The sequence below is a fragment of the Jiangella sp. DSM 45060 genome, from assembly GCF_900105175.1.
Lineage (GTDB): Bacteria > Actinomycetota > Actinomycetes > Jiangellales > Jiangellaceae > Jiangella.
The window spans coordinates 6,236,476-6,465,433 of sequence record NZ_LT629771.1; the positions used below are offsets into that span (position 1 = coordinate 6,236,476).

Annotated in this window: 206 protein-coding genes, 2 pseudogenes and 2 riboswitches (2 of these 210 running past the window's edge); of the genes and pseudogenes, 96 read left to right on the top strand and 112 right to left on the bottom strand. The window is 73.2% G+C overall.

Annotation, left to right across the window (positions count from 1 at the left end):
- The 5 genes from BLU82_RS28070 to BLU82_RS28090 form a co-directional block, all read left to right on the top strand.
- Nucleotides 1-533, top strand: partial view of a glycoside hydrolase domain-containing protein gene (locus tag BLU82_RS28070; RefSeq protein WP_197682526.1) — the 3' portion only. The gene continues 292 nt to the left of window position 1, outside the view; 533 of the gene's 825 nt are visible here — the last part of the coding sequence; its start codon lies beyond the left edge, outside the window; its stop codon occupies nt 531-533.
- A gap of 72 nt (nt 534-605) precedes the next feature.
- On the top strand, nt 606-1,931 hold the full coding sequence (locus BLU82_RS28075) for a glycoside hydrolase domain-containing protein (protein ID WP_092624204.1): 1,326 nt from the start codon (nt 606-608) through the stop codon (nt 1,929-1,931).
- An 88-nt stretch (nt 1,932-2,019) separates the two neighbouring features.
- Nucleotides 2,020-2,202: a YegP family protein gene (locus tag BLU82_RS28080; RefSeq protein WP_092624205.1), complete on the top strand. Its 183-nt coding sequence runs from the start codon at nt 2,020-2,022 to the stop codon at nt 2,200-2,202.
- 69 nt (nt 2,203-2,271) lie between these two features.
- Nucleotides 2,272-2,649, top strand: a complete 378-nt coding sequence (locus tag BLU82_RS28085; protein ID WP_092624206.1) for a VOC family protein — start codon at nt 2,272-2,274, stop codon at nt 2,647-2,649.
- The gene (locus BLU82_RS28090) at nt 2,646-3,878 is read left to right on the top strand and encodes an MFS transporter (RefSeq protein ID WP_092624207.1); all 1,233 of its coding nucleotides are present in this window, start codon (nt 2,646-2,648) and stop codon (nt 3,876-3,878) included. The genes BLU82_RS28085 and BLU82_RS28090 overlap by 4 nt, the downstream gene beginning before the upstream one ends.
- Nucleotides 3,879-3,884: 6 nt before the next feature.
- Here the strand turns inward: BLU82_RS28090 and BLU82_RS28095 are convergent, their stop codons facing one another.
- The 5 genes from BLU82_RS28095 to BLU82_RS28115 form a co-directional block, all read right to left on the bottom strand.
- A complete protein-coding gene (locus BLU82_RS28095) occupies nt 3,885-6,131 on the bottom strand; it encodes an FtsX-like permease family protein (protein ID WP_092624208.1) in 2,247 nt (748 codons plus the stop codon).
- A gap of 117 nt (nt 6,132-6,248) precedes the next feature.
- On the bottom strand, nt 6,249-6,815 hold the full coding sequence (locus BLU82_RS28100) for a GNAT family N-acetyltransferase (RefSeq protein WP_092624209.1): 567 nt from the start codon (nt 6,813-6,815) through the stop codon (nt 6,249-6,251).
- 515 nt (nt 6,816-7,330) lie between these two features.
- Nucleotides 7,331-10,849: a hypothetical protein gene (locus BLU82_RS28105; RefSeq protein WP_092624210.1), complete on the bottom strand. Its 3,519-nt coding sequence runs from the start codon at nt 10,847-10,849 to the stop codon at nt 7,331-7,333.
- Between the two features lie 301 nt (nt 10,850-11,150).
- Nucleotides 11,151-11,936 carry an META domain-containing protein gene (locus BLU82_RS28110; RefSeq protein WP_092624211.1) on the bottom strand — a complete coding sequence of 262 codons (786 nt, stop codon included), beginning with the start codon at nt 11,934-11,936 and terminating at the stop codon, nt 11,151-11,153.
- 1 nt (nt 11,937) lies between these two features.
- Entirely contained in the window at nt 11,938-12,405 is a 468-nt protein-coding gene (locus tag BLU82_RS28115) for an META domain-containing protein (protein WP_157741303.1), read from the bottom strand.
- A 135-nt stretch (nt 12,406-12,540) separates the two neighbouring features.
- Here BLU82_RS28115 and BLU82_RS28120 point away from each other — a divergent pair, with 135 nt between their 5' ends.
- From BLU82_RS28120 to BLU82_RS28135, 3 genes are all read left to right on the top strand, one after another.
- Complete coding sequence (locus BLU82_RS28120) at nt 12,541-14,400, top strand: acyl-CoA dehydrogenase (protein WP_092624213.1); 1,860 nt, start codon at nt 12,541-12,543, stop codon at nt 14,398-14,400.
- 783 nt (nt 14,401-15,183) lie between these two features.
- A complete protein-coding gene (gene aceB / locus BLU82_RS28130; RefSeq protein ID WP_092624215.1) occupies nt 15,184-16,764 on the top strand; it encodes a malate synthase A in 1,581 nt (526 codons plus the stop codon).
- A gap of 31 nt (nt 16,765-16,795) precedes the next feature.
- Entirely contained in the window at nt 16,796-17,395 is a 600-nt protein-coding gene (locus BLU82_RS28135; protein ID WP_092624216.1) for a hypothetical protein, read from the top strand.
- Here BLU82_RS28135 and BLU82_RS28140 read toward each other — a convergent pair.
- Complete coding sequence (locus BLU82_RS28140; protein WP_092624217.1) at nt 17,370-18,758, bottom strand: NAD-dependent malic enzyme; 1,389 nt, start codon at nt 18,756-18,758, stop codon at nt 17,370-17,372. The genes BLU82_RS28135 and BLU82_RS28140 overlap by 26 nt on opposite strands.
- Nucleotides 18,759-18,805: 47 nt before the next feature.
- Between BLU82_RS28140 and BLU82_RS28145 the strand changes: the two genes are divergently transcribed.
- On the top strand, nt 18,806-19,582 hold the full coding sequence (locus BLU82_RS28145; protein WP_231947600.1) for an IclR family transcriptional regulator: 777 nt from the start codon (nt 18,806-18,808) through the stop codon (nt 19,580-19,582).
- A gap of 5 nt (nt 19,583-19,587) precedes the next feature.
- Here BLU82_RS28145 and BLU82_RS28150 read toward each other — a convergent pair whose 3' ends face one another.
- From BLU82_RS28150 to BLU82_RS28160, 3 genes are read right to left on the bottom strand one after another with little or no spacing between them, the layout of a single operon-like run.
- Nucleotides 19,588-20,904: a (Fe-S)-binding protein gene (locus BLU82_RS28150; protein ID WP_092624218.1), complete on the bottom strand. Its 1,317-nt coding sequence runs from the start codon at nt 20,902-20,904 to the stop codon at nt 19,588-19,590.
- The gene (locus BLU82_RS28155; protein ID WP_092624219.1) at nt 20,895-22,022 is read right to left on the bottom strand and encodes an FAD-binding oxidoreductase; all 1,128 of its coding nucleotides are present in this window, start codon (nt 22,020-22,022) and stop codon (nt 20,895-20,897) included. Before BLU82_RS28155 ends, BLU82_RS28150 begins: the two co-directional genes overlap by 10 nt.
- On the bottom strand, nt 22,019-23,461 hold the full coding sequence (locus BLU82_RS28160) for an FAD-linked oxidase C-terminal domain-containing protein (protein WP_092624220.1): 1,443 nt from the start codon (nt 23,459-23,461) through the stop codon (nt 22,019-22,021). Before BLU82_RS28160 ends, BLU82_RS28155 begins: the two co-directional genes overlap by 4 nt.
- A gap of 232 nt (nt 23,462-23,693) precedes the next feature.
- Between BLU82_RS28160 and BLU82_RS28165 the strand changes: the two genes are divergently transcribed.
- The gene (locus BLU82_RS28165; RefSeq protein ID WP_092624221.1) at nt 23,694-24,353 is read left to right on the top strand and encodes a GntR family transcriptional regulator; all 660 of its coding nucleotides are present in this window, start codon (nt 23,694-23,696) and stop codon (nt 24,351-24,353) included.
- A 72-nt stretch (nt 24,354-24,425) separates the two neighbouring features.
- On the opposite strand, the gene BLU82_RS28170 is transcribed toward BLU82_RS28165, so the two are convergent.
- Nucleotides 24,426-25,976 (bottom strand): DEAD/DEAH box helicase, encoded by a 1,551-nt coding sequence (locus tag BLU82_RS28170; RefSeq protein ID WP_092624222.1) that lies wholly within the window; start codon nt 25,974-25,976, stop codon nt 24,426-24,428.
- Between the two features lie 272 nt (nt 25,977-26,248).
- Between BLU82_RS28170 and BLU82_RS28175 the strand changes: the two genes are divergently transcribed.
- Nucleotides 26,249-26,668, top strand: coding sequence for a PPOX class F420-dependent oxidoreductase (locus BLU82_RS28175; protein WP_092624223.1), 420 nt, complete (start codon nt 26,249-26,251; stop codon nt 26,666-26,668).
- On the opposite strand, the gene BLU82_RS28180 is transcribed toward BLU82_RS28175, so the two are convergent.
- The 10 genes from BLU82_RS28180 to paaN all read right to left on the bottom strand — a co-directional run bounded on the left by BLU82_RS28180 (nt 26,653) and on the right by paaN (nt 39,648).
- Nucleotides 26,653-28,281, bottom strand: coding sequence for a PH domain-containing protein (locus tag BLU82_RS28180; protein WP_092624224.1), 1,629 nt, complete (start codon nt 28,279-28,281; stop codon nt 26,653-26,655). The two genes, BLU82_RS28175 and BLU82_RS28180, sit on opposite strands and share 16 nt — an antisense overlap.
- Nucleotides 28,278-28,775, bottom strand: a complete 498-nt coding sequence (locus tag BLU82_RS28185; RefSeq protein ID WP_092624225.1) for a PH domain-containing protein — start codon at nt 28,773-28,775, stop codon at nt 28,278-28,280. The genes BLU82_RS28180 and BLU82_RS28185 overlap by 4 nt, the downstream gene beginning before the upstream one ends.
- Nucleotides 28,768-29,412 (bottom strand): TetR/AcrR family transcriptional regulator, encoded by a 645-nt coding sequence (locus BLU82_RS28190; RefSeq protein WP_092624226.1) that lies wholly within the window; start codon nt 29,410-29,412, stop codon nt 28,768-28,770. The genes BLU82_RS28185 and BLU82_RS28190 overlap by 8 nt, the downstream gene beginning before the upstream one ends.
- A gap of 56 nt (nt 29,413-29,468) precedes the next feature.
- Nucleotides 29,469-31,298 carry an NHL domain-containing thioredoxin family protein gene (locus BLU82_RS28195; protein ID WP_092624227.1) on the bottom strand — a complete coding sequence of 610 codons (1,830 nt, stop codon included), beginning with the start codon at nt 31,296-31,298 and terminating at the stop codon, nt 29,469-29,471.
- Nucleotides 31,299-31,315: 17 nt separating this feature from the next.
- On the bottom strand, nt 31,316-33,379 hold the full coding sequence (locus BLU82_RS28200; protein WP_092624228.1) for an alpha/beta fold hydrolase: 2,064 nt from the start codon (nt 33,377-33,379) through the stop codon (nt 31,316-31,318).
- Between the two features lie 40 nt (nt 33,380-33,419).
- Complete coding sequence (locus tag BLU82_RS28205) at nt 33,420-34,433, bottom strand: LacI family DNA-binding transcriptional regulator (protein WP_092624229.1); 1,014 nt, start codon at nt 34,431-34,433, stop codon at nt 33,420-33,422.
- Between the two features lie 34 nt (nt 34,434-34,467).
- On the bottom strand, nt 34,468-35,388 hold the full coding sequence (locus BLU82_RS28210) for a carbohydrate ABC transporter permease (protein ID WP_092624230.1): 921 nt from the start codon (nt 35,386-35,388) through the stop codon (nt 34,468-34,470).
- Nucleotides 35,385-36,323: a carbohydrate ABC transporter permease gene (locus BLU82_RS28215; protein WP_092626400.1), complete on the bottom strand. Its 939-nt coding sequence runs from the start codon at nt 36,321-36,323 to the stop codon at nt 35,385-35,387. Before BLU82_RS28215 ends, BLU82_RS28210 begins: the two co-directional genes overlap by 4 nt.
- A gap of 103 nt (nt 36,324-36,426) precedes the next feature.
- The gene (locus tag BLU82_RS28220) at nt 36,427-37,791 is read right to left on the bottom strand and encodes an ABC transporter substrate-binding protein (RefSeq protein ID WP_092624231.1); all 1,365 of its coding nucleotides are present in this window, start codon (nt 37,789-37,791) and stop codon (nt 36,427-36,429) included.
- 177 nt (nt 37,792-37,968) lie between these two features.
- Entirely contained in the window at nt 37,969-39,648 is a 1,680-nt protein-coding gene (gene paaN, locus BLU82_RS28225) for a phenylacetic acid degradation protein PaaN (protein ID WP_092624232.1), read from the bottom strand.
- Nucleotides 39,649-39,744: 96 nt separating this feature from the next.
- Here paaN and paaI point away from each other — a divergent pair, with 96 nt between their 5' ends.
- Nucleotides 39,745-41,625, top strand: coding sequence for a hydroxyphenylacetyl-CoA thioesterase PaaI (gene paaI, locus BLU82_RS28230; protein WP_092624233.1), 1,881 nt, complete (start codon nt 39,745-39,747; stop codon nt 41,623-41,625).
- Nucleotides 41,622-42,827, top strand: a complete 1,206-nt coding sequence (gene pcaF / locus BLU82_RS28235) for a 3-oxoadipyl-CoA thiolase (RefSeq protein WP_092624234.1) — start codon at nt 41,622-41,624, stop codon at nt 42,825-42,827. Before paaI ends, pcaF begins: the two co-directional genes overlap by 4 nt.
- A gap of 72 nt (nt 42,828-42,899) precedes the next feature.
- On the opposite strand, the gene BLU82_RS36195 is transcribed toward pcaF, so the two are convergent.
- The 4 genes from BLU82_RS36195 to BLU82_RS28255 form a co-directional block, all read right to left on the bottom strand.
- Nucleotides 42,900-44,306, bottom strand: coding sequence for a dihydrolipoamide acetyltransferase family protein (locus BLU82_RS36195; RefSeq protein WP_092624235.1), 1,407 nt, complete (start codon nt 44,304-44,306; stop codon nt 42,900-42,902).
- A gap of 11 nt (nt 44,307-44,317) precedes the next feature.
- Nucleotides 44,318-45,295, bottom strand: a complete 978-nt coding sequence (locus BLU82_RS28245) for an alpha-ketoacid dehydrogenase subunit beta (protein WP_092624236.1) — start codon at nt 45,293-45,295, stop codon at nt 44,318-44,320.
- The gene (gene pdhA, locus BLU82_RS28250) at nt 45,292-46,431 is read right to left on the bottom strand and encodes a pyruvate dehydrogenase (acetyl-transferring) E1 component subunit alpha (RefSeq protein WP_092624237.1); all 1,140 of its coding nucleotides are present in this window, start codon (nt 46,429-46,431) and stop codon (nt 45,292-45,294) included. Before pdhA ends, BLU82_RS28245 begins: the two co-directional genes overlap by 4 nt.
- Before the next feature lie 399 nt (nt 46,432-46,830).
- Entirely contained in the window at nt 46,831-48,090 is a 1,260-nt protein-coding gene (locus BLU82_RS28255; RefSeq protein ID WP_172885716.1) for a thioester domain-containing protein, read from the bottom strand.
- 156 nt (nt 48,091-48,246) lie between these two features.
- Here BLU82_RS28255 and BLU82_RS28260 point away from each other — a divergent pair, with 156 nt between their 5' ends.
- The 3 genes from BLU82_RS28260 to BLU82_RS28270 are packed head-to-tail and all read left to right on the top strand — an operon-like array spanning nt 48,247 to nt 50,788.
- The gene (locus BLU82_RS28260) at nt 48,247-49,044 is read left to right on the top strand and encodes a thioesterase family protein (protein ID WP_092624239.1); all 798 of its coding nucleotides are present in this window, start codon (nt 48,247-48,249) and stop codon (nt 49,042-49,044) included.
- A gap of 8 nt (nt 49,045-49,052) precedes the next feature.
- Nucleotides 49,053-50,186, top strand: coding sequence for a sensor histidine kinase (locus tag BLU82_RS28265; protein ID WP_092624240.1), 1,134 nt, complete (start codon nt 49,053-49,055; stop codon nt 50,184-50,186).
- Nucleotides 50,183-50,788, top strand: a complete 606-nt coding sequence (locus BLU82_RS28270; protein WP_092624241.1) for a DNA-binding response regulator — start codon at nt 50,183-50,185, stop codon at nt 50,786-50,788. The genes BLU82_RS28265 and BLU82_RS28270 overlap by 4 nt, the downstream gene beginning before the upstream one ends.
- 5 nt (nt 50,789-50,793) lie before the next feature.
- On the opposite strand, the gene BLU82_RS28275 is transcribed toward BLU82_RS28270, so the two are convergent.
- From BLU82_RS28275 to BLU82_RS28295, 5 genes are all read right to left on the bottom strand, one after another.
- Nucleotides 50,794-51,204: an RNHCP domain-containing protein gene (locus BLU82_RS28275; protein WP_092624242.1), complete on the bottom strand. Its 411-nt coding sequence runs from the start codon at nt 51,202-51,204 to the stop codon at nt 50,794-50,796.
- A gap of 1 nt (nt 51,205) precedes the next feature.
- On the bottom strand, nt 51,206-51,553 hold the full coding sequence (locus tag BLU82_RS28280; protein WP_092624243.1) for an RNHCP domain-containing protein: 348 nt from the start codon (nt 51,551-51,553) through the stop codon (nt 51,206-51,208).
- Between the two features lie 156 nt (nt 51,554-51,709).
- Nucleotides 51,710-52,972: an Nramp family divalent metal transporter gene (locus BLU82_RS28285; protein ID WP_092624244.1), complete on the bottom strand. Its 1,263-nt coding sequence runs from the start codon at nt 52,970-52,972 to the stop codon at nt 51,710-51,712.
- A gap of 6 nt (nt 52,973-52,978) precedes the next feature.
- Nucleotides 52,979-53,965 carry a ribonucleotide-diphosphate reductase subunit beta gene (locus BLU82_RS28290; RefSeq protein WP_092624245.1) on the bottom strand — a complete coding sequence of 329 codons (987 nt, stop codon included), beginning with the start codon at nt 53,963-53,965 and terminating at the stop codon, nt 52,979-52,981.
- 13 nt (nt 53,966-53,978) lie between these two features.
- Nucleotides 53,979-56,480 carry a ribonucleoside-diphosphate reductase subunit alpha gene (locus tag BLU82_RS28295; RefSeq protein ID WP_092624246.1) on the bottom strand — a complete coding sequence of 834 codons (2,502 nt, stop codon included), beginning with the start codon at nt 56,478-56,480 and terminating at the stop codon, nt 53,979-53,981.
- A 171-nt stretch (nt 56,481-56,651) separates the two neighbouring features.
- Nucleotides 56,652-56,884, bottom strand: a riboswitch (cobalamin riboswitch).
- Nucleotides 56,885-57,068: 184 nt separating this feature from the next.
- Here BLU82_RS28295 and BLU82_RS28300 point away from each other — a divergent pair.
- Entirely contained in the window at nt 57,069-58,034 is a 966-nt protein-coding gene (locus BLU82_RS28300) for an EamA family transporter (RefSeq protein WP_197682529.1), read from the top strand.
- Nucleotides 58,035-58,143: 109 nt separating this feature from the next.
- Here the strand turns inward: BLU82_RS28300 and BLU82_RS28305 are convergent, their stop codons facing one another.
- Both BLU82_RS28305 and BLU82_RS28310 read right to left on the bottom strand, forming a co-directional pair.
- Nucleotides 58,144-59,538 (bottom strand): tetratricopeptide repeat protein, encoded by a 1,395-nt coding sequence (locus tag BLU82_RS28305; protein WP_092624247.1) that lies wholly within the window; start codon nt 59,536-59,538, stop codon nt 58,144-58,146.
- A gap of 301 nt (nt 59,539-59,839) precedes the next feature.
- Nucleotides 59,840-60,910 (bottom strand): pyridoxal phosphate-dependent aminotransferase, encoded by a 1,071-nt coding sequence (locus tag BLU82_RS28310; RefSeq protein ID WP_092624248.1) that lies wholly within the window; start codon nt 60,908-60,910, stop codon nt 59,840-59,842.
- 54 nt (nt 60,911-60,964) lie between these two features.
- Between BLU82_RS28310 and BLU82_RS28315 the strand changes: the two genes are divergently transcribed.
- The 6 genes from BLU82_RS28315 (at nt 60,965) to BLU82_RS28340 (ending at nt 65,354) form a co-directional block, all read left to right on the top strand.
- The gene (locus BLU82_RS28315; RefSeq protein WP_092624249.1) at nt 60,965-61,339 is read left to right on the top strand and encodes a phage holin family protein; all 375 of its coding nucleotides are present in this window, start codon (nt 60,965-60,967) and stop codon (nt 61,337-61,339) included.
- A 373-nt stretch (nt 61,340-61,712) separates the two neighbouring features.
- The gene (locus BLU82_RS34465) at nt 61,713-61,973 is read left to right on the top strand and encodes a hypothetical protein (RefSeq protein ID WP_157741305.1); all 261 of its coding nucleotides are present in this window, start codon (nt 61,713-61,715) and stop codon (nt 61,971-61,973) included.
- Nucleotides 61,974-61,980: 7 nt separating this feature from the next.
- The gene (locus BLU82_RS28325) at nt 61,981-62,523 is read left to right on the top strand and encodes a low molecular weight protein-tyrosine-phosphatase (protein WP_370246232.1); all 543 of its coding nucleotides are present in this window, start codon (nt 61,981-61,983) and stop codon (nt 62,521-62,523) included.
- On the top strand, nt 62,504-63,370 hold the full coding sequence (locus tag BLU82_RS28330) for a fructosamine kinase family protein (protein WP_197682530.1): 867 nt from the start codon (nt 62,504-62,506) through the stop codon (nt 63,368-63,370). Before BLU82_RS28325 ends, BLU82_RS28330 begins: the two co-directional genes overlap by 20 nt.
- Nucleotides 63,371-63,492: 122 nt before the next feature.
- Nucleotides 63,493-64,581, top strand: a complete 1,089-nt coding sequence (locus BLU82_RS28335; protein ID WP_092624251.1) for an ATP-binding cassette domain-containing protein — start codon at nt 63,493-63,495, stop codon at nt 64,579-64,581.
- On the top strand, nt 64,578-65,354 hold the full coding sequence (locus tag BLU82_RS28340) for an ABC transporter permease (RefSeq protein WP_092624252.1): 777 nt from the start codon (nt 64,578-64,580) through the stop codon (nt 65,352-65,354). Before BLU82_RS28335 ends, BLU82_RS28340 begins: the two co-directional genes overlap by 4 nt.
- An 18-nt stretch (nt 65,355-65,372) precedes the next feature.
- Here the strand turns inward: BLU82_RS28340 and BLU82_RS28345 are convergent, their stop codons facing one another.
- Both BLU82_RS28345 and BLU82_RS28350 read right to left on the bottom strand, forming a co-directional pair.
- The gene (locus tag BLU82_RS28345) at nt 65,373-66,032 is read right to left on the bottom strand and encodes an SIMPL domain-containing protein (RefSeq protein ID WP_092624253.1); all 660 of its coding nucleotides are present in this window, start codon (nt 66,030-66,032) and stop codon (nt 65,373-65,375) included.
- Nucleotide 66,033: 1 nt separating this feature from the next.
- A complete protein-coding gene (locus tag BLU82_RS28350; protein WP_092624254.1) occupies nt 66,034-66,669 on the bottom strand; it encodes a VOC family protein in 636 nt (211 codons plus the stop codon).
- A gap of 192 nt (nt 66,670-66,861) precedes the next feature.
- Here BLU82_RS28350 and BLU82_RS28355 point away from each other — a divergent pair, with 192 nt between their 5' ends.
- Nucleotides 66,862-67,137: a GNAT family N-acetyltransferase gene (locus BLU82_RS28355; RefSeq protein WP_172885718.1), complete on the top strand. Its 276-nt coding sequence runs from the start codon at nt 66,862-66,864 to the stop codon at nt 67,135-67,137.
- Here the strand turns inward: BLU82_RS28355 and thiE are convergent.
- Nucleotides 67,134-67,775, bottom strand: coding sequence for a thiamine phosphate synthase (gene thiE, locus BLU82_RS28360; RefSeq protein ID WP_197682531.1), 642 nt, complete (start codon nt 67,773-67,775; stop codon nt 67,134-67,136). The two genes, BLU82_RS28355 and thiE, sit on opposite strands and share 4 nt — an antisense overlap.
- 28 nt (nt 67,776-67,803) lie before the next feature.
- Nucleotides 67,804-67,908: riboswitch (TPP riboswitch) on the top strand.
- Between thiE and thiO the strand changes: the two genes are divergently transcribed.
- The 4 genes from thiO to BLU82_RS28380 all read left to right on the top strand — a co-directional run bounded on the left by thiO (nt 67,897) and on the right by BLU82_RS28380 (nt 70,714).
- Nucleotides 67,897-69,054, top strand: a complete 1,158-nt coding sequence (gene thiO, locus BLU82_RS28365; RefSeq protein ID WP_092626415.1) for a glycine oxidase ThiO — start codon at nt 67,897-67,899, stop codon at nt 69,052-69,054. Its footprint overlaps the riboswitch before it by 12 nt.
- The gene (thiS, locus tag BLU82_RS28370; RefSeq protein WP_053206484.1) at nt 69,051-69,275 is read left to right on the top strand and encodes a sulfur carrier protein ThiS; all 225 of its coding nucleotides are present in this window, start codon (nt 69,051-69,053) and stop codon (nt 69,273-69,275) included. The genes thiO and thiS overlap by 4 nt, the downstream gene beginning before the upstream one ends.
- 1 nt (nt 69,276) lies before the next feature.
- Nucleotides 69,277-70,062 (top strand): thiazole synthase, encoded by a 786-nt coding sequence (locus BLU82_RS28375; RefSeq protein WP_092624255.1) that lies wholly within the window; start codon nt 69,277-69,279, stop codon nt 70,060-70,062.
- Nucleotides 70,063-70,123: 61 nt separating this feature from the next.
- Nucleotides 70,124-70,714: an HAD-IA family hydrolase gene (locus BLU82_RS28380; RefSeq protein WP_092624256.1), complete on the top strand. Its 591-nt coding sequence runs from the start codon at nt 70,124-70,126 to the stop codon at nt 70,712-70,714.
- Here the strand turns inward: BLU82_RS28380 and BLU82_RS28385 are convergent.
- Both BLU82_RS28385 and BLU82_RS28390 read right to left on the bottom strand, forming a co-directional pair.
- Nucleotides 70,699-72,369, bottom strand: coding sequence for a SulP family inorganic anion transporter (locus BLU82_RS28385; RefSeq protein WP_092624257.1), 1,671 nt, complete (start codon nt 72,367-72,369; stop codon nt 70,699-70,701). The genes BLU82_RS28380 and BLU82_RS28385 overlap by 16 nt on opposite strands.
- Complete coding sequence (locus BLU82_RS28390) at nt 72,366-72,707, bottom strand: helix-turn-helix transcriptional regulator (RefSeq protein ID WP_069109597.1); 342 nt, start codon at nt 72,705-72,707, stop codon at nt 72,366-72,368. Before BLU82_RS28390 ends, BLU82_RS28385 begins: the two co-directional genes overlap by 4 nt.
- Before the next feature lie 115 nt (nt 72,708-72,822).
- On the opposite strand from BLU82_RS28390, the gene BLU82_RS28395 reads away from it, so the two are divergent.
- Nucleotides 72,823-73,338, top strand: a complete 516-nt coding sequence (locus BLU82_RS28395) for a DinB family protein (protein ID WP_092624258.1) — start codon at nt 72,823-72,825, stop codon at nt 73,336-73,338.
- 7 nt (nt 73,339-73,345) lie between these two features.
- Here BLU82_RS28395 and BLU82_RS28400 read toward each other — a convergent pair whose 3' ends face one another.
- The 5 genes from BLU82_RS28400 to BLU82_RS28420 all read right to left on the bottom strand — a co-directional run bounded on the left by BLU82_RS28400 (nt 73,346) and on the right by BLU82_RS28420 (nt 86,996).
- Nucleotides 73,346-74,050, bottom strand: coding sequence for a hypothetical protein (locus BLU82_RS28400; RefSeq protein WP_157741306.1), 705 nt, complete (start codon nt 74,048-74,050; stop codon nt 73,346-73,348).
- A 69-nt stretch (nt 74,051-74,119) separates the two neighbouring features.
- On the bottom strand, nt 74,120-74,857 hold the full coding sequence (locus BLU82_RS28405) for an alanyl-tRNA editing protein (RefSeq protein WP_092624260.1): 738 nt from the start codon (nt 74,855-74,857) through the stop codon (nt 74,120-74,122).
- A gap of 28 nt (nt 74,858-74,885) precedes the next feature.
- A complete protein-coding gene (locus BLU82_RS28410) occupies nt 74,886-76,352 on the bottom strand; it encodes an NAD-dependent succinate-semialdehyde dehydrogenase (RefSeq protein ID WP_092624261.1) in 1,467 nt (488 codons plus the stop codon).
- Nucleotides 76,353-76,461: 109 nt separating this feature from the next.
- A complete protein-coding gene (locus BLU82_RS28415) occupies nt 76,462-85,884 on the bottom strand; it encodes a carboxypeptidase regulatory-like domain-containing protein (RefSeq protein WP_157741307.1) in 9,423 nt (3,140 codons plus the stop codon).
- A 149-nt stretch (nt 85,885-86,033) separates the two neighbouring features.
- Nucleotides 86,034-86,996, bottom strand: coding sequence for a helix-turn-helix domain-containing protein (locus BLU82_RS28420; protein ID WP_092624263.1), 963 nt, complete (start codon nt 86,994-86,996; stop codon nt 86,034-86,036).
- A 51-nt stretch (nt 86,997-87,047) separates the two neighbouring features.
- Here BLU82_RS28420 and BLU82_RS28425 point away from each other — a divergent pair, with 51 nt between their 5' ends.
- The gene (locus tag BLU82_RS28425) at nt 87,048-87,455 is read left to right on the top strand and encodes a cupin domain-containing protein (RefSeq protein WP_092624264.1); all 408 of its coding nucleotides are present in this window, start codon (nt 87,048-87,050) and stop codon (nt 87,453-87,455) included.
- Here BLU82_RS28425 and BLU82_RS28430 read toward each other — a convergent pair.
- The 5 genes from BLU82_RS28430 to BLU82_RS28450 form a co-directional block, all read right to left on the bottom strand.
- Nucleotides 87,452-88,099 (bottom strand): nitroreductase family protein, encoded by a 648-nt coding sequence (locus tag BLU82_RS28430; protein WP_092624265.1) that lies wholly within the window; start codon nt 88,097-88,099, stop codon nt 87,452-87,454. The genes BLU82_RS28425 and BLU82_RS28430 overlap by 4 nt on opposite strands.
- 26 nt (nt 88,100-88,125) lie before the next feature.
- On the bottom strand, nt 88,126-89,019 hold the full coding sequence (locus BLU82_RS28435) for a nucleotidyl transferase AbiEii/AbiGii toxin family protein (protein WP_092624266.1): 894 nt from the start codon (nt 89,017-89,019) through the stop codon (nt 88,126-88,128).
- On the bottom strand, nt 89,012-89,971 hold the full coding sequence (locus BLU82_RS28440; RefSeq protein ID WP_157741308.1) for a hypothetical protein: 960 nt from the start codon (nt 89,969-89,971) through the stop codon (nt 89,012-89,014). The genes BLU82_RS28435 and BLU82_RS28440 overlap by 8 nt, the downstream gene beginning before the upstream one ends.
- Before the next feature lie 214 nt (nt 89,972-90,185).
- Complete coding sequence (locus tag BLU82_RS28445) at nt 90,186-93,590, bottom strand: TM0106 family RecB-like putative nuclease (RefSeq protein ID WP_092624268.1); 3,405 nt, start codon at nt 93,588-93,590, stop codon at nt 90,186-90,188.
- 64 nt (nt 93,591-93,654) lie between these two features.
- Nucleotides 93,655-94,359: a sulfite exporter TauE/SafE family protein gene (locus BLU82_RS28450; protein ID WP_197682533.1), complete on the bottom strand. Its 705-nt coding sequence runs from the start codon at nt 94,357-94,359 to the stop codon at nt 93,655-93,657.
- Between the two features lie 19 nt (nt 94,360-94,378).
- On the opposite strand from BLU82_RS28450, the gene BLU82_RS28455 reads away from it, so the two are divergent.
- The gene (locus tag BLU82_RS28455) at nt 94,379-94,720 is read left to right on the top strand and encodes a nucleotide pyrophosphohydrolase (RefSeq protein ID WP_092624270.1); all 342 of its coding nucleotides are present in this window, start codon (nt 94,379-94,381) and stop codon (nt 94,718-94,720) included.
- Nucleotides 94,721-94,780: 60 nt separating this feature from the next.
- Complete coding sequence (locus BLU82_RS28460; RefSeq protein ID WP_092624271.1) at nt 94,781-95,287, top strand: DUF6578 domain-containing protein; 507 nt, start codon at nt 94,781-94,783, stop codon at nt 95,285-95,287.
- A gap of 2 nt (nt 95,288-95,289) precedes the next feature.
- On the opposite strand, the gene BLU82_RS28465 is transcribed toward BLU82_RS28460, so the two are convergent.
- The 4 genes from BLU82_RS28465 to BLU82_RS28480 form a co-directional block, all read right to left on the bottom strand.
- The gene (locus BLU82_RS28465; RefSeq protein ID WP_092624272.1) at nt 95,290-96,240 is read right to left on the bottom strand and encodes a DUF4862 family protein; all 951 of its coding nucleotides are present in this window, start codon (nt 96,238-96,240) and stop codon (nt 95,290-95,292) included.
- An 89-nt stretch (nt 96,241-96,329) separates the two neighbouring features.
- Nucleotides 96,330-97,379, bottom strand: a complete 1,050-nt coding sequence (locus BLU82_RS28470; protein WP_092624273.1) for a zinc-binding dehydrogenase — start codon at nt 97,377-97,379, stop codon at nt 96,330-96,332.
- 6 nt (nt 97,380-97,385) lie between these two features.
- Nucleotides 97,386-98,615, bottom strand: a complete 1,230-nt coding sequence (locus BLU82_RS28475; RefSeq protein ID WP_092624274.1) for a dipeptidase — start codon at nt 98,613-98,615, stop codon at nt 97,386-97,388.
- Between the two features lie 42 nt (nt 98,616-98,657).
- The gene (locus tag BLU82_RS28480; protein WP_172885720.1) at nt 98,658-99,704 is read right to left on the bottom strand and encodes an Lrp/AsnC family transcriptional regulator; all 1,047 of its coding nucleotides are present in this window, start codon (nt 99,702-99,704) and stop codon (nt 98,658-98,660) included.
- A gap of 157 nt (nt 99,705-99,861) precedes the next feature.
- Between BLU82_RS28480 and BLU82_RS28485 the strand changes: the two genes are divergently transcribed.
- From BLU82_RS28485 to BLU82_RS28510, 7 genes are read left to right on the top strand one after another with little or no spacing between them, the layout of a single operon-like run.
- Nucleotides 99,862-100,983 (top strand): CapA family protein, encoded by a 1,122-nt coding sequence (locus BLU82_RS28485; protein ID WP_157741309.1) that lies wholly within the window; start codon nt 99,862-99,864, stop codon nt 100,981-100,983.
- Nucleotides 100,980-102,182, top strand: a complete 1,203-nt coding sequence (locus tag BLU82_RS28490; protein WP_092624276.1) for an amidohydrolase family protein — start codon at nt 100,980-100,982, stop codon at nt 102,180-102,182. Before BLU82_RS28485 ends, BLU82_RS28490 begins: the two co-directional genes overlap by 4 nt.
- Before the next feature lie 28 nt (nt 102,183-102,210).
- Complete coding sequence (locus BLU82_RS28495) at nt 102,211-103,026, top strand: aspartate/glutamate racemase family protein (RefSeq protein ID WP_157741310.1); 816 nt, start codon at nt 102,211-102,213, stop codon at nt 103,024-103,026.
- A complete protein-coding gene (locus BLU82_RS28500) occupies nt 103,023-103,826 on the top strand; it encodes a hypothetical protein (protein WP_092624278.1) in 804 nt (267 codons plus the stop codon). Before BLU82_RS28495 ends, BLU82_RS28500 begins: the two co-directional genes overlap by 4 nt.
- Nucleotides 103,826-103,966, top strand: coding sequence for a hypothetical protein (locus tag BLU82_RS34470; protein WP_157741311.1), 141 nt, complete (start codon nt 103,826-103,828; stop codon nt 103,964-103,966). Before BLU82_RS28500 ends, BLU82_RS34470 begins: the two co-directional genes overlap by 1 nt.
- Before the next feature lie 4 nt (nt 103,967-103,970).
- Nucleotides 103,971-105,425 (top strand): sodium/solute symporter, encoded by a 1,455-nt coding sequence (locus BLU82_RS28505; protein WP_092624279.1) that lies wholly within the window; start codon nt 103,971-103,973, stop codon nt 105,423-105,425.
- Nucleotides 105,422-106,669 carry a Zn-dependent hydrolase gene (locus BLU82_RS28510; RefSeq protein WP_157741312.1) on the top strand — a complete coding sequence of 416 codons (1,248 nt, stop codon included), beginning with the start codon at nt 105,422-105,424 and terminating at the stop codon, nt 106,667-106,669. Before BLU82_RS28505 ends, BLU82_RS28510 begins: the two co-directional genes overlap by 4 nt.
- A 6-nt stretch (nt 106,670-106,675) precedes the next feature.
- On the opposite strand, the gene BLU82_RS28515 is transcribed toward BLU82_RS28510, so the two are convergent.
- The 5 genes and pseudogenes from BLU82_RS28515 to BLU82_RS36475 all read right to left on the bottom strand — a co-directional run.
- Nucleotides 106,676-108,034: an MFS transporter gene (locus tag BLU82_RS28515; protein ID WP_092624281.1), complete on the bottom strand. Its 1,359-nt coding sequence runs from the start codon at nt 108,032-108,034 to the stop codon at nt 106,676-106,678.
- Nucleotides 108,031-109,221, bottom strand: a complete 1,191-nt coding sequence (locus BLU82_RS28520; protein WP_092624282.1) for an MFS transporter — start codon at nt 109,219-109,221, stop codon at nt 108,031-108,033. The genes BLU82_RS28515 and BLU82_RS28520 overlap by 4 nt, the downstream gene beginning before the upstream one ends.
- A gap of 428 nt (nt 109,222-109,649) precedes the next feature.
- Nucleotides 109,650-110,960 (bottom strand): ATP-binding protein, encoded by a 1,311-nt coding sequence (locus tag BLU82_RS28525; protein ID WP_092624283.1) that lies wholly within the window; start codon nt 110,958-110,960, stop codon nt 109,650-109,652.
- A gap of 133 nt (nt 110,961-111,093) precedes the next feature.
- Nucleotides 111,094-112,284 (bottom strand): S1C family serine protease, encoded by a 1,191-nt coding sequence (locus tag BLU82_RS28530; protein WP_197683156.1) that lies wholly within the window; start codon nt 112,282-112,284, stop codon nt 111,094-111,096.
- Nucleotides 112,285-112,341: 57 nt separating this feature from the next.
- Nucleotides 112,342-112,404, bottom strand: a pseudogene (locus BLU82_RS36475) (zinc-ribbon domain-containing protein); the annotation flags it as partial.
- A 145-nt stretch (nt 112,405-112,549) separates the two neighbouring features.
- Between BLU82_RS36475 and BLU82_RS34475 the strand changes: the two are divergent.
- Entirely contained in the window at nt 112,550-113,473 is a 924-nt protein-coding gene (locus BLU82_RS34475; protein ID WP_157741313.1) for a YafY family protein, read from the top strand.
- A 7-nt stretch (nt 113,474-113,480) separates the two neighbouring features.
- A complete protein-coding gene (locus BLU82_RS28540) occupies nt 113,481-114,467 on the top strand; it encodes a YafY family protein (RefSeq protein WP_092624285.1) in 987 nt (328 codons plus the stop codon).
- On the opposite strand, the gene BLU82_RS28545 is transcribed toward BLU82_RS28540, so the two are convergent.
- Nucleotides 114,455-114,697, bottom strand: a complete 243-nt coding sequence (locus BLU82_RS28545) for a hypothetical protein (protein ID WP_092624286.1) — start codon at nt 114,695-114,697, stop codon at nt 114,455-114,457. The two genes, BLU82_RS28540 and BLU82_RS28545, sit on opposite strands and share 13 nt — an antisense overlap.
- 28 nt (nt 114,698-114,725) lie before the next feature.
- Between BLU82_RS28545 and BLU82_RS28550 the strand changes: the two genes are divergently transcribed.
- The 6 genes from BLU82_RS28550 to BLU82_RS28575 all read left to right on the top strand — a co-directional run bounded on the left by BLU82_RS28550 (nt 114,726) and on the right by BLU82_RS28575 (nt 120,853).
- Nucleotides 114,726-115,478, top strand: a complete 753-nt coding sequence (locus tag BLU82_RS28550; protein ID WP_092624287.1) for a hypothetical protein — start codon at nt 114,726-114,728, stop codon at nt 115,476-115,478.
- A 74-nt stretch (nt 115,479-115,552) separates the two neighbouring features.
- Entirely contained in the window at nt 115,553-116,320 is a 768-nt protein-coding gene (locus BLU82_RS28555) for a hypothetical protein (RefSeq protein ID WP_172885721.1), read from the top strand.
- Between the two features lie 155 nt (nt 116,321-116,475).
- A complete protein-coding gene (locus BLU82_RS28560; RefSeq protein ID WP_092624289.1) occupies nt 116,476-118,290 on the top strand; it encodes an AAA family ATPase in 1,815 nt (604 codons plus the stop codon).
- A 346-nt stretch (nt 118,291-118,636) separates the two neighbouring features.
- Nucleotides 118,637-119,401: a WYL domain-containing protein gene (locus tag BLU82_RS28565; RefSeq protein WP_157741315.1), complete on the top strand. Its 765-nt coding sequence runs from the start codon at nt 118,637-118,639 to the stop codon at nt 119,399-119,401.
- Between the two features lie 3 nt (nt 119,402-119,404).
- Complete coding sequence (locus BLU82_RS28570) at nt 119,405-120,400, top strand: YafY family protein (protein WP_157741316.1); 996 nt, start codon at nt 119,405-119,407, stop codon at nt 120,398-120,400.
- Between the two features lie 30 nt (nt 120,401-120,430).
- Nucleotides 120,431-120,853 carry an OsmC family protein gene (locus BLU82_RS28575; RefSeq protein WP_092624292.1) on the top strand — a complete coding sequence of 141 codons (423 nt, stop codon included), beginning with the start codon at nt 120,431-120,433 and terminating at the stop codon, nt 120,851-120,853.
- On the opposite strand, the gene BLU82_RS28580 is transcribed toward BLU82_RS28575, so the two are convergent.
- The 3 genes from BLU82_RS28580 to BLU82_RS28590 all read right to left on the bottom strand — a co-directional run bounded on the left by BLU82_RS28580 (nt 120,850) and on the right by BLU82_RS28590 (nt 123,559).
- Entirely contained in the window at nt 120,850-121,131 is a 282-nt protein-coding gene (locus BLU82_RS28580; RefSeq protein WP_092624293.1) for a DUF2277 domain-containing protein, read from the bottom strand. The two genes, BLU82_RS28575 and BLU82_RS28580, sit on opposite strands and share 4 nt — an antisense overlap.
- 10 nt (nt 121,132-121,141) lie before the next feature.
- On the bottom strand, nt 121,142-122,266 hold the full coding sequence (locus BLU82_RS28585) for an erythromycin esterase family protein (RefSeq protein WP_157741317.1): 1,125 nt from the start codon (nt 122,264-122,266) through the stop codon (nt 121,142-121,144).
- Nucleotides 122,267-122,371: 105 nt separating this feature from the next.
- Entirely contained in the window at nt 122,372-123,559 is a 1,188-nt protein-coding gene (locus BLU82_RS28590; RefSeq protein WP_197682535.1) for a winged helix DNA-binding domain-containing protein, read from the bottom strand.
- 152 nt (nt 123,560-123,711) lie between these two features.
- Here BLU82_RS28590 and BLU82_RS34480 point away from each other — a divergent pair, with 152 nt between their 5' ends.
- Nucleotides 123,712-123,879, top strand: coding sequence for a hypothetical protein (locus BLU82_RS34480; RefSeq protein ID WP_157741318.1), 168 nt, complete (start codon nt 123,712-123,714; stop codon nt 123,877-123,879).
- Between the two features lie 3 nt (nt 123,880-123,882).
- Here BLU82_RS34480 and BLU82_RS28595 read toward each other — a convergent pair whose 3' ends face one another.
- The 5 genes from BLU82_RS28595 to BLU82_RS28615 form a co-directional block, all read right to left on the bottom strand.
- On the bottom strand, nt 123,883-124,659 hold the full coding sequence (locus BLU82_RS28595; RefSeq protein WP_092624295.1) for a maleylpyruvate isomerase N-terminal domain-containing protein: 777 nt from the start codon (nt 124,657-124,659) through the stop codon (nt 123,883-123,885).
- 25 nt (nt 124,660-124,684) lie between these two features.
- On the bottom strand, nt 124,685-125,830 hold the full coding sequence (gene dgoD, locus BLU82_RS28600; protein WP_092624296.1) for a galactonate dehydratase: 1,146 nt from the start codon (nt 125,828-125,830) through the stop codon (nt 124,685-124,687).
- The gene (locus BLU82_RS28605; RefSeq protein ID WP_092624297.1) at nt 125,827-126,519 is read right to left on the bottom strand and encodes a FadR/GntR family transcriptional regulator; all 693 of its coding nucleotides are present in this window, start codon (nt 126,517-126,519) and stop codon (nt 125,827-125,829) included. The genes dgoD and BLU82_RS28605 overlap by 4 nt, the downstream gene beginning before the upstream one ends.
- A gap of 190 nt (nt 126,520-126,709) precedes the next feature.
- Complete coding sequence (locus tag BLU82_RS28610) at nt 126,710-127,495, bottom strand: SDR family NAD(P)-dependent oxidoreductase (RefSeq protein ID WP_092624298.1); 786 nt, start codon at nt 127,493-127,495, stop codon at nt 126,710-126,712.
- Nucleotides 127,496-127,598: 103 nt separating this feature from the next.
- The gene (locus BLU82_RS28615; protein ID WP_157741319.1) at nt 127,599-128,729 is read right to left on the bottom strand and encodes a YafY family protein; all 1,131 of its coding nucleotides are present in this window, start codon (nt 128,727-128,729) and stop codon (nt 127,599-127,601) included.
- Nucleotides 128,730-128,792: 63 nt separating this feature from the next.
- Between BLU82_RS28615 and BLU82_RS28620 the strand changes: the two genes are divergently transcribed.
- The 3 genes from BLU82_RS28620 (at nt 128,793) to BLU82_RS28630 (ending at nt 131,227) form a co-directional block, all read left to right on the top strand.
- On the top strand, nt 128,793-129,920 hold the full coding sequence (locus BLU82_RS28620) for an epoxide hydrolase family protein (protein WP_092624300.1): 1,128 nt from the start codon (nt 128,793-128,795) through the stop codon (nt 129,918-129,920).
- A gap of 13 nt (nt 129,921-129,933) precedes the next feature.
- Complete coding sequence (locus BLU82_RS28625; protein ID WP_092624301.1) at nt 129,934-130,863, top strand: phosphatase PAP2 family protein; 930 nt, start codon at nt 129,934-129,936, stop codon at nt 130,861-130,863.
- Nucleotides 130,864-131,002: 139 nt separating this feature from the next.
- On the top strand, nt 131,003-131,227 hold the full coding sequence (locus tag BLU82_RS28630; RefSeq protein WP_092624302.1) for a hypothetical protein: 225 nt from the start codon (nt 131,003-131,005) through the stop codon (nt 131,225-131,227).
- Between the two features lie 228 nt (nt 131,228-131,455).
- On the opposite strand, the gene BLU82_RS28635 is transcribed toward BLU82_RS28630, so the two are convergent.
- Together BLU82_RS28635 and BLU82_RS28640 are read right to left on the bottom strand one after the other, a co-directional pair.
- Nucleotides 131,456-132,316 (bottom strand): RNA polymerase sigma-70 factor, encoded by an 861-nt coding sequence (locus BLU82_RS28635; protein WP_092624303.1) that lies wholly within the window; start codon nt 132,314-132,316, stop codon nt 131,456-131,458.
- On the bottom strand, nt 132,313-132,864 hold the full coding sequence (locus BLU82_RS28640) for a carboxymuconolactone decarboxylase family protein (RefSeq protein WP_092626426.1): 552 nt from the start codon (nt 132,862-132,864) through the stop codon (nt 132,313-132,315). Before BLU82_RS28640 ends, BLU82_RS28635 begins: the two co-directional genes overlap by 4 nt.
- Nucleotides 132,865-132,923: 59 nt before the next feature.
- Between BLU82_RS28640 and BLU82_RS28645 the strand changes: the two genes are divergently transcribed.
- The 6 genes from BLU82_RS28645 to BLU82_RS28670 all read left to right on the top strand — a co-directional run bounded on the left by BLU82_RS28645 (nt 132,924) and on the right by BLU82_RS28670 (nt 137,599).
- Nucleotides 132,924-133,433 carry a DUF1990 family protein gene (locus BLU82_RS28645; RefSeq protein ID WP_092624304.1) on the top strand — a complete coding sequence of 170 codons (510 nt, stop codon included), beginning with the start codon at nt 132,924-132,926 and terminating at the stop codon, nt 133,431-133,433.
- Nucleotides 133,434-133,480: 47 nt separating this feature from the next.
- The gene (locus tag BLU82_RS28650; RefSeq protein ID WP_092624305.1) at nt 133,481-134,038 is read left to right on the top strand and encodes a Uma2 family endonuclease; all 558 of its coding nucleotides are present in this window, start codon (nt 133,481-133,483) and stop codon (nt 134,036-134,038) included.
- Between the two features lie 367 nt (nt 134,039-134,405).
- Nucleotides 134,406-135,062, top strand: coding sequence for an acVLRF1 family peptidyl-tRNA hydrolase (locus tag BLU82_RS28655; protein ID WP_092626428.1), 657 nt, complete (start codon nt 134,406-134,408; stop codon nt 135,060-135,062).
- Between the two features lie 114 nt (nt 135,063-135,176).
- A complete protein-coding gene (locus tag BLU82_RS28660) occupies nt 135,177-135,800 on the top strand; it encodes a superoxide dismutase (protein ID WP_092624306.1) in 624 nt (207 codons plus the stop codon).
- A gap of 273 nt (nt 135,801-136,073) precedes the next feature.
- On the top strand, nt 136,074-136,517 hold the full coding sequence (locus tag BLU82_RS28665) for a carboxymuconolactone decarboxylase family protein (protein WP_092624307.1): 444 nt from the start codon (nt 136,074-136,076) through the stop codon (nt 136,515-136,517).
- A 203-nt stretch (nt 136,518-136,720) separates the two neighbouring features.
- Nucleotides 136,721-137,599 carry a proline dehydrogenase family protein gene (locus BLU82_RS28670; RefSeq protein ID WP_092624308.1) on the top strand — a complete coding sequence of 293 codons (879 nt, stop codon included), beginning with the start codon at nt 136,721-136,723 and terminating at the stop codon, nt 137,597-137,599.
- Nucleotide 137,600: 1 nt separating this feature from the next.
- Here the strand turns inward: BLU82_RS28670 and BLU82_RS28675 are convergent, their stop codons facing one another.
- Complete coding sequence (locus tag BLU82_RS28675; RefSeq protein ID WP_157741320.1) at nt 137,601-137,909, bottom strand: hypothetical protein; 309 nt, start codon at nt 137,907-137,909, stop codon at nt 137,601-137,603.
- Nucleotides 137,910-138,068: 159 nt separating this feature from the next.
- On the opposite strand from BLU82_RS28675, the gene BLU82_RS28680 reads away from it, so the two are divergent.
- The 3 genes from BLU82_RS28680 to BLU82_RS28690 all read left to right on the top strand — a co-directional run bounded on the left by BLU82_RS28680 (nt 138,069) and on the right by BLU82_RS28690 (nt 142,497).
- Nucleotides 138,069-140,546 carry a phosphoketolase gene (locus BLU82_RS28680; RefSeq protein WP_092624310.1) on the top strand — a complete coding sequence of 826 codons (2,478 nt, stop codon included), beginning with the start codon at nt 138,069-138,071 and terminating at the stop codon, nt 140,544-140,546.
- Nucleotides 140,547-140,593: 47 nt separating this feature from the next.
- The gene (locus BLU82_RS28685; protein ID WP_092624311.1) at nt 140,594-141,733 is read left to right on the top strand and encodes a winged helix DNA-binding domain-containing protein; all 1,140 of its coding nucleotides are present in this window, start codon (nt 140,594-140,596) and stop codon (nt 141,731-141,733) included.
- A 77-nt stretch (nt 141,734-141,810) separates the two neighbouring features.
- Nucleotides 141,811-142,497, top strand: a complete 687-nt coding sequence (locus BLU82_RS28690) for a YceI family protein (RefSeq protein ID WP_157741321.1) — start codon at nt 141,811-141,813, stop codon at nt 142,495-142,497.
- A 10-nt stretch (nt 142,498-142,507) separates the two neighbouring features.
- Here the strand turns inward: BLU82_RS28690 and BLU82_RS28695 are convergent, their stop codons facing one another.
- Nucleotides 142,508-143,374 (bottom strand): hypothetical protein, encoded by an 867-nt coding sequence (locus BLU82_RS28695; RefSeq protein ID WP_157741322.1) that lies wholly within the window; start codon nt 143,372-143,374, stop codon nt 142,508-142,510.
- Nucleotides 143,375-143,414: 40 nt separating this feature from the next.
- Here BLU82_RS28695 and BLU82_RS28700 point away from each other — a divergent pair, with 40 nt between their 5' ends.
- Complete coding sequence (locus BLU82_RS28700) at nt 143,415-144,302, top strand: ABC transporter substrate-binding protein (protein WP_092624314.1); 888 nt, start codon at nt 143,415-143,417, stop codon at nt 144,300-144,302.
- A 7-nt stretch (nt 144,303-144,309) separates the two neighbouring features.
- On the opposite strand, the gene BLU82_RS28705 is transcribed toward BLU82_RS28700, so the two are convergent.
- On the bottom strand, nt 144,310-144,762 hold the full coding sequence (locus BLU82_RS28705) for a peroxiredoxin (protein WP_092624315.1): 453 nt from the start codon (nt 144,760-144,762) through the stop codon (nt 144,310-144,312).
- Nucleotides 144,763-144,788: 26 nt separating this feature from the next.
- Entirely contained in the window at nt 144,789-145,340 is a 552-nt protein-coding gene (locus BLU82_RS28710; protein WP_157741323.1) for a PH domain-containing protein, read from the bottom strand.
- A gap of 92 nt (nt 145,341-145,432) precedes the next feature.
- Between BLU82_RS28710 and BLU82_RS28715 the strand changes: the two genes are divergently transcribed.
- The gene (locus BLU82_RS28715) at nt 145,433-146,383 is read left to right on the top strand and encodes a hypothetical protein (RefSeq protein WP_157741324.1); all 951 of its coding nucleotides are present in this window, start codon (nt 145,433-145,435) and stop codon (nt 146,381-146,383) included.
- A 6-nt stretch (nt 146,384-146,389) separates the two neighbouring features.
- Here the strand turns inward: BLU82_RS28715 and BLU82_RS28720 are convergent, their stop codons facing one another.
- Entirely contained in the window at nt 146,390-146,881 is a 492-nt protein-coding gene (locus BLU82_RS28720) for a glutathione peroxidase (RefSeq protein ID WP_092624318.1), read from the bottom strand.
- 59 nt (nt 146,882-146,940) lie between these two features.
- On the opposite strand from BLU82_RS28720, the gene BLU82_RS28725 reads away from it, so the two are divergent.
- Nucleotides 146,941-147,429 carry a GNAT family N-acetyltransferase gene (locus BLU82_RS28725; RefSeq protein WP_092624319.1) on the top strand — a complete coding sequence of 163 codons (489 nt, stop codon included), beginning with the start codon at nt 146,941-146,943 and terminating at the stop codon, nt 147,427-147,429.
- 1 nt (nt 147,430) lies between these two features.
- Here BLU82_RS28725 and BLU82_RS34860 read toward each other — a convergent pair whose 3' ends face one another.
- Together BLU82_RS34860 and BLU82_RS28735 are read right to left on the bottom strand one after the other, a co-directional pair.
- On the bottom strand, nt 147,431-147,586 hold the full coding sequence (locus BLU82_RS34860) for a DUF6131 family protein (RefSeq protein WP_092624320.1): 156 nt from the start codon (nt 147,584-147,586) through the stop codon (nt 147,431-147,433).
- Between the two features lie 80 nt (nt 147,587-147,666).
- Nucleotides 147,667-148,581, bottom strand: a complete 915-nt coding sequence (locus tag BLU82_RS28735) for a DNA polymerase beta superfamily protein (protein WP_157741325.1) — start codon at nt 148,579-148,581, stop codon at nt 147,667-147,669.
- Between the two features lie 115 nt (nt 148,582-148,696).
- Between BLU82_RS28735 and BLU82_RS28740 the strand changes: the two genes are divergently transcribed.
- The gene (locus BLU82_RS28740) at nt 148,697-149,359 is read left to right on the top strand and encodes an O-methyltransferase (protein ID WP_092624322.1); all 663 of its coding nucleotides are present in this window, start codon (nt 148,697-148,699) and stop codon (nt 149,357-149,359) included.
- A 3-nt stretch (nt 149,360-149,362) separates the two neighbouring features.
- Here the strand turns inward: BLU82_RS28740 and BLU82_RS28745 are convergent, their stop codons facing one another.
- A complete protein-coding gene (locus tag BLU82_RS28745) occupies nt 149,363-150,313 on the bottom strand; it encodes a YafY family protein (RefSeq protein WP_172885723.1) in 951 nt (316 codons plus the stop codon).
- A 74-nt stretch (nt 150,314-150,387) separates the two neighbouring features.
- Between BLU82_RS28745 and BLU82_RS28750 the strand changes: the two genes are divergently transcribed.
- Nucleotides 150,388-151,368, top strand: coding sequence for an ATP-binding cassette domain-containing protein (locus tag BLU82_RS28750; protein ID WP_092626431.1), 981 nt, complete (start codon nt 150,388-150,390; stop codon nt 151,366-151,368).
- Nucleotides 151,365-152,117, top strand: a complete 753-nt coding sequence (locus BLU82_RS28755) for an ABC transporter permease (protein WP_092624324.1) — start codon at nt 151,365-151,367, stop codon at nt 152,115-152,117. Before BLU82_RS28750 ends, BLU82_RS28755 begins: the two co-directional genes overlap by 4 nt.
- Before the next feature lie 13 nt (nt 152,118-152,130).
- On the opposite strand, the gene BLU82_RS28760 is transcribed toward BLU82_RS28755, so the two are convergent.
- Nucleotides 152,131-153,486 carry an FAD-binding oxidoreductase gene (locus tag BLU82_RS28760; RefSeq protein ID WP_092624325.1) on the bottom strand — a complete coding sequence of 452 codons (1,356 nt, stop codon included), beginning with the start codon at nt 153,484-153,486 and terminating at the stop codon, nt 152,131-152,133.
- Between the two features lie 88 nt (nt 153,487-153,574).
- Here BLU82_RS28760 and BLU82_RS28765 point away from each other — a divergent pair, with 88 nt between their 5' ends.
- Both BLU82_RS28765 and BLU82_RS28770 read left to right on the top strand, forming a co-directional pair.
- Nucleotides 153,575-154,477, top strand: a complete 903-nt coding sequence (locus BLU82_RS28765; RefSeq protein ID WP_092624326.1) for a LysR substrate-binding domain-containing protein — start codon at nt 153,575-153,577, stop codon at nt 154,475-154,477.
- A complete protein-coding gene (locus BLU82_RS28770) occupies nt 154,465-155,001 on the top strand; it encodes a GNAT family N-acetyltransferase (RefSeq protein WP_172885724.1) in 537 nt (178 codons plus the stop codon). Before BLU82_RS28765 ends, BLU82_RS28770 begins: the two co-directional genes overlap by 13 nt.
- Here BLU82_RS28770 and BLU82_RS28775 read toward each other — a convergent pair.
- A complete protein-coding gene (locus BLU82_RS28775) occupies nt 154,998-155,648 on the bottom strand; it encodes a DNA methyltransferase (protein ID WP_092624327.1) in 651 nt (216 codons plus the stop codon). The genes BLU82_RS28770 and BLU82_RS28775 overlap by 4 nt on opposite strands.
- 63 nt (nt 155,649-155,711) lie before the next feature.
- Between BLU82_RS28775 and BLU82_RS28780 the strand changes: the two genes are divergently transcribed.
- A complete protein-coding gene (locus BLU82_RS28780) occupies nt 155,712-156,959 on the top strand; it encodes a D-arabinono-1,4-lactone oxidase (RefSeq protein ID WP_092624328.1) in 1,248 nt (415 codons plus the stop codon).
- A gap of 138 nt (nt 156,960-157,097) precedes the next feature.
- The gene (locus BLU82_RS28785; RefSeq protein WP_157741326.1) at nt 157,098-158,975 is read left to right on the top strand and encodes a beta-propeller domain-containing protein; all 1,878 of its coding nucleotides are present in this window, start codon (nt 157,098-157,100) and stop codon (nt 158,973-158,975) included.
- Here BLU82_RS28785 and BLU82_RS28790 read toward each other — a convergent pair.
- The 3 genes from BLU82_RS28790 to BLU82_RS28800 all read right to left on the bottom strand — a co-directional run bounded on the left by BLU82_RS28790 (nt 158,966) and on the right by BLU82_RS28800 (nt 161,307).
- Nucleotides 158,966-159,580, bottom strand: coding sequence for a DUF6624 domain-containing protein (locus BLU82_RS28790; RefSeq protein WP_092624330.1), 615 nt, complete (start codon nt 159,578-159,580; stop codon nt 158,966-158,968). The two genes, BLU82_RS28785 and BLU82_RS28790, sit on opposite strands and share 10 nt — an antisense overlap.
- A 100-nt stretch (nt 159,581-159,680) precedes the next feature.
- Nucleotides 159,681-160,586 carry a serine/threonine dehydratase gene (locus BLU82_RS28795; RefSeq protein WP_197682537.1) on the bottom strand — a complete coding sequence of 302 codons (906 nt, stop codon included), beginning with the start codon at nt 160,584-160,586 and terminating at the stop codon, nt 159,681-159,683.
- A 52-nt stretch (nt 160,587-160,638) separates the two neighbouring features.
- Complete coding sequence (locus tag BLU82_RS28800; RefSeq protein WP_092624331.1) at nt 160,639-161,307, bottom strand: FadR/GntR family transcriptional regulator; 669 nt, start codon at nt 161,305-161,307, stop codon at nt 160,639-160,641.
- Between the two features lie 170 nt (nt 161,308-161,477).
- On the opposite strand from BLU82_RS28800, the gene BLU82_RS28805 reads away from it, so the two are divergent.
- Nucleotides 161,478-163,265, top strand: coding sequence for a 2-isopropylmalate synthase (locus BLU82_RS28805; protein ID WP_092624332.1), 1,788 nt, complete (start codon nt 161,478-161,480; stop codon nt 163,263-163,265).
- Here the strand turns inward: BLU82_RS28805 and BLU82_RS28810 are convergent.
- The 9 genes from BLU82_RS28810 to BLU82_RS28850 all read right to left on the bottom strand — a co-directional run bounded on the left by BLU82_RS28810 (nt 163,262) and on the right by BLU82_RS28850 (nt 174,309).
- Nucleotides 163,262-163,951 carry an HAD family hydrolase gene (locus tag BLU82_RS28810; protein ID WP_197682538.1) on the bottom strand — a complete coding sequence of 230 codons (690 nt, stop codon included), beginning with the start codon at nt 163,949-163,951 and terminating at the stop codon, nt 163,262-163,264. The two genes, BLU82_RS28805 and BLU82_RS28810, sit on opposite strands and share 4 nt — an antisense overlap.
- Before the next feature lie 9 nt (nt 163,952-163,960).
- Nucleotides 163,961-164,455, bottom strand: a complete 495-nt coding sequence (locus BLU82_RS28815; RefSeq protein WP_197682539.1) for a GNAT family N-acetyltransferase — start codon at nt 164,453-164,455, stop codon at nt 163,961-163,963.
- The gene (locus BLU82_RS28820; protein WP_092624333.1) at nt 164,452-165,552 is read right to left on the bottom strand and encodes a winged helix DNA-binding domain-containing protein; all 1,101 of its coding nucleotides are present in this window, start codon (nt 165,550-165,552) and stop codon (nt 164,452-164,454) included. Before BLU82_RS28820 ends, BLU82_RS28815 begins: the two co-directional genes overlap by 4 nt.
- Before the next feature lie 3 nt (nt 165,553-165,555).
- A complete protein-coding gene (locus tag BLU82_RS28825; protein ID WP_092624334.1) occupies nt 165,556-167,229 on the bottom strand; it encodes a DUF885 family protein in 1,674 nt (557 codons plus the stop codon).
- A complete protein-coding gene (locus BLU82_RS28830; RefSeq protein ID WP_197682540.1) occupies nt 167,226-168,707 on the bottom strand; it encodes an MFS transporter in 1,482 nt (493 codons plus the stop codon). The genes BLU82_RS28825 and BLU82_RS28830 overlap by 4 nt, the downstream gene beginning before the upstream one ends.
- Nucleotides 168,708-169,412: 705 nt before the next feature.
- Nucleotides 169,413-169,847: a MarR family winged helix-turn-helix transcriptional regulator gene (locus BLU82_RS28835; protein ID WP_092624336.1), complete on the bottom strand. Its 435-nt coding sequence runs from the start codon at nt 169,845-169,847 to the stop codon at nt 169,413-169,415.
- Nucleotides 169,844-170,305, bottom strand: coding sequence for a MarR family winged helix-turn-helix transcriptional regulator (locus BLU82_RS28840; protein ID WP_092624337.1), 462 nt, complete (start codon nt 170,303-170,305; stop codon nt 169,844-169,846). Before BLU82_RS28840 ends, BLU82_RS28835 begins: the two co-directional genes overlap by 4 nt.
- Before the next feature lie 57 nt (nt 170,306-170,362).
- Entirely contained in the window at nt 170,363-172,906 is a 2,544-nt protein-coding gene (locus BLU82_RS28845) for a polynucleotide kinase-phosphatase (protein ID WP_092624338.1), read from the bottom strand.
- On the bottom strand, nt 172,903-174,309 hold the full coding sequence (locus BLU82_RS28850; protein WP_197682542.1) for a 3' terminal RNA ribose 2'-O-methyltransferase Hen1: 1,407 nt from the start codon (nt 174,307-174,309) through the stop codon (nt 172,903-172,905). The genes BLU82_RS28845 and BLU82_RS28850 overlap by 4 nt, the downstream gene beginning before the upstream one ends.
- Nucleotides 174,310-174,496: 187 nt before the next feature.
- Here BLU82_RS28850 and BLU82_RS28855 point away from each other — a divergent pair, with 187 nt between their 5' ends.
- The 4 genes from BLU82_RS28855 to BLU82_RS28870 all read left to right on the top strand — a co-directional run bounded on the left by BLU82_RS28855 (nt 174,497) and on the right by BLU82_RS28870 (nt 179,065).
- Nucleotides 174,497-175,654, top strand: coding sequence for a sensor histidine kinase (locus BLU82_RS28855; protein ID WP_092624340.1), 1,158 nt, complete (start codon nt 174,497-174,499; stop codon nt 175,652-175,654).
- A 3-nt stretch (nt 175,655-175,657) separates the two neighbouring features.
- Nucleotides 175,658-176,347, top strand: a complete 690-nt coding sequence (locus BLU82_RS28860) for a response regulator transcription factor (protein WP_197682543.1) — start codon at nt 175,658-175,660, stop codon at nt 176,345-176,347.
- Between the two features lie 115 nt (nt 176,348-176,462).
- On the top strand, nt 176,463-178,559 hold the full coding sequence (locus BLU82_RS28865) for an MMPL family transporter (RefSeq protein ID WP_092624341.1): 2,097 nt from the start codon (nt 176,463-176,465) through the stop codon (nt 178,557-178,559).
- A 41-nt stretch (nt 178,560-178,600) separates the two neighbouring features.
- Complete coding sequence (locus tag BLU82_RS28870) at nt 178,601-179,065, top strand: hypothetical protein (RefSeq protein WP_092624342.1); 465 nt, start codon at nt 178,601-178,603, stop codon at nt 179,063-179,065.
- Here the strand turns inward: BLU82_RS28870 and BLU82_RS28875 are convergent.
- From BLU82_RS28875 to BLU82_RS28890, 4 genes are all read right to left on the bottom strand, one after another.
- Nucleotides 179,040-180,263 carry an RNA polymerase sigma factor gene (locus BLU82_RS28875; RefSeq protein WP_092624343.1) on the bottom strand — a complete coding sequence of 408 codons (1,224 nt, stop codon included), beginning with the start codon at nt 180,261-180,263 and terminating at the stop codon, nt 179,040-179,042. The genes BLU82_RS28870 and BLU82_RS28875 overlap by 26 nt on opposite strands.
- A complete protein-coding gene (locus BLU82_RS28880; protein WP_092624344.1) occupies nt 180,260-180,598 on the bottom strand; it encodes a YciI family protein in 339 nt (112 codons plus the stop codon). Before BLU82_RS28880 ends, BLU82_RS28875 begins: the two co-directional genes overlap by 4 nt.
- A 79-nt stretch (nt 180,599-180,677) precedes the next feature.
- Complete coding sequence (locus BLU82_RS28885; protein ID WP_197682544.1) at nt 180,678-181,304, bottom strand: GNAT family N-acetyltransferase; 627 nt, start codon at nt 181,302-181,304, stop codon at nt 180,678-180,680.
- Complete coding sequence (locus BLU82_RS28890; RefSeq protein WP_092624345.1) at nt 181,301-181,864, bottom strand: DUF664 domain-containing protein; 564 nt, start codon at nt 181,862-181,864, stop codon at nt 181,301-181,303. The genes BLU82_RS28885 and BLU82_RS28890 overlap by 4 nt, the downstream gene beginning before the upstream one ends.
- 58 nt (nt 181,865-181,922) lie before the next feature.
- On the opposite strand from BLU82_RS28890, the gene BLU82_RS28895 reads away from it, so the two are divergent.
- Both BLU82_RS28895 and BLU82_RS28900 read left to right on the top strand, forming a co-directional pair.
- Nucleotides 181,923-182,879: a YafY family protein gene (locus BLU82_RS28895; RefSeq protein ID WP_092624346.1), complete on the top strand. Its 957-nt coding sequence runs from the start codon at nt 181,923-181,925 to the stop codon at nt 182,877-182,879.
- Nucleotides 182,880-183,012: 133 nt separating this feature from the next.
- Complete coding sequence (locus BLU82_RS28900) at nt 183,013-184,188, top strand: MFS transporter (protein WP_197682545.1); 1,176 nt, start codon at nt 183,013-183,015, stop codon at nt 184,186-184,188.
- A 12-nt stretch (nt 184,189-184,200) separates the two neighbouring features.
- Here BLU82_RS28900 and BLU82_RS35855 read toward each other — a convergent pair.
- Nucleotides 184,201-184,923: pseudogene (locus tag BLU82_RS35855) on the bottom strand (helix-turn-helix transcriptional regulator); the annotation flags it as partial.
- Between the two features lie 646 nt (nt 184,924-185,569).
- Nucleotides 185,570-188,494, bottom strand: coding sequence for a replicative DNA helicase (dnaB, locus tag BLU82_RS28910; RefSeq protein WP_092624348.1), 2,925 nt, complete (start codon nt 188,492-188,494; stop codon nt 185,570-185,572).
- Between the two features lie 274 nt (nt 188,495-188,768).
- Here dnaB and BLU82_RS28915 point away from each other — a divergent pair, with 274 nt between their 5' ends.
- Nucleotides 188,769-190,106: an MATE family efflux transporter gene (locus BLU82_RS28915; RefSeq protein WP_092624349.1), complete on the top strand. Its 1,338-nt coding sequence runs from the start codon at nt 188,769-188,771 to the stop codon at nt 190,104-190,106.
- Here the strand turns inward: BLU82_RS28915 and BLU82_RS28920 are convergent.
- Complete coding sequence (locus BLU82_RS28920; RefSeq protein WP_092624350.1) at nt 190,103-191,080, bottom strand: helix-turn-helix domain-containing protein; 978 nt, start codon at nt 191,078-191,080, stop codon at nt 190,103-190,105. The two genes, BLU82_RS28915 and BLU82_RS28920, sit on opposite strands and share 4 nt — an antisense overlap.
- Before the next feature lie 129 nt (nt 191,081-191,209).
- On the opposite strand from BLU82_RS28920, the gene BLU82_RS34865 reads away from it, so the two are divergent.
- The 3 genes from BLU82_RS34865 (at nt 191,210) to BLU82_RS28935 (ending at nt 198,064) form a co-directional block, all read left to right on the top strand.
- Nucleotides 191,210-194,551, top strand: a complete 3,342-nt coding sequence (locus BLU82_RS34865; RefSeq protein ID WP_172885726.1) for a S8 family serine peptidase — start codon at nt 191,210-191,212, stop codon at nt 194,549-194,551.
- Between the two features lie 83 nt (nt 194,552-194,634).
- A complete protein-coding gene (locus BLU82_RS28930) occupies nt 194,635-196,617 on the top strand; it encodes an AarF/ABC1/UbiB kinase family protein (protein ID WP_092624352.1) in 1,983 nt (660 codons plus the stop codon).
- Between the two features lie 73 nt (nt 196,618-196,690).
- Entirely contained in the window at nt 196,691-198,064 is a 1,374-nt protein-coding gene (locus BLU82_RS28935; RefSeq protein ID WP_092624353.1) for a glutamate decarboxylase, read from the top strand.
- On the opposite strand, the gene BLU82_RS28940 is transcribed toward BLU82_RS28935, so the two are convergent.
- The 10 genes from BLU82_RS28940 to BLU82_RS28985 all read right to left on the bottom strand — a co-directional run bounded on the left by BLU82_RS28940 (nt 198,058) and on the right by BLU82_RS28985 (nt 204,439).
- Nucleotides 198,058-198,363, bottom strand: a complete 306-nt coding sequence (locus BLU82_RS28940; RefSeq protein ID WP_069109311.1) for a thiamine-binding protein — start codon at nt 198,361-198,363, stop codon at nt 198,058-198,060. The genes BLU82_RS28935 and BLU82_RS28940 overlap by 7 nt on opposite strands.
- Before the next feature lie 4 nt (nt 198,364-198,367).
- Nucleotides 198,368-199,465, bottom strand: a complete 1,098-nt coding sequence (locus BLU82_RS28945; RefSeq protein ID WP_092624354.1) for a hypothetical protein — start codon at nt 199,463-199,465, stop codon at nt 198,368-198,370.
- Between the two features lie 81 nt (nt 199,466-199,546).
- Nucleotides 199,547-200,197 (bottom strand): response regulator transcription factor, encoded by a 651-nt coding sequence (locus tag BLU82_RS28950; protein ID WP_197682547.1) that lies wholly within the window; start codon nt 200,195-200,197, stop codon nt 199,547-199,549.
- Complete coding sequence (locus BLU82_RS28955; protein ID WP_197682548.1) at nt 200,194-201,441, bottom strand: sensor histidine kinase; 1,248 nt, start codon at nt 201,439-201,441, stop codon at nt 200,194-200,196. Before BLU82_RS28955 ends, BLU82_RS28950 begins: the two co-directional genes overlap by 4 nt.
- A gap of 23 nt (nt 201,442-201,464) precedes the next feature.
- Nucleotides 201,465-202,043 carry a TetR/AcrR family transcriptional regulator gene (locus tag BLU82_RS28960; protein ID WP_092624355.1) on the bottom strand — a complete coding sequence of 193 codons (579 nt, stop codon included), beginning with the start codon at nt 202,041-202,043 and terminating at the stop codon, nt 201,465-201,467.
- A gap of 139 nt (nt 202,044-202,182) precedes the next feature.
- Complete coding sequence (rplI, locus tag BLU82_RS28965) at nt 202,183-202,629, bottom strand: 50S ribosomal protein L9 (protein ID WP_069109313.1); 447 nt, start codon at nt 202,627-202,629, stop codon at nt 202,183-202,185.
- Nucleotides 202,630-202,643: 14 nt separating this feature from the next.
- Nucleotides 202,644-202,880 (bottom strand): 30S ribosomal protein S18, encoded by a 237-nt coding sequence (gene rpsR / locus BLU82_RS28970; protein ID WP_026877935.1) that lies wholly within the window; start codon nt 202,878-202,880, stop codon nt 202,644-202,646.
- A gap of 125 nt (nt 202,881-203,005) precedes the next feature.
- Nucleotides 203,006-203,530: a single-stranded DNA-binding protein gene (locus BLU82_RS28975; protein WP_092624356.1), complete on the bottom strand. Its 525-nt coding sequence runs from the start codon at nt 203,528-203,530 to the stop codon at nt 203,006-203,008.
- Between the two features lie 12 nt (nt 203,531-203,542).
- Entirely contained in the window at nt 203,543-203,833 is a 291-nt protein-coding gene (rpsF, locus tag BLU82_RS28980) for a 30S ribosomal protein S6 (protein WP_092624357.1), read from the bottom strand.
- 180 nt (nt 203,834-204,013) lie between these two features.
- Nucleotides 204,014-204,439 (bottom strand): hypothetical protein, encoded by a 426-nt coding sequence (locus tag BLU82_RS28985; protein WP_092624358.1) that lies wholly within the window; start codon nt 204,437-204,439, stop codon nt 204,014-204,016.
- 247 nt (nt 204,440-204,686) lie between these two features.
- Between BLU82_RS28985 and BLU82_RS28990 the strand changes: the two genes are divergently transcribed.
- Nucleotides 204,687-205,475 carry a deoxyribonuclease IV gene (locus BLU82_RS28990; protein ID WP_092624359.1) on the top strand — a complete coding sequence of 263 codons (789 nt, stop codon included), beginning with the start codon at nt 204,687-204,689 and terminating at the stop codon, nt 205,473-205,475.
- Nucleotides 205,476-205,702: 227 nt separating this feature from the next.
- On the opposite strand, the gene BLU82_RS28995 is transcribed toward BLU82_RS28990, so the two are convergent.
- Complete coding sequence (locus BLU82_RS28995; RefSeq protein WP_092624360.1) at nt 205,703-206,209, bottom strand: MarR family winged helix-turn-helix transcriptional regulator; 507 nt, start codon at nt 206,207-206,209, stop codon at nt 205,703-205,705.
- Nucleotides 206,210-206,285: 76 nt separating this feature from the next.
- On the opposite strand from BLU82_RS28995, the gene BLU82_RS29000 reads away from it, so the two are divergent.
- From BLU82_RS29000 to BLU82_RS29010, 3 genes are read left to right on the top strand one after another with little or no spacing between them, the layout of a single operon-like run.
- Nucleotides 206,286-206,894 carry a YceI family protein gene (locus tag BLU82_RS29000; protein WP_092624361.1) on the top strand — a complete coding sequence of 203 codons (609 nt, stop codon included), beginning with the start codon at nt 206,286-206,288 and terminating at the stop codon, nt 206,892-206,894.
- A gap of 40 nt (nt 206,895-206,934) precedes the next feature.
- Nucleotides 206,935-208,074, top strand: a complete 1,140-nt coding sequence (locus BLU82_RS29005; protein WP_092624362.1) for a peptidoglycan bridge formation glycyltransferase FemA/FemB family protein — start codon at nt 206,935-206,937, stop codon at nt 208,072-208,074.
- A 4-nt stretch (nt 208,075-208,078) separates the two neighbouring features.
- Complete coding sequence (locus BLU82_RS29010) at nt 208,079-209,122, top strand: alanine racemase (protein WP_092624363.1); 1,044 nt, start codon at nt 208,079-208,081, stop codon at nt 209,120-209,122.
- A gap of 144 nt (nt 209,123-209,266) precedes the next feature.
- Here BLU82_RS29010 and BLU82_RS35340 read toward each other — a convergent pair whose 3' ends face one another.
- The 4 genes from BLU82_RS35340 to BLU82_RS29030 form a co-directional block, all read right to left on the bottom strand.
- Entirely contained in the window at nt 209,267-209,704 is a 438-nt protein-coding gene (locus BLU82_RS35340; RefSeq protein WP_370246241.1) for a phosphotransferase, read from the bottom strand.
- Between the two features lie 346 nt (nt 209,705-210,050).
- Entirely contained in the window at nt 210,051-211,193 is a 1,143-nt protein-coding gene (locus BLU82_RS29020; protein WP_157741327.1) for a mannosyltransferase family protein, read from the bottom strand.
- Nucleotides 211,190-212,593, bottom strand: a complete 1,404-nt coding sequence (locus BLU82_RS29025) for a glycosyltransferase family 87 protein (RefSeq protein WP_157741328.1) — start codon at nt 212,591-212,593, stop codon at nt 211,190-211,192. The genes BLU82_RS29020 and BLU82_RS29025 overlap by 4 nt, the downstream gene beginning before the upstream one ends.
- Nucleotides 212,594-212,626: 33 nt before the next feature.
- Nucleotides 212,627-215,053, bottom strand: coding sequence for a transglycosylase domain-containing protein (locus BLU82_RS29030; RefSeq protein ID WP_092624365.1), 2,427 nt, complete (start codon nt 215,051-215,053; stop codon nt 212,627-212,629).
- Nucleotides 215,054-215,320: 267 nt separating this feature from the next.
- Between BLU82_RS29030 and BLU82_RS29035 the strand changes: the two genes are divergently transcribed.
- The 9 genes from BLU82_RS29035 (at nt 215,321) to BLU82_RS29075 (ending at nt 225,679) form a co-directional block, all read left to right on the top strand.
- Nucleotides 215,321-215,968: a PadR family transcriptional regulator gene (locus tag BLU82_RS29035; RefSeq protein ID WP_092624366.1), complete on the top strand. Its 648-nt coding sequence runs from the start codon at nt 215,321-215,323 to the stop codon at nt 215,966-215,968.
- The gene (locus BLU82_RS29040) at nt 215,965-217,044 is read left to right on the top strand and encodes an inositol-3-phosphate synthase (RefSeq protein WP_092624367.1); all 1,080 of its coding nucleotides are present in this window, start codon (nt 215,965-215,967) and stop codon (nt 217,042-217,044) included. Before BLU82_RS29035 ends, BLU82_RS29040 begins: the two co-directional genes overlap by 4 nt.
- Nucleotides 217,045-217,509: 465 nt before the next feature.
- Nucleotides 217,510-220,629: a sensor histidine kinase gene (locus BLU82_RS29045; protein ID WP_172885727.1), complete on the top strand. Its 3,120-nt coding sequence runs from the start codon at nt 217,510-217,512 to the stop codon at nt 220,627-220,629.
- A complete protein-coding gene (locus BLU82_RS29050) occupies nt 220,626-221,021 on the top strand; it encodes a roadblock/LC7 domain-containing protein (RefSeq protein ID WP_053203669.1) in 396 nt (131 codons plus the stop codon). The genes BLU82_RS29045 and BLU82_RS29050 overlap by 4 nt, the downstream gene beginning before the upstream one ends.
- A gap of 149 nt (nt 221,022-221,170) precedes the next feature.
- On the top strand, nt 221,171-221,470 hold the full coding sequence (locus BLU82_RS29055; protein WP_231947604.1) for a DUF742 domain-containing protein: 300 nt from the start codon (nt 221,171-221,173) through the stop codon (nt 221,468-221,470).
- Nucleotides 221,451-222,047 (top strand): ATP/GTP-binding protein, encoded by a 597-nt coding sequence (locus BLU82_RS29060; RefSeq protein WP_092624370.1) that lies wholly within the window; start codon nt 221,451-221,453, stop codon nt 222,045-222,047. The genes BLU82_RS29055 and BLU82_RS29060 overlap by 20 nt, the downstream gene beginning before the upstream one ends.
- Before the next feature lie 45 nt (nt 222,048-222,092).
- On the top strand, nt 222,093-223,697 hold the full coding sequence (locus tag BLU82_RS29065) for a hypothetical protein (RefSeq protein ID WP_092624371.1): 1,605 nt from the start codon (nt 222,093-222,095) through the stop codon (nt 223,695-223,697).
- A 45-nt stretch (nt 223,698-223,742) separates the two neighbouring features.
- Nucleotides 223,743-224,582 (top strand): hypothetical protein, encoded by an 840-nt coding sequence (locus tag BLU82_RS29070; RefSeq protein ID WP_092624372.1) that lies wholly within the window; start codon nt 223,743-223,745, stop codon nt 224,580-224,582.
- Between the two features lie 59 nt (nt 224,583-224,641).
- Nucleotides 224,642-225,679, top strand: a complete 1,038-nt coding sequence (locus BLU82_RS29075; RefSeq protein ID WP_092624373.1) for an NAD(P)-dependent oxidoreductase — start codon at nt 224,642-224,644, stop codon at nt 225,677-225,679.
- Here BLU82_RS29075 and BLU82_RS29080 read toward each other — a convergent pair.
- Nucleotides 225,637-226,110, bottom strand: a complete 474-nt coding sequence (locus BLU82_RS29080; protein WP_092626454.1) for a DUF3054 domain-containing protein — start codon at nt 226,108-226,110, stop codon at nt 225,637-225,639. The two genes, BLU82_RS29075 and BLU82_RS29080, sit on opposite strands and share 43 nt — an antisense overlap.
- Nucleotides 226,107-227,573 (bottom strand): CCA tRNA nucleotidyltransferase, encoded by a 1,467-nt coding sequence (locus tag BLU82_RS29085; protein WP_231947605.1) that lies wholly within the window; start codon nt 227,571-227,573, stop codon nt 226,107-226,109. The genes BLU82_RS29080 and BLU82_RS29085 overlap by 4 nt, the downstream gene beginning before the upstream one ends.
- Nucleotides 227,574-227,789: 216 nt before the next feature.
- Here BLU82_RS29085 and BLU82_RS29090 point away from each other — a divergent pair, with 216 nt between their 5' ends.
- Together BLU82_RS29090 and BLU82_RS29095 are read left to right on the top strand one after the other, a co-directional pair.
- A complete protein-coding gene (locus tag BLU82_RS29090) occupies nt 227,790-228,245 on the top strand; it encodes an NUDIX hydrolase (RefSeq protein ID WP_231947606.1) in 456 nt (151 codons plus the stop codon).
- Nucleotides 228,242-228,958 carry the beginning of a DUF6049 family protein gene (locus tag BLU82_RS29095; protein ID WP_092624375.1) on the top strand. Its footprint extends 1,470 nt past the window's final position, so the window shows 717 of its 2,187 coding nt (coding positions 1-717); its start codon is at nt 228,242-228,244; its stop codon lies beyond the right edge, outside the window. Before BLU82_RS29090 ends, BLU82_RS29095 begins: the two co-directional genes overlap by 4 nt.

A 228,958-nucleotide genomic window follows, 5' to 3' on the forward strand; every position in this document is an offset into this window, starting at 1 on the left:
TGCTGCCCACCTACATGGGCCACCAGCCGATCTGCATGCTGGGCTCCAAGGAGCACCGGTTCACCGAGGGCGACGCCACCGCCATCGGCACCGCGAACGCGCAGGACGCCATCGCGCAGGCCCAGCACCTCGGGCTGTTGCCGGGCAGCGCGCTGTACGCCGACGTCGAGCACTACGACCGCCGCGACACCTCGTGCGTCACCGCGGTCCGCCTCTACGTCTCGGCGTGGACCACGACGCTGCACGACGCCGGCTACCTGGCCGGGGTGTACGTGCACCAGGACTCCGGCCTGCGCGACCTCTCCGCCGTCTACGACTCCCCCGACCACGCCCGCCCGGACGCCGTCTGGATGGCCCGCTGGGATGGCAGCCCCGCCCTCACCGGCTGGCCCACCGCGCCGGACAGCCAGTGGGCCGACCACCAGCGGGCCAAGCAGTACCTCGGCGACCACAACGAGACCCACGGCGGCGTCACGCTCAACATCGACAGCGACTCCCTCGACGCGCCCATCGCCACGGTCGCAGGTCGGTAACACCGCCCGAAACCCCTGTTCAACGGCGGTTTTCGAGAGCACACTCGGAACCGGAGGACAGGGGGGTCCACCATGAGCCGCTGGTCGGGCACCGTCAGCAGGGCGGCCGCTGCCGCCGTCGGCGCGGCGCTGGTCGTCGCCACACTCACCACGCCGGCGGGCGGCTATCCGGCCACGCCGGGGAACTACCCGAGCGGGTCGTCGGCCACCGTCGCCACCGGGCGCGGCTTCGACACCTGCACCGCACCGTCGCTGGCCGCGCTGCAGGCCTGGCGCGTGTCGCCGTTCCGGACGGTCAACATCTACTTCGGCGGCGTGAACCGCGGCTGCACCCAGCCCAACCTCACCGCCGCGTGGGTCCGCGGCGCGACGGCGGCCGGCTGGCGGCTGCTGCCCACGTACTTCGGGCGGCAGCCGTCCTGCATGCTCGGCACGAAGCCGTACCGGTACACGTCCGGGACCGCGGGCTCGTACGGGATCTCGGACGCGCAGGACGCCGTCACGCAGGCGCGTGCGCTCGGTCTGCTGCCGGGCAGCGCGCTCTACGCCGACGTCGAGCACTTCGACCGCACGAACGCCGACTGCGTCCTCGCGGTCCGCCGCTACGTCTCGGCCTGGACGGTCACCGTCCACCAGGCCGGCTACCTGGCCGGCGTGTACGTGCACCAGGACTCCGGCCTGCCCACGCTGTCCGGCTCGTACGGCTCGGCCAGCTGGGCCCGGCCGGACGCCGTCTGGATGGCCCGCTGGGACGGCAACTCCGCGCTCACCGGCTGGCCCACGGCGCCCAACACCCAGTGGTCGAACCACCAGCGGGCCAAGCAGTACCGCGGCGACCACACCGAGACGCACGGCGGCGTCACGCTGAACATCGACAGCGACTCACTCGACGCGCCCGTGGCGACGGTCGCGCAGACGTTCCGGGTCACCAGTGCGACGGCGCTCAACGCCCGCACCGGGCCGTCGACGGCCTACCCCGTCACCCGCAGCATCGCGCCCGGGGCGTCCGTCGCGGTGATCTGCCAGGGGCACGGTCAGCGGGTCGGCACCAGCGCCGTGTGGGACCGGCTCACCGACGGCTCCTGGGTGGCCGACTACTACGTGTCGACGCCGTCGAGCACCACGTTCTCCAGCGCCCTGCCCAAGTGCACCTACCCGGGCCAGGTGACGAGCACGACGCCGCTGACCGCGCGGGGCGGACCGGGCACGAACTACGCCGCCGTCGGCGCGGCGCTGCAGCCCGGCGCGCTCGCGTACGTCATGTGCCAGTCGGTCGGCTCGCTGGTCGGGACGAGCCGGGTCTGGAACCGGATGGACGACGGACGCTGGGTCAGCGACTACTTCGTCGGCAACCAGTCCTCCCACACGTGGAGCGCGCCCGCGCCGCGCTGCCCGTGAGTCGACACGTACCGGTTCGGGCGGCGGACGTCCGGCCCTGCCTCTACGCTGCTGCTGCCAGGTTGTCGTCACAGGAAGGTCGCTTTCGATGGCAGGGAAGTTCGAGCTCTACAAGGACAAGTCCGACCAGTACCGCTTCCGCCTGAAGGCCGGCAACGGCGAGGTCATCGCCGTCGGCGAGGCGTACGCCAGCAAGAGCGGCGCGCTCAACGGCATCGACTCCATCCGGCGCAACGCCGTCGACGCGGAGATCGACGACCAGACCGACTGACGCCGGACCGTCCGGGAGCCCCGGTTCCGCCGCGCGGGCCGGGGCTCCGCTCGTCTAGGGTGTGGGCGCATGGCCGTTCTGCGCGAGATCGTCGTCGACTGTGAGCACGCGCCGAGCCTGGCCCGGTTCTGGGCGGCGGTGCTCGACGGCTACGACGTCCTGCCCTACGACGACGCCGAGGTGGCCCGGCTGGCCGCGCTCGGCCTCACCCCCGAGACCGACCCGACGGTGGCCGTCGGCGGTCCCGGCCCGACGCTGTTCTTCCAGCAGGTGCCCGAGCGGAAGACCGTGAAGAACCGCGTGCACATGGAGGTCGAGGGGGCCGACCGGCAGGCCGAGGTCGACCGGCTGCTCGCCCTCGGCGCCACCGTGTTCGCCGTCCGCGAGCGGTGGACCACGATGCTCGATCCCGAGGGCAACGAGTTCTGCGTGGCCGACCCGGGGTGAGTACCGAGCCGCCGTTCCCGCCGCCGGGGTTCCGGCGGTTCTGGGCCGGTGAGGCCGTCTCGGGGCTCGGCAGCTACGTCACGCTGCTGGCGCTGCAGACGCTCGTGGTGCTCGACCTCGACGGCGGCGCCGCGCAGGTGGGGTGGGTGAGCTCGGCGCGCTGGCTGCCCTACCTCGTGGCCGGCCTGGCGGTGGGCGCGCTCGTGGACCGGGTGCGACGGCGGCCGGTCATGATCACCAGCGACCTGGTCCGGGCCGCGATGCTGCTGGTGATCCCGGGAGCGTGGGCCGCCGACCTGCTGACGTTCCCGCTGCTGGTGGTCGTGGTGGCGTGTTTCGGCGCCGCTTCGCTGGTGAACGACGCCGCCTCGATGGCGTTCGTGCCGCGGCTGGTGCCACGCGTGCACCTGCAACGGGCGCACGCCCGCATCGACGGCGCCGACGCGGTCGCGCAGACGGCCGGTCCCGCGCTCGGCGGGCTGCTGGTGCGGCTGGTCGGTGCGCCGCTGGCGGTTCTCGCCGACGCGCTCACCTACGTGTTCTCGGCGGTCATGGTCGCGACGACCCGGGTGGACGAGCCACGCGCGCGGGCCGGCGGCCCGGTGCCGAACCTGCGCCGCGAGATCGCCGAGGGAGTCCGCTGGGTGTACGGCCCGTCCGGACTGGCGAGGCTGGCCATCGCGACGCACGTGTGGTTCGCCGCGAACGCGGTGATGTCCGCGGTGCTCCCCGTCTGGGCGCTGCGCGAGCTCGGGCTGTCCCCGGCGGTCTTCGGCCTCACGACCGCCGCGGCCGGCGTGGGCGGCCTGCTCGGCGCCTCGGTGAGCACCGCCACCGGCCGCCGCCTCGGCACCGGCGGCGCGATCATCGCCGCTCACGCCGTCACCACGGTCGCCGTGGTGGCGACCGTGAGCGCCGGCGCGGGGACCGGGACCGTCCTCGCGCCGGTGCTCCTCGGGGTCGGACAGGGGTTGTACGGCTTCGCGATCGGCCTCAGCAACTCGCACGAGATGACCTACCGGCAGACGCTCACCCCGGACGCCCTGCAGGCGCGGACGAACACGACGATGCGGTCCTTCAACCGGGCCGTGATCGTGGTGGTCTCGCCGCTCGCCGGGCTACTCGCGGACCGGCTGGGGCTGCTGCCCGCGCTCGTCGCGGCCGCGGTGGTCTTCGCCGCCGTCGTGCTGATGCTGCTGGCCTCGCCGTTCCGCCACGCCCGGGTCTGAGCCACGCTAGTCCGCCGTCGCCGCGGCCTGGGCGGCCCGCTGCCGCAGTGCCTGCCAGGCCGGCAGCAGCGTCGCCGTCAGCGTCAGGCCCAGCGCGACCGCCACCACGCCCAGGTAGATCAGCGGCGACCCCGACGGCGTCAGCTGATCGGCCCGCGCGAGGCTGAACGGGACCAGCGTCGCGACCGAAGCGAGGGTGCCGAGCGTGATGCCGACCGCCGCCACCAGCACGCCCTCGATGCCGACCATCCGCAGCACCTGGGACCGGGTGGCGCCGGTGAGCCGCTGCAGCCCGAACTCACGCCGCCGTGCGCCCGTGCTGGCCGACAGCACGTTGATCACCGAGATGGCGGCGTACGCCACGATCATGAGGACGATGGTGTAGTTGGCGAAGGCGAGCGTGCGCTGCTGGTCGCCGTACTCGTCGAACAGCGCGTCGCGGTCGGCGACGGCCAGTCCGGGCGTCGCGGCGGCCAGCTCGCGCAGCTCGGCGACCACATCGGACGCGGCGCCGTCGTCCGCGGCGACGAGGATCTCGTGCGCCCCGCCGGCGGTCGTGTGCGCCGCCAGCAGGTCCGCCGGCAGCAGCAGCGTGTCGTAGTCGTCGGCGGCGTCGAACGTCGCGGCCACCTCGACCGTAGCGGCGGCCCCGTCGCCCAGACGCAGCGTCAGCTCGTCGCCGACGCCCACGCCGAGCGACCGCGCGTGGCCGGCGTCCAACGCGACGGTGTCGCCGGTGAGATCGGTGAGCGCGCCGTCCACCGTCGTGACCGGGGCGGTCGCCGCCGCGCCGCCGGCCGTGACGCCCTGCAGCGTCCAGCCCTCGTCGCTCTGCGAGCCGTCGTGCGGCGACTCGACGAAGCCGCTGCTGCGGACCAGCTGGGAGGCGCCGGCGACGCCGGGCAGCGCGGCGATGCGGTCGACCAGCGCGTCGTCGGCGGGCGCGGCCGACGTGACGACGGCGTCGGCGACCAGCCCGCCGGTGAACGCGTCGCGGTTGACCGCGTCCTCGGTGGACTGCAGGTAGAGCGTGCCGGTGGCGATGCCGGTGAGCATGATGATCGGGGTGACGACGGCGGCCGTGCGGCCGGTGCGGCCGCGGGCGTTGAGCACGGCCAGGTGCCCGGAGACGCCGGCGACGGCCCGGACCGGCCACTGCAGCAGCGCGGTCATGGCGCGGGTCAGCACCGGGCTGAGCAGCGCCAGGCCGATCGCCCACAGGATCACCGCCGGGCCGGCCGTGCTGGACGTCAGCGGCCCGCTCATCACCGTCATCGTGACGACGCCCAGCGCGATGCCGCCGCTCAGCGCCAGCAGGCCGAACACCCAGCGCCACGCGCCCATCGTCCGGCGCTCCAGCGCGGCCTCGGACAGCGCCTGGATGGGGCGGACGGCGGCCGCCCGGCGCCCGGCGACCAGCGCGCCGCCGATGGCGGCGATCAGCGCCGCGCCGACCGCGCTCACCACCGGGATCCAGCCCTGCCGGAACTCCACCCCCGCGGGCACGACACCGGCGTCGGTCATCCGCTCGAACAGGAACCGGCCCAGATAGTGGCCCGGGATCAGCGCCAGCCCGGTCGCGAGCACCGACAGCAGCAGCGTCTCGCCGAGCACCATGCGGCGCAGCTGGCCGGGCGTGCCGCCCACCGCGCGCAGCAGCGCCAGCTCGCGGCCGCGCTGCTGGATGGACAGCGCCAGCATCGACGCGACGCCGAACATCGAGACCATCGTCGCCCAGCCGCCGAACACCCCGGCCAGCGAGATGAGGTCCTCGCTGCTGGCCCGCGCCTCGGGCAGCTCGGCCAGGCCGCGGTCGTCACCGGTGAGCGTCGTCGTGGCGGTGCCGTCGAGCGCAGCGGCGATCCGCTGGCGCAGCTCACCGGCGCCGACGCCGGGCGCGGCCGTCACCGCGATCGCGTCGACCGTGCCGGACGGCGCCGGCTCGTCCAGCACCCGCCCCTCGGCCGTGGCCACGCCGTCGACGGCGGCGACCGTCGCCACCAGGTCGTCGTCGACGCGCACCCGCTCGGGCAGCACCGCGGACTCGTCGGTGCCGGGGATGTCGTAGCCCTGCTCCCCCGCGACGACGACGTCCGCGCCGGCCAGCTGCTGCGGGGGCACCGCTGTGCGGATGCCCGTCTCCATCAACCCGCCGCAGGCCATGACCATCGCGGCGCCGAGCACCATCGCCACGAACGCCGCCACGAACGCGCCCTTGCGATACCGCAGGGTCCGCACCGCCAGACCGAACATCGGTTGCTCCCGAGAACACGCCGCGCCTGGTGCGCGACCTCGGCATCGACGCTACGGAGCCGGCGCCGCCGGACCCATGGCGCTGACCGGCGGCTTCAGCGGGGGGACAACCCCACCTCAGGGTGTCTGGCGAGCCTTCCAGTCGTCGCGGAGCAACCCCATGACGATGGTGTCGACCCGCTCGCCGTCCCAGAGCAGCGCCCCGCGCACCCGCCCCTCGACGACGAACCCGACCTTCTCGTAGGCGCGCTGCGCCCGCGGGTTGAACGCGAACACCTCGAGATCGACGCGGTACACCCCAACCTGCTCGAACAGGTGGGCGAGCATCAACTCGATCGCCTCGGGGCCCAGCCCGCGGCCGCGGTGGCTCGCGACGAGGTCGATGCGGAAGCCGGCGGTCTCGTTGTCGGCGTCGACCTCGTTGACGGCGATGCCGCCGGCGTACTGGCCGGTGGCGACGTCCTCGATGGCCCAGTCGAGGCGGTCGTCCTGGTCGGCCCGGCTGGCGCAGAACGCGTCGATGGCCTCGCGGGTGAACGTCTGGTGGGTGCCGGTGAGCCGGTTCGACTCGGCGTCCTGCAGCGATGCGAACACCGCCTCGGCGTGCTGGGGGCCGAGCGGGACCAGCCGGATGCGCGGGCCGGTGAGCGTGGGCGTGGTCGCGACGGCGGCTGCGTTGATCACGCGCCTCTGTCTACCCGTCGCCGTGGGACGCGGCAACGCATTTACACTGGGAACAGGCGAAGGCCCCTCGGAGTAAGGGTCCGAGGGGCCTTCTCAGTCGACCAGAACCATCGCGTCCGGATGAACCGGCCGGATGCTCGCCACCTCCGATGACGGCGGCTCGAACGGTGGTCTCGCGGTCGCCCGCGGGTCCACTGCCCTTCCGGTCTGCCGTCCGGCTCCGTCAGCCGCCCCGCCCATCGGGGTGCGGTTCGCCGGGTTGCCCCGACGTGGCGAACTGCCGTTCTCCGTCCGGCCCGCCCTCGACTGCCTTCGGTGCCTTTGACCAGGTCACCCCGGCTTTCCGGCTCCGAACTCGTCGATGACGATGGAGCATTTCTAGTCCTGTCGCGAGGGTCGCACAAGGGGGTTCGGCGAACATTTCCGGGCCGGGCCGTCGCCCACAAGGCTGTCCACAAGTGGCTGAGCGTGCCCCGCCGGTTTCCCACACCCCTGTGCACAGAATCTGTGGATAACTACCGGCGATTCAGCACCCGGGTGACGGCGGCGACGACGGTCGTGGCGAGGACGGCGCCGCTGAAGACGAGCCCGTACGCCACGACGAGGTCCGGTCCGCGTGGGTCCCAGGCGGCGTCCTGGCCGAGGCTGAGGATCGGGATCAGCAGGTCGAGCGTGTACCCGAACGGGTTGAACGTCGGGTGGACGTTCACCTCGACCGGGTCGAGCGTCTTGTCCCAGAAGTACGCCGTGCCGAACACCAGCAGGCCGACGAACCAGATGGCGGCCAGGCCGGGCCGGTAGCCGAAGCCGACGGTGACGTCCTGCAGGTAGCCCCAGCCCTTCATCAGCGACTGGCCGAACGACGACGTGCGCAGCAGGTCGCGGCGGTGCCGCAGCCGGGACAGCAGGACGGCGCGCGCGGAGGCGTCGTCGCCGGAGCGGCGGTAGTGGCTGGCCAGCTGTTCGTACACCTGGTGCTGGTAGCCGGTGGGGTCGCGGCGCAGCCACGCCAGCGCGGTGTCGACGTCGGCGTCGCCGGGGTCGTCGAAGGTGAGGCCGGACAGCATGACCATCGAGGTGTCGGTGGGGTCCATGACCAGCGTGCGGACCTCGGACCCCCGCAGGTCGACGGCGATCTCGCCGGCCGGCAGCTCGACGGTGCCGGCCTGCAGTTCGGACAGGTCGATCAGCGCCCGCAGCCCGGTGGCCGTGGCCGCGACGCTGAGGTCGTTCATCAGGATGCGCCGGGCCACCTCGGCCTCGTGCAACGAGAGCAGCGGCCGCTCCTGCTCGGTCCCGGCCGCGCGGGAGTCGGCGGCGTGGTCCTGGCTGATCGTCACCTGCTCGCAGGACAGCTCGCCGATGTGCGCGCGGTCCAGGCGCACCTCGCCGACGATGGTCAGCGGGCCGTTGCCGGTGGAGCGGCGCGAGCCCAGCTCGACCGCGCCGGACACCCGCAGGTTGGGCGCGAACACCGCCGTGCGGCCCGGGTTCGTCAGCGTCGTGCGGCCGCGGACCAGCAGCCGGCCGGCCAGCACCGCCTCGGCCAGCGAGAACTGCCCGGTCAGCTCGACGTCGCGGAACTCGAGGTTGCCCTCGACCTTGAGCCCGGAGGCCGCGACGATCTCGCCGACGGCGACGCGGCCGTCGTCGCGCTCGCCGGTCTCGCCCTGGACCGCCGTGAGCACGACGCTGAAGCCCACCTCGGCCCGCCGCAGCGCGATGCCGCCGGTCAGCTCCGCGTCACGGACGAGGAACGAGCCGCCGACCTCGACCTGCGCGGCGTCGACGGCGAACCGGCCCGGGTGGTGGTAGCGGCCGCCGTCGAGGACGAGGTCGCCGCCGACCTTGGACCGCGCCACGATGACGGCGCCGTCGACGTCGAGGGCGGTCAGCCGGAACACCCCGCAGCTGACCTCGGGCAGCAGCAGCGCGGTCTGCCCGGGCGCGGTGAACCGCGCGTGCCGCAGGCTCATCCCGGCCGAGAACGTCGCGCCGGTGAGCCGCAGCGCGCCGTTGAACACGCCGCCGTCGACGAGGAAGTCGTCGGACGTCGCCTGGATGGCGCTGAACACGATGACGCCGTCGGCGGACCCGACGCCGCGCCCGGCCAGCGTCGAGTCGCTGAGCACGAACCGGCGGCGCACGTGCGACTGGTCGAACGCGACGGTGCCCTCGATCTCGGCCCGCTCGAACGAGACCTTGCCGCCCACCTGCACGCCGGTGCCGTCGACGGCCCGGTGGTCGGGACGGTGCAGCACGGCGCCGTCGAACACGAGGTCGCCGCCGACCTTGCCGTCGCGCAGCACCAGGCCGCCGTCGGCCCAGAAGCCGCCGAGGTCGGACGAGTACGGGTCGTCGCCGACGACGAGGTCGCCGCGCACCTCCATGCGCGGCGCGATCAGCGCGTTGCCGTCGGGGTTGTAGATCTGAGCGCCGGTCAGCACGACGCTGTCGGCGACCGCCGCGGTGAGCCGGACGGCGCCGTCGCAGACCATGCCGCGGGCCGTGAGCCGGCCGTCGACCCGCAGGCCGATGGCGTCGACGCCCATGCCGGACGCCTCGATGTAGGCGCCGCGCAGCAGCACGTCGCTGCGCACCCGGGCCTGGAACAGCCGCAGCTGGCCCTGCACCCGGACGCCGTCCATGGCCAGGCTCTTGCCGAGGTCGGCGTGGGCGAGGTCGAGGTCGCCGCGGCAGCGGAACCGCCGTCCGAGCACCATCCGCTCGCCGATGACGGCCCGCGACGCGGCCAGCGCGCGGTAGCCGCCGTCGAGGCTGGCGCCGGTGAGGAAGACCGCCGCGCCGACCCGGATGCCCTTGATGTTCAGCCCGCCCTTGGCGGACAGCCGCTCGAGGTTGAGGTCGCGCCGGACGGTCGCGGACTGCAGGCTCACGGCCCAGGAGTCGTCCGGGTTGGTGACCCGGGTGCCGACGAGGCGGACCGACGTCGCCTCCAGCTCGTCGAGCATGACCCGGCCGACCAGCCGGGCGCGGTCGGCCACCAGCGAGCCGACCGCGGCCCCGATGCCGACCATCGCGTACCCGCCGGGGTTGCTGATCTCGACACCGCGCAGCGCGAGTGTGTCGCGGACCACGCCGCGCGGGATCAGCATGCGCCCGAGGATGCGCGCGCCGTTCTCGGCCTCCAGCCGGTCGGCCTCGATGTCGCTGGCCACCAGCGCGTCGCCGCCCGGGTTGGCCAGCACCGCTCCATCGAACACGACGCTGCCGGCCACCGTCGCGTGGCCGAGGTCGACGGTGCCGCTGCAGCGCAGGCCGTGGGCCTGCACGCCGCCCGCGACCAGCCGGCGGGCGTCCAGCGCGACGCCGTGGCGGTTGCGCAGAACGGCGTCGGTGAGGTCGACCTTCCCGGCGACGGTCGCGCCGGACAGCACGATCGGCCCCCGGACCCGGGCGCCGACCAGGCCCAGCCCGCCGTCGACCCGCAGCCGCTCGGCGTCGACGGCCTCGCCGGACGCCGCGAACAGCCGTGCGCGGGTGAGCAGGAGGTCGCCGCCGACGCTGAGGTTGCGGGCGTGGAACAGCGTCGAGCGGCCCTGGAACCGGCTGTCCTCGAACGACACCGACCGGTGCACGCGGTTGTCGACCATGCTGACCGAGCCGACCAGGCACTCGCGCACGGCCAGCGCGTTCTGCACGTCGACGGACGCGGTGCGCAGGTCCGGCACCCGGCAGCGGACCAGCTCGACGCCGGCCGCCGTCAGCTCGGAGAGCGCGAGGATGTCGTCGATCCAGCACATGTCCAGCCGCAGCGGCCGCTCCAGCCGCCCGTCGCGCAGCTGCAGGCCGCCGGTGATGCGGGCGCCGGTCAGCCGGACGGCGGCGCCGGGAACGCCGCCGGCGTCGCGCAGCAGCTCGTCGACGATGCGGGCGCGGACGGTGCGCGCGTCGTCCCACGCGTCGGCGGACTCGACGGAGCGCGGATCGATGTCGCGGCCGAGGTCGGCCTCGCCGCCGCGCGCCACGGCGGAGCGCAGCACCGACTCGGCGCGGCTGAGCCTGTCGCGCACTCTGCCTCCCGGTCCGGCCACTCTCATCCCCGCCGTTCTCGGTGATCAATGTAACGGCAACGGCAAAGCGGTTGTATACGGACGGACCAACTCGAACCGATGGCGGCCTTACGCCGTGTCGTAACGCGGCGTTCATCCGCGGATGCGATAGAAATCGCAGAAGACCCCTCGGAGTAAGGGCCCGAGGGGTCTTCACCTGCGCCGACGTGGCCGCGTACGCGGCGATACCCGACGCGACCCACAGGTTGTGGATCAGTTGTGGAAAGCCGCGCCGAACCGTGACAAACGGCACCGCGGGCTGTCAACCCGCCGCCACCGCGTGCAGACCGAACCCGCTGGGCGCCTCGAGCGTCAGCCGGTCGCTGGTGATGGCGAACCGGACGGCGCCGTCGAGCGCGGCCAGCACCACGCCCTCGACGTACTGCGCCGCGCCCTCGCAGGCGGCCTCGGTGATCGCGAGATCGGTCACCGTGAGGGCGTCGCCGTCGATCATGACGGCGCCGCTGACGTCGTTGCAGCCGGTGCTGCCGCTCAGGACGTCGCCGTCGATGCGCAGGAACGCCGTGACGCCGACCGGCACGGACGACGCCGTCTGGCCGTCGGAGAGGCCTTCGACGTCCCACTGCCGGCCGGTCAGCTCCACCGGCGGGTCCAGCACGTCGCGGTCGGTAAGCGCCACACCACGGTCGTCGGCGGTGAGCACGAGAACGCCGTCGTCGCCCAGCTCCCAGGCGGGCTCGGCGGCCAGCAGCTCACTGACCCACGCGTCGGACGCCATGACATCGGGCTCGCAGCCCATCGCCGTCATGCCGAGGTCGGCGCCGGCGATGCGGCCGCCGGCCAGCTCGACCGGGCCGTTCGTGCTGTTGCAGCCGGCGGTGGCCAGCAGCCGGCCGTCGTCGGTGAAGGTGAGGGTCAGCGGCCCGCCGCCGGGGATGCCGATGTTCTCGGTGGAGACGAACGTGCGGCCGAACAGCGCGGCGCCCTCACCGGGGTCGCCCTCGGCCTCGCCCGCGGCGGTGTCGCCGCAGGCGGCCAGCGTCAGCAGGACGCCCAGCAGGCCGAGGCCAGCCGCTGGGCGTCGCATGTCACAGATCGGTCGACGGGGCGTCGGAGGCCTGCATGGTCAGCGTCTCGCCCTCGGCGTTGGTGATGGTCAGGACGTCGCCGGACATCTCGACGGTGACCTCGCCGCTGAGCACGCCCAGCATCGAGCCGTCGATCTGGCCGAGGTCGCCGGAGCAGCCGCGACGGGTGGAGATGAGCGGCTGGAAGGTGATGCTGGAGTCGCTCACCTCGGCCGACCCGCTGAAGCCGTTGCAGCCCGTGGAGCCGGTGACGTCGCCGTTCTCGTCGATCTCGAAGTAGGCCTGAGGGTCGGCCGGGCCCGCGATGGTCGCGCCGGCGGCCTGCAGTTCCTCGAGCACCCACCGGCTGCCGACGACCGGCACGGCCGGTTCGGTGGAGCCGTCGGCGCCGGAGTCGCCGGGGACGGCGGTGGTGTCGTCGCCGCTGTCGTTACCGCCACAGGCCGCCAGCAGGGCGATGCCGGCCACCGCAGCGAGGGTTCCTAGTCGTCGCATGTCAGTGAGACGGACGCGGGGGCGCGCCCGTTCCTGGGTTGCGCGAAGTTACCGACAAGTAGCACCATGGGGTTACCGGCTGGTAGCAACGGGCTGACGGAGGAAGCGATGAGCCACTACAGGTCCAACCTGCGCGACATCGAGTTCGCGCTGTTCGACGTGTTCGGCAGCGACGCGCAGTTGGGCAGCGGGCGCTACGAGGAGTTCGACGCCGACACGGTGCGCAGCATCCTGGCCGAGGTCGACCGCATGAGCCGCGAGGACCTCGCCGCGTCGTACACCGACTCCGACCGCACGCCGCCCGTCTTCGACCCCGCCGCACACACCGTCACCGTCCCCGAGGCGTTCCGGAAGAGCTTCGACACCCTGATGGACTCCGAGCTGTGGCGCTTCGCGCTGCCCGAGGGCCTGGGCGGCACGCCGCTGCCGCCGTCGGTGTTCTGGGGCGCCGCCGAGCTCATCCTCGGCTCCAACGCCGCCGCCTGGATGTACGCGTCGGGCCCGTCGTTCGCGAGCGTCATCTGGCGCAACGGCACCGAGGCGCAGCAGCGCATCGCCGAGCTCATGATCGACCGCCGCTGGGCTGCCACCATGGTGCTCACCGAGCCCGACGCCGGCTCCGACGTCGGCGCCGGCACCACCAAGGCGCTGCCGCAGCCCGACGGCAGCTGGCACATCGAGGGCGTGAAGCGGTTCATCACGTCCGGCGAGCACGACATGAGCGAGAACATCGTCCACCTCGTGCTGGCCCGTCCGGTCGGCGTCGAGGGCGCCGGCGGCCCCGGCACCAAGGGGCTGTCGCTGTTCATCGTGCCGAAGATCCGCTTCGACCCCGAGACCGGCGCGCTGGGCGAGCGCAACGGCGTCTACGCCACCAACGTCGAGAAGAAAATGGGCCTCAAGGTCTCGACGACCTGCGAGCTCACCTTCGGCGACGGCGAGCCGGCGACCGGCTGGCTGCTCGGCGACGTCCACGACGGCATCGCGCAGATGTTCCAGATCATCGAGTACGCCCGCATGATGGTCGGCACGAAGGCCATCGCCACCCTCTCGTCCGGCTACCTCAACGCGCTCGACTACGCCAAGGAGCGGGTCCAGGGCGCCGACCTCACCCGGGCCACCGACAAGTCGGCGCCGCGCGTCACCATCACCCACCACCCCGACGTCCGCCGCTCGCTGATGACGCAGAAGGCGCACGCCGAGGGCATGCGGGCGCTGGTGCTCTACACCGCCACCATGCAGGACGCCGTCGCCGCCGCGGCCGCACGCGGCGAGACCGACCCCGACGCCGAGCGGGTCAACGACCTGCTGCTGCCGATCGTCAAGGGGTACGGGTCGGAGCGGTCGTGGGTGCTGCTGGGCTCCGAGTCGCTGCAGACCTTCGGCGGCTCGGGCTTCCTGCAGGACTACCCGCTCGAGCAGTACGTCCGCGACGCCAAGATCGACACCTTGTACGAGGGCACCACGGCCATCCAGGGCCAGGACTTCTTCTTCCGCAAGATCGTCCGCGACAACGGGCAGGCCCTCGGCTGGCTCTCGCAGCAGATCCAGCAGACCATCGACGACGAGCTGGGCGGCGGGCGGCTCAAGGTCGAGCGGGAGCTGCTGGCCAAGGCGCTGGCCGACGTCCAGGGCATCCTCGGCACCATGGTCGGCTTCCTGATGTCGGCCGACGAGCGCACCGAGGGCGGCGACGTCCGCAACGTCTACAAGGTCGGGCAGAACACCACCCGGCTGCTGCTGGCCGCCGGCGACCTCGTGGTGGCGTGGCTGCTGCTGCGCCAGGCCGCCGTGGCGCTCACCAAGCTCGACGGCGAGGTGACGGCCAACGACCAGGCGTTCTACGACGGCAAGGTGGCGGCCGCGCAGTTCTTCGCCCGGCAGGTGCTGCCGCGGCTGGCGGCCGAGCGGGCCGTGGCCGAGGCCACCGACAACGCACTGATGGACCTCGACGAAGCCGCCTTCTGACCCGTCGTCCACGCGGCTGACCGCCGCCCCCGCACGTCGGCCCTCGGACCGTACCACCCACGGTCCGAGGGCCGTCGCCATGCCGGGCGCGGTTCTGGCAAGCAGATGGGCGTCCACCAGGCCACCGCCACGAAAGCTGGCCCAGAAGCTGGGCTACCCCGGCTACCCGGCGCTGCGCGAGGCGCTCCAGCACGACCTCCTGAACGGCGCCACCCCGGCCGAGCGGGTCCGCCGCCGCCTCGAGCACGCCGGCGCCGACGGGCCGCTGGAGTCGTTGATCGCCTGCGCTCGACCCCGCTGCCGACCTCCGGCCGGGACCTCGCCGAGCACCTGGTCGGCCTGCGCGAGGGCGACGTGGTCGTGGCCTTCGCCTTCCTGAATCCACCTCGCCACCTGTCCGCCGTGCTGGGTCGCGCGCGCTTGGCCGGATCACGATCGCTGCTGATCACCGACACCCTCACGACGCTCGATGAGCGACCCGACCACGTCCTCGCCGCGCCGCGCGGCTCCGGGCGCGAGTTCCAGTCGCTCACCGTGCCCATGGCGGTCACCAACTCCCTGATCCTCACCCTCGCCCGGCTGGAACCCGACCGCACGCTCCAACCGCCGGTCTCTGCTGGACCGCCTGGACGGGTGACCACCGGCACGTCGCGCCGGAGCCGGAGGAGGTGGGCGACAGCACCGACTGACGGCCCGAAGCCGGTTGACCGCGCCTTCGCGCTCCTCGTATTCTGTTATGCAGATAGCAGTTTCCGAATGGCGGAATTCTTGAGGAGCGCGACGATGGCGGGTATCGAGGTCACCGGTCCGATGCACGAGCGGTTCGACGAGGTGCTCACCCCGTCCGCGCTGGCGCTGATCGAGCGGCTGCACCGCGAGCTGAACCCGCGCCGGCTCGAGCTGCTGCGCCGTCGCGCCGAACGGACCGCCGCCATCGCCGCCGGCGCCGACCTCGACTTCCTCGCCGACACCAAGGACATCCGCCACGACGACAGCTGGCGGGTCGCGTCGCCGGCGCCGGGCCTGGAGGACCGCCGGGTCGAGATCACCGGGCCTACCGACCGCAAGATGACCATCAACGCGCTCAACTCCGGGGCCAAGGTGTGGCTGGCCGACCAGGAGGACGCCAACACGCCGCTGTGGGAGAACGTCGTCCAGGGGCAGCTGAACCTGAGCGACGCCATCGACGGCACCATCGAGTTCACCAACCCCGACGGCAAGCACTACGCGCTGCGCACCGACCAGCCGCTGGCCACCATCGTCGTCCGGCCCCGCGGCTGGCACCTGCCGGAGAAGCACATCACCGTCGACGGCGAGCCGACGTCGGGCGGACTGGTCGACTTCGCGCTGTACCTCGCCACCAGCGGGCAGAAGCAGCTCGACCGCGGTCAGGGGCCGTACTTCTACCTGCCGAAGATGGAGAGCCACCTCGAGGCGCGGCTGTGGAACGACGCGTTCGTCATCGGCCAGGACGCGCTGGGCATCCCGCGCGGCACCATCCGCGCGACCGTCCTCATCGAGACCTACCCGGCGGCGTTCGAGATGGAGGAGATCCTCTACGAGCTGCGCGAGCACTCGGCCGGCCTCAACGCCGGACGCTGGGACTACATGTTCAGCGTCATCAAGACCCACCGCACCCGCGGCACCGACTTCGTGCTGCCCGACCGCAACTCCGTCACCATGACGGTCCCGTTCATGCGCGCCTACACCGAGCTGCTGGTGCGCACCTGCCACAAGCGCGGGGCGCACGCCATCGGCGGCATGGCGGCGTTCATCCCGTCGAAGGATCCGCAGATCAACGAGGCCGCGTTCGCCAAGGTCCGCGCCGACAAGGAGCGCGAGGCCGGCGACGGCTTCGACGGCTCCTGGGTGGCGCACCCCGGCATGGTCGAGGTCTGCCGCGAGGCGTTCACCGCCGTCCTCGGCGACCGCCCGAACCAGATCTCCCGCACCCGCGACGACGTCCACGTCACCGCCGCCCACCTCCTCGACGTCGCGTCGACCCCGGGTGAGGTCACCGAGGCCGGCCTGCGCGGCAACATCTCCGTCGGCATCCAGTACCTCGCGGCCTGGCTGGGCGGACTCGGCGCCGTCGGCATCAACAACCTCATGGAGGACGCCGCGACCGCCGAGATCAGCCGCAGCCAGGTCTGGCAGTGGCTGCACAACGGCATCGTCCTCGCCGACGGCCAGCAGGTCACCCGCGAGCTGGTCGAGCGGCTGATCGACGAGGAGTGCACGGCCATCGGCGCCGATTTCACCAGCGGCCACTGGGCCGAGGCCAGGGCCACCTTCACCGCTCTCTCCCTGGCCGACGACTACACCGACTTCCTCACCCTGCCCGCCTACGAGCGGATGCCCTGAGCCATACATTGTGCCCGAGTATGCTGGCGGCATGAGCAACGGGCCAGGTCACGACGGGGCGGCTGAGCTCCTCGCTCTCAGCGACGAGGAGCTCGGCCGGACGATGCGTACGGCGCTGACCGATCCGCAACGGCTCGATCCGCCGCCCACCACCGACAAGGATGGCAACCCGCTGGCGCGGCTCGACCTGGAGCGTCCGCCACCGTCGACCGACGACCCCCTCGTACGGCTCTGCTACGCCCTGCTGGCCGAGCTCCCGGAGCACTGGCAGAAGGCGACGCTCGATGTGGGCGGCGCCGCCAACGACATCCGCATGTTCGTCGTCGTCAGGATGCCGGGCGAAGGCCATCACTTCCGCGCCTTGCACTACCTGCCTGCCGTCGCCGCGGCGGCCGGGACATTGCGCCGATCCATGTACGAGGCTGGCGGGCGCGGCACCTGGTACCGCGCCCTGATCCAGCTGTACCGCGACGGAACCGTTCTGCCCCACTACGACTTCGACGACGAACCGTTCCTGCACTGGGGGCCGGACGAGGTGGAGCTGCTCCGGCGCGACCACGAGCTCTACCCGCGCGACCCCGAGCAGCTGCCACCCTGGCACCCCGTCAGCTCGTCTGAGCCGCCTGCTTGACGGCCGCGGCGACGGCGGGGGCGACCTCGGGGTCGAAGACCGACGGCACGATGTAGCTGGCGTTCACCTGCTCCGGGCCGACGGCGTCGGCGATGGCGCGGGCGGCGGCCAGCATGACGGCGTCGGAGATGTGGTGGGCGCCGGCGTCGAGCATGCCGCGGAAGAAGCCGGGGAAGGCGAGCACGTTGTTGATCTGGTTGGGGAAGTCCGAACGGCCGGTCGCGACGACGGCGGCGTGCTCGCGCGCCGCGATGGGGTCGACCTCGGGGTCGGGGTTGGCCAGCGCGAACACGATCGCGTCGGGCGCCATGGTGGCGACGTCCTCGCCGGTGAGCAGGTTGGGGCCGGAGACGCCGATGAAGACGTCGGCGCCGGACAGCACCTCGCGCAGCGAGCCGGTGGCGGCGCGCGGGTTGGTGTTCTGCGCGATCCAGCGGCGGAACTCGTCGCGGCCCTCGCCGTTCTCGGCGTGGACGGCGCCGCGGCGGTCGCAGGCGACGATGTCGGTGACGCCCTGGGCGGCGAGCAGCCGGATGATCGCGTGGCCGGCCGCGCCGACACCGCTCACGACGACGCGGACGGAGTCGAGCGACTTCCCGACGACGCGCAGCGCGTTGTAGAGCGCGGCCAGCACGACGATGGCGGTGCCGTGCTGGTCGTCGTGGAAGACGGGGATGTCGAGCAGCTCGCGCAGCCGCGCCTCGATCTCGAAGCAGCGGGGTGCGGCGATGTCCTCGAGGTTGATGCCGCCGTACACCGGAGCCAGCGCGTGGACGATGGACACGATCTCGTCGGTGTCCTGGGTGTCGAGGCAGACCGGCCAGGCGTCGACTCCGGCGAACTGCTTGAACAGCGCCGCCTTGCCCTCCATGACGGGCAGCGCGGCGGCCGGGCCGATGTTGCCCAGGCCGAGCACGGCCGACCCGTCGGTGACGACGGCGACGGTGTTGCGCTTGATGGTCAGCCGGCGGGCGTCCTCGGGATTCTCGGCGATGGCCAGGCACACCCGGGCGACGCCCGGCGTGTAGGCGCGAGAGAGGTCGTCGCGGTGCTTGAGCGGGACCTTCGGGTTGACCTCGAGCTTGCCGCCGAGGTGGATGAGGAAGGTCCGGTCGCTCACCTTCCGGACGGTGACGCCGGCGACCTGCGTCAGCGCCTTGGTGATCGATTCGGCGTGGTCGGAGTCGACCGCGTCGCAGGTGACGTCGACGACCAGGCGGTCGGCGAACGACTCGACGACGTCGAGGGCGGTCAGCGCGCCCCCGGCCGCGCTGACGGCGGCGGCCAGGCCGCTGGTGGCCGTCGACGAGGACGGCGCCTCGACGCGGACTGTGATCGCGTATCCCGGACTGGGCGTTGCCATGCGGTATCTCCCAAGAGTTCTGTATCGCGGACGTTAGTATCTGCTGTGTGGAAACCGAGTCGTCGCGGGCTCGCTCGGGTGGCGTGCAGTCGGTCGAGCGGGCGTTCGGCCTGCTCGAGACCATGGCCGACCACGGCGGCAGCATGGGGTTGTCCCAGCTGGCCACGGCCTCTCAGCTGCCACTGCCGACCATCCACCGCATCGTCCGTACCCTCGTCGACCTCGGCTACCTGCGTCAGGAGCCGTCGCGACGATACGCCCTCGGGCCGCGCCTGATCAGGCTCGGCGAGAGCTCCTCGACCATGCTCAGCACGTGGGCACGGCCGCAGCTCACTCACCTGGTCGACGAGCTGGGCGAGTCGGCGAACCTCGCGATGCTCGACGGTGACCAGATCGTATACGTGGCGCAGGTGCCGTCGCGCCATTCCATGCGGATGTTCACCGAGGTCGGCCGCCGGGTCTGGCCCCACTGCACCGCTGTCGGCAAGGCCGTGCTGGCCACGCTGCCGGAGCGGACGGTGCGCGAGATGCTGCAACGCACCGGCCTGCCGCAGCAGACCGAGCACACCATCACCGACGCGGCGGCGTTCGGCCGCGAGCTCGCGCTGACGGCGGACCGCGGCTACGCCCTCGACGACGGCGAGCAGGAGCTCGGCGTGCGCTGCGTCGCCGTCGTGGTGCCCGACGCGCCGTCGAGGCTGGGGCTGTCCGTCTCCGGGCCGTCGTCGCGGGTCACCGACGACGTCGTCGCCCGCGCCGTCCCGCTGCTGACCCGCGCCGCCCGCGATCTCTCCGAGGAGCTGAACGGGCAGAGCCGGACCTGACGCGGTCATCGTCGCGCCCGCTCCAGCGCGACGCCGCGGATCGAGGCGTCCAGGATCTCGATCGGGTGCACCAGCGGGACGTCCGTGCCGAGGAAGCGCCGCACCTGCAGCAGGCAGCCCGCGTTCGCGGTGGCCACGACGTCCGGTTCGGCCGCCTCGATGTTCGCGGCCTTGCGCCGGCCCAGCTCCTCGGCCATGCGCGGCTGGACCAGGTTGTAGATGCCGGCCGACCCGCAGCAGATCTCCGCCTCCGCGATGTCGGTGAGCTCGACGCCGGGGACGGCGCGCAGTAGGTCGCGCGGCTGACGGCGGATCCGTTGCGCGTTCGCCAGGTGGCAGGCGTCGTGGTAGGCGACCTTGGCCCGGACGGGGTGCCGCGGCGCCCGCGGCTCCAGCTCGGCCAGCAGCTCGGTGACGTCGCGGACGGACGCGGCGAAGCGGGCGGCCCGCTCGGCGTAGGCGGGGTCGTCGGCCAGCAGGCGGTCGTACTCCTTCATCGACGAGCCGCAGCCGGCGACGTTGACCACGACGACGTCGGCCCGCGCCGTCTCGAACGTGTCGATCAGCCGCCGGGCCAGGGCCGCGGCGTCGTCCTCGAGGCCGGCGTGCAGGTTCAGCGCGCCGCAGCACTGCTGGCCCGGCGGCACCACGACCTCGCAGCCCTCGGCCGCCAGCACCCGCGCCGTCGCCGCGTTGACGTCGCCGAACAGCACCCGCTGCGCGCAGCCCTCCAGCAGCGCGACCCGCAGCCGCCGCTCCCCCGCAGCCGGGACGACCGGCGGCGGACGGCGGAACAGCGACCGGACCGGCACCGGCGGCAGCAGGTCCTCGGCGGCCCGCAGCTCGGCCGGCAGCCGGTCCACGAGACCGAGCCGGTGCGCCAGCGCCCGCAGCCCGAGCCGCCGGTACAGCACGCCGAGCAGCGCGGCGGCCCGCATCCGCGCGGGGTACGGGAACACCGCGAAGATCGCCCGGCGCACCAGCCGCTCTCGCCGTGTGCGCGGGACGTGCCGCTCCAGCTGCGGGCGGGTTGCCTCCAGCAGCAGGTCGTACTTGACGCCGGACGGGCAGGCCGGCACGCAGGCCAGGCAGCCCAGGCAGGAGTCGAGGTGCCCGGCGATGGTGCGGTCCAGCGGGATCTCGCCGCGCTGGGCGAGGTCGATCAGGTAGATCCGCCCGCGCGGTGAGTCCATCTCCTCGCCGTCGACCGCGTACGTCGGGCAGGTGGGCAGGCAGAACCCGCAGTGCACGCACTCGTCCAGCAGCTCGCGCCGCGGCGGGTGGTGTGCGTCGAACGAGCCGGATCCCGTGTTCAGAACCATGGCGCGAGCCTCCCTCGGCCGAGCCGGTCGTCGGGGTCGAAGGCGCGTTTGACGGCGCGCAGCATTGCGACGGCGGGCGGCGGCTCGCCCCAGGCGGGCAGCTCGGCGCGCAGGCCGTCGGTCCACCGGCAGACGGTGGCGGCCGGGTGCTCGGTGCGTAGGGCGGTGACGACGGCGGCGTGAGCGGCCGCGGTCCCACCGCGCAGCCGGACGGTGTGCGCGCCGGCGAACGGGCTGCTGGTCATCGCCGCGTCGACGGCGTGCTCGGCCGCCGCGCGGGCGACCAGGCCGGCCAGCGACGGCGTGCGGTCCGGTGCCGTGCCGAGGCGGACAACGGTGTCGCCGTCGACCCCGCGAACGAGCTCGGCGACGCTCACCCACACGCCGTCCCCCGCCTCGGTGGCGTCCGGGCCGGCGAGGACGCGGGCCCGTCGCAGCCGGTCCTCGACGCCGCCGGCGGTGCCGTCGAACCGGGCCAGCAGGGTGCCGTCGCACCACTCGACGGCCACGGGCTCCAGCGATCCGTGGATCAGCCGGCCGCCGAGGTCGAACGCCGTGGCCGCGTCGCACGGGACCGCCAGCGTCGCCGTCGCCGCGGCGCGCGGATGCACCCGCAGGATCACCTCGGCCAGCACACCGAGCGTGCCGAGCGAGCCGTGGAACAACTTCGCCAGGTCGTACCCGGCGACGTTCTTGATCACGTGGCCGCCGGAGCGCGCCACCGTGCCGTCCGCCAGCACCACCGTGACGCCGATCACCGAGTCGCGCAGCGCGCCGAACGTGTGCCGCACCGGCCCGGCGTCGGCCGTCGCGACCAGCCCGCCGACGGTGCCCGCGCGGGCCGGGTCGAGCGCCACCCACTGGCCGTGCTCGGCCAGCGTCTCCTGCAGCGTCGCGAACGGCATCCCGGCCTGCACGCCCACCGTCATGTCGGTCGGGTTGTAGCTGATCAGGCCGTTCATCGCGGTGGTGTCGAGGACGGCGTCGTACTCCGGCGCACCACCCCAGTCCGCCGCGGTCCCGGCGCCGGCGATGACCAGCCGCCCGCCGGCGCCGTCGGCCAAGGCGTCGCGCAGCGACCGCAGCGTCGTCGGCCGGTACGTCGTCACGGTGCTCATAGCCGCTCGATCACCCCGGCCTCCTCCAGCGGGTGCGGCCGGTACCGCCCGGGCCGCTCGCCGCACAGCCGCGGCGTCGGGAACACCTTGCCGGGGTTGCACAGGCCGTCGGGGTCGAACGCCGACCGCAGCCGCAGCATGGTCGCCAGGTCGTCCTCGCCGAACATCCGCGGCATCGAGCAGGCCTTGTCCGCGCCGATGCCGTGCTCGCCCGACAGCGACCCGCCCAGCTCGACGCAGAGCTCGGCGATCTCGGTGGACAGCCGCTCGGCGCGATCGTGCTCGCCGTCGGCCTCGCTGTAGAGGACCAGCGGGTGCAGGTTGCCGTCGCCGGCGTGGAACACGTTCGCGACCCGGATGCCGGCGTCGTCGGCCATCGCGGCGATGCGGCCGAGCACCTCGGCCAGCCGCCCGCGCGGCACGACGCCGTCCTGGACGAAGTAGTCGGGACTGATGCGCCCGACGGCGGCGAACGCGGCCTTGCGCCCGGTCCAGATCAGTGCCCGCTGCTCGGCGTCGGCGGCCACCATGAGCTTCGTGCAGCCGTGCTCGCGGCAGATCTCCTGGACCTCGTCGAACTGCTCGGCGACGTCGTCGGGCGGGCCGTCCAGTTCGACCACCAGCGCGGCGACGGTGTCGGGCGTGTAGACGCTCTCGGTGGACGCGGCGACGGCCTGGATGGCGAGGTTGTCGAGCATCTCGATCGCCGCCGGGACGATGCCCGCCGCGATGATGCCGGTGACGGCGTCGCCCGCGCCCGCCACCGTCGCGAAGTCGGCCACCATGGTGCGGACGGCGGCCGGCTTGGCCAGCAGCCGCACCGTCACTCGCGTGACGATGCCGAGCGTGCCCTCGGAGCCGATGAACGCGCCCAGCAGGTCGTAGCCGGGCAGCTGCGGCGAGTCGCCGCCGAGCGTGGTGACGCTGCCGTCGGCGAGCACGACCTCGGCGGCCAGCACGTGGTTGACGGTGAAGCCGTACTTCAGGCAGTGCGCGCCGCCGGAGTTCTCCGCGACGTTGCCGCCGATGGTGCAGACCTGCTGGCTGGACGGGTCCGGCGCGTAGTACAGCCCGTACGGCGCCGCGGCCCTGCTGATGTCGAGATTCGTGACGCCCGGCTCGACGACCGCGCGCAGGTTGACGGGGTCGACCTCCACGACGCGGCGCAGCTTCTGCAGTGAGATGACGACGCCGTCGGCCACCGGCAGCGCGCCGCCGGACAGCCCCGTCCCCGCGCCACGGGCGACGAACGGCACCCCGTGCCGGGCGCACACGCGGACGGCCGCGGCCACCTCTGCGGCCGACCGCGGCAGCACCACCATGGCCGGCTGGACGCGGTAGCCGGTGAGGCCGTCGCACTCGTAGGTGCGCAGCCGGGCCGGGTCGGTGATGACGTTCGCCCGGCCCAGCGCCTCGGTCAGCTCGGCGGACCAGCTCATATTCCGCGATCCGGAAGCCAATACCTCACCATACGGATACCCTAGAACCGGCCGCTCGCGGTGGTCAACCAGCTCCGACAGCCCTATAGGATCACGCCATCGTTTCTGCATCATTGCCGAGCGGTAAACCCGCTGGAGCCACCGCTGATCTGCGCAGTTCTCCACCCACGACACTCAGGATCCCCCGGCCGATCAGATAGGATCTGGCTGGTCGCGCGGAGGGAGTCGCATCGTGTCCACCGGCATCGCCGGCCTCGCACCGCTGAGTCGCACCCACCGCGCCGGACGCACCGCGCCGCACATCCGCGACCTGCTGGAAGAGGCCATCCTGCAGGGTGTGCTGCCGCCGGGCGCGCACCTCAACGCCGACGGCCTGGCCAAGCAACTCGGCATCAGCCACATCCCGGTCCGCGAGGCCCTGCGCGCCCTCGGCGTCGACGGCTGGATCGAGTTCCGGCCGCACCAGGGCGCGTTCGTCCGTGGCCGCAGCGAGCAGGAGCTGGCCGATCTCTTCGAGAGCCGCACGTTCCTCGAGGCGCAGGCCGCGACACTGGCGGCGGAGCGCCGCACCGGCGAGCAACTGGCCATCCTCGACGACATCCTCGCCCGGCAGCGGCGGTCCACCGACCCGGTCGAGCTGGCCCGCCTCAACGCCGAGTTCCACAGCGCGCTGGCCGACTGCTCGCAGAACACCCTCCTGGCCGGGTTCGTCCGCACGCTGAGCATGCGGGCCCGGTTCTACTTCTCCACCGTCCCGCCGCGCCGGCAGGACGGCTCGCGTCGCCAGCACGAGGCGCTGGTCGACGCGATCAGGCGCCGCGACAGCACGGCGGCCGGGCGGCTGGCCCGCGACCACGTGGCCGCCACCCGCCGCGATGTCGACGACGGCTGAGACGACGAACGCGCCGCCGCGAGCCCGTGATGGACTCGCGGCGGCGCGTCGTGTCGTCGTGCTCGGGTGCCGTCAGTCGCGGCGGCGGTAGCCCGACGGGCGGCCGCGGCCGGCGCCGCCGCCCTTGTACGGACGGCCGGAGCGGTTGGGCCGGCCGTTGCCGGACGACCGCGGCCGCTCGCGCTCCTGCACCATGGCGGGGGCGTCGGCCAGCGCCGTCGGCGTGATGGGGCCGTCGACGGAGCGGGCGTCGACGTTCTTGGCGGTGACGCCGGCGCGGCGGAACAGCTCGCCGAGGCCGCGCACCTGCCGCGGGGTGGCGACGGTGACGACGGCGCCCGTGGCGCCGGCGCGGGCCGTGCGGCCGGACCGGTGCAGGTACGACTTCGGCTCGCCGGCGGGGTCGAAGTGCACGACCATGCCGACGCCGTCGACGTGGATGCCGCGAGCCGCGACGTCGGTGGCGACGACCACCTTCGCCCGGCCGGAGCGGAAGCGGTCGAGGTTGCGCTCGCGGACCCGCTGCGACAGGTCGCCGTGCAGGTCGACAGCGGCGACGCCGGCGCCCTCGAGGTCCTCGGCCAGCCGGGTGGCGCCGTCCTTGGTGCGGGTGAAGACGATGCTGCGCGGGTTGGCCTTCATCAGCTCGGTCATGATCTCGAGCTTGTTGTACGGGCCGACCACGAGCACGTGGTGGTCCATGGTGGTGACGGAACCGGCGTCGGGGTCGATCTCGTGCTTGGCCGGGGCATTGAGGTGCCTGCGGACCAGCTTGTCGACGTCGCCGTCGAGCGTGGCCGACAGCAGCATGCGCTGCCCGCCCTCGGGGGTGGCCGCGAGCAGCTCGTCGACGACCGGGAAGAAGCCGAGGTCGCACAGGTGGTCGGCCTCGTCGAGCGCCACCACCTCGACGTCGTCGAGCTTGCAGATGCCCTTCTCGATGAGGTCGCTGAGCCGGCCCGGGGTGGCGACCACGATGTCGGCGCCGCGGTCGAGCCGGCGGATCTGGCGGTCGTACGGCGCGCCGCCGTAGACCGTGACCATGCGCAGCCGCAGCGGCTCGGCCAGCGGCTCGAGCGCGGCGGTGACCTGGCCGGCCAGCTCGCGGGTGGGGACGATGATCAGCGCGCGCGGGCGGTTCGGCTCGCTGCGCTTGCCCTCGAGGCGGGTGAGGATGGGCAGGCCGAACGCCAGCGTCTTGCCGGAGCCGGTCTTGGCGCGGCCGAGGACGTCGCGGCCGGCGAGGGCGTCGGGCATGACGGCCGCCTGGACCGGGGTCGGTTCGACGATGCCGTCGACGCCGAGGATCTTGACGACGCGCTCGGGCACGCCCATGGCGGAGAACGCCGAGGTGGCGGGGTCGAACGCGTCGATGGCGGCGCGGCGGGCGGGGTCGAAGGAGCGGCGGTCGTTGGGACGCCCGCCCTGGCGGCGGTCGCCACGGAACGGACGACGGCCGTAGGGACGGCCACCCTCGCGGCCGAAGCCGTCGCCGTCGCGGCGGAACCCGCCCTCACGCCGGTGGCCGCCGTCGTCGCGACGGGGGCCGCCACGGCGCTCGGGCCGCTGGCGGTAGGGACGGGAGTCGGTGCCGGACGTGCCGGCAGGGTCGTACGAAGTCACTGTGCTCCGAATCGGTAGAGCGCGGGCGCGCACCCCCAGCACGTCCGCAAGCGGGCGGACGCACGGTGAGCCTTCGAGGGTGCGGGGTACCCGACTTTCCCTCGACGTTCCACCGTCACAGAATTCGGGCACGAATCAGGCCTCGTCTGCGAACACGAGGCCTTGGCTTGCTTACAGTCTACCGGTTCGCGTCGCTCGGGACACCTCGGACGACGGAGACGCTCATCACCCCGGCCCGGAATGCCGCCGATGGCCGGTCGGTTGCTGCGCACATGAGCGATGATTCCTTCCGCAAGCTTCTCGCCGCGCAGCGCATGGGCGTCCTGGCGACGGTGAAGCGCGACGGCCGGCCGCAGGTGTCCGTGGTGACCTACATCTACGACCTCGGCTCCGACCTGATCCGCATCTCGACCCGCGACCCGCTGGCCAAGACCCGCAACCTGCGCCGCGACCCGCGAGCGACGCTGCAGGTGACCGGTCCGGACGGCGGTTCGTGGGCGGCCGCGGAGGGCATCGCGCAGCTCAGCGCCGTGGCCCGCGACCCGCACGACGACGTCGTCGAGGCGCTGGTCGAGCACTACCGCGACGCCCGCGGCGAGCACCCCGACTGGGGCGACTTCCGCGCCGCGATGGTCCGCGACGAGCGGCTGCTGCTGCAGCTGCCCGTCGAGCACGTCTATGGCTGGGCCTGAGCCCCCGCGCGCTCCGTGACGGCCTCGGCCTCGGCGGGAGCCGCGGCCGGCGCCGTCGCCCGGAACTCGGTGAGCAGGCCGGGCACCGCGCGGTCGGCGAGGTCGACCGCCTCGGCGGACTCGACGTCGACGGCCTGGTAGGCGCCGAATCCGGCCGCGGTCGACACCTCGACCGTGGCCAGCCGGAGCCGGCGCTGCAGCAGCGACTGACGGAACGTGACGCCGACGATGGCCCGGCTCTGCAACGCCGCAGTGCTGCGGCTCCAGGCGCCGGAGCGGGTGACGAGGTAGCCGTCGGCGACGGTGTGCCCGAGCGAGCGGTACGCCACCACCGCCAGTGCCAGCGTGACCGGCAGCAGCGCGAGCCCGGCCAGCCACACGCGGTCGTGCATGCCGTCGATCAGCGTCGTCAGCCAGGCCAGCAGGCCGGTGACTGTCGCCGTGGCGATGAGCGCCCAGCCGACCCGGCGACGCAGCGCGCGCAGCGGATGCGGCCGCAGCGGCCGGTCGAGCGGGCTGTGGCCGGTCTGCAGCACCTGCGCGGCCACCCGGCGGGCGACGCCGATGGGCCCGCGCGGCAGGATCTGCGCCGACGGCGTCATGCTCATCATCGTGAGGCCGGTGGCGATGACGGAGGTGTCGGCCATGCCCATCCACCGCCACAGCAGCGGCTCGTCGATGCAGACCCCGCGCAGGCGGTTGTCGTCGCGGTTGACCTCTCGCGTCTTGAACAGGCCCTGGCTGGTGCGCAGCACGGTGCCGCGGTCGCCGGGGACCCGGACCAGCACGAACCGCCAGTTCTCGGTGAAGAAGTTGATCGCCAGCCCGGCGACGCCGATGACGCCGACCGCCGCCACCGCGATGGCGATGGTCCAGCCGGTGCCGATGGCGTTCCAGTCGGCGAGGCCCTCGACGAACCCGCGCAGGTCGACGCCGAACATCCGCAGCGCCCAGTACGTGCCCCACAGCAGGCCGGCTGCCATGAGGAAGGCCCAGACGCTGAACACGTTGTAGAGCACCCACGACCGCTCCAGCCGGGCGTACACCTGCTCGTCGCGCGGCGCCGGCACGGGTTCGGCCGCGGGCTCGGACGCGTCGGCGCGCTCGACCGGCCCGCCGTAGAGCAGGTCCTGGCGCAGCCGTTCGGCGGTCGCTGCCCGGACGGCGTCGAGGGTCAGCGCCGACTCGCCGGTGGCGCTGTGCTGACCGGCCCCGACGGTGACGACGCGCAGGCCGGTCAGCCGGTGCCGGAACTTCGCCGACGTGTCGACGCTGCGGATGCGGTCGCGCCGGATGGAGCGGTGCTTGCGGACCAGCAGCCCGGTGCGCCGCTCGACGTGGTCGTCGGTGATGCGGTAGCGCGTCTTCACCCAGCGCAGCAGGTCGGCCAGCCCGCCGAGCACGCCGAGCGCGCTGGCGACCAGGATGGGGCCCATGGTGCCCCAGTTGATCTCGGCGCCGAAGAACGCCACGGCGACGCCGGCCGGCACCATGGAGAGCACCGTCTTCGCGGTGTCGACCCAGACGACGCGGGTGTCGAGGCGTTGCCAGGGCACTTCGTCGTCGGGCACCGGTGGCGCCGGCTCCGGCTCCGGCGGGGGCTCGGTGCTCATGTCGCGTCGCCGGGCGTGCGCTGGGTGATCTTCGCCAGTTTCGCGGCCACCTCGGCGGCGACGGTGGCGTCGATGCCGGGCACCTTGATCGGACCGCGCGATGACGCCGTCGTGACCTCCAGCGTCGCCAGCTTCAGCGCCTGCTCGAGCGGCCCGCGGGTGGTGTCGACGGTCTGGATGCGGGAGATCGGCGCGACGCGCCACTCGCGGACGATCCAGCCGGTGGCGGCGTAGACGGCGTCCTCGGTGACCTCCCAGCGGTGCACGGCGTAGCGCCAGAGCGGCATCACCAGCGTGACGACGGCGCCCCACACGGCGACGACCACGAGGATCGGGCCGAGCCAGGAGCGCGCGCCGTCGAAGATCAGGTAGGCCGCGAGCAGCAGGCCGGCCAGGACGGCGAAGCCGATGAGCGACTGCAGCGTCCACAGACCGATGGCGCGACGCTCGACCCGGTGCTCCGGCGGCCGCAGGCCGATCGGCTGGTCAGCCACGGGTGATCCGGCTCAGTCGCGACCGGCGGACGGCGAGGTCGTACGTCATGGACAGCTCCTTCGCGTAGGCGGCGACGTCGGTGCCGGGGCGGGAGAACAGCTCGCGCGGAATGGCCTCGAGGCTGCCGAGCAGCGTGGCCGCCATGAACCGGGGCGAGAAGTCGCGGAACTCGCCGTGCTCCTGGCCCTCGCGCAGCATCTGCTCCAGCTGGCCGACCGACTGCTCGCGCTGGGACCGGACCAGCTCGCTGTTCTCCTGCCCGCCGGCGCCGGCCAGCACCTGGCCGAGGGCGAGGACGTGCGAGCGATGCGTGTCGCAGAACAGCACGAACCCCTCGATGAGCCGCTGCAGCGCCTCGCGGTAGGTGGCGGCGTCGCCGATGTGCTCGGTGAGCCAGGCGTCCGTCAGCGCGTTGACGTCGGTGACCACCTGCTGGAACAGCTCGGCCTTGTGGTCGAAGTGGTACGAGATGAGGCCGGCGCTGATGCCGGCCTGCTCGGCGATGCGGGCGAACGACGTCTTGGCGTAGCCGACGTCGGCCAGCGTCTCGATGGTGGCCTGGACGATCTGCCCGCGGCGGGCGGCCTCGATGAAGGACCGGGACTTCTGGTCGGTCGCTCCATTTCTTGGTCGCATGACCAAAATTCTAGCGACACCTCCAGGGAAGCGGAAGGATGATGCGTCGCCGCAGGTCAGCCGGACAGCACGAGCTCGATGCGGCTGGTGCCGCCGTCGGCCACGCGGACCGGGATGCCCCAGTCCTGCTGGTGGATGTGGCAGGCGGCGTTCTCGCCGCCGTCGTCGCAGGACGCGGCCATGGCGGCGACGTGCAGGACGCCGTCGGCGCCGGGCGCGACCGTCAGCCGGCGGGTGAGCGCGGTGTCGCGGCCCTCGCCGCCGGTCAGCAGCGGCGCGGGCGTCGACGACACCGTCAGCCGGGTGGCCGGGCCGTAGCGCTCGTCCAGCTTCTGCCCCGGCGGCGGGTCGAACACGACGACTAGCTCGACCTCGCCCGGTGCGACATCGAGGGCCGGGCGCTGGGTGCGGTGCGCCGAGCCGGACGCCGTCGCCGCGGCTCCGAGCGGGATGCGGGTGAGGCGGTGCGCGGCGGACTCGACCACCACCAGGAACTCGCCGTCGACGACCGCGCCGCTCGGCTCGCGCAGGCCGGTGGCGAGCGTGCTCACCTCGCCCGACGCGGGGTCGTAGCGGCGGACGGCGTTGTTGTAGGTGTCGCTGACGGCCACCGAGCCGTCGGGCAGCGCCGTGACGCCGAGCGGGTGCTGCAGCAGCGCCTGGCCGGCCGGGCCGTCGCGGAAGCCGAAGTCGAACAGCCCGGTGCCGACGGCGGACTCGACCATGCCGTCGCGCACGGCGCGCAGCGCCGACGTCTCGGAGTCGGCCAGCCACAGCGTGCGGTCGGGCGTCACCGTCAGCCCCGACGTCTGCGCGAACCAGGCGTCGCGCAGCTTGCCGTCGACCAGCCCTTCGTTCGTGGTGCCGGCCAGCACCTGGATGGACGGCTCCTTCGGGTCGAACGCCCACAGCTGGTGGATGCCGGCCATCGCGACGACGACGGTGGTGTGTGCCGGCGACCAGATGATGTCCCACGGCGACGACATCGGGACGGCGCGAGGGTCGCCGCTGACGTCGTCGCCGTTGGGGTCGCCCTGCATCCACGGCGTGCCGGTGCCGGCGATGGTCGTGACCTGGCCGTCGGCCAGCCGGACGCCGCGCAGCACGTGGTTGACGGTGTCGGCGACGATGATGTCGTAGCCGGCGTGTGGGCGCAGCTCGGACGGCAGCAGCGTCATGCCCTGCGGCTCGCTGAACCGCGCGTCGCGCGGGCCGCCGTCGACGAGGCCGCGCTCACCGGTGCCGATGCGCCGGACCACCGTCTCGAGGTCGTCGGCCAGCTCGACCAGGCTGTGGTTGCCGGTGTCGCTGACCAGGAACGTGCCGCCCGGCAGCGCGACCACCTTCCCCGGGAACCGCAGCGTCGTGGGCACCGGCTCGGGCGGCACGTACGGGCCGTCGCCGCGGCGCAGCGTGCCCTTGGCCTCGTGCACCGGGATCAGCTCGTCGAGGATCGCCATGAGCGCGTGCGCGTGGCCCTCGCCGGAGAACTGCGCCGCGATGTACCCCTCGGGGTCGACCAGCGTCAGCGTCGGCCACGCCCGGACGGCGTAGTTCTGCCACGTCGTCAGCTCCGGGTCGTCGAGCACCGGGTGGTGCACCCCGTACCGCTCCACCGCCGCGACGACCGCCTCGTGCTCGGCCTCGTGGACGAACTTCGGCGAGTGCACCCCCACCACCGTCAGCACGTCGCCGTACCGCTCTTCCAGCGGCCGCAGCTCGTCGAGGACGTGCAGGCAGTTGATGCAGCAGAAGGTCCAGAAGTCGAGCAGCACGAAGCGGCCGCGCAGTTCCGCGAGGGTCGGCGTGTTGTCGCCGGTGTTCAGCCAACCCCCGCGGCCCACCAGTTCGGGAGCGCGGACCCGGGCCCGTCCAGTCGATGCCATGGGTCCATTGTGCGCGGTCAGGTGAGGATGGCCGGCGTCTCCCAGTCCTTGCCCAGCACGTTGTGGGCGAGGAACGCGAACACCGTCTCGTACCAGACCTTCGCGTGCTGCGGGGTGAGGATCCAGTGGTTCTCGTCGGGGAAGTAGAGGAACTTGTGCGGCATCTCGCCGTCGTCGCCCTGGGCGCGGGAGGCGATCTCGAACCAGAGCCGCAGCGCCTCGCCGATCGGCACCCGGTAGTCGCGGTCGCCGTGGATGACGAGCATGGGCGTGGTGATGGAGTCGACGTGGTTGTGCGGGGAGTTCGCCGCGGCCATCTCGGCCGACATCTCCTTGACCCAGTAGAAGGCGGCGTCGGTGGTGGGGCCGAACTGGTCGAGGGCCCAGAGGCTGGCGTGGGTGACGATGGCGTCGAAGCGGTCGGTGTTGCCCGCCACCCAGTTGGCCATGTAGCCGCCGAACGAGCCGCCCATGGCGGCGGTGCGGGTGTCGTCGACGTCGTCGCGGGCGACGGCGGCGTCGGTGATGGCCATGAGGTCGGTGAACGGGGCCTTGCCCCAGGAGCCCCAGCCGCGGCGGATGAAGTCGAGGCCGTAGCCGGTCGACAGCGCGGGGTCGGGCAGCAGGACGGCGTAGCCCTGGGCGACCGCGAGCCACGGGTTCCACCGCCACGACCACGCGTTCCACGACCCGAGGGGGCCGCCGTGGATCCACAGCAGCAGCGGCGCCGGGCTGGTGGCCGACGCGCCGTCGGGCAGCGCCAGCCAGGCCCGCACCCGCACGCCGTCGGCGGCGGTGGTGTCGAGCTCGGTGAGGGTGCCGGGCAGCGCGGGGACGGGCGCCGGCGCCGGCAGCGGCTGGGAGTCCTGCCGGGCGGCGGTCGCGGACAGCCGGACCGGGCGCGGCGGCTCGAGGTACGACGTGCGCAGCGCGTAGAGGGTCTGGCCGTCGGGCGAGACGACGAGGTCGGAGTAGGCGTAGTCGTCGGCGGTGATGCGAGTGATCTCGCCGCTGCCGAGGTCGGCCCGGAAGACCGGCGACCGGCCGTCGTCGTCGGAGGCGAACAGGAGGGCTGCGCCGTCGGGCGTCCACACCGGGGCGCCCGGCCAGCGGTCCCAGTCGGCGGTGATCGACCGGGTGGCGCCGTCGGCGACGGTGATGACCACCAGTTCCTGGTCGACCGGCTCGTCCGGAGTGGAGCGCCGGCCCTTGATGGCCGCGACGCTGGCGCCGTCGGGAGCGAACTTCGGCGCCTCGAAGTCGAAGTCGGCGTCGTCGGCCAGCAGCCGCCGCTCACCGGTCGCGACGTCGATCAGCGCCAGTGACTGGCGGAACCCGCCGCGCTCGGGCACGTTCCACACCGTGACGACGGTGCTGCCGTCGGCGCTGACGTCATAGGCGGCGGAGTCGAGCGACCGGCCGGCGTCGGGGGTGAGGTCGTGCAGCTCGACCCTGGGGTCGTCGAGCGGGGACTCGCCGTCGCCCAGGACGCCGGCGAACAGCCGCGGCGCGTCGGGCCCGAGGTCGTGGTCCCAGTAGCGCACCGGGTAGCGCTCGTGCAGGATCGCGGCGACCTTCTTCTCCTTGCGCTCCTTGCGCCGCTTCTCCTCGGACTCGGTGTCGGTCGACGAGGGGAAGGTGCTGGAGGCGACCACGACGGTCCCCGACTCGCGCGCGACGACCACGCCGCCGACGCCGCCGGGCCGCTTGGCGACGACGCGCGCCTCGCCGCCGTCGGCCGGGAGCAGCCAGAGCAGCGGGACCTCGTCGTCGTCCTTGGCGGACGGGTCGGGCCGTCCGGAGCCGAACAGCAGCGAGCCGTCGGGCAGGAACGCGGCGCCGCTCTCGCCCTTGGCGCTGCGGGTCAGCCGGCGGGCCGGACGCTCACCGGCGGGGTCGACCTCCCACAGCGCGGTGACGTACTTCGTGCTGTCGGGGCTCAGCGTCGACACCGCGGTGACCAGGCGGCGGCCGTCGGGCGACAGCGCCAGCCCGCCGGTGCGCGGCAGGGCCACATAGGCGTCCAGGTCGTGGAACGGAGTGGGTGGGAGGTCCGGGGTCTCCGGCGTGGTCTGTGTCACGGTTTCTTACCTATCACGGGAATGAGGCGTCCTGACAGGTCTACCTACGTAGCGGTGGTGCGGTGCTCGTGCGGACGATCAGCCGGGTCGGGACGGTGGTGATCGACGGCTCGGTGTCGATGCCGGAGCGCAGCCGCTCGACCAGCGCCGTCGCCGCCAGCCGGCCCTCCTGGCGCACGTCCTGCGCGACCGTGCACAGGCCGAACAGCCAGGACAGGTCGTGGTCGTCGACGCCGACGACGGAGAGGTCCTCGGGCACTCGGACGCCGTCGTGGCGGGCGGCGTACATGATGCCCATCGCGACCTCGTCGGAGACCGCGAACACCGCCGTCGGCCGGACGCCGCGGGCGGCCAGCTCCTCGTACGCGGCGATGCCGGCCTCGACGGTGAACTTGGCCGGCACCGTGAGCCGCGGGTCGGGCTCGATCCCGGCCGCGCGCAGCACCTCGGCGTAGCCGAGCCGGCGGTCCGGCGAGACCGGGAAGCCGAGGTGGTCGTCGGGGTCGCCGCCGGCGAAGCCGATGCTGCGGTGGCCCAGTTCGACCAGGTGGCGGGTCGCCTGCCGGCCCACCTCGACGTCGTCGACGCGGACGGTCGGGATGCCCGGCACGATCGGCCCGACGACCATGACCGGACGGTGCATGGCGTGCAGCGCGGCGACCTCGTCGGCGTCCAGCGGCAGGCTCATGATGAGCAGGCCGTCGGCCCGCTTGCGCAGCAGCTGGGTGTCGAAGACCTTGCGCCGGTTGGTCTCGACCTCGGACAGGTCGTAGCGCAGGACGTCGTAGCCGTGCTGTGCCAGCACCTCCTGCGCGCCCTCGAGGACGGCGGTGAAGTACCAGCCGCGGGCCACCGGCGACACGACGGCGACGGCGCCCGTGCGGCCGGTGGGCAGACCGGCCGCGCTGGGCGACGCGACGTAGCCCAGCTCGGCCGCGATGTCCTGCACGAGCTGCCGGGTGGCGGCGGACACCCCCGGCAGCCCGCGCAGGGCACGCGACACCGTCGCCACCGAGACCCCGGCCCTGGCGGCGACGTCGACGATTCCGGTCATCGCTGAGTTCTCTCGGCCGCGGAGTCGTCCAGGGTCACCCCTTGACGCTACCCGCGAGCAATCCTCGGACGAAGTAGCGCTGGAGTGAGAGGAACACGATCACCGGGATGATCATGGAGATGAACGCGCCCGCCGTCAGCAGGTGCCACTCCGTGCCCTGGCTGCCGGCCAGCTCGGCGATGCGCGCCGTCAGCGGCGCCACGTCGCGAGTGCCGCCGACCATGGTGACCGCCACCAGCAGGTCGTTCCAGACCCAGAGGAACTGGAAGATGCCGAACGCGGCGATGGCCGGAGTGACCAGCGGCAGCATGATCCGCAGGAAGATCGTGACGTGTCCGGCGCCGTCGACGCGAGCCGCCTCGACCAGCTCCGCCGGGACCTCCTTGAAGAAGTTGTGCAGCAGGAAGATCGCCAGCGGCAGCGCGAAGATCGTGTGCGAGATCCACAGCGGCCAGAACGAGCCCCCGCCGTGCAGGCCGGAGTCGACGTAGAGCCGCAGCAGCGGGATCAGCGCGATCTGCAGCGGCACGATCTGCAGCGCGAACACCGCGACGAACACCGTGTCCCGGTACGGGAACTTCATCCACGCGAACGCGTACGCCGCGAGGCAGGCGAGGGTCACCGGGATGACCACCGACGGGATCGTGATGACGATCGAGTTGATGAAGTACGTCGACAGCGCCGTCTGGCCGTAGAGCACCTCGTCGTAGTTGGCCAGCGTCAACTCCGGGTTGGTGAACCAAGTCCACCAGCCGGTGGTCTTCAGCGACTGCTCCGGCCGCAGCGATGACAGCAGCAGGCCGAACGTCGGGATGGTCCAGAGCACGGCGATGACCAGCGCGGCCAACGACGCCCAGCGCGACGTCAGCCGCTTCCGCGCCCGCCCGGAGATGGTGGCCGGCTCGAGTCCGGCCAGTTCCTCCTGGACGGCCGGGGTCGGGATGACGGCGCTCATCGGTACTCCGCCTTTCGCATCTGCCGGACGTTGTAGACGACGATCGGCACCACCAGGACGAACAGCACGACGGCCAGCGCGGACGCGATACCGGTGTTCAGCGTGCGGAAGCCCTGCGTGTAGAACTCGTACGAGATGACGCTGGTCCCGAACTGCCCGCCGGTCATCGTGCGGACGATGTCGAAGACCTTGAGCGTGCCGATCGCGATGGTCGTCAGCACCACCACGAGCGCCGGGCGGATGCTCGGCACCGTGATGTAGCGGAACATCCGCACGCCGGTCAGGCCGTCGAGCTGGGCCGCCTCGGTGATGTCGGCCGGGATGGCCTTGATGGCCGCCGCCAGCACCGTCATGGCGAACCCGGCCTGGACCCAGACCATGATCACGATGAGGAAGAGCGTGTTCCACGGTTCGCCGATGAGGAACTGCCGTGGTTCGGCGCCGAGCCAGACGAGCACCTGGTTCAGCAGGCCGATCTGCTCGATGCCCTGCTGGTCCGGCCGGTACTCGTAGACGAACTTCCAGATGATCGACGCGCCGACCAGCGAGATGGCCATGGGCAGGAAGATGACCGCCTTGGCAGCGGCCTCGACCCGGCTGCGGTCGACCAGCACCGCGTAGACCAGCCCGATGAACGTCGAGAGGATCGGCGTCAGGAACACCCAGATCGCGGTGTTGCGCAGCACCGTGAGCATGGCGTCGTTGGTGAAGACGAACTCGTAGTTGTCCAGCCCGACGAACGCGTCACTCGTGCGGTCGAAGAACGACTGGTACGTGGTGCGGATGGCCGGGTAGACCAGCCCGACCGCCAGGAGCAGCAGGGCCGGCAGCACGAAGGCCAGCGACTGCCACAGGTCGGCCCGCCGCCGGACCCTGCCGGTGACCAGCAGGATCAGCCCCATCAGCGCGACGAACAGGGCGATCGCGAGGGCCATCTGCACGAGCTTCTCGGAATTGTCCACGTGTCACCACCTCGAAACGGGAGGACAGGGAGGGGTGGGCGAGCGGGGGATCCCCCGCTCGCCCACCTGTCATCCCTTACGGCCAGGCGTCCTCGATGGCGTCGACCGTCTCCTGCGTTTCGGCGCCGGTGATCCAGTTGACCATCCCGGTCCAGAACGCGACGGTCCCGACCTCGGCCGGCATCAGGTCCGACGCGTCGAACCCGAAGACCGCCTCGGGGTCCTGGATGATCTCGGCCGACAGCTGGTTGACCGGGCTGTCGTAGGCGTCGATCGGCACCGTGCGGTTGGCCGACACGAAGTTGCCCTTGGCCGCCCGCTCGGCGTGCCAGTGGTCCGTGGACAGGTACGTCTGGAAGGCCTGGACCTCCGGACGCTCCGTGAACGCCGCGACGAACTCGCCGCCGCCCAGCACCGGGTTGCCGTGCTCGGGGTTGATGCCCGGCAGGTAGAACGCGTACACGTCGCCGTCCTCGGCCACCTCGACGCCCTCACCCCAGTTGGCCTGGTAGAACGAGGCCTGACGGTGCATCCAGCAGTTGCCCTGCAGGATCGGCAGGCCGCCGTCCTCGAACCGCGTGGTGGCGATGCTGCTGACGTCGCCCAGGCCGCCGTTGACGTACTGGTCGTTCTTGAGGATCTCGGCGACCGTGTCGAACGCCTCGGCCACCTGCGGGTCGTTGAACGGGATTTCGTGGTTGTACCACTGCCGGTAGGCGTCGATGCCCGCCGTGCGGAGCATGACCTCCTCGACCCAGTCGGTGCCGGGCCAGCCGGTGGCGTCGCCGGAGCCGAAGCCGGCGCACCAGGGCATGCCGCCGTCGGCCACGATCTGGTCCGAGAGCGCGATCAGGTCGTCCCAGGTCTCCGGGATCTCGTAGCCCGCCTCCTCGAACGCCGACGGCGAGTACCAGACGAACGACTTGACGTTCGCGCCGAACGGCGTGCCGTAGTAGGTGCCGTCGACGGTGCCGTAGTCGACCCATGCCGGGTCGAATGAGGCCTCGACGTTGGCCCGGGCCTCGTCGGGCACCGGGATGATGGCGTCGTAGTCGCGGACCAGCGTGGCCATCAGACCCGGCTGCGGGATGATCGCGAGGTCGGGCGGCGAGCCGCCCTGGACGCGCACCGGCAGCTGCGCCTCGAACTCGTCCGAGCCCTCGTAGACGACCGTCATGCCGGTGCACTCCTCGAACGCGTCGAACGACGCCTCGAGCGGCGCGTCCTCCGGCGCGACGATGGTGCTGTAGACGGTCACCGAGGTGCCTTCGAGCCCCGTGAAGTCCTCCGCGAAGGCGCAGTCGCCGCCGCCTCCGGTCTCACCGCCGCCCCCAGCGGTGTCGTCGTCGCCGTCGTCGCCCCCGCACGCGGCCAGGACGAGCGACACGCTCGCAGCGAGGCCGACAGCCGCCCAGCCCTTGCGGGCGCTGCTCATCGCCATGTGTCTGTCTCCCTCCCAGAAGGGATCGGTCCGAGCACCTGCCGCTCGAATCCCAATGCATGTTCCAGTGCCTGAACGAAAACGTTTACGCTCGAAAATTGCAAGAGCCCATCGGCAACTTCGCCGTAACGATTACGTCACGCCGCTCCGGCGCATGTGAGATGTGACACGGACGGCTCAGGCGTGCCTGCGCGCGGCGACCACCCGGAACCGCGAGGCCACGAACGCGGCGTCGGTGAGGGTCGCGTTGGCGGCGGGGTTGGCGCCGGTGCCGTGGAAGTCGGAGAACGCGGCCGACTGGTTGACGAAGACGCCGCCGGTGAGGTTGATCGACAACGGCACGGCGGCCTCGACGGCGGCCTGCTCGGCGGCGTCGAGCACGGCCGGGTCGGTGGAGTAGACCGACGCCGTCATGCCGCCGTGCTCGCGGACGGACGACGCGAAGCGGTCCAGCGCCTGGGCGGTGGAGTCGGCGGCGATGAGGAACGAGACCGGGCCGAAGCACTCGGCCGAGTAGCGGTCCTGGTCGGCGATGTCGACGGCGACGACGGCGGGCGTGCGGACGGTGGCCTCGGGCCAGGCCGGGTGCTGGATGGTGCGGGCGGCCAGGACGACGTCGGTGTCGCCGGCCGTGGCGTCGACGCGGTCGCGGACGCCGTCGTTGACCACCGCGCCGAGGATCTCGACCGCGCGCGCGTCGTCGCCGAGCAGCTTGTCGATGGCCCCGGCCAGCGCCTGGCCGAACCCGTCGAACGTCACCCTGCCCTGGTCGGTGAGGACACCGTCGCGCGGGACGAACACGTTCTGCGGCGCCGTGCACATCTGCCCGGTGTAGAGGCTGAGCGAGAACGCGAGGTTGTTCACCAGGCCCTGAAGGTCGTCGGTGGAGTCGACGACGACGGTGTTCAGCCCGGCCTTCTCGGTGAACACGACGGCCTGGCGGGCGTGCTGCTCGAGCCATTCCCCGAACGCCGTGGAGCCGGTGAAGTCGATGACGCGCACCTCGGGCCGGACGGCGAGCACCGCGGCCAGGCGGTCGGCCGGGTCCTCGGCAGCCAGCGTGACGAGGTCGGGGTCGAAGCCGTACTCCTCGAGCACCTCGCGGATCGTCCGCACGGTGATGGCCAGCGGCAGGACGGCGCTGGGGTGCGGCTTGACGACGACGGCGTTGCCGGTGGCCAGCGACGCGAACAGGCCGGGCCAGGAGTTCCAGGTCGGGAACGTGTTGCAGCCGATGACCAGCGCGACGCCGCGGGGCACCACGTGGAAGGTCTTCGTCATACGCAGCGGCTCGCCCTTGGCCGGCTTTTCCCACAGCACCTCGCCGGGGATGCGGGCCTGCTCGGCGTGCGCGTACGCCACCGCCTCCAGCGCGCGGTCCAGTGCGTGCGCGCCACCGGCCTGGAAGGCCATGACGAACGCCTGGCCGGAGGTGTGCATGACCGCCTGGGCCAGCTCGAAGATGCGTCCGTGCAGCCGCGACAGCACCTCGAGGCAGACGGCCGCGCGGCCGTCGGCGCCGGCGTCGCGCCAGGCCGGGATGGCCGCCTGGGCCGCGCCCAGCAGCGTCGAGACCGCGTCGTCGGTGGCCGGCACCCGCGGGTAGCGAACGCCGAGCTCGGGCCCGAACGGGCTGGTCTCGGTGGCGACGGTGCCGTCGGCGCCGGGCGTGCGCAGCGGGAAGTCGGCGCCGAGGTGCGCCTCGTGCGCGGCCTGCCCCTCGGCGGCCGCGGTCTCGCCGTACACTCGCGGACTCGGCGACTCGGGATAGGCGGAGAAGAACGTCCGCTCGCCGATGGCGGCCTCGGCCCGGCCGAGGAGGTCGCGGTGCCGATCGATCAGACTGCCCAGCGCCATCGCGGGACCTCCACAGCATGTGACAAACTATCGCCCAGTTGGCTCCACTCTGTCACAGCCACCCGCCGCCCGTCCATGAGGGGAGACACTCGAAGCATGGACGCGATCGCACGTTCGGTGCCCGTCGGCGTCATCGGGGCCGGGACCATGGGCGCCGGCATCGCCCAGGTGGCCGCGGCCGCCGGGCACGAGGTGCGGGTGTACGACGCGGCCCGCGGCGCCGCCGAGGCCGCCGTCGACGCGGTCTTCCAGCGGCTGGCCCGCGCCGTCGACAAGGGCCGGCTGCTCGCCGAGGAGGCCGAGGACGCCGCGAGCCGGCTGCACGCCGTCACCACGCTGGACGACCTCGCCGGCTGTGGCCTGGTGATCGAGGCCGTCGTCGAGGACCTCGAGGTCAAGCGGGCGCTGTTCACCGGGCTGGAGGCGGTCTGCGGGCCCGACGCGGTGCTGACCACGAACACGTCGTCGCTGTCGGTCGACGCGATCGCCGCCGAGCTGGCCCACCCGGGCCGCTTCGCCGGACTGCATTTCTTCAACCCCGCGCCGCTGCTGCCGCTGGTCGAGGTGGTCAGCGGGGCGCACACCGACGCCGCGGTGGCCGACGTCCTGGTGGCCACCGCGCGAGCCTGGGGCAAGACGCCGGTGCGGGCCGCGTCGACGCCTGGCTTCATCGTCAACCGGGTGGCCCGGCCGTTCTACGGCGAGGCGTTCCGGCTGCTGGAGTCGGGCCGGGTCGACGCCGCGACGGTCGACGCGCTGCTGCGCGAGTCCGGCGGCTTCCGGATGGGCCCGTTCGAACTGGCCGACCTCATCGGCCACGACGTCAACCTCGCGGTCAGCCGGTCAGTGTGGGAGGCGTTCGGCCGCGACCCGCGCTTCACGCCGTCGGTGCTGCAGGAGCGGCTGGTCGCCGACGGGCGGCTGGGCCGCAAGAGCGGCGGCGGCATCTACCCCGCCGACGAGCCGCCCCCGGCGCCGCCGACCGCCGACCCCGTCACCGCCGCCCCGGACACGTGGGCCGGGGCCGGTGAGCTCGACCCGTCCGCACCGGGCTGGAGCGTGGGCAACGGCGACGTCGAGCTGCGACCGGCCGACGGCCGCACCGCGGCGCAGCACACCGGCGGCGGACCGCGCACCGTCGTGCTGGTCGACCTCGCCCTGGACCGGTCGCCGGCGCGGGTCGGCGTCGCCGCACCCGAGCACGCGCCGAAGGAGCACGTCGAGGCCGCCGTCGGGTTCCTGCAGAGCCGTGGGTTCGCCGTGACGCTGCTGCCCGACCTCCCCGGCCTGGTGGTGGCCCGGACGGTGGCGACGCTCGCCGCGGCGGCCGCCGACGCCGTCGACTCCGGGGTCGCGACCGCAGACGACGTCGACACGGCGATGCGCCTGGGCACCAACTACCCGCGCGGGCCGTACGAGTGGGGCACGGCGCTGGGCTGGGACTGGGTCACCGGCGTGCTGGACGCGCTGGCCGCCACCGCCGACGACCCCGGCCGGTACCGCGTCTCGGCGCGGCTGCGCGATCGCGCCTCGGCCCGCGACCACCGCCGCCACGACCTCGCCCGGCGCGCCGCCGAGGCGATGCTGGCCGGCGACGCCGCCTCGCGGGAGCTCGGCATGACGCTCGACGACATCGAGCCCGGCGCCGCCCGCGTCAGCATGCGGGTGCGCGCCGACATGCTGAACGGCCACGGGATCTGCCATGGCGGGCTGATCTTCACGCTCGCCGACACCGCGTTCGCCGTCGCGTGCAACTCGTACAACCGCAGCACCGTCGCGCAGGGCGCGGACATCGCGTTCCTCGCGCCGGCACACGAGGGCGACCAGTTGCTCGCCGTCGCCGAGGAACGGCACCGGGGCGAGCGCAGCGGCGTCTACGACGTCACCGTCTACCGCGACGGCGCGGCCATCGCGGAGTTCCGCGGCCGGTCCCGCGAGATCCCCGGCACCCTGGTGCCCGGCGAGGAGGACACATGAGCGAGGCGTTCCTGGTCGACGGCGTGCGGACGCCCATCGGGCGGTACGGCGGGGCGCTGGCGTCCGTGCGCCCCGACGACCTCGCGGCGCACGTGCTGCGCGAGCTGCTGGCCCGGCACCCCGGGGTGCCGGCCGACGCCGTCGACGAGGTCGTGCTGGGCTGCGCCAACCAGGCCGGCGAGGACAACCGCGACGTCGCCCGCATGGCCGTGCTGCTGGCCGGCTACCCGACGTCGGTGCCGGGCGTCACGGTGAACCGGCTGTGCGGCTCCGGACTCGACGCGCTGGCGTACGCCGCCCGGGCCGTGCGCACCGGTGAGGCCGACGTCGTCGTGGCCGGCGGGGTCGAGTCGATGTCGCGGGCGCCGTTCGTGCTGCCGAAGGCGCAGGCCGCGTTCGACCGCGCCAACGCGCAGGTCTACGACTCCACCATCGGCTGGCGGTTCGTCAACGCGGCGCTGGAGGCGGCGTACGGCACCGACTCCATGCCGCAGACGGCCGAGAACGTCGCCGCCGAGCACGGCGTCACCCGGGCCGACCAGGACGCGTTCGCGCTGCGCAGCCAGCAGCGGGCCGCCGTGCGGCGCAAGGAGCTGGCGGCGGAGATCGTGCCGGTCGACGTGCCCGCGGCCCGGCGCGGCGCCGACCCGGTGACCGTCGACACCGACGAGCACCCGCGCGAGACCTCGCTGGAGGCGCTGGCCCGGCTGCGGCCGGTCGTGCGGCCCGACGGCACCGTCACCGCCGGCAACGCGTCGGGCGTCAACGACGGCGCCGCCGCCCTGCTGGTCATGAGCGCGGCCGCGGTCGAGCGTCACGGCGTCGAGCCGCTGGCCCGCGTCACCGGCGCGGCGACGGCCGGGGTCGAGCCGCGGGTCATGGGGCTCGGCCCGGTCCCGGCCACGCGCAAGCTGCTCACCCGGGCCGGGGTCGCGCTCGCCGACGTCGGCAACGTCGAGCTGAACGAGGCGTTCGCCGCGCAGGCGCTGGCCTGCCTGCGTCAGCTCGGCCTGCCCGACGACGCCGAGCACGTGAACCCGAACGGCGGCGCCATCGCGCTCGGCCACCCGCTCGGCATGAGCGGCGCCCGCCTCGCGCTGTCCGCGGCGCTGGAGCTGAGGCGGCGCGAGTCGCGGCACGCGCTGGCGACGATGTGCATCGGCGTGGGCCAGGGGATCGCGGTGCTGCTGGAGCGGCCCTGAGTCAGGCCTCTTCGGGGCCTTTGCCATGAGCACCTCTACGCATCGATGCGTAGAGGTGCTCATGGCACGGGCTCAGCCCCAGACCAGGGCGTTGCCGGGGTCCTCGAGCAGGGCGGCGAGGTCGGCCAGGAACCGCGAGCCCTGCTCGCCGTCGACCAGACGGTGGTCGAACGAGAGCGCGAGCGTGGTGACCCAGCGCGGCTTCACCGAGCCCTTGTGCACCCACGGCTGCTTGCGCACCGCTCCGAACGCGACGATGGCCGCCTCGCCGGGCGGCAGGATCGGCGTGCCGGTGTCGACGCCGAACACGCCGACGTTGGTGATGGAGATGGTGCCGCCGAGCATGTCGGCCGGCGGCGTCTTCCCCTCGCGCGCTGTGGCGGCCAGCTGGTTGATCGCCACCGCCAGCTCACGAAGCGGCAGGCGGTCGGCGTCCTTGACGTTCGGCACGACCAGCCCGCGCGGGGTGGCCGCGGCGATGCCGAGGTTCACGTAGCGCTGCACCACGATCTCGCCGGCGGTGTCGTCCCAGCGGGCGTTGACGTCAGGGGTGCGGCGGGCCGCGATGCAGACCGCCTTCGCCAGCACCGCCAGCGGCGACAGCTTGACGTCGCGGAACTCGCGGGCGTCGCGCAGCCGCTCGACCAGCTTCATGGTGCGGGTGACGTCGACGGTGACGAACTCGGTGACGTGCGGCGCGGTGAACGCCGACGTGGTGACCGCCTGCGCCGTGGCCTTGCGGACCGAGCGGATGGCGACCCGCTCCTGCCGCGGCAGGCCGTCCCAGCCGGTGCCGGTGGGCGCGACGGCCGGGGTGGCGGCCGGCGCGGGCGCGGCGGCCGCGGCCTGGACGTCATCGCGGGTGATGGTGCCGTTGGGGCCGGTCGGGACGACGGCGGCGAGGTCGACGCCGAGGTCCTTGGCCAGCTTGCGCACGGGCGGCTTGGCCAGCACGGACACCCGGCCGCCGGTGGGCTCGGGCGCGGCCGGCGCGGCCGGCGCGGCCGGCGCGGCCGGCGCGGCCGGCGCGGGCGCGGGCGGCTCGGGCGCGGGCGGCTCAGCGAGGGCGCCCGCCGGCGCCTTGCGCTGCCGCCGCGCCGCCGTCGTGGACCGCGGGCCGTACCCGACCAGCACCGCCTGCCGCTCCTCCGCGGGCTCGGCCGGCTCGGTCTCTGGCGCCGGGGCGGGCAGCATGTCCTCGGCCGCACCGGGGGCCGCGGCCGCCGGGGCCGGGCCCGAGCCCGTCCGGACCGCGATGATCGGGGTGCCGACGTCGACCGTCTGGCCTTCGTCGACCAGCAGGGTCTCGACCACGCCGGCGAACGGGCAGGGCAACTCGACCAGCGACTTGGCGGTCTCGATCTCGACGATGACGTCGTTGACCTTCACGTCGTCGCCCGGCTTGACCTTCCAGGACACGATCTCCGCCTCGGTCAGCCCTTCGCCGACGTCGGGGAGGTTGAACTGCGACACGCTCATGCAGACCCTCCTCAGTAGGCGAACGTGCGGTCGACGGCGTCGAGCACGCGGTCGAGGTCGGGCAGGTACTCTTCCTCGACCCGGGCCGGCGGATACGGGGTGTCGTAGCCGGTGACGCGCTGAACCGGCGCCTCCAGCGAGTAGAAGCACTCCTCGGTGACCCGCGCGGCCACCTCGGCGCCGATGCCGAGCGTGCGCTGCGCCTCGTGCACGACGACCAGCCGGCCGGTGCGCCGGACGGAGTCGTAGACCGCGCGGAGGTCCAGCGGCGACAGCGAGCGCAGGTCGATGACCTCGAGCGACCGGCCGTCGGCGGCGGCCGCCGTGGCGGCGTCGAGGCAGGTCTTCACGGTGGGGCCGTACGCCACCACCGTGGCGTCGGTGCCGGGCAGCGCCACCCGCGCGGACTCGAGCGGGAGGTCGGCCTCGCCGTCGAGGTCGACCTCGCCCTTCGTGTAGTAGCGGCCCTTGGGCTCGAAGAACACGACCGGGTCGTCGAGCTCGATGGCCTGCTGGATCATCCAGTACGCGTCGAGCGGGTTGGAGCAGGTGACCACCTTGAGGCCCGGCGTGTGCGCGAAGTACGCCTCGGGGCTCTCACTGTGGTGCTCGACGGCGCCGATGGCACCGCCGAACGGGATGCGGATGACGATGGGCAGCCGCAGCCGGCCGCCGGAGCGGTAGTGCATCTTCGCGACCTGGTTGACGATCTGGTCGTAGCCCGGGAACACGAAGCCGTCGAACTGGATCTCGCACACCGGCCGGTAGCCGCGCAGCGCCAGCCCGACCGCGGTGCCGATGATGCCGGACTCGGCCAGCGGGGTGTCGATGACGCGGTCTTCGCCGAAGTCCTTCTGCAGGCCGTCGGTGACCCGGAAGACGCCGCCGAGCTTGCCGACGTCCTCGCCCATGACGAGGACCTTGGCGTCGTTCTCCATGGACCGCCGCAAGCCGGCGTTGACCGCCTTGATGATGTTGAGGCTCGTCATCGGGCCACCTCCTCGGCGAAGCTGTCGAGGTACGTCGCCATGGCCTCGCGCTGCTCGACGAGGTGCGGCGTGGGCTCGACGTAGACGTGGTCGAAGATCGACGTGGGCGTGGGATCGGGCAGCGCCCGGCAGGCGGCCCTCAGGTGCACGGCCAGTTCCTCGGCCTCTTCCTCGACGCCGTCGAAGAACGCTTGGTCGGCGAGGTCGCCGCGGACCATGTACGCCTTCACCCGCTCGATCGGGTCCTTGAGCTTCCAGTGCTCGAGCTCGGCGTTGAGGCGGTAGCGGGTGGGATCGTCGGTGGTGGTGTGGGCGCCCATGCGGTAGGTGAACGCCTCGACCAGCGTGGGGCCCTCGCCGTCGCGGGCCCGCTGCAGCGCCTCGCGGGTGACGGCCAGACAGGCGAGGACGTCGTTGCCGTCGACGCGGACGCCGGGGAAGCCGAACCCGGCGGCGCGGCGATACAGCGGCACGCGAGTCTGCCGCTCCAGCGGCTCGGAGATGGCCCACTGGTTGTTCTGGCAGAAGAACACCACCGGCGCGTTGGTGACGCTGGCCCAGATGAACGCCTCGTTGACGTCGCCCTGGCTGGTGGCGCCGTCGCCGAAGTAGGCGATGACGGCGGCGTCGCGGTCGGGGTCGCCGGTGCCGATGGCGCCGTCGCGCTGGATGCCCATGGCGTAGCCGGTGGCGTGCAGCGTCTGGGCGCCGATGACGATGGTGTAGAGGTGGAAGTTCGACTCGACGGTGTCCCAGCCGCCTTGGTCGACGCCGCGGAACAGCGCCAGCAGGTGCAGAGGGTCGACGCCGCGGCACAGCGCGACGGCGTGCTCGCGGTACGTCGGGAAGACGTGGTCCTGGCCGCGCAGCGCCCGGGCCGACCCGACCTGCGCGGCCTCCTGGCCCAGCAGGCTGGCCCACAGGCCCAGCTCGCCCTGCCGCTGCAGCGCCACGGCCTCGCCGTCGACGCGGCGGCCCAGCACGAGATCGCGGTACATGGACCGGACGTCGTCGCCGGTGACGTCGGCGATGAGAGCGTCGTAGCGCTCGTGTGGCACTCGCTGACCCTCGGGGGTGAGCAGCTGGACGAGTTCGGGTTCGGGCGGTGTCGCCCCGGCCGCCGTCTCGACAGTCATGTGTCTCCTTCACGTCGTCGGCTCCGCAGGATTGCCGCGGGAGCCTGCTCCTCGTGACCACCGGCGGCGGGGTGGGGGCTACGGGTGGGTCCTCGCCTCGCCGCGGTGCATGACCGTGACCGGAGTCACGACCTCCTACCGCCACGGTACCCAGATCCGGGGTCGGACGGGTGCATCGAGGCGGCAGGTGAGGCTCCATCCTGCAGCACCTGGTGCCAGCCTGCCCGCTCGGGATCCCCCGCAGGCTCGTCGTTCCGGACAAACTTCCTCGCCGGGACCCTGCACTGTCCGCACAAGTCCTCCGTCGTCCTCGTAACCGCGGCCACCGGGCCTGGGACGACGCGAAGCCGCGCGGTGCGCCCGTGAGGACGCGCCGCGCGGCTTCGGATGTGGCGTGCGTTACTCCGCGGCCCCGGCGAACCGGCGACGGAGCAGGAACGCGGCGCCCGCGACCAGGCCCAGGCCGACCGCCAGCAGCAGCGTCGGCGAGGCGCCGGTGTCCGGCAGGTCCTCGTCCGGCGTCTCGCTCGGGGTCGGGGTCTGGCTCGGCGTCTCCGAGGGGGTCTCGGACGGCGTCTCGCTCGGCGTCTCCGACGGGGTCTCGGACGGCGTCTCGCTCGGCGTCTCCGACGGGGTCTCCGACGGCGTGGGCGTCGGCGTCGGCGTCTCGGTCGGTGCGGCGGTCCAGTCGACCGTGCCCTCGACGTCCAGCTCGGTCTTCTCCGACTGCGCCAGGATCAGCGACTGGGTGCGGATCTCGTCGGTGTCGCTGACGAACAGCCGGCCGATGTTGAGGTGCGCCTCGGCGTGCAGCCGGACGGTGCCGTCGCCGGCCTCCGCGTCGGCCGGCACGTCGACGCCGAAGCTGGCGCCGTCGGTCAGCTGGTCGCCCAGCGGCGCGCCGTCGGCGTCGACCAGCTCGACGCCCTCGGGCAGCTCGGCCGTGACGTCGACGGTGTCGGCGTTGGTGCTGACGGTGAACGAGCCGATGGTGGTGCCGGCCTCGCCGGACAGCGCCGACGGGTCCAGCGACAGCGCCGGCGTCGGCTGCTCGCCGATGCCGGTGTTCTCCTCGCCGGTCAGGTACTCGAACAGCGCCCGCACGTCGGCGTCGACGTCGTCACCCTCGGGGGTGAAGTCGTCGAGGTTCGGCTGCAGGGCGTCGCTGAACGACCAGACGGCGGCCTGCGTGGCGGTGATCGCCTCGCGCTCGGAGAGTCCGTCGTTGAACGCCACGACGCCGTTCAAGGCGGACTCGATCTCGGCCGCCGGCACCACCGGGTACGAGTTCTGCAGCACCCAGAGAATGCGGTCGGCGTTCTCCGTGAACGGTGCGTCCGGGACGGGGTAGGAGTCCCAGGGCACCTCGACCATGTTCAGTTCGGGATCGTCGTTGATGGGGACGTTGACCTCGACACAGTAGGTCTTCAGCTGCGCGCCGTCGTCGGCCAGCAGGCCGAGCAGGATGGCCTGGACCGAGCCACCGCCGTGGTTGACGCGGTAGCCCGCGACATTGCCGTCCGGGTGGATGATCGCCCGGGCCTCGGCGTCGGCCGTCTCGAAGTCGGCAGCCGTTGCGGATGTCGGAAGCAGAACGACCGCGCCCAGCGCGGCCGCGACGCCGGCGCCTGCGGCGCGCCGGCGGGATTGGGTGGACAAGAGTTCTCCTTCGTGAATGTACGCACTCCCCCGAGAACCGCCGCAGGCTATCGGATAACGGAATGAACCGAAAGAACACCCCGCAAGTTGGACATGCGCGGCGCAGCGCCGCATGGCACTGTCGGTGTCGCGCGGAGTCGCATAGGGTCTTGACCCGTGCCTGACTTCGACGAAGCGTCGGCCACGCGCCGGGTGTCGCCCGGGCGCCACGACGTCCACATCGACGGGACCTGGTCGGTGGGCGACGTGCCGAACGGCGGTTACCTGCTGGCCCTGGTCCTGCGCGCCGTCCTGGCCGAGTCGGCGCACCCGCACCCCGTGAGCACCAACGCGCACTTCGTGGCCCCGCCCAGCGGCGGCCCGGCCCAGGTGCACGTCGACGTCGTGCGCACCGGGCGGACCATCGAGACGCTGCGGGCCACGCTGGTCCAGGACGACGAAGCGCGGGTCGAGGCCACGGTCACCACCAGCGCGCTGTCGCGTACGTCGCCGGTCGAGTGGGTCGGCCCGCCGCCGGAGCCGGTGGCGCCGGTCGACGAATGCATCCCGGCGGTCGTCGACCTCCCCGACGGCACCCACGTCGGCCTGCTCGAACACGTCGACCTGCGGCTGGACCCCCAGACCCTGGGCTGGTTCTCCGGCCGTCCGGCCGGGCAGCTGTCCATGCGCGGGCACGTCCGGCTGGCCGACGGCAGCCAGCCCGACCCTGTGGTGCTGGCGCTGGCCGTCGACTCCCTGCCGCCGACGGTGTTCGGCCTGGGCCGCCTGGGCTGGGCGCCCACCGTCCAGCTGTCGCTGCTGACCCGCAGCCTGCCGGCGCCGGGCTGGCTGACGGTGCACCTGCGCGGCCGGCTGGTCCGCGACGGCTGGTTCGACGAGGAGGCCGAGGTGTACGACGCCGACGGCGCCCTGGTCGCCCAGTCGCGGCAGCTGGCCCGGATCCGGGTGACCTGAGCCCGTCCATGACGGCCCCCGACGCCCGGCTGCGCCGCGCCCGGTGGGTGGTGCTGCTCTTCGCGCTGGTCGCGACGGTGTCGACGGCGCTCACCGGCGGCCTGATCGGGCTCTTCGGCGAGGACGACGCCCGCGTGGCCGCGCTCGGCGCGCTCGGCGTCGCGCTGTTCTGCACCACCCAGGCCGGTGCGGTGTACGCGGTGCTGACACCGTGGGCGACGGAGACGGCCCGGCACCGGTGGCTGGTCGCGTTCCTGGTCGCCGCGGCGGTGTCGGTGCCGCTGGCCGGCCCGCTCGACGCGGACGACTGGCAGACGTGGGCGTGGCTGGGCGGTCCGCTGGCCGGGTCGGCGCCGCTGCTGATCGGCCGGGTCGCCGGCACGGCGCTGGCCACCGGCGCCCTCGGCGTCTCCGCCCTGGTCGGCTGGTGGACCGGCGGCTCGGTGCCGATGTACGTCGGACTCACGCTGATCAACGCGGTCATGGTGGCGGCGCTGTGCGGCGTGCCGATGTGGCTGTGGGACCTGCTGGTCGAGGCCCGCGAGGGCCGCCTGGCGCAGGCCCGGCTGGCCGCCACCGAGGAGCGGCTGCGGTTCGCCCGCGACGTGCACGACCTGCTCGGGCACACGCTCTCGGTGATCGCGTTGAAGACGGAGCTGGCGGCCCGGCTGGCCACGACCGACGGCGAGCGCGCCGGACGCGAGGCGGAGGAGGCGCGGTCGCTGGCGGCGTCGGCGCTGACCGAGATGCGCCAGGTGGTGCACGGCTACCGCACGGTCGACCTCGACGGCCAACTGGACGCGATCCGGCGGGTGCTGGAGTCCTCCGGGGTCCGCTGCACCGTCACCGGGCCGGAGCGGCCGCTGCCCGAGCCGGTGAGCACCTTGCTGATCCCGGTGCTGCGCGAGGCGAGCACGAATGTCCTGCGACACAGCCGGGCCCGATGGTGCACGATCGACATCGGCCGGGACGGCGAGGAGGTGCGCATGACGGTGGTCAACGACGGCGCGACGGGCGACGGTCCCGACGCGCACAGCTCCGGGCTGCGTGGGCTGGCCGACCGGCTGGCCGAGGCCGGTGGCACGCTGCGCTCCAGCCGGTCCGGCGACGTGTTCACGCTCGCGGTGGCGGTGCGGCCGTGATCCGGGTGCTGCTGGCTGACGACGAGGAGCTGATCCGCACCGCGGTCGCCGCCCTGCTCGGCCTCGAACCCGGCCTCGAGGTGGTCGCGCAGGCGCCGGACGGCCGGGCCGCCGTCGACGCCGCTCTGGCGCACCGTCCCGACGTCGTGGTCGCCGACCTGGAGATGCCGCGGCTGTCCGGCATGGAGGTGGCGGCCGAGCTGGCCACCGCGCTGCCGTCATGCGCCGTCGTCATCCTCACCGGTCACGGGCGGCCGCCGCACCTGCAGCGGGCCCTGACGGCGGGCGCGAAGGGCTTCCTCCCGAAGGGGTCGCCGGGCGGCACGCTGGCCGACGTCATCCGCCGCGTCCACGGCGGCGAACGCTACGTCGACCCCGCCCTGGCCGCCGACGCGCTGACGGCGCCGGTCAACCCCCTGACGCCGCGTGAACTGGAGGTGCTCCGGCTGGCCGGCTACGACACCCCGGTCGCCGTCATCGCCCGGCGCACCCACCTGTCGCCCGGCACCGTCCGCAACTACGTGGCCGCCGCGGTCGCCAAGCTCGGCGCGTCGAGCCGGGCCGAGGCCGTGCGCATCGCCGACGAGAACGGCTGGCTCTGAGGGCATCACGACGCCAGCAGCGCACGGCACGAGGCGCTGGCCGCGCTCAACGGCCGGAGGACGAGGCGCACGAGCGCGAGTGGGTTGTCGTCGCCGGCGATGCGGTTGGCACTGAGCTCGCCGCAGGCCAGGCAGCGGTGGATGAGCATCCACTCGCCGTCGGATCGCGCCGACACCGACAACGCCTCCATGCGGCCCCGGCAGCCGGCGGCCCGGTCGCCCGGGACACGGGCGTCGACGTGCAGGCTGACCAGGCAGTGGGGGCAATGGTTGCGATGCCCGGTCCCCGGCGCGTCGACCGACACGTCCAGGCGGCAGCCGGCGCACCGGAAGTCGCGGGTGAGGTGCTCGTGCAGCACGTCCTTGTGGCGTTGCGGACGCCGGCGTCGAGCCGCCCCGCTGGTGCGGCGCGGCATCTCACAGGCTCCCGAACGCTTCGAGCGGGAACGGCGGCTGGGCGAGCGGACGAACCGCCATGCGCATGAGGACCAGCTGGTTGTCGTCCGCACCGACCGGGTCGGTGGCGAGCTCGTCGCAGCGGACGCAGCGGTGGATGACCATCCAGTCGCCGGTGGGCAGCACGGCGATGGCGATCGGCGTCATCCGTCCGCGACAGTCGGTGGCGTGCCGTGCGTGCAGGCAGGACGGGCAGTGCCCGCGAGGTGTGCCGGCGGGAGTGGCCGCGGACACGGTGAGTCCGCACCACCCGCAGGTGAAGGTGTCCAAGGTGAGTGCTCCTTGCTGAGAGGTCAGGCATGACAGCAAGAGCAGGCCGAAACGGCCTCGACGGCTACGAGGTGCGGCGAGGCGCGCTCGGCGCGGGCCGGGACATCAAGACACCCTCTCAGCGACACGGATCGCAAGGAACGAGAGTCAGCGTAGGGGCGCGTGTGCCCCGGCCGCCACGGATTTTCCGCGCGCCTACCCCAGGACGGTCAGGGTGAGCAGCGCGACGTTGAGGCTGACCACGACGACGGCGACGCCGGCGGCCAGGACGGTCGTGAGGCGCGAGTTGGCCCAGCGGCCCATGACCGACGACTTCGCGGTGACGGCGACCAGCGGGATGATCGCGAACGGGATGCCGAACGACAACACCACCTGCGAGAGCACCAGCAGCCACGTCGGCTCGGCACCGGTGGTCAGGATCAGCACCGCCGGCAGCAGCGTCACCAGCCGCCGGGCCAGCAGCGGGATGCGACGCAGCAGCAGACCCTCCATGATCACGGCGCCGGCGTAGCACCCCACCGACGTCGACGCGAGGCCGGAGACCAGCAGGCCGACCGCGAACAGCGCACCGATCGCCGTCCCCAGGCCGGACTCGACGGCGGCGTGCGCCCCCGCGATGGTGTCGGTGCCGTCGACGCCGCGCAGGGAGGCCGCCGCGACCAGCAGCAGCGCGATGTTCACGCTGCCCGCCACCACCATCGCGAGGCCGACGTCGACCCGGGTGGCCGACAGCAGCCGGCCGACCAGCCCGGGCTCCGGCGTGGCGCCGAACCGGTCGCGGGCCAGAGCCGAGTGCAGGTAGACGACGTGCGGCATGACGGTCGCGCCGAACATGCCGGCCGCCAGCAGCACCGTCTCGGTGCCCTCGAACCGCGGGGCCAGCCCGGACACGATGCCCGATGCCGACGGCGGCTGCACGAACAGCCCGGCCACGAACCCGGCCGCGATGACCAGCAGCGCCGTCGTGACGACCCGCTCGAACGCGCGCTGCCCGCGGCCGTTCTGCACCGTCAGCAGCGCCATCGACGCGACGCCGGTGATCAGGCCGCCGAGCCACAGCGGCAGGCCGAACAGCAGGTTCAGCGCGATGGCGCCACCGACCACCTCGGCGATGTCGGTGGCCATCGCGACCACCTCGGCCTGCAGCCAGTACGCCAGCCGGCCGCCGCGCGGCATGCGGTCGCGCAGCACCTCGGGCAGCGACGACCCGGTGACGACGCCGAGCTTCGCCGACAGGTACTGCACCAGCCCGGCCATCGCGGTGGCCAGCACCAGCACCCACACCAGCAGGTAGCCGTAGCCGGAGCCGGCGGACAGGTTGGTCGCGACGTTGCCGGGATCGACGTAGGCGACCGCCGCCACGAACGCGGGACCGAGCAGGCCCAGTCCCGCGCCGGGCAGCGGCGGCAGTGGCGCGCCGTCGCGGCCCGGCCGTCGGCGGCGCACCCGTACGTACATGAGTCCCTATCCTCCGCTCGCGCGAGCGTCGACCTCGTAGCTGGTGTTGATGGACTCGAAGAAGTTCACCAGTTGCAGCGTGTCGTTGGCAGTCGCCATCCACTTCGCGGGATTGGCGACCTTGTAGTGCGGCTCGAAGCCCAGCTCCTCCAGCCGCCGGTCGGCCAGGTACCTCACGTACTGGTTGATGTACTCGGCGTTCATCCCCAGGATGCCGGTGGGCAGCAGGTCGCGGTTGTACCGCTCCTCCATCTCGACGCCGTCGATGATCATCTGCTCGATCTCGGCGGCGAACTCCGGCGTCTGCAGCTCCGGGTTCTCGTCCAGCACGGTGAGGACGAGGTTGATGCCGAACTTCAGGTGCAGGCTCTCGTCGCGGACGATCCAGTCGATCAGCGACGCGAAGTTGCGCAGCAGGTTCCGCTGCCGGAAGCTCAGCGCCACCATGAACCCGCTGTAGAACCAGATGCCCTCCAGCACGATGTTGTAGGCGACCAGGTTCCGGACGAAGTCCTGCTTGCCCTCGACGGTGGTGACGTCGAGCGTCTGCTCGGTCATCCGCTTGATGTAGCGGACCTCGAACTCCTCCTTCGCCACCATCGACGGGACGGTGAGGTGCGCGGCGTAGGCCTGCTCGCGGTCGATGGGGAACGTCTCGAGGATGTACTCGAAGGCCATGACGTGGTTGGCCTCCTCCCACATCTGCTTGGCGAGGTAGAGGTGCGCCTCGGCAGCGCTGAGGTACGGGTACACGCCGAACGCGAGTGCCTTGTTCACCAGCAGCTCGTTCGGGTTGAAGTAGCTCATGAGGAACGTCAGCGCGTGCCGCTCCTCGTCGGACATCTTCCGGAAGTCGGCCATGTCCTCGCCGAGCTGCACCTCGTGCGGGAACCACGTGTTCGCGACGGCTTGGTTGTACAGCTCGTAGGCCCAGGGGTAGCGGACCGGCTTGAGCAGCAGGCCCTCCTGGATGCCGGTGCCGAGAATGCTCATCGTCGGTTCCCCTTCACTGGCAGGACTCGCACTGCAGGCGTTCCTGCGGATCGACCGGGCACGCGTCCGCCGCCGGCTCCGTCACGACGGGCAGGGCCTGGACCGTTGCGGGCTGGACCGCCGTCCGGGCCGCGCCGAAGCCGCGGCGCTGCCCGCCGGACGAGGCACCGGCGCCGGCCAGCGACTCGGCCTTGTTCACCCGGACGGTGCTCTGCTCGGCCGTGTGCCGCGGCTTGACGTGCAGGTAGTAGGTGGTCTTGACGCCCTTCGACCACGCCGCCGAGTAGATGTCGACCATGTCGTCGATGTCGCGCGTCTCGAGGTACATGTTGCGGCTGATCGCCTGGTCGATCCACTTCTGCGCCCGCGCCGCCACCTCGATGAACGCGTACGGCGAGAGCTGGAACGAGGTCTGGTAGATCGCCTTGAGGCCGGCCGGGACGGCGTCCAGCGCCGACACGTCGCCCTGCGCGCGCAGCAAGTCCTCGCGGACGTCCTCCCACAGCCCACGCTCCTTGAGGTCGGCCACCAGGTTGCGGTTGACCTCCAGGAACTTGCCAGAGCTGGTGGCCCGGCTGAACAGCTGGGAGAACTGCGGGTCCAGCCCCGGCGTGGTGCCGGCGACCAGGCCGATGGACGCCGTCGGGGCGATGGCCATGAGGGTGGCGTTGCGCATGCCGCCGCGGACCTTGGCGCGCAGCACGTCCCAGTCGAGCCGGCTGGACCGCGCCACGGTGATCGGCACGCCGCGCTCCCGCTCGGCGCGGTCGACGGTGTCGATGGGCACCAGGCCGCGGCTCCAGCCGGAGCCGTCGAAGTTGGCGTACGAGCCGCGCTCACGGGCGAGGTCGGCGCTCTCGTCGATGGCGTGGTAGCTGATGAACTCCATCAGCCGGTCGATGAGGTCGTAGGCCTGCTCGCTCTCGTACGACCAGCCCAGCCGCTCGACGACGTCGGTGAAGCCCATGACGCCCAGGCCGACGGCGCGGTTCAGCTCGTTGGACCGCTCGGACTCGGGCACCGACGAGATGGTGATGTCGATGAGGTTGTCGAGCTGTCGGACGGCCAGCCGGACGCTGTCGCGCAGCCGGTCCCACTGCCACCCGTCCGGCCCGAGGTGCGCGGACAGGTTGATCGAGGCGAGGTTGCAGACGGAGACGTTGTCGCGATCCTGCGGCAGCGTGATCTCGGTGCACAGGTTGGACAGGTGGATCGTGCCGGTGTTGTCGTTGAGCGCCCGGTTGTTGATGGTGTCCTTCCACGTCAGCCACGGGTGCGACGTCGTCTGCAGGGCCACCAGGATGGCCCGGAACTGCTCGCGCGCCTTGATGCGGGTGAACGCGCGCAGCTCGCCGGCCTCGGCCGCCGCGACGTACTCGGCGTAGCGCCGGCTGAACGCGGCGCCGTACAGCTCCGGCAGGTCCGGCACATCGAGCGGGTCGAACAGGTACCAGTCGTCGTCGTTGGCGACGCGGATCATGAACTCGTCGGAGATCCAGACCGCCGTGTTGGCGGTGCGGACCCGGCGGTACGGGTCGCCGGCGTTCTGCTTGAGGTCGAGGAACTGCGGGAAGTCGAGGTGCCAGTTCTCGATGTAGAAGGCCAGCGCGCCGAACTTCTTGCCGCCGCGCGACACCGCCCGCAGCGTGGAGTCGATGGTGTGCATGAACGGGATCGGGCCGGTCGAGACGGTGTTGTTGCTGCGGATCGGCGAGCCCTCGGCGCGCAGCTTCGTCACCGACAGCCCGATGCCGCCGGTCCCCTTGGTCAGCCACATGACGTCGCGCACGCTCTTGGCGATGTGCTCGATGTCGTCCTGCATCTCCATGACGAAGCAGTTGGACAGCTGCGAGTACGCCGTACCGGCGTTGACCAGCGTCGATCCGGCCGCCAGGTAGTCGAGTCGGGACATCTTCGTGTAGAACCCGATGGCCGCGGACGTGGGGTCGGCCTCGTTCAGCGACAGCCCCATCGCGACCCGCATCCAGAAGAACTGCGGCACCTCGAGCCGGTGGCCGTCGCGGTCGTTGATCATGTACCGGTTGCTCATGGTGACCACGCCGATGTAGCGCAGCAGGTCGTCGCGCGCCGGGTCCAGCGCCGCGGCCAGCCGGTCGAGGTCGAAGTGGGTCGCGAGCCGATCGTCGAGGAGCCCGGCGGCCACGCCCTCCGCCACGTAGCCGGGGAACCTCCGCCGGTGCAGCTCGGCCAGTTGGCCGGCGGACTCGTAGTCGCCGAGGACCCGCTTGTACACCGTCTTCAGCAGCACCCGCGCCGCGACGGTGTCGAACGCGGGATCGTCGCGGACGTTCTGCAGGGCCACCTGGACGACGGCTTCGTCGAGCTGCTGGCTGGTGATGCCGTCGAACAGGGTGATCTCGAGTTCGGACCGCAGCTGGGTGACCCGGGCGACCTGGTTGTCCAGGCCCACGCTGGCGGCCTCGATGGCCCGGGCGATCTTGTAGCCGTCGTACGGCTCGACCGACCCGTCGCGCTTGACGACGTTGACGCTCATGCTCTCTCCTCGCGAGCTCGGCTGGCTCGGTCCACGGGCTCGGAGGCCGGGGTCAGGAGAGATGCGTCGCCGGCACCGCGCCGGGCGCGCCGGTGGCGCGGGCGCGGCGGTGAGTACGTCGCCGTATCGTCCCCTGGCCCCTCCCTCGGGAGCCGCGGACCACCGCACGCGTGTGGCGTGCGGTGCGCTGGCAGGTCTTCGGACTCACGGGCGCGGAGGGCCACCTGGCGGGTGGTGCTCCTTCTACTGGCCGTCGCTTCCCAGGCCTCTTCGCGGAGGCCCAGTGCTTCGTTGACGGCGGTCGTTCCCGTTCACCGCTGCGGGGCAGTCCCGGACTCACACCGGGTTCCCTGTTGCCCCCGCCGATCTGGCTGACCGGCGGAACCAGCTGCAACAGCCACACTATCTGGTACTTACACAGATGCAAGTCACCTACATCTAGTGTCTCGCCTGCCGGTCGCCCACATCGGGACAGATGCCGCGACGACGCTGTCCCGATCCTGCAGCGACATGGCCGAAACTCGCTGTCGCTGCTGCCCGGCGATCCGTCACAATGGGCGCGGTCAGCACTGTTCGAAGGAGACGCTCATGACGCAGGCCACGGCCCGGCCGGCGATGATCTGGACCGCGCTCGTCGTGGTCTACGTGGTCTGGGGGTCGACATACCTCGGCATCCGGGTCGTGGTCGAGGCCGGCATCCCGCCGTTCCTCGGCATGGGCCTGCGCTTCCTGTCCGCCGGGATCCTGATGCTCGGCTACCTGTGGCTGCGGCACGGCCGGGCCGGGATCCGCATCAGCGGCCGCGAACTGCGCGGAGCCGCCGTCATGGGGCTGCTGCTGCTCGTGCTCGGCAACGCCATGGTGGCCGTCGCCGAGCAGACGGTCCCCAGCGGCCTGGCCGCGCTCGTCGTCGGGGCGATCTCGCTGTGGTTCGTGCTGCTGCAGGTCGCCGGTGGTCAGCGGCCGCCCTGGCTCACCTGGGTGGGCGTCCTGGTCGGCCTGGCCGGCGTCGCGGTCATCTGCCTGCCGCGCGGCGGCATCGAGGGCGTCGAGGCGTGGGGCATCGGCGTCCTGCTGTTCGGCACCATCTCGTGGGCGTTCGGGTCCTACCTCTCCCCCCGGCTGGGGCTGCCGCGCAACGCACTGGTGGCGTCGGGCTACGAGATGCTGGCCGGCGGCGTCATGCTGACGATCGTGTCGGCGGCGACCGGAGAGTTCGGCGACCTGCACGCCTCGGCGGTGCCGGCGAAGGGCTGGCTGGCGCTGGCCTACCTCGTCCTCATGGGGTCGCTGCTCGCGTTCTCGGCCTACGGGTACCTGCTGGCGAACGCACCGCTGTCGCTGATCGGCACCTATGCCTACGTCAACCCGGTGGTCGCCGTGATCCTCGGCTGGCTGATCCTCTCCGAGCCGGTGACGTCGATCGTGCTGGTCGGCGGCGCCCTGGTGGTCGGCGGCGTCGTCCTGGTCGTCAACGGCGAGCGCACGTCGGCCAAGGCGCCGCCCGCCGAGCGCGACCCCGATCTCGCCCCCGACGAGGCGCTGACCCGCTGACACCGCGGAGCGGGGCGCGGGCGGACCATGCGGCGAAAACCGCCCCCGGACACGGTGAAGGCGTGAGCGACGAGGTGCCGCTCACGCCTTCAGGACGTGCGACTGTGCGTCAGGTGCCGGCCAGCTCGCTCACCGCGGTGCCCGACTGCTCGTCCTCGACCAGGCTGGCCCCGGCGTAGGGCACGACCCGCACCGAGCGCAGCGCGCTGTCGTAGGCGCTCATCGCCTCGTTGACGCGGCCGAGGTCGCGGTAGAGGTCGGCCAGCTCGCGCCAGGCCGCTGCGGCGACCCGGGAGGCGCCCATGGACTCGAGCATGGACGCCGCCAGCGCGGCCTCGCGGATGCTCTCGTCGAGCTCGCCCTGCGCCCGCAGGATGCGAGCCAGCGTGAGCCGGGCGATGGCACCGCCGACCCGCGGCTGGTCGCCGAGCTCGCGCAGCGACGCCTCGACCGACTCGCGGGCTTCGTCGAGCCGAGCCAGCTGCAGCAGCGTCTGCGCCCGGCGGCTGTAGAAGTTGGCGATGTCGGTGGCGCTGCCGTAGCGCTTGATGTTCTCCTCGACGCCGTCGAGGATCTCGAGCGACCGCTCGGCCTGCGGCTCGCTGCCGTGCAGCAGCAGGCCGGCGTGCGCCACCCGGAGGCGGGCGAGGTTGCGGACGTCGTCGCCCTCGCCGAACATCGCCAGGGCGCGGTCGACCAGGTTCAGCGCCAGCGCCAGCTCGCCGCGCGACTCCGCGACCAGCGAGGCGTTCCAGTACGCCGCGCCGCGGGTGTGCGGCGTGCCGATGCGGTCGGCGGCGGACACCAGCTCGGCCGCCAGCGCCTTGGACCGGACCACGTCGCCGCGGCCGGAGTAGGCGCCGAGGATGGTGCAGCCCAGGCGGATGTACTCGTCGGTGCTCTCGAGCCCGAGATCGAAGGCCGCGCGCCGGGCCTCTTCGCCGATCTGGATGGCCATGTCGAAGTCGCCGGCGCGGTCGTAGCACCGGGTGAGCGCGATGGCGACGTCGAGCCAGGACTGGACCGCCGGCGTCTGGCGGGCTTCGTCGGCCAGCTCGCTGAGGATGTCGATGGCGCCCTCGAGGTCGCCCGTGCGCTCGCGTGCCAGCGCCCGGCCCAGACGGGCGGCGCGGCTCTGCTCGTCGTTCAGACCGGGGTCGCCGACCAGCGTGGTGAACTGCTCGTACGCCTCGTCGGCCCGGCCTTCGCGCAGCGCCATCTCGGCGCGGCCGAGGGCGAGGCGGGCCTTGGTGCGGACGGAGGCGTCGACGCCGTCGCGCAGGTACTCGACGTCGATGCGCAGCCGCTCGGCGATGTGGGCGAGCGCGGAGGACGCCGGCTGGCGGCGGCCGCTCTCGACGAGCGAGACGTAACTGGGGGACAGCATGCCCTCGGCGATCTCTGCCTGAGAGAGGCCGAGCTCCAACCGGCGGGATCGGATACGCTGCCCGACGGGCGTCGGAAGCGGCGCCTCGTCCACTGTTGCTGGCTGGTCTTCTGTCATGACAGTATTGGACTACAGTCAGTCACATTTTGCCAGTCCAAATGCCGACTTTAGGAGTTCGATCTAGATGGGGCGTGCCAAGCGAGTTCTGGTCGCGGTAGTCGCATCGTTCGCACTCATGTTCACGGTGTCGTCGCCGGCCGTCGCTGCGCTGGCCCCGGCAGGCAGCCCCGGAGAATTCTGCTGCTGATGCGGTAGCCACAGACCGCACGGACGGCGTCCGGCGTCTCGCCCCCCGAACGCAGGACGCCGTCCGTGCTTGTTCGCCCTGCAAACAGGGATATGCGTCCTTTGGAAAGCGTTAGCCTGCCCGCCATTCGGCGGCCAGTCGGATCAGCCTGTCATTGGCCTCGCGCTCGGCGATCGTGACCCGGCAGCCGTCGCCGGCGAATGGGCGTACGACCAGCCCTTCGTCCTCGCAGAAGCGGGCGAAGTCGAGCGTCCGCTCACCCAGCGCCAGCCACACGAAGTTCGCCTCGGTGTGAGGAATCTCCCATCCCTGCGCCGTCAGCGCGTCGTACACCCGGGTGCGCTCGCCGACCAGCGCCTCGACCCGCTCGAGCAGCTCGGCCTCGCGGGCCAGCGACTCGACGGCGGCCCGCTGGGCGATGCCGGACACGCCGAACGGCACCGCGGTCTTGCGCAGCGCGTCGGCGACGTCGTCGTGGGCGATGGCGAACCCGACGCGCAGCCCGGCCAGGCCGTAGGCCTTCGAGAACGTGCGCAGCACGCACACGTTGCGGTGCTGGCGGTAGAACTCCATGCCGTCGGCGGCGGCGGGGTCGCGGACGAACTCGCGGTACGCCTCGTCGACCACCACCATGACGTCCTCGGGCACCCGGCGCAGGAACGCGGCCAGCTCGTCGCGCCCGACCACCGGCCCGGTCGGGTTGTTCGGCGTGCACACGAGCACCAGGCGGGTGCGGTCGGTGATGGCGTCGGCCATGGCGTCGAGGTCGTGCCGCGCGCCCGCGGCCAGCGGCACCTCGATCGCCGTGGCGCCGGAGATGCCGACCACGATGGGGTACGCCTCGAACGACCGCCACGCGTAGACCACGTCGTCGCCCTCGGCGGCCGTGGCCTGGATGATCTGCTGCAGCACGCCGACGCTGCCGGTGCCGGTGGCGACGTGCTCGGGCGGCACGCCGAAGCGGTCGGCCAGCGCGGCCACCAGCTCGGTGGCGAACAGGTCCGGGTAGCGGTTCAGCGAGCCGGCCGTGGCCGTGACGGCCTCGAGGACGCCGGGCAGCGGCGGATAGGGATTCTCGTTCGAGGAGATCTTGAACGCCGGCGCCGCGCCCGCGGCCGGTGCGGCCGGCCGGCCCGGCTTGTAGGACGGCAGACCGTCGAGAGCCTTGCGAATGCGCACCATGTCCGCACGATAGCCGCTCCCGCGGACGGCTCCGGATGTGTACGCTCGGCAGCCGTGACGTCCTTCATCATCCGCCTGCTCGTCAACGGTTTCGCCCTGTGGGTGGCGACCCGGATCGTCGACGGCGTGACCATCAGCTCTGACAGCACGTCAAACGAGATCCTGACCTTGCTTGTCGTGGCCCTCATCTTCGGTCTGGTCAACGCGTTCATCAAACCAGTGGTCCAGTTGTTGTCTCTACCACTGCTGATCTTGACCCTCGGTCTCTTCACGTTGATCGTCAACGCGCTGATGTTCGAGCTGACCTCGTGGATCGCCGACGTCCTCGACGTGCCCTTCCACGTCGACGACTTCTTCTGGTCGGCCGTGCTCGGCGCGCTGGTGGTCTCGTTCGTCAGCTGGATCCTGAATCTGTTGTTGCCGAACTGACGAACGGCTACCCGCGGTCGTCCATCCGTCGTCGCGGCGTGGACCTTAACGCCTACTTGATACGACCCTTCTTCCGCTGGGCCGATGTTTGACGTACCTTTGGCCTAGCATCCTCTGCACGACGGATAGGCGCCCGTTTCTGCCGGCGCCACGGGGGTTCGTTGTGCCCTGAACTCAGTGTGGGCATGGTGAACAGATGACGATCGGCTACGGCCCCGTCGGTTCGGTCTTGACCGAGCAACCTCCTTCGGGCCATCAGCGCGCCCGGCACCCGGAGCGCGGCACGTCCGCGTCGCGTCCGGTGCCTCTCGCGGTCACGACTCCACCGGGATACCCGGAACCCGACTCCAACCGGCACGCGCTGGTGGGCTCGATGGTCTACGAGGTCGTCTACGACGATCCGCACGGCAACCCCATGCTCGCCTTCGCCGACGGCCAGTGGTTCGACGTCACGTCCTTCGCGCCGCGGCCGGTCTCCGTCCGCCACGCGCTGCGCCGCGACCCCGCCTGGTCCGGCGCGGTCGTGCAGACGATCTGCCTGTGGATGCGCAGCAACCCCAACCACGAGCGGTCCTTCGATCTGGCCACCGAGCTCGCGTTGGCCGTCGGGGAGCTCGCGCGCCAGCGCCGCTGAGGCGCCTGTGTCCGTGACGGATCCCAGTACCCCATACCGCGTCTGCGTCGTCTGCGCCGGCAACATCTGCCGGTCGCCCATCGCCGAGTTCGTGCTGCGCCACCGCCTCGAACAGGCCGGCCTCGGCGACCTCGTCACCGTCGACTCCGCCGGCACCGGCGGCTGGCATGCCGGCCAGCAGGCCGACCCACGCGCCCTCGCCGCGCTGCACCACCACGGCTACGACGGCAGCGCCCACCGGGCGCGCCAGTTCCGCCGCGAGTGGTTCGCCGACGTCGACCTCGTGCTGGCCCTCGACCGCGAGAACTTCGCCGACCTCAGCACGCTGGCCCGCGACGACGACACCCGCGCCAAGGTGCAGCTGCTGCGCAGCTACGACCCCGACGCCCTGGCCGGCGACGACACCGATGTGCCCGACCCCTACTACGGCGACGACGCCGCGTTCGACCACGTCCTGCTGATGATCGAGCGGGCCGCCGACGGCTTCGTCGCCGCGGTGCGCGACGAGATCGAGATGGACGCACCGGGTGGTGAGCCCAGTCGACAGTGAGCATCTGCACACGCTGCTGGGCACCGCCGTCGAATCGTTCACCCCGGTCGGCGGCGGTTCCATCTGCGAAGCCCGGCGGGCCCGGCTCGGCGACGGCCGCACGGTCTTCGTCAAGACCCGAGCCGGCGCGCCACCGGGGTTCTTCCCGGCCGAGGCGCGCGGGCTGACGCGGCTGGCGGCGGCCCAGGGCGGCGTCCCCGTCCCGCGGGTGCTCGCCCACGACGAGCACTGCCTCGTCCTCGAATGGGTCACGACGGGCGTCCCGTCGGCGGCGGCCGCGGAACGGTTCGGCCGTGCGCTTGCCGCCACGCACCGGCACGGCGCCGACGTGTTCGGCTCGGCCGACGGCCCCGGCTGGATCGGCAGCCTCGACCTCCCGCACGGGCCTTGGAAGCGCTGGCCGGACCTGTGGGCGTACGGACGGCTGGAGCCGTACCTGCGCACGGCCCGCAAGGCCGGCGCCGTCGATCGGCGCACCGTCGCCGACGTCGAGAAGGTCATCGCCGATCTCCCCCGGCTGGCCGGACCGGACGAGCCGCCGGCGCTGGTTCACGGCGACCTCTGGGCCGGCAACGTGCTGTGGACCGAGACCGGCGCGTACCTCGTCGACCCCGCCGCGCACGGCGGTCATCGCGAGACCGACCTCGCCATGCTGACGCTGTTCGGCCTGCCGCACCTCGACCGTGTGCTCGCCGCCTACGACGAGGCCTGGCCGCTGGCCGCGGGCTGGCGCGACCGGCTGCCGCTGCACCAGCTGCACCCCGTGCTCGTGCACGCCGTGCTGTTCGGCGGGTCCTACGGCGCCCAGGCCGGCCGGCTGGCCCGGCAGGCGCTGCGGGCCGGCTGATCCGGGTTCGCCGGGCTTGCCCCTCCTCCTCTGGTCGGACACGCACGTTCCGCAGCGCGAATGAGCTGGCAGCGGCCGACGACCCGGTAGGTTCGCAGCGACCGACCAACGATCGGGAGATCATGATCACGGCCCAGGGGTTGTACAAACGTTACGGCGCGAAGACCGCCGTCGATCATCTGTCGTTCGAGGTGCGGCCCGGCATGGTGACGGGCTTCCTCGGACCCAACGGCGCGGGCAAGTCCACCACCATGCGCCTCATGCTCGACCTCGACAACGGCGGCGGCGAGACGCTGTTCGACGGGCGGAAGTTCGGCACCATCGCGCACCCGATGCGCGAGATCGGCGCCGTGCTCGAGTCCAAGGCGTTCCACCCGACCCGCACCGCCCGCAACCACCTGCGCATGCTGGCGGCGGGCAGCGGCATCGCGTTCCACCGGGTCGACGAAGTGCTCGAGTTCGTCGGCCTCACCGAGGTGAAGAACAAGAAGCCGAAGAACTTCTCCCTCGGCATGGCGCAGCGGCTGGGCCTGGCGCAGGCGCTGCTCGGCGACCCCCAGACGCTCATCCTCGACGAGCCCGCCAACGGCCTCGACCCCAGCGGCATCCACTGGCTGCGCACCGTGCTCAAGTCGCTGGCCGACCAGGGCCGGACCATCTTCGTCTCCAGCCACCTGCTGTCCGAGATGGCGCTGATGGCCGACCAGCTGGTCGTCATCGGCCGCGGGAAGATGATCTACAACGGCGACGTCGACGGCTTCGTCCGCGACTTCACCCAGTCCAGCGTGCTGGTGCGCAGCCCGCAGGCGGCCCAGCTCGCCGATCTCCTCCGCCGCGTCGACGGCGTCACCGTCGACGACGTGCCCGCGACCGCCCGGCCGGCGAGCGACGACCCTGCCGGGGTGGCGGCGGCCGCCGCCGCGGGGCCGGCGCCCTCGCCGGCGCTGCGGGTGTCGGGCATCGAGACCGCCGCCGTGGGCGAGCTGGCCTTCCAGAACACCATCCTGCTGCACGAGCTGACGACCCAGACGGCGTCGCTCGAGACCGCGTTCATCACCGCCACCGGCGCGTCCGAGGAGTACGTCGCACACGACCTCGGGCCGGCAGGTAGCGCGCCCGGCGCCGCGGAGGTCCCCGCGGCCGGCCCGCCCGCCGCGCCACCCGTCCCGCCGTCCCAGCCAGGCGACACCACCTCCGGAGGTGCCGCATGAGCAGCGCCCTGCGCTTCGAGTGGGTGCGGCTTCGCACCCTGCGCTCGACCTACTGGCTGAGCGGCATCGGCGTCCTCATCACCGCCGGCGTGGCGTTCATCATCGCCTACGCCACCCGCAACGACCCGCTCGACGACGACATCACCGCCCAGGTGCTCACCGGCGGCGCCGAGTTCGCCACCTTCATCCCGGTGTTCATGTCGATCATCGGGGTCTTCTCCACCGGCCACGAGTACCGCCACGGCACCATCCAGCCGACGCTCACGGCCATCCCGCAACGGTCCCGGCTGCTGCTGGCGAAGATCATCATGGTCAGCATCTGGTCGGCGGTGGTGGTCGCGGTGTCGCTGGTCGTCAACCTCGGCCTCGGGCTGATCTTCTGGGGCGAGCTGCCGTCCTTCGGCAGCCCGATCGACCAGGTCATCCCCGGCTACTTCGTGCTGGTCATCCTCTACGCCATCTGCGGTCTGGCGCTGGCCCAGCTGTTCCGCGGCGTGCCCAGCGCCATCGTGGTGCTGCTGGTGACGCCGCTGCTGGTCGAGGGCCTGATCTCCGGGCTGTCGCTGGTGCCGGCGCTGGACTGGCTGCAGCCGGCGCTGAAGTTCCTGCCGTTCTCGGCCGGGGCCCGGCTGCTGGCCACCAGCCCGTACGAGGCCAACGGCGGACCGGAGTTCGACTACCTGAGCCGCTGGGAGTCCGGCGGGGTGTTCGCGGCGTTCGTCGCGATCATCCTGGCCATCGCCTGGTACCTGTTCAAGAAGCGCGACGCGTGACGGCCGGCTGCGCCCGGATCAGGACGCGGTGAAGTCGGCGGAGATCCTCGCCGACACCTCGATCCGTTCCGGGCGCAGCGACACCGTGGGACCGCCGTGGTCGGCCGACGCGCGGTGGCCGAACTGCACCACACTGGCACCCTCCAGACCCAGCTGATCGTGCGGCCGGAGGCCGGGCTCGTACACGGCGTCGACACTGGACACGTCCAGGCCGAGCGCGGCGGCGTAGGTGGCCGCCCGCTCCTGCGCGTCGCGCACGGCCTCGGCCCGCACCTCGCGCTCGATCTCGCGGCGGTGGTCGTCGGTCAGCTCCCAGTCGACGCCGTCGACCACCACGCCGTCGACGGCGCCGGCGTCGGTGACCCAGGTCGACAGCGCGGCGAAGTCGGAGAACCGGACCGCCACCCCGGCGGCGGCCACCTGGAACGTCTCGGCGACGTCGGAGTCGCGGCGGTAGCGCTGCACCGTCGACACGTACACCTGGTCGGCCGACCACCGCGTGGCCGCGCCCGCCGTGACGTACCGCTCGGCGTCGGCGGCCAGCCGCGCGTGCAGGTCGGCGACGAACGGGACGACGTCGGCCGAGCGGCGCGCCTCACGGGTGGCGCGCAGGCGGACGGTGCCGCGCTCGGCCGGCACCAGGCGGTGCGCCGTGCCGGCGACGGTGATGGTGACCATCTCAGACCGTGACCTCTCCGTGTGCGGTGCGGAACCGCACCGAGCGCACGCCCGGGCCGCCGTTCGACGGCAGCCAGCGCACGTCGACGTCGTCGAGCGGGTGGTCCTCGGGCTCGCCCAGCCATGCCGTGACGAAGTGCGGGTCGCCGGCGATGTCGAGGCTGAGCAGCTCGACGTCGTGGCCGCCCTTCGACGGGTGCTCGGCGGCGTCGGACTCCCAGTGCACGAAGAACGGCAGCTGCGGGTCGTTCATCAGGCCCATGACGCCGATCTGGCGCCAAACGAGGTCGTAGCCGTCGGGGCGCACCCGGTGGCCGTCGACGGCGGGCCGGCCCAGCCGCTCCTCGATCGGCGCGAGGTCGTCGACCGCGACGACCCAGCCGAGCCAGCCGCCGCCGGCCTCGGACCGCGCCTTGACCGCCTGGCCGAACGGCACCTTGTCGACGACGGGGTGGTCGAGCGCCGCCACCACCTCGAGATAGTGCCCGCCGGCCAGCGGCAACACCCGGTTGCGGGTGCCGAAGCGCGGATGCAGGCCGCCGTCGACGAGGTCGACGCCCAGCTCACCGGCCAGCCGCTGCGCGGTGGCGTCGAGTCCGTCAGGTCCGGCCGCGTACGAGACGTGATCGAGGCGCATCCGTGCATCGTGGCAGTCACCGGACCGGTTTGGCGAGCCGACGCCCTCCGGGCGGCCCGCCGGGTGCGTTAACGTTGCAGATCGGTGATCATTGCGAATCGGGGAAGATCGGTACGAAGGGTCGCCGGCACGAGTAGACATGATCATGCAGCATCTGTGGCATCGATCCAGCGCACCTGGAGGCGACTGCGCGTGAGCATCGAGATCACCAGGACCGCCCGCAGCTACGCCGCCTACCTGGACGGACTCCGGGTCGGCGAACTCACCTACACCCGCCGCGACGACGAGATCGTGGCGTTGCACACCGTGGTCGAGGAGGCCGCCGAGGGCAAGGGCGTCGGCGGCGCGCTGGCCCGGGCCCTGCTCGACGACGCCCGGGAGGGCGACCTAAAGGTCGTGCCGCAATGCCCGTTCGTGGCCGGCTACCTCGACAAGCATCCCGAGTACGCCGACCTGCGAGCCGGTTAGCCGAGCGCCGCTCGCAACCGCCGGGCGGCGGCCTCCGGGTCGTCCGCGGCGGTGATGGCGCGGACGACCACCACCCGGCGGGCGCCCGCGTCGACCACCTCGGCGACACTGCGCTCGTCGATGCCGCCGATGGCGAACCACGGCGTGGCCGGCGCCGTGGCGGCCACGGCTCGGACGGTCTCGACGCCGACGGCCGGGCGGCCCTGCTTGGTGGGCGTCGGCCAGACCGGGCCGACGCAGAAGTAGTCGACGTCGGGGTCGGCCTCGGCCACCGCCGCCTGCTCGGCGGAGTGCGTCGACCGGCCCAGCAGCACGTCCGGCCCGAGCAGCCGCCGGCTCGCCGCGACCGGGAGGTCCTCCTGGCCGGTGTGCAGGATCGCCGCCCCGGCCAGCTCGGCGAGGTCGGCGCGGTCGTTGACGGCGACCAGCGCGCCGTGCTCGGCCGCGACGCGCGCCACCAGCGGCTGCAGCTCCAGCTCGGCGCGCGCGTCGAGCGACTTGTCGCGCAGCTGGATGACGTCGACGCCGCCCGACAGCGCCGCGTGCAGGAACGATTCGAGGTCGCCGCGGTCGCGCCGGGCATCGGTGCACAGGTAGAGCCGGGCGTCGGCCAGCCGCTGTCTCGGGTCGGGGGTCACAGCCGGAGTCTGTCACGGGCGAGGTACGGTGAAAGAGCACGGGAGCCCTGACGGCAGGGCTGAGAGGGCCAGCGGGCCGACCGTCGAACCTGAACTGGGTCATGCCAGCGGAGGGAGCATCGTGAGTGTCGACGTCGCCGTGGTCGGCTGCGGCATCATCGGCGCCGCCGTCGCGTGGCGGCTGTCGCGGCTCGGCCTGACGGTCGCGTGCCTCGACCCCGCGCCCGGCGACGGTGCCACCCACGCGGCCGCGGGCATGCTGGCCGACGTCACCGAGGCCGACTTCGGCGAGGACCACCTGACGGCGCTGAACGTGGCGTCCGCGCGGGCGTGGCCGGAGTTCGCCGCCGAGCTGTCCGACGCCACCGGCGCCGATCTCGCGTTCCGGCGCACCGGCACGCTGACGGTCGCCTACGACTCCGGCGACCGGCAGCAGCTGCGCCGGCTGCTGACGCTGCGTCGTGGCCTCGGGCTGCCGGTCGAGGAGATCGCCGTCGACGACGCCCGGCGCATGGAGCCGCTGCTCGGACCGCGGCTGGCCGGCGCCACGTGGACGGCCGACGAGCACCAGGTCGACCCGCGCCGGGTGCACGCGGCGCTGCTGGCCGTCCTCGCCGACCGGGGCGTGGCGGTCGTCCGCCGCCGGGTCACCGAGCTGAGCCTGACGCCGTCGGGCGAGGTCGGCGGCGTGGTCGACGACCGCGGCACGCGGCACCGGGCCGGGTCCGTCGTGCTGGCGGCCGGCTGGGCCAGCCGTGAGCTGGCCCGCGCGCTGCCCGGCCTCGCCGGCGTGCCGACCCGCCCGGTCAAGGGGCAGATCCTGCGGCTCGACGCGTCGGGGCAGCCGGGGTTCACGCTCGGCCGGGTGGTCCGCGGCTTCGTGCAGGCGCGCGCCGTCTACCTGGTGCCGCGGCCCGGCGGCGAGGTCGTCGTCGGCGCCACCAGCGAGGAGCAGCCCGACGACCGCCAGGTCACCGCGGGCGGGACGTTCGCCGTCCTGCGCGACGCGCGGGCGCTGGTGCCCGGCATCGACGAGTTGCCGCTGACGGAGCTGACCGCGCGGGCCCGTCCGGGCAGCCCCGACAACCTCCCGCTGATCGGCGATTCCGGCATACCGGGCCTGCTGCTGGCGACCGGCCACTACCGCAACGGCATCCTGCTCGCGCCGCTCACCGCGTCGGCGCTCGCGGCTCGATACGGTGCGGGAACGGTGCCCGAGTGGGCCGCGGCGGCGGATCCGCGCCGGTTCGCCGCGACTGTGACGGGAGGACCCACATGACCACGGTGGTGACGATCAACGGTGACGTCGTCGCGTTCGACTCCGACGCGACGCTGGGCGACGTCGTGCTGCGCACCATGACCAAGCCCGACGGCACGTTCAGCGACCGCGGCATCGCCGTCGCCGTCAACCAGATCGTCGTGCCGCGTGCCGACTGGGCCGCCACGCCGCTGCAGCCCGACGACAAGATCGAGATCATCACCGCCGTCCAAGGAGGCTGACATGTCCGCCGACCCCCTCGTCATCGCCGGGGTGCCGCTGTCGTCGCGCCTGATCATGGGCACGGGCGGCGCGCCCAGCCTGCTCGGGCTCGAGGCGGCGCTACTGGAGTCGGGCACCGAACTGACGACGGTGGCGCTGCGCCGCGTGCAGGCGAACGGCGAGGGGTCGGTCTGGGAGCTGCTACAGCGCAACGGCATCCGCGTGCTGCCCAACACCGCCGGCTGCTTCTCCGCCGCCGAGGCGGTGCTGACGGCGAAGCTGGGTCGCGAGGCGTGCGAGACCGACTGGGTGAAGCTGGAGGTCATCGCCGACGACGTCACGCTGCTGCCCGACCCGGTCGAGCTGGTGGCGGCGGCCCGGCAGCTGGTCGACGACGGCTTCACCGTGCTGCCGTACACCAACGACGACCCGATCCTGGCCCGCAAGCTGGCCGACGCCGGCTGCGCCGCGGTCATGCCGCTGGGCGCGCCCATCGGCACCGGCCTGGGCATCCTCAACCCGCGCAACATCGCCGCGATCGTCGCCGACGCGTCCGTGCCGGTCATCCTCGACGCCGGCATCGGCACCGCGTCCGAGGCGGCCCAGGCCATGGAGCTGGGCTGCGACGGCGTCCTGCTCGCCACCGCGGTCACCCGCGCCGCCGACCCCGTCCGCATGGCCCGTGCCATGCGGCTGGCGGTCGAGGCCGGTCGCGACGCCGCGCTGGCCGGACGCATCCCGCGGCGCGAGGACGCGCTGGCATCGTCGCCGGTCGACGGCCGGGCCAACCTGGATCTGGCGATGTGACCGTCCCGGGTGCCGGCGTCCGGCTGTCGCCGGTTGATCGTTCCTGGCACGATTCGTCCTCATGGGTCTGATCGACGTCCTCCTGCTCGACCTCGACGGCGTGGTGCGCCACTACGATCCGGCGGCGACGGAGGCGATCGAGAAGAGATCCGGGCTGCCGCCGGGCAAGCTGTACGAGACGGCGTTCGAGCCGCGGCTGCTGCAGTCGGTCGTCACCGGCGGCATCACCCGCGCGCAGTGGGTCGACCGCGTCGCCGCCACCATCGGCCCGGTCGCCGCCACCGCGTGGTCGACGCAGCGCCCGTCCGTCGACCGTCAGGTGCTCGGCATCGTGCGCAAGCTGCGGGTCGCGGGCCTGCGGGTCTGCCTGCTCACCAACGGCACCGACCGCGTCGGCGCCGAACTCGCCGAGCTGCGCATCGCCGACGACTTCGACCAGGTGTTCAACTCGGCCGAGATCGGCGTGGCCAAGCCGGACCTGCGGATCTTCATGCACGTGCTGCGGGTGCTGGGCGTCGATCGGTCGTCCGTGTTGTTCCTCGACGACGCCGCGCCGAACGTGCGCGGCGCGGCGGCCGTGGGCATGCGGGCCCACCTGTTCACGTCGGCGAGCGACCTCACCGACGCCTGCAAGACCTACCGGCTGCTCTGACCCGCCGCGAGCAGGCCGTGCGCGTACCCGATCGCCTCCGGCGTCGTCGCGAACACCCGGCCCTGGTCGCGTAGCCGGGAGATGACGCCCAGCCGGTCCAGCGGCCGGGCGTGGCCGCCGCGCAGGCCCGACACCAGCACGACGGCGTGCCGGCGCTCCAGCCGTTCGATCGCGTCCTTGAGCACCAGCGCGCCAGTGGCGTCGATCGTCGTCACCCGCGACATCCGCAGGATCACCACCCGCACGTCGGCGACCTCGGACAGTTCCAGCAGGAAGCGGTGCGCGGCGGCGAAGAACAGCGGCCCGTCCAACCGGTACGCGACGACGTGCGACATCAGCAGCGCCCGCTCCTCCTCACCGTGGTCGTCCGGGATGTCGTCGTGCAGCGGGACCTCGTCGAGGCGGACGTTGCGGGCGACGGCGCGCAGGGCGAGCGCGCCGGCCACGACCAGGCCGAGGATGACCGCCTGAACGAGGTCCAGCGCCAGCGTGGCGACCGCGGTCAGCACCAGCACGACGGCGTCGGCGCGGGTCGCGTGCAGCATCGCCCGCACCGAGCCGACCTCGACCATGCGCACCGCCGTCGCCAGCAGCACCCCGGCGAGGGCGGCCAGCGGGATCCGTCCGACCACCGACGCGGCCACGAACACGACGAGTGCCAGCAGCACCGCGTGCGAGAGCGCCGCCAGCCGCGACGCCGCGCCGGAGCGCACGTTGACCGCCGTCCGGGCGATGGCCGCCGTCGCCGGGACGCCGCCGAACAGCGGCGCCGCGACGTTGGCCAGGCCCTGGCCGAACAGCTCCTTGTCCGGGTCGTGCCGCTGGCCGACGCTCATGCCGTCGGCGACGGTGGCCGACAGCAGCGACTCCAGCGCGGCCAGCGCCGCCACCGCGACGGCCGGGGCGAGCAGGCCGGGCAGCATCGCGGGATCGGCGAAGCCCAGCGACGGCGCCGGCAGCCCGGACGGCAGCGCGCCGATGCGCGCGACGTCGAACGAGGCCAGTTCGGCGACCGCGGTGGCGGCCACGACGGCGAGCAGCGAGAACGGGACGGACGGCCGCCAGCGCGCGCCGGCCAGCATGAGCGCCGCGACGCCGAGGGCCAGGCCGGCGGCGACCCAGTCGGGCGCGGCGGCGAAGTCGCGCACCGCCTCGACGGCCACCAGGACGACGCGGTCGCCGTCCGGCACCGGCACCCCGAGCGCGGCCGGCACCTGCTGCAGCGCGATGACCGCCGCGATGCCGATGGTGAACCCCTCGACCACCGGCGCCGGCACGTAGGCCATGTACCGTCCGGCCCGCGCGATGGCCAGCGCCACGAGCAGCAGCCCGGCCAGCAGGCCCACCATCAACACGCCGTCGGCGCCGTGCTGGTGCACGATCGGCACCAGCACCACCGTCATCGCGCCCGTCGGCCCGGAGACCTGCAGGTTCGAGCCGCCGCACAGCGCCGCGACCGCCCCGGCGACCACCGCCGTCGCGATGCCGGCGGCCGCGCCCAGCCCGGACGAGATGCCGAACCCGAGCGCGAGCGGCAGCGCCACGATCGCGACGGTGGCGCCGGCCAGCAGGTCGCGCCGGGGCTGACGGCGCATGCTGGTGAGGTCCGCGCGGGTGGGCAGGACCGACCGCAGCCGGGACCACGCCCGGCTCATCGGGCGGCGGCGGCTTCCTCTTCCAGCTCCTGCAGGAGCTCGCGCTGCCCGGCCAGCAGCTCGGTGAGGATGCGGCGGGCCGCACGCAGCAGGTCGGCGACGTCCGGCCCGGCCATGGCGTACACGACGGTGGAGCCCTCGCGGGTGGACGTGACGATGCCCGAGCGGCGCAGCACCGCCAGCTGCTGCGACAGGTTCGACGGCTCGACGTCGAGCTCGTCGAGCAGCTCGCGCACCGGCACGGGGCCGTCCTGGAGCAGCTCGAGGACCCGGATGCGGACGGGGTGGCCGAGCATGCGGAAGAACTCCGCCTTGGCGTGGTGCAGCGGGACCGGCATGAAGTACATCATCTGCGCAATTGAAGAATTCTTCAAATCGTGATGTGAGTTCCCGGGCGCTTCGCCGGTCTTCTGTCCCCGCCGTCCGCTACGGTCGTCTCACGAGGTGAGGCCGATGACCGACGCCGATTCGGTGGTGCCGCTCGAGCGTGTCGTGCCGCCGCTGCATGCGGGCGAGCGTGAGGCTCTGGTCCTGCGCCTCGACTTCCTGCGCGAGACGGTCGTCAACAAGGTGGCCGGGCTGAGCCTGGCGCAGGCCACCACGGCGCCGGTCCCGCCCAGCACGCTCACCCCGGCCGGCATCGTCCGCCACCTCATGGGCGTCGAGCGGTGGTGGTTCGCGTTCACCTTCGCGGCGTTACCCGAGGTCACCGACCCCTGGGCCGGCGACGACGGCGGCTTCGAACTCGAACCGGGCGAGACTCTGGCCGCCATCGTCCGCAGCTACCTCGCCGAGTGCGCCCGCTCCAACGAGCTCATCGCCACCCACACCCTCGACGACGTCGCCCGCCGCGAGGGACACGAGTTCGACCTGCGCTACGCCGTCCTGCAACTCGTCGAGGAGACCGCGCGGCACTGCGGCCACCTCGACCTCCTCCGCGAGGCCATCGACGGCACCGTCGGCCAGTGAGGGATCGTCACGCCAGGTCGCCTTCGAGCGGGTAGTGGGCGTGCGGATCGGGGTTCGGTGGACACGCGGGGTCGGGCTCGAGGTGCACCTGGCGCGACCCGTCGCCGGTGTACCAGAGCAGCACCGTGCCGCCGAGCGGCGGCACCTCGGTGAGCGCGAGCGGGATGGTCTGCCGGTGCTTGCGCGGGCCGGCGGGGGTGTCGAACCGAGCAGTGAGGATGAACAGCGGCTTCTCGCCGCGGGGGTCGACCTTCTCGCGGAGGGCGATGTGGGTCACGCGCCCGACGGTCTTCGTCCCGGTGGCGCGCAGCCGCTCGGCCCGCGCCAGACGTCGTGCCGGGGCTCCGGAGCGCCAGTGCGCGCGCACCCAGGCGGCAACCGCGGCCGCGGAGCAGGCGAGCAGGCCGACGAGGTGATAACCGGCCAGTTCGGGATGCTGGAACACGAGCACCAGGCAGGCCAGGGCCGCGCCGGCGAACCCGGACGCCGGCAGCCGCCCGGAGCCGTCTCCCGACGCGATCACCAGATACACGACGGCCCAGAGCCCGGCGTTGGCGAAGACGACGAGCATGACGCTCGCCTCGTCCAGGCCCAGCCACGCCAGAGCATCCAGCCGCGCGACCTCCTGCCCGCGCGACGCCAGAGCGAGCGTGCTCCAGACCCCCACTAACGCGGTGACGAGGACCGCCGGACGCAGCATCCGATGCGTCATCCGCGACCACCTCCTCCGCGCCAGGCTAGGGCGGCGTCGGCCGCCTACCGATCACGAGTCAGGGGTGGCTCAGTCGACGAGTCTGAGGCGGATGCGGCGGAAGCCGCGGCCCTTGTTCTCGACCTTGGCCACCTCGACCCGGCCGATCTGGCGGGTCGAGGCGACGTGGGTGCCGCCGTCGGCCTGGAGGTCGAGGCCGCGGATGTCGACGAGGCGGATGTCCTGGAGGTCGGGCGGCAGCAGGTCGGTCGCCGTCTTGACGATGGGGCCGAGCGCGTAGGCCTCGTCGCGCGGCAGCACCCGGACGTCGATGACGCGGTCGGCGGCCACCTCGGCGTTGAGCTTCTCCGTCAGGTCGTCCTTGAACCCGGCCGGCACCTCGGCGAGGTCGAAGTCGAGGCGCGCCTGGCCGGGCTCCATGTTGCCGCCGGTCACCGGCACGCCGAAGTCGCGGGCCATGACGCCGCAGAGCACGTGCAGCCCGGAGTGCGTCCGCATGAGCAGGCTGCGCCGCTCGTCGTCGACGGCGCCGCGGACCCGGGTCCCGACCGGCGGCAGCGGGTCGCCCGGCTCGGGGACCAGCCACAGGTCGTCGCGCGGGCGGACGCCGGCGATGCGGGTGGTGACGCCGCCCCAGAGCAGCACCCCGTGGTCCGGCGGCTGGCCGCCGCCGCCCGGGTAGAACGCGGACCGGTCGAGGACCAGCCCCTCCTCCGGGTCGCTGGCGAGGACCGTGCAGTCCCACTCCCGCAGCGTCTGGTCGTCCAACTCCAGGCGGTGGGTCCGTCCGTGATGGTCGTGTCGCACCTACGCGAACGTACTCGTGCCCGCGACGTCAGGGAAGGCTGATCGCCACGTATTTGGTCTCGAGGTACTCCTCGATCCCCTCGGCGCCGCCCTCGCGGCCGAACCCGCTGGCCTTGACGCCGCCGAAGGGTGCGGCCGGGTTGGAGACGATGCCGGCGTTGAGACCGACCATGCCGGCTTCGAGCCCTTCGCTGACCCGCAGCGCCCGCTGCAGGTCGCGGGTGAAGACGTACGCGACCAGCCCGTACTCCGTCGCGTTGGCGCGGGCCACCGCGTCGTCGTCGGTCGAGAAGGTGGTGACGGGGGCGACCGGGCCGAAGATCTCCTCGGTCAGCAGCCGGGCGTCGTCGGAGACGGAGGCGAGGACGGTGGGCTGGTAGAAGTAGCCGGCGTCGCCGGTGCGGCCGCCGCCCGTGACGACCTTCGCGCCGCGGTCGACGGCGTCGGCGACCAGCTCCTCGACGGTGCCGCGCTGCTTCTCGCTGACCAGCGGGCCGACGTCGACGCCGTCGTCGGTGCCGCGGCCGACCCGCAGCGCCGCCATGCGCTCGGCCAGCTTGTCGGTGAACTCGGCGGCGACGGACTCGTGGACGTGGAAGCGGTTGGCCGCGGTGCACGCCTCGCCGACGTTGCGCATCTTGGCCAGCATGGCGCCGTCGACGGCGGCGTCGAGGTCGGCGTCGGCGAAGACGAGGAACGGCGCGTTGCCGCCGAGCTCCATCGAGACGCGCAGCACCTGCTGGGCGGACTGCTCGATCAGCGTGCGCCCGACCGCCGTGGAGCCGGTGAACGACAGCTTGCGCAGCCGCGGGTCGCGGATGATCGGCTCGGACACCGCGCCGCTGGACGACGTCGGGATGACGTTGAGGACGCCGTCGGGCAGGCCGGCGTCGCGCAGGATGCGGGCCAGCGCCAGCATGGACAGCGGCGTCTCGTGCGCCGGCTTGACCACCATGGTGCAGCCGGCCGCGATGGCCGGGGCGATCTTGCGGGTGCCCATGGCCATCGGGAAGTTCCACGGCGTGATGAAGAACGACGGGCCGACCGGCTGCTTCATGGTGAGTAGCCGGCTGCCGCCCGCGGGCGCGACCGAGTAGCCGCCACTGACCCGCACGGCCTCCTCGGAGAACCAGCGCAGGAACTCCGCGGCGTAGGCGATCTCGGCCTTCGACTCCTTGACCGCCTTGCCCATCTCGAGCGTCATGAGCAGCGCGAGGTCGTCGGACTGCGCGGTGACGGCCTCGAACGCGCGGCGCAGCAGCTCGCCGCGCTCGCGCGGCGGGGTGGCGGCCCACGACGCCTGTGCCTCGGCGGCCGCGGCCAGCGCCGCCAGGCCGTCGTCGACGGTGGCGTCGGCGACGGTGGTGACGACCTCACCGGTGGACGGGTCCTCGACGTCGAACCGCTCGCCCGACGACGCGGCCCGCCACTGCCCGCCGATCAGCAGCTCGGTGGGCACCCCGGACACCACGGCACGTTCCCTGTCCGCACTCATGCCTCCATTCCTACCCCGCCGGCCGTGCCATGTCTGCTCCCCCGGTCCTCGGGCGTCTTTGCAATGAGCACCTGTACGCATCGATGCGTATCGGTGCTCATTGCAAGCGTCAGCGGCCGGGCAGGGTCAGCTCGGGGCCGGGCACGAGGAGGGCCAGGCCGTCGACGTCGAGTTCGGCGCTCAGCGTGTACGTGCCGCCGGGCAGTCCGGACAGCACGTGCAGGTACCGGACGCCGACCCAGCGCAGGTCGTGCCGGGCCACCTCGGCGCCGGTCGCGTCGCGGACGACGAGGACGGCGGCGTCGGCGGGCGCGCCGGGCGCGGACGGACCGTCGAAGGCCAGCGTGACCGGCCGGATCCGGCCGCTGCCGGTGACGGCCCACTCCGGCGCCCACCGCTCGACGGCGGCCGGTGCGGACGCGGCCGACTCGCCCGCGGCGTTCGCGGCGACGGCGGTCAGCTCGTTCGGGCCGACGGTGACGGGCACGGCCGCGCGCCAGCTGCCGTCCGTCGCGGTGACGGCGGTCGCGACCGGCTCGCCGCCGGCCAGCACCGTCACGGTGGACGGCCAGTCGGCGGTGCCGCTCGCCTCGACGGTGCCGGTGACGGTGACGGCGGGCGCGGTGAGCGACGGCGTGCCGGGAGCCGTCAGCGTCGCGTCGCGGGCCCAGTCGACGGCGTTGAGCAGCAGCCGCCCGCCGTCCTCCGTCCAGCCGCGGCCGGGACCGACGGCGCCGGTGACCGCGCTGGCCGACAGCACGACCTCGACGCTGCGGGCGGTGCGCCAGTCGTACCCGGCGGCGATCCCGCCGGCCGGCGACGAGAGCGACGCCAGCGGCCGCCCGGCGTACGACGCCAGCGCGCTGTAGTAGCCGCCGTCGGTGATCAGCGTCGCCGGGTCGGACAGTCCGGCGAACAGGTCGTGCGCCGGGTCGAAGCCGGCGATCGTCACCGGGCCCTCGCCGTAGCCCTGCGCCCCGACGACGACGCGGTCGGTGTACGCCTCCAGCAGCCGGACACCGCCCTGGCCGACACCCCACGTACCGGTGAAGACGAGGCTGGTCTCGGCCGCGTCGGCCGCGGTCAGCACGCCGTCGAAGGTCGCGCGGTCCGGCTCGCCGCCGTTCACCACCACCACCTCATAGTCGTCCAGGCTCCCCGCGGCCACGGTCCAGTCCAGCGGCGCCGCCGCCACGCCTTCCGAGCGCAGGAAGCCGGTCACCGCGCCGCCGACGTCGCCGAGCACGCCGACGTCCAGCGGCTCCAGCGACACGTCGAGCGTCGCGGTGGCGTCGGCGGTCACGGTGACGGACGCGGTGGCGGGCAGGTGGCCGGCGGCGGTCACCGTCACGGAGTAGGCGCCTTCGAGCAGTCCGTCGACGGCGTAGGCGCCGGTGTCGCCGGTGGTCGCGGTCCAGCCGTCCGGCCCGGTCGCGGTGAGGACGGCGCCGGCCAGCGGGTCGCCGTCGGCGGACGTGACGGTGCCGGCGACGCTCCCCCGCGGCAGCGGCGTCAGCGCGACGTCCAGCGTGACCGTCCCCGACGCCGGGACCTCGACGGTCCGCGTCGCGGGTGCGTACCCGAACGCCTCGACCCGGATGGTGTGCGTCCCCGCGGCCAGCCCCAGCACGTACCCGCCGGACGCGTCGGTCGTCGCCGAGACCGCGGCCTCCACCGCCGTCACCGTCGCACCGCTGACGGGCACGCCGTCCGCCGTCACCACGCCGGTGACCTGGGCCTGTCGCGCCTCGGTCGCCCACGCGACCGCGTTGAGGTAGAGGTCCGCGGCGGCGTCGGTCCAGCGGTCGCCGGGCCGGCCGTAGGAGCTGGCCGCGAGCCCGCCGAGCAGGATCTCGACGCTGGTCCCTGACGTGAACCGGTACCCGAACGCGTCGCCCAGCACGGTACCGTCGGCCGCCCGCAGCGACCCCACCGTCGTGCCGCTGTACCCGGACCAGGTCAGGTACTGCTGGTTGCCGCCGGGGTTGACCAGCAGCGGGACCGGCTCGCCGGGCGCGTACCCGGCGAAGATCGGGTGCGCGGCGGACGGCACGACGTCGACCACCTCGGGCACGAAGTCGTACGCGACGTCGGCCGGATCGCCGCGCAGGTCCGACAGCGCGCCGATGGCGTACCCGCCCCACTGCCCGGCGTAGATCACCGACACCCCGGCCGCCTCGGCGGCGTCGGCGACGGCGCCGAACGCCTCTCGCTCGGAGGTGAGGACGGTGCCGTTGAACACGATCAGCCGGAAGTCGCCGACGCGCTCGGCCAGCCCGGCCAGTTGTGCGCCGCTGACCTGCTCGACGGCGTACCCCTCGCCCTGCAGCAGCCCGGTGATCGACGACGACAGGTCCTTCACGACGGCGACCGGCAGCGACGCCCGCAGCCGGACGTCGACGGTCGCCGTCGCCCCGTCCGGCACCGTGACCGGCCGCTCCGCCGCCTGGAACCCGGCGGCCGTGACCCGCAGCGTCCACGTGTCGGCCGGCACGCCGGGCACGGTGAACGTGCCGTCGGCGGCGGTGGTCGTGGCCAGCGGGCTGCCGAGCAACTCGACCTGCGCGCCGCCGACCGCCGCGCCGTCCGGCCCGACGACCGTGCCCGCGAGGGTGCCCGCCGGTCTGGCGGCCAGCGCGATCGGCCGGGTCAGCACCTGACCGGCGGCGACGGTGACGGGCGCCTCCGCCGCGACGTGCCCGAAGCTCTCCGCGCGCAGCGTCCACGTGCCCGGCGCCAGCGGGACGACGAAGCTGCCGTCGCCGGACCGCGCCGGCACCGTCTCGCCGGTCTCGGCGACGGTGACGGTGCCGGTCAGTGCCGTGCCAGTGGCGTCGGTCAGGGTGCCGCGCACCTCGGCGCCGAGCCGCTCGCCGTCCAGCGCGTAGCCGAGCGCGTTGCGCAGCAGCCGCTCCGCCTCCGGCGCCCACGCCAGCCCGGCCTGCGTGCCGTAGGCCGGGTAGCCGTACGAGCTCACCGAGAGCGTGCCGATCAGCACGTCGACCGCCCGTGCGCCACGGTGCCGGACCCCGGCGAGGCCACCGCCGGACCCGTCGTCACCGCGCACCGTCGCGACCGTCGTGCCGCTGAAGTCGTCGAACCAGGAGAACTCCGCGTCCGCCTCCATCAGCGGGAACGTCGCCGGCAGCCCAGCCAGCAGCGGGTGCTCGGGCATTGCGGCGGAGGCCGTGACGGCGCCGTCGTCGCGTCCCTCCCCTTCGGCGCCCGGGTCGCCGTCGTAGCCGGACAGGTACCGGAACGCGCCGCGGCCGAACTGGTCCAGCCAGATCGCCGGCACGCTGGCGCGGTTCAGCGCGTCGTCGAACGCGGCCCAGCCCGCGGCGCCGGGGTCGAACCCGGAGAACGAGGCGAAGTTGCCGACCACGAGGTCAAGGTCACCGACGGCCGCGGTGTCGGCCCAGGTCAGCGCCCGCGGCTCGTAGCCCCAGTAAGTCAGGTACGCGGCCAGCCGGCCCTGGTAGTCGTCCAGCACACCGACCGACGGCGACGACCGCAGCTCGGCGTCCCCGGCGGCCTCCCCGCCGACCTCGACCGTCACCTCCACGCGCGTGCGCACGTGCCCGTCGGCGACCACCTCGACCTCGTAGTCGCCCGGCTCGACCAGGCCGAGCGCGTACGTGCCGTCGTCGGCGGTCGTGGTGGTCAGCGGCGTGCCGAGCAGCGCGACCGTCGCGCCGGCGATCGGGTCGCCCAGCGCCGACGGGCCGGTGATGTCCGTCTCGCCGGTGATCCGGCCGCGGATCGTCCCGGTGTCGGCCGGGGTCAGCTCGACGTCGAGGGCGGTGACGCCGTTGCGGGCGACGGCGACGGCGTGCTCGGCCGGCTTGTAGCCGAACGCGCTGATCCGCAGCGTGTAGTCGCCGGCCTCCAGCGGGACGACGTACGCGCCGGCGGCGTCGGCGCTCACCGTCCGGCCGGTCTGCGCCACCTCGATCGTGGCCGGCACCGGGACGCCGTCGGCGCCGCGGACGGTGCCCTCGACGCTGCCCAGCCCGGGCGCGGCGGCCCAGCGCACGGCGTTGACGTAGAGCGCGCGGCCCTCGTCGGTCCAGTCCTCGGCCGGGCTCTGCAGCACCGTCGCGGCGAGGCCGGACAGCAACAGGTGGACGCTGCCCGGGGTACGCGCGGTGAACGCGGCGCCGACGCCGCGGTCGCCGCCTTCCTCGGTGACGGTGTGCGCCAGCGGGGTACCGGAGTAGCCGACGATGGCGGCGCTGTACCGATCGGCGAGCAGGATCTCCGGCTGTGCGGACAGGCCGGCGAACAGCGGGTGGTCCGGGCGCGTCGGCGCGAACGAGACCAGGCCCTCGCCGCTGATCGGCGTGCTGCCGGCCGGGTCGCCGAGATACTTGCGCAGCAGCCGGGCGCCGCCGTCGGAGCTGAACCGGTCGTCCGGGAACAGGCCGCTGACCTGCGCGGCGTCCATCGCGTCGAGGAAGCCGAGGAACGTCGCGGCGCCCGGGTCCGGCGGGTCGTTGAACACGACGAGGTCGAACTCGCCGACGCGGGCGGCGTCGGTGAACGCGATCGGCTCGGCGGCGATCTCCGCGGCGGTGAGCAGCGCGACGATGCCGTCGCTCCCGTAGTCGCCGATGACGCCGACCCGCGGCGACGGCGCCAGCTCGACGTCCGCGACGGCCTCCTGACCGGCGACGACCTCGACGGCGGCGGTGGCGGTGAAGTGCCCGGCGGCCGAGACCCGCAGCTCGTACGTCCCGCCCGGCACGTCCGCCAGCGCGTACGTCCCGGCCGCGTCGGTGCTGGTGGTCAGGTCCGTGCCGGTGACGGCCACCTGCGCGCCCGCGACCGGTGCGCCGTCGCGGCCGCTGGTGACGGTGCCGCGGATCGCGCCGAGCCCGGAGCCGGCCAGCGTCGCGTCGACGGTGAGCGTGCCGCCCGCGGTGACCGCGACGTTCCGCTCGACGGGTGTGCTGCCGGGCCGGGTGAACCGGACCGTGTGGTCGCCGGGTTCGAGCAGCAGCCGGTAGCCGCCGTCGGCGGCCGTGGTGGCGTCGTGCCCGCCGGCCGCGACGGTGACGCCCGCGAGCGGGGCGCCGGTCTCGTCGGCGACGGTGCCGGTGACCAAGCCGAACTCCGCGTCGGCGGCGTAGCGCACCGCATTGTCGAGAATGGTGAACGCGGGCGGCAGCCAGTCGTCGTCCGGGATGCCCCAGCTGGCGGCCGCGGCCAGCGAGCTGAGCAGCACGTGCGCGCTGCCGGTGCCGCGCGGCGCGTAGCCGATGCCGCCGCCGGCCGCGCCCGTCTCGTCGGTGTGCAGCTCCGCGACCGTCACGCCGGAGTAGCCGCTGAACGCCGACCACGCCGAGCCCGTGACCAGCAGCTCCGTCCGCTCGCCGAGCGCAAGCCCGGCCGTCAGCGGGTGCTCCGTGGTCGGCAGCAGCGACACCCGGCCGCTGCCGCTGAGCTCGTCCGGCGCGTCCTGCGGATCGCCGGTGTAGTCGATGAGGTGGTTGATCGCGCCCCAGCCCAGCGACCACTGGTCCAGCCAGACGACGCTGGTGCCGGCCGTGTCGGTGGCGGCGAGGAACGCGTCGAACGCCTCCTGGCCCGGCTCGGTGCCGTCGGCGCCGTTCGCCACGACCACCTCGAAGTCGGCCGGCCGCGCGGCGACGTCGGCGTAGTCGGCGGCCTGCGCGGCGAAGCCGAGATCCTCGAGGACGGCGAGGATGCGGCCGCGGTCGTCGCCGACGACGGCCACCTCGTACTTCGTCAGCGTGAGGTCGGCGGTCGTGGACTGACCGGCGGCGACGGTGACGCGTTGGCGCAGCGGCGCGTAGCCGGGCAGCTCGGCCGTGACGGTGTAGGTGCCGGCCGCGACGCCGTCGAAGCCGTAGCCGCCGTCGGCGCCGGTGGTGGTCGGGTCGAGAGGGGTGCCGGCCAGCGTCACGGTGACGCCGGGCAGCGCGGCGCCCGCCTCGTCGCGGACGACACCGCCGACGGCGCCGGTCTCGACGGCGGTCAGCGCGGCGTCGATCGTGACGGTGGCGCCGGCGGCCAGCTCGACCGTCTCGGTGTGCGTGCTGAGGCCGTAGGACGCGACGGTGACGGTGTAGGTGCCGGGCGGCTCGGTGAGCTCGAACGCGCCGGTGTCCGGGTCGGCCGTCGTCTCGGCGCCGGTCTCCTCGATCCGTACCGTCGCCGCGACCGGCCCGTCCGGCCCGGTGGCGGTGCCGCGGATGGCGCCGGTCGGATGGAACGCGAACACGGTGCCGCGGACGTCCGCGCTGACCAGCAGTCCACCGGCGTAGGCGGGCGACGTCGTCACGTTGCCGCCGGCCGGCGCCTCCCAGGCCAGCGCGCCGGTGGCGGCGTCGAGCGCCCAGATGCGGTGGTCCAGCTGCGAGCCGCCGACCACGAACCCGTCGTCGGTGACCATGACCGATGCGCTGACCGCGCCCGACACCGCGTACTGCCAGACCTGCTCGCCGGTCTCTCGGTCGTACGCCACGACCAGCCCGAGGCCGTGCGACCCGGCGATCACCAGGTCGCCGTAGACCGCGGGCGTGCTGCCCTGGCCGTCGCCGTGCGTCGTGGCCTCCCAGAGCAGCGTGCCGGTGGCCGCGTCGACCGCGAGCAGGCTGCCGCCGCCGTCGCCATCCGTCGTCGGGACGAACACGGTGCCGTCGACGATGCTCGCGCCGCCGATGAAGTAGTCGCGCTCGCGGGCCAGCGTCCAGCGGAGCGCGCCGGTGGCCGCGTCGAGCGCGATCAGCTCGCCGTCGTCGGCGTTCCCGACGATTGCCAGACCCGCACCGACCGCCGGACCGGCGAACACCGAGGTGCCCACGTCGGTGGCCCACAGCTGCTGCCCCGTGGCCGCGTCCAGTGCGAACACGGTGTCCTCGCGGTCCTGCGACGGGCCGGTGGCCGCGTAGACGACGCCGTCGACGACGCTCGGCGCGGTGTAGACGGTGAGCCGGCCCGGTGTCGGGACCGCCCACCGCTGGGCGCCGGTCGCCGCGTCCAGCGCGACCAGTCCGCCGTCCAGCCCGCCGCCGGTCACGACGAGGTCGCCGGCCACCGCGGGCGTGCCTCGCAGCGCGTCGCCGGTCTGGTGCGACCACAGCCGCTCGCCGGTGCCCGCGTCGTAGGCGGACAGCCGGCCGGCGTCGGAGCCGAGGAACACCCGGCCGCCGGAGATGACCGGCGACGCGAACGTGACGGCGCTGCCCGCGGCGGCGGTCCAGCTCGGCTGCAGCGTCTCGGCCGCCAGGGCGTCGCCGCTCATGCCGCTGCGGGTGGCGTTGTTCTGGTACTGCGTCCAGCCCGGATCGCTGGGCTGGTCGAGCGCGTCGAGGGCGACGTCGAGGTGGGCGTCGCCGTCGAGCGTCAGCTCCTGGGTGCGCGGCTGGTGGCCGGCGGCTGTGACCCGCACGGTGTACGTGCCGGCCGCGACGTCGTCGAACCCGAAGCCGCCGTCGGCGCCGGTGGTCGCGGGGTCGAGCGGGGTGCCGCCGAGCGTGACGCGGGCGTGCGCGACCGGCCCCGCGGGTCCGGTGACGGTTCCCGTGACGGCGTGCGTCGCGGCGGCGTCCAGCCGCGGGTCGAGCGTCGCCGTTTCGCCGATCGCGACGCTGACCTGCGCCGTCGCCGTCACGTACCCGTACGCCGACGCTGTCACGTCGTGCTCGCCGGCCGCCGTGGGCAGCGCGTACGTGCCGTCGTCGGCGGTCGTGGTCGTGTCGTCGCCAGCGGTGATCGTGACGCCGCCGAGCGGGTCCCCGTCGCCGTCGGTGACCGTCCCGGCGATCGTGCCCGAGTAGGCCGCCCGGGTGACCGCGGCGAACGCGTCGACGATGCCGGCGCCGTAGCTGTCGTTCGGCAGGTCGCCCATGTGCGGCTCGGTGCGCGCGGTGTCCTCGAGCAGCGCGCGGACGTCGTCGATGGTGAGGCCCGGGTTGGCCGACAGCATCAGCGCGACGACGCCGGTGGCGTGCGGCGCGGCCATCGAGGTGCCGGAGATGGTGTGATAGCCGTCGTCCTCACCGTCCGGGAGGTCCCGCGGCCAGGTCGACCGGATGCCGGCGCCGGGCGCGCTGACCTGTGGTTTCCGGTACCGCTCGCCGTCCCAGACGGCCGGGCCGCGGCTGGAGAAGCTCGCGACGACGTCGTTGACGTCGGTGGCGCCGATGCCGATGGCGTTCGGGAAGCTGGCCGGCGAGCCGACCGTGCCCGGCGCCGGGCCGTTGTTGCCGTTGGCGAAGATCGGCACGATGCCGGCCGCCTCCCACGCGGCCACGTCGTCCCAGAACGTCGTCGCGCCGCCCGCGTCGGAGCCCCACGAGTTGTTCACGACGTCGGGCGCGGCAGCTGGGTCGCCGCCGGGTGCGAGCATCCACTGGAAGCCGTCGTGGATGATCGACTCGGTGGTGCTGCCGGAGTCGCGGAAGATCTTCGCCGCGATCCAGGTGGCGCCCGGCGCGACGCCGGTGAGCTCGCCGGGCGCGGTGCCGACGATGCTGCCGGTGACGTGCGTGCCGTGCCCGCTGCCGTCGCCGGGCGCCGGGTAGTTCTCGCCGGTCGGGACGTACCAGCTCTGTGCAGGGTCGCCGGTCGTGCCCCGCCACGACGCGCTGAGCGCCGGGTGCCCGCCGTCCGCGCCGCCGTCCATGATCCCGACGACGACGCCCTCGCCACGCACGCCGTACTCGCCCCAGACATCCGGCGCGTGAATCTTCTCCAGGCTCCAGCTCGGCAGCAGCGGCTCGCCGGGACCGGGCTCGATCGGTTCCTCGAGCGTGATCTCCTCGTCCAGCTCGATGCTCTGGACGTCGGGGTGGCTCTCCAGCGCGGCCAGTGTCGCGGCGTCGACCGTGGCGGCGATGCCGTTGAAGATCCAGTACGGGGTGACGGCGGTGGCTCCGCTGCCGGCGAGCAGGTCGAGCACGGCCGGCTGCGTCGCGTCGGCGGTGTCCTGGAGCTCGGTGACGACGGTCTCGGCACGGGCCGCGCTGGCCTGCTCGGCGACGGCGCGTTCCGCCTCGGGCCCGGTGGAGCGCAGGCCAGCCCGCGCGTCCTGCGCGGCCGCCGTCGCCGCGTCGTCGGCCCGCTCGGCGACGGCGGCGAGGTCGGCCTGGTCGCGCAGCCGGATGATCACCGGGACGGTGCCGCCGTCGGCCGCGGCCGAGCGGACGGCCGCCTCGACGCCGGCCGGTGCCGCGCCATCCCCGTCCGCCGCGCCGTCCCCGCCGACCCCGCTCTCGCCGCCCGCCGCGCTGTCGCCGTTGTCCGGCGCGCTGCTCCCGGGGTCCGGCGCGCTGCTCCCGGGCGCGGCGTCGTCGTCCAGGCCGGCGCCGAAGCCGGCCGGATCGATCGGCAGGCCGGCGGTCAGGTCGGCCGCGACGCCGTCGGTCGCGTCGGCGGCCTTCGTGACTGCCGCCCGCACCGGAAGTGATCCGGACGCCGTCGCCGTCGGCGGTGCCACCCCCAGCGCCAGCAGCGGCGCCAGGAGCAGCGCGGATGAGCGAGCAAGCAGGGTGCGCACTGGCATGGTGACCGCCCTTCACCACGAAGTCAGCACCCGACGGCCCGAACGATCCGGACAATCGGTGCATTGTGGTGCGCAACGGTATAGACCAGTTAGGCGCGATGTAAAGACCAGCCGATGACGATCACGTGACCGGTTACTGCCAGTGGCGGCTACCCGACAGCGTGCGCCGCCCGGTACGCCGTCGGCGCGAGACCGGTCTGCCGGCGGAAGTGTTGGCGCAGGTTGGCGGAGGTGCCGAAGCCGGCCGCGCGGGCGATCTCGGCGACGTCCAGGGCGGTGGTCTCCAGCAGCGCGCGGGCGTGGTCGATGCGTTCGTGGTGCAGCCAGCGCAGCGGCGTGGTGCCGGTCTCGGCGAGGAAGCGGCGGTGGAAGGTGCTCGGGCTCATCGCGGCCCGGCCGGCCAGCTCGGCGACGGTGAGCGGGCGGTCGAGGTGCGCCGTCGCCCACTCCATCGCGCCGGCCAGCGTCGCCTCGCCGGGCCGTGGCACCGGCCGCTCGATGAACTGCTGCTGGCCACCCTCGCGGTGCGCCGGGAACACCAGCCGGCGGCTCACGGCACTGGCGACGGCGGCGCCGTGGTCGGACCGGATGATGTGCAGGCCGAGGTCCATCGCCGCCGCGCTGCCGGCCGCCGTCAGCACCTGGCCGTCGTCGACGAACAGCACGTTCGGCCGCAGGTCGACGGCCGGGTAGCGGCGGCGGAACCGGTCGGCCCAGCGCCAGTGAGTGGTGACGGTGTGCCCGTCGAGCAGGCCGGCCTCGGCCAGCGTGAACGCGCCGGTGCAGAAGCTCACCAGGCGCGCGCCCCGGTGCTGGGCCGCGCGCAGCGCCTCGTGCACGTCGGCGCCGAAGCCACGCTCGGGGTCGGGCCGGTTCGGCGCGATCACGGTGTCGGCCGCCGCGACGTCGTCCAGCGTGCCGGGGCAGCGCATGGTGAACAGGCCCTCGCGGACGTCCAGCTCGCCGGCGGCCGAGCAGACCACGAAGTCGTACCAGCCGACGTCCAGCTCGGGTCGGCTGATGCCGAACAGCTCCATGCCGACCGCCATCTCCAGCGGGTTGGCGCCAGGCCCGACGAGCAGTGCGACGCGGTGCGAGAATCCTTGCGGCATATGCCATTCCTACTACTCGCCGGGCGCCGCCGCAGCAGCCAGGCTGGTGTCATGACCACATCCGCACCTGTCAGCCTCGACGCCGCCCTCGCCTCGTTCGACGACCTGTGGAGCCCGCGCATCGTCACGCGGGTCAACGACTACGACGTCCGCATCGCCAAGGTGGCCGGCGAGTTCGTCTGGCACGCGCACGACGACACCGACGAGTTCTTCCTGGTCCTGGACGGCGAGCTGACCATCGCGCTGCGCCTTCCCGCCGACGGCGGCCGCGAGTCCGCGGTGACCCTGCGCCGCGGCGACGTGTTCGTCGTCCCGCGCGGCACCGAGCACCGCCCGTCGTCGGCCGACGGCGCGTCGATCCTCATGTTCGAACCGACCGGCACCGTCAACACCGGCGACCACGAGGGCGACGTGCCGGAGCACATCACCCGCACGACCGGGAGCGCGCTGGCGGGCTAGGACACGAGCGGCTCACCCCAGCGGTCGAGGTAGCTGAGCTCCTCGACCGGCTGGCGGGTGCCGGGCTTGAAGTCGCGCGTCGTGGTGTAGGCGACGGGGAGCAGCCCGACCTGGGTGACGTCGTCGGGGATGCCGAGGATGCGGGCCGCCTCGGCCTCCTTGACCAGGTGGTACGACGTGAGGGTGGAGCCGAGGCCGCGGGAGCGCAGCGCCAGCTGGAAGCTCCACACCGCCGGGAAGATGCCGCCGTAGAAGACGGAGTCGGCGGCGTTGGTGCCGTGCGGCCGCCCCTGCACGCACGGGATGACGAACACCGGCACCCGCTCGATGACGTCCACGAGGTACTGGCCGGACTCGAGGATGCGCTTCATCGGCTGCTCGTCGGCCGCGGCGCCGGCGGCCTCGCGGCGGCGGCGCATGTACGCGGAGCCGATCTCGCGGAAGATGGCGCCCAGCTGGTGACGCAGCTCCTGGTCGCGCACCACCAGCCAGCGCCAGCTCTGCGCCGCGCCCGGGGTGGGCGCCTGCACGGCGAGGCGCAGGCACTCGGTGATGACCTCGGGCTCGACCTCGCGGTCGAGGTCGAGCTTGCGCCGCACCGCGCGCGTGGTGCTGAGCAGATGGTCGGTGACGGCGGTGTCCATGTGCATCTCGATCCCTCCAACACTCTCTACGGTTGGACGTCTCGGTCCGGGATCGTGGCCAGAAACTCCTCGATCGCACCGACCGCGCGCCGTTCCAGGCCGGCTTCCTCGTCCGGATCGGTGGCGAGGAAGCGGGCGTAGCTACGGGGGCCGATGGCCTCGACATCGGCGAACGCCGTCCGAAGATCGTCAAGCGCAGCTCCGGTCTCGGGTGCGTCGAACGCCGGCCTCTCGGCGAAGGCCGTCGCGGCCGCGCTGGGGCCGCCCGGCCAGCTCTCGATTAGCCAGACGATGTCGTACGCGTCCTTCTGCTTGTCACGCCCGAGCAGGGCTTGCGTCTTCGCCACGACGAAGGCGACAGGGCCGGTGCAGCGAAGGTCGATCGGGACCCGGCCCTTCCCGTCGGGCAGCACGACGTCCCGCCGGAGAAGCTCGACGTCCTCGGTCAAGATTCCGCCGGCGGCCAGCGACAGCGCGGAGAGGGTGCCACCGAGATTCTGCTTCCCGACGGGATTCTCGGCGGACTTCGGTCGCCAGATCCTTCCGGCCGGCCGATCGGGTCCGGCTGGGCAGAAGAACTCGACGATCATCGGGACATCGCCGCGGCGCACCCAGCGGAAGGACGCCTCACCCGCCACGAAGCCCATCCGCCTGAGGATGGTCTCGATTCGCTCGTAAGTCCCCGTGTCGCCGTCGACGAGTGCGAGGCTCAGGCAGAGGTCGACATCGGCGGTGCCGATGTGCGGTTCAATCCCGGGATCAAGCACCGGCACAAGCAGGCTTGGCACCAGTCCGCCGATGAGCACGAGGTGCTGTGCGGCGAAACCGGTCGCGCGAACGATGTCCGCTGCCTGAGCGAGGACGAGATCGGCTGACGCCGGGTCGTACTGCGTGCGGTGACGGCCGTCGGGCTCAGTCAAGGGCCTGCTCCTTGAACAGTTCGGCAGCGTCGGCGGTGCGGCCACCCTGTCGCACCATGTCCAACCAGATGCGCACCCTCGGGGCGACGTGCACTCGGCCGGCGTCCTCACTGCGGTAGGTGCCCAGCTCGCCGGAGTCGGTCCAGAGCTCAAGATTCATACCTCGCCCGGCCTCGTCCGCGTCGAGCGGTTCCAGGCCGAGAACCGCCAAGGTCTGCGCAGCGCCACCTGGGCTGACCCTGACCTGGAGCACCCGAGGACTGGTGAGCACGGCGTGCCCGAGCGCAACGGCGCCACTGGTCGCGGTGAGCGCGTACGTCACCTCCGCCTCTGAAGCTCGCGCGACGAAACGTTCGATGAGGTCGTCGAACGTACGCGCGTACAGGTAGCCGGCAGCTGCTTCCGGTCGTCGGCGGCCCCGTTCGACACCAGCGAGCCACTCGAGTGTCTCGTCGCGATCCCGGAGGTACCTGCGCATCTTGGGGCCGACGCCCTGAACCCGGACCAGGTGGTTTCGCTCCATGATCTTCAGCACGTTGTGGGCCTGACCGGTGGACAACGCCGCCTCTTTGGCCAGAACGGAGACACTCCACGGCGCTCCGGGGGCCGACAGCATGGTCTGCACGCCCCGGATGCTGGCCACCCCGAGCCCGGGCTCCGTCACCCGGTACGAGCGGGTGACCTTCCGGGTTCCGTGATCGACGTGGAAGTAGAGGCCGGGCCAACTGAGGTGGACTGCCCCCCGTGCGTCGCACCAGGAGAGACCGGCCTGCTCGATGCCGTCCCGCTCAGAGTCACTGAGACTCGCGGCAACGACCAGGCCGACCGTTCCCGGCTTCGGCCGAAGCTCCTGGAGCTCGAGCCCATTCGGCGTTCGTGGCGGTCGCGCCAGGATGGTGAGGCGGCGTTCGTCGCCATTCAGTTCGATTCGCTCGTAGTTTCCGGTGGTCACAACGAACTCAGGAATGCTCGCCAGAGCCGCCCAATAGAGCGGGGGCGACTCCGACGGGAGCTGTACCTTACCCCTCACCCAGTCGCACCCTTCACCGAGGAGTGAATGCTGTGCCCGAATGAATGGTAGCCCTGGCGGCTGAGCCGGACAAGTCGCTCCTCAAGCGCGCTACGGGCGCCGAAGCCTAGGCCGGAAAGCGTCGGCCGGCACAGCGCTAGATCCGGCCGTCGGCTGAGGCACCGTCGTCGCCCGGTCTCGTCGCGTGCCCGCCGGTGGCGTACTCGACCAGGCGGCACAGCGTGTTGATGCCCTGCACCTGGTCGAGGCTGCGGACCGGGGCGCTCAGCAGCGCCGGGCTGCCGACCAGCACGGCCAGCGACCGAGCCCGCGACACCGCGACGTTGAGGCGGTTGCGGTTGGCGACGAAGTCGACGCCGCGAGGGGCGTCGGCGGCCGAGGACGTGGTGAGGGAGACGATGACGACCGGGGCCTCCTGGCCCTGGAACTTGTCGACGGTGCCGACGCGGGCCCGGCCGTCGAGGGCGCCGAGCAGCTGGCCGACCTGCGCGTTGTAGGGCGCGACCACCAGGAGGTCGTCGGGGCCGAGCGGACGGGTGGAGCCGTCGGCAGCCGTCCAGTGGCGGCCGGTCAGCGACGCGACGAGGTCGGACACCACGGCCACCTCGGCGTCGCTGCGCACGGAGCAGCCGGCGTGCTCGACCGGCACCCAGCGCACCCCGGCGCCGGCCAGCTCGCCGGACCCGCCGACCAGCTGCGCGGACAGCCCCGCCCGCGGCACCAGCAGGGAGTCGTAGGACAGCTCGGACACCGGCGCGCACACGGCGGGATGCATGCGCCACGTGGTGTCGAGGAACAGGCCGCGCTCGGGCGGGACGGTGTCGTGCTCGCCCAGCACGTGGTCGAGCGCGGAGACGCCGGCGCCGTCGGGGTGGTTGCCCTTGGCCGGCTGCGGCAGCTGGCGGGGATCGCCGAGCAGGATGACGGAGCCGGCGGCGGCCCCCGCGGCGACGGTGTTGGCCAGCGAGAACTGCCCCGCTTCGTCGACCACCAGCACGTCGACGTGGATGTCGGGGCGGGCGAACAGCCAGCCGGTGCCGGCGACGAGGTTGACGGTACCCGCCGCGACCGCCGCCTCGACGTCGTCGTTGGAGTTCGTGACGGTGACCGCCGGATGCCGGCTGGCGTTGCCGTCGTCGGCCTTCTGGACGGCCCGGACCAGCCCCGAGCCATCGGCGGCCAGCACGGCGTCGAGCAGGTGCGTGATGACCCGGTGGCTCAGCGCGGTGATGCCGACCGTCTTTCCTGCCCGCAGCAGTTCGACGACGGCGTGCGAGCCGGCGTAGGTCTTGCCCGCGCCGGGCGGCCCCTGCACCGGCAGCGCGCCGTGGAGCGCCGGCGCGACCCGGCGCAGCGCGTCGGACCCGGACTCGCCGTCCAGCCGCAGCGGCACCCCGCCGGCCAGCCTCGGCGCCGCGCCGGCCAGGAGGTCGCGCACGCCGCGGAACGGCCCGTCGCCCGCGAAACCGTGCGCCGCGACCCAGCCGCCGACCCGGACCAGCGCCTTCTCCTGCACACCGGCCGGGATGGGCCCGACGTTCAGCACGCCGGTGGGGTGCGGGTGCTCGTTGGCCAGCGCACGCTTGAGGTCGACGTGGCCGTGTTCGAGGTCGAGCCCGACGACGACGCTCGACCGGCCCTCCTGCCCGGCGTGCTCGACCCGTTCGCCGACCCGGACCCGGCAGTCCTGCACCGGGATGGAGTAGCGCCACACGCCGGAGCGCCGCTCGGTGCGCAGCAGCACGGGGTCGGCCAGCCCGCCCAGCGGCGAGACGTCGTCGACCAGTTCGCTGGACGTGAGCCGCCGCAGCCGGAAGTACTCCCACCACTCCGCCCGCGCCTCGCGCCGGTGCCATTCGAGCAGCCCGGCCAGCAGCGCCCGAGCCCGCTGGTCGGGGGTGCGCGCGTCGGGGTCGGCGGGGACGTCGTGGAGCAGCCGCTGCTCGACCGCGACCAGCTCGGGGTCGCGTTCCTTCAGGTAGTCGGCTTGGTCGTCGGCGTCGTCGGGACGGGGGACGACCAGCCCCGCGGCCAGCGCTTCGTCGCGGCGCTCTTCCAGCCAGTCGCGCAACTGCCGGGTGCTGACGCAGTCGTCGCGGTTGTAGGACTCGATGTCGTCGAGGATGCGTTGGTCGCGCTCGGCCAGCCAGCGCTCGTACTCGACGATGCTGGACCCGGCGTCCTTGACGGCGGCGCCGGCCCGGCCGTCGGGTGAGTAGAACCGCTCGAGCGCCTTGATGGAGTAGGACTCGGTGCCGATGAGCAGGCCCTGCTTGACGACGGCGTAGAGGTCGACCAGCCGCTCGCCCCGCAGCAGCGCGTCGACGTCGTCGACCCGGGTGCCGTAGCGCTGCGACAGACGCTTGAGCACGTTGGGCTCGTACGGCGCGTAGTGGTAGACGTGCATGCCCGGCCGCTGCCGCCAGGCGGCCATGAGGTGGTCGACGACGTGCTCGAACGCGCGCCGTTCGGCGGGTGGGTCGTGCGCCCACCAGGAGGTGAACCCGTCGCGGGTGTCGGACACGCCCCACAGGTATTCCAGGCCGTGGTCGCCGAAGAACGGGTCGCCCTCGAGGTCGAGGAAGAGGTCGCCGTCGTCGGGCGCGGGCAGCAGGGCCAGTCCGCGGCGCACCTCGACCGGCGTGATGAGCTCGTACGGCGGCAGCTCCCGCGTGCGCGCGCCGACCTGCAGCCGGGCCTGGGTGGACAGCTTGCGCCTGGCGCCGGGGCCGACCCGCGTGACGGCGTCGAGCTCGGCCGGCGGCACCGCGGCCAGCTGCTCGACCGTGGTGATGCCGGCCGAGCGCAGGACGTCGCGCTGGTCGCGGCGCAGGAACGGCACCAGCACGAGGTCGTCGTCGGCCTGCCACCGCTGCGCGCACGGCTCTTTCCACGGGCAGATGGCGCAGTGGCCGACCCGGATGGGGTAGGTGGGCGGCGGCTCGGCCAGCCACTGCCCGTACCGGCGCATGGCGTGGCGCGCGTAGGCGGCGACGTCGACGTATGGGACGGCGACCTGCTGGCGGTCGCCGAGGATGACGGTGAGCGTCTGGGGCGGCACGCCCTGCAGTTCTGCCAGCCGCTGGGCGTAGACGGCCATCTGCAGCAGCGCGGCCGCCTTGACGTGCCGCGCCAGTTTCGTGTCGGCGATGTCGTAGGACCAGGGGCCCAGATCCGACGGCCGCGAGTCGTTGCGGACGAGGAAGTCGGCGTGGCCGCGCCACCGGCCGTCGAAGAAGGTGGCCTGGAAGATGCGGTCGGCGCCGTCCTTCATGGCCGCGAGCGTGCGGTCCTCGGCGTCGGCCGGGCCGGTGCCGCGCGGGATCTCGACCACCCGGTGCGCCGCCGTCATCTCGGCCAGCACGGCGGCCTCGTGTTCGTCGCCGCGGCGGCGGACGACATCGGCGCCGGGGTCGGCGCCGGACGGCCGCGGCCGCTGCCCGAGCGCCACCTCGAGGTTCAGCGTGGTGAGGTGGGCGCACTCCAGGTGGCCCACGAGGTCGGTGGGGCTCAGGACCAGCCGGCCGTCGGTGACGTACATGGCGCACCTCCTCTCTTCCGGGTCCAAGCCTGCCGTATGCCTCCGACAGAATCGGGGCGCGACATCACCCGGCGAGCGAACGCACGATCAGAGTGACGGCCGACAGCGTGCACACGGCCATGACCGCCAGCCGCAGCCGTCCGCCGTCGACGAACCTCCGCAGCGCCGACGCTGCCGCGAACCCCGCCACCAGCGGCGGCGTCAGCCACAGCGCCGGTAGCGTCTGCGTCATCCCCAGCTCCCCGACGACGGTCAGCGCCACCAGCGAGAAGCCGGCGCCGATCAGGAAGTACACCGCGAGCGTCGAGCGCACCCTGGGCCCCAGCTCGCTCTGGTAGACCAGCGCCAGCGGCGGCCCGCCGATGGACGTCGCCGTCCCGGAGATGCCCGACACCGTGCCGGCCGCGACCAGCACGCCGCGCCGCATGGGCAGCCGGATCGTCCGCACGGTCAGTGCCACCGCGAGCAGGATCACCAGCCCGACGGCCACGCTCAGCACCCGCGGCGAGCTGACGGAGACGATCCAGGCGCCCAGCGCGGTGGCGGGCACCCGACCGAGGAACGCCCAGCGCAGACCCCACCAGTCGACGTGCGACCACTCCCTCGCCAGCGTGAGCACCGGCAGCAGCAGCGAGAGCCAGAGCAGGGTGCCGGGCACCAGCTCCGGCGCGAGCAGCGCCGCGACCGGCGCGGCCAGCAGGCCCAGCCCGAGCCCGATCGCGCCCTGGACGGCGGCGCCGAGGAACACGGCGACCGCGAGCACGATCATCACGTCAACGGGCGGCATCATGGCCCCCGTGACCGACACCTCGAGCCTGGACGGCCTGCGCGAGCGGCTGCGGCGCTTCGCCGCCGACCGTCAGTGGGAGCCGTTCCACACCCCGAAGAACCTCGCGATGGCGCTGGCCGGCGAGGCCGGCGAGCTGCTGGCCGAGTTCCAGTGGCTGACGCCGGAGGAGTCCGCGGCCGTCGTGACGGCGGACCCGGAGGCGGCCGCGCGGATCCGCTCCGAGCTGGCCGACGTCACCAACTACCTCGTGCACCTGGCGATGGCGCTGGACGTCGACCTGGTCGCGAACGCCCACCACAAGCTGGACGAGGTGGAGCTGCGCTACCCGCCCGGCCCCTGACGGCCCGGCCTGGAACGATATTCCGGGTGGGGACGACGCCCGCGGGGGCATCATGGAGGCATGCCCACCTTCCCGGTGCTCGTCCACGAGTGGCAGTTCGCCTGCTGCGGCGAGCCGTTCGCCGTCGGCGACCTCGTGCACTGGCGGCTGTCCCTCACCGAGGACGGCGCCTCGCCGGCCGAGGCGGTCGTGACGGTCGACGTCGTGACCGGCGAGCGGGTCGGAAGCGACGAGCACGGCGACGACGGCACCCTCCTCACCGTCCAGGGCGGACCCGCGGCCGGGGTGACGGCGTTCGGCCCGCCGCGGCCGGCCGGCGCGGCCGTCAGCCTGACCGGCACGTTCGCCGAGGACCACCACGAACTCGTCCCCGAGTCCGTCCCGCTCACCACGGGCCGCATCACGCGGGTGCGCGAAGCCGTGGTCGAGTACGTGCGCCGCGACGACGCGCTGGTCCCGGACCCGTCCACGTGGGAACTGCGCGACGTGCGCGGGTTCGCCGACCGCACCCACGGCACGGACAAACCCCCGCTGTTCCTGGTCGACCTCCAGAACGCCGGCGTGTGACGTCACCCGCGGCGAGCCCGGTCCGCCTCGACGGCCGCGGCGACGATCGCGACGTGCGCCCGCACGAGGTCGCGGCACTCGGCCGGGGTGGCGTTGCTCGGTGACGTGATCTTCACGCCGACGAGGTCAGGCGCGCCCGCCGCCGCCAGCCAGGCCGCCACCTCGTCGGTGGTGAGCAGGCTGGCCGCGGCGTCGGCGGCGACCGGGGCGTCGGACCAGCCGCGGATCGGCAGGTGCAGGTCGGCCCAGGCCGCGCCGTCGAGGGTGGCGGCGTCGGAGACGCCGGAGAACACCAGCCCGCCGAGCCGTCCCCGCGCCACGACGGCGGCGAGGTGCTCGCGCGGGCCGTCGACGCTGCGGGTCTCGATGGCCGAACGGGCCCAGTTCAGCACGACGCCCATGCCGCGCTCGTCGGCGACGTCCAGCTCGTCGGCCAGCGACAGGAACCCCTTCGACGGCGCGTACGTGTCGCTGTGCGCGTCGGAGTGCTCGATCGTCAGCCGCACACCGCCCCAGTCCCAGCTCAGCGCCTCGTCGAGCGAGGACCGGAACGCGTCGGCGGACGTGTGCGGGTGCCGCGGCGCCGGGTGCAGCTCGACCGCGGTGAACCGCCCGCCCGGCCCTTCGCCGGCCGCGACGACGAACTCGTAGGCGCGGCGCAACTGCTCCAGTGCCTGCTTGCGGCCATCGTCGTCGGACGACGCGAGCCCCTGCGCCGGCGACCCGCCCAGCGCCATCATCGTGGCCGGGATCATCGTCAGCACGTGCTCGCTCGCCGGGTCCGTCGCGTGCAGGTAGGCGGTGTCGTTCCAGGGCGAGCCGTTGCCCAGGAACGGCACCTCCAGCCCGTCGACCGCCGGCACCGCCAGCACGTCGTCGACGAAGCTCCGGAACGGGGTGCCTGCCTCGAGGCCACGGGGGGCCGCCGCGTACGCACCGACGATGAAGGGCATGCCGATCTCCTCGCTGGCTGTGAACCGAGTCGGGTCGCGTTCAGCGTAGGTCGGGCCGACATGGAACGATATGCCGGGTCGGCATCCGGTCACGTGAGGTCGACGACCACCTTGCCGATGTGCTCGTCGCGCTCGATGATCAGGTGGCCGTCACCGGTCCGCTCCATCGGCACGGTCGCGTGGACGAGCGGGCGGATACTGGTGCGGCCCATGAGGCCGACGACGTCGACGAAGTCGTTCCAGCCGCCGAACGGCGCGCCCAGGATCTGCCGGTGTGCCTGGTAGAGCTCGCGGATGCTGAGGTCGGGCCGGTCGCCGCCCGTCGCTCCGCAGATCACCAGGCGCCCGCCCGTGGCCAGCGACCGGATGGCGTCGGGCCACGTCGGCGCGCCCACGGCGTCGGCGACCATGTCGACGCCCTCGCCGCCGGTCCGCTCGCGCACCTCTGCCGACCAGCCCGGGACGCTGCTGTCGACCACCTCGTGGACGTACGGGAGCCCGCCGAGGTAGCGGGCCTTGTCCGGACTGCGGGTGGCGGCCCAGACCTCGGCGCCGGCCCACGCCGCGAGCTGCATGGCGGCGGTCGAGACGCCGCCGCTGGCGCCGACCACGAGCAGCCGCTCGCCCATGCGCAGCCGGCCGGTCGTCATGAGCATGGTCCAGGCGGTGGTGAACGTGGTGGGGACCGCGGCCGCCTCCGTCAGCGTCAGGCCGGCCGGCACCCGGAGCAGGCTCGTCGGATCGAGGGCGACCAGCTCGCGCTGCACGCCCCACACGTCCTCGCCGAGGATCGCGTACCGCGGGCACCTGCTGGTCTCGCCGCGGCGGCAGAACCGGCAGGACCCGCACGACAGGCCGGAGAACACCATGACCTCGTCGCCGGGCGAGAGGTCCGTGCGTGCCGCCGGGCCCACCGCGACCACGGTGCCGGCGCCCTCGGCGCCCATGACGTGCGGCAGCGCCCGTGGCTGCCGCACGCCCGGCCCGGTGAGCCCCTGGCGGACGAACACGTCGAGCCGGTTCAGCCCGGACGCCGCCATGCGCACGACCACCTGGTGCGGGCCGGGCTCCGGCTCGGCGACGTCGCGGACGGCGAGCACCTCGGGCCCGCCGTAGCGGTCGAGGACGACGGCACGCATCGGCGCTCAGACCCAGATCTCACCGAGTGCACGCATGATGTTGCCGCCCGTGACCGCGATGATGTCCTCGTCGCTGTAGCCGTGCTTCACCAGCCAGCCGACGATGTTGTGGAAGCACTCCGTCGGGTTCTCCAGGCCGTCGACGTAGGGCATCTTCGGGTAGGACGGTCCCTTGTGCGCGTCGTGCACGCCGAGGTTCGACGCGAAGACGTCGTGCAGCGTGACGTGGTCGCCGTACAGGGTGTCGGGGCCGAAGGCGACGTGCTCGATGCCGACCAGCTCGGCGCAGTACTCGAAGTGCTCCATGACCGACTCGATGGAGTGCTCGAGGTGCGCCTGCGTCAGGGTGGTGTGCGGCGCCGCCTCGATGCCGATGACGCCGCCGGTCTCGGCGCAGCCGCGGATGACCTCGTCGGGCTTCATGCGCGGCGTCGGCCACAGGGCACGCGCGCCCGCGTGGGTGATCAGCACCGGCTTGGTCGATGCCGCGAAGGTGTCCATGCAGGTGCGGTCGCCGGAGTGGGAGACGTCGATGGCGATGCCGAGCTTGTTCATGCGCTCCACGGCCCGGTGGCCGAACACCGTCAGGCCGCCGTCGCCGGCCTCCTTGAGACCGGACCCGAGCGTGTTCGCCTCGGAGTAGGCGATGCCCATCTGGCGCACGCCCAGGCCGTACAGCAGGTCGACGCGGTCGACCTCGTTCTCGATGGGGGTGGCCGCCTCGAGACACAGGACGATGGCCAGTTGGTCGTTCTCGTGCGCGGAGCGGATGTCGTCGAGGCCGAGGGCGATGGTGACGTAGTCCTGGTGCGCGATGTCGGACGTGCGCATGCCGATGTCGTAGACGATGTCGTCGAACTTCCAGCCCGACTTGCTGGTGACGCAGGCCGTGCCGTCCATCATGTTGTCGAAGACGGCCGTCATGCCCGACTGCGACAGGCCGAGGTAGCCGGTGCGCTCGCGGCCGGTGCGGATGTAGCTGCGCACCTCGTTCATGTCGGCGGGGAAGACCTGCGGGTGGTCGTGCAGGCTGATGATGATGTTGTCCTGGACGAGGCGGCGGGTGCGCTCCTCCTGCTCGTCGTCGAGCCCGAGCTCGTAGGCCGGCACCCGGCCGAGCTCCGGCGCCAGCGCGAACGCCTCGTAGTCGCGGCCCTCCTCGAGATAGGAGAAGGATGTGTAGCCGGTGTAGCGGCCGGACCGGTAGGGCGTGGCCGGCTTGACGGTGTCGGTCATGCGGTTACCTCATCTTGTCTCTCCCGCCCCTGGCCGCAGGGGTCAGCGCGGCACGTACGGAGCGATATCGGGAAGCACGGTCGAGCTGGTCAGGAACCCCCGCTTGGCGATCTGCAGCTCCTGGCCCATCTCGACCCGGCGGATGCCGGGCAGCGAACCCAGCACCTCGGTGTTGAAGCGGTAGAGGTCGTCGAGGTCGCGCAGCACGAGTTCGCAGGCGAGGTCGCTGTAGCCCGCCGTGGCGGACAGGTAGCGCACCTCGGGATGCCGGGCGAGCTCGGCCGCGACCTCTTCCAGCCGGGCGTAGTCGACGCCCAGCCAGAGGAACATCTCGGTCTGGAAGCCCATGGCCTGCGGGTCGACGAAGGTGGCGAACCAGAGCGCGCCGCTCGAGGTCAGGACGTCGAGGCGGCGGCGAGCGGCGGCCTCGCCGATGCCGACGCGGGCGGCCACCTCGGACATCGACGTGCGGCCGTCGGCGGCGAGGATCTGCACCATCTGCAGGTCGGTGGCGTCGAGCGTCACCCGCCCGCCGCCGGGCGCCGCGGGCCGCTCGAGGAGTGCGGCGCGGTCGCCGAGGAGACCACGGCTCCAGTCGTAGGACGTCTTGAAGTTGCGCACGACGGTCTCGGTGCTGGTGTGGGTGATGCCCGGTATCGACCGGAGCTGGTCGACCAGCACGTCGGCGAGGTGCGCCCGGGACCCGACGACGACCTCGAGCACGAGGTCGTGGGATCCGGTCAGCAGGGCCAGGAACCGCACGTCGGAGCGCATGGCCAGCACGCCGGCGACGGCCGTCGTGGCGCCGACGGCGCACTCGACCTGCATGAGCACCGGCGTGCCGAGGCCGCACCGCGCGGGGTCGGGCACCGCCGAGACGCACACGACGCGGTTGGCGAGCAGCCGGTTGGCGCGGCGCGACACCGTCGACTCGGAGGCGCCGGCCACGGCCGCGATCTGCTGCCAGGTCGCCCGTCCGTTCAGCTGCAGGCACGCGATGATCGCCCGGTCGAGGTCGTCGAGCCGGCCGCTCCCTGATGACCAAGAAGGCAGCCGACCGGGCAGCCAGGCGGGCGAATCATTCGACATGCCGCTCATGGTGGCAAAGACTCCTCGGCCGATCAAGCCTTCACGCACAGAATTCTGCTCTAGGCGCTCTTCAACGGAGCCAATCGCCCACCAGCCCTTGTCAGATCGACGGAAACTTGCAAAGCTCCCAGGCACACCGCCAGCGGGAGGAGGATCCGTGACCGATCTCGGGACGCACGCTCTCGGCCCCGCCTGGCTCGCCGCCGTCGGCGACGTCGTCGTCCTGGACACTCCCACCGGCGTCGACCCACGGCTGTCCGGCCTGCTCCGCGCCGCGGAGACCGCCTTCGCGAACGTCGAGTCGCCGCTCACAAATCGCGGCGTCCCGGCCGAGAAGGCCTTCGTCCACCGCTCCGACCCGGCCCGGGCGGCCGACCTCGCGGCGCTCGGCATCGACGTCGCCACGCTCGCCAACAACCACGTGCTCGACTTCGGCGCCGAGGGCCTCGACGACACCCTGGCCGCGCTGGACCGGGTGGGCATCGCCGCCGTCGGCGCCGGACGCGACGACACCGCCGCGCGGGCGCCGGTCGTGCGGACGACCACCTCGGGACGCGTGGCCCTGCTGGGTCTGTCCGCCGCGCTCCCTCCGGGCTTCGCCGCGGCGCCCGGACATCCCGGCGCGGCGCCGTTGCGCGTCCTCCAACAGGTGTCGATCGACCCCGTCCTGGCGGCGGAGCAGCCGGGCATGGCGCCGTTCGTGCACACGTCGGCCGTCGCCGCCGATCTCGACGCCGCCTGCGCGGCGGTCGAAGCGGCCAGAGCGCGGGCCGACCTCGTCGTCGTCGCGGTCCACTGGGGCGTGCCGCACGGGTTCGCGGCGCCGTCCTACGGCCTGCTGGCGCAATACCAGCGTCCGGCCGGGCACGCCCTGATCGAGGCGGGCGCCCACCTGGTCGTCGGACACCACCCGCACGAACTGCATCCGGTCGAACGCCACCGCGGCGGGCTGATCGCGTACTCCGTCGGCAACTTCCTGTTCCACGCGTGGTCCGACCTCGCCGGCGAGTTCCCCATGCGGGTGCCGGCGGCGCCGTACCTCAGCGCGTTCGGGTCCGACGTCACGCTCGACTCGGTGGTCGTCCTCGTCTCCCCGCCCGGCGCCGATGGCCTGACGGTCCGGTTCGTCCCGGCCACCATGGCCGCCGGCGAACCGGTCCTGGCCACCGGCGATCGCGCCCGCGCGATCGTCGACCGGCTGAGCGACGGCGGCCCCGTCGTCGCCCGGGCCGATGTCCTGCCCGACACGACGATCGGTGAGGTGCTGCTCGAACCATGACCGACACGACGTTCTTCCGAGCGGCCGGCGTCTTCGACGCCGTCCGGCCCGGGCTCCGATACGGGGCCGGCCTGCTGGTGCGCGACGGCCGGGTCGCCGCCGTGGGACCGCCGGACGAGGCGTGCCCGCCCGGCGCGCGGCAGGTCGACCTCGGCGCCGTCTACCTCGTGCCCGGGTTCGTCGACGCGCACACCCACGTCACCATCAGGCCGGGCGAGGGCGACCAGCACGGCCAGCTGCAGCGCCCGGCCGCGTGGCAGACCGTGCGCGGCGTCGACAACCTGCGCCGCATGCTCGCGTCCGGGGTCACGACGGCGCGCATCATGACCGAGGAACACGACATCGACGTGCACTTCAAGGCAGCCGTCGCCGCTGGTGAGGTGGCCGGGCCACGGCTGCGGGTGGCCGGACGGGGGCTCAGCCCCACCGGCAAGCACGGCAGCGCCGCCGGCGGCGTCGACGGAGCCGACGGCGCCCGTGCGGCGGTCCGCGCCAACGCCGCGAAGGGTGCCGACCACATCAAGATCTTCACCACCGGCGGCGTGTCCTCGACCGACACCTCGCTGGAGGAGTCGAACTACTCCGCCGACGAGATCGCCGCGATCGTCGAGACCGCCGCCGAGCTCGGGCTCATGGTGTCCGCGCACGCCCACGGCGGCGCCGGGGTCGACCTCGCAGCGGCCGCAGGCGTCCGGTCGGTCGAGCACGGCGCCCTGCTGACGGAGCAGAACATCGCCGCTCTGGTGGCCCACGGCACCTGGCTGGTGCTCACCAACACCATCCTGTTCCACCCCAGCGGCATCGAGCAGGGCGACGCCGCCGAGCCGGCCATCCTGGCCAAGGTCCAGCAGGCTCGCGCGTCCATGGAAGAGTCCGTCGACCGCATCCGCGCGGCGGGCCTGCCCATCGCCCTGGGCACCGACTCCATGCACGGCCTGTTCGGCTACGAGCTGCAGTGGCTGGTGGCGCACGGGTGGAGCCCCGAGGAGGCGCTGCTCGCCGGCACCGTCCGCGGCGCCGAGCTGATGGGCGTCACCGACATCGGGGCGCTCGAGCCCGGGCGCCGCGCCGACTTCGTCGCGCTGAGACGCGACCCGCTCCAGGACATCGACGCCGTCCGTGAGGTGGCCGGCGTCTACCGCGACGGCCACCTCGTCGTCGACGCCGACGGCTTCACCCGCCCGGCACCGTCTTCCTGACACCGACGCACCCCCGCGAGGAGCAGACATGACAGCGAACACCGGCGAAAAAACCGCCCGCGACCGCACCCGTCGCCTGGCCTATCTCGTCCCCGGCCCGATGCACCGGACCGAGCTCGGCGCCGCCGAACTGGAGCGCCGCCAGCAGAAGCTGCGCGACTGGGCGTTCCCTGGCACCGAGATCGAGGTCCGCGCCGTCGACCGCGGCCCGGCCTCCATCGAGTCCATGTACGAGGAGTACCTGAGCATCCCCGCCATGGCCGAGCTGCTGGTCGCCACCGAGGCCGACGGATTCGACGCGGCCATCGTCGGCTGTTTCGGCGACCCCGGCCTCGACGGGCTGCGCGAGATCAGCGACATGCCCGTGGTCGGGCCGGCCTCGGCGTCCATCGCCCTCGCCACGACGCTCGGCCACCGCTTCAGCTTCGTCACCGTGACCGCCAGCATCGTGCCGGCCCTGCGCCGCCTGGCGTGGGAGGCCGGCGCCGCCGACGCGCTCGCGTCCGTGCGGTACATCGAGACGTCCGTCCTCGATGTGAACAAGGACCACGGCGCCGCCCTGGGCCGCATGCTCGAGCAGGGCCGACTGGCGGTCGATCTGGACGGCGCCGACGTCCTCGTGCTCGGGTGCATGAGCATGGGCTTCCTCGACGTCGCGGAGCAGATGACCGAGGAGCTCGGCGTCCCGGTCATCAACCCGTCGCGGGCCGGCCTGCACGCCGCGGAGGCCACCGTGGCGCAGGGCCTCACGCACAGCCGGCGCGCCTACATGACGCCGCCGAAGATCGCGGCCGGCGCGAAACTCGGCGAGCTCTTCGTCAGCGGCGGCGGAGGCCGGCCGTGACCCGTCGGGTCGCCCGGCGCGCCCTCGCGGCCGGCGTCGCCGCCGTCGTGCTGCCGCTGGTCGCGTCGGGGGTCGCGGCCGCGGCACCGGCGCTCGGCGAGGCCACGGCGACGGTCGAGGTGGACGAGCAGGGAGCGGCACAGGTCGAGCTGACCTACGTCGTCGACGGCGGCGACGGTCCCGACGACACGACGAGCCTGTCGTTCTCGGCGCTCGACTTCGGCGGTGACGCCGGCCCCGTCGACGACCTCGAGGTCACGTCCGCCGACGGCGAGCAGCTCGAGACGTCCGTCGAGACCGCCGACCTGAAGACCACCGTGACGGTGACCCTGGCCGAGCCGCTCGCGGCCGGCGCCGAGACGACGCTGACGCTGCGCTACACCGCGCCCGACGCCGGCGTGGTGGACGGCGACCGGATGACCACCGAGGTTCCCGTGCTGGTCTTCGACCTGCCGGCCGCGACGACGGCGCCCGGCGTGTTCGCCGCGACGGTGCGGCTGGCGCCCGGCTACGACTACGTCGAGGGCTTCCCCGCCAACCCCGAGCGCGTGTCCGCGTCCGACGGTCGCACCGAGGTCTCGTACGAGCTGCCGGCGGCGCCGTCGCTGCTGCGCTCGGTCGCGACCACGGGCGACGCACCGCTGCTGACGCTGGGCGGCTGGGTGAACCTGGCGCTGTTCCTGACCCTGCTGGCCGGCGGCGCCGCCCTGGCCCTCTCCTTCACCCGCGGACGGGCCCGCGCGGCCGAGGAGCGCGACGACGCCGCGCCCGCCACCGAGCCCGCCGGACGGAGGCACTGATGTCGATCTTCGAGGCCGGCTTCGTCTTCTGGGGCTACCTGGCCATCTACATCGTCCTCACCCTCGCCTACTTCGGCTGGATGGCCGCGCTCAACCGCCGCGAGTCACGGCGGATCCGCGACCACCGCGAGAACGGATGACGCCATGACCGAATGGGTCGTACTCCTCGGTTACCTCGTCCTGACGCTCGCCCTCGGCTACTTCGGGCTGCGCATGACGAAGAACGACGAGGACTTCTACATCGCCGGCGGCGGGCTGGGCTGGGCCGTCGGAGGCGCGAGCATCGCCGCCACCCAGATGAGCTCCGGACTGTTCATCGGCACCATCGGCATCATGTACGCGGTCGGATGGTCGTTCGCCTGGGTGGTGTTCGTCTTCCCGCTCGCCTACTGGATCATGGTCGCGGTCATCGCGCCGCGCTTCACCCGGCAGCGCAAGATCTCGCTGCCCGACTTCATCGAGGCCCGCTACTACAGCCGGGGCGCGCGCGTCATCGCGGCACTGATCATCCTGGTCGCCTTCGTCGTGTACATCTCGGCGCAGGTCATCGCCGGCGGGCTGATCGCCAACGCGCTGTTCGGCGTCTCCGTGAAGGCCGGGATGGTCGGCTTCACGGTGGTGGTGCTGGCCTACACCGCCATCGGCGGCATGTTCGCCGTCGTCTACACCGACTTCCTCCAGATGATGATCATGATCGTCGGCGCCGCGGCGGCCATCCCGATGGTGCTCGGCCAGACGGGCGGGCTGAACTCCATGCTCGCCCTCGTCGACAGCGCCAATCCGGTCACGTTCACCTGGGACGGCATGGCGCCGTCGCTGCTGCTGACACTGTCGTTGGCGTTCTTCCTCGGCGCGGTGGCCCGGCCGGAACAGCTGGTCCGCTTCTACGCGATGAAGGACATGGCGACCATCCGCAAGGGCATCGGCTTCGTCATCGTCCTCGTCGGACTCGCCCACACGCTGGTGTTCGTGCTCGCGCTGGGCAGCCGGACCCTCTTCCCGGCGCTCAGCACCGCCGACCAGGCGATGCCGGTGCTCGCCGTGCACGCGCTGCCGGTCTTCCTGGGCACGCTGCTGCTGGTCGCGGTGGCCTCGGCCATGATGTCCACCATCTCGTCCGTCCTGCTGGTCGCGGGCACGGCGCTGTCGCACGACATCTACGGCGTCATCCGGCCGGGCGGGTCGCCGCAGCGGCGCGTGCTCATCGGGCGCATCGGCACCGTCGCCGTGGGCATCGTGCCCATGGTCATGGTGCTCACCGGCTTCGGCGCCGGCGAGCTGGTGCAGTTCATCGTGGCACTGTTCAGCGCGCTCATGGGCGCCGTGTTCCTGGTGCCGGTGGTGGCCGGAGTGCTGTGGCGGCGCGCCACCCGCGAGGGCGCCATCGCGGCCATGATCGGCGGGCTGGCCGGCACGGTGGGCTGGCGGCAGTGGGGCGACATCGGCTCCATCGACCCGGTCGTGCCCGGCTTCGCCGCCTCGCTGGTGCTCATGGTGGTCGTCAGCCTGCTCACGGCACCGCCTCCGGCCAGCGCCACCGACCCGTACTTCAGCGACGACGTGCCGGAACCGGCGGTCGAGGCCCGGGGGCAGGCGTGAGCGCGGACGAGTTGCGGGTCGACGGCGCGCGCCTGCGCCAGACGCTGGAGACCCTGGCCACCTTCGGCGCCGAGCCGTCCGGCGGCGTGAGCCGCACCAGCTTCTCCCCCGCCGACACCGCGGCGCGGGAGTGGCTGCGCGACCAGTGCGAGACGTCCGGCCTGCGGCTGCGGACCGACGGCATCGGCAACGTCTTCGTGACGGTGCCGGCGCCGGACGCACCGGACGCCGCGCCGGTCTGGACCGGCTCGCACATCGACAGCGTGCCCGACGGCGGGCGCTTCGACGGCGCGCTGGGCAGCATGGCGGCGCTCGAGGTCGCCCGCCGGCTGGCGGAGTCGCGGCTGCCGTTGCGCCGTCCGGTCGAGATGGTGGTGTTCGCCGACGAGGAGGGCTGCTACCACCATCTGCTCGGCTCCACCGCCCTCGTGCGGTCCTATGCCCCCGACGAGCTGGAGCGGCTGCGTGGCCGCGACGGCGACCGGCTGGTCGACGCGCTCCGGGCCGCCGGCCGCGACGTCGCCGCGGCCACCCGGACGGCGATTCCGTCCGGGTCCGTCCATGCCTTCGTCGAGCTGCACATCGAACAGGGCGCCGTCCTCGAGTCGGCCGGCGTGGACATCGGCGTCGTCACGTCGATCGTCGGGATGGGCGGTGGCTCGCTGGAGTTCACCGGCCGGGCCGACCACGCCGGCACCACCCCGATGACGATGCGGCGCGACCCGCTGCGCGGAGCCGGGCAGTTCCTGGCCGGGCTGCCGGACGTGACCGCGTCGATCAGCGACACCGCCGTCGCGACGTGCGGGATCATCGCCGTCGAGCCCGGCGGCGCCAACGTCGTCCCGTCCGTCGCCCGGCTGCAGCTGGACTTCCGCGACGTGCGGCGCTCGTCCATCGAGGCCCTGGAACAGGCGCTGGTCGACGCCGCTCGGCGCGCTGCCGCTGCCCATGGCCTGGAGGTCCGGTACACCCGCGACAGCATCACCGACCCCGCGCCACTCGACCCGCGCGTCCAGGACTTGATCGAGTCGGTGGCCTCGGCCCTGGGGCGCACGACGATGCGGCTGCCGTCCGGCGCCGGCCACGACTCGCAGAACCTGAGCCGGCTCGCACCGACCGGGATGATCTTCATCCCGAGCACCGGCGGGCGCAGCCACTCGCCGGCCGAGCACAGCAGCTGGGAGGACGTCGAGCGCGGAGCCGACGTCCTGCTACGGACCGTCGCCACCCTCGCGACCGAGTGACGGGGGTCAGCGGCGCCGAGCGGCGAGCAGGCCGAGGACGAACAGGACGACCGCGACGCCGGTGATCAGCAGTCCGACGTCGTGCAGGCCGCCGGTCGACAGGTTCTGTTCGAGGATGACGCCGAGGACGCTCGTCGCCGCGATGGCGCCCAGGTAGCGGAAGGTCTGGAACAGGCCGGCCGACGCGCCCATCCGCCCGGCCGGCGCGGCCGCGTAGAGCGCCGTCTGCAGGCTGAGGTTGGTGACGCCGTTCGGCACGCCGAGCAGGACGGCGATGCCGAGCAGCAGCATGACGGAGGTGTCGTCGCCGAGCAGTTGTAGCGCCGACGCCGCGACCACCAGCAGGCCGAGCCCGAGCAGCCGCGGCCCGGTCGACCCGTGCCGCCGGATCGCCCGCGCCGTGACCGGCGTGACCAGCATGCTGAGCAGCGTCGTCGGCAGCACCAGCAGGCCCACCGTCGCGGGATCGAAGCCGCGGACCTGCTCCAGCCAGATCGGCATGCCGAAGAAGATGCAGTAGAAGACCAGGTTGATGCCGCCCTGCTGGGCGAGGACGCTGCGCAGCGCACGGTTCGCGACCAGCCCGCGCACGTCGAGGAACGGCTCGGCCACCGACCGTTCCCGCCACACCAGCAGCACCCCCAAGGCGACGACGACCGGCGCGAGCCACCACAGCGGCCGGTCCGCCAGCGACAGCACGCCGAAGATCAGCGCCACCAGCGCGCCGCTGAACAGCGCGATCCCGGGCAGGTCCAGCTCGCGCAGCCCGATCCGCGGACCCCGTTCGACCGGCACGCCGGCCAGCACGCGCACCGCCAGCACGATCCCGGCCAGCGTCACCGGCACGTTGACCAGGAACACCGCCTCCCACCCCGCGACGGCGACCAGCAGCCCGCCGAGCACCGGGCCGAGCGCCGCGCTCCCCGACGCGGCGACCGACAGGACGGCGAGCGCGCGAGCGGGCGGCCCGGCGCCCTCGCCGCCGGCGGAGCGCACCAGGATCAGCGCCGACGGGTACGCCGTCGACGTCGCGGCCGCCTGAACCAGCCGGACCACCAGCAGCCAGCCGAAGTCCGGCGCGAGCGGCGCCAGCGCCGACGCCGCGGCCATCAGCACCAGCCCGCCGATGAACAGCCGCCGCGCGCCGAGCTGGTCGGCCAGCCGTCCCATCAGCGGCTGGCACACCGCGGCGACCACGTAGAACCCGGACGCCAGCCAGGTCGACGTCGCGATACTGACGCCGAAGTCGCGCTGCAGGCTGACCAGGGCGACCGCGATCATCGACGAGTTCAGCGGGTTCAACACGGTGCCCAGCGACAGCGTGAGCAGCAGCCGGTTGGAGACGCCTCCGGGTCGCTGCGTCATGACACGGCGCCGTTCCGGGGCACCCAGCGGGCCATCAGCGCCGCCGCGACGAAGGCGACGGCCCCGGCGGTCGCGATCGCGGCGCCCAGCGTCGCCGCCGCCGTCACCACGCTCACCAGCACCGGCCCGACGCCGTTGCCGACGTCGGCGAACAGCCGCCACGCCCCCAGGAACGTCGCGCGGCTGACGTCAGGCGAGACGTCCGAGCCGATCGTCATGATGATGCCGCTGCCCAGCCCGTTGCCGAACCCCATCAGCAGCGCCACCGCCGTGTACGTGCCGACGCCGCCGGTCAGCGGCAGCAGCACCAGCGAGAGGCCGAGCAGCAGCATCGACGGGACGACGATCCAGCGGCGGCCGAGGCGGTCCATCGCGTAGCCGGCCGGGTAGAAGATCAGCATCTCCACCGCGCCCGAGAGGCCGAACAACAGGCTCACCGTCGCGGGGTCCAGGCCGAGGTGCTCGCCCCACAACGGGATCGCCACCTGTCTCGACGCCCGCGCCGCCCCCACCAGCAAGGCCCCGACGCCCAGCGTCCGCAGCACCGGCAGATGCCGGCGGATGACCCGGGCCGTGTTGTCCGGCTGCTGCGGCGCGGCCCGCTCCCTGGCGCCGGCGGCCGGTGGTTCGGGCACCACCACCAGCACGATCGCCGCCGCGACCGCGACCACCACGTGCACCCAGTACGCACCGTCGAGGCCCAGCCGGCTCATCGCCGCCGCGCCCAGGAACGGGCCCGCGAACAGCCCGATTCGCTGCATCCCCCCGAGCGTCGACAACGCCCGGCCACGCAACTCGAACGGGATCGCCTCCGTGACATACGCATGCCTGGCCAGCCCGAACACCGACGACGAGATGCCGATCAGCACCACCGCCGCCGCCAGCACGAAGACGGACGGCGCCAGCAGGCAGGCGGTGAGCGCGGCCAGCACGACGGCGAGCGCGAACAGCATCGCGCGCCGCTCCCCCAGCCGGACCGCGAGCATCCCCGCCGGCAGGTCGCCCACGATCTTGCCGACGCCCAGCAGCGCCACCACGAGCCCGGCCGTCGCCACCGAACCGCCCAGGTCCCGCGCCGACAGCGGGATCACCGGGGCGATCGCGCCCTGCCCGATGCCGAACAGGAGCGACGGGAGATATACCGACGGACCGATCGACCAGAGGCCGGTTTTCGGGCCCGCCGTCAACGCCGTTCCCGCACGACGGCAGCCTCCCCCGGCCGCCGGGCCGCCAGCTGGCCGCGCTGCTGATCGGCGCCCGAACGCCCTCCGCGCCGCTCGACCGCCGCCGGCCCGGCATCTAGGATCACCGGCCGCCCGGACGCCGCCACCCGCCCGCGCCGCGGATCGGCGCCCGAACGCCGACCGCCTCCGTCAACGCCCGCCGGCCCGGCCGCATCGTCGTCGCCCGATCGCACCGTCCTCCTCCGCCTCGCCGGACCCGGCGCCAGGGGCGCCACCGGCCGCACCCGAACCGCGCGCCGCGCCGCCGCAGGCGTTCTGTCCGGGGGTCGTCGTACGGTCCACTCGCTCTGGTCGACCTGCTCGGTCTTTGGGGGTGCGGGCAGGTCGGCCGGAGTCCAGCCTCAGTGGATACAGTAGCCGGACGGCCGGCCTCAGACGTACAGGCCAGCACCCGTCGCCGGGGCCCAGGTGCCGTCGCCGGCGTTGCGCCGCAGCGTCGCCGTCGTCACCTCGTCGCCGTCGGCCAGAACCGAGCGCCGCACCAGTTCGCGCAGGTCAGCGCCCGACGCGCCATCGGTGCCGTCGGCGATCGCGTCGACCTCGACCGCCGCCGCCAGCGGCCCCAGGTAGCGCCGCAGGATCGCCCGTCGCTGCGTACCGTCCGGCAGCGGCAGCTCCACCGTCCGGTCGAACCGGGCGGCCCGCACCGCGGCGTCGTCGAGCACGCGCGGATCGTTCGTCGTCGCGACCGTGACGACGCCCTGGTGCCGGCTCATCGCGCCGTCCAACGCGGCGAGGAACCCGTGCAGCCCGAGGTCGTTGCCGTAGCGCCGGCGCCCGATGACGAGGTCGAGATCCTCGAGCACGACCAGCGCCGGCGAGAGCCGGGTCAGCTCCTCATAGACCGCCTCGATGGCGTCGGCGATGCTCTGCGCGTCGCAGAACACCACCGTCACGTCGCCGGCGAGCTCGGCGGCGAGCACCCGGCACAGCGCCGACTTGCCCGTGCCCGGTGGGCCGTGCAGCAGCAGCCCGCGGTTGGTGCCGAGGCCGAGCCGCTGCATGAGGTCGCGGCGGCGGAACAGCCCGGCGACGTTGAGGTCGATGTCGGCCCAGACCGCGGCCGGGACGATGACGCCGTCGCGCGACTCGTCCGGCACCGCCACCGGCACGACGTCGAACCCGCTGCGGCGGGCGCGGATGTGCAGGCAGCGGCCCTTGAAGTAGTTCCGCGGACCCCTGGCCCGCGCGACGACGTCCTGCAGGTACCGCTCCGCCGCCTCGACGTCGGCGGTGCGGGCGTGGACGATCAGCTCCTTGTCGGACCACCGCGCGTCGATGGCGACGATCAGCGGAGCGGCGCTCAGCGTGCCCGGCTCGAACGCCGCCACCAGCGACGTCGGCACCGTCTCGACCGTGTCGTCGAGCTGGAGGCGGTCCCAGCGCGGGCTCTCGTCGCTCTCGAGGCCGGCGAGGTCGGACGGCGGGTGCGCGCGCATGTCCTCGGCCAGCACCCGGGCCACCAGCGGCGCCGTGAACGGCCCGAGCCGCTCCCGCACCGCGACGACCCCTGCGGTGTCGCCGCCCAGCTGCCGCCGGGCGAACTCGTCGTGGTCCTCGGCCGTCCGCAACGGCACGGTCGCGTCGAGCACGTGCGCCAGCCACGACAGCGCGTCCCGGACACCGGGCGGCATCCTCCGCAACGCGGCGTCGGCGGGCGCGGGCGCCTGCTCGGCCTCCATCGGCGTCACCTCCTCGGGCGTCGGAACGCGACACCTCCCGTGACGGCGGTGGTGGTGGCGGGGTTCGAATCCATGCCTTCGACGATACGGTCGGCCGCCGCCCGAACTCCATCGGTTTATCCGCCCGGCGGCGTCAGGCGCAGGGCCGGTGCCCGGCCGTCTCGCCGTGCCCGGTCACGCGGTCGATCAGCAGGTAGCCGATGTCGTCCCAGACCAGTTCGTAGTCGAGCGACCAGCTCGTGCAGGCCTCGCCGTCCGGCCCGAACTCCGGCGCCTGAATGCTCACGAACTCGAGCCATACGCGTGCTCCGGCCGCGGTCTCCTCGAACGAATTCACCACGAACCCGAAGTCGTAGCTGGTCACGAGACCCGCAGCGAAATCGTCGACGGACATGTCGCCCTGCCGGCGAGGAGACAGCTGGTCGAACGCCCACTGGTAGTCGCCGGTGTTGATGCCCTCGAAGTAGCTCGCCAACGTCGTCGCGGCGGCCTCACTCGACTCGTCGGCCGACGGCACGGCCGGAACCGTGTAGCCCTCCGCCGGCCCGAGCGGCGCATCGCACCGGGGAACCGGCGGCTCGGCCAGCAGGCTGGGATCGGCAAGCCGCTCCGCCAGCAGCTCCACGCGCACCGCGTAGGCCATACCCACTGCGTCGAGACGCCTGGCGACGGCCATGCCGACCACCTCGCCGTCGCCGCGGACGACCGGGCCGCCCGAGTTACCCGGGTTCACGCTGACGTCCAGCTGGAAGTCCGGCCACAGATCCTCGCTGACGCGCGAGGCGGTTCCCGACGTGATCGTCAACGGGTCGCCGAGCGGATGGCCGATGACCGCGAGCGCCTCGCCCGCCGAGCTCGGCGCATCGGCCAGGTCGAACGCATGCCCACGGACGTCGTCCGACACCTCCAGGACGGCGATGTCGTTCACCTCGTCGATGCCGACGACAGCAGCCGGATACACGCCGCCGTCATCCTGGGCGACGACCACTGAGGCGGCCTCCGTCACGACGTGCGCGGCGGTCATCACGAGACCGTCGTCCACCAGGAACGCCGAGCCGACGCCCGATCCGGCACACGTCGTGGCCTGCACCATGAAGACGCCGGAGCCGACCTCGTCGAAGAGGCCGGCGAAGTCGGCTGGTTCACCGGGCGGCGGGGCGGCCGACGTCGGCGGGTCGGGAGGCACCGAGGTGACCGACGCATCCGGGAGCGCCAGCGGCTGCCGATCGTCAGCGGTGCCGGCCGGCCGCTCCCGCTCGAGGACGGCCCACGCCCCGGCGGCCGCCCCGCCCGCGAGCAGAAGCCCGGTGCCGAAGGCGAGCATCCGCCCGCGCCGCCTCGGCCGCGCTGCCGAGCCGGGACCGCCTCCGCCGGCGGGCGACCCGCAGGACGCGCAGAACCGCGCGTCGTCGCCGAGCTGCTTCCCACAGGTGCGGCAGTACATGAGCTCCCCCCGGACTCGAGATCAGCGTGCCACACGCAGCTCCGGTGGGGAACCGCCTGGCGCGCGCCCATCCTTCCGGCCGCACGCGTTGCGTCCGGGGTGGCGCCTATCGTGTGCGGCGACCCGTCGTCGGCGAAGGGCAGGCATGCCAGGAGGACGCGATCAGCTCGGCCCGCTCGAGCGGCTCACGCGGCTGCTGCTCGCACTCGAGTCGGCCGAGCCGGCCGGCCTGCCCGCCGACCGGCTGGTGGCCATCGGGCAGTACGGCGCCGGCGATGCCTACGACGCGCAGCGCCAGCTCAGCCGCGACGTCACCGCGCTCACCACCATCGGCTGGGACATCCGCAACGTCGCCGGCCCCGGCGTCGACGCGCACTACCGGCTGTACGCGCGCGACACCCGGCTGCGGGTGCAGCTCACCCCTGAGCAGCAGGTCGAGCTGGTGCGCGCGGCGCTGGTCGCGGGCGACGCCGGCTTCCGCGAGCGGCTCGGCGACCTGCCCGCACCGGCCGACGACGACCTGGTCCGCTCCGGCGAGCCGCGGCGCACCGAGCCCGATCCGCTCACCGAGGCCGCCTACGCCGTCGAGCAGCGCTGCGTCATCCGCTTCACGTACAAGGGCCGCCCGCGGGTGGTGCGCCCGCAGTTGGTCCGCCCGGGCGCGTCCGGGTGGTACCTGTACGGCCACGAGATCGACGTGCCCGAGATGAAGTGGTTCGTCACGCACCGCATGTCCGGCGTCGCGCTCGACGCGCCCGGCACCGCCGGGCCGTTGCGTGAGGTGACCGCCGCCGACCTGAACCCCATCACGTGGACCCGCGACCCCCGCGTCGACGTCGTCGTCGAGACGGCGGCCGAGCACGAGACACAGGTGACGGCCATGCTCGGCGAGCCGTCCATGCGCGCGGCCGACGGCGACGTCGTGCGGCTGACCGTTCCGGTCACGAACCGGACGGCGTTCCGCGCCCGCCTCTACGAGCTCGGGCGCCGCGCCCGTGTCGTCGCGCCGCCCGAGGTCGTCGACGAGATCGTGGCCGACCTGCGCCGATTCGTGAGCCCGCTGCGGTGAGGCCGTCGTGAGCACACCCCAGTACGTCCGCCGGTTCGGCCGCGTCACCCGCGCGCTCAACGAGCTGTCGCTGCACGCCGGCGGCCTGCCCATCGCGGTGCTGGCCGAGACCGTCGGCACCGACGCCGCGACGCTGCGGGCCGAGCTGCGCGCCTACTTCCGCGCCGATGTCGACCCCGCGTTCAGCCCGAACGCGATCCGTCAGACGACGATCCGCTTCCACGACGCCGACGGTGTCGACGTCGAGCCCGCGGAGGCCGAGTTCGTGTCCGCGTCACCGCGGCCCACCGAGGAGGTCGGCGCCGACTACGTCACCGTCGGCGAGCTGGCCCGCATCTACCGCGCCGGGCACGACCTCCTCGCCGTCGAGCCGGCCAACGCCGCGCTCGAGGGCGCGCTCCAGGCGCTGACGGCGACCGTGCTGGCCGGTCTCGGCACCGAGCGCTCCACCTGGCTCGCCGACCGCGCCGCGTCGATCGGCGAGGCGCTGCGGTCGCGCCGGCGGGTCGAGCTCACCTACGCCCGGGCCTGGCAGCCCGGCGTCCGCACCCACGTCGTCGAGCCCTACCGGCTGGTCAAGACCCGCCGCGGCTGGGAGCTCGACGCCGGCTTCGTCGAGGACGACGCGTTCACCGGCCGCGTCGGCACGTTCCTCCTCTCCGGCGTCCGCGTCGCCACCGTCCTGCCCTCGACGTTCGACCGCCCACCCGACGTCGACGCCCGCATCGCCGCCAACCGCCGCACGACCATGGTCGACCTGGTCGCGCCGCAGGGCAGCCGCTGGGTGGTCGAGCGCTTCGCCGAGTCGGTCGAGGTGCTCGGCGAGGACGAGGACATGATCCGCATGCGGGCACACCTGCTCCCTCCGGTCGACCACCGGCTCGGCCTGCTCCTCCTCGTCGCCGGGCCGGACACCTGGGTCAACACCCCGACCCACCTCCGCGACGCCGGCACGGCCCTCGCCCGCGACCTGCTGGCCCACTACGAGGGCTGACACCTGACCCGGATGAGCGGGACCAGCTCGGCCGGGCGCAGGTCGATCTCGTCGACGCGGTCGAGCGGCACCCGCTCGTGCGTGTGCCCGTCGGTGAGCTCGGGACCGCAGCGCAGGGCCGGGTCCATGGTCAGCAGGCGCGCCAGGAAGACGTGCTGACGGGTGGGGTGGGCGGCGGTCGGCGCGACGACGTTCGCCCGGGCGCCGAGGTGATCACGAGGCCCGATCATGTCAGTCCCGGCCCGTAGCGTGACCCCCATGAGCACGTCGCCGCCGCCGGTGCTGCGCGATCTGCTGGACCGGTACGCCGACGTGCGCGAACAGCCCGTGCGCCTGCGGCCGAGCACCTGGCAGAACGCGCTCATCCGGGTGCCCGAATCGCTCGAGGTCACCACGCTGCTGACCAGCCGCCGGTTCACCAGCGCCGTCCCCGGGTCGAAGACGCACGATCGCGCCGTCGGGCGCGAGGGGGTCGAGCGGGCCTGCGCGGCCATGAACGTCGACGACACGAAGGAGGTGCTGCGCACGTTCGTGCTGGCCATGGCGTGGGCGTCGGGGCTGACGGGCGGGCGGTACCAGGCCAACACGGCGAGGGCCGTCGTCGATGCGCCGCGGGCGTTCCGCGTGCTCAGCGATGCCGCGAAGGCGCTGCGCCATGCCGGGTCGCTGCGCGACGGCGCGCTGGAAGAGGTGCACCGCTGGTGGTCGCTCCCCGGCGTCGGGCAGTCCTACGCGAGCAAGTGGTGGGCGCTGGCCGGCCATCGGCGCGGCCGCGAATGGCAGCCGCTCGTCCTCGACGACCGCGTCTACGCCACGCTCAACGACACCCTGCGCATCGGCGGCACCACGCGGCTGGCGGGCTCGCGGCGCCGGGCCGACCGCTACCGCGCCTACGTCGAGACCGTCCACCGCTGGGCGGTCGAGCTGCAGCTCACCGGCCTCGACGTCGACGCCCGGCGCATCGAGTTCGTGCTGTCCCACCACAACGGAGGTGCGCCACCGGCTGGATGAAACCCCTGAGCATCAGTCCCCTTTGGGCGTAATGTCGCCATCAGTAGTGACGGCGACCCACGGGGGGGGTGGCCATGATGCGCACGATCAGTGGCCCGGGTCTGCCGGCCGCGCTGCCGGCGCTCGTCGACAAATACCGCGACGCGCGGCCGCCGCCGGTGCGGTTCCGGCCGCCGAACTGGACGGCGGTGCTCTATCGGGTGCCGCCGGAGCTGAACGTGACGGCGCTGCTGCGCAGCCGCGAGCACACCGCGCCGCTGGCGGGATCGAAGGCGAAGGACCGCACGGTGACGCTCGGCGCCGTCCGGTCGGCCTGCCACGCGATGGACCTCGGCAACCAGCGCGAGGTGCTACAGGCGTTCGTGCTGACGATGGCCTGGGCGTCGGCGGGCGCGGGGAACGCGACGCTGCGGGCGACGGCACGAGGACTGCGCGACCCGGACCGCGCGCACCGCATCCTCGCCGACTCGGTGCGCCGGCTCCGGTCCGCCGAGACGCTGCACGACGGCGCCCTGGAGGCGACCCACCGGGCGTGGTCGCTGCGCGGCGTCGGCCAGTCGCCGGCCAGCCGGTGGTGGGCCGCCGCGGGCGACGTCGCGGGACGGGCCTGGCAGCCGCTGGAACTGGACGAGCGGGTGTACGCGACGCTCAACCGCACGTTACAGATCGGCGGCACTGCCCGGTTGGCCAGCTCGCGCAACCGCGCGGCCCGCTACCGTGCCTACGTCGACGCCGTGCACCGGTGGGCCGTCGAGCTCCGGTTGGAGGGCCACGACGTGGACGCGGAGCGCGTCGTGTTCGTGCTCGGGCAGCATGCCGGCGGGGCGACCCCGTCGCGCTGAAGGTCACTGGAAAGCAACTTTCCGATCGTTCGCCTGACCCACGCGGGGATCTGCGCAATCATGGTCAAATACCGCAACGGCGCGGGAGGTTCCGCGGGGTAGGTCGCCAGCTGTCGACATCGAACCCGGCACACCGAGGTGATGGAAGGACAGACGTGACGACACACCCTGCTCTCGACGACGAGCAGCAGCAGCTCGACCGCTCGTACGCCCTTCTGGGTGACGACGCGCCTGACCTGCCGCCGCTGTTCGGGCGGGTCGACGACGCCGGCGGCTCGCGCTACGTGGGTCTCGACGACGTCCGCGACGAGTCCGGCGACGCCGTCGTCGTCGCCTGGCACTCGCCCGAGGCCGGCGCGTTCTACCAGTCCTGCGGCACCGACCCGGCCGGCGTCACGCTCAAGCGAGTCGTCACGGTCAGCGACCGCCAGGTCATCGCCGTGCACGACGAGATCGCCGGCGGCTCCGCGGGCGACGTCAGCAGCGCACACGACCACCGTCCCGTCGTCGGGAAGGTCGTCGTCGCGGCGCTCGAGCAGTTCCGCACCGGCACGCTCGCCGAGGCCACCGCCACGCTGCGGCCCGAACAGTACGACATCGTCCGGCGGCCGGGCCGGGGCGTCCTCGTCATCCAGGGCGGGCCCGGCACCGGCAAGACCATCACCGCGCTGCACCGCGCCGCGTGGCTGGCCGCCCACGACGACGCCGTACGCGCCGCCGGCCTGCTGGTCGTCGCGCCGACTCCGCCCCTGCGCAGCTATGTCGCCGACGTCCTGCCGCGGCTCGGCGCCGACGCCGTCACCACCGACATCGCCTCGCTGTACGACGGCCCGGCCCGCCGCAACGGCCGCGACACCCGGCCCGAGGCCGCGCGCGTCAAGGGCTCGGCCGTCATGGCCATGCTCCTGCGCCGGCTGGTCGAGTCGACCGGCGCGCCGGCAACGCCCGAAGAGCTGCTCCGCGGCCTGTACGCCGACCCCTCGCTGCTCGAGCGGCTGGCCGACGACCTCCTCAAGGCCGGCCAGCGCGACGTGCTCTACCGCGAGCCGGCCGCGTCGATCGACGACGAACCGTGGACCGTCGACGACCTCGTGCTGCTCGACGAGCTGTCACACCTGCTCGGCCGCGCGGCGCCGCACTACGGGCACGCCGTCGTCGACGAGGCGCAGAACCTGTCGCCCATGCAGGCCCGCGCCATCGCCCGCCGCTGCCGCGACGTCACGCTGGCCGGCGACCTCGAGTGCTCTACCGCCCCCGGTAAGCACGACGACTGGAGCGAGCTGACCAGCTACTTCGGGTCCGAGTTCGGCCAGGGCACGCTGGGCATCGGCTACCGCGTGCCCCGTCCGGTCGTCGAGCTGTCGCGGCGGCAGCTGCCCGACGGCGGCACGCTCGACGTGCCCGACTCGCTGCGCGACGGCCTCGGCGTGCCGCTGGTCCGCCGGGTCGACCCCGGCGACGAGGCGGCGGTCGCGCTGTCCGCCGGCGAGGCCGCGGCGGGAACCGGGTTCAAGGTCGGCGTCGTGGTCGCTCCGGCCCGCTACGACGAGACGCTGCGCTACTGCCAGTCGGCCGGCGTCAAGGCCGGCGACGGCCGCGACGGCGACCTCGCCCAGCCGGTCACGCTGCTCCCGGCCGACCTCGTCAACGGGCTCGAGTTCGACGCGATCGCGCTGGTCGAGCCGGCCGAGATCGGCGACGGGACCGAACTGGGCCGGCGGCTCCTCTACGTCGCGATGACGCGGTGCACGCAGTCGCTGGCGGTCTTCCACTCCGCGCCGCTGCCCGCCGGCATGGAGCACCTGGAGCGCCCGGCGCCGTCGCGCGAGCCCGAGGTCGAGCACCGTCCGCGCCCCGCACGCACCGAGGACCTCTACGACCTCTTCAAGCTCCTGCGCGACGACGACCGCATGCTGGTCGAGGTGCTGATCCGCCGGCTGCTGCGCGACTCCCTCGAACGCGACGACTGAACCCGGCCCGTCGGCCAGATAGTTCACCTAGTGAAACCATCACCACCTTGTGCCTAACCCATTCCAAGCGTTCCAGTGGTGTTTGCCGCAATCTACAGCCTCGTAATTCTCCCCAAATGAGAATTGAGGAACTAGTCTGGCCTTTCTCATGACACGGGCATAGCATGATCGTCCGATGTTGCTGTGGAGGGGCGCCATGGCGGGTGGACGGGACCAACTGGGTCCTTTGGAACGGGTGACGCGGGTGCTGGTCGCGCTGGTAGCGGCCGAGCCGAAGGGGATCCCGACGCCGCGATTGTTGAGGATCGCGGCCTTCGGCGGGGGAGAAGACCATCATGTACGGCAGTTGAAGCGGCTGATCGAGGATCTCAACGGCGTCGGCTGGGACATCCGCAACACCGCACCACCCGGCCAGACCGCGGTCTATCGCGCGTTCGCCGGTGACAATCGGCTGCGATTGACCCTGACGCCGGAACAACGGACCGAGTTGGCCCGGGCGGCACTGATCGCCGGCAATGCGGCGTTCGCGGAACGGGCCGGCATCGAGGGCACCGCCGCACCGCCGATTCCCGAGTTGCGCACCGCGCCATTGGCCGAGCGCAACGACGAGGCGCTGAACAAGGTGCTGTATGCGCTGGAGCGGCATTGCCGGCTGCGATTCCTCTACAAGCGGCGGCAACGGCTGGTGCACCCGCACTTCGTCTATCCGGGCACGTCGGGCTGGCATCTGGTCGGCCACGAGGACGGCAGCGAGAAGGACAAGCAGTTCGTCACGGACCGCATGTCCGACGTACGGGTCGACCTCCCGCGCACGGCCGACCCGCGGCACGAGCCGTTCCGCGACGAGGTCGATCCGCTCATGTGGGCGGTCGACGAGCCGGTCGACGTCACGGTCGAGACCACGCCGGCGCACCGCAACCAGGTCGAGACGCTGCTGGGCACGCCGTCGTATCACGAGATCGACGACGACGTGGTCCGGCTGACCATCCGCGTCACGCACCGGGCGGCGTTCCGCAACCGGGTCTACGAGCTCGGGCCGCGCGTCCGGGTGCTGGCTCCCGAGACCATCCGCAGCGAGCTCCTGCTGGAGCTGGAATCACTTCTGGACTGAGCCATGAGCGTTCCTCCGCCCGTGTTCGTCCGCCGCTTCGAGCGGGTGACGCACGCGCTTCGCATCCTCACCATGCACCCCGACGGCGTCCCGCTGCGCCGGCTCGCGGCCGAGCTGGACGTCGACGAGCAGACGCTGCGCGACGAGATCGTGGCGTTCTACTGCGCCGACAGCGCGGCCGTCGACACCGGTCCGCTGCGCCAGGTGCGCATCGAGTTCGTCGGCGCCGACGGCGAGACCGACGACGTCGACCCGGCGACCGCCGAGGTCGTGCGCGCGTCGACCGACCACCCGGCCGCCGAGATCGGCGTGCTGCACACGGCGCCGGCCGACCTCGCGTACATCTACCGCGCCGGGCAGGCGCTGCTGTCGCTGGAGCCCGACAACGACGTGCTCGACGGCGCGCTGCGGACGCTCGGCGACACCATGCTGCGCGGCATCCGCCCGGTCGACGACCACTGGAAGGCCGAGCTGGCCGCCCTGCTCGTCGACGCGATCCGGCGGCGGCGCTGGGTGCGGGTCGAGTACACGCCGGTGTGGCACGACGACAGCATGGAGCACCGCATCGCGCCGTACCGCCTGCTGCGCACCCGCCGCGGCTGGGAGGTCGACGCGGGCATGTCGGCCGACGGGCGGGTGGTCGGCAGCTTCCTGCTCAACGGCATCCGTGACGCGACGCTGCTGGACGAGACGTTCGAGCGGCCGCCGGAGGTCGAGGAACGTCTGGCCGGGCACCGCAGCGTGCAGCAGATCGAACTGGTGGTGCCGCAGGACGCGCGCTGGGCGGTGGACCGGTTCGCCGAGAGCTCCGAGCTGCTCGCCGAGGACGAGGAGTCGGTGAAGGTGCGGGTCCGGCTGCTGTCGCCGGTCGACCGGCGGCTCGGCATCCTGTTGCTGAGCGCCGGGCCGCTGGCGTTCGTCACCGATCCGCCCGCGCTCGCCGACGCCGGACGCCGGTTGGCGCGCGAGTTGCTGGAGCACCACCACACCGCCCGCTGACCGCCGGACGCCGCGTGTCAGGCTGTCGGCATGGCTGAGAACGCACGACGCACGGTGTCCCTGCGGCGAGTCGGCGAGCGCCGCTACGTCGCCACCAACGCCCGCGGTGGCGAACTGCCGTTCGGGCAGGGCGACGACGGCGACTTCACCCCGGTCGAGCTGCTGCTGGCCGCGATCGCCGGCTGCTCGGCCATCGACATCGACTTCATCACCTCGCGCCGTGCCGAGCCCGAGACGTTCGAGCTGACGACCACCGCGAACAAGATCCGCGACGACCAGGGCAACCGGCTCGAGGACATCGAGGTGTCGATCAGGATCCGGTTCCCCGACGGCGCCGACGGCGACGCCGCCCGCGAGGTGCTGCCCGACGCCGCCAAGAAGTCACACGACCGCCTGTGCACCGTGAGCCGGACCGTCGAGCTCGGCACCCCGATCGGGATGCGGCTGGACTAGCGCGGCGCGCCCGCGGCGATGCGGGACTCGTAGCGGGCCCGTGCCTTGGCGGCCTCGACCTCGCGGTCGCGCGGCGGGGCGTTGGTGACCAGCGCGTCGAGCAGGTGGCGCGTGGAGTGCGCGATCTCCTCGACGGCGACGTCGAACGCCTCGCGGTTGGCCTGCGACGGGTTGCGGGTGCCGGCCAGCTTGCGCACGTACTGCAGCGCGGCGTCGTACACCTCGTCGTTGGTGGCGGGCGGGGCCAGGTTGTTGAGGGGTCTGATGTTGCGGCACATGTCTCCGAGCCTAGGCGGACGACGCCGGTAGCCGCGACTGTCGCACGTCGCCGAGGTGGATCAACAGGTCGTGGCCGCGGCCCGGGGGGACGTCCGCGGCCTGCGCGGCCTCCGCGGCCAGCCAGCGCCGGGCCGGTCCGGTGACCCGGCGCAGGTCGATCAGGTAGTCGTCGTACCGCACGCGGCCCAGGACGTCGTCGTCGGCGCCCGTGAATCCGGTGCTGACGTAGCCGGCGCCGAGGGCGTCGCGCAGGACGACGTCGTCGACGTCGCCGTGCTGCGTGGACAGCACGATGCGGTGGCCGGTCTGCCGCTGCCACCAGACGACGTTCGCGGCCAGCGCGTCGTCGCGGTACCGGCGGTGGGCGGCGCGGCCCTCGGGCGTCGTCAGGTCGAAGGCGGATGCCGTGGTGTGCTGGACGATGCTGCGCGCGTGCTGCACCGCCCAGGCGTGCTCGTCGCCATCGTCGGGCAGCGCCGCGACCAGCTCGTACGCCGCGACGGCGGTGTCGCGGCGGTGTTCTCGCTCGGCCGGCGGCACGGCGTACAGCTCGGTCAGCCGCGCCGCGAGGTCGGGATGCACGCCGGCCGCGTAGGCCACGACGCGGTCGACCACCACCGGTCCGGCGTGGCCGACCCCGGCGCCGACGAACCGGACCGGCTGGTCGTGGTCCAGGTTGTACCCGCGGATCCACTCGACCAGGGCGAGCAGCTCCGCGGCGTCGACGACATCGTGCGGCTCGCGGCCGATGATCGCCCGCGGGTCGCCGGCGCCGTGGACGACGTAGTCGTCGAGCAGGACGCCGGTGCTCCAGCCGACCTGCTGGGCGAACGTACGGAAGCCCTCGTGCTCGGCGAGGTAGCGCAGCAGCCGCCGCTTGGTCGTGACGAACTCCGCGGAGGCGTGCGCCGCCGCGCCGACGCGCACGACGCCGGCGTCGCCGATCATGCGGCCGAACGGGCCCAGGTCGCCGTCGCCGGGTGCGCCGGTGAGCGGGTGTGCGCGCCGGTCGAGGCCACGCACGACGGAGTCGCCGGCCGCCGCCAGGGCGGTCGCCACGACGGTCACCGCGCAGGCGCCGGCGACCAGCGCCGAGGCGGCGGAGAGGGCGAGAACCCGTGGCAACGGCCGCATGGCAGTCCCTTCGTCGAATGGGCTCGTCCCTCGACGATCCCGCATCCGGGCCTATGTGGCGATCCGGCAGGCACGTGGACCGGCGGTGGGGCCAGCCCCCGCCCGTCAGCCGCCGGCCAGCTCGCGCTCCAGCGGGGTGCGGAAGCTCGGGATGATCGACGCGCCGCCGAGCCGCGGTTCGAGCTCGGCGGCCGCCTGCTCGACGGCGGCCGTGGCCTCGGCGCCGGGGTCTTCGAGCAGTCGCCACCGGATGGCGCCGTCGCGCATGCCCCACCCGCCCACCACCCGTCCGCCCCACCACACCGTCGGCCCGATGTTGCCGTTGCGGTCGAACAGCGCGTCGCGGTGCGGGCCGAGGAACCAGTCGCGCCGCTGCCAGCCCATGGGCGTGGGGTCGAGCGCCGGCAGCAGCGTGGCCACGGGCGCGACGTCGGCCTCGGGCTCGGTGTCGTCGGCCAGGACGAGGCCCGGTTCGCCGTCGAGGTCGACGTCGGCGGTGTCGAGGCCGGCCAGCACCGTGCGCGTGACCCCGAGCGTCCACCCCGTCCACCACTGCACGTCGGCCACCGTGGCCGGCCCGAACGCGCGCAGCCAGCGCCTGGCCAGCTCGGCCCGCGCGTCGGCCTCGGGGACGTCGGGCAGGCCGTCGGGCCAGAGGCCGCGCACCGACGCCCACCGGTGCTGCCGCGACAGCCACGTGCCCGCGGGCCGGCCGCGGACGACGCGGCCGTCGGCGCCCATGAGCGTGAGCACGCGGCTGGTGATGTTCTGCTTGACGTCCCACTTCTTGTCGGTGGTGGGCAGGATGGCGGTGCGCAGCCGCGGCTCGGCCTTCGCCAGTTCGGTGGCCAGCGCCTCGCCCCGTTCGTCGACCGCCTTCTCGGTGGCGGTCTCGACGTCGGCCAGCCACGCGGCGACGTCGCCGTCGATGGGTGGTTCGGTGGGCAGCGTGCTGAGGTGCTGGACCAGCTGACGGCGCAGCCGCTGGGCGATGGCCAGTCCGGCGGCGCGGTGGACGACCGGGGCGAACGCGGTGGGGGTGACGAACATGGTGCGCCGCATGGCGATGAGCTTCACCACCGAGCGGTCGTCGTAGAGCGCCGCCGACACGTCGCCGAGGGTGGCCTCGGGCACTCTGACCAGTGCCGACACGTACACCGTGGCGGGATCGGTGGCGTGCAGGACGACCATGCCGGCGGCCGCGCCGTCCACCGACCCGGCCGGCGTCTCGCGGGCGAGGTGGTGCCGGCGCAGCAATCGGAGCCGGCGTTGGCCGGGGCTGATGGTGAGCACGATCCGATCCTGGCACGCCGGTCCGACAAGGTCGGCACGTCCAGGATTCACCGGACCACAGAACGGGAACGATCTACGCGATTCGGTTGACAACACCTTTAAGGTTTGTTTCGGGACAATTCTTCTCGATCCGTGGACTTCTCGGGGGCACCGTGAGTCAGCACAAGGCAACGGAAGAGCGGCGTTACCGGATGGAGCTGGCGGTCGTCATCCTCATCGGCCTCGCCGTCGCCGCCGCTGCCGTCGCCGCGATCCTCGTCCTCGGCGGGTCCTCGGGTGACGACCTGCAGGAGTTCGGCGGCCTGTCCGCCGTCGAGTAGGCGTCAGCTCCAGCGCACCCGCACCTGTGCGCGCCAGTCGCGCAGGATGCTCGGTCGGCCGGTCGCGGTGAGCTCGTCACCGCGGTTCCACAGCCCGAGGTAGAGCTGCGCCGCGGTACCGGCCAGCTCGGCATCCGGCGCCGCGCCCGGCCCTGCGCCGCCCGCCGTCGTCGTCAGCGACTCCGGCTCGACCCGCAGCAGCCAGGCGTCGCCGGTGTCGGTGGCCCGGACGGCGAGCGTGTACGGCTCGTCGGTGCGCAGCTTGCCGCGGCCACGCGTGATGAACCCGCTGAGCAGCTCGTCGACGCCGTCGGCGGCCGGTTCCGGCGCGACGCCGACCTCGGCGGCCGACGGTGCCCGGCCGAGCAGCGCGGCCAGGGCGTCGGCACCGTGGATCGTCGTCTCGTGCGCCTGCCGCCGGGCCCAGAACCGCCGTGGTGGCGGCGCGTCCTTCAGGAACACCATCGCCTCGGCGTCGTCGGGCGTCGCCGCGATGGTGGCGAGCAGCGCGTCGAGACCATCGGCGAACCAGGCCAGCAGGTCGGGCGCGGCGCCCGCCTCGGCGACGGAGGCGGCGGTGTCGTGCTGCTTCTCGCCGCGCAGGTGGGCCGCGGCCCAGCGATGCACCATGCCCTGGTGCGTGACCAATGCGCGCACGTCCCAGGCCGGGCAGGTGGGTACCGGTGCGCCGAGCCCGGCCCGCGCGGCCGCGTCGCGCAGCGCCAGACCGCTTCGCCGCAGCAGCGTCACGTGGTCGTCGAGCGTCAGCCGGGTGGCCACGCGCGCATCGTAGCCGCCGGCGCGATCACCACTCGGCGAAGGAACCGTCCGGGTGCCGCCAGATCGGGCCGCGCCAGCGGTGCCCGACCTCGTCGGCGCGGCGGACGGCGGCCTCGTCGATCGCGATGCCCAGCCCGGGCGCCGTCGGCCGCTCGACATACCCGTCGACGAAGCGGAAGACGGCGGGGTCGACGAGGTAGTCGAGCAGGTCGTTGCCGACGTTGTAGTGGATGCCGAGGCTCTGCTCCTGGATCAGGAAGTTCGGCGTCGCGAACGCCACCTGCAGGCTCGCGGCCAGCGCGATCGGGCCGAGCGGGCAGTGCGGCGCGAGGGTCGCGCCGGTCACCTCGGCCTGTGCGGCGATGCGGCGCACCTCGGAGATGCCGCCCGCGTGCGAGATGTCCGGCTGGACGACGCTGACGCCGGCTGCCAGCGGGCCGACGAACTCGGACCGGCCGAACAGCCGCTCGCCGGTCGCGATCGGCACCGAGCTGCACGCGACCACCGACGCCAGTTGGGCGCCCAGCTCCGGCAGCACCGGCTCCTCGACGAACAGCGGGTGCAGCGGCGCCATCAGCGGCAGCAGGCGGCGCGCGTTGGCCGGTGAGACGCGGCCGTGGAAGTCGACGGCGACGTCGCGGTCCGGGCCGAGCACGTCGCGGGCCGCGGCCAGCCGCCGGAGCACGTCGTCGGTCGCGGCCTGGGTGGCGATGGGGCCGAGCTTGGCGCTGCCGTTCATCTTCACCGCGGTGAACCCCTCGGCCACCTTGGCCGCGATCGCGTCGGCGACTTCGGCGGGCTCGTCGCCGCCGACCCACGTGTACATGCGGACGCGGTCGCGCACCGGCCCGCCGAGCAGCGCGTGCACCGGCGCGCCGTACACCTGGCCGGCGATGTCCCACAGCGCCTGGTCCAGCCCGGCGACGGCGCTGGAGAGCACCGGCCCGCCGCGGTAGAAGCCGCCCTTGGAGAGCACCTGCCAGTGGTCCTCGATCCGCAGCGGGTCCTGCCCGACGAGCTGGTCGGCGAGCTCGTGGACCGCGGTGCGGACGGTGTCGGCGCGCCCCTCGACCACCGGCTCGCCCCAGCCGACGACCCCCTCATCCGTGGCGACGCGGCAGAACAGCCAGCGCGGCGGGACCTGGAACGTCTCGATGGCGGTGATCTTCACTCGGGCTCCTTCCCGGACGTGATCGCCCGGACGTCGCGGTCGGCTCGCGCCAGCAGCTCGCGGACCGCACTCTCGGCGCCGTCGGCGTCCCCACGCGTGACGGCGTCGAGGACGGCGCGGTGGGCGGGCACGCTGTCGTCGCGGCTGCCGTCGCCGTGCACCAGCAGGTCACGGGCGCGCAGTCCGGTCGCGATGACCTCCTCCAGCTGGCGCAGCAGCGCGTTGTGCGCGGCGGCCAGCAGCGCCCGGTGGAACGCGAGGTCGGCCTCGACGACGGCGTCGGGATCGGTCATCCGTGTGAGCGCGTCACCGAGCGCGGCGAGATCGGCGTCTGTGCGACGCCGCGCCGCCAGCCGCGCTCCGGCCGGCTCGACGATCTCGCGCACCTCGGCGAGGTCGGACAGGAACGCGTCATCGGCGCCGTTCTGCGCCTGCCACCGCAGCACGTCGGCGTCGAGCAGCGCCCACTCCTCGCGCGGGCGGACGAGCGTGCCGCGCTTCGGCCGTGCGTCGACCATCCCTTTGGCGGCCAGGACCCGCAGCGCCTCGCGGACGACCGTGCGGCTGACACCCAGCTCGTTCTCCAGCCTGACCGGGTCGAGGACGGCCCCCGGCGCGACGTCGCCACGGACGATCAGCTCACCCAGATGCGCGACGACGGCGCCGTGGATGCCGCGGAAGACGCTCACGCCGGCCGCCCCCGATCACGGGTCGCTCGAGGGTTGCCAGCGCGGAGGCCGGATGCGCGAGGGTTGTCTGCGCGGGAGCCGGACGCGCGGACGTTGTCGGCGCCCGCCCGTAGGGTGGGACTCCCTCCCAGCCGGGCGGGGACCGAACCCCGGCGAATCCGCACCGAACCGAACGGCCCGCAGGCGGCGCTCATGCCGAGTCCGCCGTCACGCTCCAGCCGCCGTCCACGACGAGGTTGGCGCCGGTGATGTAGGAGGCGTCGGCGGAGCCGAGGAAGGCCACCGCGGCCGCCACCTCGTCCGGCCGGCCGAAGCGGGCCAGCGTGGTGGCGCGGACGCTGCGCTGTCGGTCCGGTTCCGCGACATCGTCCCAGGCGGGCGACATGATCGGGCCGGGGACGACGGTGTTGACGCGGAGGTCGGGGCCGTACTCGGCGGCCAGTTGGCGCCCGAGCGAGAGCAGCGCGCCCTTGGTCGCCGCGTACGCGGGGCGGCCGGGCAACCCGCGCAGGGCGTGCACCGACGACGTGAGGACGATCGACCCGCGGGAGCGGCGCAGCAAGCCGGCCAGCGCGCGCACCGCCAGGAACGTCGCCGTGAGGTTGACGTCGACCTGACGGTGCCAGTCGGCGATGGACAGGCGGTCGGCCGGCTCGATCACCGCGATCGCCGCGTTCGAGTGCAGCAGGTCCAGCCGCCCGGGCAGTGAGCGGGCGACCCGCGTCCAGCCCTCCTCATCGGCGACGTCCAGCGGCACCCCGGCCGCCCCGCCACCGAATCCCGACGCGACGGCCGCGGCCGAGGCGGCCGGAACAGCACCCTCCAGCGCCGCCTCGTCGACGTCGGCCAGCAGGACGTGGGCGCCCTCCGCCGCCAGCCGTACAGCAGTCGCCGCGCCGATGCCGGACCCGGCGCCGGTGACCAGCGCGACCCGGCCGCGGTAGCGGGGCGCGAGGACGGTGTCACTCTCATTCACGAGCGGAAGCCTAGCGTTCAGTCATCTTGTATGACTATTGGAGCCAGTCGACCCGTCGCCGGGTGCGATCGGGCCGACGGTCCCGGCGCCGGTGCCGCGCTGGTCAGACGGCAGGTGGCGCGGGTTGGGCGGATACGGCGGCGGCTGCGGCGCGGTCGGCGAGGGTGCGCACCGCGGCCGTCAACGGCGCCGGCCCGTGGACGGTGAACGGGCAGCCGAGCGTGATCAGGCGGCCCGCCAGCCACTCCATCGAGTCGTCGCGCCGGGCGTCGAGCCGGCACCGCTCGTCGTCGACGGCGACGACCTGGCCGGGTGTGTCGCCGAGCCGTCCGGCGACCGCGCTCGCCGGCGCCTCGAACGTGACGACGACGTGCAGCTCGGGGGTGCCCCAGTCGGTGCGCCGCCCGGCCACGTACCCCGCCGCGTCCTCGGCCGGCAGGGTCCGCTGCTCGCGCACCCGGACCCCAGTCGGCTGGACGCGTCCGATCCGGTCCACCCGGAACGTCCGCCAGCCGTCCCGCCCCGGGCCACCACCGTGACCTCCGGCGACCTGACCTGTGCGAAGGCGAGTGTCAGAGCCCGCCCGTAGGGTGGGATGGCCCTCCCGGCCGGGCGGGGTCCGCACCCCGGTCGACACCGATTCGGCGGACGCCCGGTCGACGTCCCAGGCGACGAGGTACCAGCGGCGGCCCGAGGGCACCAGGGCGAGCGGCTCCACCAGCCGGCTCGAGCCCGTTCCGTCCCCCGACGTGTAGCGGAACCGCACCCGCTCGCGGGTCGCGGCGGCCGCGGCCAGCGCCGTCAGCACCTCCGGATCGACGACCGGCCCCGCGCCGTCCGCGCCCACCGGCAGCGTCGCCGCCCCGATCGTCCGCACCCGGTGCCGCAGCCGCGACGGCAGCACCTGCTCCAGCTTCCCGAGCGCCCGCACCGACGCCTCCTCGATGCCGGCGACGGCGGACCCGGCGGCCGCGCGCAGTCCGACCGCGATCGCCACCGCCTCCTCGTCGTCGAGCAGCAACGGCGGCAGCGCGGCGCCCGCGACCAGCCGGTAGCCGCCGGCCGCGCCCAGGGTCGCCTCGACCGGGTAGCCGAGGTCGCGCAGCCGGTCGACGTCGCGGCGGACGGTACGTGGGGTGACGCCCAGGCGCTGGGCCAGCTCGCTGCCGGGCCACTCGCGCGGCGTCTGCAACAGCGACAGCAGCGCGAGCAGCCGGCCAGGGGTGTCGCTCATGAATCCCAGCATGCCGCAGAACTAGGACAAGAACAGACCTAGATGCCTTCTAGCGTCAGTGCCATGACGACCTTTCGCATCGACATCCCGCAGCACGACCTCGACGACCTGCACGAACGGCTGGCCCGCACGCGCTGGACGCCACAGCTGCCCGGCGACGGGTGGGAGCGTGGCGTGCCCACCGACTGGCTGCGCGACGTCGCCGAGTACTGGCGCACCGGCTACGACTGGCGCGAGCGCGAGGCCCGGCTCAACGCGTTCCCGCAGTTCGTCGACGAGATCGACGGGCTGGATCTGCACTACCTGCACGTCCGCTCGCCGGAGCCGGACGCGCTGCCGCTGATCCTCGCGCACGGCTGGCCGAACTCGTTCGTCGAGTTCGCCAGGACGATCCCGCTCCTCGCGCGGACCTTCCACGTGGTGGTGCCCTCCGTGCCCGGCTTCGGCTTCTCCGCGGCCCCGCGCACGACGGGGTTCGGCATCGGCTCCGTCGCCGCCATGTACGCACAGCTCATGGAGCGGCTCGGCTACGACCGCTACGGGACGCAGGGCGGCGACCTCGGCGCGTACGTCGCGCCGGAGCTCGCCCGGCAGCACCCGGACCGCGTCGTCGGCGTGCACATCGACGGCGGCTTCGGCTTCCCGACGGAGGACGACGTGCCCGGCATGACGGCGGACGAGCGGGCCGAGTGGGACCTCATGCAGCAGTGGATGTCCGGCGGCGTCGACCACCACGCGCTGCTGCGAGCCGCACCGCAGACGTTCGGCCACGGCTGGCACGATTCGCCGGTGGCGCTCCTGGCGTGGCACGCGCACAAGTTCCAGGAGTTCTCCATGTCCGACCGGCCGCTGCTCGACGTCATCGACCGCGACGCGTTCCTCGACAACGTCAGCGTCTACTGGTTCACGAAGACCGCGGCGACGTCGTCGTGGCCGATGTACGAAGGGCTGGCGCAGCACGACGGGTCGGCGAGGTTCGCGTGGCCACGGGGCCAGAAGGCGGTGCCGTCGGGCGTCTACGGCGGCGGCTCGGCGCTGATGCGGCGGCTGGCCGAGCGGGACAACACGATCGTGCACTGGCCCGAGGGCAATCCGGGCAGCCACCACTTCATCGCGATGGAACAGCCGGCCGGACACGTCGCCGACATCGCGGCGTTCTTCGCGAAGGTCCGGGATTCACAGCGACTCTGACTACCCTCGGAGCATGCGCCCCTACTCGCCCCGGCCCGGCGGTGTCGTCCTCGGCCTGCTGATGTTCGTGGCCGGCGCCCTCGGCACCTGGGCGAGCTGGCGGTGGTTCGTCGACACCGCGGTCGGGCAGCGCATCGACCAGGTCGCGTTCCGCGGCTCCGGCATCGGCCGGTCCACGCTGTGGTCGGGCGCCGAGCGCGTGCTCGACGTCGTGTCGGTGCCGTTCGTCGTGGTGGTGCTCGGGGCCGTCGCCCTGATCGCACTCATGCGGCAGCGCTGGCTGCTGGCATTGCAGGTCATCGTGCTGGTCGGCGGCGCCAACCTCACCACGCAGGTGCTCAAGCACGTCGTGCTCGACCGTCCGCGGGTGGCCGGCGACACCGGCCCGCTCGGCAACTCGCTGCCCAGCGGGCACACCACGGTCGCCGCCAGCGTGGCGGCCGCGCTCGTGCTGGTGGTGCCGCGACGGGCCCGGCCCGCGGTCGCGGTCCTCGGCGCCGGGTACGCCGCCGTCACCGGCATCTCGACCATGGTCGGCGGCTGGCACCGGCCGTCCGACGTCGTCGCCGCCATCACCGTCGTGCTGGCGTGGGCCGGGCTGACGACGGTGCTCACCGCGGTCAGCAGTCCCGAGCGGATGCCGTCGCCGCCGCCCGGCAACACCCCGACGGCGGTCGTCACCGGCCTGTTCGCCGTCGTGGCCGGCGTCACCGGCGTCATGGCCGTCTCGGCGCTGCAGCGCACCCGCGACGTCCTGAACACCGCCGGCGCCGTCACCGAGCGCTCCGACCTCGCGACGGCGTACGTCGGCGCCGCGCTCGGCGTGGTGGCCGTGACGGCGCTCGCCTACGCCGCGATCCTGGTCGCGCACCAGGTCGCGAGCCGCCCCGCGCAGCCCGCCCGGGCGTCGTCCGCGCGATCGGTCTCGGCGGGCGTCTCTTAGGCGTTCGGTGCTGTCACGGCAGCGTGCCGGAGGAGGGGGAACAGGTGTTCAACGCTGCCCGCCGAACTGATGGTCAAGAGTTGACATAGTCTTCCAAAGAGGGCTACACAACGGACCCCAAGAGCGGCAGACTGACGCAATGACCTCTCGTACACCGGCCGCGAGGCCTGTTTTTCCTTCGAGTCCATTCCGCCCCATCGCTCCTCCCCCCGTCCAGAAGTTCTCCATCGATGACCTGCTCACTCACGACCGTCACGGTCTTGGCCGCGTCGTCAGCGTTCCCGGCGACCACGAGGTTCACGTCGATTTCGGCACCGCCGTACGCCGCATCGCCCTGCCGAACCCGAAGGTCACCCGGCTCTGAGCCGTCGCCTTTTCGCACATAGCCACAAATCTCATCGAAACGTCTCGGCATCCGGCCGCCCGGCGGCGGGTTGTGTCAACATCCGCCATGCCGGCCGGCCGGGGCGGGACGCTCGCTCGCCTCGGCCCGGCGGGGAACGCCGTCAGGGGTAGGCTGCGGGCGTCCGAGCGAGGAACGAGCGAGGCGGGCGGAGACGGCGTCCCCGCCGGGCCGAGGCGCGACGCTCCGTCACCGACGCCGCAGGCTGGTCAGCCGATCCGGGTTCCGGAACGCCAGTAGCCGCGCCACCTGGCCGTCGCGCGTCTCGACGACGCCCGCCACGTCCAGCCGGCCGTCCAGCCAGCCGACGATGCCCGGCTCGCCGTTGAGCTCGGCGTACTCGAACCGGTAGCCGGCCATCTCGCCACGGGCCACCAGACCCTGGAGGAACCGGGCGACCTTGTCCGCACCCATGACCGGACGACGAGCCGCGCGGACCTTCCCGTCGGTGTCGTTGATCATGACGACGTCGGGCGCCAGCACCTCCATCAGCTCCGCCAGGTTCCCCTCGGCCGTGGCGCGCAGGAACCGCTCGGTGACCGCGCGCCGCTGCTCCGGGTCGGTGTCGAACCGCGGCCGGCGCGCCTGGACGTGCTCGCGGGCCCGGTGCGCGACCTGCCGCACCGACGCCTCACTGCGGTCCAGCGCCGTCGCGATCTCCGCGTGCGCGAACCCGAACACCTCGCGCAGCACGAACACGGCCCGCTCGATCGGCGTCAGCGTCTCCAGGACCACGAGCATCGCCATCGACACGTCCTCGGCCAGCTCGACGCCACCGGCCGCGTCGGGCCCGGTCACCAGCGGCTCGGGCAGCCACGGCCCGACGTAGGTCTCGCGCCGGGTGCGCAGCGTGCGCATCCGGTTCAACGCCAGCCGGGTCGCGATGCGGACGAGATACGCCTTCGGCTCGAGCACGTCCGACCGGTCGTCGGCGGACCACCGCAGCCAGGTGTCCTGCACGACGTCCTCGGCGTCGGCGACGCTGCCGAGCAGTTCGTACGCGACGGTGAACAGCAGCCCGCGGTGCCGCTGGAACGGGTCGTCGGTCATGGCTCCGGCACCTCGCAGCGGTCCTTGAACCCCTGGCCGGTCAGCCCGAGCGCGGCGTTGCTGCGGTTGCGCAGGTTCTCCAGCCCGATGGTCGCCGTCAGCTCGACCAGCTCGGCCTCGCTGAGGTCGGCACGCAGCTCCGCCACCATCTCGTCGGTCACCTCCGGCGGCGTGGCGGTCATGGCCTCGGCGTAGGCCATCACCCGGCGTTCCAGCGCAGTGTAGAGGTCGCTGTCGCGCCACCGGCCGACCGCACGCAGCTTCGCGGGGTCGACGCCGGCGTGGTGGCTCTCCCAGTAGCCGAAATCCAGGCACCAGGCGCAGCCGGTACGCGTCGACGTCGCCAGCAGGGCGAGCGCGCGGAGGTCGCGGTCCAACGTCCGCCACTTCCCCGCACCCGCCTCGAGCAGGCTCATCGTCCTGAGCACGCGCGGATGGTGCGCGGACGCGGCCACCGGAGCGAGCACGACACCGTAGCGGCGGCGCAGGACGCGGCTGACCAGCCGGTAGCCGAGTGTGGGCTTCGGGTCGAGGGAGATGCGTGCCATGCCCACACAGACACCCGCCGAGACGCGGATGTGACACGGCTGTGGCAGAGTCGCGCGTGATGTCGTTCACCTACCCCGAGGTCGGCGCCACCCGCGACGGCGGGCCGCTGCCGTCCGGCTACCACCACGCGCGCGTCCGCGAACGCGTCGGCCACGGCCGGGCCGCCTTCACCGCCGTCGTCGAGGGCGTCCTGACCTTCCGTCTGCACCGCGGCGCCGGCCTGCGGGTGGAGTCGTCAGAGCCGCACGCCGCCGAGGGCGTCCGGGTCACCAGCACCATGGCCGGGCTGCTGCGCATCCCCTGCCAGGTGGTCTGGGTGCTCGACGACGACCGCCGCGGCGGGTTCGGCTACGGCACGCTGCCAGGCCACCCCGCGCGCGGCGAGGAGTCCTTCGTCGCCGAGCTCGACGACCACGACGACGTCTGGTTCACGGTGACGGCGTTCAGCCGGCCGGCCGCGTGGTACGCCCGGCTCGGCGGGCCGCTCACCCGCGCCGCCCAGGCGGTCGCCACCCGCCGCTATGTGACGGCCGCCCGCCGCCTCGGCGCCTCAGCGTCAGACGCCTGACCAGCGGCGCCCATCCTCGGATGACATCCGAGCCCTAGGAGGGCACCATGACAACCATGCTGGAGCAGCGCCGTGCGAATGACGCCTGGACGGTGGACGACCTCGACCAGTTCGAGGAGAACGACGGCAATCGCTACGAGCTCGTCGACGGGATTCTGGTCGTGAGCCCGTCGCCCCGGCCGAAGCACCAACGGATCAGCCGCGGGCTGTTCCTGCTCCTCCACGACGCGTGCCCGTCCGACCTCGAGGTCCTCTACGCGCCGCTGGACTGGCAGCCGAACCAGCGGAACTCGCTGGAACCGGATCTCCTGGTCGTGGCCAGGAAGGACGTCGGCGACGGGCCGCTCACCAAGCCCCTGCGACTGGCGGTCGAGATCCTGTCGCCGAGCAGCCGGCTCTACGACACCAAGGTCAAGTTCGCGAAGTACGCCGAGGGCGGCGTCGCGTCCTACTGGATCGTCGACCCCGACGGCGGGCCGTCGATCGTCGCCTATGGCCTCGTCGACGGCGAGTACGTCGAGGTGGCCCGGGGCAGCGGCGACGACGAGGTGCGGCTGGCGCTGCCGTACCCGGTGGCGGTCGTCCCGTCGGCCCTCGTCGGCTAGGTCGTCCGCGCTGGTCGGGCGTGTCCGCGGGGCGAGATGATCAGCGGGTGAACGCGACGTGGACCTCGACGATCCGTCCGGTATGGTGTAAGTAATCGAACTGAGATCGTGCCGGTCATCGGCACGGGCTCGCCCTTCCGGCGGTCGACCACCGGACCGAAGGGTCCAACGACGCCGGGCTGCCGCCCGGGGTCCCAGACCAGTTCACACGGGTCCATTCGACGAGTGCCGTGGAGTCCGACCGCCGGCGGGGCAAGCGAGGCCGCCGACCCATCGGCCCATGGCAGCGTTCGGGTACCGGTTGCGGCCCCGGCTCGCTGCGGAGGCCGGGGTCGCAACCTCCGATCCATCGGGCATCCTCGTGCGCATGCCCGAACGCGTGCTCACCGTCTCGCCGGAACGGCTCGAGACCTGGCTGGCCGGCTTCGCCCGGCGCCACGGCGCCACCACCCACCGGGCCGGGCCCGACGCCGTCGTGGTGGAGGCTGCGGACGGGGCGGTGGCGAGCTGCGCGGTCCCGTTCCCGCCGTTGCGGCCGGACGACGCCGCGCCGTACGGCGGGCTGCTGGAGCACGCGCGGCGCGACCGCACGGTCGGGGTGCTGCTGGTCCGCCGCGGCGGCTACGCGGCCGGCGTCTTCGCGGGCGCCACGCTGGTGACGTCGAAGGTGGGGTCGCGGCACGTGCAGGGACGGACGGCGGCCGGCGGGCAGTCGCAGCAGCGGTTCGCCCGCCGGCGCGAGAAGCAGGCCCGCGAGGCGTTCGAGGCTGCCGCCGACGTCGCGTCCCGGGTGTTGCTGCCGCATGCGGCCGAGCTGGACGCCGTCGTCACCGGGGGCGACCGCGCCGCCGTCGACCACGTGCTCGCCGACCGCCGGCTGACGGCGCTCGCACAGCTGCGCGACCGGTCCGCGGGGCTGGCGCACCTCGCCGTCCCGGACCCGAAGCGGGCGGTCCTGGAGGCGACGCCGGCCACGTTCCGGGCGATCCGGATCACCCTCGCGGAGCCGGACATCACGCCGTGATCAGGCCGACACCACCGAGTCCGGACCGTCGGTGGTCGCGCCCGAAGGGCAGGCGTAGGTTAGCAAGTGACAGGTCCAGGGCCTGACGATGTCGTCGAGAGGAAGCTCAGAAGCATGGCCGACTATTCTCTGCCGGATCTCCCCTACGACTACGGTGCGCTCGAGCCGCACATCGCCGGTCAGATCATGGAGCTCCACCACTCCAAGCACCACCAGACGTACGTCAACGGCACGAACACCGCTCTCGAGCAGCTCGAAGAGGCGCGTGCCACCAACAAGCTCGACACGGTGAACCAGCTGCAGAAGAACCTGGCCTTCAACCTCGCCGGCCACGTCAACCACACCGTGTTCTGGAACAACATGTCGCCCGAGGGCGGCGACCGGCCCGACGGTGAGCTGGGCGCCGCGGTCGACGAGTTCTTCGGCTCCTTCGACGGCTTCCGCGCGCACTACACGGCGGCCGCGCTGGGAATCCAGGGCTCCGGCTGGTCCATCCTGGCGTGGGAGAGCCTGGGCCAGCGGCTGGTCATCGAGCAGCTCTACGACCACCAGGGCAACCTCGCCGCCGGCACCGTCCCGCTGCTCATGCTCGACATGTGGGAGCACGCGTTCTACCTGCAGTACAAGAACGTGAAGCCCGACTACGTGGCGGCGTTCTGGAACATCGTCAACTGGCCGGACGTCGCCGCGCGGTTCGAGGCGGCCCGGTCGAAGACGTCGGGGCTCATCACGCCCTGATCCGCTCGTGAGGGCGCCGGCAGCCGGCCGGCGCCCTCGACCGTCCGGAGGCCAGCGTGTTCAAACCGCCGCCGCAGCCGAGTCGACGCGGCACCGCCGTCCGCATCGCCGTCGTCGCGCTGTGTGCCGGTTACGCGTCCGTGCTCGCCGGACTCCTGCTCGGCCGCTGACTCCGGCCGCCTGTGCGCGGCCTCACATCCGCCCCCGTCACGCGTGCGGACCCCGGCTCAGTCGTCTTGGTGACACGCTTCATCGGCACCGAGAGGAACGAGCATGACGCAACGTCTGAGCTTCCCGGCCACGGCACCCGCGGGCTACCGCGCCGTCTACGGCCTGTCCGAGTACGTCAAGGCCAACGTCGAGCACCGGCTCATGTGGCTCATCGAGCTGCGCGCCTCGATCATCAACGGCTGCACATTCTGCGTCGACATGCACAGCCGTGACGCGCTGGCCGACGGCGAGGACGCGCGGCGGCTGTTCGCGGTCGGCGCCTGGGAGGACGCGCCGTTCTTCGACGACCGGGAGCGCGCGGCGCTGGCCCTCACCGACGCCGTGACCCGGCTGGCCGACAACGGCGGCGTGTCCGACGAGGTGTGGGACACGGCGGCGAAGCACTTCTCCGAGAAGGAACTGGCCGACATCCTGGTGACGATCGCGGCGATCAACGTCTGGAACCGCATCAACGTCCCCACCAAAACCCCACCCCCAGCCGCCTAGCAAGAGCGCGCGGACGACGACCAGGGGACGCGGAGCCGGCACCCGGAAGCAGCGCCAGGCCGTGGTCGAGGGATGCCGGCAGGGGTAGGCTGCGGGCGTCCGAGCGAGGAACGAGCGAGGCGGGCGGGGCCGGCATCCCTCGACCACGGCCGGACCAGGCGCAGGCGCAGCCGGCACTGAGGCCAGGCTGTAACGTCGACGACATGATCGCCTCGCTCGCCCGCCGCGCGCTGTACGCCCTCGCTACGAGCACCGAGGTCGAGTCGGTGGTCCGCGCGAACCCGCCGGCCCAGGATCTCGCCTACAACGCCGCCCGCCGCTACGTCGCCGGGACGACGCTGGACGAGGCGCTGGAGACCGTGCGCCGGCTGACCGCCGACGGTCTGGGGGTGAGCCTCGACCTGTTCGGCGAGGGCGCCGCCGACGAGGAGGCGCTGGCGGCCACCGTGCGCGGCTACCGTGCGGCGGCCGCGGCGCTGGCCGACGTGGGCGGCGACGTGTACCTGGAGATCGTGCCGTCGCACCTGGGGCTGGATCTCGGGCTGGACGTCTGCCGCCGGCACGTGGAGCAGGTGCTGGACGTCCTGCCGGCCGGCTCGCGGCTGGAGATCAGCGCCGAGGAGAGCCACCGCACGCCGCACATCATGGACCTCACCGTGGCTTTGGCCGAGGCGGGCGCGCCGGTCCTGGCGACCGTTCAGGCGAATCTGCGCCGCAGTCCCGGCGACGTCGATCGTCTGCTCGCCGCCGGCGTGCCGATCCGGCTGACGAAGGGGGCGTACCTGGAGAACGACGAGGTCGCGTATCCGTGGGGCGAGCCGACCGGCGTCGCGTACGTGCGGCTGGCCCACCAGGTGCACGCGGGCGGTTCCGTGCCGGTCCTCGCGACGCACGACCGGGTGCTGCGCGAGGCGCTGCTGGAGGCGATCCCCGGCGCCGGGGTCGAGCTGCTGCTGGGCGTCCGCGAGGACGACGCCCGCGAGCTGGCCGCTCGCGGCGTCCCCGTCCGCGTCTACGCGCCGTACGGCGACAGCTGGTTCCGCTACTGGATGCGCCGGGTGGCCGAGGCGCAGGGCGCCTGACTCACACCGGCTGCAGGGTGCGGGTCTCGAACAGCCGGTCCGCCACCTGCTCACCGTCGCGCACGAACGCGACGAGGTAGTCGCGCAGTTCGCGGACGAACTCGGCGACGGCGTCGCGGCCGAAGCCGGCGATGCCGGCCAGCGCGACGACGTCGGCGGTCTCGGCCTCGACGATCGCCTCGGTCATGCGCTCCGGGTCCTGGCCACAGGCGATGGCCAGGCTGCTGATCGTCTCGCCTCGTTCGAGCGCGGTCTCCAGCGCCGCCGGGGTGACGCCGAGGATGTGTGCCGCCGTCGGGATCGCGTACATGGCCGTCTCCATCTGTGGGGTTCGCGTGGGTTCGTGCTCGACATACTTCCGGGCGAACCTGAGAACATCCGGAGACCGTCCTGAGAAACGGGTATGAGACCGCGCCCGCCGGGTACATGCTGGTGCTTGACGAGCGGACCCACCGAAGGAGCGGCGCCGATGCTCGACGAGGCCAGCACCCGGACCATCGACGACGCCCTGCTCACCCGCATCGACGCGTGGTGGCGGGCGGCCAACTACCTCTCCGTCGGGCAGATCTACCTGCTGGACAACCCGTTGCTGCGCGAGCCGCTGCGCGCCGAGCACGTGAAGCCGCGGCTGCTCGGCCACTGGGGCACCTCGCCCGGCCAGAACTTCCTGTACGCGCACCTCAACCGCGCGATCGTGCAGCGCGACCTCGACATGATCTACCTGTCCGGGCCCGGCCACGGCGGCCCGTCGCTGGTGTCGGCGGCGTGGCTCGACGGCACCTACAGCGAGGTCTACTCCAACGTCGGCGACGACGCCGAGGGCCTGCGCGAGCTGTTCCGCCAGTTCTCCTTCCCCGGCGGCATCCCCAGCCACGTCGCGCCCGAGACGCCCGGCTCGATCCATGAGGGCGGCGAGCTGGGCTACGTGCTGTCGCACGCCTACGGCGCCGCGTTCGACAACCCCGGGCTGACGGTGGCGGCCTGCATCGGCGACGGCGAGGCCGAGACCGGCCCGCTGGCCACGGCCTGGCACAGCAACAAGTTCCTCAACCCGGCGACCGACGGCGCGGTGCTGCCGATCCTGCACCTCAACGGCTACAAGATCGCCAACCCGACGGTGCTGGCCCGCATCCCGCGGCGCGAGCTCGAGTCGCTGATGATGGGGTACGGCCACGCGCCGTACTGGTTCGAGGCGGGCTTCGACGACGAGGACCACCTGTCGATCCACCGCCGCTTCGCCGTCCTGCTGGACGAGGTGCTGGAGCGGATCGCCACGATCCAGGCCGGCGCGCGCGCCGGCGACCTGCGGCGGCCGGACTGGCCGATGATCGTGTTCAAGACGCCGAAGGGCTGGACCGGCCCGCGCGAGGTCGACGGCCACCTCGTCGAGAACACCTACCGGGCGCACCAGGTGCCGATGAGCGCCGTCCGCGGCAACGAGGAGTACACCCGGCTGCTGGAGCAGTGGATGCGCTCGTACCGGCCCGAGGAGCTGTTCGACGAGGACGGCCGGCTCCGCGCCGACCTGCGCGAGCTGTCGCCGTCCGGGCCGCGGCGCATGAGCGCGAACCCGCACGCCAACGGCGGCGTGCTGACGCGCGACCTGCGGCTGCCCGACTTCCGCGACCACGGCGTCGACGTGCCGGTGCCGGGCGGTGCCGTCGCCGAGCCGACCCGGGTGCTGGGCGAGTGGCTGGCCGGCGTCGTCCGGGAGAATCCCTCGAACTTCCTCATCATGGGGCCGGACGAGACGGCGTCGAACCGGCTCTCGGCGGCGGTCGACGTGGCCGGTAAGCGCTGGCTGGGCGAGACGCTGCCGACGGACGACTCGCTGTCGCCCGACGGCCGAGTGCTGGAGATGCTGTCCGAGCACCAGTGCCAGGGCTGGCTCGAGGGCTACCTGCTGACCGGCCGGCACGGGCTGTTCAACTGCTACGAGGCGTTCATCCACATCATCGACGCGATGTTCAACCAGCACGCGAAGTGGCTGAAGGTGACCCGCGAGATCCCGTGGCGGGCACCCATCCCCTCGTTGAACTACCTGCTGTCGTCGCACGTGTGGCGGCAGGACCACAACGGCTTCTCGCACCAGGACCCCGGCTTCATCGACCACGTGGTGAACAAGAAGGCCGACGTCATCCGGGTGTACCTGCCGCCGGACGCGAACACGCTGCTGTCGACGTACGACCACTGCCTGCGCAGCCGCGACTACGTCAACGTCGTCGTCGCCGGCAAGCAGCCCGGCCCGCAGTGGCTGACCATGGACGAAGCGGTCGCCCACTGCACGCGCGGCATCGGCATCTGGGAGTGGGCCAGTACCGACGGCGGCGAGGGCGAGCCCGACGTCGTCCTGGCCTGCGCCGGCGACGTCCCCACCATCGAGACGCTGGCCGCCGTCGACCTCATGCGCCGGCACCTGCCGCAGCTGCGGGTGCGGGTCATCAACGTCGTCGACCTCATGCGGCTGCAGGACGAGCGCGAGCACCCGCACGGCCTCAGCGACCGCGAGTTCGACGCGCTGTTCACCACCGACAAGCAGGTCGTGTTCGCGTATCACGGCTACCCGTGGCTGATCCACCGGCTGACCTACCGGCGCACCAACCACGACAACATCCACGTCCGCGGCTACAAGGAGGAGGGCACCACCACCACGCCGTTCGACATGGTGATGCTCAACGACCTCGACCGCTACCACCTGGTCATGGACGTCATCGACCGCGTACCGGGGCTGGCCGCCGAGCACGCGGTGCTCCGCCAGCAGATGGTCGACGCCCGGCTGCGGGCCCGGCAGTACACCCGCGAGCACGGCACCGACATCCCGGAGGTGGCCGAGTGGGCCTGGCCCGACGCGCGCGCCCGCGGGCTGCCGGCGCGCACGGGCGAGGACACCGCCGCAGACTTCGAGGCGGCCCCCGGTCCGGTGCAGGGCAAACGCACGGACGGCTGACGGCGCGACGCAGCCAGTCTGTCGGTGGGCCGGGGCAGAATGCCGCCATGGCGATGACCGTCCGGGCGCTCAACCGCGCCACGCTGGCCCGGCAGCTGCTGCTGGAACGCGCGTCGCTCGACGTCGTCGACGCCGCCGGGCGGCTGGTCGCGTTGCAGGCGCAGCACCCGGCGTCGCCGTACGTGGCGCTCTGGAACCGTCTCGACGGCTTCGACCCCGCCGACCTCGACGCCGCGTTCGCCGAGCGGGCCCTGGTGAAGGCGACGCTCATGCGCGTCACGCTGCACGCCGTGCCCGCCGCCGACTATCCGTGCTGGCAGCAGGCCATGCAGCCGACGCTGCGGGCTGCCCGGCTCAACGACCCGCGGTTCCGGGTCACCGGGCTGAGCCACGCCGACGCCGAGGCCGCCATCCCCGAGCTGCTGGCGTTCCTCGCCACGCCGCGCAGCGGGCCGGAGTGCGAGGCGTGGCTCACCGAGCGGCACGGGGCGCCGATGAAGGGGCTGTGGTGGGCGTTGCGGCAGTTCGGACCGGTCCAGCACGCGCCCACCGGCCCGCCGTGGTCGTTCGGCGTCCGCCCGGCCTACGTCGCGGCCGCCGACCCGCCGGCCATCGCCGACGACGACACCGCCGCGGCCGCACTGGCCGAGCTGTTCCGCCGCTACGTCGCCGCGTTCGGCCCGGTGTCCATGCCCGACTTCGCCCAGTTCGGCATGCTGCGCCGGCCGCAGGCCCGGGCCGCCGTCGACGCCGTCGCCGATGAGCTGTCGCGGTTCGAGGGCGCGGACGGCTCGGTGTTCTACGACCTGCCCGGCGCGCCGCGGCCGGACGAGGACGTCCCGGCGCCGCCGCGGCTGCTGGCCATGTGGGACAGCGTGTTGCTCGTGCACGCCGACCGCGGCCGCGTCATCCCGCCCGAGTACCGCAAGCTGATCACCCGCAGCAACGGCGACACCCTGCCCACGCTGCTGGTCGACGGCTTCGTCGCGGGCGTGTGGCGGCCGGTCGACGACGGCGTCGAGGCCACGGCGTTCCGGCCGCTCACCGGCGCCGAGTGGGACGGGCTGGCGAAGGAGGCGGCGGCGCTGTCGGCACTGCTCGCCGAGCGCGATCCCACCGTGTACCGCCGCTACGACCGGTGGTGGGCCGGGCTGCCGGCGGCGGAGGTCCGGGTCCTCCCCCGCTGATGTGACCGGAACCACCATCCCGGCCGCCGAGTTCCTCGTACTACAAGCAGTACCCGCACTGCATGGAGGTCGACCGGATGTCTCTGCTCACCCGCCGCCGCGTGGTCATCGGCGTCGGCTCGCTGGCGGCCCTCGTGCTGCTCGTCATCGGCGGCACCTACCTCTATGTCAACGTCATCAGCGGAGACGCACCCGAGCCGCTGACGCTGGAGACGTCCCCGCCGCCCGCCACCGGTGGCGACGCCGGACTCGACGGCACGTGGACGGTGGCCGGCGGGTCCGAGGCCGGCTACCGGGTCGACGAGGTGCTCAACGGCCAGGACAACACCGTCGTCGGCCGCACCAGCGACGTCACCGGCCAGATCACGGTGGCCGGCGACGAGGCGACGGAGGGCGAGGTCACCGTCGACATGACCACGGTGACGACCGACAGCGGCAGCCGCGACGGCCAGTTCCGCGGCCCGATCATGCAGACCGACCAGTTCCCGGCGTCGACGTTCACGCTGACGTCGCCGGTACCGTTGACGGGCCTCGACTCCGGCGGCCCGATCAGCGTCACCGCGACCGGCGACCTCACCGTGCGCGACGTCACTCAGTCGATCGAGATCCAGCTGGACGTGCAGCGCTCCGGCGACGGCGTCCAGGTGGCGGGCTCCGGCGAGATCCAGTTCTCCGACTTCGACGTCAGCCCGCCCGACCTCGGCTTCGTCAAGGTCGAGGACCACGGGACAGTCGAGTTCCTGTTGACGCTCAGCCGCGGCTGACGCGACGCCGTCAGCGCGGCGGCGCCGGCGGCTCCGGCTGGTCGCCCTCGCCCGGCTCGGCCTCCGGCGGGGGCGGCGTGGTCGGGAGCGGCGTGGTGGGCTGCACCGGCGCGGTGTCCGCGGCGGGACCCGGCGGCGGTGGCGGGACCGCGCCCACCGTCGCCTCCTCGGCGGGCGGGGCCTGGTTGCGGTTGCGGGACAGGAAGAACAGCAGCCCGGCGAGGCCCAGCACCACGGCCACGACGACGATCCAGATCCACACCGGGATGCCGTCGCCGCCACCGCCGCCACCGGAGTCGGCGGACCGGGCGTTGATCTCGTTGGTCTCGCCCGCGACCGGGGTCCACGTGACGGTGGTGCCGTCGAGCTCGCCGTTGTGCTCGGTGACCTCGCCCGGGAAGGTGATGGCGACCCGCAGGTCCATCGAGTCCATCATCCCGCTCAGGTCGCCGAACGGCATCTCCTCGCCGTCGAACTCCTCCGCCATGGCCTCGGGGTCCATGTCGGTGAGGTCGAGGTTGCCGCCGACGACGATCTCGTCGCCCTCGTGGGTGATGCTGAACGTCCCGTTCTGGTCGAACTCCGACAGCGGGACGTCGTCGAAGACGTAGCGCTGGCCGACGAAGTCGTCGTCCTCGTACTCTTCGGCCCGGGTGCCCTCGGGGAGGTCGTCGATCTCGCCGCTGAGCAGGTCATCGGGGTCTTCGCCCATCGACTCGGCCATGGCGGACACATCGCGGCTCACGGCGAACACCATCTCGCCGTCGACGGTGTCGTCGGAGGACACGTCGAGCTGCATATCGATCTTGAAACACCCGGTGAGCAGCAGCGCCGAGGCCACCACCGCGAGGGCGCGCACAGGTCGCGTTCGATTCATGGCCCGCAGCCTGGCACAACCGCCCGGCTACCGTGAAGGGGTGCGCATCGTGTCCTTGCTGCCGTCCACGACGGAGATCCTGTTCGCGCTCGGCGCCGGCGACGACGTCGTGGGCGTGACGTTCGAGTGCGACTACCCGCCCGAGGCCCGGTCCAGACGCATCGTCTCGACCAGCACCCTGCCCGAGGGCATCGGCCCGGCCGAGATCGACCGGCTGGTCGCGCAGCGCATGGCCGCGGGCGAGGACCTCTACCACCTGGACGAGGGCGCGCTGGCCGGGCTCGACGCCGACCTCGTCGTCACCCAGGACCTGTGCGCGGTGTGCGCCGTCGACGTCACCGAGGTCCGCGACGCCCTGGCGCACCTGCGTTGCACCGCCGACGTGCTCACCATCGATCCGCAGGACCTCGGCGAGGTGCTCGAGTCGGTCCGGCGCATCGGCGCCGCGGCCGGCGCGCGGGCGCGGGCCGACGAGCTGGTCCGCGAGCTGGCCGGGCGGCTCGACGTCGTCCGGTCGAAGGTCGCGGACCTGCCGCCCGTGCCCGTCCTGGTCCTGGAGTGGACCGATCCGCCGTTCGCGCCGGGCCACTGGGTCCCCGACATGGTGACGGCGGCGGGCGGCCGCCCGGTGCTCGGCACGTCCGGAGCGCGCTCGTACCGCATCACGCCCGACGACGTCGCCGGCTGCCAGGCCGACGTCGTCGTGTGCGCGCCGTGCGGCTACGGCCTGGACGAGTCCGCGCGGCTGGCCGCCGAGCTGGTCGCGGCGGGCGGGCTGCCCGGCGGCCCGGTCTGGGCGGTCGACGCGAACGCCTCGTTCGCCCGCCCCGGACCCCGTCTCGTCGACGGCGTCGAGGCGCTGGCGGCGATCCTGCACCCCGGCGCCGTGGGCGAGCCGGACCCGGCGCTGGCCCGCCGCATCGCCTGACGCGGGGTCAGGCGGCGGCGCGCAGGAGGTCCAGTGCTTGGTCGGCGTGCTTCTCCATGGCCAGCTCGCTGCGGATGACGCCCAGCACGCGGGCGTCGGCGCCGATGACGAACGTCTGCCGCTTCACCGGAAGGGCGCCCAGCCGCCGCTTGACGCCGAACTGGGCGGCGACGGTGCGCTCGGGATCGCTGAGCAGCGGGAACCCGAGGTCGTTGCCGGTGTCGAAGGCCTGCTGCTTCTCGACGGTGTCGGCGCTGATGCCGACCGGCTGGGCGCCGGCGGCGGCGAACTCGGCGGCGAGGTCGCGGAAGTGGCAGGCCTCGGCCGTGCAGCCGCGGCTCATCGCGGCCGGATAGAAGAACAGCACCACGGGACCGGCGGCCAGCAGCTCGCTGAGCCGGCGCGGCGTGCCGGACTGGTCGGGGAGAACGAAGTCGTGGACGGGGTCACCGGCATCCATGCCGTCATCCTGCCACCGCGGGGCGATCAGCTCGTGAGCGCCGCCGCGATCAGCAGGACGGCCGACGCCGCGAGCACGACGATGCTCGCGACCGCCGGCGCCGCCGCCACGTCGCCGGACGTGCCGAAGCGGCGCGCCTCCCAGCGCTGCCGCACCGCCAGCAGGGCCGGCGCGGGACGCCGCCCGGCCAGGGCGACGGCGTCGCGCTCGAGCACACCGCCGGGCGTGACGTGGCGGTCGTAGAGCGCGGACATGGACGCCGGACCCGGCGCCGCGGCGGCCCGGCAGACGACGTGGCCGGCGCGCAGCCGCAGCGACCAGCCGAAGCTCGCGTCGTCGAGCGCGGACCAGCCGATGCGCACGTTCCGCAGCGGGTTGCGGACGGTGACCGCGGCGTCGTCGATGACCACGGCCGGTCGCCAGCAGACCGCCCAGAGCAGCCCGCTCGCCGCCGCCGCGAACAGCACCCCCGAACCGCCCGCGGGCCGCGCCGCCACCAGCCAGCCGAGCGCGGCGGCCCAGCCGGCGACGGCCACCGCGCGGCCGAGCGCGTGCCGGAGCACCACGGGGTTCGTCACGGGTCGATCATGGCACATGACCTGGTGCAACCGTTCTGACCGACCGATGCGTCATCCTCTATGTGCGTCGGCGATACAGGACGGTGGTACGAGTGCGGCTCTGGGCGAGTGCGGCATTCCTCCTCGTGCTGCTCACCGGCTGTGGTGGCTCGGCCGGCACCGCCGACGGCCCGTCCGGCACGAAGACCGGCGCGGTGCCCACCGCCACCCGCGTCTGCGACCTGCTCGACCCCGACGAGGTGCGCTCGATCTACGCCGGCATGCGCATCAGCCTGACGGACTATGCGGGCCCGGTCGGCGACCCGTCGTTCGACAGCTGCCAGATCACCGTCGACCACGGCACCACCACCAGCTCGCTGATCCCGTTCCAGCTGCAGGTCTCCATCGACCCCGTCACGCCCGCCGACCATCAGGAACTGCTGGACCGGTACGTCGCCGACGGCCGGGGCGCCAGCACGCCGGTCTCCGGCCTGGGCGAGGCCGCGCATTTCGTGGGCGCCGGCTACCTGCAGGTCTACGACGACGGCAAGGTACTGCGCATCCAGGGCGGCGGCGACGACAACGCCATCAGGCTGGCCCAGCTGGTGCTGCCGCGGCTGCCGGAGCTGGCGCCGGCGCCCGAGGTGGGCACCGAGCCCGCCTGCGACGTCGTCACCGCTCAGGCCGAGGCCCTGCTGGGCGCGCCGGCGGAGGAGCGGCGCGACCGTCAGACGGTCGACGAGCTGCGCTGCGAGTGGGCGGCCGGCCGCGACGTCGTGTCCGCGACGATCCGCGGCTACGGCGACGAGGTGGGCCGCATTTGGGCGGCCGAACGGCCGGGCGCCGAGACGATCGATCTCGGCGGCCTGCACGACAACGGCGTGTACCTGCCCAGCGGGGGCGTCTACTGCTGGATGGGCGTCCAGCAGGTCGGCATGTACGTCCGGCATCGTCCGCACGACACCGAGGCCGACCGCGACCGTCTGGTCGGGCTGGCCGCCGCGTTCGCCCCGAAGCTGCTCGACCTCGCGCCCCGGGTCGCCCCACCCGGGGCGGGGCATTAGCTCGAGTCAGCGGGGCAGATGCGCCTCGATGGCCGTGACGAGCTCGTCGGACTCGGGCTCGACCCGCGGGCGGAACCGGCCGAGCACGTCGCCATCGGCGGAGACGAGGAACTTCTCGAAGTTCCACTGGACGTCGCCGGCCTCGCCAGTGGCGTCGGCGACCTGGGTCAGCGCGGCGTACAGCGGCTGCTGTCCCGGCCCGTTGACGTCGGCCTTCTCGTACAGCGGGAACGTCACGCCGTAGGTGGTGGAGCAGAACTCCTGGATCTCGTCGGCGGTGCCGGGCTCCTGGCCGCCGAACTGGTTGCACGGGAAGCCGAGCACTGTGAAGCCACGCTCGGCGTAGCGCTCCTGCAGCCGCTCGAGACCCTCGTACTGCGGAGTCAGGCCGCACTTCGACGCGACGTTGACCAGCAGCAGGAGGCTCCCGCGGTGGTCGGCGAGCGAGGCATCGGCGCCGTCGATGGTGTGCAGCGGAATGTCGTACAGGCTGGTCACGCGGGCTCCTCACGCCTGGCGGTCGTCTTCCCCTCCGATGAACACCCTAGGCTCACGACATGGAGATCAGGGACGCCCGGGTCGACGACTGGCCTGCCATCTGGCCGATCCTGCAGGGCATCGTGGCGGCGGGCGAGACCTACACGCTGCCGCGCGACCTCGACCCGGAGCGGGGACGGCGGATCTGGCTGCTGGAGCCGCCCGACCGCACCGTCGTCGCCGTCGACGAGGAGGGGACAGTGCTCGGCTCGGCGAAGATGAACCGCAACCACCTGGGCCCCGCGTCGCACGTCGCCAGCGCCAGCTTCATCGTCGCGCCGGAGCACTCCGGGAAGGGCGTCGGGCGGGCGCTGGGCGAGCACGTCATCGAGTGGGCCCGCGACGCCGGGTACCGCGCGATGCAGTTCAACGCGGTGGTCGAGACCAACACCCGAGCGGTCGCACTGTGGCGCTCGCTCGGGTTCGAGGTCATCGGGACGCTACCGGAGGGCTTCCGGCATCCCGTGCACGGCTACGTCGGGCTGCACATCATGCACAAGCGGCTGTGATCTACCAGTAGTGCCGGCGCCCGGCCAGCGGACGGCCGGCGGCTCCCGCGACGTACAGCACCGCGCCGACGATCAGCAGGATGACGCCGATGGTCGTCAGGATGCCCACGCCGGCGAGCAGGCCGAGCAGCAGCAGAACAACACCCAGGATGATCATCCCAGCTCCTTGGTCCTATCGGACATTCACGACACATCGCCACTTACCCGGCGGATCGCCGTCCAATCGGGGCCAGGCCGCTACGGGGTCGCCTCCAGGTCACGTCGGCGCAGGTCGCTGAGCCAAGCATCGACCCGGCCGGTGTCGGGGCCGGGCGACAGGTGCGACGCGGCGGCGGCTTCGTCCAGCTGCTGCTGCAACTCGACGCGGTAGGCGTCGGCCTGGTCCCACGGCAGTGCGCCGGAGCGGACGGCGGCCAGCCGGTCGAGGTGCTCGTCGGACGGGACGCCGACGTCGCCGGTGCGCAGCAGCGCCTGCCCGTCGACCAGCAGCCGCAGCAGGTCGGCCGCGGCGGCCGCCTGCTCGGCGTCCGGATCGTCGTCGCCGGCCAGCCGGGTGAAGCCGGCCAGCACGTGGTCGGCGTAGGCGGCGGAGATGGTCTGCGACAGGAACGCCGGCCGCAGGTCGAGCAGCTCGCGGCCGAGGTCGCTGACCCACACCCGCCGCGGCGACCACAGCAGCTCCAGGCACACCGGGTCGGCGTCGAGGGCCAGCCGGCAGAACTGCTCGACCTCCCACGACAGCCACGACGCCCCCGGCCCGACGACCTGCTCGGGCGGCTTGCGCAGCGACCAGAACGCGGCCGTGGGCGCCTGGTAGACGGCGCGCACCGTCAGCTCGGCGCCGGGATCGGCGGGCACGTGACCGACGGCGGCCGCGTACAGCGTGCGCGCGACGACGAGGTCGTCGGACCCGCCGGAGCGGACCGGCTCGGGCAGCTCGGACGGCGGATCGGTGAGCGTGCCGAGCTGCTCGGGCGTGGCCTCGACCAGCCGGCCGTCGGCCAGCGCGACGGTGTACGTGCCGCCGGCCTCACGGACGACGCGTCCGGCGAGGCCACGACCGATACCCGGCACGGCGGCGTCGGCCGCGGTGCCGTGCACGACGACCTGCGTGCCGACCGGGACTCGCGCAGGGGCGCTCAGGCGAGACATGCCGCCCATTCTCGCCCGCGACGCGGCCGCCCGTCCGGCGATCCATCGGGTTTCAACCGTTTGGACCGGATCATTTTTGATCAGCAGGTACTCCCATGGCCGGTAGGTTGGCGGTATGAGCGAGCAGCAGTGGAGCGCGGTCGACCGGTACATCGGCGAGCATCTGCTCGGCGCCGACCCCGTCCTCGACGACGCGCTGCGCGACAGCGACGCCGCCGGCCTGCCGGCCATCAACGTCGCACCCAACCAGGGCAAGTTCCTGCACCTGCTGACGCTGATCGCGGGGGCGCGGCGGGTGCTCGAGATCGGCACGCTCGGCGGCTACAGCACCATCTGGCTGGCCCGGGCGCTGCCCGCCGACGGCCGACTGGTCACGCTCGAGGCCGACCCCGCCCACGCCGAGGTGGCGACGGCGAACCTGCGCCGCGCCGGGCTGCTCGACCGTGTCGACGTGAAGGTCGGCCCGGCGCTCGACACCCTCCCGCACCTGGAGGGGCCGTTCGATCTCGTCTTCATCGACGCCGACAAGCCGTCCAACCGCGACTACGTCGGCTGGGCGCTGCGGCTGGCCCGACGCGGCACCGTCATCGTCGTCGACAACGTCGTGCGCGGCGGGCGGGTCATCGACGCCACCACCGGCGACGCCGCGGTCGACGGCACGCGGCGGCTGTTCGAGTACGTCGCCACCGAGCCGCGGCTCTCCGCGACCGCCGTCCAGACCATCGGCGGCAAGGGCTACGACGGCTTCCTGCTCGCCGTCGTGACCGCCGACGTCTGACGCTCACGCCGAGCGGAGGAACCGCTCACCCAGGTCGCGCAGGTAGCCGCGCAGCTCGGCCGGCTCGATGACGTCGAACTCGGCGTCGATGGCGCCGAGCATGAAGGCCGGCCAGTCCAGCGTGTCGACGTTCATGGTGAACCGGCAGGACGCCGGGCCGGTCGGCTCGACCGACCCCCAGTTCGCTACCTGCCGCTCGACCTCGCCCGCCGGCGCCCGGGCGTCGACGACGACGCGGTAGCGGGTCGGCACCGCGGCCAGCCGCTCGTGTACGAACGTCGCGGCGTCGGCGGCCGGCAGCTCGCGCGGCCGGAACCGGGCGCCGGTCGCGACCGGCTCGGTCAGGCGGTCGACCCGGAACGTGCGCCAGTCGTGCCGCTCGACGTCCCAGGCGACGAGGTACCAGCGGCGCCCGCGCGACACCAGCCGGTATGGCTCGACCAGCCGGCCGGTCCCGGCGCCGTCGCGTGACGTGTACCGGAACCGCAGCCGCTCGTCGTCGCGGCAGGCCTGCGCGATGACAGTGAGCGCGTCGGAGTCGACCCGCGGCCCGCCTACGGAGAACGACGGAACGGTGTACGTGTGCAGTGCGTCGACCCGCCGGCGCAGCCGCGGCGGCAGCACCTGCACCACCTTGGCCAGCGCCCGCACCGACGTCTCCTCGATGCCGCCGACACCACCGCCCGCGGCCGTGCGCAGGCTGACCGCGATGGCCACCGCCTCCTCGTCGTCCAGCAGCAGCGGCGGCAGCGCGGCGCCGGCCTGCAGCTGATAACCACCGGCCACGCCGCGCGCCGCGTCGACCGGGTAGCCCAGCTCGCGCAGCCGGTCGACGTCGCGGCGCAGCGTGCGCGGGCTGACGCCGAGCTTGCCGGCCAACTCCTCCCCCGGCCAGTAGCGATGCGTCTGCAGCAGCGACAGCAGCCGCAGCATCCGGGCACTCGTGTTCGCCATGTCTTCAGCGTCCTCGCAATTGAGGTCAGAAAGTGGCCGGAATGGATTCTAGCGTGGTTCCCATGACCGACACCATGATCCAGACCACGGGCCTGACCAGGCACTTCACGGTCAAGAAGGACGTCGTCGAGGCCGTGCGCGGGCTCGACCTGCACGTCGCGGAGGGCGAGCTGGTCGCCCTGCTCGGACCGAACGGCGCCGGCAAGTCGACGACGCTGCGCATGCTCACGACGCTGATCCCGCCGACCTCCGGCACCGCGACGGTGGCCGGCTACGACGTCGTCGAGCGGCAGCGCGAGGTGCGCCGGGTCATCGGCTACATCGGCCAGGGCAACGGCGCCGCGCACGCCCAGCGCGGCCGCGACGAGCTGGTCAGCCAGGGCCGGGCGTACGGCATGAGCGTGCACGACGCGAAGGCGCGGGCGGACGAGCTGGTCGCGTCGCTGGACCTCGCCGCCGTCGCGGACCGGCCGGTGTCGTCGCTGTCCGGCGGGCAGAAGCGCCGGCTCGACATCGCGATGGGCCTCATCCACGCGCCCCGGCTGCTGTTCCTGGACGAGCCGTCCACCGGACTGGACCCGCAGAACCGGGCCAACCTGCAGGAGCACATCCTGAAACTGCGCGCCGAGCACGGCACGACGATCGTGCTGACGACGCACTACCTCGACGAGGCCGACGCGATGGCCGAGCGGGTCATCGTCATCGACCACGGCACCGTCATCGCCGACGACACCCCGGCCCGGCTCAAGGCCGAGCACGCGGGCGACCTCATCACGCTCGGCTTCGGCTCCGGCGGCGACGCGGGACGAGCGGCCGCGCGGCTGTCGTCGCTGTCCGGCGCGACCGTCTCGGCCGGTGGCGCGACGGTCGAGGTGCGGGTCGCCGGCGGGCCGCGGCTGGTCCCGGGGATCCTCCGCGACCTCGACGCCGCCGGCATCGCCGTCGAGTCCACCGCCGTCAACCGGCCCACCCTCGACGACGTCTTCCTCAACCTCACCGGGCGCAGCCTGCGCGAGGGCGTCGTCACCACGTCGACCGAGGAGGTCGCGGCATGAGCGGCACCACCATGATCACCGACACCGTCACCGTCTTCAGCCGCGAGCTGCGGCCGGTCCTGCGCGACCCGTTCTCCGTCGTGTTCAGCATGATCCAGCCGCTGGTGTTCCTCGGGCTGTTCGCGCCGCTGCTGCCCGAGGTCGAGGGCGGCTCCGCGCTGCAGTGGTTCGTGCCCGGCATCGTGGTGATGTCGTGCCTGTTCAGCACGTCGTTCACCGGGTCGAACCTGCTGTTCGAGATCCAGACCGGCGCGCACGAGCGCATGCTGGTGACGCCGCTGCGGCGGCCGGCGCTGATCGTCGGGCGGGCGTTGAAGGAGATCGTCCCGATGATCGTGCAGACGCTGATCATCGTGCTGGTCTGCGTGCCGTTCGGCTTCGACCTGCACGTCCTGGGCGTCCTGACCGGCGTGGCCATCCTCGCCGTCATGGCGGTCGGGCTGGGTGCGCTGTCGTACACCCTGGCGCTGGCGTCGAAGAACACCGAGTGGCTGTTCTGGACCGTGCAGCAGACGGTGCTGTTCCCGCTGTTGCTGCTGGCCGGCATCCTGCTCCCGGTCGACGACGGACCCGGCTGGCTGCGGGCGCTGTCCAGCGCGAACCCGCTGACCTACGTCGTCGACGCGGAACGGGCCCTGTTCAACGGCGAGTTCCCGGCGTCGACCGTCCTCGCGGCCGTCGTCGCCTCGGTCGTGGTCGCGGCCCTCGGCCTGGCGGTGGGCACCCGGGCGATGCGCCGCTCGTCCTGACCGTCCGACGAGGTCAACTCCCGGTCAGGTGCGGGGCGGGGAACACCCCGCCGGGGTCGCGGTCCCGCTTGATCGCGGCCAGCCGGTCCAAGGTCGGCGCCCGGAACGCCTCGGGCGCCAGCCCGGCCGCGGCCGGGCCGCCGGTGAAGTTGAGGAACCGCAGGCCGGTGCCCCGGGGCGCCAACGCGGCCAGCACGGCGGCACCGGCGGCCGGACCCACGCCGACGGCGGCCACGCTGAACGCGGCGTCGTCGTGGTCGAGGGCGCGCGGGTGCCGCGGCGGACGAGCCAGTGCACCGCCCAGTTGCCGGACGTCGACCATGATCAGGCCGTCGGCGGACGCGTCCGGCCCGGCCGCCGCCAGCAGGGCGTCGGCCGCGGCCGCGTCGAACGAGCCGAGCATGAGCGAGCGCTCGTCGTAGCCGATCGGCTCGGTCGGGTCGTTGTAGACGGCGGCGATGCCGGCCGGCGGCAGCGCCGCGACGGTGTCGAGGATCCGGGGTCCGGCGCCGCGCAGCGGCCGCACCAGCTCCTCGCCCTCGTCGGCGGGGCCGGCGTAGGCGACGCGCACGTGCACCGTGAGCCGGCCGCGCAACGGCTCGGGCACGCCGGGCATGTCGGGCAGCCGCACCAGCCCGACCGACGAGTTCAGCTCGTCAGGCAGCCGCGTGACCCAGTCGCGCCACGCGTGCACCACGTCGGCGGCCCGATCGGCGCCGAAGACCAGCGCGCCGCCATACAGCCGCGGCAGCGCCACCAGCTCGATCTCCAGCGCCGTCACGACGCCGAAGCCGCCCTTGCCACCGCGCAACGCCCAGAACAGATCGGCGTTCTCGTCCGGACCGACGGCGACCAGCGCGCCGTCCGCGGTGACCACCTCCAGCCGCCGGATCCGGTCCGCGGCCCAGCCGAACGTCCGGCCGAGCACCGGCAGCCCGCCGCCGAGCGTGTAGGAGACGGCACCGACCAGCGGCGACGACCCGTTCAACGGCGCCAGCCCGGCGTCCGCGGCCGGCTCGATGACCTGGTGCCACCGCACGCCGGCGTCGATCCGCGCCACGCGGGCGTCCCGGTCGACGTGCACGCCGTCCAGCCGCCGGGTGGAGATCAGCAGCCCGCCGTCCAGCGGGACGACGGCGCCGTGACCGGTGGCCTGCGCGACCACCGGAAGGCCGCGCTCGGCGGCGAAGCGCACCGCCGCGGCGACGTCGTCCGCCGAGGTCGCGCCCACCACCACGTCGGGACGGTGGTCGACCGTGAGGTTGAAGCCGGACCGCTCGTCGTCGTACCGGTCCTGGCCCGGCAGCAGCACGGGCCCGTCGATGCGGCGGGCGAGGTCGGCGACCGCCGGCCGCGGTGTCGTGTTCATGTCCCGATCCCACCCGAGCCCGGCCGCACGGACCAGGCCGAGGGGACACGTACAGTGATCACTGACCGTGATGAATCTGGGGAGGTCCGTGGAGCTGCGGCAGCTCGCGTACTTCGTCGCCATCGCCGACGAAGGCGGGTTCGCGCGCGCCGCCGAGGCCCTGCACATCGGCCAGCCCGCCGTCAGCCAGCAGCTGCGCCGCCTGGAGCGAGAGCTCGGCGTCGTGCTGTTCGAGCGGACCACCCGGCGGGTCCGGCTGACCGCCGAGGGCGCCCGCCTGCTGCCGGAGGCGCGGGCCGTGCTCGCCGCGGCGGAGCGCACCCGGCGACTGGCCGCCGAGCTCGCCGGCGCCGGCTCGCTGCGGCTCGGCACCAGCCCCGCGCCCGGCCGCCGGCTGCCCGGCCTGCTCGCCGCGATCGCCGCCCGCGCGCCGGACCTGCGCGTCCAGCTGAGCACGGTGAAGCTGGCCGACCGGCTGGCGTCCGTGCGCTCCGGCGTGCTCGACGCCGCCTTGGTCCGCGATGTCGCCCACGCACCGGATCTGGAGCTGCTCGCGCTCTGGACCGACCCCGTCGTGGTCGCCCTGCCCGACGGGCACCCACTCGCCGCGAACGAGACGGTGCGGCTCGACGACCTCGGCGACCTGCCGGTCCGGCTGGCCGATCCGCGCGCCAACCCGCCGTTTCACCGGCTGGTGACCGGGGCGTTCGAGGCGGCCGGCATCGACCCGCCGGCCGGTCCGCCGTTCACGTCCCTGCGCGAGACCATCGCCGACCTCGCCCACGCCGCACCGTCGTGGACGCTGTTCTACGAGGTCGGCCCGGCACCGCCGATGCCGGGCGTCGCCTATCGCCGGCTCGCCGCACCGGTCTCGACGACCTACCTCGCCGTGCCGGCCGGCCCGCCGTCGCCGGCGATCCGGCAGCTGCTGGCCGCCACCCGCGACCTCGAGCGCGAGAGTGCGGTAGGACTGACGGCATGGGTGAGCTGAGCGTCGAGCTGCTCGGGCCGGCCGCGGCTGGCGACGCCGGGCTGGTCGAGGCGCTCGCCGCGCTGGTCAACGAGGTCTACGCCGACTCCGAGACCGGGCTGTGGCTCGACGGCGCCAGCCGGACGTCCGCGGCCGAGATCGCGGGGTTCGTGCGGGCCGGCGAGATCGCCGTCGCCCGCGACGAGGGCCGCACCGTCGGGTGCGTCCGGATCCAGCGCTGGGACGACGCCACGGGCGAGTTCGGCCTGCTCGCCGCCGATCCGGACCACCGCGGCAGCGGCGTCGGGCGGGCGCTGGTGCGCTTCGCCGAGGACCGCAGCCGCGACGAAGGCCGCACGACGATGCGGCTGGAGCTGCTGGTGCCGCGCACCTGGACGCACCCGGCGAAGGCGTTCCTCGCCCAGTGGTACGAGCACATCGGCTACCGGGTGGTCCGCCGCGGCACCATCGACGAGGACTATCCGCACCTGGCGCCGCTGCTGGCCACGCCGTGCGACTTCCTCGTCTGGCACAAGCCTCTCTAGCCGGTCTTCTGGAACACCAGGCAGTAGTCGCCGGTGAGCCACTCGGGCTGCTCGTCCCAGCACAGGAACGTCTCCTGCCGGAAGGTCAGGTGCCGGCCGACGATGGCGCCGACGTCCCAGGCGAGGGTGGTGGCGACGCCGTCGTCGATCATGTTGCCGACGTTGAGGACCAGGTGGCCCCACGGCCGCAGCAGCCCGGCGACCTGGCCGAAGATGCGGTCCAGCTCGCCGAGGTAGGTCTGGTAGTCGCCGTCGAGGGTCTCGTAGGCGTTGAGCGGGTTCTCCGGGTGGTTCTTCAGCGTCATGTACGGCGGCGACGTCAGGCACAGGTCGACCGGACGGGCGACCAGCGTCGCGACCTCGCGGGCGTCGCCGTCGATGACCTCGCCGGCGCCGTCGAGCCGGCGGCGGATCATCTCCGCCCGCTCCGGCAGCAGCTCGATGCCCAGGCCGGACCGGCCCATCCGCTCCGCGACGACCAGCGTGGTGCCGAACCCGGCGAACGGGTCGAGCACCAGCTGACCGGGCAGGGAGTACTCGGCGATGACCGTCTCGGCCAGGTTCTCGGTGAAGTGGACGTTCTCGTCGGCCTCCGCGTAACGCTCGCTGACGAGGTCGTCCATCCACTGTTGCAGCCAGGGCCTCATACGGACATCTTGCCGACCCGGGCGGCGCGGCGTCGCCGCGACCCGGCACGTACGCTGCACGCTGTGAGCGCGGAACGGACGAACTGGGCGGGCAACCTCACCTACGGCGCGACCCGCGTCCACACCCCGTCGTCGGTCGAAGAACTGCAGGACGTCGTCGCGCGCACCACGCGCATCCGGGCCCTGGGCAGCCGGCACTCGTTCAGCGACGTCGCCGACACCACCGGTGAGCTGGTGTCCGTCGCCGGGCTGCCGCCACGGGTCGACGTCGACACGGCGGCCCGGACGGTGACGGTCGCGGCCGGGCTGCGCTACGGCGACCTCGCCGAGCAGCTGCACCGTCAGGGCTGGGCGCTGCACAACCTCGGTTCGCTGCCACACCTCTCGGTGGCCGGCGCGGTCGCGACGGCCACGCACGGCTCCGGTGACGGCAACGGCAACCTCGCGACGGCGGTCGCGGCGCTGCACCTGGTGCGGGCCGACGGCGAGCTGGTGACGCTGCGCCGGGGCGAGCCGGACTTCGACGGCGCCGTGGTGGCGCTCGGCGCGCTCGGGGTCGTGGTGGCGGTGACGCTGGACGTCGTGCCCGCGTTCGACGTCCGGCAGGTGGTCTACGACGACCTCGCGCTGGACACCGTCGGCGAGCGGTTCGACGACATCTTCGCCGCCGCGTACAGCGTCAGCGTCTTCACCGACTGGGCCGGGACGACGCGCGGCTGGGTCAAGCACCGCGTCGGCGACGGCGACTGGACGCCGGACCCGGCGTGGATGGGCGCCCGCCCGGCCGACGGCCCGCGCAACCCGGTCCCCGGCATGCCCGCCGTCAACTGCACCGAGCAGCTCGGCGTGCCCGGCCCGTGGTACGACCGGCTGCCGCACTTCCGGCTCGAGTTCACCCCGAGCAGCGGCGAAGAGTTGCAGTCGGAGTTCCTGGTCCCGCGCGCCCACGGCGTCGCGGCGTTCAGCGCCGTCGCGGCGCTGGCCGGGCACATCGCACCGGTGCTGCAGATCTGCGAGCTGCGCACCGTCGCCGCCGACGACCTGTGGCTCAGCCCGTCCTACGGCCGCGACGTCGTGGGCATCCACTTCACCTGGCGCAAGGACCCCGAGGGCGTCGCGCCGGTGCTCGCGCGGATCGAGCGTGCGCTGTCGCCGTACGAGCCGCGGCCGCACTGGGGCAAGCTGTTCACCGTCGCGCCCGGGCAGGTGCGCGAGCGGTATCCGCGGCTGGCCGACTTCCGCCGGCTGCGCGGCGAGTACGACCCCGACGGCCGCTTCGGCAACGCCTTCACCGCCCGTTACCTGGGTTGACGTCGCCGGTCACGGAACCGGCGGCGCACCATCGCCGTCGAATCGGTCATGAGACGGTGGTTTGCCGGCCTTGTCACCTTGGGCATGCTCGCCGGTTGCTCGATCGGTGCTGACGACGAAGACGGTGCGATCGCCGTCATGGGGCTGACGCCGTTCGACGCGTGCGAAGACGTCCTGGACCACCTGAAGACGGAAGCGGGCGAACGGGTCGGCCCGTGGGGGCTGGGCGGCCTGACCGAGGCCTACGCGGCCGACGGCGGCGCCGAGGACACCGCGGCCCTCGCCGTGCCGGAGGCCGCCGGCCGCGACGACAGCGGCGGCGCCCAGTCGCACTCCACCACGAACGTGCAGGAGGCCGGCGTCGACGAACCCGACGTCGCCAAGACCGACGGGCGGCTCCTGGTCACCACGACCGGCGGCGACCTGCGCATCGTCGACGTCACCGACGACGCCCCGCGGCAGGTCGGGCGGCTGGCGCTCACCGATCCGGCCGCGAAACCGGCGCCCGGCCGGATGATCGCCCCGGAGATCGCGCCCGAGTACGTCGACGCCTCGGTGTTCCTGGCCGGTGACCGCGTCGTCGCCCTCGTGCGGCAGAGCCCGATGATCGCCTACGACGCGATGACCAGCTACTACCCCGGCCCGGTGACGTCCACGACCGCGGTCCTGCTGATCGACATCTCCGATCCCGCCGAGCCGGTGGTCGAGTCGCGGCTGCAGGTCGACGGCGACTACCTCGACGCCCGCATGGTCGACGGCACCGTCCGGCTGGTCGTCAGCTCCTCCCCCACCATCGAGTTCCCGATGACGGAGGAGGACGCGAACCTGCCGGAGGACGAGCTGACCGAGCGAAACCGCGCGATCGTCGAGGAGTCCACCATTGCCGACTGGCTGCCGTCGTACACGTTCACCAGCGGCGGCGGCGAGCCGGAGACCGGCCAACTGGTGAGCTGCGAGCAGGTGAGCCGCCCCGACGAGTTCGCCGGATTCTCCCTGCTCAGCGTCCTGACCTTCGACCCGGACGACGGCCTCGGCACCGACGGCTCCGTGGGCGTGCTGACCGACGGCGACACCGTCTACGCCAGCCAGGACCGCCTGTACGTCGCGACGACGCGGTGGGGCGACCGGTTCGCGCCGGCCGACGACGCGATCCGCACCTTGCCCGGGCCCGGCGACATCACCACCGGCATCCACGCGTTCGACATCACCGGCAACGTCCCCGCGCGATACCTGGCCTCCGGTGAGGTCGAGGGGCGCATCCTCGGCCGGTACGCGATGTCCGAGCACGAGGGCGTGCTGCGGGTCGCCACGACCATCGACTCGTGGACCGGAGAGACCGACACCAGCGAGAGCGTGCTCTACACACTCGAGGAGGGCGACGGCGAGCTGGTCCAGCTCGGGCAGGTCGGCGGGCTGGGCAAGGGCGAGCAGATCTACGCCGTCCGGTACTTCGGCGACACCGGGTACGTGGTCACGTTCCGGCAGGTCGACCCGCTCTACGTGCTCGACCTGTCCGACCCGGCGGCACCCGCCGTCACCGGCGAGCTGAAGATCACCGGATACTCCGCCTACCTGCACGACGCCGGCGACGACCGGCTCCTCGGCGTCGGCCAGGAGGCGACGGAGGACGGCATGGCGGTCGGCGCGCAGATCTCGCTGTTCGACGTCGCCGACGCCGCGGCGCCGGCCAAGCTCGACGGCCACGTCGTCCCGAACGCGTGGTCGCAGACCGAGTGGGACCCACAGGCGTTCCTGTTCTGGGAGGACACCGGGCAGGTCGTCGTGCCGATCGAGACGCAGACGGGACCCAGCGCCCTGGTCGTGCGGCTGGACGGCGACGCCGTCACCGAGCAGGGGCAGATCACCCGCACGGAGTCGCCGCGCGACGGCTGGGCATCGCTGCGCCGCACGATCGTCGTCGGCGACACCCTCTACACCGTGTGGCACGACGGCGTGCAGGCCAACGGGCTGGCCGACCTGGAGCCGCGCGGCTGGGCCGGGTTCGCTCAGCCGTAGGGGGTGGCGCTCGCCTCGGCCTCGGCCGCGCAGGCCTCGTCGAGGGTGGCGAGGTACTCGTCCAGCGGGTCCAGCCCGACCTCCGCCCGCCGCTCGTCGACCGTCTCCGGGTCGGCGAGCGGCGCCGGTTCCGGTACGCCGTCGACGCAGCCGATCTGCGTGCCGTAGACCTGCTCGCCGCCGGTGTTGAGTGCGACGCGGTCCTCCAGGTAGGCCAGCTCACCGAGGTCGGCGAGACCGGCCTCGGTGGCCGGTCGCATCAGCTCCAGCGCTCGCTGCTGGAACTCGGGGTCGAGGTCGGAGTGCTGGGCGATCACCCAGGCCGCGCTGGCGCCGTCGGCGCCGACCAGGTCCGACCCGGGCCAGCCGTGCTCGTCGACGATCTCGGCCAGCCGGTCGGTGCGTTCCTGGTCGTTCCACTCGCCGGTGTACTCGGGCGAGCGCTCGGCCTGATCCTGCTCCATCATCTCCAGCAGCTCGGCCTGCAGCTCCTGGTCCAGCTCCCGCTCGGTCAGGGACGGCGTGGGCGTCGGGCCCGCCTCGCCGTCGTCGTCCGCACACCCCGTCACCAGCAGGACGAGGGCCAGCAGCGCCGTCCGGATCATCCGCACAGTATGGCGACGCCGGCCGCCGCGGGGAATGGTTCGGGCGGCTTTGCCATGAGCACCTACGCGCATCGGTGCGTAGGGGTGCTCATGGCAAGGGTCAGCGGTCGGTGTTCGCGCCGCAGAGTACGATGCACGGCAGCTCACCCGGGACGCGACCGGCCAGCCAGGCGGCGAACGGCACCGCGGCGGCCGGCTCGACCAGCAGCCGGAACTCGTCCCACAGCCGTTCCCGGGCGGCCAGCAGTTCGTCGTCGGTGACCAGCACGGACGCGACCGGCGCGGCGGTGAGGACGGCGAAGGGCAGCTCGCCCACCCGGGTCGCGCCCAGCGCCGACGACGCGACGGAGTCGACCTCCGCGTCGACCGGCTCGCCCGCGGCCAGCGCCTGGTGCAGGGCGCAGCAGTGCTCCGGCTCGACGGCGACGGTGACGCGGCCGCCCGCGGCCAGCGCCGTGCCGGCCGCCAGCCCGCCCCCGCCCACCGCGACGGCGATGGCGTCGGCGTCCGGCGCCTCGGCCACCACCTCGGCGGCGACCGTCCCCTGGCCGGCGACGACGTCGGGGTGGTCGTAGGCGGGGAGGTACCGCGCGCCCGGCGCGGCCGCCGCCTCCGTGGCCGCCGCGGCCGCCGCGGCGTAGGTGCCGCCGTGCCGGACGAGCCGGGCGCCGGCCTCCTCGATGCGGCGCGCCTTCGTCTCGGGCACCGTCTCTGGCACGTACACCGTCGCGGGAAGCCCGAGCAGCCCGGCCGCCGTCGCGACGCCGAGCCCGTGGTTGCCGCCCGACGCCGTGACGACGTGCTCCGGCCGGTCGCCGCCGAGCAGCGCCGTCAGCGCGCCGCGCAGCTTGAACGAGCCGCTGCGCTGCAGGTGCTCGAGTTTCAGCAGCACCGGCCGGCCGTCGACCTCGGCGCGCAGCAGCGGCGTGTGGCGGATGTACGGGGCGATGGTCGCCGCGGCGGTGGCCACCGCGGCCGGCCCGGGCAGGTTCGTCGACGTCGTCACCGTCCCACCTTGTGCCCTACCGGCCGCGGACGCCAAACAGCAGGCCGTCCGTTCAGGTGAGCGCGGCCTTGAGCGCCTGGAGATGAGCGCGGCTGCGTGCCTGCGCTCCACCGGCGTCGCGGCCGGCGATGGCCTCCACCAGGTCGGCGTGGGCGTCCTGATCGGCGTCGTCGCCGTGGTCGCCGCGGAGCCGGAGCATGTCGATCATGGCCTGGCGCAGCCGCGGCGTGAAGCCGTCGAAGAGCTCGGTGAGAATCGGGTTGTGCGCGGCGACGACGATCGCGCGATGGAACGCGGTGTCGGCGTCGACGAGCTCCACCGTCTCGCCGCGCTGCTGGTCGCGATGGTCGAAGGCACGGCGGATGGTCCGCAGGTCCGTCGGCGTGCGCCGTTCGGCGGCCAGCGCCGCGGCCTCGGTCTCGACCGCGATGCGCGCCTCGATGACCGACACGATGTCCGCCCGGCGCAGCACCACGTCCCAGTCCTCGGGCACGTCGAGCGCCGTGACGAACACCCCGGCGCCCTGCCGTGAGGCCAGCACGCCCCGCCCGGCGAGCTGGCGGATCGCCTCGCGGACGGTGGACCGGCCGACGCCGAGCTGCGGCGCGAGCGTCGTCTCACCCGGCAGCTTCGCGCCGAGCGCCCACTCGCCCGACCTGATGCGCTCGAGCAGCAGCTCGGCGGCCTGGTCGGCGAGCGGCGACCGTCTCACTTGTGCCATGCGCTCCATCACCCATCTACTTGTCTGAGGAGTTGTGTTAGATTCTACCCGTGTTCCTCCGCAAGGTCCTCCTTCTTCGCCGCCACGGCGGGGGCTAGCCAGACCGGCTCCCCCGACGTGGAGCCGATGCCTGTGCCGGTCGCCCGAAGCGAACCCGAAGGACCATCGCGATGACCGTCACGTTCCCCAGCATCTCCACCCCCGCCCGCCCGGTGCCCGATGGAGCCGCGCCCTGGAATCGGCAACGTCACTCGCAACTGCCCTCGCACCGCTACGCCGACGTGTACGCGCGGGTCGAGGTGCCGCTCGCCGACCGGGACTGGCCGGCCCGGCGGCTGACGGCCGCGCCGCTGTGGGTTCCGGTCGACCTGCGCGACGGCAACCAGGCACTGGCCGAGCCGATGGATCCCGCCCGCAAGCGCCGCTTCTTCGAGCTGATGGTGGCGATGGGCTACAAGGAGATCGAGGTCGGCTACCCGTCCGCCTCACGGACCGACTACGACTTCGTGCGCCTGATCGCCGAGACCGCCATCGCCCCCGACGACGTGACGATCGTCGTGTTCACCCCGGCGCGCCGTGACCTCATCGAGCGGACCGTCGCCTCGATCCAGGGCATCCGCAACGAGGTCGTCATCCACCTGTACACCGCCACCGCCCCGGTCTGGCGCGACGTCGTGCTCGGGCGCGGACGCGACGAGCTGACGCGGCTGATCCTCGACGGCGGCCGCGACGTGCTGGAGCTCGCGGGCGACCGGCCGAACGTGCGGTTCGAGTTCTCGCCCGAGGTGTTCAACCTCACCGAGCCCGACTACGCGCTCGAGGTCTGCGACGGCATGACCGCATTGTGGCAGGCGTGCCCGGAACGTCCGGTCATCCTGAACCTGCCCGCCACCGTCGAGGTCGCCACGCCGAACGTGTACGCCGACCAGATCGAGTACATGCACAAGAACCTCGCGCGCCGCGACAGCGTGATCCTCTCCGTCCACCCGCACAACGACCGAGGCACGGGCATCGCCTGCGCCGAGCTGGCGGTGCTGGCCGGAGCCGAGCGCGTCGAGGGCTGCCTCTTCGGCAACGGTGAGCGCACCGGGAACGTCGACATCGCCACCCTCGCGCTCAACCTGCACGCCCAGGGCGTCGACCCGATGATCGACTTCTCCGACATCGACGAGATCCGCCGCACGGTGGAGTTCTGCAACCGCATCGAGCTGCATCCTCGCCACCCGTACGCCGGCGACCTCGTGCACACGGCGTTCAGCGGGACCCACCAGGACGCGATCAGGAAGGGCCTGGCCGAGCACCGGGCGCGGGCAGCTGCCGAGTCGCGGCCCGAGCGCGACGTCGCCTGGCGGGTGCCGTACCTGCCGATCGACCCGGCCGACATCGGCCGCAGCTACGACGCCGTGATCCGGGTGAACTCCCAGTCAGGCAAGGGCGGCATCGCCTACCTGCTGGAGAGCGCCTACGGCCTCGAGCTGCCCCGGCGCCTGCAGATCGATCTCGCCGGGCGGGTGCAGCGGCACACGGACGACTCCGGCGACGAGATCACCGCCGCACAGATCTGGGCGATCTTCCAGGACAGTTATTGCGTGAGCTCCGGCGATGCGACCATCGAGCTGGCCGGCTACGAGACGTCCGAGTCCGGCGGCCGCGGCCGCACCCGGATCGTGCTCCGCGCTCGCGGCGAGGAGCACGTCAGCAGCCACGACGGCGTCGGCCCCGTCGAGGCGCTGACCGCGGCGCTGACCGCGCTCGGCGTCGGCATCGAGGTGCTCGGCCTGCATCAGAGCAGCATCGGGCCGGGCAGCGACAGCGACGCGCTCACCGTCATCGAGTACCGCCACGCCGGCGGCGTCGGCTGGGCGGCCGGGCGGGCGGCGTCGGTGCTGGCCGCGAGCCTGGCAGCGGTCGTCGCCGCGGCCGACCTGGCCGGACGGGAACCGGCGCTCACCGCCTAGACGAGGTGTGCGGCGAGCTCCTTGAGCGACGCGATGCGGTGCGGCTCGCCGTCCGGGCCGGTGCCGCGGCGGTCGAGGTGGACGGCGCGCAGTCCGGCGGCGCGAGCGGCCACCACGTCGAGGTGGTGGTCGTCGCCGACGTAGAGGATGGTGGCGGGGTCGAGACCGAGCTCGGCGCACAGGGCGGCGTAGGCGCGCGGGTCGGGTTTCGCGCTGCCCACCGCCTCGGCGGTGAGCACCGGGCCGACCCGGCCGGCCAGACCGATGACCTCGACCTTGTCGTGCTGCATGTCCTCGGGCCCGTTGGTGAGGATCGCCGTGCGCAACCCGGCCGCCGCCACCAGCTCCAGCGCCAGCTCGGCGTCGTCGAAGCGCTGCCAGCCGGTGCGGTAGGAGGTGAAGTAGTCGCGCCACAGCGCGTCGAGGCCGGGCTGGTCGAGCGGCGGGCGGCCGATCAGCTCGAGCAGCTCGCCGATGCGCCGGCGCCGCTGCTCGGCCATGCTGACGTGGCCGTCGCGCCAGGCGTTGAAGTGGCGGTCCTGCAGCTCGAACCAGGCGGCGGTCAGTTCGGGTGTCGCGGGTCCGTGGATGGACGACAACCAGGCGCCGAAGCCGCGGGCCGCGGATCCGGAGTGGTCGAAGAGCGTGTCGTCGAGATCGAACACCACCGCCGCGAGCTGAGCCACGCCTCCACCCTACGTGGGCCGGATCCAGACCCGTTCGCCGTCCTCGTAGCGGTCGGTCGGGCGCAGCCCGGCCCGCCGGGCGACCGCCATGGACGCCTGGTGCTCGGGGTGCACGTGCGCGGTGACGGTCTCGACGCCGCGCGCGTCGAGCCACTCGACCAGCGCGACGGCGGCCGCGGTGGCGTAGCCCTGACCCTGGAACGCGGCGCCGACGATCCAGGCGATCTCCGCCTGCCGGCCCTCGTCGGTGACGGTCGCCTGGACGGTGCCGACGGCGCGGGCGTCGGGCGTGCGGCGGACGATCCAGTTGTGCCACTGCTGCCGTCCGTCGGGCGAGTGCCCGACGACGAGGCGGGCGTAGCGCTCGCGCAGCCACGTCAGCGCCGGCGGCGCACCGCCGATGTAGGTGTACAGCGCGGGGTCGCTCAGCACCTCGACCATGTCGTCGGCGTCGTCGACGGTGAGCGGGACCAGCTCGCACCGGCCGGCGACGATGCGGCTCACAGCCGGCTCGCCACGACCGTCGCGGGCCGCCCGACGAACGCGCCGTAGCCGTCGGCGGCGGCCTGCAGCCCGGGCGTCGCGGCCGCGCGCAGCGGCTCGTACAGCCCGATGTCGAGGACCACCTCGCCCGCCTTCAGCGTCCGCCGCCACCGTCCGGCCACCTGGGTGCCGAGCAGCAGCACCCCGTTGGCGACGTCGAGCCGGGCGCCCGCGGTGACGTCGGCGAGGTCGAGCAGCCGCTTGCTCTCGGTGTAGCCGACGAGGTACTCGTCGTAGGCCTGCAGCAGGTGGACGGCGGTCTCGTCGACGACGGCGTCGGCAGCGCCGGCCGCGGACCAGTAGGTGACGCCGTCGACGTCGATGCTCTCGAGCGCGTCGCCCGCCGCGGCCAGGCCGGTGGCGAGGTCGGCGAGCGTGAGGCTGGACCACCACGAGAGGTCCTTCGCCGTGGCCGGGCCGTGGCTGGTGAAGAACCGCCGGACCAGCCGGGCCAGCGCGTCGTCGCGGTCGAGCGGAGCGGCGGCCGGCGCCCGCTCGTCGAGCAGCGCGTACGTGTGCTGCTTGCCGCGCAACGGGCCGCTGCACACGACCTGCTCCAGCTCGGCGAAGCCGAGGATGTAGCCGAGCCGGATACCCGTGGCGACGACGCCGTGCCGCTCGAGCACGGCCCCCACCTCGGCGCGGGTCAGGTGGTTCCCGCCCGCGAGGGCGTCGGAGATCAGCTCGGCCGTCCGCCGCAGCAGCGCGTCGTCGAGCTCGCACTGCCGGTAGTAGTACGCGTTCAGCTGGTGCACCCGCGGCGCGGTGAGCGCCAGCAGCCAGCGGATGTCGTCGGGCGTGACGAAGTGCCAGGTCGGCCGGAGGACATGGGTGCGCAGCAGCTCGCCGTCGGCGAAGGCGCGGTCGAGATCGGCGTCGGTGACGGCGTCGGTGACGGCGCCGCCGAGGCGCTGCGCCACGCCCCACTTCGCCGGGTGGTAGTCCTGCGACTGCACGGCGCCGAACCAGCCGACCACCTCGGCCGGCGTGGACGCGTCGAGCGGGCCGCCGAGGCCGACGGTGCGCAGCCGGCGGCGGACCAGCTCGGCGTCGTCCACCGCTCAGCCCTGCCGCGCGGCCCAGCCGCGGACGACCTCGTCGAGGACGCCCATCGGCAGCGGGCCGTTGCCCAGCACGACGTCGTGGAAGCCGCGCAGGTCGAAGCCATCGCCCACGGTGGCCGCGGCTTCGGCGCGGATGCGCTGGATCTCCAGCCGGCCGACCATGTACGCGAGCGCCTGGCCGGGCGCGGCGATGTAGCGATCGACCTCGGTCTCGATCTCGAGCCGGCTGGTGGCGGAGTTCGCGACCATGAAGTCGACCGCCTGCTGCCGGCTCCAGCCCTTGGCGTGCAGCCCGGTGTCGACGACCAGCCGGCAGGCCCGCATGGAGTCTTCGCTGAGCATGCCCAGGAGCGCGATGTCGTCGGAGTACAGGCCCATCTCGTCGGCCAGCCGCTCGGCGTAGAGGCCCCAGCCCTCGTCGAAGGCGGTGACGTTGGCCAGCCGGCGCAGCAGCGGGAGGTCGGTCAGTTCCTGGGCGATGGTGAGCTGGAAGTGGTGGCCGGGCACGCCCTCGTGGAACGCGACGGACTCGGCGGCGTACCGGTCGCGCTTCTCGGCCTCGTGGGTGTTGGCGAAGTAGGTGCCCGGGCGGCTGCCGTCCATGGCCGGCTGCATGTAGTAGGCGCCCGGTGCGCCCGGCGCCTCGGCCGCGGGCACCGCCTCGACGACGCAGCTCTGCGACGGCAGCCGGCCGAACCACTGCGGCGCGACCTGCTCGGCCCGCTTGATGGCCGAGCGCGCCGCGCGCAGCAGCTCGTCGCCGTCGCGCCAGCGCATGGCGGGGTCGGTGCGCAGCCGCTGCAGGATCTCGCTCAGCTCGCCGGTGCCGAAGACCCGGCCGCCGACGGCTGCGTACTCCTCGGTGAGCCCGGCCAGCACGTCGAGGCCGGTCTGGTGCAGCTCGTCGGGCGTGCGTGTGGTGGTGGTGTGGCCCTTGGCGAGCTTGGTGTAGAACTCGTCGCCGCCCGGCAGCCAGCACAGCCCGCCGTGGTCGTCGGGGCGGCCGTGCGGGACGACGTCGGTGGCGACGGCGTCGCGGTAGCGGCCGACGGCGGGGTGGACGACCTCGGCGAGCAGGCGGTCGCGCTCGGCCCGGAACGCCGCGGCGTCGGCCCCGCTGCCGGCGGCGGGCTCGGGCCGGCGGAGGGGGTCGTCGCCGGGGTTGGCCAGATAGCGGGTGAAGTGCTCGACCGTGGCCTCAGCCAGCCGCCGCACGGGCAGTCGACCGGCGGCGATGCCCGCGCGGTGCCGTTCGGCGATGGCGTCGAGCATGGCCGGCAGCCGGGCCAGCCGGGCGAGGTAGCCGTCGGCGTGCGCGGGCTCGGTGATGCCGGTCATCGGCAGGAAGGACAGCGTGGCCGGCGCGGGCGCGAAGAAGGAGTCGGTGACGGTGTACTCGACGGCGCGGACGGCGAGGCGGTCGCGCTCGGTCTCGATCTGCTGCAGGATGACCGCCCGCGTGATGCGCTCGCCGTCGTCGAGCCCGGCCGGGTCGACGGCCTCGGTGCGCGCCGCGATGTCGGCCAGCCGGGCGTCGGCCGCCGCCTCGCCGGCCTCGGTGTAGTCGGTGAGCTGGTCCTCGCGGTCGCGGAAGCCCAGCAGCGAGGCCTCGAGCGGGTTCGCGTCGAAGACGGCGTCGATGAGTTCGTCGGCGAGCTGGGCGATGGTCATGCGGCACTCCCAGGTGGTCGGCTCGTGGGGATGACGCTATCCCGGCGGGCCGACAGCGTGACAACGGATATCGCCAGCGCCGCGGCGAGCGCCGCGCTCACCGCCGCCGCCAGCACGATCCCGTCGGTGAAGGCCTCGCGCGCGGCCGCGAGCCCGGTACCGTCCTCCGCCGCCGCGACCGCCGCGCCCAGCGTGTCCGCGCCGGTGCCGGCGCCGCGGAACACCGCTGCCACCACGCTGCCCAGGACGGCGATGCCCAGCGCGCCGCCCAGCTGCGGCGCCATCGACGACAGCGCCGCGGCGGCACCGGCCCGCTCCGGCGGCGCCGCTCCGACGACCTGGTCGGTGGCCAGCGCCATCATCGGGCCGAGGCCCGCCGACACCGTCACCGAGCCGGCCACCAACAGGCCCAGCCCCGAGGTCGCGGTCAACTGGGTGAGCAGCACGAAGCCCGCCGCCGACACCGTCAGGCCCACACCGATCACCACGCCCGGACGGATCCGCCGGGCCAGCCGCGGCGCCAGCAGCGAGCCCACGATCACCCCGGCCGCCGACGGCGCCGTCCACAACCCCGCGCGCAGCGGCGACAGGTCCTGCACCAACTGGAGGTACTGCGCGAGGTAGTAGTTCGCGCCCCAGAGCACGAAGATGCCCGTCGCCAGCGTCGCGACCGCCACCGAGAACGCCGGATCGCGGAACAGCCGCACGTCGACCATCGGGTCCGCGAGCACCCGCTGCCGGGCGACGAACGCCGCGCCGACCACGATGCCGCCGGCCACCGCCGCGACCGGCGCCCAGCCCGCCCCGCCCGCCGCGATCTCCTTCAGCCCCCACACCAACGGCAGCACCGCGCCCATCGACAACCCCACGCTCGCGACGTCGATGCGCGTCGTGGTCGTCGTCTCCCCCGCGGGCAGCAGGATCGGGCCGAGCGCGAGGATCAGCACCATCACCGGCACGCCGAGCAGGAACACCGAGCCCCACCAGAACCGCTCCAGCAGCGCGCCCCCGACGAGCGGACCGATCGCGGTGCCGCCGGAGACGCTGGCGATCACGACGCCCACGGCGACGGCCCGCTGCCGCGCGTCCCGGAACATCGTCGCCGTCAACGACAGCGTCGACGGCATCAGCGTCGCCCCGGCCACGCCGAGCAGCGCCCGCGCCGCGATCAGCGTCTCGGCGGTGGGCGCCCAGGCGGCGAGCGCCGACAGCACTCCGTACGCGGCGGCGCCGATCATCAGCAGCCGCCGCCGGCCGATCCGGTCCCCGGCCGCGCCGAGCGCCAGCATCGACCCGGCCAGCAGAAACGCATACACGTCGACGATCCACAACAGCTGCGTCCCCGACGGCCGCAGATCGGCGTCGATGGCCGGCAGCGCGAGATGGGTGACGGTCAACTCCAGCGACGCCAGCACCGCGACGACGCACAGCACGGCCAGCCCGGCCCACGCCCGGCGGGAGGTTTGCGTAGTGGTCACGCACCACAGCAGACAACCTCAAGCATTGTTGAGGTCAAGTCGGCGTCCGCCGCCGCCGAGCGCCGGGAGTGGAACCGTGACGAGGAGTGGAGCGACGAGCAACGCGCGCGTTCTTGCGGCGCGCGGTTGTCGGCGCGCGGTTGTCGGTGCCCGCCCGTAGGGTGGGCCCCACCCGGGCCGGGAGGGGTCGACCTACCACCACGCGACGCGGCGGAGGCAAGAGCGAGCGGACCGGCGGCGGCCAGCGGGCCTGTCACCACAGCGAAGCCGATCGCCAGAACACCACCCACAGCCAGTGAGCGGCCAGCGGACACGGACCAGCAGCGGAGCCGGTAGCCACACCCGAAGCGGCCGGAGGGCGGCCAGCGCGCGCCGAGCCGAGCGGAGCCGGTAGCCGAAACGCCAGGCCACCAGGCAGCGGCCGACGAACCTGTCACCACAGCGGAGTCGGTAGCCAGAACACCACCCACGCCCAGTGAGCGGCCAGCGGACCCCGAGAAGAGCGAGCAGGAAAGCCCGGGCCCATCTTCCGGCCGGCCCCCTGACGCTGCTTGAACGGGGGCGCGGGCGGCCGGGTCAAGCGGTCCACCGCCGCGCGAAGCGCCAAACGAGGTCCGCTTGAGGCGGCCGCCCGCGCCCCCGACAATCGAGAGCAGCAGGGGGCAGGCCAACGCGGCAGAACAGAGCCAACGAGAGCCCGGCAACCTAGAACTCGGCCCGCAACTCCGTCGCCCGAGCGGCCACCGTGGCGAGCACCCGCCGCGTCGTCGCCAGCTCGGCGGTGTCGATGCCCGCGTACACCTGCGCCGTCACCCCGACCACGCTCGCGTACAGGTCGTCGTACTGGGCGCGGCCGTCTGCCGTCAGGCCGATCTGCTCGAAGCGGTCGTACGCCAGCAACCCGCGCTCCTCCAGCGAGCAGAGCACCGCCGTCGCCTCGATCGGGTCGATGTCGAGTGCCAGGACGAGTCCGTCGCGCAGGGACGGCTGCGACACCCGGTCGGGCGCGGTGCCCAGGGTGCGCAGCGCGACCCATTCGGCGAGCGTGACGCCCTTGGTGTCGAGGACGACGCCGAGGAGGGAGTGGATGGCCTTGGCGGCGGCGCCGATGTCGACGCCGACGAGCGGGGTGATGATCACGGGGTCCTCCCGAGGTCGGGCGGCGGTGCGTCGAGCAGCGTCGTGAGGGTGGCGACGAACTCGCGGGTCCGTTCGCTGTCGCGCCCGCCGAGCGGCTCGGCGAGCTGGTTCTGCAGCGTCATGACGCGGGCGCCGGCGGCTTCGATGACGTCGGCGCCACGATCGGTGAGGGCGAGCCGGACGGCGCGGGAGTCGGCCGGGTCGGCGGTGCGCAGCAGCAGCCCGTTGCCCTCGAGCGTGCGGACCAGCTTGGAGACGAAGACGGGGTCGAGCCCGGTGTGGTCGGACAGCTCCCGCTGGCTCGGCTTCCCGCCGGCCCGGGTGACGCCGTAGAGCGTGGCGAGCACCGAGAACTGCGCCTGCGTGAGCCCGAACGGCGCGAGCGTGCGGTCGAGCAGCGCGCCCCACTTGGTCGCGAGCCGCCAGACGAGGTAGCCGGCCGTCGGGTCCTTCTTCATCACCCGAAAAACTGTACGTGGACACTATGTCCACGGCAACCTTTTATTCCGGTGGGTTCACAGCCGCGGGTCGACCGGCTCCGACTCCAGCGCCAGCACGGCGAACACCGGCTCGTGCACGCGCCACAGCGGCTCGGACCGGGCCAGCCGCTCCAGCGACTCCAGCCCGAGCGCGTACTCCCGCAGCGCCAGCGACCGCTTGTGCCCGAGCCCGCGGTCTTTCAGCCGTTCCAGGTGCGCCGGCCGCGTGTAGTCGGGGCCGTAGATGAGGCGCAGGTACTCGCGACCGCGCACCTTGAGCCCCGGCTGCACCAGACCCTTCACCCCGCGGACGAGGTTTGCGGCCGGCTTGACGACCATCCCCTCGCCGCCGTCGCCGGTCACCGACGTCCACCACTCGACCCCGGCCGCGACGGATGGCGGTGAGGACGTGGAGACCTCGAGGCGCCGGGTGGGCCGGAACAGGACGGGGTCGGCGGCGACCAGGCGGTCGGCCAGCCCGAGGTGCCACAGGTGCGGCCGGTCGTGCCAGGTCGCACCCTCCGACGCGAGCAGCTGGAACGGCGCCAGCTGTACGCCGTCGAGCCCATCGACCGGCCAGACGTAGCGCCGGTACGCGTCGGTGAAGGCCGCCGCGTTCGCCGACCGCTCCGTCGTCCGGGAGAGCAACGCCCCGACGTCCAAGCCGCGCGACGCCGCGCGAGACAGGGCCGACACCGCCGCGGGCAGGGCCGACCGCCCCGCCGCACCGACGGACGCGTACTGGCCGCGCAGCAGCGCCTCGGCCTTCGCCGACCACGGCAGCAGCTCGGCGTCGAGCAGCAGCCAGTCGGTCCCGAGCTCGTCCCACAGCCCGGCCCCGTCCACGGCCGCCCGCACCCCGTCCAGCAGAACCGTCGTCAGAGAGGAGGAGAAGAACGACCGCCCCGTCCGCGTGTACACCGCGCCCGTCTCGCCGGCCGGGGCGCCGAACCGGCGAGTGGCCGCCGCCTGGTCGCGGCAGACCAGCACGACGGCGCGAGAACCCATGTGCTTCTCCTCGCACACCACCTGCTCGACGCCGTCGGCGGCGAACGCCTCGAACGCCTCGGCGGGGTGCTCCAGGACGTCCGGCAGCGGCGACGTCGCGACCGGCGCCATGGTCGGCGGCAGGTACGGCAGCCAGCGCGGATGCAGCGCGAACCGGCTCATCACCTCCAGCGCGCCGGCCGCGTTCTCGGCCCGCACCGAGACCCGGCCGTGGTGGGCGGTCTCGACGACGCGCTTGCCCAGCACGTCGGTGAGGTCGAGCTCGTCGCCACCGCGAGCGGGCGCGGCCGCGACCAGCGGCTTGACCGGCTCGTACCAGACGCGCCCGGCCGGCACCTGGACGACCTCGCGCTCGGGGTAACGCAGCGCGGTGAGGTGCCCGCCGAACACGCAGCCGGTGTCGAGGCACATCGTGTTGTTGACCCACTCGGGCTCCGGCGTCGGCGTGTGCCCGTACAGCACCATCGCGCGACCGCGGTACTCGTTCGCCCACGGGTAGCGCACCGGCAGGCCGAACTCGTCGGTCTCGCCGGTGGTGTCGCCGTAGAGCGCGAACGAGCGGACTCGCCCGGACGCCCGTCCGTGGTAGGCCTCTTTGAGCCCCGCGTGCGCGACCACCAGCTTCCCGTCGTCGAGCACCAGGTGCGAGACCAGGTCCCGGCACCACTCGCGCACGGCCGCGGAGAAGTCGGGCGGTTCGGCCGACAGCTGCTCCAGCGTCTCGGCCAGCCCGTGCCCGACCTTCACCTGCTTGCCGTCGAGGGCGCGGATCAGCTTGTGCTCGTGGTTGCCGGGGACGGCGAGCGCGTGCCCGGCCGCCGTCATGCCCATGGCCAGCCGCAGGACGCCCGGGCTGTCGGGGCCGCGGTCGACGAGGTCGCCGAGGAAGACCACCCGCCGGCCCTCGGGGTGGACGGCGTCGACGGCGCGCCCGTCGTCGTCGCGCACCAGGGCGTAGCCGAGGCGGTCGAGCAGCGCCTCGAGCTCGGCCCGGCAGCCGTGCACGTCGCCGATGACGTCGAACGGGCCGTGCTCGTCGCGGCGATCGTTGTACAGCCGCTCCCGCGTGATGGTGACGGCCTCGATCTCGTCGATCGAGCGCAGCACGTGCACCTGCCGGAAGCCCTCCTTGGCCAGGCCGCGCAGCGACCGGCGCAACTGGTCGCGCTGTCGCCGGACGACGTGCGGCCCGAAGTCGCGGTCGGGCCGCTCGCGGTTGCGCTCGACGCACACGCTCTCGGGGACGTCGAGGACGATCGCGACGGGCAGCACGTCGTGCGCCTTGGCGAGGTCGACGATCTTGCGCCGGGCGTCGCGCTGCACGTTGGTGGCGTCGACGACGGTGAGCCGGCCGCCGGCCAGCCGCTTCCCGGCGATGTAGTATAGGACGTCGAACGCGTCGCCGCTGACCGTCTGGTCGTTCTCATCGTCGGCGACGAGACCGCGGCAGAAGTCGCTGGACACGACCTCGAACCGGCCGAAGTGCTTGGCGGCGAACGTCGACTTGCCGGACCCGGACACGCCGACCAGCGCGACGAGGGACAGCTGCGGGATGGCGATGGACGTGCTCATGCCGGCACCTCCGTCCGGGTGAAGACGGCCAGCTGGGTCGGCGGGCCGGAGGCGGGATCGGGCTCGCCGACGGGCGCGAATGCGACGGTGTACCCGTGTGCGCCGGCGACCCGTGTCGCCCAGTCGGCGAACTCGGCCCGGGTCCACTCGAACCGGTGGTCGTGGTGGCGCAGCGTCCCCGCGTCCAGTGCCGGGAACAGCACGTTGTACTCGGCGTTCGGGGTGGTGACGACGACCGTACGCGGCCGCGCGTGCCCGAACACCGTCCGCTCGAGGTCGGGCAGGCGGTCCGGGTCGACGTGCTCGACCACCTCCATGAGCACGACGGCGTCGAAGCCGGCCAGGCGGTCGTCGCGGTAGGTGACCGACGACTGCAGCAGCGTGATGCGGTCTCGCTGGCGATCGCCCATGCGGTCGAGCCGGAGCCGGTCGGCCGCCTTCTCCAGTGCCCGCGGCGCGACGTCGGCGCCGACGATCTCGGTGAACGACGAGTCGGCCAGCAGCTCGCGCAGCAGCGCGCCCTCACCGCAGCCGAGGTCGACGACGCGATGTGCGCCCGCCGCATGCAACTGCTCGACGACGGCCGTCCTGCGCAGCGTCGCCAGCGACACCACCGCCGGCGGATCGAGCTCCTCGGTCTCGTCGACGACGTCCTCCGGCGCGGAGTCGTCCAGCTCGGCCAGGCGGGCCAGCGCGTCGGCGACGAAGCCGCGCTTGTGCGCGAGGTAGCGCGTGACGATGGCGTCGCGCCGCGGGTGCTGCGCCAGCCAGGAACCGCCGGTGCGGATCAGCTTGTCGACCTCGTCGCTGCTCACCCAATAGTGCTTCGCGCCGTCGAGCACCGGCAACAGCACGTAGAGGTGCGACAGCGCCTGGTCCAGCGGCAGCGTGCCGCGCAACGTCACGTCGGCGTAGCGGGAGTCGCCCCACGCGGGCAGCTCCGGGTCGAGCGGCCGCACCTGCGCGTCGACCGTCCAGCCGAGCGGCTCGAACAGCCCGGTGACGACGTCGGCCCCGCCCCGCGACGGCAGCGCCGGGACGTGCACCTCCAGCGGCAGCGGCACGCCGGCCAGCTCGGGCCGGGCATCGCAGCGGCCCTTCAGCGCCGACCCGAACACCCGGCCCAGCGCCACCGACAGCATCGACGACGCCGCGTACGGCCGGTCGTTGACGTACTGCGCGAGGCTCAGCGCGTCGCCACCGAACCGCCGTCCGCGCACCAGCCCGACCGGGTCGACCTCGAGGAGCAGCGCCACAGTGCACCGCTCGTCGGTCGCCTCGGGGTAGAAGACGTGCGCGACGCCGACGCTCAGCTCGAAGCTCTGCACGCGCTCGGGATGCTTGTGCAGCAGGTAGCCGAGGTCGCTGGCGTGGGCGGCGGTCGAGGTCAGGGTCAGCAGCACCGGACCATTGTCGCCGCCGGGATACTCGGCGACGACGTGATTTTCCACGGCTGTCGGTGCCCGCCCGTAGGGTGGGTGGCCCACCCGGCCGGGCGGGGTGTCACTCCAGCCGGCGCGACGCCGCCGCGACCCTTTCTCGCTCCTGGGAGTGAGGACGCCGCCGGTGGCCGGCGCCGATACTGGGCAGGTGGAGCGACTCAGCGAGTACGGCGAGCGGCTGGCCGCGTGGGCGCGCGCCCTGCCACCGGTCGCCGTCGACGCGATCATCGCGGCCACGTGCGCGCTCTACGTGATCTTCAACGCCGCCGTCGACGGGCGGCTGGTGTGGTGGGTCCCGTTCGCGGCGGCGGCCAACGCGCTCCCGCTGATGTGGCGGCGCCGGTACCCGTTCGGCGCGGCGGCGGTCACGGGGATCGCGTCGGCGCTGCTGTCCTTCGTCGACGTGCTCGATGACGTGCCCGCGGCGCAACTGGTGGCCACGTACACATTCGCCGCCCTGTCGCCGCCGCTGAAGCGGCTGATCGCCGTGGGCCTGACCATCGTCGGAATCTCGGTCTCGATACTCGTGCCGCAGGAGGAGGCGCTCAACATCGGCATGACGGGCCTGCTGTTCGCCGTCGCTTATGCGCTGGGCACCGCGGCCCGGGCCCGCCGCGACCGCATCGCCATGCTCGAGGAGCGCGCGCTGCGCCTGACCCAGGAGCACGAGACCGCCGCCACCCGCGAACGCGAGCGCATCGCCCGCGAGATGCACGACATCCTCGCCCACTCGATGGGCCTGGTCGTCGTGCAGGCGGAGGCTGGGCCGATCGCCGTCCGGCACGACCCGGACCGCGCGGAGCAGATGTTCGACACCATCTCCGACACCGCCCGCGACGCGCTCGCCCAGCTGCGCCGGGTGCTCGGCGTGCTGCGCGCGACCGACGACGGCGGCGAACGTGCGCCGCAGCCCGGCCTCGACGCGCTCCCCGGCCTGGTCCAGCGGGTCGACGACGCGGGGCTGACGGCGACGCTCAGCGAGGACGGCGCACCGCGGCCGGTCCCCGCCGACGTCGCGGCGACGGCGTACCGCATCGTCCAGGAGTCGCTGACGAACACCGTCAAGCACGCCGCCGCCGGACGCGTCGACGTGCGGCTGACCTGGACCGACGACCTGCTGCGCATCGAGGTCGCCGACGACGGCGGCGGCCCGGCGAGCGGGCCCGGCACTCCGTCCTCCAACGGCGGCGGGCACGGCCTGATCGGCATGCGCGAACGGGTCGCCGCGGCGGGCGGGACGCTCGACACCGGGCCGGGCGCCGGCGGCGTGGGCTTTCGCGTCACCGCCTCCCTGCGCTTGTATTAGGGCGTGCCCGACCCGACCATCCGCGTGCTGATCGCCGACGACCAGGCGCTGGTGCGCGGCGGCTTCGCGATGATCCTCGACGTCCAGCCCGACATCGCGGTGGTGGGCGAGGCCGAGGACGGCGTCAAGGCCGTCGCCGCCGCGCGCGAGCTGCACCCCGACGTCGTGCTGATGGACGTCCGCATGCCGCACATGGACGGCATCGAGGCGACCACCACGATCTGCCGCGAGACCGACGCCCGGGTGCTCGTTCTCACCACGTTCGACCTCGACGAGTACGTCTACGACGCGCTGCGGGCCGGCGCCAGCGGGTTCCTGCTCAAGGACATGCGCCGCGACGAGCTGGTCGAGGCGGTCCGCGTCGTCGCGTCCGGCGAGGCGCTGCTGGCGCCGTCGGTCACCCGCCGGCTGATCGCGGACGTCGTCGGGCGCGGCGGCGGGCCGCCCGGCGCCGGGCAGGGCGCGTCCGACGGCCGGCTCGACGCGCTCACCGCCCGCGAGACCGAGACCCTGCGCCAGGTCGCGCGCGGGCTGTCCAACGCCGAGATCGCGGCCGAGCTGTTCGTCACCGAGCACACGGTGAAGACGCACGTGAGCAGCATGCTCAGCAAGCTCGGCCTGCGCGACCGCGTCCAGGCGGTCGTGCTCGCGTACGAGACCGGCCTGGTCACGCCGGGCGATTCTCACTCCTGAGAGGGAGTCCGCCGCTCCTGGGAGCGGTGCGGTAATCCGCTCTCCACGGCGATCCGCCGGGTGGGGGTCCGGGGACACGATCGACCCAGTCCATCGGGAGCCCCAGGAGGCCGCCATGTTACGCACCGTCACCGGGTTCGCCGTCAGGCGGCCCGTCATCGTCATCCTCGTGTGGGTCGCCGTCCTCGCCGCCGGCTTCGGCATCGGCACCGGCGTGTTCGACCGCCTCACCTCCGACGTCGGAACCGTCCCCGGCAGCGAGTCGGCCCAGGCCGAGGAGCACGTCGACGACGCCGCCCCGCAGCCGGACGTCGTCACCGCCGTCATCGAGGGCGCCGCGCCCGACGCGCTGGAGGCCGGTCTGGCCGACGTCGCGGCGCTGCCCGGGATCGCCTCGGTCTCGCCGCCGCTGCCGTCGGAGTCCGGCGACGCGGCCCTCGTCGAGATCGCGCTCTCGCCCGGTCTGGAGGACGACGGCGAGGGCGAGGCGTCGGCCGCCGCCGAGCGGCTGGAGTCGATCGACGCGACGTCCGTCGTGGTCGCCGGCGGCCCGCTGTCCGACGTCGAGTTCTCCGAGACCGCCCAGGAGGACGTCGCCCGGGCGGAGATGCTGTCCATGCCGGTCGTGCTGATCCTGCTGCTGCTGGTGTTCGGCGGGCTGCTCGCCGCCGGGCTGCCACTGCTGATCGCGATGGTCGGCGTCGGTGCGACGTTCGGCATCCTGTTCGCGTTCAGCCAGGTCACGGACGTCTCGGTGTACGCGATCCAGATCACGACGATGCTGGCCGTCGGGCTCGCCGTCGACTACGCGCTGCTGATGGTGAGCCGGTTCCGCGAGGAGCGGCGGACGGCGCCCGACGTGCGCGAGGCGGTGCTGCGGACCTCGGCGACGGCCGGACGGACGGTCGTGTTCTCCGGGCTGACGGTGGCCGTCGCGCTGGCCGGGCTGGTGGTCTTCAACGACCCGTTCCTGCGCTCGATGGGGCTGGCCGGGTCCGCGATCGTGCTGGCCGACATGGCCGCCGCGCTGACGCTGCTGCCGGCGCTGCTGGCGAAGTTCGGGCACCGCGTCTCGCCGGCGCGGGAGAAGTCCGGCGACGGCGTGTTCGCCCGGGTCGCCCGCGGCGTGCAGAAGCGCCCCGTCCTCACTCTGGTCACGACGGCGGCCGCGCTGGTGACGCTCGCGGCACCGGTCGCGGACCTGCACATCTCGCAGGGCGACCCGCGGATGCTGCCGGCGTCGACCGACACCCGCGAGCTGTGGACGCAGCTCACCACCCACTTCCCCGAGCAGGCCCGCTGGGCGGGCGACATCGAGATCGTCGCGTCGGCGCCCGAGAACGCGGTCGACGGCCTGCGGGAGACCGTCGCGGACCTCCCCGGCATCGAGTCGGTCGAGGTCGTCCAGCTGACCGACGACCTCACCGGCCTGGCCGCGACCCCGTCCGGCGACGCCGAGGGCGCGGCCGCGCAGGACGCCGTCCGGTCGATCCGCGCGCTGGACCTGCCCTACGAGGTGCAGGTCGGCGGCGACACCGCGACGCTGGTCGACTACCGGGCGATGCTGAGCGACCGGCTGCCGTGGGCGATCGCGCTGGTGGCGGTGGGCACCCTGGCCCTGCTGTTCGCGTTCACCGGGTCGATCCTGCTGCCGATCAAGGCGATCCTCACCAACCTGCTGAGCATCGGCGCCGCCCTCGGCGTGGTCGTCTGGGTGTTCCAGCAGGGTCACCTCGCCGGGCTGCTCGGCAGCGAGGGCCTCGGCTACCTGCACCTGACCGTCCCGATCCTGGTCGGCGCGATCGCGTTCGGGCTCTCCGTCGACTACGAGGTGTTCCTGCTGTCGCGGATCCGCGAGCGCTGGCTGGCCGGCGACGGCGCGCACGGCTCGGTGGTCGCCGGGCTGCAGCGCACCGGCGGCATCGTCACCGCGGCCGCCCTGATCATCGGCGTCGTCTTCACCGGGTTCGTGTTCGGCGGGTTCGCGCCGATCAAGGCGATCGGGCTCGGGCTGGTGCTGGCTATCGCACTGGACGCGATCGTAGTCCGGATGCTGCTGGTCCCGGCGACGATGACGTTGCTCGGGACGCGCAACTGGTGGCTGCCGCGGCCGCTGCGCCGGGTGCACGACCGGATGGCGCTCACCGAGTCGGCGCCGTCGCCGCAGCCGCGGGCGGCCGAGGCCGAGCGCGGGCCCGCGTTGGTGGGCTGAGCCCTCGACGAATTCGGCCCGGCGGGCCAGTCTGAGGAGTCATGGACATCACCGTGAATCCTCGGCTGGCCCGCCTCGACGTCCTGGTGGGCTCGTGGGAGCTCACCGCGACCATCGACGACCGGCTCATGAGCCGGGCCACCACGACGTTCCACCGGCTCGACGGCGGATTCCTGGCCCAGCGGACCGACCCGCAGACCTTCGTGGTCCCCGAGTGGCAGGGCCTCGCCCCGGACTGGACCGAGGCCGTCATCGGCGTCGACGACCACTCCGGCGCCTACACGATGCTCTACACCGACTCCCGCGGCGTCGCCCGCGTCTACGCGATGGCCTTCGACGGCGGCCGGTGGACGCTCGCCTCCCGCCCCGGCGAGGACTTCCACCAGCGCTTCGAGGGCACGGTGGCCGGCGACGGCGCGACGATCGACGGGCGCTGGGAGGCCTCGCCGGACGGCCGGGCGTGGGCGACCGACTTCGTCGTCAGCTATCGCCGGCTGGAGGGCTGACCTCGCGGAGGCGGCGTTCCAGCAGACGCCGTTCGGGCTCGGTCCGGGCGGCGGCGACGGCGTCCCGGTAGGCCGCGGCCGCCTCGGTGCGCCATCCGGCCCGGCGCAGGAGGTCGGCCCGGACGGCGGGCAGCCGCGGGTGGTCGTCGCCGAGCGCGTCGACGGCGGCCAGCCCGGCCTCCGGCCCGTCCCGGAACCCGATCGCCACCGCCCGGTTCAGCGCGATCGACGGCGACGGGCGCAGCACGAGCAACGCGTCGTACGCGGCGACGATGCGGACCCAGTCGGTGCTGCCGGCGTCGGCCGCCGTCGAGTGCAGCGCCGCGATCTCGGCCTGCAGCCGGTAGTACCCGGGCGGCCGGCCGGTCGCGCGGGCCGCCGCGAGCGCCGTCAGCCCGGCCTCGATCGCGTCCTGGTCCCAGCGGCCGCGGTCCTGCTCCTCCGACGTGACCAGCTCGCCATCCGCGTCGGTCCGGGCCGCGCGGCGGGCGTGCTGCAGGAGCAGCAGCGCGTGCAGTCCGAGTGCCTCGTCGTCCTCCGGCAGCAGCCGCGCGACCAGCCCGGACAGGTCGACGGCCTCGGCGGCGAGGTCGTCGTGCAGCATCGCGTAGCCCTCGGTGAAGATCAGGTAGACGACGGCGAGGACGGCGTCCGTGCGGGCGGCCAGCCGGTGCGGCTCGGGAACGCGGAAGCCGATGCCGGCGTGCTCGATCTTGTTCTTCGTGCGCAGCAGCCGCTGCCCCATCGTCGCCTCGCTGACCAGGAACGCCCGCGCGATCTGCCGCGTCGACAGCCCGGCCACCGACTTCAGCGTCAGCGCCACCCGGCCGGCCATCGGCAGCGCCGGGTGGCAGCAGGTGAACAGCAGCTTCAGCCGATCGTCGCCGTACGGGCCGGGATCGTCGCCGGTGAGGTCGCGGGCCAGCTCGGCCAGCGCCTGCGCCTCGCGCAGCTTCGCCCGCTCGGTCTGCCGCCGTCTGAGGACGTCGACCGCGCGGCGCCGGGCGGTCGTCGTCAGCCAGGCGCCGGGGTTGTCCGGGACGCCGTCGAGCGGCCAGCGCGCCAGCGCCCGCTCGACGGCGTCCTGCAGGCAGTCCTCGGCGAGGTCGAAGTCGCCCGTCACCCGGATCAGCGCCGCGACGATGCGCAGCCGCTCGGCGGCGACGGCGTCGGCGACGGCCGCGCGGGCGTCCGTCACCCGTCGAGGGGCCAGAACGGCCGCAGCTCCAGCCGTCCGGTGTAGGCCATCGAGTGCTTCGACGCGATCTCGATCGCCTCGTCGAGGTCAGCGCAGTCGAGCACGTCGAAGCCGACGATCCACTCGTTGGTCTCGGCGAACGGGCCGTCGGTGACCAGCAGCTCGCCGCCCCGGACCCGGACCGTCGTCGCGGCGGACGACGGGCGCAGGCGGTCGCCGACGACGTGCTTGCCGGCGCCCGTCACGTAGGCGAACCACTCCTCGATGTCGGGAGCGGCCACGGCGTCGGCCTCGGAGTGGTCGGGGTCGGTGCCGACGAGCATCAGGTACTTCATGGCGGGTCTCCTTCGCAGGGATGCTGTCATCTTCGCGGTACGCCCCCACGACGAACGGGACGGCCCCGATCCGACACCCCTACGCGCCGAATTCCACCCGCATCACGACACGACGCTTGGTGGGGTGGCTGACCTGCGTGAACCCGGCGTCCTCGAACACCTGCCGGGCGCCGACGTGCAGCTCGCCCCACGTGATCTCCTTGCCCGGCTCGGTGAGCATCGGGTACGCCTCCAGCGCCCGGGCGCCGCGGTCGCGGGCGTGGCCGACGGTGGCCGCGGCGAGGTGGTAGGTCAGGCCGCGGCCACGGTAGCCCTTGCGGACGATCACGCAGGTCACGGCCCAGACGCCGGCGTCGTCGGGGTCCTCGTGGCGGCCCCGCCAGACCACCGGACTGCGACGGCGCAGCAGCGCCGGATAGTTCAGGCGCGGCTCGACCGCCACCCAGCCGGCCGGCTCGCCGTCGACGTAGGCGACGAGGCCGCTGGTCTCCGGCGCGTCCGGCTCGTCGCAGTGGGTCTGCTCCTCCTGCGCCGCGAGCCGCTCGTCGAACGTCGAGTCGCGCCACATCCAGCCCTCCACCTTGAACCACTGGCAGCGGCAGCGGGCCGCGTAGTCGGCCGTCCCGAAGACCAGGGAGAGGTCGTGCCAGGACGCCTCGTTCGCCGGGACGATCCGCACCCGATCGGCGTGGATCGGCTCCTTCACGACGCCTGGGGCTGGGGCGGGTCCTCGCCGACGCGCCCGTCGATGTTCTCGCGGAGCAGGTCGGCGTGCCCGGCGTGGCGGATGTAGTGCTCCACGGCGTCGACGAGGACGCGGCGCAGGTTGGGCTGCTCACCGGACTGGGTCGTGAAGATCGACGGCTGGTCCAGTCCGCCGCCGTTCGCGAGCACCGTCGCCCACGCGGCGCGCGACCGTTCGACCGACGCGCGCCACAGTCCGTACAGCTCGTCCGGTGTGTCGTTCGCGGCGGAGTGCCAGTCCCAGTCGGGGTCGGCGTCGAAGTTCTCCTGCTTCCACGGCTCGGGCATGTGGTCGCCGGTGATGAACTCGGCGATGCGCATGTCCTCGGCCAGCGCCATGTGCTTGAGCATCCCGCCGAGCGTCATCGTGGACGGCGGCAGCCTCGTGTTCAGCGCGTCGGCGTCGAGGCCGTCGCACTTCCAGGCGAACTGCGCCCGGGCGCGGTCGAGGGCGAACATCAGCATCTCGACCTCGTCGCCGGCCACCGACTCCTTGATGACGGTCAGGTCCTGTAGGTCCATGCCGGAACGCTAGGATCGGTTCCGGACGTTCTGCTTCCGGATCCGGAAAGATCTTGCGATGACGCACGACGCGAGCCCCACGGCACGGGCGCTGCTCGCCCTCGAACTCATCCAGTCCGGCCCCGGCATCACGGCCGAGCGGCTGGCCGACGCGCTGGGGGTCACCGAGCGGGCGGCCCGCCGCTACGTCGGCATCCTGCGCGAGGCCGGCCTGCCGATCGAGTCGGCCCGCGGCCCCTACGGCGGCTACCGGCTCGGCCGCGGCGTCCGGCTGCCGCCGCTGCTGTTCACCGCCCCCGAGGTGCTCGGCCTGGTCATGGCCGTCCTCGACGGTCACCACGACGCCGCCGACGCCACCGACCCGGTCGGCAGCGCGCTGGGCAAGCTGCTGCGCGCCCTGCCCGAGCCGATCGCCGAACAGGCCGAGGCGGTGCGGCGGACGACGGCCCCGGCGCCGGATCGCGCGGCCGCCCGACCGGACCCGTCGACGGCGACGACGCTCGTCCAGGCCTGCGCCGACCGCCGCAACGTCCGGCTCAGCTACCGCTCCGAGGCCGGCTCCGAATGGACCGCCGACGTCGAGCCGTGGGCCGTCGTCGTGCGGCACGGCCGCTGGTACCTGCTGTGCTGGTCGCACGGCTCCTCCGCGCGGCGGGCGTACCGCATCGACCGCGTCACGTCGGTGTCCGTGCTGACAACGCCGTTCACGCCGCCGCCCGGCCTCGACGCCGTCGCCGAACTGGAGGCGCACCTGGCCCGCGGCTGGGAGTTCGACACCGAGGTGATCATCGAGGGCCCGCTGGAGAAGGTGCGGCCGTGCGTAGCGCCCATGCTCGGCACGCTCGAGGCGATCGACGACGACACCACCCGGCTGACCGGCAGCACCAGCAACCCCTGGTGGTACGCCGAGCAGCTGGCCCGGCTGCCGGTGACGTTCCGGGTCGTCGGCTGCGTGGAGCTGCGGCACACCACCCGCGCCGTCGGCCAGCGCCTCGTCGACGCGTCCGGCCTGTAGCGCCCGCTGCGTCGACCGGCCGGCCGCCGGCCCAACCGGCCGCGGCCGCCGGCCCAACCGGCGGCGGCCGTGGGATCAAGGGGCCCGGCCGCGGGATCAACCGGCGGCGGCCGCCGTCGCGGAGGGTGGGTGGGTGGCCTCCCCGTCCCCGCGCGCCCAGCCGGCGCCGTCCGCCGTCCTGACCGACCGGCCCCGCTGGGCGCCCGTCGTCGCGCTCGCGGCCGGCATCGCGATGCTGGTCGCCAGCGAGTTCCTGCCGGCCGGTGTGCTGCCCGCGCTCGCGGCCGACGTCGGCGTCAGCGAAGGGGTCGCCGGGCTGGCCGTCGCGGCCACGGCGATCGCCGGCGCCGTCACCGCACCGAGCATCGCCGTCGTGCTGCCGCGCGCCGACCGGCGCACCGTCCTCGTCGGCCTGCTGCTCGTCGGGGCGGCGGCGAACCTCACGGTGGCGGTCGCGCCGACCTTCGCCGTGCTGCTGGCCGGGCGGCTGCTGCTGGGCGTGGCGATCGCCGGGTACTGGTCGTTCGCGTTCGGGGCCGGACTGTCCGCGGTGGGTGGGCGGGCCCGGGTCGTGTCGTCGGCGATGGCGTTCGGGGTCAGCGTCGCGACCGTCGTGGGGGTGCCGGTGGGCGCCGTCGTCGGGGACGTCGTCGGCTGGCGGGCCGCGTTCGGCGGGGCCGCGGTGCTGGGCCTGCTGGCGGCCGCCGGGCTCGCCCGCACGCTGCCGTCCGTCCCGGCGCACCCGTCCGCGGGCATCCGGATGCTGCGTGAGGCGCTGCGGCACCGCCGGCTGATGGCCGGGATCGGCTGCGTCGTGCTGGTGGCGTTCGGCAACTTCGCGGCGTACCCGTACATCCGCGTCGCCACGGAGCGGCTCGACGCCGGCGCGACGACGTGGCTGCTGCTGGCCTGGGGCGTCGGCGGCGTCGCCGGGACGATCGTGGCCGGCGCGGCCGCCGTCCGGCTGCGGCTGCTGGCCGGGCTCGCGCCGATGCTGCTCGGCGTCAGCCTGCTGGTCGCGACGGCCGATGCCCTACCGCTGCTGACGGTGGCGGTCGTGCTGTGGGGCTTCGCGTTCAACATGGTGCCCGTGGCGACCCAGCTCTGGGTGGCGCGGGTCGAACCCGAACGCGTCGAGTCCGCGATGTCGCTGCAGGTCACCGCGTTCCAGGTCGCCATCACGCTCGGCTCCGCGGCAGGCGGCGCCCTGCTCGACGCCTACGGCGTCGGTGTCCCGTTCGTAGTCGGCGCCGCTGCCGCCGTGGCCGCCGGGGTGGGGTTCGCGCTGCTGCGGATCCCGGCCCGCTGAGCGGTCGCGCCACTGTTGCGGCGCGACGCCGTGCTGGGCGGAGAAGGCACGGCTGAACGCGGCCACCGACCCGTACCCGACGGCGTACGCCACCTGCGTGACCGCCTGCCCGCCGCCGAGCCTGCGTCGCGCGTCCCACATCCGCACGTCGCGGAGCACCCGCATCGGGCTGCGGCCGGTGACGCGGCGGAACCGGTCGGTCAGCGCCGAACGGGACAGGTGGACGAGGCCGGCCATACGGTCCAGCGTCCACGCCTCCCCCGGGTGCGCCACGAGGGCCGCCACCACCGTCGCGACCTGCTCGTCGCCGCCGGCATCGTCCGCGCGCGAGGGCGCGTCCTCCAGCCAGGACGCCGTCATCGCGGCGCCCACCAGCCCCGCGTAGCTGGCCACGAACAGCGACGGATGACAGCCGTCGTTGATGGGGCAGGTCATGACGAGGCCGGTGACGCCGCGGTGGCGGTCGCTGAATGCCGTCACCACCAGCGGGCTCGGCACCGGATGCGCCGGCACGACCAGCCGCAGGTCGGCGACCAGCACGAACGCCGGCTCCGCCGCCACCACCCGGAACGCCGTCGTCGCCCCCACATACACGGCGTCGCCCGCCCCGACCCGCCGCCTCCCCGCCGCCGTCTCGACGTCGACGGACCCCTCCCAGACCAACGCCCACATCGACCCCGGCGCGTCGGCCAGCCGCTCAGCGGTGGCCAGCCGCACGCGGCGGACGGTGGACATCTCCCAGCGGGCCACCGCCCCGCCCGGGTCGGTGGACGCGGCCGGCTGCGGGCTCGGCAGGACTGCGGTCACACCCAGGACAGCCACCCCGCGCTGTCCGCATATTCCCGATCGTGTCGGCGGGGCTAAGCCACGCGGATGAGGACATAACCGCGGCGAAGGGACTCCGCGATGTTGTCGCGAAGCTCGCGCTCGACCCGTTCCCGCAGGTCAGCAGGCGTCTTGCAGCCGCACGCCGCGCCGGCACCCGAACCGTACCCAGCCGGCTGGTCGACATTGCATCGCAACTGGGGTGGTACCGGCCGCTCGATGGGAACGCAAAGCGAGTGCTCGCAGTAGTGGCGGCCGACGAGCCGGACTGAGCAGCGTTGGATTCTTGGCATGTTCGCCTCCTGGTCGAGACCCGGTGTTGGGTCAATCGGGGCGAGGCCTTACGCTGAGAAACGTAGATGGCGCGCAAGTGCCTCTGTTGGGACGGGCGTTGGCGCGCCCGTCCCAACTTCTTTCCTGTAGGTGGCCCACCTGAGCTGCGGGTTAACCGTTTGTGCCTGTGGATGACAGGCTGTGCCCCAGATGTCACCACTGTAATTACACAGATGTTCACTTCTGCAGCGCGAGCACAATGGATTTTCCTAGGCTGGTCCTCTCACTGGGCCATGTCGACGAAGCGGCTGTAGTGGCCCTGGAAGGCGACCGTGATGGTGGCGGTGGGGCCGTTACGGTGCTTGGCCACGATGAAGTCGGCCTCACCCGCGCGCGGCGACTCCTTCTCGTAGGCGTCCTCGCGATGCAGCAGGATGACCATGTCGGCGTCCTGCTCGATCGAGCCGGATTCGCGCAGGTCGGACAGCATGGGCTTCTTGTCCTGGCGCTGCTCGGGGCCGCGGTTGAGCTGGCTCATCGCGATGACGGGGACCTCGAGCTCCTTGGCCAGCAGCTTGAGCGCCCGGGAGAACTCGGCGACCTCCTGCTGTCGGCTCTCGACCCGCTTGCCGCTGGTCATCAGCTGGAGGTAGTCGATGATGACGAGGCGGAGGTCGTTGCGCTGCTTGAGCCGCCGGCACTTGGCGCGGATCTCCATCATCGTCATGTTCGGCGAGTCGTCGATGTAGAGAGGTGCGCTGGACACCTCGCCGGTGCTGCGGGCGATGCGGTTCCAGTCGTCGTCGGTCATCTGGCCGGAGCGCATGTGGTGCAGCGGGACCTTCGCCTCGGCGGAGAGCAGTCGCATGGTGATCTCGTTGCGGCCCATCTCCAGCGAGTACACGACCGACGTCAGCCCGTGCTTGATGGACGCCGCCCGGGCGAGGTCCAGTCCCAGGGTCGAGTTGTGCGTGGGGATGCAGGATCGACCGGCGAGGTAGAGGTGGTCGGCGGCATCGACCTCGACGCAGCGGACGGGAACGGAGGGAACGGGACGGACGTCGACGACCATGCGTGCCGTAGGGCCGCTGCCGAGACGCTGCCGCCGCAGCTTGCGCCCGAGCCGGAACACGGGGTCGCGCGGCGTGAAGGTGATGCAGTACGACGTGGAGCTGGCTTCAGAGCGGCCGCGGACCCGCTTGGTGGTCATCCGCGCCCGGTAACCGAGCGAGTGGACGAGCTCGAGCGTGGTCTCGGCGAGACGGCGGTTGGTGACCGCGAACTGCACCACGCCGTTGGCGTTGACGTACCCGTCGGTGTCGAGCAGGCCGGCGAGGAGTGCCCGGCGCTGCTGGATCGAGGCTCGGAGGTAGTCGCGCGGGATGTGCTTGTCGCCGAGGACCCCCATGGTGCGCAGCACCGCCTGGACCGTGCCGTGGTGCCGATGGCAGGCATCGCAGCGCCGCAGCCCGGTCGACGGCCGGCCGCAGTCGGGGCAGGTCGGCGCCACGGCGACGCCGGCCAACCCGCGGACCCGTCCGCCGCAACGCCGCCCGCAGGTGCGGACCTGGCTGGTCTTGGGCACGAACGTGGCACCGCAGACGACACACGAGCGCTCGGCGACCGGCGCGGGATCGGGGTACCGCAACGAGTAGAGCCGGCCGTCCGCAGACTCGACCCGCAGGCCCTCGCGGCGGATCTCCTCAGCGATCTCCGGGTCGTCGGAGGTGAACCGGGCCGCCGCGCTGTGACCGTCGCCGAGCCAGACGCCGAGGGCGTACGGCGGCAATGGCAGGTCGCGGTCGGGCAGGTCGAACGCACCGGCCAGCCGCACCGCGTGGTTCAGCCGCCCGTCCCCGCCTTCGCAGCGCAGCGTGGCGGCCAGCTCCTCCGTCGTGACGATGCCCGAGTGTTCCGCGGCGGCCCAGCTGCCCACCGGACGGGAGACCCGGTGCGCGAGCTCGCCGAGTAGACGACGACGCGAGTACACCGGCACCCGCTGCTCGGCGGGCCGTGCCGACCCGCCGGTACGACGTGCAGCCAGGACGTCGACGCCGACCGCCTGGACCGCGCCGTGGACGGCGTGCCGGAACTCGGTGCCGACCTCGGCGACGGCCTCGGCCGCGGTGACGAGGCGGTCGGCTTCGGTCTCGGCCCGCCGCGCGATCGCACAGGCCCGGCCCACGGATGCGTCCGGCCAGTAGAAGCGGCGCGGGCGCCGTTCGCTCGCCGCACGCCGGGCGGCGCGGGTGGTGGTGGCCCACTGGTGCTGGGCATCGGCCACGATGACCGTGCCGTCGGAGAACTCGACCTCGTAGCAGGGACGATCGGCCATGACCTCGGTCGCGCCGACGACCTTGGTGGGCCGGCCGTCGGCGCCGATGAGAAGGTCGCCGACCCGGACCTCACCCATGGTGGTCCAGCCCGTCGGTGTCGGCAGCGGGGTGTCCAGTGCCAGCGCCTTGCCGACGGCGGGGCGCGCGGCCAGGATGATCAGCTGGCCGGGGTGCAGGCCGTTCGTCAGAGCGTCGAGGTCGGTGAAGCCGGTGGGGACGCCGACCATCTGGCCGCCGCGCGAGCCGATGGCCTCGATCTCGTCGAGCGTGCCCTCCATGATCTCCGAGAGCGGGTGGTAGTCGTCGGACGCCCGCTTCTCGGTGATGGCGTAGATCTCGGCCTGCGCGCGGTCGACGATGGCGTCGGCGTCGCCGTCGTCGCTGTAGCCCATCTGGGTGATGCGGGTGCCGGCCTCGACGAGGCGGCGGAGCATGGCCCGCTCGCGGACGATCTCGGCGTAGAAGCCGGCGTTGGCCGCCGACGGCACGGAGGAGACGAGGGTGTGCAGGTACGGCGCGCCGCCGACCCGGCCCAGCTCGCCCCGCTTCTGCAACTGCGCGGCGACGGTGACGGCGTCGGCGGGCTCGCCGCGGCCATAGAGGTCGATGATGGCCTCGTAGACCGCCTCGTGCGCCGGGCGGTAGAAGTCGTTGCCGCGGATGATCTCGACGACGTCGGCGATGGCGTCCTTCGACAGCAGCATGCCGCCCAGCACCGACTGTTCGGCGGCGACGTCCTGCGGTGGCGTGCGACCGTAGTCGGCCGGGGCCTCCTCCCGGCGATCCGGCAGCTCCGCGACGCTCACGCACACACCTCCGGCACCGGGTCGTCCATACACATGTTCTAACAGCCGCCGCTGTTTGGTGAACATATGGCCCGCGTCGGCGCGTCGCCAAGTCGATGATCCACAGGAGCTGTGGACGAGCTGTGGAGGGGTGTGGAGACGCCGTGTAAACGATCATCCCCAACTGTGGACAAGCCTGGGGACAGCGCCCCGCCGAGTTGTTCACAGCTCGAACGTCTTACCAGTTCACGAGCGACATGCGTCGCCCTCGGGGTGTGGACGGAGATCCACAGAGCAAGATCTCAGATAGCGAGACGACGGTCACGCGATGACAGGTGTCACCCCTACCGTCGGTCCTGCCATGATTCGACATCCGTTCCGACGGCACGCGGCCGACGGCGAGATCGTGCGGCTCGCGCTGCCCGCGCTGGGCGCGCTCGTCGCCGAGCCGCTGTTCCTGCTGACCGACTCCGCCATCATCGGCCACCTCGGCACCCCCGAGCTGGCCGGCCTCGGCATCGCGTCAACGGTGCTGGCGACGCTGGTGAACGTGTCGATCTTCCTCGCGTACGGGACGACGGCCGCGGTGGCGCGGCGGCTGGGCGCCGGTGACCAGGCCGGGGCGCTGCGCTCGGGCATCGACGGCTGCTGGCTGGCCGTCCTGATCGGCGTCGCGACGGTGGCCGCCGGCTGGCCGCTGACGCCGTGGGTGGTGTCGCTGTTCGGGCCGGGCGACGACGTGGCCGGGCACGCGGAGACGTACCTGCGCATCAGCCTGCTCGGCATCCCGTCGATGCTGCTGGTCCTCGCCGCGACCGGCGTCCTGCGCGGCCTGCAGGACACGCGGACGCCGCTCTACGTCGCGGTGACGGGCGCGGTCGCGAACGTCGTGCTCAACGTCGTGCTGGTGTACGGGCTCGACCTCGGCATCGGCGGCTCCGCGCTGGGCACCGTCCTCGCCCAGACCGGCATGGCCGCCGTGTTCATCCGGGTCGTCGCGCGCGGCGCCCGGCAGGCCGGGGTCGGGCTGCGCCCGGACGGGCGCGGCGTCGCGCAGGCGTTCGGCGCGGGCATCCCGCTGATCGTCCGGACGGTCGCGATGCGGGCCGCGCTCATCGTCATCACGGTGGTGGCGGCCGGGCTGGGGACGGCGGAGCTGGCGGCGCACCAGGTGGCGTTCACGACGTGGACGCTGCTGGCGCTCATCCTCGACGCGGTCGCGATCGCCGCCCAGGCGCTGGTCGGCCGCGCGCTCGGCGCCGGCGACGTGGACGGCGCACGGTCGATCACCCGGCGCATGGTGCAGTGGGGCGTGCTGTCGGGGTTCGCGCTCGCCGTGCTGCTGCTGGTCGTCGGCAACGGCTACGCGCGGCTGTTCACGTCCGACCCCGAGGTGCGGACGCTGCTGTTCGCCGCGCTGGTGGTGGCCGCGGCGATGCAGCCGATCGCAGGGTGGGTGTTCGTGCTCGACGGCGTGCTGATCGGCGCCGGGGACGGGCGCTACCTGGCCTGGGCGTCGGTGCTCTCGGTGGTGGCGTTCCTGCCGGCGGCCTGGGCCGTCGCCGTCGCGGACGTGTCCGGGCAGGCCGGCCTCATGTGGCTCTGGGCCGCGATCGGCGTGTGGATGCTGGTCCGGCTGGTCACGCTGGCCCTGCGGGAACGCAGCGACACGTGGATGGTCACCGGGGCAGTGCGCTAGGCCCAGCCGTGCTTGGCGGCCTGGAAGCCGAGCTGCAGCCGGGTGTCGGCGCCGGCGGCGTCCATCAGGACGCGCACCCGCCGCTGCACCGTCCGCAGCGACATGTCCAGCATGTTCGCGATCGCCTGGTCGGTCAGCCCGGCCAGCAGCAGCCCGAAGATCCGGGCGTCGAGGGTGGTCAGCCCGGACGGCGGCCGCTCGGCCAGGCCTCCGCCGGTGCCGAGAACCAGCGGGACCGCCTCGTCCCAGACCTTGTCGAACAGCGCCATCAGCGCGTCGAGCAGCCCGCTCTGGTGCACGAGCAGCGCGCCGACGGCCCGCGCCTCGCCGGACACCAGCGGCACCAGCGCGATCTGCCGGTCGACCACGAGCAGCCGGATCGGCACCAAGGGCGCGACCCGCACCTCCTCGCCGTCGGCGAGGGCGGCCTCGGCGGCTGTCGCGAAGCCGGGACGGTCGAACGCGGCCCGCTCGAGGACGACGCGGAAGCGGACACCGCGTTCGACGGCGGCCTCCTCGGCGGTGTTCTCCTCGCCGGAGATCGCGACGACCTCCGCCTTCGTCAGCCCGAGCACCTCGGACCGGGCCGACGCCTGCAGCTGCATGAACCGCTGCGCGACGGCCTGGGCGCCGTAGACGACGTCGACCACGTCGCCGACGCTGCGGTCGGACTCGGTGCGCCGGTACGCCTCGGTCAGCGCGGCGATCTCGACCTCGGCGCGACGCAGCTCCTCCTGCCGGTCGACGACGAGGGCGGCCAGCGCGACGGACGGCGGCGAGGCGACGTAGTGCTCGGGGCTGGCGCTGGACCGGGCGGCGAGGCCGCGGCGCTCCAGTGACGCCAGCGCCGTCGCCGCCTCGCCGGGCCGCAGGCCGAGCCGCGCGGCCAAGGCGGCGACGTCGGCCGACGGCACCTCGACCAGCGCGCGATAGGCGGACTCCTCCGCATCACCCAGCCCGAGCACATCGAACACGATGCCTCCTCTGCCCGCAGGTCGTCGCTGGCGGATACCGGTCATGGCGCATTCGCGCCAGTATGCATTGTCCTGAATCGTGGCAGATTTACGAATGTTCCGTCTCCCTCCCGAAAGCGGGGCCGAACCGTGCCTGCCCTCCGCCGCACCGCCGCCGCGCTGGCCCTCGCGCTGGCCACACTGCCCCTCTCCGGCCAGGCCGCCGCGCCCGCGGACGACCCGCCCGCGACGCCGCTGCCGCAGCTCCCTGACGGGGTCGAGTCCGGCGGCGTCCGCACCGTCACGCTGATCACCGGCGACGTCGCCGTGCTGACGTACGGCCGCGACGGTGCGCCGGCCGTACGGGTGCAGTCCGACGATCCCGGCGGCTACGACGTGCGCACCGAGGGCGACGACGTGTACGTCATCCCGGCGTCGGCCGAGCAGGCGCTGGCCGAGAACCGCGTCGACCGGCAGCTGTTCAACGTCACCGGGCTGGTCGAGCAGAGCCTGGACGACGCCTCGACCGGCAGCATCCCGCTGATCGTCACCTATGCCGGCGGCGCCGCAGCCTCCCGCGGCGCCGCCCTCCCCGCCGGGACGGAGCGGACGGCGAGCCTGCCGTCGATCGGCGCCGACGTTCTCGACGCGGACAAGGCCGTCACCGAGTCCGTCTGGAACGCCGTCGTGCCGCAGCCGACGGCGTTCGGCCGGCAGGTGGAGAAGATCTGGCTGGACGCGCGGGTCGCGCCGGTGCTGGACGAGAGCGTCCCGTACGTCGGCGCGCCGGACGCGTGGGCGGCCGGGTTCGACGGCGCCGGCAGCACCGTCGCCGTCCTCGACACCGGCATCGACGCCGAGCACCCGGACGTCGCCGACGCACTCGTCGTGGCCGAGAACTTCACCGACAGCCCCGACGCCGTCGACCGCGACGGACACGGCACCCACGTCGCGTCGACGGTGCTCGGCTCCGGCGCGGCGTCCGGCGGCGACTACCGCGGCGTCGCGCCGGGCGCGGGCCTGCTGGTCGGCAAGGTGCTCGGTGACGACGGCTTCGGCGAGCTGTCGTGGATCATCGCCGGCATGGAGTGGGCCGTCGCGCAGGGTGCCGACGTCGTCAACATGAGCCTCGGCAACAACGAGCTAGGCGCCTGCGACGACCCGATGGTGCAGGCGGTCGACGCGCTGTCGGCGGCGTCGGACACGCTGTTCGTCATCGCGGCCGGCAACCTCGGCGGCCCGGCCGAGACCGTCACCAGCCCGGGCTGCGCCGCCAGCGCGCTGACCGTCGCCGCGGTCGACCTCACCGACGCGACGGCGAGCTTCTCCGGCCGCGGGCCGGTGGCGGTGACGCGCGCCGTCAAGCCCGACATCGCCGGGCCGGGCGTCGACATCACTGCCGCCCGCGCCGGCGGCCGGGGTGACGCCGCGTACACGGACATGAGCGGCACGTCGATGGCGACCCCGCACGTCGCCGGCGCCGCGGCCGTCGTCCGGCAGGCGCACCCGGACTGGACCGGCGAGCAGGTGAAAGCGGCCCTGCAGAGCACGGTCCGCCCGGACAACGACACCGACGTCTACGACCAGGGCGCCGGCATCCTCGACGTCGCGAAGGCGGCGACGGCGCAGCTCAGCGGCCCCGGCACGGTCGACCTCGGCACGCTGGCCTGGCCGCACGAGCCGGCCGAGGCGGTCACCACCGACGTCGTCTACACGAACACCGGCGACGCCGACGCGACACTGACGTTCACCCTGGACGCCCGCGGCGAGAACGGCGCCGCGCTGCCGGACGACGCGGCGACGCTCGGCGCGACGACGCTGACGGTCCCGGCCGGCGGCACCGCCGCGCTGCCCGTCACGTTCGACCCGTCGGTCCTCGACTACGGGCACTACGGCGCCGTCAGCCTCCGGCTGGTCGCGCGCGACGGCGACGCCACCGTCGTCACCCCGATCGGCGCGTATGCCGAGCCGCAGCAGGTCGACGTCACGTTCCGGGTGATCGGCCGCGACGGCGAGCCGGCCGGCGACGGCAGCACTCTGGACGTCTTCGACCTGGACAGCATCGCCGCCCAGCGGATCAGTCTCGACGGCGCGGACGTCACGCTGCGGCTACGCGCCGGCACGTACTCGATCGCCTCGACCGTCGCCGTCCTCGACCCCGAGACGTTCCAGGTCACCGAGGCGGCGTTCCTGGCCGAGCCGGAACTGCGGCTGCTCCGCGACCGCACGGTGACGTTGGACGCCCGCCGCGCGCTGCCGGTGAAGGTGCGCACCGACCAGCCGATGCGCATGCACAGCGGCAGCGTGTCGTACGCCCGCATCGTCGACAACTGGATCCTGTCCAACACCCGCTACTTCCGCGAGGGCATGGACACCCTGTACCTGGGCCGGATGGCCGACGTCGAGCGCGGCGCGTTCGACGTGACGGAGTCGTGGCTCTACACGACGCCCGACGGCGGCACCGACTACCACCTCGTCTACCCGCACACCGGGGCGATCACGACGCGCGACGTCAACCACCGGGTCGAGCAGGACCAGCTGGCCCGCATCGACTCGACGTACAACACGCCCGGCAGCCCGGACCGGTACGCGCAGTACCTCGACGCGTACAGCACCCAGCGGGAGGCGTTCGTCCCGCTCGGCGACGTCATCCAGTTCGACGCGCCCGGCACCCGGACCTCGTACGTCACCGCGGACGTGCCGGTGCGCCAGACCGTGATCCACCCCGACGGCACCATGTGGTACTGGGGCACACCGATGTCGTCGGCGACCCGGCCGCTGGATCCGGGCAGCACCACCGCCGAGACCTGGTACGGCGCCGGGCTGCGACCCGCCGTCCCGGCCGACGCGCAAGGCCCGTACGACCCGTCCGGCCGCATCGGGAACCTCATCTGGACCAACCTCCCGGCGTGGGCGGACAGCCAGCCCGGCCACTTCGCCTGGAACGGGCTGAACGACCTCGGCAGCATGGAGCTGTTCGCGAACGGCCAGTCGCTGGGTGCGTGGGGCTGGTACGGGCAGGGCCAGTGGGACGTCCCGGCCGCCGCGACCGACCTCGCGCTCGTCTACGACCTCGTCCGGTTCGACCGCAGCCACTCGACCTGGCAGTCGCCGCTGTTCACCCAGACCAGCTGGCGGTTCACGTCCTCGGCGGCGGACGGCGGCGCGCTGCCGCTGCTGTTCCCGACGTACGACGTCGAGGTCGACGGGCAGAACCGGGCCGCTGCGGTGGACGGCTACCGCGTCGAGGTCGGCGTCGAGGCGACCCCCTCGTACGAGCACGGCTCACTCACCGGCGCCGCCGCCTGGGTGTCCTACGACGACGGCGAGACCTGGGCCGAGGTGCCCGCGACGCTGGACGGCGACACCGTCGTCGCGACCGTCGACAACCGGCCGGCCGCCGGCGGGTACGTCTCGGTCAAGGTCGAGCTGACCGAAGCGAACGGCGTCGGCGTCACCCAGTGGACCCAACGCCTGTACGGCGTCGTCTGAGGGCGGGTTGCCGGGCCGCTCGGGGTTCCACCCTGCGAGACTGTCGCGGACAGTGAGCCGAACCCCGAGGGGCCCGACCCGCCATGGATGTACTGACGTTCCCGATCGTCGCGACCTTCTCGATCCTGACGGCGCTGGTCTTCGGGCTGATCGCGCAGCGGCTGCTGGGCGTGCGGCTCGGGCTGTTCCGGCTGCTGCTGACCGGCGCATTCGCGATGATCGTCGGGCCGCTGATCATGTACGCGCTGCTCGGCCAGTTCACGTGGTCACCGCAGGGCACCCCCGAGCAGGGCGAGGGCTGGGTCGTCTTCTGGTTCGCACTGCTGGGCAGCGTGCTGACGGTGCTCGCGTCGATGGCGTTCCTCGTGGTCATCGAGGCGTTCGTGCCGATGGGCTCGCTGCCGCCGGCGCTCGTGTGGGGCCGCGGGCTGCTGGGCCGGCTGCGCCGCACCCGGCGGTACTGGCAGATCATCGGCATCGCGATGCGGCACGGCCTCGGCTCGTACCTGCGTGGCACGCGCGACCGCGCCCTGGACGTGCCGTCCGGACGGGCCCAGCTGGGCCGGGCGCTGACGAACACCCTGAACGCGGGCGGCGTGACGTTCGTGAAGCTCGGCCAGATCCTCGCCACCCGCCGCGACGTGCTGCCGGCCGAGGTGGCCGACGAGCTGGCCCGGCTCCAGGACGACGCCACACCGGTGCCGTGGCCGGAGGTCGAGAAGGTCATCGTCGCGGAGCTGAACGCGCCGGTCGAGGACGTCTTCGCCGAGTTCGACCGCGAGCCGCTGGCTGCCGCGTCCGTCGGCCAGGTGCATCTCGCCCGGCTGCACAGCGGCGCCGAGGTGGTCGTCAAGGTGCAGCGCCCCGGCATCCGGCCGGTCGTCGAGCGCGACCTCGACATCGCCGCCCGACTGGCCGCGCGGCTGGAGTCGGGCACCCGGTGGGGTCGCCGCATGGGCGTCCGCCCGCTGGCCGCCGGCCTGGCCGAGGCGATCCGCGAGGAGCTCGACTACCGCATCGAGGCCGAGAACATCACCGCCGTGGCGACCGCGCCGAGCCGCCAGCCCGACGTCGTCCTGCCGGAACCGCACCTCGCGCTGTGCACCGAGCGGGTGCTGGTGATGGACCGCCTGCAGGGCACGCCGCTGAACCGCGCCGACGTCGTCATCCGGCAGCACGACTTCGACCGCGACGCCCTCGCGACGACCCTGCTGGACTGCCTGCTGCGCCAGATCGTCCTCGACGGCATCTTCCACGCCGACCCGCACGGCGGCAACATCTTCCTGCTCGACGACGGCCGGCTCGGGCTGCTCGACTTCGGCTCGGTCGGACGACTCGACGGCGCCCTGCGCGACGCCCTGCAGCGGCTGCTCGTCGGCGTCGACCGGGGTGACCCGCTCGCCGTCAGCGACGCGCTGCTGGAACTGGTGCCGCGGCCGGACGAGATCGACCAGCAGCAATTGGAGCGCGACATCGGCCGGTTCATGGCCCGGCACACGTCCGGCACGCCCAGCACCGGGGTCCGGATGTTCGGCGACCTGTTCCGGGTGGTCGCCGACCACGGCCTGGCCATCCCGCCGGAGATCGCCGCGGTGTTCCGCGCGCTGGCGACGGCCGAAGGCACGCTGACGCGGCTCACGCCGCGGTTCGACCTCATCGGCAGCGCCCGCTCGCTGGCCAGCGGCTACGTCGAGGAACAGTACGGTCCGGAGCATCTCAAGCGGGCGGTCACCGAGGAGCTGGCCGCCCTGTTGCCGATCCTGCGCCGGCTGCCGCGCCGCGTGGAGCGCATCGCCAGCGCCGCCGAGCACGGCCGGCTGGGCATCAACATCAGGCTGCTCGCCGACGAACGCGACCGCGCCGTGCTGACCACGATGCTGCACGAGGTGCTGCTGACCTTCCTCGCCGCGACCACCGGCATCATGGCCGTCCTGCTCATCGGCACCAGCGGTGGGCCGCAGCTCACCGAGGACGTCCGGCTGTACGAGCTGATCGGCTACAACATGCTGGTGATCAGCGCGATCCTGGCGCTGCGCGTGCTCGCCCAGATCTTCCGCCGCGGCTGACCCCCACCGCCCCACACCGCTCTCATCCGTTCCGGGTGAGTCCACGGCGCCGCGCGGCTCCTAGCGTCGGGGCATGGTCACGCATCCCGACACCTACGACGACCGCTACGGCAACACGTTCCTGCAGCGACCGGCGCCGGACGATCGGCTGCCGCAGCAGGGGATGCCGGCTGTCGACGCGCTGCGGTTGCTGGGCGAGGAACTGGTGCTGGACGGCATCCCGATGCGCAATCTCGCCACGTTCGTGACGACGTGGATGGAGCCGGAGGCGCAGCGCGTCATCGCCGACAACCTGCACCGCAACTACATCGACCACGCCGAGTACCCGCAGACCGCGCTGATCGAGCAGCGCTGCATCCGCATGCTGGCCGACCTCTTCCACGCGCCCGGTCCGACCACCGGCACCCGCACGCAGGGCTCGTCCGAGGCGATCATGCTCGGGGCGCTGTCGCTGAAATGGAAGTGGCGGCAGCGGCGCGAGGCGGCACGGCAGAGCACCGACCGGCCGAACCTGGTGTTCGGCGGCGACGTCCACGTCGTCTGGGAGAAGTTCTGCCGTTACTTCGACGTCGAGCCGCGGATCATCCCGCTGCGCCCGGACCGCCTCACCATCGGCCCGAGCGACGTCGAGCCGCACGTCGACGAGAACACCATCGGCGTCGCTGCGGTGCTCGGCACCACGTTCACCGGGCACTCCGACGACATCTCCGGCATCAACGACCTGCTGGTGCGGCTGCGCGACGAGAAGGGGCTGGACGTCCCGCTGCACGTCGACGCGGCCAGCGGCGGGTTCGTGTGGCCGTTCCTCTTCCCGGACACGAGGTGGGACTTCCGGCTCGAGCAGGTGCGTTCGATCAACGTGTCCGGGCACAAGTACGGGCTGGTCTACCCGGGCATCGGCTGGCTGGTGTTCCGCGGCGACGACGACCTCGCCGAGGACCTCGTCTTCTACGAGAACTACCTGGGCAAGAAGGACGCGACGTTCACGCTGAACTTCTCCACCAACGCCAGCATGGTGCTCGCGCAGTACTACAACTTCGTCCGCTACGGACACGACGGCTACCGCGCGATCATGCAGACGATGCAGACCAACGCGAAGGCGCTGGCCGAGCGGATCGTCGACGCCGGCGACTTCGAGCTGGTCGGCCACCCCGACGCGGAGCAGCTGCCGCTGGTGGCGTTCCGGCTGGCCGGCGAGCACGACTACGACGAGTTCGACGTCGCCGGTCAGCTGGCCGGTGAGCACGGCTGGATGCTGCCGGCCTACTCGCTGCCGCCGAACGCCGAGGACGTGACGATCATGCGGGCGCTGGTGAAACAGACCCTCGGCCGCTCGCTGGCCGACACGCTGGCCGACGACCTCGCGCACGCGTGCACGACGCTGGACGCGAAGGGCGGGCTGCACGAGCGCGAGCGCCGCCGGGTGAAGTCGGGGACCGGCTACTGAGCCTGCTTGCGCGCCAGCGCCGCCTCGAGGCGATCGACCTTGCCGGTGATCTCGCCGGTGTGACCGGGCCGGATGTCGGCCTTGAGCACCAGGCTGACGCGGTGGCCGTGGCGGCCGACCGCCTCGCAGGCGCGCTTGACGACGTCCATGCACTCGTCCCACTCGCCCTCGATGGTGGTGAACATGGAGTCGGTGCTGTTCGGCAGCCCAGAGGCCCGGACGACGGCGACGGCGTCGGCCACCGCCTCGGACACGGACTCGCCGGTGCCGGACGGTGCGACGGAGAACGCGATGAGCATGCCGTCATCGTAGGCCGCAGTCCGCGCAGCTCCCACGGCGGCGCAGCCAGTACGCCAGCGTCCCCCAGCCCAGCGCCGCACCCCACACCGGCCACAGCAGCGCCGGCCCGAAGGCGGCCCATTCCTGCGAGTTCAGCAGGTCCTGGGTGAGGCCCACCTTGATCAGCCCCAGTCCACCCGAGGTCGCGAGCACCGCCACCACCGACGCCGGGACCACGGCCAGACCGACCGGCACCCGGCGGCCGCGCAGCACCGGGATCCAGCGCGGGAACACCTCGCCCCACCGCTGCACCAGGCCTAGCGTCAGCACCGTCCCCACCAGCGCGAACGACGCCAGCCAGGCGCCGGCCCAGAGCGATCCGTCGGCCAGCCCGTCCGCGTGGTCCTGCTCGTCGATGCCCAGCGGGATCCCGGCCACCCAGATCCACCGGGTGACGGCGTACAGCGCTGGGATCGCGGCCGCCACGTAGACCGCCGGACGGGCCCAGCGCAGGACCGTCGCGACCGCCGCCGACCGGTCCGGGCGTCCGCACCGCGCGCAGCTGCCCACCGTCCGGCGGGCGTAGACGACGGTCGCCGCAGCCCAGAGGAACCCACCCGCGATCGCCACGGCCTGATGCACGTGCTCGACGCCGAGCGCGTCGGCCACCTGCCCGCGGATCTCCGCGTCGAACGGCGCCTTGAACACGATCATCGGCAGATAGCCGACGAGGGCCAGGATCCTGGTGTCCGGCACGACCACCAGCAGGACCACCGCCATCGTGCCGCCGAGGCCGACCGCGAACCGCCGCCACCAAGGCGGCACCGCCACGCCGGGACGGTACCGGGCCATGACGGCGCCCGTGCCGGCGGCGGCCAGCGCGACCGCGGCGAACAACGGGGCGCCGACGTCGGCCGGGACGCCACCGAGCAGCGACGTCTCCCGGTCCGGGTCGGACGCTCCCATGGGGAAGCCGGCGCCGGTGAGCGTCCAGCCCAGCGCCGTCAGCCCGTAGCCGAGCGCCCACACCGTCGCGGCCCACGGCGCCCACTCGGGCCAGCGGCGCAGCACGCCGCTTCGGGCCGGGCCACGCTCCGCGGCCGTCATCGTCGTCGAGTTCATGCCTCGACCTTCGCCGGTCGACGGTGGCCGCGGCCTCCCGCCGCCCGGTGAACCGCCTCCCCCGCCGGGGGGATCGCGGGTTCAACGTGGGCTGATGAAACCGGACTCGTAGGCGGCGATGACGGCCTGGGTGCGGTCGCGGACGCCGAGCTTGGTGAGCACGTTGCCGACGTGCGTCTTCACCGTCTCGACGCCGACGACGAGCTCGGCGGCGATCTCGGCGTTGGATCGACCGGCCGCCACCAGCCGCAGCACCTCGGCCTCCCGCTCGCTCAGCCCGGCGCCGGCCAGCGCGTCGCCGCCGTTGCCGCCGTGCGACGCGGCCAGTCCGCGGATGGCGGCCGGGAACAGCAGCGAGTCGCCGCGGGCCACCGTCCGGACGGCCTGCACGATCTGCTCCGGCCGGGCCCGCTTGAGCAGGAACCCGTGCGCACCGGCACGCAGCGCCTCGTACACGTAGTCGTCGTTCTCGAAGGTCGTGACGACGAGGATGCGCGGCGCGTCGTCGCGGCGGCTGAGCAGCCGGGTCGCCTGGATGCCGTCGACGGCGGGCATCCGCACGTCCATCAGCACGACGTCCGGGCGCGACCGCGTCACCAGCGGCCCGACCTCCGCGCCGTCGGCCGCCTCGTCGACGACGCGCAGGTCCGGCTCGGCGTCGATGATGGCCCGCAGGCCCGCCCGCACCAGTGGCTCGTCGTCCACCAGCAGCACCGTGATCTCGTCCGTCACCGGCCCTCCCGCCCCGGCAGGTGCACCCGCACCCGCCACACCCCGTCCGCGGCCTGCGCGGACAACTCTCCGCGCAGCAGCCGCACGCGCTCTCGCATGCCGCGCAGCCCGCGGCCACCGTTGGCCCGCGACGACGGCGGCGTGCCGTCGGGCAGCGGGTTCGACACGTCGATGTCCAGACCGTCCGCCGTCGCGGCCACCCGCAACCGGACCGGCACGTGCGCCGCGTGCCGGGCCGCGTTCGTCAGGCCCTCCTGCACGATGCGGTACGCCTCACGCGACAGCGCCGGCGGCACGGCGGCCAGGTCGCCGTCGACCGTCGCCTCGAGGTCCATGCCCGTGGTGCGGGTGTCGTCGATCAGGCGCGGCAGATCGGCCAGCGTGCGCTGCGGCGAGGCGGCGTCGTCAGGGGCCGTGCCGCCCGCGCGGAGCACGCCCAGCACGTGATCGAGGTCCTCCATGGCGGCCCGGCCTGCCTCCTCGACCGCGAGCAGCGCGCGGCGGGCGAACTCCGGATCGGAGTCGAGCACCCGGCGCGCGGCCGCCGCCTGCAGCGTCGTCACCGTCAGGGCGTGGCCGACGGAGTCGTGCAGGTCGCGGGCCAGCCGGTTGCGTTCGGCGAATTCCTGCGCCTGCGTCTCCATGGCCAGCCGCAGCTCGGCCGGCGACGGGCCCAGCAGCAGCGGCGCGAGCCACGCCAGCAGCGCGCCCAGCCCGGCCACCAGGTACGCCGTGGCGACGACCAGCCCGAGACCGAGCAGCACCGCCCACACCCCGCCGACGGCGTCGAGCACCGCCAGCCCGGAGATGCCGGCACCGTCGTCCAGCCCCAGCCCGCGCACCACCAGCAGGACGGCCGTCGGCGCGGAGAACAGCACCGCCGCCATCGCCGCACCACCGCTGACCAGGTGCAGCACGTACCACCCGGCGCCGAACAGCCGGCTCTCCCACGGCGGGTCGGCGGCAGGGTCGGGCAGGTCGACGTCGAGCAGGCCGCGGGTCGCGGTGATCTCCAGTGCCCGCATCGCCGGCAGGAACGGCGGCACCGTGCCGATGACGAACGTGACCGCCGCCAGCACCCCGGCCGGCACGTAGGGCGTGCCCGGCTCGGTGAACAACTGCACGAACGCGACGATCAGCAACACGTACGGCAGCAGGATGACGCCGCCGAGCAGCAGGTGCACGCCCCGGCGGACCAGCCGGCGCCCGGCGAGCGGCGCGACGATGCTCCGGAGCGCTCCCACGCCCCCGATTGTCGCAGGCGCCGTCAGGGCAGCGGGCGCTCGCCGTCGTCGTCGGGCAGCATCGACAGCGCGACCGCGCACGCGGCGTCGAAGATCTCGTCGGTGGTCGCCTCGGTGTCGCTCATGATCATCGGCGCGCCGTGCAGCGCGAAGAACGCCATGCGCCCGCACAACTGCACCGGCAGCGGGTCGCGCGGGTCGACGACGAAGTCGAGCAGCACCCGCATGCGCCGGCTCAGCGCGTCGCCGCACGCGTGCACCCGCAGCGCGGGCTGGTTCTCCATCAGGAACCGCAGCAGTGGCGTGCCCTGCCCGCGGATCGCCTTGGCGTACCGCTCGATCAGCTCGCGCCGGTTCTCGGCCGTCGGCTCCTGGCCACGGGCCCAGTCGACCACTTCGTCGACCGCCGTCAGCAGGTCGTCGACCAGGCTCTGGACGATGTCGTCCTTGCTCTTGAAGTAGTAGTAGAGCGACGCCTTCGTCATGCCGAGACGCTCGGACAGCTCGCGCAGGGACGTCTTGTCGTAGCCCTGCTCGGCGAACAGCTCCAGCGCGACATTCTGGATGCGCGTTCGCGTGCTGCGCGGGTCTCGGTCGAGCATGGGGCTCCGTCATCGTGGGGGGTCGTGCAGTGAACGTACCCAGATGCGGGAAAGGTTCCACGTCAACGACCCGGTGCGGACGCACGAAGGCCCGCGAGCCGGCATGGTGCCGGCGCGCGGGCCTTCGGTGAGACGAGTCTCAGGCCGGGACGACCTCGAGCGCGACGTTCGCCGCGACCTCGGGGTGCAGCCGCACCGTGACGCTGTGGGTGCCGACCGTCTTGATCGGGCTGCCCACCTCGATGCGGCGCTTGTCGATGGCCGGGCCACCGGACGCCGTGACGGCCGTCGCGATGTCGGCCGAGGTGACGGCGCCGAACAGGCGACCGGAGTCGCCGGCCTTGGCGACCAGCTTCACGGCCGTGCCCTCGAGCTGGGCCTTGACCGCACGAGCGGAGTCGAGGTCGGCGAACTCGCGGGCCGAGCGGGCGCGGCGGATGGAGTCGATCTCCTTCTGCCCACCCTTGGTCCACGCGATCGCGAAGCCACGCGGCACGAGGTAGTTGCGGCCGTAGCCGTCCTTGACCTCGACGACGTCACCGGCGGCACCGAGCCCCGGCACTTCCTGGGTGAGAATCAGCTTCATGGCGTCCTCTCCCCTCAGCGAGCCGTCGAGGTGTACGGCAGCAGCGCCATCTCGCGGGCGTTCTTGATGGCCGTGGCGACGTCGCGCTGGTGGCGCGTGCAGTTGCCGGTGACGCGACGGGCCCGGATCTTGCCGCGGTCGGAGATGTACTTGCGCAGCAGCGAGGTGTCCTTGTAGTCGACGTAGTCGACCTTGTCCTTGCAGAAGGCGCAAACCTTCTTCTTCGGCTTGCGCAGCGGGGGCTTTGCCATCGTGGTGCTCCTCCTTCGGGGAGCCCGGTCGCCTCGCTGGCCGCGGCTGACCGGGATGGGTTGACGGGCGCGTTCCCGAACGGGGTGGCCTCCAGAGCCGCCCCGGAACGCTGATTACCTGGTGATCAGAACGGGGGCTCGTCGGACGAGGGTCCGGCCGGAGCGCCCCAGGGGTCGTTGCCGCCGCCCTGCTGCGGCGCACCGCCGCCGGACGGGGTGGCCCACGGGTCGTTGCCACCGCCGGAAGGCTGGCCACCGCCACCGAAGCCGCCGCCACCGCCGGACCGCTGGGTCCGGGTGACCTTGGCCGTGGCGTAGCGCAGGCTCGGGCCGATCTCGTCGACGTCGAGCTCGATGACCGTGCGCTTCTCACCCTCGCGGGTTTCGTACGAGCGCTGCTTGAGCCGGCCCGTCACGACGACCCGCATACCGCGCTGCAGCGACTCGGCGGCGTTCTCGGCCGCCTGACGCCACACCGAGCACGACAGGAACAGCGGATCGCCGTCTTCCCACGTGCTGGTCTGCCGGTTGAACGTGCGCGGCGTGGACGCGACGCGGAAGTTCGCGACCGCGGCGCCGCTGGGCGTGAAGCGCAGCTCAGGGTCGTCGGTCAAGTTGCCGACGACCGTGATGACGGTCTCGCCTGCCATTGGTGGTCCCTCTCAGTGGGCTTCCGGCCGAACGACCTTGGTACGCAGCACCGTCTCGGAGAGTCCGAGCTGGCGGTCGAGCTCTGCCACGGTGTCGGCCTCGCACGTGACGTCGAGCACCGCGTAGATGCCCTCGCTCTTCTTGCTGATCTCGTACGAGAGCTTGCGGCGGCCCCAGACGTCGATCTTCTCGACCGAGCCACCGGCCTCACGTACGACCCCGAGGTACTGCTCGAGGCTGGGCTGCACGGTGCGCTCCTCGGACTCGGGGTCCAGGATCACCATGACCTCATAGCGACGCATGCCGGATCACCTCCTGTGGTCTTCGCGGCCACGGTCTCTCCGTGGCAGGAGGGCTGAACGTCGATGGCCCGGTCGGATGCACACAGGTCCGTGCACGACCAGGCCGCAGGCAAGGTTACCAGCGTTGAGCCGAAACGCCGATTCCGTCATCCACAGGGGTTGACCTGCGCTCACGAACCGTCAGAAATCGGTCCCGGCCTCCAGTCGCTGCCGCAGCAACCGCTCCAGCGGCATCGACTCGCCGTCCCGCGCGCCGACGCCCACCTGCAGCGGCGGATCGGACGGAGCGATGCGCACGCCGGCCAGCCGCGACCGCGCCGACCGGGGCACGTCCATCAGGTAGAACCCGCCGTCCTCGCCGACCGCCATCGCCTGGTTGCGGCGGACGTACCAGCCGCGGAGCCCGGTCCGGTACCGGACGGCGCCGTCGGCAGCACGTGCCCGCAACGGCCCCGGCGCGATGCCGGCGGCGGTCATCGCGGCGACGAACTCCGCGACGATCTCCTTCGCCCGCTCCGTCTCGGCCGCCTGCTTGCGCGCCAGCGCCTCGGCCTGCGCCCGGACGACGTCCCCCCGCCGCTCCCGCCAGTTCCCCTCACCACTCACCCCAGCACTTTACGAGGGCGCGGTGCGCGGCCGGCCCTGACGCTCCCGCGCGGCGCGGACCGCACAAGCGAGCCCGCGCGGACCGCAACGGCGTGCGGCGGTGGGGGGACGCCGGCAGGGGTAGGCTGCGGGCGTCCGAGCGAGGAACGAGCGAGGCGGGCGGGGCCGGCGTCCCCCCACCGCCGCACGCAAGCAACCTGAGGCCGGCGGGCCCACGCTGTCAGAGCGGCGCGATAGCGTCTGAGACATGGCTGAGCAGCGCATCGGAGCCCACGTGAAGCTGGGCGATCCCATCACGGCGTCGAAGTCCACCGGGGCCGGCGCGGTGCAGATCTTCCTGGGCGACCCGCAGGACTGGAAGGCGCCGAAGCTGGCGTACCCGGGCGGCGCCGAGGCGCTGAAGGCCGACGCCGAAGCGGCGGGGCTGACGGTGTACGTGCACGCGCCGTACGTCGTGAACGTCGCCACCACGAACAACCGCATCCGCATCCCGAGCCGGAAGATCCTGCAGCAGCACGTCGACGTCGCGGCGCAGGTCGGCGCGGCCGGGTTGGTGGTGCACGGCGGCCACGTGCTGAAGGGCGACGATCCTCAGGCCGGCGTCGACAACTGGCGCAAGGCGGCCGAGCAGCTCGACGCCAAGGTGCCGGTGTTCATCGAGAACACCGCGGGCGGCGACTACGCCATGGCACGCAAGCTCGACCGGCTGGCCGCGCTGTGGGACGCCGTCGGCGAGTTCGGGTTCGGGTTCTGCCTCGACACCTGCCACGCGTTCTCGGCCGGCATCGCGCCCGAGGACATGGTGGAGAAGACGCGCGCCATCACCGGGCGCATCGACCTCGTGCACGCCAACGACAGCCGCGACCCGTTCGACTCCGGCGCCGACCGCCACGCCACCATCGGCACCGGCAGCATCGGCGGCGAGGCCATCGTCGCGGTCATCGAGGCGGCGGGCACCGACGCCATCGTCGAGACGCCGGCCGAGGGCCAGGAGGCCGACGTCGCCTACCTACTCGACCACGTCAAGGCCCGCTGACGGCCGTGCGCGGGCAGCAGCTCGGCGGGCCCGGCGCCCGGGTGACGCCCGCAGCCCAGCCAGCCCGGTGTCCAGGTGACGCCCGCAGACCAGCGAGGCCGGTGTCCGGGGATGCCGGCAGGGGTGGGCTGCGGGCGTCCGAGCGAGGAACGAGCGAGGCGGGCGGGGCCGGCATCCCCGGACACCGGCCGGACTCACCGCGCAGCCGGCCGGCAGCCCCCCAACGGTCAGGCGTCGACGTGCGGCCGCGCCCGGGCCGCCTCCGCCACGCCGGCGACGGCCTCGGGCCGGACGGTGTCGCGGACGATGCGCAGCGCCTCGGTCAGTGCCTCCAGTTGCTCCGGCGTCAGCAGGCCGGTGTACCAGCGGTCGACGTCCTCGATGTGGTCGGCGACGGCGGCCGTCACCCGTTCGAGGCCGGTGTCGGTGAGCACGGCCCAGGTGCCGCGGCGGTCGGTGTCGCAGCTGGCGCGCACCACCAGGCCGGCCCGCTCCAGCCGGTCGACCACGCGGGTGACGCCACTGGTGGTCAGGCTGGTCTGCGCGGCGAGGTCGCTCATGCGCAGCTGGCAGTTGGGCGTGCGCCCCAGTCGCAGCAGGATCTCCAGCTCGTTCTCGGACAGGCCGTGGCGGCCCAGGCGGGCGGCGAACTTCTGCGTCAGCCCCCGGTGCACCTCGACGAGCAGGCCGACGGCGGTGAGCCGGTCGTCGTCGATGATTCGCGTCGTCGCCATAGATGCTGATGCTAACAATGGTTGACGGCGCAAAATATTGGATGTTGACGCGCATTCGTCAGAGAAAGGGCAGGCCATGGCCGAGGCGCACATCGCCCGCGACGTGCACCCGTGGAACGGGCTGACGGTGCCGGCCGCCGGCGTCTTCACGCTCGACCCCGAGCACGCCGACGTCACCTTCGCCGTCCGGTACCTGATGCTCACGCAGATCAAGGGCCGCTTCGACGACGTCAGGGCGACGCTGACCCTCGGCGAGGACCCCACGGCGTCGCAGGTCGAGGTCGTGGTCGGGACGGCCAGCCTCTCCACCGGCGAGGACGACCGCGACCAGCGGCTGCGCTCGCCCGACTTCTTCGACGTCGCCGAGCACCCGGAGCTGACCTTCCGGTCCACCACCATCGCCCACGTCGAGGGCAACGAATTCGTGCTGGCCGGCGACCTCACCATCCGCGGCAGCACCCGGCCGGTGGAGTTCCGGGCCAGCTTCGACGGCGTCGGCTTCGACCCGTGGGGGGCGCAGGTCGTCGGGCTCAGCGCGCGCACCGAGATCGACCGCGAGCGCTGGGGCCTGACGTGGAACCGGGCCCTCGAGACCGGCGGGGTGCTGATCGGCAAGACGGTCGTGCTGGAGATCGACGCCGAGTTCACCCGCCCGGCGCAACCGGACACTCCCGGACGTTCGTGATCGTTCTCGGGTCCGCACGCGAACCGGGTACCCTCGCCCCGTGACACGCTCCTCCGCCCTCACCGTCCGAGAGATCACGAGCGACCAGCATCTCGCCGCGATCGCCGAACGGCCTTCGGTCAGCTTCCTCCAGACACCGGCGTGGGGCGTGGTCAAGCGCGACTGGCGGTCCCGCTCCGTCGGCTGGTTCGACGGCGACAAGCTGGTCGGCGTGGCGCTGGTGCTGTACCGCAAGGCGCCGCGGGTGCGCCGCTATCTCGCCTACGTCCCCGAGGGCCCGAGCATCGACTGGGACGGCATCTCGGCCGCCGGCGACCTCCAGCGCTGGCTGACCCCGCTGGTCGAGCACGTGAAGGCGCAGGGCGCGTTCGGCCTGCGCATGGGGCCGAGGGTGGTGGGCCGCCGCTGGTCCAACGCCACCCTGAAGAGCGCCCTGGCCGACCCCGGCGTCGCCCGGCTGCGCGACGTCCCGGCCGACGAGACCACCGCCACGGGCACCGCACTGGCCGAACAGCTGACGGCGCTGGGCTGGCGCCCCCCGGCCGAGGTCGACGGCTTCGCCGCCGGGCAGCCGCGGCACGTGTTCCAGCTGCCGCTCGAGGGGCAGTCCGAGGACGACGTCCTCAAGGGCTTCAACCAGCTGTGGCGGCGCAACATCAAGAAGGCCGACAAGTCCGGCGTCGTCGTGTCGCTCGGCACCGCTGCCGACCTGCCGGAGTTCCACCGCATCTACGCCGAGACCGCCCAGCGCGACGCGTTCACGCCGCGCCCGCTGTCATACTTCGAGGGCATGTGGGCGGCCATGACGGGCGAGGCGCCGGAGCGGCTGCGGCTCTACCTGGCGCACCACGAGGGCGACCTCGTCGCGGCCGCCACCATGACCCGCGTCGGTACGCACGCCTGGTACTCCTACGGCGCCTCGACGACGACCAAGCGCGACGTCCGCGGCTCCAACGCCATCCAGTGGCGCATGATGCGCGACGCGCTGGCCGAGGGGTGCGCCGTCTACGACCTGCGCGGCATCACCGACACGCTGTCCGAGGACGACCCGCACGCGGGCCTGATCCGGTTCAAGCTGGGCACCGGCGGCCACGCGGTCGAGTACGTCGGGGAGTGGGACCTCCCGATCTCGCGCGTCCTCTACTCTGCCTTCGACCTGTATATGAAGCGCCGGAGCTGACCGCGTGTCCCTGACCCTGCACATCGCCGCCGATCAGTGGCGCGGCCGGGTGCGCCGCTACGTCCAGGACGCCTCCGCCGCCGGCGTCACCGTCGTCCCGGTCACCAAGGGCAACGGCTACGGCTTCGGCAACGCCGTGCTGGCGGCCGAGGCGGCCCGGCTGGGCGTGGCCACGCTGGCCGCCGGCACCTACGACGAGCTGCCCGCCGTCAGCCCCGAGTTCGGCGGTGACCTGCTGGTGCTGTCGCCGTGGCGGCCGTGGCTGGCCGGCGCCGTCGGCGACGACCGCGTCGTCCACACCGTCTCGCGGCTCGAGGACCTGCGCCAGCTGGCCGCCGGCGCCACCCGGCCGCGGGTGGTCGTCGAGGTGCTGACGAGCATGCGGCGGCACGGCATCGACCCCGGCGAGCTGGCCGAGACGGCGAAGCTCCTCGACGACGTGCGGTTCGAGGGGTTCGCGCTGCACCTGCCGCTGGCCGGCGACCACGCCGCCGAGGCGACGACGCTGGCCCGGCGGGCGTTCGAGGCGGTCCCGACGGCGGCGCGGACGGTCTGGGCGAGCCACCTGAGCGCCGAGCGCGCGGCGGCCGTGGGCCGCGACACCGACGCCGAGGTGCGGCTGCGGGTGGCGACGGCGCTCTGGCTCGGCGACCGCTCCGGGCTGACCCCCCGGGCGACAGTGCTGGACGTGCACCGGGTGCGGCGCGGCGAGACGTACGGCTACCGGCAGCGCCGGGCCCGCCGCGACGGCGCCGTCGTGGTGGTCGCGGGCGGCACGGCGCACGGGGTGGCCCTGCAGGCGCCGGTCGCGGCGAGCTCGCTGCGGCAGCGGGCGACGGCGCTGGCCCGCGGCGGCCTGGAGGCGGGCGGACGGTCGCTGTCGCCCTTCCGCGTCGCCGGCAAGCAGCGCTGGTTCGCCGAGCCGCCGCACATGCAGTGCTCGATGATCTGGCTCCCCGCCGACGTCGAGCCACCCACCGTCGGCGACCAACTCGACGTCGAGGTCCGTTTCACCACGACCACCTTCGACGCCCTCGCCTGGGATTAGACGACCCAAGCGAAGCGTGAGCCGGCAGACCACCGAGGCTGCGGGTGGGGGCGCCGGCAGGGGTAGGCTGCGGGCGTCCGAGCGAGGAACGAGCGAGGCGGGCGGGGCCGGCGTCCCCACCCGCAGCCGGACAGGGCCAGCCGACTAGCGAAGTACGTTCAGCTCGTCGAGAGCGCGATGGCCGCGCTCGACCACCCCTGGAACGACATCGTGGCGCCCGTGACGGATGGGGATCTCGAGCATGTGGAGGATCTGCGCCGCTGCGAGCACCGCCGCCCCTTCCCAGCCGACCAGGTCGAGGATTCTCGTCCACAGCCGCCTTCGGACACCGTCCAGCAGCGGATCCTGGAAGGTGTACCACACGAGGGTGGTGAGATCGGTCGCCCGCGTGCCGCTACCCGCGTTCCCGATGTCCACGACCGACACCACCGCTCCGTCACGGACCAGGACATTGCTGGGGGTCGAGAGATCGGCATGGACCATGTCCGTTGCCTCTCCTGGAGGTGGGACGTCGGCACACACGAGCCGCAGGCGCTCGACCAAGGCCGCCACCTCGGCGGAATACCCCGAGAGCCTGGCCACGGACCGGCGGAGAAGCGACTGCTCGGGCGTCTCGTTGACATCCAGCCCGGCGACAGCCGATCTCCATCAGCTGCTCGACGAGAGACTGGGTCAGCTCCGGCGCGGGAGCCGCGTCAACGAAGTCCGTCAGATGCCACACATGAGTGGCGGTGGCCCCACTCCGAGCCAGGCCGGGGTGGGATAGCCGCGCCCGCGCATGTGCTCGACGACTCTCAGGGCTCGCAACGTCTCGCCCAGTTGGTCGGGGTGTGTCCGGGGCACTGCTTTGAGCACGGCATGTGCCCTTGGCCACGTCGTCCAGGACCTCGGCCGGCAGCTCTTCGGCAGGGCACATGGGGCACACGCCTCAGCCGGCCCAGCGCCCCGTCAAATACGCCGCGGCCCACACGGACATCAACGGCACCGATACGGCGAGGTACGCCCAGAGCACCCAGCGACGCCGAGCGGCGAGGAGCGCGATCGTCACCCACAGCGGCCACCACAGCAAGGTCGCCCGGGGCACCGAGAAGAACCACGTCGACGTGCCGAAGGCGATGACCTGCAGGCCGATCCAGGTGGCCTCGCCCCAGCGACGCCACCAGAGCAGGGCACCGGTCAGGACGACCCCGACGAGCATGGCGACGATCTCGGCGCGGAACATCCACGCGAACCCGGGCGACTGCGTGCCGCCGAACGCGGCCTGCCACGTGGCGTCGAGCGACGTCCACGGCCAGGTGAAGTGGCGGTCCCAGCCTTCGGCCTGGGCGTGCAGCCAGGCCAGCCAGTCGCCGGTCTCGGACTCGAGGTAGAGCGACCACGCGAGCAGCGGCAGCGCGGGCAGGAACAGCCAGCCGAGGCCGGACCACCAGGGCCGGCCGGACCGCTCGACCGCCTCGCGCCGGGTGGTCAGCCAGTGGACGGCGACGGCGACGGCGAGGAACACGCCGCTGACCCGCACCGTGCACGACAGCGCCGTCAGCACGCCGGCCGCCAGCCAGTGCTGCCGGCGCGCCGCCAGCCAGGCCGGGAACGCGCAGGCGAGGAAGAGCGCCTCGGTGTACGGGGCGGCGAGGAACACCGCCGACGGCGACACGGCCCAGACGACGACGGTGAGCCGGCCGATCCGCTGGCCGCCCTCCAGTTCGCCGATGCGGCCCAGCGCCACCGCGGCGACGGCGCCGGCGACCAGCGACACGATCAGCCCGGCGGCGACGTGGCGCAGCCCCAGCTGGTCGCCGAGCCAGAGGAATGCCGGGAAGCCGGGGAAGAACGCCTCGTTGGGGACGCCGGTGGGCTGCCCGCCGTAGCCGTGGACGGCGATGCCGAGGTAGTGCCAGTAGTCCCATTGCTGCCACCGGTCGAGGGCCGGGACGACGTCCTGGCCGGCGGCGACGAACATCCAGCCGGTGGCGCCGGCGATGACCCACATCGAGACGCGGGTGGCCAGCCAGATGCCGAGGGCGTCGCGGTCGACGCCGCGGACCCGGTCGGACAGCGTCCGTGCCGTCATGGCGTCGCCTCCCGCCGCCGGTGCCGGGGCGCGGTGGCGTCGACCGGGGTCAGGAACGGGCGGACGGGGTCGTCCTCGGGTCGGCGGATGTCGCGCACGACCATCACAACGAGCCAGAGCAGCCCGGCGATCCGCAGCAGGATCGCCAGCGCGTACTGGTCGTTCGTCAGCAGCGGCGCGGACGGGTCGTAGAGCGTGGCCAGGAAGCGCCACAGGAGCAGGACGTAGACGCCCTCGGCCAGCTGCCAGACGACGAGGTCGCGCACCCGGGGCCGCGCGAGCACCGCCAGCGGCAGCAGCCACAGCGAGTATTGCGGCGACCACACCTTGTTCACCAGCAGGAACGCGGCGACGGCGAGGAAGGCGAGCTGGGTGACGCGGGGCGGGGCGGGCGCGGTGAGCGCGAGCGCGGCGATCAGCACCAGCAGCACCGCCGCGGACACGACGGCGAGGTCGTCGACGGACTCGGGCAGCAGGCCCGGCTTCAGCAGGCCGATCGCGAACCACGTCGAGCCGAAGTCGGCGGCGCGCTCGGCGTTGAAGGTGAAGAACTCCCGCCAGCCCTCCGGCGCCCACCACGCCACCGGCAGGTTCACCGCGCACCACGCGACGACGGCGGCGACGACGGCCAGTGCGGTGTCGCGCAGGGCCGCCCTCCGGTCCGGCGACCGCAGCGCCACCAGCACCAGGACGCCGAGCAGCAGCGCGGGATAGAGCTTCGTGGCGGTGCCGAGCCCGATCAGCACCCCGGCGAGCACCGGCCGGTCACGCGTCCACGCCAGGATCGCCAGCGACATCGCCAGCACGGCCAGCAGATCCCAGTTGACGTACGCGCTGAGCAGCAGCAACGGCGACGCCGCCACCAGCAGCCCGTCCCACGGCCGGCGCGGCACCGTCCGCGCCGTCGCGACCACGACGGCCAGCGCGCACAGGGCCATGAGCCCGGCGGTGAGGTCGAAGAAGATCACGCTCTCCGCGAAGGCGGGCGCCAGGTCGCCGCCGCCGAACGCGTCGTACAGCCCGCCCGCCACGACCGCCGTCACCTGCATGACGGCGCCGGTCAGCACCGGGTACTCCAGCAGGCTGTCGCGGTAGGCCAGCAGGCCGTCGGCGAAGCCGCGCTCGCGGTACAGGAACGCGACGTCGCTGTAGCAGAGCGACGTCCACATGGACCGGTCCGCGCGGTCGGCCCAGCCGGTGGACCGGCACGGCTGGTCGGCCAGCAGCCCGAGCGCCAGCACGACGACCGCGACCAGCAGCGCCACCCGGACCGGGCCCCACCAGCGGCGTGGCTGGGCCGCCCGGCGCCCGAACGGCCCGCCGATCGCCTCGCTCAGGCCCGCGACGACGGGATCGTCACGACTGGGCGCGGCGGCGGCCGCGCGGCGCTGCGGCGTCACCGACACGAGTCGACAGCTTAGGGGGTTGGACGGTCAGCGGTCGGCGCCGCCGTCGCCCCAGGCTCCGCCGTTGGCGTTGCCGTTGCCGCCGGTCGGTTCGTCGGTCGGTTCCTCGGTGGGGGTGCCGCCGGTGTCGCCGCCGGATCCGCCGTCGGTGCCGGACCACTCGCTGCCCGACTCGTCGCCACCGGTGTCGCCGGACGTGTCGCCACCGGTGTCGCCGGAGGTGTCACCGCCGGTGTCGCCGGACTCGTCGGAGCCCGACTCGTCACCGCCGTTGCCGCCGCCGTTCTCGTTGCCGTTCCCGTTGTCGTCGCCGTTGTCGCCGTTCTCGTCCTCGTCCGGGGTCTCGGTCGGGGTGGGCGTCGGCGTGGGCGACGGGTTGACGGCGTCGCCGACCTCGGCCGGCTCGGGGAACTCCTGGATCTCCATGCCGTCGAGCGCGCCGGCCATGAACGCGGTCCAGATGCGGGCCGGGAAGGCGCCACCGGTGAAGGTGTCCATGCCGTCGACGCCGTCGAGCGAGACGGTGCCGGCGGTCTCGCCCTCGCCCCGGAAGATCACGACGCTGGCCGACAACTGCGGCACGTAGCCGGAGAACCAGGCGGTGAGGTCCTCGTGGGTGCCGGTCTTGCCGGCGGCCGGCCGGTTGAGGTTCTGCGCCTCGCGGCCGCTGCCGTTCTGCACCACCTGGCTCAGCGCGAACGTGGTGTCGGCGACGACGCCGGGGTCGAGCACCGACTCGGGGACCGGCTCGACGCGGTACGGGACGTTGCCGCCGGGCTCGGTGACGGAGCGGACGGTGTACCAGTCGGCGTGCCGGCCGCCCGCGGCCAGCGTGGCGTACGCCTCGGCCATGTCGATGGGCCGGACGTGCCCGATGCCGATGGTGACGCGGGGGTCCTGCCGCAGCTGCGTCTCCTCGTCGGCCGCATAGGACAGGCCGGACGCCAGCTGGGCGTCGACGATGCTGTCGGGGCCGATGTTCATCGCGAGGTCGACGAACGCGGTGTTCATGGAGTTCTCGGTGGCCGTGACGAGGTCGATGGCCTCGCCGTACTCCTTGTCGTCCTGGTTGTGCACCGGCGGGCCGAGGATCGGGTCGGTGAGCGTGTTGCCGGAGTACCGGCTCTCCAGCGAGATGCCCTGCTCCAGCGCGGCCGCCAGCGTGAACGGCTTCACCGTCGACCCGCCCTGCACCGAGGCGTCGAGCGCGTCGTTGAACGGCTGCTCGACGGCGTCGGGCCCGCCGTACATGGCGACGACCGCGCCGTCGCCCGGCGTCACGGCGGCGAGGCCGACCCGGACGCCGTCGGCGTGCTCCTGGGGTCGCTCCGCCTCGACGGACTGGATGGCGGCGGACTGCGCCTGCGGGTCGAACGTGGTGACGACCCGCAGGCCGCCGGTGTCGATCTCTTCCTCGGTGAAGCCGTTGTCGATCAGCTCGTCGCGGACCTGCTGCAGTAGGTAGCCGTTCGGGCCGCCGTAGCGGTTGGTCTTCTGTTCGGGCACGACCTCCGGCGGCACCAGCGTCTCGGCGGTCGCGGCGTCGAGCGTGCCGATGTCGACCATGCCGTCGACGACGTAGGCGAAGCGCTGCTGGTACCGCTCGGCGTTCTCCGGGCCCAGCGTGGGGTCGTAGCGCGTCGGCGAGCGCAGGATGCCGGCCAGCGCCGCGCACTGGGCGGTGTCGAGCTCGGACACCGGCACCCCGAAGTAGGAGCGGGACGCCGTCTGGATGCCGTAGACGCCGCCGCGGCCGAACCAGATGGTGTTGAGGTACGACGCGAGGATGTCGTCCTTGTCGAGCTGCTGGTCGATCTTGACCGAGATGAACAGCTCCTGCACCTTGCGGGTGAGGGTCTGGTCCTGCGTCAGGTAGTAGTTCTTGACGTACTGCTGGGTGATCGTCGAGCCACCGCCGGCCGCCGTCGACCCGTTGTTCTGGATGTAGCCGATGCCCGCGCGGAGCATGCCGACCGGGTCGAACCCGTTGTTGTCGTAGAAGCTGCGGTCCTCGGCGGCGACGACGGCGTCCTGGCAGGCCTGCGGGATGTCGGAGATGTCGACGGTCTCGCGGTTCTCGGCGCTGAACCGGCCCAGCTCGGTCTCGCCGTCGTTCCAGTAGACGATGGTCGCCTCGGACCGGGCGAACGCGTTGGCCTCGGGGATGTCCGTCATGGCGTAGGCGATGCTGATGCCGGCGACGCCGAGCAGCATCATGCCGAGCGCGTAGAGCCCGAAGGCCTTCCAGGAGACGAACCGGCGCCAGCCCTTGCGGCGGCCCTTGCCGTTCTTCTTGCCGCCGTTGCGACCTGCGGCGTAGCGGCGGCCGCCGCCGCGGCGGTCAGGGGTCGACGACGAGACCGCGCCCGCGGAGGCGGCGGTCCTGGGGGCCGCGCCCTTGGACGCGGCCGAACGCGCGCGGTCACCCGCGCGGCGGCGCCCTTGGTTCGTCACTGAGTTCCCGGTCGGGTCGGGGACATCGGCAGTCCGGTGCGCGCGATGAGGCGCCCCGGAGTCATGCAGAGCCTACGACGCTCCATGGTCGATCACGCCAATCCTGCTCTCGCCCTGGGCGTTTCAAACCTGCGTGTGACGACACAGCGGTCACACCCGTCACGCCGATGTGGACGGGTCACTTGCGGTTCGCGCCCCGGACGTCCTATCGTCCTGATGTATCGGTTCGATACATCGAGCTGACAATGATGCAAGGGAGCGTACCTCGTGGGCAAGCGGGCAGACGCGTTGGAGCTGGCCATCCTGGGCCTGCTGCACGATGCGCCGCTGCACGGCTACGAGCTGCGCAAGAGGGTGAACTCGCTGCTGGGGTGGGGGCGAGCGTTCTCGTACGGCACCTTGTATCCGACTCTGAAGGCGATGGTGCGGCAGGGCTACCTGGCCGAGGACGAACCCGTCGACACGCTGGTGACGACGGGTCCGCACCGCAGCGGGCGCCGTGCCCGCATCGCCTATCGGCTCACGCCCGAGGGCAAGGAGCGCTTCGCCGACCTGCTCGCACACACCGGGCCCTCGGCCTGGGACGACGAGCACTTCGGCGTGCACTTCGCGTTCTTCGGCCGGGCCGACGCCGATACCCGCATGCGGATCCTCATCGGCCGGCGCAGCCGGCTGCAGGAGAAGCTCGACCAGTTCCGCTCGGCACTGTCGCGCACCCGAGAGCGACTCGACACCTACACGCTGGAGCTCCAGCGGCACGGCCTCGAGTCGGTCGAGCGCGAGGTCAAGTGGCTCGACGACCTGATCAGCGCCGAACAGCGCTCGATCGGCAGGCCAATGGGCGCCACGCCCACCCCAGGGTCCGGTGAGCCACCGGCGCCCCCCACCGGAAACGAAGGAGAGAACGGCCGATGAGCTCGGTTCGTGTAGGCATCGTCGGCGTGGGCAACTGCGCCGCTTCGCTCGTGCAGGGCGTGCGCTACTACCGTGACGCCGACCCGGCGACGAAGGTCCCCGGGCTGATGCACGTTCAGTTCGGCGACTACCACGTCCGTGACGTCGAGTTCGTCGCCGCGTTCGACGTCGACGCCAAGAAGGTCGGGCAGGATCTCGCCGACGCGATCGGCGCCAGCGAGAACAACACCATCAAGATCTGCGACGTGCCGCCCACCGGCGTCGTCGTGCAGCGTGGCCACACGCTGGACGGCCTGGGCAAGTACTACCGCGAGACCATCGTCGAGGACGAGAGCGAGCCGGTCGACGTCGTCGCCGCGCTGAAGGCCGCCAAGGTCGACGTCCTCGTCTGCTACCTGCCGGTCGGCTCCGAGGAGGCCGCGAAGTTCTACGCGCAGGCCGCCATCGACGCCGGCGTCGGCTTCGTCAACTGCCTCCCGGTCTTCATCGCCGGCACCCAGGAGTGGGCGGACAAGTTCACCGCCGCGGGCGTCCCGATCGTCGGCGACGACATCAAGTCGCAGATCGGCGCCACCATCACGCACCGTGTGCTGGCCAAGCTGTTCGAGGACCGCGGCGTCACCGTCGACCGGACCTACCAGCTCAACGTCGGCGGCAACATGGACTTCAAGAACATGCTCGAGCGCGAGCGGCTGGAGTCCAAGAAGATCTCGAAGACGCAGTCCGTCACCTCGCAGCTGGTCGACGGCCTCGAGCCGCGCAACGTGCACATCGGCCCGTCCGACTACGTCGCGTGGCTGGACGACCGCAAGTGGGCGTTCATCCGGCTCGAGGGCCGCAACTTCGGCGACGTCCCGCTGAACCTGGAGTACAAGCTCGAGGTCTGGGACTCCCCGAACTCGGCCGGCATCGTCATCGACGCGCTCCGTGCGGCGAAGATCGCCATGGACCGCGGTGTCGGCGGGCCGATCCTGTCGGCGTCGTCCTACTTCATGAAGTCGCCGCCGGAGCAGTACTCCGACGACGTCTGCCGCGAGAAGGTCGAGCAGTTCATCCGCGGCGAGATCGAGCGCTGATCCGCACACGGGTGGACAGGGAGCCGGCGCCCCACCGGGGTGCCGGCTCCGCCGCGTCCGGGGACCGGGCGTTGGGACGACCCAGGGGTCGGCCGAACGGGTCACCAGCGGTGATCACTGGTCCGCCCTCAGATGAGAATCCCGTCGCCGGTGCGGCAGTTTGACGTGGCTCGTCTACCATTTCCGTCATGCTCCGGTGGGATCGTGTGCCAGATTGAGGTGTTTCACCCATCGGTCGCCTATTGACAGAACGCTGCCGGGCAGCAAGCGTCGTCTAGCGGCGCGTGTGCGTCCCGGAGCACGACGGCGGCCACGAAGGGGCCTGAGTCGCTCACAGGCGAGCGGCCATGGGGGACGACAGAGGAAGGAACATCGATGACGCGGACCGCCCGAGGACGCCGTAGCAACGACGGCGCCGCGAAGCGGGCGCGCGCGAATCTGCGCCCAGCAGACCAGCGCCCAGCCGTGAAGTCCGGCCGTGCGAAGGACGGCGGCGACGGCGATCGCTCGCGGTCGTTCTGGCAGTCCTTCCTGCACGACCGCAGCGTCCGGTCGCGCGTCGCCGCACTGGTTCTTCTCCCGCTGCTCGGCACGCTCGTGCTCGGCACCCTGTTCTTCAAGAACTCGCTCGACGACGCCTCGTCCGCCTCGCGCACCGAGAGCCTGGCCGAGGTCGGCATGGTGGCGCTGCAGGCGCTGCAGGCGGTCCAGGACGAACGCGACGTCACCGGCCTCGCCGACGGCGGCGGCACCGAGCCGGCGTCGGTCGACACCGCCCGCGAGGCCACCGACGCCGCCATCGCCGCACTGAACCAGGAGATCGACGAGCACCGCGGCGACGACCTCGGCTCCGCCTACGCGGGCGCGGTCGAGCAGTACGAGACCGAGGTCGACCGGCTGAGCGGCACCACGAACGAGTCGAACTACCGCCTCCAGCGCGACGCCAAGGACCCGCTCTTCAACGACGGCGGCACCGCCGGCTACCACCGCTTCGCCGAGGTGCTGCAGCGGCTGGCCACGGCCGCCGCCACCGGCACCGAGGACCCCGCGCTGGCCCGCCGCATCTCGGCGCTGGCCGACGTCGCGCAGGCGGTCGAGTCGGCGTCACTCGAGCGCGGCGTCGTCGCCTACTTCATGACGCCCGGCGCGCAGCCCTCGCAGGCCGATCGTGACCTGGCCGTGTCCCTCCAGGGCGAGCAGGCCATGCTGCTCGACGGCCGGTTCCTCCGCGCCCTCGGCTTCACCGAGCAGCAGCGCATCTACTCCAACGAGATCTACGTCGCCAACCGCGAGCTCGCCCAGGCCCGCACCGACATCGCAGACTTCGCCGAGCCGCGCATCGACAAGCAGCAGTGGTGGGAGCTGTCGACGCAGCGGCTCGACGCTCTGCGCGACATCCAGCAGGACACCGGCAACAGCGTGCTGGCGCTGGCGGCCGACCGCACCGACAGCGCCCGCGTCACGGCGCTGTTCAGCGCGCTCGGCGTGCTCGCCGTCCTGGCGCTCACCGTCTACCTCGCCATCGTCGTGGCGCGCTCCATCATCGGCCCGCTGCGCCGGCTGCGCGCCTCGGCGCTCGAGACCGCGCAGACCCAGCTGCCGGCGCTGGTCGACCGGGTGCACAAGGACGGCCCGGCGGTCGCCCGCAACCTCCCCGACGCCGTCACGGCCGAGGGCCGCGACGAGATCGGCCAGGTCGCCACGGCGTTCAACGACGTCCACTCCACCGCCGTCCGGGTCGCCGCCGAGCAGGCGCTGCTGCGGCAGAACCTCGACACCATCGTCGTCAACCTCTCCCGCCGCACCCAGTCGCTGGTCGACCGTCAGCTCGGCGAGATCGAGGGCCTCGAGCAGCGCGAGCGCGACCCCGACCAGCTGAGCACGCTGTTCCGCATCGACCACATGGCCACCCGCGTCCGGCGGCACGCCGAGAGCCTCCTGGTCCTCGCCGGCGTCGAGGAGATGCGCAAGCACACCAGCGCGGCCGGCGTCCTCGACGTCGTCCGCACCGCGGTCGGCGAGGTCGAGCAGTACCCGCGGGTGAAGTTCGGCGTCATGCCGACCGACCTCATCACCGCCGGCGCCGTCGACGACATCGCCCACCTGCTGGCCGAGCTGATCGACAACGCCACCGAGTTCTCCGCGCCGGCCACGCCGGTCCGGGTCACCAGCCAGCCGCTGCTCGGCGGCGGGCTGCGGCTGCAGGTCACCGACTCCGGCCTGGGCATCCCGGCCGGCCAGCTCGAGGAACTGAACGAGCGGCTGCGCAACGTCGGCGACATCGACGTCGCGGCGTCGCGCACGCTGGGCCTCTACGTCGTCGCGCGCCTGGCCGCCAAGCACGGCATCCAGGTGCGGCTCGAGCCGGTGCCCGAGGGCGGCACGGCCGCGCAGGTCGACCTCCCGGCGCACCTCATCCTCTCCCCCCTCGACACCAGCGAGGGCGTCATCCCGCCGGTGCCGGCCGAGCCGGCGGCGCCGCAGCCGCCCAGTGGCCTGAACGACTCCTGGAACCTCGACCCCAGCCCGGCACCGTTCCGCCGCGACGACTCCTCGCCGTCGCTGCCGCCGGTCACCGCGCCGGCCGCGTCCGGGCTGCCCCGCCGCGGCGAGCGTCCCGACGAGACCCGCGTCCCGGCCGAGGCGTCCGACCTGCCGCGGCCGACGCCCGAGCCCGCGCCGACCATGGACGCCGGCCGGCCCACCTGGCCCAGCCCGGAGGAGTCGCGGCTGCGCCCCGACACCGGCGAGTCGCGCATCGCGCCCATCACGGCCGAGACCCGCTACGACACCGGCGAGCACGCCGTCGCCGACACCGGTGAGCACAAGCAGCTGTCCGAGACCGGTGAGCGCCGCCTCACCGACACCGGCGAGCGTCGCGTCACGACCGACCACGGCGCCCGGCCCGACGAGGCCTGGCGGCAGCCGCTGACCAACGGCAGCACCGGCTCGGCGCTGCCGACCCGCGAGCCCCGTCAGGAGCCGCGGCCCGAGATCCGCCCGCCGGCGTCGCCGCCACCGGCCATGCCCGCCGCGCCGGCCGCCCGCTCCTCGCTGCGCGCACCCGAGCCGGTGCTCCCGGAGAGCGACTCGCCGATCTACGACTCCGTCGCCTCCGCCTGGTTCAGCCGGTCCGGCGACTCGTCCACCGACGACTGGTCCAGCCCGGCCGACGAAGGCTGGCGGCGCGCCGCCGAGGCGCTGCGCTCGGCCGAAGAGGCCGCCAGCGCCCGCGCCGGGCAGCGCGACACCGAGCCGATCCAGACGTCGCCGCCGGTGGGTTCGGGCTGGGCGAGCCGCGAAACGGCGGCGGCGCCGCCGGTGCCCGAGCCGGTCGCGGAGGCCGAGCCCGCGCTCAGCGCGTCCGGCCTGCCGCTGCGGCGGCGCGGCGCCTCGCTGGTGCCCGGCTCCATCGGCGAGCTCAACGAGACCGAACGCACCCGACGCCCTGCCGCGGCGGCCAAAGACGCGAGTAACGTTGCCTCGACGCTGGCCAGCCTGCAGCGAGGTGTCGGGCGCGGCCGGGAGGAAACCGGTGGCTGGGTACCCAAGCGGCCCAGCGACCCCGAGAGGAGCGATTCGTGACCAACGCCTCCAGCGACGAGCTCGGCTGGCTGCTCGACCGTTTCGTCGACCGCACCACTGGCGCCGCGCACGCGGTCGTGGTGTCCGCCGACGGTCTGCACCTCGCCGGCTCCACGGGCATGCCGCGTGAACGCGGCGAGCAGCTCGCTGCGGTGGTGTCCGGACTGGCCAGCCTCACGGTCGGCGCATCGCTGATCCTGGGCGCGGGCACCGTCCAGCAGACCCTGGTAGAGATGAGCAACGGCTTCCTGCTGGTCATGGCGGTCGGCGACGGCGCGCACCTGGCCGTGCTGGCAGCCTCCACCGCCGACCTCGGTCAGGTGGGCTACGAGATGGCGCTGCTCGTCGAACGCGTGGGCGCCGTGCTCAACCCGGCCACCCGGGTGGGGTGAGAATCGACGTGCACGAGCGCCGGATGTGGTAGGGATCGGGTCAGCACCGCGCAGATCCGCGATCCGACGATGGTCTGGAGGTAACGATGGCGGCACCTGACGGCCGGAGGGTACGGCCGTATCTTGCGACGCGTGGGCGCACGCGCCCGGTGCAGGACATCGCCATCGAGGCCCTCGTCTCCACCACGAAGGACGGCCGCACCAACGGCTCCGACCCGGAGCCGGAACGGGAGCGGATCCTCCGGCTGTGCCACTCGCCACGGTCCGTGGCCGAGGTGGCCGCAATCGTCTCGATGCCACTCGGCGTGGCCCGCGTGCTCGTCGCGGATCTCGAGACCGAAGGACTGGTGCGGGTCGCTGACCCGCATGCGGCGTTCGCCGGCTCCGCGGAGCCGGCTCGTAATCTGAGCGTGCTGGAAAGGGTGAGGGATGGCCTTCGTCGACTCTGAGGTGTCTGGCGGCACACAGGCCGACCAAGACGCGCTGTCGGTCAAGATCGTCGTGGCCGGCGGTTTCGGCGTGGGCAAGACGACGTTCGTCGGCGCGGTCAGCGAGATCGAGCCGCTGCGTACCGAGGCACTCATGACGGAGGCCTCGACCAGCGTCGACGACCTCTCCATGCTGCCCGAGAAGCGCACCACGACCGTGGCCATGGACTTCGGCCGCATCACGCTGGCCGAGGACCTCGTGCTGTACCTCTTCGGCACGCCGGGCCAGAACCGGTTCTGGTTCATGTGGGACGACATCACCCGCGGCGCCATCGGCGCGGTCGTGCTCGTCGACACCCGCCGCCTGGCCGACTGCTTCGGCGCCATCGACTACGTCGAGCAGCGCGGCATCCCGTTCGTCGTCGCCCTCAACGCGTTCAACGGCATTCAGGAGCACGATGTCGAGGACGTCCGCGACGCCCTGCAGGTCGGGCCCGAGGTCCCGTTCGTCGTCACCGACGCGCGCGACCGCGAGTCGGTCAAGGTCGTGCTCGTCACGCTGGTCGAGCACGCGATGTCGCTGATCCAGCAGACCTGACCCCTTCGCCGGGAACCTCCCGCGCGCACCATACGTCCTAGTGACATGCGTCACAGGGGGTGGCTGGCGGGTGTCGTCGTCGGACTGACGGCGTGCACGGCCGCGGACGCCGAGCCGGGCGACGTCGCGACCGAGCCCGAGCAGCAGCGCTTCACCGGCACGTTCCTGGTGCTCGAGGACGCCGAGCACGGGCCTCAGGTGTGCTACGGCGGCGCCCTCTTCAGCAACCCGCCGAAGTGCGGTGGGCCGGACATCCCGAACTGGGACTGGTCCGCCGTCGAGCACGAGTCCGTCGACGGTGTCAGGTGGGGCGACTACCAGGTCACCGGCACGTTCGACGGCACCGAGTTCACCCTGACCGAGCCGGCCGGGCCACCCGAGCCGCCGGGCATGGACGACGGGCGCCCCGACCTCGACGCGCTGCTCGACACGCCCTGCGAGGCGCCGCCGGAAGGCTGGGTGCTCGTCGACATCGCCACCGCGAGCACCGAGGTCCTTGACGCCGTCGTCGACTACGCGGCGGCGCTGCCCGGCTACGGCGGCCTCTGGGTCGACCGCTCCGTCGAGCAGCCGCCGGGCGTTCCACCGTCGGCGGCCGCCGCGGCGGCGATCCTCAACGTCAGCTTCACCGGCGACCTCGCCGCGCGCGAGGCCGAGCTGCGCGCCGTCTGGGGCGGCGCGCTCTGCGTCACGCAGGCCCGGCACGAGCACAGCCGGCTGGAGGAGATCCAGGCCGAGCTGGCCGGTGAGTTCGGCATCTACTCGGCGAGCGTGTCGGGACCGGAAAACCTGGTCGAGGTCGACGCGTTCATCGACGACGGCCTGCAGGAGCAGCTCGACGAGACCTACGGTCCCGGCACGGTCCGGGTGACGTCCGCCCTGCGGCCCGTGCCGCCCGACGACGCACCGACGATCTACGCGGGCACGTTCACCGTCATCGAGTCGCGCGACGGCGACGTGAACGCCTGCTCGATGGTCATGGAGTCCTATCCGCCCGGCTGCGGCGGCGGCTTCGAGCTGCGCGGCTGGTCCTGGGAAGACGTGCGTGGCGAAGAGTCGTCCGACGGCGTGACCTGGGGCGACTACCACATCAAGGGGACCTGGGACGGCACCGCGCTGACGCTGACCGCGCCGCCGGAGCCACCGCCGCCGTCCGGCCCGCGTGAGGATCTGAGCCAGCGCTTCGACACGCCCTGCCCCACCCCGCCCGGCGGCTGGGCGATCCTCGACGGCGCGTTGACGCACGCGACCGACTTCCAGCGCGCCCACGCGTACGCCCTGGCCGCACCCGGCTACGTCGACTCCTGGCTGGACCGCCATGTCGCACCCGAGGCCCGGTCGGCGACGGCGCCGGCCGAGGTGATCGTGAACTTCCGGTTCACCGGCGACCTCGCCACCCACGAAGCCGCGCTGCGGAGCCTGTACGGCGGCGCCATCTGCGTCAGCCAGGCCGAGCGCAGCCAGCAGGAGATGGAGGCGACCGGCGCCGAGATCGCGGCCGCGCACGACGCCCTCGCCTGGACGGTCGAGTCACCGGCGAACACGGTGTGGATCCAGGTGATCGTCGACGACGGCCTGCAGGAGCGGCTCGACGAGGAGTACGGGCCGGGCCTGGTACGGGTCGAGGCTCTGCTGAAGCCGGTGGACTGACGCGTGGCGCCGGAACGTCGCGACCGCCGACGCCGTCCAAGTGGCATGCGTCACTTCGGGTGGATCCTCGCCGCGCCGGTCGCGGCCCTGCTGCTCGCCGCCTGCGGCGATGAGGAGGCGCCCCGCAGCGCCTCACCGTCGGACGAACCATCGTCCACCAACCCCGGTCAGCTCTACACCGGCGTCTTCACCGTCCTCGAGGGCTGGGGGCACGGCCCGCAGTTGTGCTCCGGCGTGCGGGAGTCCTTTCCCCCACAGTGCGGCGGTCCCGACATCGCCGGCTGGAACTGGGACGAGGCGCCCGACGCCGAGTCGGCCGATGGCGTCACGTGGGGGTTCTACTCCGTCACGGGCACCTGGGACGGCACCCGCTTCACGCTGACCGAGCCGCCGCTGGCCGGCACCGCCACCTCGCCGGTGGCCCCCGACGCCTCCGAGTTCGATTTCTCGCCGCCGTGCGAGCCACCGGCCGGCGGCTGGGTCGTCGTCGACGCCGCCACCGCTGACGAGGCGGGCCGTGCGGCGGCCGAGGACTATGCGTACGCCCAGCCCGACTTCGCCGGCACCTGGATCGACAGTCTCGCCCGGCCCAACATCCTCACGTTCAGCTTCACCGGCGACCTCGAGACCCACGAGGCCGCGCTGCGCGGTCTCTGGGGCGGTCCGCTGTGCGTCACCGGGGCGGAGCGCAGCATGCAGGAGCTGATCGCGATCCAGGACGAGATCGTCGCCGCCGGCCCCGGCGTTCCGGCGACCGCCCTCGACCTCGTCAGCGGGGAAGTGACGCTGGACGTGTTCGTCGAGGACGGGCAGCAGGCCGAGCTGGACGAGCGGTACGGCGAGGGCGTCGTCCGGGTGAGCGCCGCGCTGCGGCCGGTCGAGTGAGCTCTGCCGCTGGCAGACAACGGTGACGCACGCCCGTCCCGCTGGTTAGCGTCGAGCCCATGAGTGGTCACGCGATCGTCGTCGGCAGCACCGGCCAGATCGGCCGCGCCGCCGTGGAGTCCCTGCTCGACGACGGCTGGTCGGTCACGGCCGTGCACCGGGGCAGCACCGAAGCGCCGTCCGGCTGGGCGCGGCGCGGCGTCGACGAGCGGCTGGCCGACCGCGCGGACCTCGCCGGTGTGCTGCGCGAGACCGGCGGCGCCGACGTCCTGCTCGACACCATCGCCTACGACGACGCCGACGCGCGGCTGCTGCTCGGCCTGGCCGGCGACGTCGGCTCGCTGATCGTCGCCTCCAGCGCCTCGGTGTACGCCGACGACGCGGGCCGCACCCTGGACGAGGCGACCGGGCCGGACGACTTCCCGCGCTTCGCCGCGCCCGTCCCGGAGACCCAGGCGACGGTGCCGCCCGGCCCGGCCACGTACTCGACGCGGAAGATGCTGCTGGAGCAGACCCTGCTCGACGACGGACGGCTACCGGTCACCGTGCTGCGGCCGTGCGCCATCCACGGCCCCGGCAGCACCAGCCCGCGCGAGGTCTGGCCGCTGCTGCGCGCGCTGGACCGCCGGCCGCGCATCCCGCTGGCGCACGGCGGGCACAGCCGGTTCCACACCACGAGCGCGCCGAACCTCGGCGAGCTGGTCCGGCTCGCGGCGGCGCGCCCGGGCGGCCGCGTCCTCAACGCCGGCGACCCGGAGCCGCCGTCCGTCGCCGACATCGTCCTGGCCGTCAGCGCGACCGCCGGTCACGAGCCGGAACTGGTGCCGCTGGACGGTGCGCCGGAGTCGCGGGTGGGCCGCACCCCGTGGTCGGTGCCGCGCCCGTTCCTCGTCTCCATGACGGCGGCGGCGACGGAGCTGGGCTACGCGCCGGTCGCGACCTACGCCGAGGCGGTCGAGTGGACGTCGGCCTGGCTGCGCGGCCGGCTGGCCGAGCGGCCGTGGCGCGAGGCGTTCCCGCTGCTGGCGCAGTTCTACGGCGACGCGATGGACGACTACGCCGCCGAGGACGAGCTGCTCGCGTCGCGCCGGAACTGACGCGCCACGACCCGCCAGCCGACCAGGAACGCGCCCAGCACCAGCGTCGCCACGGCGACGAACGAGGGCGCTGTCCCCTGGCCCGACGCCGCCCGCAGCAGCATGCCGACGGCCACCGTCGCCATCCACACAGTGACGCCGGTCGCGAGGGACGCAGGGTGGCGGCGGGGAGAGCGGGGGCCGGGGGATGCCGGCAGGGGTTGGCTCGGGCGTCCGAGCGAGGAACGAGCGAGGCGGGCGGGGCCGGCATCCCCCGGCCCCCGCCACCGAAGCGCGATCAGCGTCCATGTCAGAGCGAGCCCGGCCAGGAACGGCCATGCCGTGCGGGCCAGCCCGGCCAGCGACAGCGGATCGTCGTGCGTCCGCCGTCCGATCAGCACGAACACCAGCACCAGGACGACGTCGACGGCGAGCGCCGGCCCCGTTCTCACGCCGAGGCCTCCGGCTGCTCGGACCACCACCGCAGCAGCTCCGCCCGCGCGTCGTCCTCGGACAGCACGCCGTGGTCGAGCCGGACCTCGAGCAGGTGGTGGTAGGCGCGGCCGACCAGCGGGCCCGGCCGGATGCCCAGGATCTGCATGATCTGGTTGCCGTCGAGGTCGGGCCGGATGGCGGCCAGCTCTTCCTCTTCTGCCAGCCGGGAGATGCGCTCCTCGAGGCTGTCGTACGACTGCTGCAAGGCCAGCGCCTTGCGCCGGTTGCGCGTCGTGCTGTCGGCGCGGGTCAGGACGTGCAACCGCTCGACCTCCGGCCCGGCGTCGCGGACGTAGCGGCGCACCGCGGAGTCGGTCCACTCGCCGCCGCCGTAGCCGTGGAAGCGCAGGTGCAGCTGGATGAGCTGGGTGACGCTGTCGATGACGGCGGACGGGTAGCGCAGCGCCGTGAGCCGCTTGCGGGCCAGCTTCGCGCCGACGACGTCGTGGTGGTGGAAGCTCACGCCGCCGCCGGCCTCGAACTTGCGGGTGCGCGGCTTGCCGATGTCGTGCAGCAGCGCCGCCAGCCGGGTGACGAGGTCGGGGCCGCCGCCGGGCAGCCGCCGCTCCAGCTCGATGGCCTGCTCGAGCACCGTCAGCGAGTGCTCGTAGACGTCCTTGTGCCGGTGGTGCTCGTCGATCTCGAGCCGCAGCGCGGGCAGCTCGGGCAGCACGTGGCCGGCGATGCCGGTGTCGACCAGCAGCGTCAGCCCGGTGCGCGGCGCCGACGACAGCAACAGCTTGGTCAGCTCGTCGCGGACCCGCTCGGCCGACACGATGTCGATGCGCCCGGCCATGTCGGTCATCGCGGCGACCACCTCGGGCGCCACCTCGAAGCCGAGCTGCGACGCGAACCGCGCGGCGCGCATCATGCGGAGGGGGTCGTCGGAGAACGACTGCTCCGGCGTGCCGGGCGTGCGGATGACCCGGCTGCCGAGGTCGGCCAGCCCGCCGAACGGGTCGACGAACTCGCGGCCGGGCAGCAGCACCGCCATGGCGTTGACGGTGAAGTCGCGGCGCAGGAGGTCGTCGGTGATGGACGCGCCGTACGCGACCGCCGGCTTGCGGCTGGCGGGGTCGTAGCTGTCGGCGCGGTACGTGGTGATCTCGATCTGGAAGCCGTCCTTGGTGCCGCCGATGGTGCCGAACTTCTGCCCGACGTCCCACAGGCTGTCGACCCACCCCGCGAGCAGGCGCTTCGTCTCTTCGGGCCGGGCCGACGTGGTGAAGTCGAGGTCCTGGCCCAGACGGTCGAGCAGGGCGTCGCGGACGGAGCCGCCGACCAGCGCCAGCTCGTGCCCGGCGGCCTGGAAACGAGCGCCCAGTTCGTCGGCGACGGGCGCGATGCGCAGCAACTGCCGCACCGCCTGCCGCTGCGCCTTCGAGAGCACGTGGTTCGCCGCTTCCTTCGTTCCGATCACGACGGACCAGCCTACGGGGCGACACCCCCGGGATCCCAACCGCTTTCGCTGCTACGCAGGTTGCGGCCGCATCCCAGCTACTCTGGACGTATGCCCGGCTCGCCGTCCTCGCCAGCCGACGGTCCGCACCATCGGCGACGTCGGGGCGCGAGGCGACGGCGCAAGGCCGGCCGGCCGCGGCTGCGCACCGTCCGCGAGACCTCAGCGGGGGGCCTGGTGGTCGACCACTACGAGCACCCGTCGAGCGTCGCGCTCATCGGCCGCATCGACCGCCGCGGACGGCTGGAGTGGGTGCTGCCCAAGGGACACGTCGAGGCAGGTGAAACGCCCGAGGAAGCTGCGGTGCGGGAGGTATCGGAGGAAACTGGTCTGCAGTCGAGGGTCGTCACCCCGGTCGGCGACATCGACTACTGGTTCGTGGCGGACAATCGGAGGATCCACAAGACGGTGCACCACTTTCTCCTCGAGGCCACCGGTGGGAGTCTGAGCACCGACGACGTGGAGGTGAGCGAAGTGGCCTGGGTGCCACTGGACGAGCTGGCCGGACGGATGCGCTATGCGTCCGAACGGCGGCTGGCGCGACGGCTGCGCGAGCTGCTCCCGGACTCGCCCGGCGACACCGCCGCGAGCACCGTCGCCGAATCGGGCGGCACCCGGAAGGACCGGTCATGAGGCTGCCCGGCCTCCGCGCCCTCGCCGCCCTCTGCGCTCCCGCCGCCGTCATCGGCGTGGGGCTGCTGGCCCCTGGCACGGCCGCGGCCGAGGAGCCGGCGCCCGACGCCGGCGCGCTGACCGCCGAGACCACCCTGACCGGTGTCTCGCCGGGCGTCCTCACCCCTGACGACGACGCCATCACCCTCACCGGCACGGTGCGCAACACCGGCGAGGAGCCGATGAGCAACGTCCAGGCGCTGCCGCGGTTCAGCACCAACCGAGTCGAGTCGCGCGACGAGATCCGCGCCATCGGCACCGACGAGGAGCTGTACTGGGGGTCGCGCGACAGCGACGGCTTCGACCTCGTCGCCGACACCCTCGAACCGGGCCAGGCCGCCGAGTTCTCCGTCACGATCACCAGCGAGCAGCTGGGCTTCGACGCCAACGGCGTCTACGTGGTCGGCGTCGACGTCCTGGCCTCGCCGCTCGACAGCTCCGACCGCGCGCGCTTCACCAGCCGCACCGTCGTGCCCTGGATCGACGCCCCTGACGAGCTCCCGTCCGTCCCCGTCGCCATGCTCTGGCCGCTGGCGGCCCGGCCGGCGTTGTTGCCCGACGGCACCCTCGCCGACGAGACGCTGGCCGAGCAGCTGGGCACCGGCGAGCCGCTGTCGGCCGTCCTCGAGGCCGGCGCCGAGGCGCCCGTCACCTGGGCCGTCGACCCCGACCTC

Coding starts and splice junctions, on each gene's coding strand:
- BLU82_RS28075 (WP_092624204.1), top strand. CDS start 606: ATGAGCCGCTGGTCGGGCACCGTCAGCAGGGCGGCCGCTGCCGCCGTC.
- BLU82_RS28080 (WP_092624205.1), top strand. CDS start 2,020: ATGGCAGGGAAGTTCGAGCTCTACAAGGACAAGTCCGACCAGTACCGC.
- BLU82_RS28085 (WP_092624206.1), top strand. CDS start 2,272: ATGGCCGTTCTGCGCGAGATCGTCGTCGACTGTGAGCACGCGCCGAGC.
- BLU82_RS28095 (WP_092624208.1), bottom strand. CDS start 6,131: ATGTTCGGTCTGGCGGTGCGGACCCTGCGGTATCGCAAGGGCGCGTTC.
- BLU82_RS28110 (WP_092624211.1), bottom strand. CDS start 11,936: ATGCGACGCCCAGCGGCTGGCCTCGGCCTGCTGGGCGTCCTGCTGACG.
- BLU82_RS28120 (WP_092624213.1), top strand. CDS start 12,541: ATGAGCCACTACAGGTCCAACCTGCGCGACATCGAGTTCGCGCTGTTC.
- aceB (WP_092624215.1), top strand. CDS start 15,184: ATGGCGGGTATCGAGGTCACCGGTCCGATGCACGAGCGGTTCGACGAG.
- BLU82_RS28135 (WP_092624216.1), top strand. CDS start 16,796: ATGAGCAACGGGCCAGGTCACGACGGGGCGGCTGAGCTCCTCGCTCTC.
- BLU82_RS28140 (WP_092624217.1), bottom strand. CDS start 18,758: ATGGCAACGCCCAGTCCGGGATACGCGATCACAGTCCGCGTCGAGGCG.
- BLU82_RS28150 (WP_092624218.1), bottom strand. CDS start 20,904: ATGGTTCTGAACACGGGATCCGGCTCGTTCGACGCACACCACCCGCCG.
- BLU82_RS28155 (WP_092624219.1), bottom strand. CDS start 22,022: ATGAGCACCGTGACGACGTACCGGCCGACGACGCTGCGGTCGCTGCGC.
- BLU82_RS28160 (WP_092624220.1), bottom strand. CDS start 23,461: ATGAGCTGGTCCGCCGAGCTGACCGAGGCGCTGGGCCGGGCGAACGTC.
- BLU82_RS28175 (WP_092624223.1), top strand. CDS start 26,249: ATGAGCGATGATTCCTTCCGCAAGCTTCTCGCCGCGCAGCGCATGGGC.
- BLU82_RS28180 (WP_092624224.1), bottom strand. CDS start 28,281: ATGAGCACCGAGCCCCCGCCGGAGCCGGAGCCGGCGCCACCGGTGCCC.
- BLU82_RS28190 (WP_092624226.1), bottom strand. CDS start 29,412: ATGCGACCAAGAAATGGAGCGACCGACCAGAAGTCCCGGTCCTTCATC.
- BLU82_RS28195 (WP_092624227.1), bottom strand. CDS start 31,298: ATGGCATCGACTGGACGGGCCCGGGTCCGCGCTCCCGAACTGGTGGGC.
- BLU82_RS28205 (WP_092624229.1), bottom strand. CDS start 34,433: ATGACCGGAATCGTCGACGTCGCCGCCAGGGCCGGGGTCTCGGTGGCG.
- BLU82_RS28210 (WP_092624230.1), bottom strand. CDS start 35,388: ATGAGCGCCGTCATCCCGACCCCGGCCGTCCAGGAGGAACTGGCCGGA.
- BLU82_RS28215 (WP_092626400.1), bottom strand. CDS start 36,323: ATGGCCCTCGCGATCGCCCTGTTCGTCGCGCTGATGGGGCTGATCCTG.
- BLU82_RS28220 (WP_092624231.1), bottom strand. CDS start 37,791: ATGGCGATGAGCAGCGCCCGCAAGGGCTGGGCGGCTGTCGGCCTCGCT.
- paaN (WP_092624232.1), bottom strand. CDS start 39,648: ATGGCGCTGGGCAGTCTGATCGATCGGCACCGCGACCTCCTCGGCCGG.
- paaI (WP_092624233.1), top strand. CDS start 39,745: ATGGACGCGATCGCACGTTCGGTGCCCGTCGGCGTCATCGGGGCCGGG.
- pcaF (WP_092624234.1), top strand. CDS start 41,622: ATGAGCGAGGCGTTCCTGGTCGACGGCGTGCGGACGCCCATCGGGCGG.
- BLU82_RS36195 (WP_092624235.1), bottom strand. CDS start 44,306: ATGAGCGTGTCGCAGTTCAACCTCCCCGACGTCGGCGAAGGGCTGACC.
- BLU82_RS28245 (WP_092624236.1), bottom strand. CDS start 45,295: ATGACGAGCCTCAACATCATCAAGGCGGTCAACGCCGGCTTGCGGCGG.
- pdhA (WP_092624237.1), bottom strand. CDS start 46,431: ATGACTGTCGAGACGGCGGCCGGGGCGACACCGCCCGAACCCGAACTC.
- BLU82_RS28265 (WP_092624240.1), top strand. CDS start 49,053: ATGACGGCCCCCGACGCCCGGCTGCGCCGCGCCCGGTGGGTGGTGCTG.
- BLU82_RS28275 (WP_092624242.1), bottom strand. CDS start 51,204: ATGCCGCGCCGCACCAGCGGGGCGGCTCGACGCCGGCGTCCGCAACGC.
- BLU82_RS28285 (WP_092624244.1), bottom strand. CDS start 52,972: ATGTACGTACGGGTGCGCCGCCGACGGCCGGGCCGCGACGGCGCGCCA.
- BLU82_RS28290 (WP_092624245.1), bottom strand. CDS start 53,965: ATGAGCATTCTCGGCACCGGCATCCAGGAGGGCCTGCTGCTCAAGCCG.
- BLU82_RS28295 (WP_092624246.1), bottom strand. CDS start 56,480: ATGAGCGTCAACGTCGTCAAGCGCGACGGGTCGGTCGAGCCGTACGAC.
- BLU82_RS28300 (WP_197682529.1), top strand. CDS start 57,069: ATGACGCAGGCCACGGCCCGGCCGGCGATGATCTGGACCGCGCTCGTC.
- BLU82_RS28305 (WP_092624247.1), bottom strand. CDS start 59,538: ATGACAGAAGACCAGCCAGCAACAGTGGACGAGGCGCCGCTTCCGACG.
- BLU82_RS28310 (WP_092624248.1), bottom strand. CDS start 60,910: ATGGTGCGCATTCGCAAGGCTCTCGACGGTCTGCCGTCCTACAAGCCG.
- BLU82_RS34465 (WP_157741305.1), top strand. CDS start 61,713: ATGGTCTACGAGGTCGTCTACGACGATCCGCACGGCAACCCCATGCTC.
- BLU82_RS28335 (WP_092624251.1), top strand. CDS start 63,493: ATGATCACGGCCCAGGGGTTGTACAAACGTTACGGCGCGAAGACCGCC.
- BLU82_RS28340 (WP_092624252.1), top strand. CDS start 64,578: ATGAGCAGCGCCCTGCGCTTCGAGTGGGTGCGGCTTCGCACCCTGCGC.
- BLU82_RS28345 (WP_092624253.1), bottom strand. CDS start 66,032: ATGGTCACCATCACCGTCGCCGGCACGGCGCACCGCCTGGTGCCGGCC.
- BLU82_RS28350 (WP_092624254.1), bottom strand. CDS start 66,669: ATGCGCCTCGATCACGTCTCGTACGCGGCCGGACCTGACGGACTCGAC.
- thiS (WP_053206484.1), top strand. CDS start 69,051: ATGACCACGGTGGTGACGATCAACGGTGACGTCGTCGCGTTCGACTCC.
- BLU82_RS28375 (WP_092624255.1), top strand. CDS start 69,277: ATGTCCGCCGACCCCCTCGTCATCGCCGGGGTGCCGCTGTCGTCGCGC.
- BLU82_RS28380 (WP_092624256.1), top strand. CDS start 70,124: ATGGGTCTGATCGACGTCCTCCTGCTCGACCTCGACGGCGTGGTGCGC.
- BLU82_RS28385 (WP_092624257.1), bottom strand. CDS start 72,369: ATGAGCCGGGCGTGGTCCCGGCTGCGGTCGGTCCTGCCCACCCGCGCG.
- BLU82_RS28390 (WP_069109597.1), bottom strand. CDS start 72,707: ATGCCGGTCCCGCTGCACCACGCCAAGGCGGAGTTCTTCCGCATGCTC.
- BLU82_RS28395 (WP_092624258.1), top strand. CDS start 72,823: ATGACCGACGCCGATTCGGTGGTGCCGCTCGAGCGTGTCGTGCCGCCG.
- BLU82_RS28400 (WP_157741306.1), bottom strand. CDS start 74,050: ATGACGCATCGGATGCTGCGTCCGGCGGTCCTCGTCACCGCGTTAGTG.
- BLU82_RS28410 (WP_092624261.1), bottom strand. CDS start 76,352: ATGAGTGCGGACAGGGAACGTGCCGTGGTGTCCGGGGTGCCCACCGAG.
- BLU82_RS28415 (WP_157741307.1), bottom strand. CDS start 85,884: ATGCCAGTGCGCACCCTGCTTGCTCGCTCATCCGCGCTGCTCCTGGCG.
- BLU82_RS28420 (WP_092624263.1), bottom strand. CDS start 86,996: ATGCCGCAAGGATTCTCGCACCGCGTCGCACTGCTCGTCGGGCCTGGC.
- BLU82_RS28425 (WP_092624264.1), top strand. CDS start 87,048: ATGACCACATCCGCACCTGTCAGCCTCGACGCCGCCCTCGCCTCGTTC.
- BLU82_RS28430 (WP_092624265.1), bottom strand. CDS start 88,099: ATGGACACCGCCGTCACCGACCATCTGCTCAGCACCACGCGCGCGGTG.
- BLU82_RS28445 (WP_092624268.1), bottom strand. CDS start 93,590: ATGTACGTCACCGACGGCCGGCTGGTCCTGAGCCCCACCGACCTCGTG.
- BLU82_RS28450 (WP_197682533.1), bottom strand. CDS start 94,359: ATGATCGTGCTCGCGGTCGCCGTGTTCCTCGGCGCCGCCGTCCAGGGC.
- BLU82_RS28455 (WP_092624270.1), top strand. CDS start 94,379: ATGGCCCCCGTGACCGACACCTCGAGCCTGGACGGCCTGCGCGAGCGG.
- BLU82_RS28460 (WP_092624271.1), top strand. CDS start 94,781: ATGCCCACCTTCCCGGTGCTCGTCCACGAGTGGCAGTTCGCCTGCTGC.
- BLU82_RS28465 (WP_092624272.1), bottom strand. CDS start 96,240: ATGCCCTTCATCGTCGGTGCGTACGCGGCGGCCCCCCGTGGCCTCGAG.
- BLU82_RS28470 (WP_092624273.1), bottom strand. CDS start 97,379: ATGCGTGCCGTCGTCCTCGACCGCTACGGCGGGCCCGAGGTGCTCGCC.
- BLU82_RS28475 (WP_092624274.1), bottom strand. CDS start 98,615: ATGACCGACACCGTCAAGCCGGCCACGCCCTACCGGTCCGGCCGCTAC.
- BLU82_RS28480 (WP_172885720.1), bottom strand. CDS start 99,704: ATGTCGAATGATTCGCCCGCCTGGCTGCCCGGTCGGCTGCCTTCTTGG.
- BLU82_RS28490 (WP_092624276.1), top strand. CDS start 100,980: ATGACCGACACGACGTTCTTCCGAGCGGCCGGCGTCTTCGACGCCGTC.
- BLU82_RS28495 (WP_157741310.1), top strand. CDS start 102,211: ATGACAGCGAACACCGGCGAAAAAACCGCCCGCGACCGCACCCGTCGC.
- BLU82_RS34470 (WP_157741311.1), top strand. CDS start 103,826: ATGTCGATCTTCGAGGCCGGCTTCGTCTTCTGGGGCTACCTGGCCATC.
- BLU82_RS28505 (WP_092624279.1), top strand. CDS start 103,971: ATGACCGAATGGGTCGTACTCCTCGGTTACCTCGTCCTGACGCTCGCC.
- BLU82_RS28515 (WP_092624281.1), bottom strand. CDS start 108,034: ATGACGCAGCGACCCGGAGGCGTCTCCAACCGGCTGCTGCTCACGCTG.
- BLU82_RS28525 (WP_092624283.1), bottom strand. CDS start 110,960: ATGGAGGCCGAGCAGGCGCCCGCGCCCGCCGACGCCGCGTTGCGGAGG.
- BLU82_RS28530 (WP_197683156.1), bottom strand. CDS start 112,284: ATGCTCGCCTTCGGCACCGGGCTTCTGCTCGCGGGCGGGGCGGCCGCC.
- BLU82_RS34475 (WP_157741313.1), top strand. CDS start 112,550: ATGCCAGGAGGACGCGATCAGCTCGGCCCGCTCGAGCGGCTCACGCGG.
- BLU82_RS28545 (WP_092624286.1), bottom strand. CDS start 114,697: ATGATCGGGCCTCGTGATCACCTCGGCGCCCGGGCGAACGTCGTCGCG.
- BLU82_RS28550 (WP_092624287.1), top strand. CDS start 114,726: ATGAGCACGTCGCCGCCGCCGGTGCTGCGCGATCTGCTGGACCGGTAC.
- BLU82_RS28555 (WP_172885721.1), top strand. CDS start 115,553: ATGATGCGCACGATCAGTGGCCCGGGTCTGCCGGCCGCGCTGCCGGCG.
- BLU82_RS28570 (WP_157741316.1), top strand. CDS start 119,405: ATGAGCGTTCCTCCGCCCGTGTTCGTCCGCCGCTTCGAGCGGGTGACG.
- BLU82_RS28575 (WP_092624292.1), top strand. CDS start 120,431: ATGGCTGAGAACGCACGACGCACGGTGTCCCTGCGGCGAGTCGGCGAG.
- BLU82_RS28580 (WP_092624293.1), bottom strand. CDS start 121,131: ATGTGCCGCAACATCAGACCCCTCAACAACCTGGCCCCGCCCGCCACC.
- BLU82_RS28585 (WP_157741317.1), bottom strand. CDS start 122,266: ATGCGGCCGTTGCCACGGGTTCTCGCCCTCTCCGCCGCCTCGGCGCTG.
- BLU82_RS28615 (WP_157741319.1), bottom strand. CDS start 128,729: ATGAGCGACACCCCTGGCCGGCTGCTCGCGCTGCTGTCGCTGTTGCAG.
- BLU82_RS28620 (WP_092624300.1), top strand. CDS start 128,793: ATGACGACCTTTCGCATCGACATCCCGCAGCACGACCTCGACGACCTG.
- BLU82_RS28625 (WP_092624301.1), top strand. CDS start 129,934: ATGCGCCCCTACTCGCCCCGGCCCGGCGGTGTCGTCCTCGGCCTGCTG.
- BLU82_RS28630 (WP_092624302.1), top strand. CDS start 131,003: ATGACCTCTCGTACACCGGCCGCGAGGCCTGTTTTTCCTTCGAGTCCA.
- BLU82_RS28635 (WP_092624303.1), bottom strand. CDS start 132,316: ATGACCGACGACCCGTTCCAGCGGCACCGCGGGCTGCTGTTCACCGTC.
- BLU82_RS28640 (WP_092626426.1), bottom strand. CDS start 132,864: ATGGCACGCATCTCCCTCGACCCGAAGCCCACACTCGGCTACCGGCTG.
- BLU82_RS28645 (WP_092624304.1), top strand. CDS start 132,924: ATGTCGTTCACCTACCCCGAGGTCGGCGCCACCCGCGACGGCGGGCCG.
- BLU82_RS28650 (WP_092624305.1), top strand. CDS start 133,481: ATGACAACCATGCTGGAGCAGCGCCGTGCGAATGACGCCTGGACGGTG.
- BLU82_RS28655 (WP_092626428.1), top strand. CDS start 134,406: ATGCCCGAACGCGTGCTCACCGTCTCGCCGGAACGGCTCGAGACCTGG.
- BLU82_RS28660 (WP_092624306.1), top strand. CDS start 135,177: ATGGCCGACTATTCTCTGCCGGATCTCCCCTACGACTACGGTGCGCTC.
- BLU82_RS28665 (WP_092624307.1), top strand. CDS start 136,074: ATGACGCAACGTCTGAGCTTCCCGGCCACGGCACCCGCGGGCTACCGC.
- BLU82_RS28670 (WP_092624308.1), top strand. CDS start 136,721: ATGATCGCCTCGCTCGCCCGCCGCGCGCTGTACGCCCTCGCTACGAGC.
- BLU82_RS28675 (WP_157741320.1), bottom strand. CDS start 137,909: ATGTACGCGATCCCGACGGCGGCACACATCCTCGGCGTCACCCCGGCG.
- BLU82_RS28680 (WP_092624310.1), top strand. CDS start 138,069: ATGCTCGACGAGGCCAGCACCCGGACCATCGACGACGCCCTGCTCACC.
- BLU82_RS28685 (WP_092624311.1), top strand. CDS start 140,594: ATGGCGATGACCGTCCGGGCGCTCAACCGCGCCACGCTGGCCCGGCAG.
- BLU82_RS28690 (WP_157741321.1), top strand. CDS start 141,811: ATGTCTCTGCTCACCCGCCGCCGCGTGGTCATCGGCGTCGGCTCGCTG.
- BLU82_RS28695 (WP_157741322.1), bottom strand. CDS start 143,374: ATGAATCGAACGCGACCTGTGCGCGCCCTCGCGGTGGTGGCCTCGGCG.
- BLU82_RS28705 (WP_092624315.1), bottom strand. CDS start 144,762: ATGGATGCCGGTGACCCCGTCCACGACTTCGTTCTCCCCGACCAGTCC.
- BLU82_RS28725 (WP_092624319.1), top strand. CDS start 146,941: ATGGAGATCAGGGACGCCCGGGTCGACGACTGGCCTGCCATCTGGCCG.
- BLU82_RS34860 (WP_092624320.1), bottom strand. CDS start 147,586: ATGATCATCCTGGGTGTTGTTCTGCTGCTGCTCGGCCTGCTCGCCGGC.
- BLU82_RS28735 (WP_157741325.1), bottom strand. CDS start 148,581: ATGTCTCGCCTGAGCGCCCCTGCGCGAGTCCCGGTCGGCACGCAGGTC.
- BLU82_RS28740 (WP_092624322.1), top strand. CDS start 148,697: ATGAGCGAGCAGCAGTGGAGCGCGGTCGACCGGTACATCGGCGAGCAT.
- BLU82_RS28745 (WP_172885723.1), bottom strand. CDS start 150,313: ATGGCGAACACGAGTGCCCGGATGCTGCGGCTGCTGTCGCTGCTGCAG.
- BLU82_RS28750 (WP_092626431.1), top strand. CDS start 150,388: ATGATCCAGACCACGGGCCTGACCAGGCACTTCACGGTCAAGAAGGAC.
- BLU82_RS28755 (WP_092624324.1), top strand. CDS start 151,365: ATGAGCGGCACCACCATGATCACCGACACCGTCACCGTCTTCAGCCGC.
- BLU82_RS28760 (WP_092624325.1), bottom strand. CDS start 153,486: ATGAACACGACACCGCGGCCGGCGGTCGCCGACCTCGCCCGCCGCATC.
- BLU82_RS28770 (WP_172885724.1), top strand. CDS start 154,465: ATGGGTGAGCTGAGCGTCGAGCTGCTCGGGCCGGCCGCGGCTGGCGAC.
- BLU82_RS28775 (WP_092624327.1), bottom strand. CDS start 155,648: ATGAGGCCCTGGCTGCAACAGTGGATGGACGACCTCGTCAGCGAGCGT.
- BLU82_RS28785 (WP_157741326.1), top strand. CDS start 157,098: ATGGGGCTGACGCCGTTCGACGCGTGCGAAGACGTCCTGGACCACCTG.
- BLU82_RS28790 (WP_092624330.1), bottom strand. CDS start 159,580: ATGATCCGGACGGCGCTGCTGGCCCTCGTCCTGCTGGTGACGGGGTGT.
- BLU82_RS28800 (WP_092624331.1), bottom strand. CDS start 161,307: ATGGCACAAGTGAGACGGTCGCCGCTCGCCGACCAGGCCGCCGAGCTG.
- BLU82_RS28805 (WP_092624332.1), top strand. CDS start 161,478: ATGACCGTCACGTTCCCCAGCATCTCCACCCCCGCCCGCCCGGTGCCC.
- BLU82_RS28825 (WP_092624334.1), bottom strand. CDS start 167,229: ATGACCATCGCCCAGCTCGCCGACGAACTCATCGACGCCGTCTTCGAC.
- BLU82_RS28840 (WP_092624337.1), bottom strand. CDS start 170,305: ATGAAGAAGGACCCGACGGCCGGCTACCTCGTCTGGCGGCTCGCGACC.
- BLU82_RS28845 (WP_092624338.1), bottom strand. CDS start 172,906: ATGAGCACGTCCATCGCCATCCCGCAGCTGTCCCTCGTCGCGCTGGTC.
- BLU82_RS28865 (WP_092624341.1), top strand. CDS start 176,463: ATGTTACGCACCGTCACCGGGTTCGCCGTCAGGCGGCCCGTCATCGTC.
- BLU82_RS28870 (WP_092624342.1), top strand. CDS start 178,601: ATGGACATCACCGTGAATCCTCGGCTGGCCCGCCTCGACGTCCTGGTG.
- BLU82_RS28880 (WP_092624344.1), bottom strand. CDS start 180,598: ATGAAGTACCTGATGCTCGTCGGCACCGACCCCGACCACTCCGAGGCC.
- BLU82_RS28890 (WP_092624345.1), bottom strand. CDS start 181,864: ATGGACCTACAGGACCTGACCGTCATCAAGGAGTCGGTGGCCGGCGAC.
- BLU82_RS28895 (WP_092624346.1), top strand. CDS start 181,923: ATGACGCACGACGCGAGCCCCACGGCACGGGCGCTGCTCGCCCTCGAA.
- dnaB (WP_092624348.1), bottom strand. CDS start 188,494: ATGTTCACCAAACAGCGGCGGCTGTTAGAACATGTGTATGGACGACCC.
- BLU82_RS28915 (WP_092624349.1), top strand. CDS start 188,769: ATGATTCGACATCCGTTCCGACGGCACGCGGCCGACGGCGAGATCGTG.
- BLU82_RS28930 (WP_092624352.1), top strand. CDS start 194,635: ATGGATGTACTGACGTTCCCGATCGTCGCGACCTTCTCGATCCTGACG.
- BLU82_RS28935 (WP_092624353.1), top strand. CDS start 196,691: ATGGTCACGCATCCCGACACCTACGACGACCGCTACGGCAACACGTTC.
- BLU82_RS28940 (WP_069109311.1), bottom strand. CDS start 198,363: ATGCTCATCGCGTTCTCCGTCGCACCGTCCGGCACCGGCGAGTCCGTG.
- BLU82_RS28945 (WP_092624354.1), bottom strand. CDS start 199,465: ATGAACTCGACGACGATGACGGCCGCGGAGCGTGGCCCGGCCCGAAGC.
- BLU82_RS28960 (WP_092624355.1), bottom strand. CDS start 202,043: ATGCTCGACCGAGACCCGCGCAGCACGCGAACGCGCATCCAGAATGTC.
- rplI (WP_069109313.1), bottom strand. CDS start 202,629: ATGAAGCTGATTCTCACCCAGGAAGTGCCGGGGCTCGGTGCCGCCGGT.
- rpsR (WP_026877935.1), bottom strand. CDS start 202,880: ATGGCAAAGCCCCCGCTGCGCAAGCCGAAGAAGAAGGTTTGCGCCTTC.
- BLU82_RS28975 (WP_092624356.1), bottom strand. CDS start 203,530: ATGGCAGGCGAGACCGTCATCACGGTCGTCGGCAACTTGACCGACGAC.
- rpsF (WP_092624357.1), bottom strand. CDS start 203,833: ATGCGTCGCTATGAGGTCATGGTGATCCTGGACCCCGAGTCCGAGGAG.
- BLU82_RS28990 (WP_092624359.1), top strand. CDS start 204,687: ATGGCTGAGCAGCGCATCGGAGCCCACGTGAAGCTGGGCGATCCCATC.
- BLU82_RS28995 (WP_092624360.1), bottom strand. CDS start 206,209: ATGGCGACGACGCGAATCATCGACGACGACCGGCTCACCGCCGTCGGC.
- BLU82_RS29000 (WP_092624361.1), top strand. CDS start 206,286: ATGGCCGAGGCGCACATCGCCCGCGACGTGCACCCGTGGAACGGGCTG.
- BLU82_RS29020 (WP_157741327.1), bottom strand. CDS start 211,193: ATGACGGCACGGACGCTGTCCGACCGGGTCCGCGGCGTCGACCGCGAC.
- BLU82_RS29040 (WP_092624367.1), top strand. CDS start 215,965: ATGAGCTCGGTTCGTGTAGGCATCGTCGGCGTGGGCAACTGCGCCGCT.
- BLU82_RS29060 (WP_092624370.1), top strand. CDS start 221,451: ATGGCCTTCGTCGACTCTGAGGTGTCTGGCGGCACACAGGCCGACCAA.
- BLU82_RS29065 (WP_092624371.1), top strand. CDS start 222,093: ATGCGTCACAGGGGGTGGCTGGCGGGTGTCGTCGTCGGACTGACGGCG.
- BLU82_RS29070 (WP_092624372.1), top strand. CDS start 223,743: ATGCGTCACTTCGGGTGGATCCTCGCCGCGCCGGTCGCGGCCCTGCTG.
- BLU82_RS29075 (WP_092624373.1), top strand. CDS start 224,642: ATGAGTGGTCACGCGATCGTCGTCGGCAGCACCGGCCAGATCGGCCGC.